Annotated in this window: 124 protein-coding genes, 2 tRNA genes, 2 pseudogenes and 1 CRISPR repeat array; of the genes and pseudogenes, 25 read left to right on the top strand and 103 right to left on the bottom strand. The window is 51.8% G+C overall.

What is annotated here, in order from left to right; genetic code table 11:
- Positions 1–326: 326 nt before the first annotated feature.
- Entirely contained in the window at positions 327–1,061 is a 735-nt protein-coding gene (locus BITS_RS00895) for a GTP pyrophosphokinase (RefSeq protein WP_026641860.1), read from the top strand.
- 151 nt (positions 1,062–1,212) lie between these two features.
- Here the strand turns inward: BITS_RS00895 and BITS_RS00890 are convergent, their stop codons facing one another.
- Positions 1,213–2,049 carry an aldo/keto reductase gene (locus BITS_RS00890; RefSeq protein WP_420795444.1) on the bottom strand — a complete coding sequence of 279 codons (837 nt, stop codon included), beginning with the start codon at positions 2,047–2,049 and terminating at the stop codon, positions 1,213–1,215.
- Positions 2,050–2,325: 276 nt separating this feature from the next.
- Here BITS_RS00890 and BITS_RS00885 point away from each other — a divergent pair, with 276 nt between their 5' ends.
- Entirely contained in the window at positions 2,326–3,225 is a 900-nt protein-coding gene (locus tag BITS_RS00885) for a Bax inhibitor-1/YccA family protein (protein WP_026641858.1), read from the top strand.
- A 204-nt stretch (positions 3,226–3,429) separates the two neighbouring features.
- Here BITS_RS00885 and BITS_RS00880 read toward each other — a convergent pair whose 3' ends face one another.
- On the bottom strand, positions 3,430–4,065 hold the full coding sequence (locus BITS_RS00880) for a sugar O-acetyltransferase (RefSeq protein ID WP_026641857.1): 636 nt from the start codon (positions 4,063–4,065) through the stop codon (positions 3,430–3,432).
- A gap of 160 nt (positions 4,066–4,225) precedes the next feature.
- On the opposite strand from BITS_RS00880, the gene BITS_RS00875 reads away from it, so the two are divergent.
- Positions 4,226–4,299, top strand: a tRNA-Arg gene (locus BITS_RS00875).
- Between the two features lie 130 nt (positions 4,300–4,429).
- Here the strand turns inward: BITS_RS00875 and dnaG are convergent.
- The 3 genes from dnaG to alr all read right to left on the bottom strand — a co-directional run bounded on the left by dnaG (position 4,430) and on the right by alr (position 9,348).
- Positions 4,430–6,517 (bottom strand): DNA primase, encoded by a 2,088-nt coding sequence (gene dnaG / locus BITS_RS00870; RefSeq protein WP_026641856.1) that lies wholly within the window; start codon positions 6,515–6,517, stop codon positions 4,430–4,432.
- Between the two features lie 93 nt (positions 6,518–6,610).
- Positions 6,611–7,894, bottom strand: coding sequence for a deoxyguanosinetriphosphate triphosphohydrolase (locus BITS_RS00865; RefSeq protein WP_044259188.1), 1,284 nt, complete (start codon positions 7,892–7,894; stop codon positions 6,611–6,613).
- 98 nt (positions 7,895–7,992) lie between these two features.
- On the bottom strand, positions 7,993–9,348 hold the full coding sequence (gene alr / locus BITS_RS00860; protein WP_044259187.1) for an alanine racemase: 1,356 nt from the start codon (positions 9,346–9,348) through the stop codon (positions 7,993–7,995).
- A 292-nt stretch (positions 9,349–9,640) separates the two neighbouring features.
- On the opposite strand from alr, the gene BITS_RS00855 reads away from it, so the two are divergent.
- Positions 9,641–11,095, top strand: coding sequence for an amino acid permease (locus BITS_RS00855; protein WP_026641853.1), 1,455 nt, complete (start codon positions 9,641–9,643; stop codon positions 11,093–11,095).
- A 161-nt stretch (positions 11,096–11,256) separates the two neighbouring features.
- Here the strand turns inward: BITS_RS00855 and BITS_RS00850 are convergent, their stop codons facing one another.
- The 12 genes from BITS_RS00850 to BITS_RS00795 form a co-directional block, all read right to left on the bottom strand.
- Positions 11,257–11,742 carry a GNAT family N-acetyltransferase gene (locus tag BITS_RS00850; RefSeq protein WP_044259198.1) on the bottom strand — a complete coding sequence of 162 codons (486 nt, stop codon included), beginning with the start codon at positions 11,740–11,742 and terminating at the stop codon, positions 11,257–11,259.
- A gap of 555 nt (positions 11,743–12,297) precedes the next feature.
- Entirely contained in the window at positions 12,298–12,786 is a 489-nt protein-coding gene (locus tag BITS_RS00845; protein ID WP_034533664.1) for an S-ribosylhomocysteine lyase, read from the bottom strand.
- Between the two features lie 196 nt (positions 12,787–12,982).
- On the bottom strand, positions 12,983–15,019 hold the full coding sequence (locus tag BITS_RS00840; protein ID WP_026641850.1) for a RecQ family ATP-dependent DNA helicase: 2,037 nt from the start codon (positions 15,017–15,019) through the stop codon (positions 12,983–12,985).
- A 233-nt stretch (positions 15,020–15,252) separates the two neighbouring features.
- On the bottom strand, positions 15,253–16,446 hold the full coding sequence (locus tag BITS_RS00835) for a cystathionine gamma-synthase (RefSeq protein WP_026641849.1): 1,194 nt from the start codon (positions 16,444–16,446) through the stop codon (positions 15,253–15,255).
- A 293-nt stretch (positions 16,447–16,739) separates the two neighbouring features.
- A complete protein-coding gene (locus BITS_RS00830) occupies positions 16,740–17,774 on the bottom strand; it encodes a pyridoxal-phosphate dependent enzyme (RefSeq protein ID WP_026641848.1) in 1,035 nt (344 codons plus the stop codon).
- Between the two features lie 282 nt (positions 17,775–18,056).
- Complete coding sequence (locus tag BITS_RS00825) at positions 18,057–18,488, bottom strand: YolD-like family protein (protein ID WP_026641847.1); 432 nt, start codon at positions 18,486–18,488, stop codon at positions 18,057–18,059.
- 271 nt (positions 18,489–18,759) lie between these two features.
- Positions 18,760–20,286, bottom strand: a complete 1,527-nt coding sequence (locus BITS_RS00820) for a Y-family DNA polymerase (protein WP_026641846.1) — start codon at positions 20,284–20,286, stop codon at positions 18,760–18,762.
- 217 nt (positions 20,287–20,503) lie between these two features.
- On the bottom strand, positions 20,504–21,301 hold the full coding sequence (locus BITS_RS00815) for an ABC transporter ATP-binding protein (protein ID WP_026641845.1): 798 nt from the start codon (positions 21,299–21,301) through the stop codon (positions 20,504–20,506).
- 5 nt (positions 21,302–21,306) lie between these two features.
- Positions 21,307–22,119, bottom strand: a complete 813-nt coding sequence (locus BITS_RS00810; protein WP_044259184.1) for an ATP-binding cassette domain-containing protein — start codon at positions 22,117–22,119, stop codon at positions 21,307–21,309.
- The gene (locus tag BITS_RS00805) at positions 22,109–23,014 is read right to left on the bottom strand and encodes an ABC transporter permease (protein WP_044259183.1); all 906 of its coding nucleotides are present in this window, start codon (positions 23,012–23,014) and stop codon (positions 22,109–22,111) included. The genes BITS_RS00810 and BITS_RS00805 overlap by 11 nt, the downstream gene beginning before the upstream one ends.
- A complete protein-coding gene (locus tag BITS_RS00800) occupies positions 23,011–24,036 on the bottom strand; it encodes an ABC transporter permease (RefSeq protein ID WP_044259182.1) in 1,026 nt (341 codons plus the stop codon). The genes BITS_RS00805 and BITS_RS00800 overlap by 4 nt, the downstream gene beginning before the upstream one ends.
- Positions 24,037–24,270: 234 nt before the next feature.
- Positions 24,271–25,986: an ABC transporter substrate-binding protein gene (locus BITS_RS00795; protein ID WP_026641842.1), complete on the bottom strand. Its 1,716-nt coding sequence runs from the start codon at positions 25,984–25,986 to the stop codon at positions 24,271–24,273.
- Positions 25,987–26,202: 216 nt separating this feature from the next.
- Between BITS_RS00795 and BITS_RS00790 the strand changes: the two genes are divergently transcribed.
- Positions 26,203–26,982 (top strand): type III pantothenate kinase, encoded by a 780-nt coding sequence (locus tag BITS_RS00790; protein WP_026641841.1) that lies wholly within the window; start codon positions 26,203–26,205, stop codon positions 26,980–26,982.
- A 189-nt stretch (positions 26,983–27,171) separates the two neighbouring features.
- On the opposite strand, the gene BITS_RS00785 is transcribed toward BITS_RS00790, so the two are convergent.
- Both BITS_RS00785 and BITS_RS00780 read right to left on the bottom strand, forming a co-directional pair.
- Positions 27,172–28,572, bottom strand: coding sequence for an ABC transporter substrate-binding protein (locus tag BITS_RS00785; protein WP_034533661.1), 1,401 nt, complete (start codon positions 28,570–28,572; stop codon positions 27,172–27,174).
- Positions 28,573–28,733: 161 nt separating this feature from the next.
- Positions 28,734–30,833 (bottom strand): beta-galactosidase, encoded by a 2,100-nt coding sequence (locus tag BITS_RS00780; protein WP_026641839.1) that lies wholly within the window; start codon positions 30,831–30,833, stop codon positions 28,734–28,736.
- 286 nt (positions 30,834–31,119) lie between these two features.
- Between BITS_RS00780 and BITS_RS00775 the strand changes: the two genes are divergently transcribed.
- The gene (locus tag BITS_RS00775; protein WP_026641838.1) at positions 31,120–32,103 is read left to right on the top strand and encodes a LacI family DNA-binding transcriptional regulator; all 984 of its coding nucleotides are present in this window, start codon (positions 31,120–31,122) and stop codon (positions 32,101–32,103) included.
- Here the strand turns inward: BITS_RS00775 and BITS_RS00770 are convergent.
- The 11 genes from BITS_RS00770 to BITS_RS09590 all read right to left on the bottom strand — a co-directional run bounded on the left by BITS_RS00770 (position 32,100) and on the right by BITS_RS09590 (position 44,613).
- Positions 32,100–32,906 carry a pseudouridine synthase gene (locus tag BITS_RS00770; RefSeq protein WP_034533699.1) on the bottom strand — a complete coding sequence of 269 codons (807 nt, stop codon included), beginning with the start codon at positions 32,904–32,906 and terminating at the stop codon, positions 32,100–32,102. The two genes, BITS_RS00775 and BITS_RS00770, sit on opposite strands and share 4 nt — an antisense overlap.
- A gap of 154 nt (positions 32,907–33,060) precedes the next feature.
- Complete coding sequence (glmS, locus tag BITS_RS00765; protein WP_026641836.1) at positions 33,061–34,950, bottom strand: glutamine--fructose-6-phosphate transaminase (isomerizing); 1,890 nt, start codon at positions 34,948–34,950, stop codon at positions 33,061–33,063.
- Between the two features lie 464 nt (positions 34,951–35,414).
- Positions 35,415–36,221, bottom strand: coding sequence for an amino acid ABC transporter ATP-binding protein (locus BITS_RS00760; RefSeq protein WP_026641835.1), 807 nt, complete (start codon positions 36,219–36,221; stop codon positions 35,415–35,417).
- Positions 36,222–36,250: 29 nt separating this feature from the next.
- Positions 36,251–37,237 (bottom strand): amino acid ABC transporter permease, encoded by a 987-nt coding sequence (locus BITS_RS00755; RefSeq protein ID WP_026641834.1) that lies wholly within the window; start codon positions 37,235–37,237, stop codon positions 36,251–36,253.
- A gap of 110 nt (positions 37,238–37,347) precedes the next feature.
- The gene (locus tag BITS_RS00750) at positions 37,348–38,262 is read right to left on the bottom strand and encodes an ABC transporter substrate-binding protein (protein WP_160249599.1); all 915 of its coding nucleotides are present in this window, start codon (positions 38,260–38,262) and stop codon (positions 37,348–37,350) included.
- A gap of 123 nt (positions 38,263–38,385) precedes the next feature.
- Positions 38,386–38,865: an SsrA-binding protein SmpB gene (smpB, locus tag BITS_RS00745; RefSeq protein WP_026641832.1), complete on the bottom strand. Its 480-nt coding sequence runs from the start codon at positions 38,863–38,865 to the stop codon at positions 38,386–38,388.
- A 374-nt stretch (positions 38,866–39,239) separates the two neighbouring features.
- Positions 39,240–40,637 carry a CHAP domain-containing protein gene (locus BITS_RS00740; RefSeq protein ID WP_034533658.1) on the bottom strand — a complete coding sequence of 466 codons (1,398 nt, stop codon included), beginning with the start codon at positions 40,635–40,637 and terminating at the stop codon, positions 39,240–39,242.
- A 99-nt stretch (positions 40,638–40,736) separates the two neighbouring features.
- The gene (gene ftsX, locus BITS_RS00735; protein ID WP_026641830.1) at positions 40,737–41,660 is read right to left on the bottom strand and encodes a permease-like cell division protein FtsX; all 924 of its coding nucleotides are present in this window, start codon (positions 41,658–41,660) and stop codon (positions 40,737–40,739) included.
- Positions 41,660–43,162 carry a cell division ATP-binding protein FtsE gene (gene ftsE / locus BITS_RS09400; protein ID WP_081693499.1) on the bottom strand — a complete coding sequence of 501 codons (1,503 nt, stop codon included), beginning with the start codon at positions 43,160–43,162 and terminating at the stop codon, positions 41,660–41,662. The genes ftsX and ftsE overlap by 1 nt, the downstream gene beginning before the upstream one ends.
- 48 nt (positions 43,163–43,210) lie before the next feature.
- Complete coding sequence (prfB, locus tag BITS_RS00725; RefSeq protein WP_026641829.1) at positions 43,211–44,341, bottom strand: peptide chain release factor 2; 1,131 nt, start codon at positions 44,339–44,341, stop codon at positions 43,211–43,213.
- Between the two features lie 140 nt (positions 44,342–44,481).
- A complete protein-coding gene (locus BITS_RS09590; protein WP_274518343.1) occupies positions 44,482–44,613 on the bottom strand; it encodes a hypothetical protein in 132 nt (43 codons plus the stop codon).
- 414 nt (positions 44,614–45,027) lie between these two features.
- Between BITS_RS09590 and dapD the strand changes: the two genes are divergently transcribed.
- Positions 45,028–46,017: a 2,3,4,5-tetrahydropyridine-2,6-dicarboxylate N-succinyltransferase gene (gene dapD, locus BITS_RS00720; RefSeq protein WP_026641828.1), complete on the top strand. Its 990-nt coding sequence runs from the start codon at positions 45,028–45,030 to the stop codon at positions 46,015–46,017.
- A gap of 179 nt (positions 46,018–46,196) precedes the next feature.
- On the opposite strand, the gene BITS_RS00715 is transcribed toward dapD, so the two are convergent.
- From BITS_RS00715 to BITS_RS00705, 3 genes are all read right to left on the bottom strand, one after another.
- Entirely contained in the window at positions 46,197–47,489 is a 1,293-nt protein-coding gene (locus BITS_RS00715) for a citrate synthase (protein WP_081693498.1), read from the bottom strand.
- A gap of 318 nt (positions 47,490–47,807) precedes the next feature.
- Entirely contained in the window at positions 47,808–48,584 is a 777-nt protein-coding gene (gene map / locus BITS_RS00710; protein WP_026641826.1) for a type I methionyl aminopeptidase, read from the bottom strand.
- A gap of 247 nt (positions 48,585–48,831) precedes the next feature.
- The gene (locus tag BITS_RS00705; protein ID WP_229774821.1) at positions 48,832–49,563 is read right to left on the bottom strand and encodes an HdeD family acid-resistance protein; all 732 of its coding nucleotides are present in this window, start codon (positions 49,561–49,563) and stop codon (positions 48,832–48,834) included.
- Between the two features lie 870 nt (positions 49,564–50,433).
- Here BITS_RS00705 and BITS_RS00695 point away from each other — a divergent pair.
- Complete coding sequence (locus BITS_RS00695; RefSeq protein WP_026641824.1) at positions 50,434–52,512, top strand: M13 family metallopeptidase; 2,079 nt, start codon at positions 50,434–50,436, stop codon at positions 52,510–52,512.
- Between the two features lie 627 nt (positions 52,513–53,139).
- Here the strand turns inward: BITS_RS00695 and BITS_RS08630 are convergent.
- From BITS_RS08630 to BITS_RS00665, 6 genes are all read right to left on the bottom strand, one after another.
- Positions 53,140–53,748 (bottom strand): single-stranded DNA-binding protein, encoded by a 609-nt coding sequence (locus BITS_RS08630; protein WP_052366665.1) that lies wholly within the window; start codon positions 53,746–53,748, stop codon positions 53,140–53,142.
- 555 nt (positions 53,749–54,303) lie between these two features.
- A complete protein-coding gene (locus tag BITS_RS00685) occupies positions 54,304–56,115 on the bottom strand; it encodes a proline--tRNA ligase (protein ID WP_026641823.1) in 1,812 nt (603 codons plus the stop codon).
- 171 nt (positions 56,116–56,286) lie between these two features.
- Positions 56,287–57,075 carry a carboxymuconolactone decarboxylase family protein gene (locus BITS_RS00680; RefSeq protein WP_044259180.1) on the bottom strand — a complete coding sequence of 263 codons (789 nt, stop codon included), beginning with the start codon at positions 57,073–57,075 and terminating at the stop codon, positions 56,287–56,289.
- 165 nt (positions 57,076–57,240) lie between these two features.
- Positions 57,241–57,729 carry a flavodoxin gene (locus BITS_RS00675; RefSeq protein WP_051264320.1) on the bottom strand — a complete coding sequence of 163 codons (489 nt, stop codon included), beginning with the start codon at positions 57,727–57,729 and terminating at the stop codon, positions 57,241–57,243.
- 17 nt (positions 57,730–57,746) lie between these two features.
- Positions 57,747–58,160 (bottom strand): (R)-mandelonitrile lyase, encoded by a 414-nt coding sequence (locus BITS_RS00670; RefSeq protein ID WP_034533687.1) that lies wholly within the window; start codon positions 58,158–58,160, stop codon positions 57,747–57,749.
- 12 nt (positions 58,161–58,172) lie between these two features.
- Positions 58,173–58,652 carry a MerR family transcriptional regulator gene (locus BITS_RS00665; RefSeq protein WP_081693496.1) on the bottom strand — a complete coding sequence of 160 codons (480 nt, stop codon included), beginning with the start codon at positions 58,650–58,652 and terminating at the stop codon, positions 58,173–58,175.
- 219 nt (positions 58,653–58,871) lie between these two features.
- Between BITS_RS00665 and BITS_RS00660 the strand changes: the two genes are divergently transcribed.
- Positions 58,872–59,759, top strand: coding sequence for a hypothetical protein (locus BITS_RS00660; RefSeq protein ID WP_026641819.1), 888 nt, complete (start codon positions 58,872–58,874; stop codon positions 59,757–59,759).
- Positions 59,760–59,995: 236 nt separating this feature from the next.
- Here the strand turns inward: BITS_RS00660 and BITS_RS00655 are convergent, their stop codons facing one another.
- The 23 genes and pseudogenes from BITS_RS00655 to BITS_RS00535 all read right to left on the bottom strand — a co-directional run bounded on the left by BITS_RS00655 (position 59,996) and on the right by BITS_RS00535 (position 87,504).
- Entirely contained in the window at positions 59,996–61,399 is a 1,404-nt protein-coding gene (locus BITS_RS00655) for a PIF1 family DEAD/DEAH box helicase (protein WP_026641818.1), read from the bottom strand.
- 457 nt (positions 61,400–61,856) lie between these two features.
- The gene (locus BITS_RS00650) at positions 61,857–62,699 is read right to left on the bottom strand and encodes a Cof-type HAD-IIB family hydrolase (protein WP_026641817.1); all 843 of its coding nucleotides are present in this window, start codon (positions 62,697–62,699) and stop codon (positions 61,857–61,859) included.
- A 299-nt stretch (positions 62,700–62,998) separates the two neighbouring features.
- Positions 62,999–63,682: an oligoribonuclease gene (gene orn, locus BITS_RS00645; RefSeq protein ID WP_026641816.1), complete on the bottom strand. Its 684-nt coding sequence runs from the start codon at positions 63,680–63,682 to the stop codon at positions 62,999–63,001.
- A 500-nt stretch (positions 63,683–64,182) separates the two neighbouring features.
- Positions 64,183–65,727, bottom strand: a complete 1,545-nt coding sequence (gene guaB / locus BITS_RS00640) for an IMP dehydrogenase (protein WP_044259196.1) — start codon at positions 65,725–65,727, stop codon at positions 64,183–64,185.
- Between the two features lie 413 nt (positions 65,728–66,140).
- On the bottom strand, positions 66,141–67,298 hold the full coding sequence (locus BITS_RS00635; protein WP_026641814.1) for an MraY family glycosyltransferase: 1,158 nt from the start codon (positions 67,296–67,298) through the stop codon (positions 66,141–66,143).
- The gene (locus tag BITS_RS00630; RefSeq protein ID WP_026641813.1) at positions 67,295–67,954 is read right to left on the bottom strand and encodes an L-threonylcarbamoyladenylate synthase; all 660 of its coding nucleotides are present in this window, start codon (positions 67,952–67,954) and stop codon (positions 67,295–67,297) included. Before BITS_RS00630 ends, BITS_RS00635 begins: the two co-directional genes overlap by 4 nt.
- A gap of 266 nt (positions 67,955–68,220) precedes the next feature.
- Entirely contained in the window at positions 68,221–68,925 is a 705-nt protein-coding gene (locus BITS_RS00625; protein WP_026641812.1) for an ABC transporter ATP-binding protein, read from the bottom strand.
- Between the two features lie 6 nt (positions 68,926–68,931).
- Positions 68,932–69,747: an ABC transporter ATP-binding protein gene (locus BITS_RS00620; RefSeq protein ID WP_026641811.1), complete on the bottom strand. Its 816-nt coding sequence runs from the start codon at positions 69,745–69,747 to the stop codon at positions 68,932–68,934.
- Positions 69,747–70,927, bottom strand: a pseudogene (locus BITS_RS00615) (branched-chain amino acid ABC transporter permease). The gene BITS_RS00620 and the pseudogene BITS_RS00615 overlap by 1 nt, the downstream one beginning before the upstream one ends.
- A gap of 2 nt (positions 70,928–70,929) precedes the next feature.
- Positions 70,930–71,856, bottom strand: coding sequence for a branched-chain amino acid ABC transporter permease (locus BITS_RS00610; protein ID WP_026641810.1), 927 nt, complete (start codon positions 71,854–71,856; stop codon positions 70,930–70,932).
- A gap of 140 nt (positions 71,857–71,996) precedes the next feature.
- A pseudogene (locus tag BITS_RS00605) lies at positions 71,997–73,096 on the bottom strand (ABC transporter substrate-binding protein).
- A gap of 619 nt (positions 73,097–73,715) precedes the next feature.
- Entirely contained in the window at positions 73,716–75,485 is a 1,770-nt protein-coding gene (locus BITS_RS08625) for a phospholipase D-like domain-containing protein (RefSeq protein ID WP_026641808.1), read from the bottom strand.
- Positions 75,486–75,703: 218 nt separating this feature from the next.
- On the bottom strand, positions 75,704–77,308 hold the full coding sequence (locus BITS_RS00595; RefSeq protein ID WP_051264319.1) for a SpaH/EbpB family LPXTG-anchored major pilin: 1,605 nt from the start codon (positions 77,306–77,308) through the stop codon (positions 75,704–75,706).
- An 81-nt stretch (positions 77,309–77,389) separates the two neighbouring features.
- Complete coding sequence (locus tag BITS_RS00590) at positions 77,390–78,754, bottom strand: SpaA isopeptide-forming pilin-related protein (RefSeq protein ID WP_026641807.1); 1,365 nt, start codon at positions 78,752–78,754, stop codon at positions 77,390–77,392.
- Positions 78,751–79,824, bottom strand: coding sequence for a MucBP domain-containing protein (locus tag BITS_RS00585; protein WP_152571176.1), 1,074 nt, complete (start codon positions 79,822–79,824; stop codon positions 78,751–78,753). Before BITS_RS00585 ends, BITS_RS00590 begins: the two co-directional genes overlap by 4 nt.
- A gap of 1,079 nt (positions 79,825–80,903) precedes the next feature.
- Positions 80,904–81,926 (bottom strand): peptide chain release factor N(5)-glutamine methyltransferase, encoded by a 1,023-nt coding sequence (prmC, locus tag BITS_RS00580; protein ID WP_026641805.1) that lies wholly within the window; start codon positions 81,924–81,926, stop codon positions 80,904–80,906.
- Between the two features lie 33 nt (positions 81,927–81,959).
- Positions 81,960–83,057: a peptide chain release factor 1 gene (gene prfA / locus BITS_RS00575; RefSeq protein WP_026641804.1), complete on the bottom strand. Its 1,098-nt coding sequence runs from the start codon at positions 83,055–83,057 to the stop codon at positions 81,960–81,962.
- A gap of 169 nt (positions 83,058–83,226) precedes the next feature.
- Positions 83,227–83,436: a 50S ribosomal protein L31 gene (rpmE, locus tag BITS_RS00570; RefSeq protein WP_026641803.1), complete on the bottom strand. Its 210-nt coding sequence runs from the start codon at positions 83,434–83,436 to the stop codon at positions 83,227–83,229.
- A 248-nt stretch (positions 83,437–83,684) separates the two neighbouring features.
- Positions 83,685–83,758: transfer RNA gene (locus BITS_RS00560), tRNA-Ile, on the bottom strand.
- A 435-nt stretch (positions 83,759–84,193) separates the two neighbouring features.
- Positions 84,194–84,916 carry an ECF transporter S component gene (locus tag BITS_RS00550; RefSeq protein ID WP_081693494.1) on the bottom strand — a complete coding sequence of 241 codons (723 nt, stop codon included), beginning with the start codon at positions 84,914–84,916 and terminating at the stop codon, positions 84,194–84,196.
- A gap of 300 nt (positions 84,917–85,216) precedes the next feature.
- Complete coding sequence (locus tag BITS_RS00545; protein ID WP_202961115.1) at positions 85,217–85,954, bottom strand: aldo/keto reductase; 738 nt, start codon at positions 85,952–85,954, stop codon at positions 85,217–85,219.
- Between the two features lie 370 nt (positions 85,955–86,324).
- Complete coding sequence (locus BITS_RS00540) at positions 86,325–86,795, bottom strand: MATE family efflux transporter (protein WP_026641800.1); 471 nt, start codon at positions 86,793–86,795, stop codon at positions 86,325–86,327.
- Between the two features lie 4 nt (positions 86,796–86,799).
- Complete coding sequence (locus BITS_RS00535) at positions 86,800–87,504, bottom strand: MATE family efflux transporter (protein ID WP_160249598.1); 705 nt, start codon at positions 87,502–87,504, stop codon at positions 86,800–86,802.
- 554 nt (positions 87,505–88,058) lie between these two features.
- Between BITS_RS00535 and BITS_RS00530 the strand changes: the two genes are divergently transcribed.
- Positions 88,059–88,619 (top strand): TetR/AcrR family transcriptional regulator, encoded by a 561-nt coding sequence (locus tag BITS_RS00530; RefSeq protein ID WP_026641798.1) that lies wholly within the window; start codon positions 88,059–88,061, stop codon positions 88,617–88,619.
- Between the two features lie 69 nt (positions 88,620–88,688).
- Here BITS_RS00530 and BITS_RS00525 read toward each other — a convergent pair whose 3' ends face one another.
- Positions 88,689–89,912, bottom strand: a complete 1,224-nt coding sequence (locus tag BITS_RS00525) for an ROK family protein (RefSeq protein WP_026641797.1) — start codon at positions 89,910–89,912, stop codon at positions 88,689–88,691.
- 336 nt (positions 89,913–90,248) lie between these two features.
- Between BITS_RS00525 and BITS_RS00520 the strand changes: the two genes are divergently transcribed.
- Positions 90,249–91,748, top strand: coding sequence for a xylulokinase (locus BITS_RS00520; RefSeq protein ID WP_026641796.1), 1,500 nt, complete (start codon positions 90,249–90,251; stop codon positions 91,746–91,748).
- A 273-nt stretch (positions 91,749–92,021) separates the two neighbouring features.
- Here the strand turns inward: BITS_RS00520 and BITS_RS00515 are convergent, their stop codons facing one another.
- From BITS_RS00515 to BITS_RS00485, 7 genes are all read right to left on the bottom strand, one after another.
- Entirely contained in the window at positions 92,022–93,161 is a 1,140-nt protein-coding gene (locus BITS_RS00515; protein WP_026641795.1) for a family 8 glycosyl hydrolase, read from the bottom strand.
- Positions 93,161–95,200 (bottom strand): right-handed parallel beta-helix repeat-containing protein, encoded by a 2,040-nt coding sequence (locus BITS_RS00510; protein WP_026641794.1) that lies wholly within the window; start codon positions 95,198–95,200, stop codon positions 93,161–93,163. The genes BITS_RS00515 and BITS_RS00510 overlap by 1 nt, the downstream gene beginning before the upstream one ends.
- 32 nt (positions 95,201–95,232) lie before the next feature.
- Positions 95,233–97,131, bottom strand: a complete 1,899-nt coding sequence (locus BITS_RS00505; protein ID WP_026641793.1) for a sialate O-acetylesterase — start codon at positions 97,129–97,131, stop codon at positions 95,233–95,235.
- Positions 97,132–97,168: 37 nt separating this feature from the next.
- The gene (locus BITS_RS00500) at positions 97,169–98,791 is read right to left on the bottom strand and encodes a glycoside hydrolase family 43 protein (protein WP_026641792.1); all 1,623 of its coding nucleotides are present in this window, start codon (positions 98,789–98,791) and stop codon (positions 97,169–97,171) included.
- Between the two features lie 65 nt (positions 98,792–98,856).
- Complete coding sequence (locus tag BITS_RS00495) at positions 98,857–99,747, bottom strand: carbohydrate ABC transporter permease (RefSeq protein WP_034533679.1); 891 nt, start codon at positions 99,745–99,747, stop codon at positions 98,857–98,859.
- Between the two features lie 17 nt (positions 99,748–99,764).
- Positions 99,765–100,784: a carbohydrate ABC transporter permease gene (locus BITS_RS00490; RefSeq protein WP_026641790.1), complete on the bottom strand. Its 1,020-nt coding sequence runs from the start codon at positions 100,782–100,784 to the stop codon at positions 99,765–99,767.
- Positions 100,785–100,850: 66 nt separating this feature from the next.
- Positions 100,851–102,125, bottom strand: a complete 1,275-nt coding sequence (locus BITS_RS00485; protein WP_026641789.1) for an ABC transporter substrate-binding protein — start codon at positions 102,123–102,125, stop codon at positions 100,851–100,853.
- Positions 102,126–102,397: 272 nt separating this feature from the next.
- On the opposite strand from BITS_RS00485, the gene BITS_RS00480 reads away from it, so the two are divergent.
- On the top strand, positions 102,398–103,453 hold the full coding sequence (locus tag BITS_RS00480) for a LacI family DNA-binding transcriptional regulator (protein ID WP_026641788.1): 1,056 nt from the start codon (positions 102,398–102,400) through the stop codon (positions 103,451–103,453).
- 112 nt (positions 103,454–103,565) lie between these two features.
- Positions 103,566–104,585: a LacI family DNA-binding transcriptional regulator gene (locus tag BITS_RS00475; protein ID WP_026641787.1), complete on the top strand. Its 1,020-nt coding sequence runs from the start codon at positions 103,566–103,568 to the stop codon at positions 104,583–104,585.
- An 8-nt stretch (positions 104,586–104,593) separates the two neighbouring features.
- Here BITS_RS00475 and BITS_RS00470 read toward each other — a convergent pair whose 3' ends face one another.
- Both BITS_RS00470 and xylA read right to left on the bottom strand, forming a co-directional pair.
- A complete protein-coding gene (locus tag BITS_RS00470) occupies positions 104,594–105,646 on the bottom strand; it encodes an LLM class flavin-dependent oxidoreductase (protein ID WP_026641786.1) in 1,053 nt (350 codons plus the stop codon).
- 471 nt (positions 105,647–106,117) lie between these two features.
- Entirely contained in the window at positions 106,118–107,464 is a 1,347-nt protein-coding gene (gene xylA, locus BITS_RS00465) for a xylose isomerase (RefSeq protein WP_026641785.1), read from the bottom strand.
- A gap of 1,210 nt (positions 107,465–108,674) precedes the next feature.
- On the opposite strand from xylA, the gene BITS_RS00455 reads away from it, so the two are divergent.
- Positions 108,675–109,520, top strand: coding sequence for an aldo/keto reductase (locus tag BITS_RS00455; RefSeq protein ID WP_026641783.1), 846 nt, complete (start codon positions 108,675–108,677; stop codon positions 109,518–109,520).
- Positions 109,521–109,645: 125 nt separating this feature from the next.
- Here BITS_RS00455 and BITS_RS00450 read toward each other — a convergent pair whose 3' ends face one another.
- From BITS_RS00450 to cas7g, 18 genes are all read right to left on the bottom strand, one after another.
- Positions 109,646–110,245, bottom strand: a complete 600-nt coding sequence (locus BITS_RS00450) for an NAD(P)H-dependent oxidoreductase (RefSeq protein ID WP_026641782.1) — start codon at positions 110,243–110,245, stop codon at positions 109,646–109,648.
- Between the two features lie 237 nt (positions 110,246–110,482).
- The gene (locus tag BITS_RS00445) at positions 110,483–111,511 is read right to left on the bottom strand and encodes a LacI family DNA-binding transcriptional regulator (protein WP_026641781.1); all 1,029 of its coding nucleotides are present in this window, start codon (positions 111,509–111,511) and stop codon (positions 110,483–110,485) included.
- A 98-nt stretch (positions 111,512–111,609) separates the two neighbouring features.
- Positions 111,610–111,882 (bottom strand): hypothetical protein, encoded by a 273-nt coding sequence (locus BITS_RS00440; protein ID WP_044259176.1) that lies wholly within the window; start codon positions 111,880–111,882, stop codon positions 111,610–111,612.
- On the bottom strand, positions 111,861–112,394 hold the full coding sequence (locus tag BITS_RS00435) for a hypothetical protein (protein ID WP_044259175.1): 534 nt from the start codon (positions 112,392–112,394) through the stop codon (positions 111,861–111,863). The genes BITS_RS00440 and BITS_RS00435 overlap by 22 nt, the downstream gene beginning before the upstream one ends.
- Positions 112,395–112,427: 33 nt before the next feature.
- Positions 112,428–114,533, bottom strand: coding sequence for a beta-galactosidase (locus tag BITS_RS00430; RefSeq protein WP_026641779.1), 2,106 nt, complete (start codon positions 114,531–114,533; stop codon positions 112,428–112,430).
- A gap of 50 nt (positions 114,534–114,583) precedes the next feature.
- A complete protein-coding gene (locus tag BITS_RS00425) occupies positions 114,584–115,528 on the bottom strand; it encodes an ABC transporter permease (protein WP_034533647.1) in 945 nt (314 codons plus the stop codon).
- Between the two features lie 62 nt (positions 115,529–115,590).
- Positions 115,591–117,114, bottom strand: a complete 1,524-nt coding sequence (locus BITS_RS00420) for a sugar ABC transporter ATP-binding protein (RefSeq protein WP_026641777.1) — start codon at positions 117,112–117,114, stop codon at positions 115,591–115,593.
- A 34-nt stretch (positions 117,115–117,148) separates the two neighbouring features.
- A complete protein-coding gene (locus tag BITS_RS00415) occupies positions 117,149–118,324 on the bottom strand; it encodes a substrate-binding domain-containing protein (protein WP_026641776.1) in 1,176 nt (391 codons plus the stop codon).
- A gap of 563 nt (positions 118,325–118,887) precedes the next feature.
- A complete protein-coding gene (locus tag BITS_RS00410) occupies positions 118,888–123,006 on the bottom strand; it encodes a DEAD/DEAH box helicase (RefSeq protein WP_051264317.1) in 4,119 nt (1,372 codons plus the stop codon).
- Between the two features lie 219 nt (positions 123,007–123,225).
- Positions 123,226–125,001 (bottom strand): DEAD/DEAH box helicase, encoded by a 1,776-nt coding sequence (locus BITS_RS00405; RefSeq protein ID WP_034533644.1) that lies wholly within the window; start codon positions 124,999–125,001, stop codon positions 123,226–123,228.
- 262 nt (positions 125,002–125,263) lie between these two features.
- A complete protein-coding gene (locus BITS_RS00400; protein ID WP_026641774.1) occupies positions 125,264–126,175 on the bottom strand; it encodes a sulfite exporter TauE/SafE family protein in 912 nt (303 codons plus the stop codon).
- A gap of 325 nt (positions 126,176–126,500) precedes the next feature.
- A complete protein-coding gene (locus BITS_RS00395) occupies positions 126,501–127,109 on the bottom strand; it encodes a GNAT family N-acetyltransferase (RefSeq protein ID WP_044259170.1) in 609 nt (202 codons plus the stop codon).
- A 182-nt stretch (positions 127,110–127,291) separates the two neighbouring features.
- Positions 127,292–127,757: a CRISPR direct-repeat array (repeat unit 36 nt; unit sequence TCCTCAACGAAGGCCAGAGCTTATAACTCTGGCAAT).
- A gap of 224 nt (positions 127,758–127,981) precedes the next feature.
- Complete coding sequence (gene cas2 / locus BITS_RS00390; protein WP_026641773.1) at positions 127,982–128,278, bottom strand: CRISPR-associated endonuclease Cas2; 297 nt, start codon at positions 128,276–128,278, stop codon at positions 127,982–127,984.
- A gap of 77 nt (positions 128,279–128,355) precedes the next feature.
- Positions 128,356–129,945, bottom strand: a complete 1,590-nt coding sequence (locus BITS_RS00385) for a CRISPR-associated endonuclease Cas4/Cas1 (RefSeq protein ID WP_026641772.1) — start codon at positions 129,943–129,945, stop codon at positions 128,356–128,358.
- A gap of 119 nt (positions 129,946–130,064) precedes the next feature.
- Complete coding sequence (locus tag BITS_RS00380; RefSeq protein WP_034533641.1) at positions 130,065–131,144, bottom strand: hypothetical protein; 1,080 nt, start codon at positions 131,142–131,144, stop codon at positions 130,065–130,067.
- 2 nt (positions 131,145–131,146) lie between these two features.
- Positions 131,147–134,392, bottom strand: a complete 3,246-nt coding sequence (gene cas3g, locus BITS_RS00375; protein ID WP_044259169.1) for a type I-G CRISPR-associated helicase/endonuclease Cas3g — start codon at positions 134,390–134,392, stop codon at positions 131,147–131,149.
- Positions 134,377–136,140 carry a type I-G CRISPR-associated protein Csb2 gene (gene csb2, locus BITS_RS00370; protein WP_026641769.1) on the bottom strand — a complete coding sequence of 588 codons (1,764 nt, stop codon included), beginning with the start codon at positions 136,138–136,140 and terminating at the stop codon, positions 134,377–134,379. The genes cas3g and csb2 overlap by 16 nt, the downstream gene beginning before the upstream one ends.
- Positions 136,140–137,363: a type I-G CRISPR-associated RAMP protein Csb1/Cas7g gene (cas7g, locus tag BITS_RS00365; RefSeq protein WP_026641768.1), complete on the bottom strand. Its 1,224-nt coding sequence runs from the start codon at positions 137,361–137,363 to the stop codon at positions 136,140–136,142. The genes csb2 and cas7g overlap by 1 nt, the downstream gene beginning before the upstream one ends.
- A gap of 869 nt (positions 137,364–138,232) precedes the next feature.
- Here cas7g and ettA point away from each other — a divergent pair.
- The gene (ettA, locus tag BITS_RS00360; RefSeq protein ID WP_026641767.1) at positions 138,233–139,909 is read left to right on the top strand and encodes an energy-dependent translational throttle protein EttA; all 1,677 of its coding nucleotides are present in this window, start codon (positions 138,233–138,235) and stop codon (positions 139,907–139,909) included.
- A gap of 312 nt (positions 139,910–140,221) precedes the next feature.
- Positions 140,222–141,244 carry an acyl-CoA thioesterase gene (locus tag BITS_RS00355; RefSeq protein ID WP_081693492.1) on the top strand — a complete coding sequence of 341 codons (1,023 nt, stop codon included), beginning with the start codon at positions 140,222–140,224 and terminating at the stop codon, positions 141,242–141,244.
- 173 nt (positions 141,245–141,417) lie between these two features.
- Here the strand turns inward: BITS_RS00355 and BITS_RS00350 are convergent, their stop codons facing one another.
- The 10 genes from BITS_RS00350 to BITS_RS00305 form a co-directional block, all read right to left on the bottom strand.
- Positions 141,418–142,011, bottom strand: a complete 594-nt coding sequence (locus BITS_RS00350) for a DUF3180 domain-containing protein (RefSeq protein ID WP_044259168.1) — start codon at positions 142,009–142,011, stop codon at positions 141,418–141,420.
- Positions 142,008–142,985, bottom strand: coding sequence for a dihydroneopterin aldolase (locus BITS_RS08620; protein ID WP_026641765.1), 978 nt, complete (start codon positions 142,983–142,985; stop codon positions 142,008–142,010). Before BITS_RS08620 ends, BITS_RS00350 begins: the two co-directional genes overlap by 4 nt.
- Before the next feature lie 13 nt (positions 142,986–142,998).
- Complete coding sequence (gene ftsH / locus BITS_RS00340; protein WP_026641764.1) at positions 142,999–145,095, bottom strand: ATP-dependent zinc metalloprotease FtsH; 2,097 nt, start codon at positions 145,093–145,095, stop codon at positions 142,999–143,001.
- Positions 145,096–145,099: 4 nt separating this feature from the next.
- The gene (hpt, locus tag BITS_RS00335; RefSeq protein ID WP_026641763.1) at positions 145,100–145,657 is read right to left on the bottom strand and encodes a hypoxanthine phosphoribosyltransferase; all 558 of its coding nucleotides are present in this window, start codon (positions 145,655–145,657) and stop codon (positions 145,100–145,102) included.
- Between the two features lies 1 nt (position 145,658).
- A complete protein-coding gene (gene tilS, locus BITS_RS00330; protein ID WP_026641762.1) occupies positions 145,659–146,780 on the bottom strand; it encodes a tRNA lysidine(34) synthetase TilS in 1,122 nt (373 codons plus the stop codon).
- 11 nt (positions 146,781–146,791) lie between these two features.
- Positions 146,792–148,195, bottom strand: a complete 1,404-nt coding sequence (locus BITS_RS00325) for a D-alanyl-D-alanine carboxypeptidase/D-alanyl-D-alanine-endopeptidase (RefSeq protein WP_229774825.1) — start codon at positions 148,193–148,195, stop codon at positions 146,792–146,794.
- 151 nt (positions 148,196–148,346) lie between these two features.
- Entirely contained in the window at positions 148,347–150,026 is a 1,680-nt protein-coding gene (locus BITS_RS00320; protein ID WP_154568259.1) for an ABC transporter permease, read from the bottom strand.
- Complete coding sequence (locus BITS_RS00315; RefSeq protein ID WP_026641759.1) at positions 150,023–150,874, bottom strand: ABC transporter ATP-binding protein; 852 nt, start codon at positions 150,872–150,874, stop codon at positions 150,023–150,025. Before BITS_RS00315 ends, BITS_RS00320 begins: the two co-directional genes overlap by 4 nt.
- 592 nt (positions 150,875–151,466) lie before the next feature.
- Positions 151,467–152,690 carry a glycosyltransferase family 2 protein gene (locus BITS_RS00310; protein ID WP_026641758.1) on the bottom strand — a complete coding sequence of 408 codons (1,224 nt, stop codon included), beginning with the start codon at positions 152,688–152,690 and terminating at the stop codon, positions 151,467–151,469.
- The gene (locus BITS_RS00305; RefSeq protein ID WP_051264315.1) at positions 152,690–154,369 is read right to left on the bottom strand and encodes an AI-2E family transporter; all 1,680 of its coding nucleotides are present in this window, start codon (positions 154,367–154,369) and stop codon (positions 152,690–152,692) included. The genes BITS_RS00310 and BITS_RS00305 overlap by 1 nt, the downstream gene beginning before the upstream one ends.
- Positions 154,370–154,529: 160 nt before the next feature.
- Here BITS_RS00305 and BITS_RS00300 point away from each other — a divergent pair, with 160 nt between their 5' ends.
- Entirely contained in the window at positions 154,530–155,453 is a 924-nt protein-coding gene (locus BITS_RS00300; RefSeq protein ID WP_026641757.1) for a glycosyltransferase family 2 protein, read from the top strand.
- A 229-nt stretch (positions 155,454–155,682) separates the two neighbouring features.
- Here the strand turns inward: BITS_RS00300 and fucO are convergent, their stop codons facing one another.
- Positions 155,683–156,834 carry a lactaldehyde reductase gene (fucO, locus tag BITS_RS00295; protein ID WP_026641756.1) on the bottom strand — a complete coding sequence of 384 codons (1,152 nt, stop codon included), beginning with the start codon at positions 156,832–156,834 and terminating at the stop codon, positions 155,683–155,685.
- A 501-nt stretch (positions 156,835–157,335) separates the two neighbouring features.
- On the opposite strand from fucO, the gene BITS_RS08615 reads away from it, so the two are divergent.
- From BITS_RS08615 to BITS_RS00260, 7 genes are all read left to right on the top strand, one after another.
- Positions 157,336–157,968, top strand: coding sequence for a GNAT family N-acetyltransferase (locus BITS_RS08615; protein ID WP_026641755.1), 633 nt, complete (start codon positions 157,336–157,338; stop codon positions 157,966–157,968).
- Positions 157,969–158,337: 369 nt separating this feature from the next.
- Positions 158,338–159,543 carry a tyrosine-type recombinase/integrase gene (locus BITS_RS00285; protein WP_026641754.1) on the top strand — a complete coding sequence of 402 codons (1,206 nt, stop codon included), beginning with the start codon at positions 158,338–158,340 and terminating at the stop codon, positions 159,541–159,543.
- The gene (locus tag BITS_RS00280; RefSeq protein WP_026641753.1) at positions 159,540–160,094 is read left to right on the top strand and encodes a hypothetical protein; all 555 of its coding nucleotides are present in this window, start codon (positions 159,540–159,542) and stop codon (positions 160,092–160,094) included. The genes BITS_RS00285 and BITS_RS00280 overlap by 4 nt, the downstream gene beginning before the upstream one ends.
- Before the next feature lie 123 nt (positions 160,095–160,217).
- Positions 160,218–160,787, top strand: a complete 570-nt coding sequence (locus tag BITS_RS00275) for a helix-turn-helix domain-containing protein (RefSeq protein ID WP_044259167.1) — start codon at positions 160,218–160,220, stop codon at positions 160,785–160,787.
- Positions 160,787–162,157 (top strand): hypothetical protein, encoded by a 1,371-nt coding sequence (locus BITS_RS00270; protein WP_026641751.1) that lies wholly within the window; start codon positions 160,787–160,789, stop codon positions 162,155–162,157. The genes BITS_RS00275 and BITS_RS00270 overlap by 1 nt, the downstream gene beginning before the upstream one ends.
- Positions 162,158–162,451: 294 nt before the next feature.
- Complete coding sequence (locus BITS_RS00265) at positions 162,452–162,751, top strand: hypothetical protein (protein WP_026641750.1); 300 nt, start codon at positions 162,452–162,454, stop codon at positions 162,749–162,751.
- Positions 162,732–163,148 carry a hypothetical protein gene (locus BITS_RS00260; RefSeq protein WP_026641749.1) on the top strand — a complete coding sequence of 139 codons (417 nt, stop codon included), beginning with the start codon at positions 162,732–162,734 and terminating at the stop codon, positions 163,146–163,148. The genes BITS_RS00265 and BITS_RS00260 overlap by 20 nt, the downstream gene beginning before the upstream one ends.
- Before the next feature lie 9 nt (positions 163,149–163,157).
- Here the strand turns inward: BITS_RS00260 and BITS_RS00255 are convergent, their stop codons facing one another.
- Positions 163,158–163,436, bottom strand: a complete 279-nt coding sequence (locus tag BITS_RS00255) for a helix-turn-helix transcriptional regulator (protein WP_026641748.1) — start codon at positions 163,434–163,436, stop codon at positions 163,158–163,160.
- Between the two features lie 94 nt (positions 163,437–163,530).
- Between BITS_RS00255 and BITS_RS00250 the strand changes: the two genes are divergently transcribed.
- Positions 163,531–164,052: a hypothetical protein gene (locus BITS_RS00250; protein ID WP_026641747.1), complete on the top strand. Its 522-nt coding sequence runs from the start codon at positions 163,531–163,533 to the stop codon at positions 164,050–164,052.
- 28 nt (positions 164,053–164,080) lie between these two features.
- On the opposite strand, the gene BITS_RS09395 is transcribed toward BITS_RS00250, so the two are convergent.
- A partial coding sequence (locus tag BITS_RS09395; RefSeq protein ID WP_238556506.1) for a hypothetical protein occupies positions 164,081–164,346 on the bottom strand: 266 nt, incomplete at its 5' end.

Genomic DNA, 164,346 nt, shown 5'->3' with positions numbered 1-164,346 from the left:
GAGGTCTTCCCGTTCTTCTTCATCGTTCCGTGGCATTCGGGCAAGTGGGTTCTCATACCATTCACGACAACCACATTCAAACGGCTCCCAGGCCTTGCCCCGCAACGCGCCACGTCCCGTTCCGGACACACATTCTGGCCGACCTCGAAAGTCCCCACCGCCACATTCAAACACCTCTCAGACCTTGCAGCACAAGGCATGAGAGGCGATTTCAGACACACATTCTGGCCAATAACCCACCGGTGGGAGGTTTTTGTTATGCCATCTATCGCATTCTTTGCAGTCGCGCTACGATTCCCAGCTTCTATCAGCCCTTGCGCGTTATGATGGTCTTCGTGATACTTGATCGACATGAGCACATCAATACCAATGAGATGCAGGCAAGGCTGAGAGCCGCTGGTACCCAAGACGGACAATTCGCCCCCGAGCAGATCACCGAATTCGTGGATCTCATGCAGGTGTATGAAGGTGCAATGTATGAGATCAGCACCAAGCTGGAAATTCTCGACAGTGAATTCCAGGTACGTTTCTCTCACGATCCGATCCATCATATGGAACGCCGCCTCAAGTCGGTGAATTCGATTTTGGACAAACTACGGCGCCGCGATTTGCCGATTACCACTCGTGCCATGAAGGACAATCTGTTTGATGTGGCCGGCATACGTGTCATCTGCAATTATCGAGATGACGTGTATTCCGTATCGAATTACCTGTCCGCACAATCAGACATCCAAGTGCTTCGAGTAAAGGATTACATCAAAAATCCGAAGCAGAACGGATACCGCAGCCTTCACGTTATTTATGCTGTGCCCGTGTTCCTTTCGTCCGGAGCTCATTACACCCCTGTGGAAGTGCAATTCCGCACTATCGCCATGGATTACTGGGCGAGCCTGGAACATGCTTTGCGATACAAAACAGACCTGCCCGACGACCGGCTGGTCGAGCATTCCCAGACGCTTTTGGATTGCGCTCGCAGTTTGCAGAATATCGAAGTGCAGATGCAGGGAATTCATCGCGATATCAATGGCGCTCCACAGGTTGAGAACGCGCCTTCTGCTTAATTCAAGCCATATAACGAATACCATGGAACCGCGAATATGATCTCGCAACAGTTGAGATTCTCATATCGACGTCGCGATTTCCCGGGAATATGGCCCAAATATGAATGAGGTTCCGCCTGCAATGACGGAACCTCATTCTCATGGATCTGTATCAGAAGTTGAAGTTATCCGGATCAGCACCGTTGCGCTTGCCGGTATCAATGGCATTGATGGCTGCCATTTCCTGATCATCGAGCGTAAAGTCAGCAACATCAAAATTCTGCCGAATGCGCTCGGCATGCGTGGACTTAGGCAATACGATCACACCGCGCTGCAAATGCCAACGAATCACCACTTGGGCAGCGGACTTGCCATGATGCTCGGCTATCGGCGCAAGTCGAGGATCCGAAAGCAGATTGCCTCCTGTGCCTCCAAGCGGGCTCCATGCTTCAATGGCAATGCCCTTGCTGTGCGCGAAATCAATGAGTTCCTGGTTGGCGAATTGAGGAGAAGACTCAATCTGATCCGCCGCAGGAACCACATCACTCATCGAGAGCAGACGTTCCAGATGGTGCTGCTGGAAATTGCTGACACCTATGGCACGAACGCGCTTCTCTTTGGCCAATTCCTGCAATTGTTCCCAAGCCTTTTCCCATCCATCGGCTGGCCAATGAATGAGGTAGAGATCCACATAGTCCAATCCGAGTCGTTTCAGGCTCTCCTCAAAAGCCTCCTTGGCTCGTCCTGCGCGAACGTCGTCATTCCACAGTTTAGTAGTGACGAAGATCTCTTCGCGAGCAACGCCTGACTGGCGTATGCCCTCACCCACGGATTCCTCATTGTGATAGATCATAGCCGTATCGATATGACGATATCCGGTCTTCAGTGCTTCGCGCACAGCCTCGACTGTCACTTCACCGCTTGGTGTCTGGAACACTCCCAAACCAAGCTGTGGTATCTGCACTCCATTGTTCAGGGTGATATTGTCAATTCCCATATTCATTCCCATCTGCAAAGCGGTGCCGACAACTTCGCCTATTGCTCCACGGCCGCGGATGTGCATACTGCATCATTTTGCAGACAAAGGCACGCTTCGACACCGTATGTATATGTGCGGCCATTCTATCGAGAAACCCGCAAGCTCCAACCGACGAATATGCTTATAGAGCAAAATTCAGCGTTTATTCATGCAACACCGATATAACACCAGTATTCGCATCGCCCCATTGGGTACAGTGGATAGTAGCTCGCACGGCAAGTGCGAAGAATGAATAAGGAGCCAGTCATGACCTACGGCCAACAGCCCCAGAACAACGGGCAGAACGGCAACCAAGCCTATGAGTCTTCTCAGCCGCAGTACGGCCAGACTTATGCGCAGGAACAAAGCGCACAGGCACAGCAGAATGCTCAGTACTATGCGGACCAACAACAGCCAGCATATGCCCAGCAGGCGGCATTCGCACAGCAACCATATGCGAGTGGCAACCCAATCGACACCCAGGCCACATATACATACGAAAGCGCGGTGCATTCTTCCATAACACGCGCTTATGCCGAAATGGCCATCGGCCTGCTGGTCACAATCGTTTCCGCAGTGCTCAGCTACAATTCAGGACTGCTCGTGAGTTTCCTGTCCTCGACAGGAACGATAGGGCTTATCGGCGTGACAATCGCACAGCTGGTTTTGGTATTCGTTATTTCCGCTCGCGTAATGTCAATGAGCCCAGCCATGTCGAGAATACTGTTCTACATCTATGCCGCAACCATGGGGTTCACGCTCAGTTCCATCTTCCTTGTGTACAACCTGGGCTCAATCGGCATGGCTCTTGGTCTGAGCGTAGGCTTCTTCTTCGCCCTCACCATGTTGGCTCTGACCACGAAACGCGACATGCTCAAAGCAGGTCCGATTCTTCTCACTGCTCTGATCGTGTTGGTGATCGGGCAACTCATCATGGCCTTCATACTGCCAACTTCAGGCGCCAATATGCTGATTTCTGCGATCGGATTGCTGATTTTCGCCGGCCTGACAGCATATGATGCACAGAAAACTCGAGCCCTCTTCGCGCAGTACGCGGGTCAGCCGGAAATGATCAAGCGATTCTCCATCGTATGCGCCTTGAACCTCTACCTGGACTTCGTCAACATCTTCCTCTATTTGCTTCGTATCTTCGGTAGTCGCGATTAGTCTTCTCCCGAATTAGCGCAGCCCATTCATTTCCCATCTTGGCGGCTGTGCAATTATGCCGGTGTCATGCGTCTCATTCGCACTGACACCGGCATTCTTATACTGAACACTTCATTTGCACTCAGTAATGCAACAGCCATTGCTTTATATTTCAGAGAATATGCGGAAGTTTTGAGCCGAGCTTACTAAGCCTGCTTCGCTTTTCTATTTGAGCGAATCCTTGGCACGCCGATATTCGTCAGCCTTGGATTGCCAATATTCCCGATCTTCTTGAGTGATCGGTCGCACCACTTTGCACGGATTGCCCACTGCAATACTGTGGTCTGGAATGTCCTTGACCACAACGGAACCCGCGCCAATCACCACATCCGAACCTATGGTGACGCCTGGGCATACCACAACGCTTCCGCCGAACCACACATTAGAACCGATGGTTATGGGCCGCCCGCCTTCGAGTTGCTCATTGCGTACCGGTGCATCAATCGGATGGTATGGCGTATACAAGCTCACTCTTGGACCGAAGAACACATTGTCTCCTATGGTTATGGGAGCGACATCGAGCATTATGCAGTCCACATTGGCATAGAACTGCTTTCCGATAACAATATTGCTGCCGTAATCACAATAGAACGGCGGCTCAATGGAAGCACCCTCACCCAGCTCAGCAAACAACTCATGGAAGAGACGGTCGCGTTCATCAAATGCGTCATATGCACTGTGATTGATCTCATGCAGTATTCTGCGGCGACGCATGGAGTCGTGCTGAAGCTGTTGGTCCTGCGCGATATACAGTTCGCCAGAGAGCATGCGGCTCTTTTCAAAACTTTTTTCTTGCTGCATGCAAAAATAATAGCGAACAGCTACGTACATCACTCACCCGAACTCGAACACGCCCGCTCGCATGCAGCATGAGCTTTTCATTTACGTAAATGCAACGTCTACACTGCATTGTCGACGCGAATTGGTCACGTATTGGTGGTAGGCTGTCGCATTGTTGTTCGGCCCCGTAGCTCAGCTGGATAGAGCAACTGACTTCTAATCTGTAGGTCGCCGGTTCGAACCCGGCCGGGGTCACTTCTTTTTTGTTTTCCTGCGCTGCGTGCATTCCTCATTCAACATGATGCCTCATCACGTGATTCGTTCTGATACATCATGTTGTTCGATGATATGCATACACAGACAATGGCAGAATCGACCCGCCCGCTCAGCCAACCGTATTGCCGTAAACCTGCGCTTGCAGATCCTTGCGAGCAGTTTCCATGGATGCGATCTGACCAAGCAAGGCTATCTTTTCCTCGCCATCTGGAAGTTGCTTCATTTTCTGCATCGCAGAGCCAATCCTGCGCATAAAACCACTATCCAAGAGACGAGCCAGCAGCTCAGCTGCGTATTGGCGTTCTGCAGGACTGGGCTGTCTTAGCTGCACACTGGCTGGCTCGGGACCTGAGGCAGTACCTCCACGAAAACCGTGATTATCCTCGTCTTCTTCAGGTAGAGGCAAAGGCATGACTGCCAATTCATTGATAGCCTGTTGCAACATGGGACCGGCAGCCTTCGTGAGATTATGCATCCACAGGCCTTGAGGAGTATTCGGCTGAGGCAGACCTCCCGCAGCGGCCACTGCCTGGAAGAGTGACCGAAATACCGGCGTCATGAAATTCATCAACGACAGCTGTGCAAACCATTGCGGATCGATCGCCAAAGGAATCTGAATCAGAGTTGCCATGAATTGCTGTTCACAAATGAAAACCGCATCATCGATCCGATAATAGCTTTGCTCAAGCGCACTGCGACGTTCCAAAGCCTTGCGAACCGCAGGATTGGCATATGGTGACCCTCCCCTTCGATCGGAGAAGCCATCATTGCCCTGCCTTTGCCTATCCCGAGGAGCATACGCATCCTCATCGCGCACATGCAGTCGCCTTCGTGCCGACTCAACCTCTCGCCGCATGGCATCAAGCTCAACACCGATACGACGCGCGGTTTTCCTCATATACGCATCCATTTGAGAGCGATCCCTGATTTGAGCAATAAGCTCGCTCACCGCCTTGACAGCACCGACTCGTCCCGTCGTGTACGAGGTATCAAACCGTTTGATCACCGTATTGATAACGAAGTCATACAACGGAATCGAACGCTCAATAAGCGAACGCACCGCCTCATTGCCTTGCTGAATACGCAAGTCACAAGGGTCCAGATTATCGTCAGCCACAGCCACGAAAGTCTGGGACAAGAAGGCCGAATCAAGTCCGAAAGCATGCAAAGCCGCCTTTTGTCCGGCTGCATCGCCATCGAAGGTGAACACCACACGAGAACTCAATTGGCGTCCTTCAACCTTGCGAGGACCGATCAGCTGAATGCCGCCAAGCGAATCATCGGCGATAAGCCGCCGCACGATTTTCGCATGTTCGGCACCGAACGCTGTGCCGCATGTCGCCACTGCAGTATCAATACCCGCCAAATGACACGCCATCACATCGGTGTAACCCTCGACAATGACCACCTGACGTTTCTTGACAATATTGGGTTTGGCCAAGTCAATGCCATACAAGACTTGATTCTTGCGATAGAGCTGAGTATCAGGCGTATTGATGTATTTCGCTGCGATCGCATCATCCTCATATAGCTTGCGAGCGCCAAAACCCAAGGTTCGCCCGGTTGAATCACGAATCGGCCACGTCACCCTGCCTCGGAAATAGTCATATATGCCACGTTGCCCCTGCCTTGCCAAACCGGCATCCAGCATTTCCTGCTGCGTGAATCCCTGCTCGGCCAAGTGACGGACAAGATTATCCCATCCCTGAGGTGCATAACCGCAACCAAAGCGCTCGCAGTCAGCCTGGCCAAAGCTTCTGCCTCCGAGCAGTTTCCGTGCTGCAAGCGCCTCTTTACTGGTGATTTGAGACATGAAAAACCTTTGGGCCGCCTCATTGGCCTCCAGCAATCGCGCACGCTTTGAACCTGCATGTTCAGACCGCTGCGAACCTGCCTCATAATGCAGTTCGATATGGTATTTGTCGGCCAGGAGCTCCACTGCCTCGCGGAAATCTATATTTTCCTGCTGTTCGACATATCCGAAAACGTCGCCACCAAGTCCGCAGCCGAAGCAATGCCACACTCCCAGTGATGGGCGGACGCTGAAACTGGGGGTTTTTTCGTCATGGAAAGGGCATAACCCCACAAAAGTACCGGTTCCAGAAGGTTTCAGAGTAACCGAAGCGGATACGATGTCATAAAGGTCTGCTGTTGCACGAACCTTCTCCACATCCTCTTTCAAAATCATTCCGGCCATAACACTCCACCTTACCCTGACTTGTCGCCGCTAAGCTAAGCTCACCGCATGAAGCCTGAAACCCAAGGCGACTCCGGCATGAACCAGCGCGTCTCAGCACAGAATGGAGTGCATGGCAAGCGCAGAGGCATCCGTCAAGCTCGCCACCTGATCGATGGCCACTCGCAAACGCTCGTCGTCATTGGTCGCCTCAAGCCAATCATCCAAGAATACCGTTTCCAAGGCATCGCTGGGATTGGGAGAATCCGCCAGGAGAACATCCACCAAATCGGTCACGATGGATCGTTCCTCTTTATGGAATGGTTCGCGTTCGCGCGGCTCCATAACAAAATACACCGCCATGCCCTTGAGCGCCACGATTTCATACGAAGTGTCTTCGGGAATAACCAAGGATGCCGCATATCTGGTCAAGGGCCCTTGACCATAACGTTCTCTGGTTGACATTTCCACCGAACCGGCAAAACGTCCGATCAATGCACTGGTCATATTTTTCAGCAACGCCAACGAACGTCGCGAACCGTCAAAATGCTCGGGCAGCATGTGTTCGCGTCGCAACCGACGTATGGCAGCCAAGAGTTGATCAGCATCCCATTGCGACCCATACCATTGCCGGGATGCTTCAACGATGCCATCAACGGTTCGCGTGTCGCGCAGAGCCAGAGGATTGAACGCGCCTGTTGCCATGGCATCCTCAACGTCATGCACGCTGTATGCAATGTCGTCAGAAAGATCCATCACCTGGCATTCCATAGGCTTGGTATTACGAGGAGCCCCTTGTTTGAGCCAATGGAACACATCCATATCATCCGGATACACCCCGAATTTTGCACTGCGCTCTCCCTTGGGATGCTGCGCAGCCTCAGCAAACGGCCAAGGGTATTTCACAGCTGCATCCAGCGATGCACGTGTGAGATTCACTCCAGCGCTACGCCCATCAGCGTGGAACACCTTCGGTTCCAAGCGGGTGAGCAAACGCAGTGTTTGCGCATTGCCTTCAAAGCCGCCGATATTCGAAGCGATATCCGACAGGGCTTTCTCACCGTTGTGTCCGAAAGGCGGATGCCCCAAATCATGGGCAAGGCATGCGCAATCAACGACATCCGGATCGCATCCGAGCACAGCACCCAGCTCTCGACCGATTTGCGCGACTTCCAAGGTATGCGTCAACCGCGTGCGGGCGAAATCATCGGTGCCCGCCAATAACACCTGACTTTTTGTTCCAAGCCTCCTCAATGCAGAGGAATGGATCAGTCGGGCGCGATCACGCTCGAAAGCGGTACGTGAGCGAGATTTAGGAGGCTCCTGCGCCCACCGCTCCTTGTCGAAATCCGTGTATCCATCAATCTGACGAGTAACGGTGGGTTGCAGTTCTTCCATGCTTCCCCTTCCCGACGGAACGTTGCAATGTCACTGGTGACTACATTAGCGCACACAGCATACCGTCAGAAGGGCAATCCGAGTGCATAGCTCAGGGATCACAACAGAGTCGAGGGGTCGAGCATCGCTCTGTCATGCTCGTCAAGAACTTCAAAAGCCCCCAGATACAACCGCGGTATGCGCGTGCGCAGACATGTGAAAATCTCGTAGCTTATGGTTTCGGCTGCACGCGCCCAGTCATCAGCCGTTGGCTCAAGGAACTCCTCGCCCCTGCCAGGACCGAAGAGTTCGACGGTATCGCCTTCTCGGACTCCCATGCTTTCCGCATCGCCCTGCAGATCCAATACGAATTGATCCATGCATACGCGGCCCGAAACATGCATAATCCGCGGACCTTGAGCCGTCATGACGCGCACAGGACCACCGAGTTTGTCGGTATGCCGAGCGCTTGGGGTGTCGAAGCCTGAAGCAGAGCGATGAATGCCATCCGCATATCCGATGGGAACAATCGCCGTGCTTGTCTCATGTGCAGTCACATAGGTTCTGCCGTATGAAATGCCATGACCCGCCTCGACCTTTTTCACAGTTCCCAATTGCGCCTGCAAGGTCATGGCCGGACGGAGATGGTATCGCGAAGGAGTGCCCATCGCAGGATCCGGCTCATAGCCATACAAACCAATACCAGGCCGAGTCAATTCAAAGTGGATCTCAGGCCGTGACAGCGTTGCAGCCGTATTGGCAAGATGGCGAATCTTCGGCGCAATCCCTGCTTCCCGCATCATTGCTGTGAAGGTATTGAATTGAGCGATCTGCCCTTCGGTGACATCCACGAATTGAGGAATATCCGGCGCATCGGCAACAGCCAAATGACTCCACTGGCCGACGATTTCCAGCACGCCTTGGGACGACAGTTCCACAAGACGCTTGAGCGCCGGGCCAAAGCCTTCTGGAGTAAAGCCATTGCGACCGAATCCCGAATCGACTTTCACATGAACTCGCGCAGCCCTTCCCAATCGCCGCGCAGCCTGCGCCAACGCTTCTATGCCATCAATTGAGCCAACGGCAATGTCAATATCATTTTCAATAAGCTCTTCGAATGGTGCTTTCGTGCCGTTGTACATCCACGTGAGCACTCTGCAGCGTTCCGGACCGATACCTGCGCGACGCAACATCAATGCTTCGCGGGATTGTGCGGTTCCCAACCATGTCGCACCACCCGCCAATGCAGCCAATGCTGTCGGAATCAGACCATGACCGTATGCGTCACCTTTCACCACACCCATGACCTCGGCATCTGAAGCCTCGTGAGAGACCTGAACCAGATGGCGCATATTGTCTCGCAAAGCTACGAGGTCAACGATCGCCTGCGCTGGATAATGACGGCAGGCCGCCTCATAATTTGCAAGACCTTGGGGGGATGAAAAATGCCATTGCGGCAATGCACTCATGCTCATGCCATCCATTGTTGCTCTGCGGCTGCGACATTGACACCGCAGAAAGCAACCATCACTTCGTTCCCACATATTCGTCCAACATTTGAAATCACGGATGAAATAATGCCGCACGCACCATATTCCCGACCATTCCGTGGACAGCAATACTGTCGAGTCGTGTCAATGGACTATAACCATTACTTGCGGTTAAGAAGCCTACAAGGCTATCCACTTTCTCCGCACATTCCACAGGCGGGTGCTCCGTACGCGGAACCGTTCGCCTCAACGCTCACGGTAAACGAGAGAAGATCGAATGGACTTACTACGCAAAAAATCGGTGGAACAGCTGGCATCGGAATCGACGCCGCTGAAGCGCACGATGAAAACCTTCGACCTGACCATGTTGGGGATCGGCGCCATAATCGGCACCGGAATATTCGTTCTCACCGGCAAAGGCGCACTCACTGCGGGACCCGCGCTTTCAGTATCATTCCTCTTGGCCGCCATATGCTGTGGTTTTGCAGGTCTGTGCTATGCAGAGTTCGCATCCATGGCTCCGGTTTCGGGATCGGCTTACTCGTACTCATATCTGGCTTTCGGCGAACTGATCGCCTTCGTTATCGGCTGGGATCTTATCTTGGAGTACGCATTGCAGGCGGCAACCGTATCCGCAGGATGGTCAGGCTATTTCAATAAGATGCTCGCCGAATTCGGACTGCATCTTCCAGTGGAACTCACAGCTGCATATGGCACAACGCCCGGGGTCACCACCTATTTCAACCTTCCGGGATTTGTCATCGTTTTGCTGGTCACATGGGTGCTTTCAGTTGGCATCAATCAGACCAAGCGCGTCAACGATGTGATGGTACTGATTAAGCTCGCCATAATCGTCTTGTTCATCGCATGCACTATCTGGTATGTGAATCCGGCCAATTGGAAACCTTTCTCCCCGTATGGCATTTACACATTCCAGCCAGGATCGACCCAGCCCATGGGCATCGTCCCTGCCGCATCGATCGTATTCTTCAGCTTTATCGGATTCGATGCCGTATCATCCTCTGCCGAGGAAACGGTGAATCCAAATAAAACCCTGCCTCGTGGAATCCTGTATTCCCTGGCCGTTTCCACCGTGCTCTATATTGTTATGACTCTGATCATGACAGGTATTGTCAAATACGACCAATTCGCTCAATTCGTCGAGGCGCCGGTCGCCGGCGTCATTCTTGCGACTGGCATGAACTGGCTCGCATTCGTCGTCAATCTGGGTGCGCTCGTCGGCATGACCACGGTTATGCTGGTGCAGCTGTATGGCCAAAGCCGCATTTGCTATGCCATGAGCCGCGACGGCTTATTCCCCAAATTCTTTGGCGAAGTGCACCCCAAGTACCACACCCCTTTCAAGGGCACATGGTTCTTTGGCATTCTCACCGCTCTGGCGGGTGGTTTGATCAATATCAATACTCTGTTCGAGCTTGTGAATATCGGCACGCTTTCCGCATTCATCATCGTGTCCGCAGGAATACTATGGATGCGCAAAACCCAGCCGGACGCCCATCGCGGATTCCGCGCACCTGGCGTTCCTTCCACCCCGATCTGCTCGATTATCTTCTGTCTGATCCTGATCGCCGGATTGAATTGGGAAACCTGGCTGCGCTTTGCCGTTTGGTTCGCCATCGGGCTTGCCGTGTATTTCCTGTACAGCATGAAGCGTTCCAAACTCAATCCAAATAACGCATCTGAGAGTGGAACGCAACAAGTGGAATCCTGATTTCATGCAGTAAGCAGTTGATTCATTCGACAGTTTGGCCCGGCGGTTCGCAATCCGGAACCGCCGGGCCAAACTATGTCTGCCGAAAGCCCTGGGAGCCTCAATCGAAGTGCTCGTTGCTCAGCAAATGAGACGCTTGTGTTTGAGCTCGTTTCAAACGCTCACCACTCATGCCTTTGATACGAGATACGGGTTGTATCCACATCGCGATCGATAAGCTGCACCAGACCGCACCGTGCAAAACCATTGGTTTCAAGAATATGCTGCATGGCCAGATTATTGGGATGCGTATCTATGCGCACATTGCCATAATGGTCCAAAGCCCAACGCAAGCAATCATGGGCTGCACGTTTGGCCAGCCCGGAGGCCGCCAGACGATGGATGGTCACATATTCATCATCATCCAACCATGCCCCGTCAATGCTCACATAGGTGGGATCGATCCCAGTGCATAACGCGAACTGTGCAAGTATGCGCTCTTGGCCTTGCTCCTCATCCACGAGTAAGACCGTGCGCCCTTGTTCGAGATCATCCTTAACCACTTCTTCACGTGGGAATGTGGAGCCCCATTGAGTCGGGTTGCCATTAGCCGCCATTCTGGCACGCGCTTTGGCATAGTTCTCCTGGATATGCTCGAAATCATCCATAGTGGCGCGACGGAAATGGCGCTCGGTCACAGTTTCGTCCAAATATCCACCTCATTCGTTCAATAACAATCGACGCACAAATTACCACGACAGGCTCATTGTTCGCCTCAGGCGTGGCGACCTTCGCATGTCCAAGTTTGGTGCTTTGATGCAGTGCGCAACAAGCTTCGATGGCGCTTCGTTTCCTCACTGCGTCAAACGCGAATTGCATCATACAACGTCCAAACAATTCCACACGCCGAATTTTCGCAGCATGACCTCACCGCCCCAGCACAGTTACCGGGAAGCACTTCACATATGCGCGATTGCAACGGGCAGATTATGGGGAAAGGCAGGCACAAATCGGCTTTTCCATGCCAATCTAGCTTCTGCGCCTCATAGATAGCGTCGATTGCGCTATATGACCATCGCCATGAGTGTTGGCATTATTCGAGCGTATGACCCGCTGAAAGCAACATAAAAAGGTGTGCGATGCAAACAACTGCATCGCACACCCAACTGATATTGGAAGGACGCTCGACAATCAGCTTGTCAAAGGATCAATCCTAAAAAAACTCACACCAGCTTGCGCTCGAACGCATCCGAACTGATTCCTTTTGCAAGAATATCCTTGCACCACTCTTTTGCGCTGAACAAGCTGTGATCGCGGTAATTACCGCAGCTTTCGATAGTGGTCGCCGGCACATCATCCCAGGTCGCCTCATTGGCAATGAACTCCAAGGATTCCTTCAATGCCTTGGCGACATCCTCGGTGCTGTGCTCGCCCCACGTCAGCAGGTGGAAACCGGTGCGGCATCCAAATGGCGAGCAATCGATATAGCCAGGGATGCGCTCACGAAGCAGCACGGCAATGGTGTGCTCAATGGTATGCAATCCGGCGGTAGGAATGGCGTTTTCGTTGGGCTGCACCAAACGTACGTCGTAATTGGAAATCACATCGCCGTTCGGACCGGTTTGCGTATCGATATATCGCACATAAGGAGCCTTGACCTTGGTATGGTCCAACTCAAAACTCTCAGGAACGTTGGTATTCTGCTCGCTCATCTGGTCTCCAATGTTGTGGATGTCTGCTCTGCATGCCGAGGCATGTCGTTTTCAGACTATGCGGCTTCGCGCCAATCGGCAAGCACACAAAGCTTTCAGCTCACAATGCGTACCTTGCATACCAGAACTTGCGTCAACGTGGCAGATACTGAACCGATAGTTGCAACGCTTCGTGACGGGATTCTTCGACCGTTCCCTATCTCGACTGGTCAATAACCTCCATGAACTGTTCGCCATACTGTTCCAGCTTGCGCTGACCCACACCGCTCACTTGCAGGAATTCCTCATCAGTTCGAGGCTTACGAGCGGCCATATCCAATAAGGTCTTATCGGAGAAAACAATGTATGGCGGCATGCCAATCTTCTTGGCGATCTGCAGACGCAGAGCACGCAATCGTTCGAATAGAGCCGTATCCTCAGCATTCGATGCACTGTTACCAACCGAAGACGCTGGCCTCAACTTTGCGGCACCACTCTTCGGCACCTCTCCGGCATTACGATGCTCAATACGTTTGATGTCGTAATGGAAGTGTGCACTCGTGACCTCCTGTGATCTGGTTCCGAATTCCACAACGGGCAGACGTCCTTCAGAAATGTGCAGGAAACCATCAACGCTCAACTGGTTGAGCACATCCCGTATTCTTGCCTCTGGTGTCTCTTTCAATGCGCCATATGAAGGCAGTCGATTCAATCCCCGACTTAATAATTCCTGGGATTGCGAGCCCTTGAGCACGGCCACGATCTTGCCCATGCCATAGGACTGATTCACATCGTGTACGCAGCGGCATATGGCATAGGCTATGGGCGTCACATCCATCACAGACAGGGTGCCGCCGCAATTCGAACACACGCCACAGCGGGCCTGGCCATCCTGCGCCTGAGCGGATGACTGCATATCCAATGTGCCCGAAGGCATATTCACACCACCGGTTCGAGGCTCCTGCTGACCAAAATAGCGGGTCATATATCGATGCAGACATGAGGTGGTGCGGCAATAGCCAATCATGGCGTCCAATAGCCTGCGTCTGCTGGCGCGGACGTTTTGCCGCTCTTCTTCGCTCAACCTGTCGTTTTCGTAATCTGCATCCAATAGACGGCGTCGTGTGACAATATCGCTATCATTCCATAGCAACGTGCACCGGCTCGGCTCCCCGTCTCGTCCTGCACGTCCCGCCTCTTGATAATAGGCTTCAATGCTCTCGGGCATATTGTGATGGATGACATATCGCACATTCGACTTGTCGATTCCCATACCAAACGCATTGGTGGCAACGACTACAGGGATCTCATCGGTTACGAATCCGCGTTGCGCACGGCTGCGAGCATCAGCGGACATGCCGCCATGATATGCCACAGCCAAAGTTTTCCCATCACTGGATTCGGTGGATGCACTGCCGTCTGGCGCAGTTGGAATATTAACCTCTCCACTTTCCCCAAGTGTTGCCGATTGGCGCAATGCGCGCAAAGCGTCATTGAGTTGTGCACTGAGCTCCTCGGTTTCTTTTCGAGTTGCACAGTAGATAATGCCGGATTCACCGATATGCTCGCGCACATACCGCTCGATCCATGCATTCTTGCGCTTATTCTCCATGCGGATGACATCAAAATACAAATTCGGCCTATCGAATCCAGTCACTGTGGTGATCGGCCGGTCCAAGCCCAAAAGTTCGATAATATCCCGACGAACACGCTCCGTTGCCGTTGCGGTAAAGGCTGCGACCCTTGGTCTACGAGGCAATTGTGCGATGAAATCGCCGATACCCAAATATGAAGATCGGAAATCCTGACCCCATTGAGAAACGCAATGAGCTTCGTCAACGGTGAATAAATCGATGGGCACTCTCGCGGCAAAAGCACGGAACCGGCTGGTTTCCAATCGTTCCGGTGCAACATAGAGCATTTTGATGTGTCCCGCAGCGGCGCGTTCCAACACTGCTTCCTGCTCAGTGATGTCCAGTGTGGTATTGACATATGCCGCCGATATGCCTGCATCATTCAAACCATCCACTTGGTCTCTCATCAGTGAAATCAGCGGCGAAATCACTATGGTGAGCCCTGTCAGCAAAGTGGCGGGAATCTGATAACACACCGATTTTCCAGCACCTGTGGGCATGACTCCCAAGACATCGCGTCCCTGCATTATGGCGTTGACCAAAGCCTCTTGTCCGGGACGGAAAGAGTCATAGCCAAAATACTTCTTCAGCGAAGCCAAAGCCCTGTTGCTTGCTATCATGCCTGATTGTTCCAACACAATTTCGAGTGTAGCGAGCACTTACTACAGAACTTCGCCCGGGACGATGTTCATTTTGCTTGGTTGAATGCACCAATTCACGCACTCCCTATCTCGGCACACAAAAACAGGGCGGAAATCCGCCCTGCTCTATCAGCTATGTATGCGAACCGATGGATCAACGATCACGCGCATCTCATTGCATAACCAAGTCAGCGATCGCTGACTATATGTCATCACTGTGCACGAGCGGCGGCAAATGCCTGATCCAAATCGGCGATCAGATCCTCGACATCCTCGATTCCCACGGACAGACGGATGAGATTGTCTGGAACCTCCAAAGTCGTGCCGGATACTGCCGCATGGGTCATGGCTGCCGGATGTTCAATAAGCGATTCCACACCGCCCAAGGATTCTGCAAGAGTGAAGATCTGCGTAGCTCCCACGACGCGCTTGGCCATTTCCATGCCGCCCTTGAGCTGGAGGGAAATCATGCCGCCAAAACCACCGTGCATCTGGCGCGCGGCGATCTCATGGCCCGGATGGGACTGCAAACCCGGATACCACACATGCTCAATCTCGTCATGACCTTCCAACCATTGAGCCAGTCGCAGGGCGTTTTCACTATGCTTCTTTACACGGAGCTCCAATGTTTTCAATCCACGCATATCAAGCCAGGAATCGAACGGGGAAGATACCGCTCCTGCTGAATTCTGCAGGAAGGCGACCTTTTCGGCCACTTCGTCGTCATTGAGCAGAACCGCACCGCCGACGACATCAGAATGGCCGCCAATGTATTTGGTTGTCGAATACACCACTGCATCTGCTCCATCCTCCAAAGGATGCTGCAAAATAGGTGATGCGAAGGTATTGTCAACAACAACCTTTGCACCACGTGCGTGTGCCACTGCTACGGTGGCGGCAATATCGGTTATGTTCAGCAGTGGATTGCTTGGCGTTTCCACCCACACGTAGGAATACTGCTTGGATTCCAGTGCAGCACTAACAGCTGCAGTATCGGTGATATCAACCACATCAAGGCCGACTCCCCATGGCACGAAAACCTTCGACAGCAATCGATACGTTCCGCCATACACATCATTGCCCAGCAGAATATTGTCACCAGGTTTCAATGTGGAACGAAGCAATACGTCGATAGCGGCGAGGCCGGAAGCGAATGCCAATGCATGCTTGGCACCTTCCACAGCGGCAAGTTGGGCGGAATACGCATCGCGCGTTGGATTGGCAGTACGGGTGTACTCATACCCACCACGCAAACCGCCCACACCATCCTGCTTGAAGGTGGAAGTCATGTAAATCGGGGGAACCACTGCACCGGTCATTGGATCGGGTTCCTGGCCTGCGTGGATTGCACGGGTGGCAATCGAAGTCGACGCCAGTTCAATGTGCTTGGTTTGCTTGCTATCCATGGGGGTTTCCTTTCATCGGTTTTCACCGTTGTCCAAGTGTTGTTTTCGACATTTGCCGCCGAGCGTTGTTGAAGTTTTGAAATTGTTGATTCTCATAGCTTCGCGCCACAAGTTCCATGCTGCTGGGAATCGTATCAGTTATGGGGCCACCAGAACGCTTCGTTTTCAGCTTGTAGGTAATTCTCAAAGCGCTGCATTGCATGAGACATGCACATCCTCAAAGGCGTTGCTCATCATCCGAAATCGGAGTCTTTCGGATTGTCTTCCGATGAGCGATTCCGCCCAAGAATGGGCTATTGGCGCGTCTTTTCCATTTCATCCAAATACTTTCCGGCCATCGGCTCAACGCGAGTGGCTTCCACCACATCCGCATATCCGTGTGACATCATCCAATCATCATTGAAGATTTTTTCCAGATACCCACGGCCGGAATCCGGCAAAAGCACCACCATGAGTTGGTCGCTACCCAATGCATGTTCTCGGGCATAGTTCAGCGCTGCAGCAACCGCCATACCGGAGGAACCTCCTACCAGAAGCCCCTCTTGCGAGGCCAGCAACCTGGTCATGGTGAATGCCTGCGCATCATTGACTTGCACGATGTCGTCGGTAATCGAACGATCGAAGGTTTCAGGATAGAAATCCTCGCCCACTCCCTCGATATCGTATTGATGCACATGCGATGGGTCGGAATAAATGGATCCTTCCGGATCGGCACCCACAATCTTTACCTCGCCATGCGAAACCTCGCGCAAATACCGCCCTGTGCCCGTTATGGTACCGCCTGTGCCGATACCCGCCACAAAATGGGTGATCTTTCCATCGGTCGCATCCCACACTTCTGGACCTGTTGTGTGGTAGTGGCTTTCAGGGCCGTTGGGATTGCGATATTGATTTGGCTTGAATGCGCCCGGAATATGTTCTGCCAAGTAGTCGGATACGTTGTAATACGACCGGGGATCCTCAGGGGACACATCCGTTGGAGCAACCACAACCTCGGCGCCATATGCGCGCAATACCGCACGTTTCGACTCAGACACCTTATCCGGCACTACGAAAATGGTCCGATATCCACGCTGCTGGGCGACGAGCGCCAGACCAACGCCGGTATTGCCGCTCGTTGGCTCGACTATCACTCCCCCGGGCTTGAGCTGACCTGACCGTTCAGCGGCATCGATTATTCGTTCCGCTATGCGATCCTTTGACGAACCGCCGGGATTCAAATATTCGACCTTGACTGCAATGGTGGCTTCGATACCTTCTGTGACATGATTCAACCGCACAAGCGGCGTATTGCCTATGAGCTCAGCAAGTGAATTGTGGATGGTCATGCATACTCGTTTCATCTAGATTGCGGACTTCTCAGATATGCGGCAAGCGAGGCCGATACGATGCATGTTGAGGTTTGCAAGCCCTGAGAGCAGAACGTTGCTCGATGATATGTTGCGGACTTTGCTGATACAGATATCTCATTATGCGTCGTCAACCGCTCGCCATTTGGCGTCGGTTAGCGACAACAACATGAGAAAAACGTCATGCCTCACACCATAGCATATGGGCGGACATACCAGTTGACGATATCGAGATATGGACTCAGGTCGAATGCCCAAGGGCTATGAATCTTGCTCGTCCAAAACCGTAACACGAAGAATATCAGCGATGGGAATCCGGTCGCCTTCTTGCAACACGAGTTCACCGCGCTCCGCATCACAATGACGAATAACCCCCGTAGCCTGCTGATAGCTTCCACCGGATTTGCGCTTATCAGGCACAAAATATGTTATGGCAACGCGCTTCGCCCCCGAATCATTTGAGAGCACGGATTGAAGTGCCGCATTCACTTGTTCCTGCTCATCAGGATCCAATTGCACCCGCTCATCAGTGCGACGAGCCGTCTCTTGCAACGCTTCCTCATATCCCGTCAATGCGGCAAAAGGCAGGAATTGCGCGGCTCGGTTGCCTATGGGCATATGAGGATGACTGCGGGACTGATGATGCGGCAGTTCAATGATGTCGTCATATCGATGCGTAACGGTTATTCCCACGACGTTCTGCTCCCATCCTCAGTCACTTGCTCTGTCTCATCAATCAGGCCGGCATACCGCTCCTGTTCGCATAATACATGCTCTTCTTGCACACACTTCGTCCAACACTGCGCTAAGTTCTTTGGTTAAGCAACGATTGCCCGGCGTTCTCAACACCCAATTAATCACTTGTGGAACACCTGTCCTGCCACGCCAACCTATAACCATTCCTGTAGCCATTCGCCACATGACAAACTGCAAAATCCGCGAATTTCAAGCACCACTCATTTGCTCATGCGGCATGCCCTCCTATCTGTGCATTGCGTTGCATGCCGGTGGCCCCTTCTTCCATATTCATTGCCTTAACCACCGCATTCTTGCCGAATTTTCTTTTGACATCCAATAAGGCTTCCTGCACATGTCGCTCTCGAGCGTTGCGGATCTGCGATTGTTGCCGTGCCTCGATGGCCGCGTCATCAACCGAGAAGATATCAGGCTGCTCGTACCGCTCGGTGTCTGTCGAAGAAACTGCCTGTCGAACTCCCAGAGCCGCCATATTAATACGACGAACCGGCAAATCCGCATTGATAATGCGGTCATACAAACGCATCATGGCATCGATGATATGCGTTGTGGATGAGGTGTATTCCTCCAAACCCAGATCTCCGCTGGAAGGCTTGGGCGCCACCCTGCCATACCAATCATTGGTCACTGGCCCTGCATACGATGACCCATCTGCCTTTGTGCTGTTCAACACAGAACGGTCGTATCCGATAAACAAGGAAATCCTGTTCGTTTCAAGGCCTTTGGTCACCAGATCAAGGCTGAGCTGGTCAGCCATTTCTCGAACCACCAGACGAGCACGATCGGCGGCATATGGCGATTGCAACACCTGCCCTGAGCTTATTGAACTCGCAGTCGGATGATACTCCTTGATGTCTTCGATAGTGCATGGTTCCCAACCCCATGCATGATCTATCAAAAGCTCTGCATTGACGCCAAACATGCGGTAGAGCAGGTCCTCATTGTAGAAATCATTCATTCCCCCAAGAGAGCAACGCGCAATATCTCCCATGGTCTCCATGCCATATGAAGACAGCTTTTTTGCCGTGCCTTTGCCTATTCTCCAAAAATCAGTGATTGGAGTATGCCCCCACATGATGCGGCGATAGGATGCCTCATCCAATTGTGCAATGCGAACTCCGTCCTCGTCAGCCGTAACGTGTTTGGCTAGGACGTCCATGGCGACCTTTGCCAAATACATATTGCTGCCGATGCCAGCAGTGGCGGTGATTCCCGTTTCAGCACTGACGTCCTGGATCATGCATTTGGCCAACTCATGTGCTGTCACGCCATGCATCTTGAGATATCCAGTCGCATCGATAAACACTTCATCGATGGAATACACATGGATGTCCTGCGGTGCAATGTAGCGCAGATAGATGTTGTAGATCTTGCTGCTGCAATCCAGATAATGAGACATACGCGGCTTGGCAGCGATATAGGTGGCTTCGAGATTGGGATCATCCATTAGGACAACAGAATCATAGGAACTGCCGCGCAAATAATGACCGGGAGCATCGAGTCGGCGCTGTGCATTCACCTCACGCATGGCTTGCACCACTTCGAATAATCGCGCTCGCCCCGGTAGACCATATGCCTTCAACGATGGTGATACGGCCAAACAAATGGTCTTCTCCGTTCGGCTGACGTCGGCCACAACCAAATGAGTTGTGAGCGGGTCCAAGCCGCGCTCCATGCATTCCACGGAGGCATAAAAGGATTTGAGATCTATGGCGATATATGTTCGCGCACCCATGCTGCACCCCCGTACTTTTATCGATAGCGCCATTCTATTCGAACATATGTACTAATTAAGTCATGGTCGCATCAAGAAGCGACTTCGGCAGTGTGCGACCAAACGAACAAAGCATGCCTTCAGCACCAGCCCATGTGGTCACAAGCAGCGCACCGTCAATCCACATACCAGAGCAATAAGCTTTGCGGCACTATACGAGTCGGATAATCCGCTCGCATTACATGGATGCAGCAGCAATCAGGGTTTTCGTATACTCACATTGCGGACTCATCAACACCTGGTCAGATGCTCCTTCTTCGACCACGCGCCCGTTCTGCATCACCATGATCCGATCAGCAAGATGTTGGACAACACCAAGATCATGCGAAACAACAACCAAAGCGGCATCAGGCTGTGATTGGCGCATTGCCGCGAATGCATCGATGATCTGGATGCGAGCCGCCACATCGATTGCACTCATCGGCTCATCAGCCACGATCAATTGTGGTTCATCTACGATTGCCCGAGCTATCGCCACACGCTGTGCCTGTCCTCCGGAGAGTTGATCCGGATATCGCGTCGCGAATATCCGAGGATCCAATCCGACACTTTGCAATGCCTTGTGCACGGATGCGGTCGCCGTATCCTTGATGCGTTCGACACCTCGAAGACTGCCACCAGCCACGATTTTCCGAATCATCAACGGCTCTGCAACAGATCGTTCAACAGTCCATGTCGGATCCAACGAGGCGAAAGGATGCTGCAATACCAGACCTGAAGACTGACGCAAGGCGCGGTAACCAGCGGATTTCCGACCTTCTACTGGCATTCCCATGAACTGCACCGTTCCGGAATCTGCACGTTCCAGCCCCAATAGTATGCGCGTCAATGTGGATTTTCCTGAACCGGATTCGCCAATAATCGCAAGACATTCCCCAGCACGAATATGGAAATCAACATCATGGAGCACTTGAGTTCTGTTTGCTCCCTTTCCAAACCATTTGGCAATGGCATGACCTTGTGCAACGATTGTCATTCAATTCACCACCCGTTATTCATGCTCTTCATTCGAGGCAGCGTCCACGTCAATATGCAGCTCAAATGCACCGCCGCCTGCACAAGTTCACGCGTGACCGATTCCTGAGGCCGTTCCAGTAATTGCCGTGTCTTTCCTTCTTCGATGACGCGCCCCTCATGCATGACATAGCACCGATTCGCCACACGCGTCAAAACCGCAAAATCATGCGTCACGAACACCATAGAAGCCCCCGCTTCATCAACCAGCTTCGTAAGCACATCCACAACAGCCCGCTGCGTCACCGAATCAAGGGCAGTTGTCGGCTCATCGGCAAGGATCAGCGAAGGAGAGGTGACCAATGCCGTCGCAATTGCTGCGCGCTGCTGTTGACCTCCAGAAAGCCTGTGCGGGAACGAACCGGCCAATTCCTTGCCGAGCCCGACCGAATGCAATGCAGCCAATGCACGATCATGCAGTTCCTTCTTATCCAAGTCATAATGCAGTTTCAAGGGCAGCATCACTTGCTGCACAATGGACGTGACCGGATTCAGTGAGGCCGATGGATCCTGAGCCACCATACTCATCACGCGACCACGCATGTCTGCAAGTCGGTCGTCACTGGCGCCGATAACCTGTTCGCCAGCCACCACAATGGAACCGCTCGCTTCGGCTTGTTGAGGAAGCAAACCCATAATGGCTTTCAAAACCATGGATTTTCCAGAACCCGAAGAACCAATTATGCCGACACGTTCCCCATCCCCCACATGCATATTGACATCATGAACCACTTCATGATCGCCAATACGAATGCTCAGATGTTCGATTTCAACGGTCATTTTCGCCTCCTTCGGATGCCGCTTGGCGAGACGCGACCCCAGCGTGATGCACGCCGCTGCGTTCACGAAGCACATCCCCGCACAGATTCAATGCCAATACCACCAAGGCCACCACAAGTCCGGGCCACAATGCAGTCAAAGGATGCACACTGGCCAAACGCACCGACAATGACAGGGATCGACCCCAACTGGGAATTCCGGAAGGAACGCCTATGCCAAGATAGGTCAGACCTGACTCGGCCAGAATCGCGGTACCCGCAGAAAGCGAAAGCTGCACAGATGCTACGGGCAGAATATTGGGGACGATATGCTGCGCGAACACCCGCCACCGGCTCGCACCATTGGACAGCGCAGACTCAACATATCCCGAATTGGCAACCAGCAATGCCTGTGGGCGGACAACTCTGGCCAAATTCAACCCATACCCTATTCCACAAGCCACCACCACGACGGCAATCGACGCCCCAAAGGGCACAGCCAGAACAAGTGCAAGCAAAACAGTCGGGATCGAGATCAGCGCATCCACGGCGACTACCGTGGCATTTGAGGACCATGTGCTCCCCAATGTCATCAAGGCCACCAAACACATACCGATCACTGCGCTCAACGCAACGGTCAGGAGCACAATGACCAAATCCGTGCGCGATCCTGCCATCAACCAGCTCGCGACATCCGCACCAGTGCCGTCCGTGCCCATCCAATGCGCAGCGCTCGGCATAGCCCACACATTGTATCCATCCATCTGCCACAATGAATACGGCGTCCAGACAAGTGATATCAAGGAAACAACGACCCACACGGCAATGACCGTCACCGCATAACGGCCGGAAACCGTGGACCACAAGGTGCGTACCGTATTGCGCAGAGCTTGCCAGAGACGCGCCACAACACTCATTGCGACACCTCCTGCTCATCGGGATTTGCATGGGCGGAGTTCTCTTCATTGCGCGCAGTACTCATATCATCCGTTCCGTCCAAACGAGGATCCAATACACGATGGGCGATATCCACGGCCATGCCGATTATCAAAAACACCGATGCCAACATAAACAGTTCACTTTGCACTGCTATGAGATCGCGATTCCCCATATCGGTGACCAATCCGGATCCCAATCCCGGCAAGGCAAAGAGATTCTCAATGACCATGACGCCTGTGATCATCTCGACGAAGGTCAGGCCAAGCACAGAAACCAGCTGCGGCACAGCCAACCGGCATCCAACACGCAGCAGGGCTTGTTGTCTGGTCATGCCGCAACCCATTGCCATATCGATGAATCCACTCGAAGCCACCGAACCGACGGCGGCGCCGACATATCGCATAAGGGAAGCCGCAACAATGACGCCAACGCTCACTGCGGGCAGGATCAATGCCATGAACGCTGCGGGAGGACTCCCCCACCCTTGGGTAGGAAACCCTTGTGAAGGCAGGATTCCGATAAGTCCTATTCCGCGAGCAAACAGCAAAATCAAAATCAATCCGCCCCATAATGCAGGGATCGAACCCCCGATGAGTCCCACGAGGCGCAATGCTCCCCGCACTCGCGGGCTCTTCGCCGCAACCGTCATAAATCCCAACGGCAATCCCAAGGCCATTGCCACGCATAGCCCCAAGATAATAAGTGGCATGGTTATGGACGCCCGCGACCCGATCTGGGAACTTATGGATCGTCCTGTGAGCATCGATGTGCCGAAATCGCCACGAATGATGCCACTGAACCAGTCAGTGTACTGCTGGACCAATGATCGGTCCAAACCGAGTTGCTCACGTAACGACTGCACACGTTCAGGCGGTGCATTCATACCTGCCATAACAGAGGCGATATCTCCGGGAAGAATGCGCACGGCAGCAAAAATCAGTATGGAAATTCCCAATAATGCAATGACGAATAGCATGAGTCGACGTACAACAAATCGCATGCCATCTCCTTTGAATTTCGTCGCGCAGACACTTCAAGCCTAACCCAGGCCGCGGTGCATTTCGCTTCGCAACGCCTCTCGGTGTATGCGGCATCTTAGGCGGAGCTCACCTGAAGCTTCTCAGCTAGGGAATCGCAAACCAGCCCCTTGACCCGCACACAGATTCGACGGCAGCGGTGCCATGCAGCACACCTCAACCATGTGCATGCACAGCACCGCTGCCGAAATGTCGCGCTACTGACGCGTATATGTCACGTCATACAACGGCATGAGCGTCTGGTTCAGGTTCACGGGGAATCCTTCAACGCCTGCGGCGGTTGCCGTGGTAATCCGATAATTGAACAACCAATCGGCAGCTGCATCCTCGCTCACAATACGAGCCGCTTGGGCAAGATACGTATTGGTGTCCTTCTCGTTGGTCGCAGCCATTGCCTGCTTGTACAGATCCTGAACTTCCGAGTTGTCATAACCGTAGTAATAGGTGGGATCTGTCCATTGCGAGAAGTCATGGCTTTCGTTGTGATCCACCAAAGACAGGTCATAGTCGTGATTGGTGTAGACGTCCTGCAACCATGTGGAGAATTCCACGATATTCACCTGCAGATCGATGCCGATTTCCTTGAATGCCGACTTGAGCTGATCGCCAAGTTCAGTGGAATAGATATTGGGATATGTCAAGGTGAGCTTCAACGGGTTATCGGTCGTGTATCCGGCTTCCTCCATGAGCTGCTTGGCCTTATCCACATCATACGGATACAGGTCGGTCAGATCCTCATAACCTGGATCAAGCGAAGGAATCGGACCACCGAGCGGCGCATCTGCCCCGCCTCGCGATGCGATCAACTCGTTATGGTCAATGGCATAACGCATGGCTTGACGGATGCGAATATCTGTCGTTGCTCGCCCCTGCGCCTGGTTCATGGCCAGCACAAATTTGTCGGTGTCTTCACCCGTGGTCACCGTGTATTTATCGCTCTGCTTGCGCAAACCATCGGCAAGATTCTCACTAACCGGTGCCAAAACCTGCAAATCTCCGGAAGTCAGGGCGTTCAATCCTGCATTCGCATCAGTGATATAACGGACCACAACCGTCGGGGTCTTTGCCTTATGCTCTCCCCAGTATCGCGAATTCGCCTTCAAGGTGATTGACGTGTTGGCTTCAAAGGAATCCACCACATACGGCCCTGAGCCAATGGCCTGGGTTTTGGCGTCATAGCTTGCGTCGGCGTCAAACACCAGACCAGGACGACCAGCCAAAGCCCACAGCAGATTGGCATATGGTGCATCAAGTGTGATGGTTACCGTCTTGGAATCCGTGGCTTCGACCGAAGACACATTCTGCAACAGATTGTAATCGTGATATTGCTTGTCGATCAGCTCATTAATCGACCATGCCACATCGGTTGCATCGAGTTCATCACCATTCGAGAAGGTCATGCCTGAATTCAGGTGGAACGTATAGGTCAGACCATCACTGCTGATATCCCAGCTGGATGCAATGGATGGCACTACCTTGTTTTCCGAATCTCGGGAGACCAAGCCTTCATAGACATTGCCGATAAGCACTTGGTCCAAAGCCGAGCCGGATTGATTGCGGATATCAAGATTCGTCGGAGCCAATGTCAGGCCGACAGTCACCGTATCCGCTTGTTGTGCATTGGAGCCGCTTGTGCGCTGACGGAACACCACAATCGAAACCACCACGGCTATTACCACGATTGCGGCGATGGCAATCCACAGCCACGGCTTGCGATTCGGCTTATTGTCTTTCCTTCGCGCATTCAATTTGGCATCGGTACTGCCGCTTACCGCCGACTGCGCATTGCTTGCAGCGCCTTCCCCGCTACCGGTTCGGGCTGTTGCACGAGACTGCTCCTGCTTATTGAGCTGTTCCTGCTGATCTCCTTGGGTTGCGTCGGATTGTCCGTACGCACCATGTTCTTGAGACATGTTATTTCCATCTTCCATTTTCGTTCTTAGCGACTTTCTGTGTCGCCGCCGTCTTCTCATACGGCTTGCAGCTGGCCGCCCTCGGGGTCGTCCGCCACATGAGCATTCTACATGCCAACCTGCCAAAGCAATGCTTATGGGGCAATTCCGAGTAGGAACCGACCCATATGCCGCGCTAATATGTCTTACAAATATTGCTAGAGCAAAGGAGCAATCATGCTTGTTGCGGTGGATATCGGCAACACCAATATCGTGCTCGGATTCCTTGAAGACGATTCCATCGTGGGCACATATCGAATCACCACAAAGGCCAACCATACTTCCGATGAATACGGTCTGATGATCACCGAATTCCTCGCCATGAGCGGATTCGAACCATCCGATGTGGATGATGTGATCATTGCATCGGTTGTGCCAAAAGTCATGCATTCCTTCCGCGCCTGCATCATCAAGTTCTTGGATATCGACCCCATGATCGTGGGGCCAGGCATCAAATCCGGAATAGGAGTCCAAATAGACGATCCGAAATCATTGGGCGCCGATTGCCTCGCGGACTGCGCCGGAGCTTGGTATATCTACGGAGGTCCGGTATTGGTGGCTGATTTTGGCACAGCATCGACCTTTAATTACGTCACCGCAAACGGCAATATCGTTTCAGGTCTTGTTGCCCCTGGAATCCGTTCCTCAGCCGCTTCGCTATGGGAAGGCACCGCCCAATTGCCGGAAGTGGAAATCACCCGTCCCCAGTCGATTATGGCGACCGAAACCAGAACCGCCATGCAGGCTGGTTTGTATTACAACGCATTGGGTGGTATCGAGCGCATTATTCGCCAATTCCAAGAAGAAATCGATGAAGACTTCCAAGTAGTAGCCACCGGTGGTCTTGGCCGGATGTTCAGCGGCGCGACCGACCTCATTGATGTCTATGACCCTGATCTGATGTTCAAGGGCATGGCGGCCATTCACGCCAAAAACCGGAAAGCGAATAGGCGGTAACCCAGTCGCGATTGCTCGCAATCGTGTTCAGTACCGCCTTTGGCGGTGACACTTGAGGGCAAAGCGCTCAGCTTGCCGAGGCCTTTCCACATGCCACTGCTGTGGAGATCCGGCCAATACGCTGTGCTGTTATGGCTACGCTCCGGCTATGCATAACGGCGCAGCGCCAACCGACCTGCCAGCTCACGCTTATTGCACAGTGAATCCCTGATTGATCGCATACTCCTTCAAATCCTTTTGCCATAGTTCAAGACCTTGCGACAAGGCGACTTTGACTCCTGGATTCTCCGGCAATTGCACATCCTTGAAACCGGCAGCTTTGCGCTCTTGAGCCTCGTCAAGAGCCTGCCGTTGTCTCGACCATGAGTATGCCTGACCCATAGTGCTACGGAAATCACTGCGTGCATACACTTCAAACGGCAGATATTGGTATCCAACTGAAACCCTCTCAGCTGCAGCTGAGAATACCTCATTGAATTCCTGACCGCCGAAATACGGAATATCAATGCCACGAGCATCACGAATCGTGGTTCTGCTCAAGAAATTATCAGCATTCAAACTCGCCGTATCCGCAGGAAAAGCGCCTCCCGCCACACGAATTCGTATGCCATCGGGATCATGGCAGGCGTATTCCACAAAACGAAATGCGGCATCGGGTTTGCGACTGGATTGCAGAACGCCCAGTGCGGAACCGCCCATTTCAGCGCCTGCCGTGGACCCATTCACCGTCGGCATTTGCGAGACACGCCATAAGCCAGCGGTTCCCGGCACATCTGCCAGCAGCAGGGACGGGAACCAGGCTCCCGAAAACACCGAAGCCACTTTTCCCGCCCCCAATGCCTCCTGCCACTGATCCGACCATGTGGTCAGATGCGTGTCGACAAGACCCTCATCGATCATTTTTTGCCAGAACGAGGTGAATGTGCGTGTGCCCACGTCATTGGTGAAATCCACATTCACCGTTCGTCCATCCTGCGAGGTGGAATATGGCCTTCCTCCTGCAAGCCATATCATGGCGTTGTAAAAACTCGCGTCTCCGGAATCGGCCGCGATATACACGCCGATTTGCTTGAGTTTCTTTGCGGCCATGTAGTAATCGTCCCAAGTGCGAATCTGGGTGGCGTCAATGCCCGCTTCTTCGAAAACGTATTGATTGTAGAAAAAGGCCATTGGCCCTGAATCCATCGGCACACCGTAAACCCGGTTGTTCAACTGCACCGAGGACCATGTGCCGGGCGTGTAATCGCCCTCGTATCCATCCACGCGGTCGGTGAGATCCAATAACTGCTCGCTGACCGCATATTGCGGCAATGCATAATATTCCAGCTGCACCACATCCGGAAGCCCGTAGCCGTCCTGGATTGCAGAGTTCAAATTATCGTAGCCGCTGGTGTCTTTGATATCGATACGCACATCAGGATTGGCAGCCTCAAAACTTCGTGCCACGGCACTCATGCTGGGCTCCCAGGACCACACGGTTACGACCGTGCGCGTATCCTGCTGCGCACAACCTGCTATTGCCGCCACGATGCCCAAGCAGGCGAGCGCACTCAATACACACCGCGTGCAACGCTTCCAGAGCTGAGACATGACGACTTCCTTGAATACGTAAACTATGCCATTTGAGTCTACGTGAGCCCCACAACCGGGTTGTTACGTGAACTCTTGCAATGTATGGGTGCCAAGTCCCCAAGCGTAGAGCCGGCAGGATCATGCATGAACTGCCGGCTCCACAACTTCGCAATGCCGTTTTAGTGTTTCAGCACCACAGCACCATTGACCTGCAAGGTGACCTTGCCATCATCTACCTCGGCTAATGACAAAAGCACTGCCTCTCCCTCAACAGGCATCGATACCACCTCATGCGTTCTATTGAAAAGGAATGTGAAACGCTGGGAGCCGTCATCACTGACCCGTTCCACCTTCAGCACCTTGCCACCTTCCTGCGATATTTGCCAATCAGTGCCCAATGCGTTTGCAATCCGCGGAATGTATGAGGCAATGTCGCCATGGGTCATGCGACAACCCACATATGCGGCCATGCCTTCACCAAAGGGATGCGCGGTAATCGTGGGAACACCATCCATACCAGTCCAAGGATCGTCCTGATACTTCGCCACGATCACGGTATCGTCATCTATTTCGGTTATCCAATCGGCGATATCTTTCGCAGAACCGCCCATATCCAATCGCAATTGGACAGGCGCTCCAGGATGGTCATCGCCAAGTGGAACGAATTCCTCCACTCGAACACCGACCACATCACTTATGGCACCGGGATATCCTCCCAACCAGACGTGATCCTTGTCATCGCTGATCCCTGTGTAACTGGTGGCTATGAGTCGACCGCCATGCCGCACAAATCCTCGGATTCTCTCGGCCTGCGCAGCGCTGAGCAGATATACGCTCGGCAACACCACGGCTTCATACCGTTCCCAATCGGCGTTCAATGGCACCACGTCTGCGGTTATGCCGCAATCCGCCAACGCGCGGAACCATTCAAGCGGCTCGGTCCAGTGCCTCAGCCGTTGGCTGGGGGTTGCCGTGTGCTCGCTGGCCCATTCGCTGTCATAGTCAAAGACGACTGCAACCCGCGATTGAACCACACGCGTATTCAATATGCCCTCTTCGCTCAGGAGTTCCAATCCCGAACCCAAGGAACATATATCACGGAATATTTGGCTTCGTTCCCCGGCATGCGGAAGCATTGCGCTGTGGAATTTCTCAGCGCCCGCCTTCGACTGCCTCCATTGGAAGAAGCAAATGCCGTTCGCACCCATTGCCGTGTGTGCCAGTGAATCGCGAATAAGCTGGCCTGGTTCCTTGCGATAGTTGATTTGCCTCCAATTCACGGCGCTGGTGGATTGTTCCATAAGCATCCAAGGATTTTTGCGTGCGATGCCATCCACAAGGGATGCCGAATACGCCAGCTCATCGACATGGGCGTCACCCGGGGTGAAGTAATGATCATTGGAGACGAAATCGACCTCGCTCCCCCAATCGTCATAATCCAATATGGAGCCCGGTGCGCTCACCATGAAGTTTGTTGTCAGAGGCCTGTCAGGAGTAATGGAAGAGAGCATGTCACGCTCGGCAATGTAGAATCCTTTCAAAGCATCAGAACTGAAACGCTTGAAGTCCAGAAGTTTTCCGGGATTCATGAAATTCCCGTCACCTATGAATCGAGGAGGGATGATCTCACTGAAATCATTCATTCTCTGAGCCCAAAATGCAGTGCCCCAAGCGTCATTGACCGCATCGATATTGCCGTATTTTTGCACACACCATTGTTGGAATGCGCGCATCGCATCATCAGAATAATCAAATCTGTTATGACAACCGTACTCATTGCCCACATGCCATGCCACCACAGCTGGATTGTCCCGATAATGCTCCGCCATGGCACGGCATAGCTTCAAGGCATATTCGCGGAAAACCGGGCTGGTGGCACGCCAATGCTGCCTTGCGCCAGGCCAACACACATTGCCCCGTTCATCCTTCCAGAGCACCTCAGGATGAGCTTGGGTAAGCCACATAGGAGGCGAAGCTGTTGCCGAGGCCAAATCGACGGCAATGCCGGCTTCCCCCAACATCTCAATGATCTCGTCCAGCCAAGAGAAGTCATAGACCCCTTCGCTCACTTCAATATTGGCCCATGAGAAAATTCCCAACGAGACCAGATTCACTTTGGCCTGACGCATCAGCCTGATATCTTCATCCCACACTTCGCGCGGCCATTGGTCCGGATTGTAATCACCTCCGAACCATATGCGTTCCGTTTGCCCTGCCAGAGGCTGAGGCCAGCGATATGCACGTCTTGCGTGTTGATGACCTGTCCGAATCGTATCCATAGATCCCATAATCACATCCTTAAATGTCATCGTTGCCATACTGAACATGCTCTCATCTTCGAGTAATTCAGCCGATTGTTTTCAAAATATCATTCCAAAAACCATCGTAAATGTTTGCGTTATCATTCTATCATTCATTCAAGGTACCGCCATCCGCGTTTCCATTGGATGTCAGGCATATTCAACGCACGCTCGTCCTTTTCGTCCGATGACCACAAGGCGATGCACCACATATGCTGAAAACAGTAATAGAGTGGGCTGTATGGAATATCATCAACCAGCGTCGATGCAGGATGTCGCCAAAGAAGCCGGCGTCTCACCACAAACAGTGTCTCGCGTGGCCAATGGCAGCAATGCAGTCAAGGCAGAGACTCGCCAACGCGTCGAAGCGGCCATGAAAAAACTGGGATATCGTTCAAATTATGCAGCCCGCGCACTGAAACATGGCCGTTTCAACAATATTGGCGTGGTTATGTTCGACACAGCCGCTTTTGGCGACGCGCGCATTCTCAATAGCATCCTGAATGCCGCGGTGAGCGAAGGATACGCCGTAACCGTGAACACCATGGGAACCGGTGCATCCCGAACCATAGAGTGCGCAGTCAGTCTTATGAAACAACTGCCGGTTGATGGAGTCATCGTGGTTATGAAGGAACGAACCGCCGATTTCGATACCTTCACTCCTCCTCCGGATTTGCCAGTGGTATTGGTTCGTGAAGACCCTTTGGAAAGCTGCCCCACGGTTGATGCCGATCAATATGGCTGTTCGCAGGCCGTCGTGGATTATCTCATCGCCAAAGGGCACAAAACCGTGTATCACATCGCAGGTCCTTCGTCTGCACGATCAGCGCAAAGCCGGGCAGACGGGTGGCGAGATGCCTTGGAATCACGCGGCATTCCCATCCCCTCCCTCTATGTCGGAGATTGGGAGGCCGATAGCGGCTATCAGGCAGGGTTGTCGCTTGCTCATGACAGGAACTGCACGGCTATCTACGCCGCAAACGACCAAATGGCATATGGTGCGATCCAAGGGCTGATCGCCGGCGGCAAAAGGGTCCCGGAAGATGTCAGCGTTATCGGAGTCGACGACTCATTGGTCGGCATTGTGCCAAGGCTTTCGCTGACCACGATGCGCATGCGATTTGACCTCATCGGAACCGAGGCTTTCTCCATGGTGCGCAGGTTATGCGAAGGAAAACGTGTGCCTAGCGGAATCAAGACCGTCATCCCCACTGAATTGGTGGAACGTGATTCAGTGCGAGCTGTCTAGACACTCTCTTCCACTCCCCAATCAAGAGAAATACTGGATGTATATGCTCTTGGTGTGCCGTCTATGGGATCGATGAATTGCAAAGTCCGCGCCACCAATTGCAAGGGGCTGCTTATATCTTCCGGTGCATGTTGAAGAATTCCCGGGTACAGGTCATCTCCTGCAATAGGCAAGCCCAGCGCATTCATATGCACACGCAGCTGGTGGGTTTTGCCAGTGATCGGATGCAGAACATAATGCCGCAGCGCAGATTGCGATATGCGTGGACCATGTGCAACAGAACCGCTGGTTGCAGTCTGTGTCCCCAACTCTATGCGTGTGACGGCGTTGGGTACGCCCGGAGTTTCGAATGCCTGCAATACACCGCGCTCTTTCACAATGCATGAGCGTCTGAGCAAAGGGAACAGACGAGGAGGCTCCAAACTGCGGATGGTGCCTGTTTTCGGAATGCGTATCGGGCGGCTCGGCGCCAGACATTCATAAACCTTTGTCGCATGATGATTCTGGAAAAGCGTCTGATAGGCTCCGCGCATGGCAGGATCACGCACGAATACCACCACTCCGGCGGTCATGCGATCCAAGCGGTGCGCCGGCGTAATGGAATCGTCGCGGTAGAGCTCACGAAGCCGTATCAAAGCGGTTTGGCGATACCACATGCCTCGAGGAGTGGTCGCCAAACCATGGGGCTTGTCCACCACGATGATGCGGCTGTCTTCGTAGATCACACGCAATTCGGCATCGACAACCGGCTCGTGCAGCACCCATCGATGGCGCAACGAACGCCCGCGAGCCTGCAACCGCATCACGTCCAGCCCAGCGCCGGACTCAATCGCATTCATCCCAAAGCGGCTACCACTGGCACAAGCCATGCTGGCAGCCGCTTCACCGGAGTTATCAGCATCGAATTCGTTCACATCAACTTCTCGAAGGTCACACAACTACCCGAAAATCACTCAACTACTCGACGGTCACGGATTTCGCAAGATTACGCGGCTTATCCACGTCGTAACCCTTCAACATGGCCATATCCATGGCGAATAGCTGCAGAGGCACCACATCGACCAATGGGCTGAGCAACGTGGGGCATACAGGGCGCCACAGCACCACATCGGCATATCGCTCGGCATCGGGGTCTCCCTCTTCCGCCACCACAATGGTGAACGCGCCACGGGCTTTCACCTCTTCAATGCCGGATATCACCTTGTTATGCAAGGAGTCACGTCCACGGGCTGATGGAACGATAACCACTACGGGTTCGCCCTCATCCACCAATGCGATGGGCCCGTGCTTGAGCTCACCCGCTGCGAACCCTTCGGTGAAGGTGTACGCGATTTCCTTGAGCTTCAGGGCACCTTCCAAGGCCACTGGATACCCCACATGCCGACCGAGGAAGAGGAATGAATGCGCATCAATCATGCGCTTCGCAGCCTCATGAACACTATCCGACTGCGTTTGCAAAACCCATTCGATTTTTTCCGGCATGGCCTTGAGCTGATCGAGAATCTGGTGAATCTCATCGCGATACATCGTGCCCTTGACCTGTGCCAGATACAAGCCAAGCAGATAAGCGGCGGTAATCTGCGCCACAAAGGCCTTGGTGGATGCCACGGCAATCTCAGGTCCTGCGTGGGTGTAGAGCACGGCATCCGATTCGCGAGGGATTGAGGCACCCTGGGTATTGCATATTGCCAGCACGCGAGATCCTTGTTCACGGGCATGCCTGAGCGCCATCAAGGTGTCCATGGTTTCGCCGGATTGCGATATTGCCACCACAAGCGTGCGCGGGGTCAGAATCGGGTCACGATATCGGAATTCATGAGCCAACTCAACCTCTACCGGAATGCGCACCCAGTGTTCGATGGCATACTTGGCCACCAAACCGGCATAGCTTGCAGTACCGCAGGCCACAACGATTATTTTGTCTATGGAGCGGAACACATCCTCGTCAATACGCACTTCATCAAGCACGATATCCCCTGAGGTATTGAAACGGCCCAGCAGGGTATTGCCGACCGCTGCAGGATCCTCATGGATTTCCTTGTTCATGAATGAATCCCAGCCACCTTTTTCTGTGGCCGAAGCATCCCAATCCACAGTGAAACGCTTGGAATCGGTTACGACATTGCCATCGAAATCGGTGACGGTAACCTTGCTGCCTTCAATGCATACAGCACGGTCCTGGCCCACTTCCATCGCTTCTTTGGTGTACGCCACAAAGGCCGCAACATCTGAACCCAGGAAGTTTTCACCATCTCCAAGACCTACGACAAGCGGGGAATCATGTCGTGCGCCAACGACGATATCTGGCTGTCGGCTATCCACAGCGAGGATGGTGAACGCGCCGGTAAGCATACGTGCCATGCGACGAAGTGCTTCAAACAGATCGGGATGGCCGCTCTCTTCGATTATGGTATTGGCGATTTTGCCGAGCAGCTTGGCGGCAACTTCGGTATCGGTTCCCGAAGAGAACACATATCCTTCGGATTGCAGATCCATTTTCAAGGTGCTGGCATTCTCGATAATGCCATTATGGATGATCGCGACATGGCCGTCGGCACTCATATGAGGATGTGCATTGATATCGGTGGGGGCTCCATTGGTGGCCCAACGAGTATGCCCGATGGCAACCGTGGCTTCCGGCATAGGCCTGCGCTTGATTTCATCCTCAAGATTCGAAAGACGGCCGGCCTTTCTGCGCACCGTCACCGTATCCGATTCGGGGGATACCAGCGCTACTCCCGCCGAATCATATCCGCGGTATTCCAGACGCCTCAAACCCTGCAAGCAGACTTCCAGCGGCTTTCCGCACGCACCAGCCGTTCCTACATATCCTACGATTCCACACATGCTTCCCAAGTCTATGAGAGATAGCGACTATCCTCTCATAGCGCAAGGCACACCTTTACATGACCTGCTCGCACAGTGCCCAGGGTCGCCATTGGCGTGTCGCCATACATTCCAATGCCGGTTCACTGCCATGCCACTTTCACCGCTATATTCCCTGATTTAATACACCGCTGACATATCGTGCAGTCACGACTGCAGATGAACAATGAGGATAGCCGCCAAGACCGCAGCATCGTTGATGCATATAACCATGCCGGTCAGGATCAATCGAGTCAAATGCGATTGATTGATTGCGGGCCATTTCGTCGCCTGTGCAACTTCATACAATGCATGCATTCAGGAACATATCATCAGCATTCCTGTCGATGGTTAAGTTCTCACCATCTATGCAGCATCCGGCTCTTGACATGTGCCTAGAGCCGGATGCCAGTACCGAAATTCCACCGATTTGCGGCTGATCCTGTTCAGAGAACGTGATTGAGGAAGTCCTGGAAACGTGGCGAGGATGGATGATCCACTATCTCAGGGCCACCCTGTTCGACGACTACGCCACCATCCATGAATACGATCTGATCGGCGACTTCCTTGGCAAATCCGATTTCATGGGTGACCACGATCATGGTCATGCCTGCATCTGCCAGTGAACGCATGACATTCAAGACCTCGCCGACCAATTCGGGATCCAATGCGGAAGTTGGCTCATCGAATAGCATGATTTCCGGCCGCATGGCAAGGGCACGAGCGATAGCAACGCGCTGTTGCTGACCGCCTGAAAGCTGCATGGGGTAATAATCCAATCGCTCGCCCAATCCGACGCGTTCCAACTCCTGAACGGCCAATTCACGAGCCTGAGAGTGCGACATATGAGCCACATGCACCGGCGCTTCCATAACATTTTCAAGCGCTGTTTTATGCGGAAACAGGTTGAACCGCTGGAACACCATACCGAGCTTCTCGCGCTGCTTGGCGATTTCTCGTTCATTCAAGGTTTGCAGCTTATCTTCGCCCCGCACATTGACGTGTTTGTATCCGATAAGCTCGCCATCAACCTCGATACTGCCACCGGTGAGGGTTTCAAGCTGATTGATCAAGCGGAGGAAAGTGGATTTACCCGAGCCGGAGGGTCCCAGAATAACGGTTACCGTTCCCGGCATAACCGTCAAATCCACACCCTTGAGCACATGCAGACTCCCGAACGCCTTATGCACCTGGGTTGCCTTCACTGCAGGAATATTGGACGACGGTTTTGGATTTGCTGTCACCTGTGTCATTGCTGTTTCACTCATTTCTGCCACACCACTCACGCATTCAAACCCAACAGGGTCGCGTCATTCTTTTTGTTGATCTCTTCCTTGTCCTTGGCACTGACCGACTTGGAGTCGCCTGCGCCCTTCGCCGGACCGGAAGAGAGCGACCTCGCTTCAAAGCCCTTGCCGAAATAGCGTTCTAGATGAGCTTGGATCACCATGAGGATGGAAGTGATCAGCAAGTACCAGAAACTGGCCACAATAAGCAACGGAATCGGTTTGTATATACGATTGGCGATGGCATCAGTGGCGAATTGCAGATCCAAAGTGAAGGGCACTGCCATAACCAATGACGTGGTTTTCAGCATGCTGACGATTTCATTGCCCGTCGGCGGCACAATAATACGCATGGCCTGAGGCAGGATGATGCGTCTCATTATCAGCGTGCGCCTCATGCCAAGCGCCTGTGCCGCCTCTTCCTGGCCGGAGTCCACAGCCTCAAGTCCGGCACGCACGATTTCGGATAGGTATGCCGCTTCGTTCAACGCCAAACCGATCACTGCCGCCCGGAAGGATGTCATCACCACGGAAGAGTCCACCGACCAGAACTCGATACTCGTGAAAGGAATGCCCAATGACATTTTTGGCACCAATACGGAGAACAGGCCCCAGAACACCAATTGGGTGTAGACAGGAGTGCCGCGGAAGAACCAGATGAAGAACCAGCTGACGGCTCTGAGCACGGGGTTGATCGACTTGCGCATAATCGCCAAAACAATAGCGAGCACAATCGCAATGATCATGGAAAGAGCCGTCAGACACAGCGTCCACCAAATTCCGGCCAATACGCGTTCGTTGAAAAGATATTTCCATACCACAGGCCATTCAAAACGGCTATTGGTCACTACACCGTAGCCCAGCATGGCCACGACAAAAGCAACGATTATGCCGGCGACCACAGGACCGGTATGCCGTACCGGCAATGCATCGATCCTATTGGGAATATCCAGCCCGTCTGAATGATTGTTCTTCTCTTGCATTCCTATTCCTTACTCATCCTTGGTTCACATGTGATTCGCAACAATGCTTGCATCGTTTTGGCGGCATGGCGTTGGCATTGCCTTCTGGCATCGGACCGCTCCACACTCACCTACTCATCGGTACGTGGATTGATTTCAGGCTCCTTGATCATGACATTCTGCACTCCCCATGCATCCATGATTTTTGTGTATGTGCCATCAGCAATCAGTTTGTCCAAAGCTGCTTTCATGGCCTGAACTGTCGCCTCGTCGCCTTTTGCAATGGCCATTCCCATTGGGGCAACGCCTTCATCTTCGCCTATGATTTCCAGCTGATCATCCGTTTGAGCCACTGCATATCCGATAACCGGCGTATCGCCGTACATCATATTCACCCGGCCTGATACCAAAGCGGTGGTGACATAGTTTTGTCCTCCATAAGGCAAGAGCTCGATGGCTTTTTTGCCTTCTGCAGAGCATTTGTCCTGCGCTTTGTACATCTCGGTTTCACCGACAGTGCCAACCTGCACCGAAATTCGTTCACCGCACAGATCATTCACTGATGCATGGGCAGGATTGCCTTTACGAACCGCAAAGGTCAGTCCGGCCTTCGCATAAGTGACGAAATCCACGGCTTCGATGCGTTCATTGTTCACGGTGAAACCTGACAAGCCAATGTCATATTTGGTCCCTACCGCAGGAATAATCGATTCGAAGGGAGCGTTCTGCACATCCAATTCCAAGCCGAAAAGATTCGCCAGCGCCTTCGCCAAATCAATTTCGTACCCAACCGGCGTTCGCCCATCCGTCGCCAAGAACTCGGCGGGCGCATAGGTCAGATTCGAGCCAATGGTGAGTTTGCCGTCCTTCGTTATGGATTGTGGCAACATGGCGGCCAAAGCCTCGTCTTTATGAATGGCGCTGACATCATAACTGCGTGCGATATCCGGATCGACATCAGGCTGATCGGACGTACCACAGGCGGTCAAAGCCACCAAAAGTGCGGTTGCACACAGCCCGGCCAGCAAAGTTCTTGTTCTTCCCATAGGTGCTATGGTACGCATCGGGGGCGAATCCATGCGTTGCATACCGTTATGCGAACGCATAAGGCGTCGGCGCAGCATCTGTACAATGCCAATCCGACGCCTTGTTTGAGCGCTATCGAGATATCAGGAATTGCGCATATTGCGATATCGCATCACACGCAGGGCCTCGCGCTTGTCTTGCTCCTCACGCAATGCTTGACGCTTATCGAATTCCTTTTTTCCTCGGGCGAGTGCGATTTGTGCCTTGACTCGGCCGTCCTTGAAATACAGGCTGAGCGGGACGATTGTGTATCCCTTGGCTTCTGTCTGACGGGCAAGCTTGGCGATTTGTTCTGCATGAAGCAGCAGTTTCCGTTTGCGCTTTGGAGCGTGATTATTCCAAGTGCCATTCAGGTATTCAGGAATATTGGCGCTCTCCAACCATATCTCCCCACGTCGGTCGATGCTGATAAACGACTCTGCCAAGGAGGCACGCCCTTCACGCAGTGACTTCACCTCTGTGCCAGTGAGCACCAATCCGGCTTCATACGTATCCTCAATGGCGTAGTCATGTCTTGCCCTACGATTCTGCGCAATCATCGCAGTTCCTTGTTCTTTGGCCATGCGTTCCTCCTTCCATTTCACTGTTGCGGATTGCAACACTATCACATGAGACGAGCACACGATCAAGCCGCGCACGATCCCCTTTGTTTAGCTTCTTCATCTGTGACGCTAACGATCGCGGAGTGTTCGCCGTATTGTCGATACGCTATTGAGATAAAGTCAGCTATGTCTACGGCGGACTATCTTACCGCAAACGAGAGGCAAGCGAATCTTCAGCCTTCCGCCGCAATCGCCTTCCCTCGGAATTTCCGTAAATGCATTGAGGCGTCATCCTCATTGGATGACGCCTCAATATCAGTGCTCATATAAGAACGCGCAGTCTCGAACACCTCTCCCGCTTCGATGGAATCAACTCAACTCGAAGCGGCATCGATTTAGTAGTGCACGTACTGATAGGCACCCGGGTTGCTCAAGGTCTCCCAAGCAGGGAATGTGGAGAAACCGGTGCCACCCTCGGAAATCAGGATGGAACCGTCTGCATTCACACGCTCGACAATGGCGACATGGCCGTACTGCCAGTCAGCGGTCCAGTGGCCACCGACGCTTTGACCACGGGCGAATACCACTGCCGCACCGACATGCGGGGTGTTGTTCACCAAATAACCGAGGCTACGCGCAGTATTAGCCCATTCCGCACCGTTGCCCATATATGATCCGACAGGCAATCCCAGCTGCGAACGACGAATATAGGCCCACAGGGTGCACTGCCGTGCCGGATACGCAGAACCGCCAACGGTATTTCCTGTGCTATGCCCATAGCAGAATCCAGAACCTTCTGGGCAGGAGCCTGGAACGGAATAATTCATTCCCGAAGCGCTTCCTGTGTTGCCACTGCTATTGCTTGGAGTGGATGGGGTGGTAACGGCCGATGACCCGCCGTTGCTCACCTGCTGTTGACCACCAGCACTCGGATCAGCGGTGGCTCCGCCGTAATTCTGGGTATTGTATGAATCGATTTGCGACTTGGCAGCCACGATTTCCGCAGCCTCGCGTGCCTGTTGGGTGGTCAGGCTGCTCTTCTGACTTTCCAGCTGTTCCCTGGCTGCCGAACCCTTGTCGCGCAAAGCTTGCAATGACGCCTGCTTCGCCGCTGCATCCTCAGATGCCTGCTGCGCGGAAGCCGCCTGCTGATCGGCCTCTTCCTTGAGCTTGGTTATGCGGTTTTCGATTGCAGTGAGACGCTCCTTGCGGTTCATCGAAGTGCTCAGCTCATTGGCTGCGTCATCCGCAGCATTGCTTTCGCTTCGAGTCACAGCGGCTTCTGACTGCATTTTATCGACGAATTGTTCTGTGGTGGTCGAATTGGTGACCACATCCATGACATCCGAAGCAGTGGATCCATGCAGACTCTGACGGGCAAGGTTCGCAACCTCTTCCTTGGCATCGTCGTAATCGGCACCGGTCTGCTCGATTTTGGCTTCCAGATCTGCCTTGTCCTGCTTGGCGGATTGCAGACGTTCATTCGTTGCATCAGCAAGCTGCTGTGCTTGCTGAGCATTCTGTTCTGCATCCTCGGCTGCCTGCTGGGCTGCAGGAATCTGGTTTTCTGTCAGATCGCTGAGTTCCAGGATGACATTGGCCAATTGCTCATTGACACCTGCCAGCTGCGCTTTCAACGTCTCGTTGTTTTGAACCTTCTGCTGGTACTCCTGCATGGTTATGGCTTCTGCCTGCGGAGTAGCGACCACCGTCGTAGCCAGGCCGGCCGTCAATATGGTGGCGGCGGAGAGCATCAGTCCAGCTACGGTATTGATGCGTTTCGTGTGTTTCATCACGGTAACCTTTCCGTCGTATACGCTCGTCTGATTGTAGCGTGACTTCCTGAGAGCGTTTTCCTCGGGAAGTCGAACGCCGTATTCACTTGACAACCATCAGGCTTTCAGATAGCGCCGCAAGGATATGGTAGACGCCAATCCAGAAAGCAGCATCGCTCCCACAATGAGCGCCGGAGCCGTAAGCCAAACAGTGGATTGATTGATGAATGGCATCCATTGCACGGTTTGTGCCAACCAGTCGGTTATGAACACCTTCACAAGGGCGCTAAGTGCGCCGGCCGCCAGCAACGAACCAAGGAATGAAGCCGTTACGCCTTCAAGGATGAACGGCAGACGTATGGTCCAATTGGAAGCGCCGACCAAACGCATAATCTCGGTCTCGTTCTTACGCGAGGCTGCACTCATTCGTATGGTCGTGCCGGTGAGCATAATCGCAACGACAACCATAACCGCTGCAAGCACGACAGTAACCACCGTGGCACGGTTCAGAACCGTAAATACCGGGTCGAATATCTGCCGCTGATCGACAACCTCCTCAACACCGGTCCTACCTGTCAGGACTTCGGAAACCACTTGGTATTTTGTCGGATCACTGAGCTTCAAACGCAGCGAGGCTTGCATATCCGCTGCGGTTAATGTGCGGCCCTCATACACGCCACCTGGATACTGCTTGGTGAACGTGTTATTGAAGAAGTCTTCACGGCTGACATAGGTTATTTTGTCCACATCAGAGCCGAGTTCCTGACGGATCACATTCTGCAGATCCACGATCTCCTGGTCAGTCGGAGCTTTGCCGGAAGCGCAGGATGCAGCACGGCTGGTTCCATCCGGGCACAGCCATACCACCACTTCGACCTTGTCGTACCAGTCACCTTTTGCTTTGGTTATCTGGGCCTGCATCAAAACCGAAGCCCCAATGAACAGGAAGGAGATGAAGGTGACCAACATAACCGACACGATCATGGAAACGTTCCGCTTAAGACTAATCCATGTTTCCGAAAGTATGAATCGACCTCGCATCAGTCCTGCTCCCCTTCATTATTCACATTTGCGTTCGTCTGCTGCGCTTCGGCGGTTTTTTCTCCGTGGCGTTCCGCCGCTTTCGCCTCATCTTGCGCTTCCTGAGCGGTCGGTGGCATTGGTGGCATGGGTGGCAGAGGAACGGGAGCTGCATGAACTGCTTGGGATTCACCTGAAGCTTGATATGCAGCGCTCGCGCTTTGAGATACGCCGTTTTCTGAGGATTCACCAGCCGTTTCGAAAATGCTATCGGCACTTGATGGCATGAACTGCGCAGCGTCTGAGTCCTGTTGGGATTGAGCTGTGAAAGTCTGGGCTTCTTCAGCGTATTGAGGTGCTTCTTGTTCGCGATTGCTTTCGTCTATTGCCGCTATATGCGCATCGGCAATGCCTTGGCTTGCATCCGATTGTTCGGATTCTTGGGAATCTGAGGATTCGGTCACCTCTGCGTTCGTCTCAACAACCTCGTGAGCGTCTGCTTCAACGCTATTGCCATGCTCAGATTCCGTATGGCCCTGCGCATGTTCCATTTCGTCCAGGGACAATCCCCTGCCCCAGGTCATCGTGGTTTCCACAGGTTGGAAAGCCTCGCCATACCGGCCTGTGCGCCCGGAATGCACCGATTTCGCCAATCGTGCAATACCGTCATCCTCACCGCTGTCATCACTCACCGTGGTGTCGACGACGGTGGACTCGATAGCGGCAGGTTTGAATTTGCTATCAGGATCATGCGATGCGGATGCTTCGGTTCCGACTACCGTATCGATGACCTGCTTGGCTTTCGACTCGACCTCGGCATCGGGGAAGAACAATGCGGAATCATAGGAGCCATGCTCTTCATCACGCACGATTTTGCCGCTGTGCAATTCCACCACACGTTTGCGCATGGAATTGACGATTTCCTCATTATGCGTGGCCATAACAATGGTGGTGCCGGTGCGGTTGATGGCGTCCAGCACTTCCATAATGCCCAATGAAGTGGTCGGATCAAGATTTCCAGTGGGCTCGTCAGCCAGCAGGATCTGCGGATGATTGACATAGGCTCGTGCAATGGCCACACGCTGGGCCTCGCCACCGGAGAGCTCATGGGGGTAGTTATTCTCTTTACCCGTCAATCCCACGGTTTCCAGGACCTTCGGAACCAGTGACTTGATTGTGGAACGGCTTGTGCCGATAACCTCCAAAGCAAAGGCAACGTTTTGCCACACCGTTTTGTTGTTCAGCAGCTTGTAATCCTGGAAGATGAAGCCGATAGAACGCCTGTACTGCGGCACCTGACGATTGGTCAGACGACGCAGATCATTGCCCGCTACTCGTATTTCCCCCTTGGTGGCTTCCTCTTCCCGCAAAAGCAAGCTCAGCAATGTGGTCTTGCCCGAACCCGAAGCACCAACGAGGAAAACGAAATCCCCACGATCGATATGAACGGTAACATCGTCCAGTGCAGGACGGGTGCCCTTCGGATAGATCTTCGTAACATTATCCAACGAAATTAGTGGCATCTGCGATCCTTACTGTATTCGGAATCACGGCTCAAGGCCTTGTTCCGATTATGCCTCATCCTGCGATTCAGCCTTGCGTCTCTCTTCATGACGCCAACGAATGCCAGCCTCGATGAACGCGTCGATATCGCCATCGAATACCGCCTGGGTTTGCGAAGTCTCGTATCCGGTTCGCAGATCCTTGACCATCTGATATGGATGGAGCACATACGAACGCATCTGATCGCCCCAGCTCGCCTTGATATCACCGGCAAGCTCCTTTTTCTTCTGGGCCTCTTCAGCATGCTTGAGCACCAGCAAACGCGATTGCAAAACGGACATGGCGGCTGCGCGATTCTGGATCTGCGAGCGCTCATCCTGCATGGAAACCACCAAACCGGTGGGCAAGTGGGTTATGCGCACTGCGGAATATGTGGTGTTCACACCCTGTCCGCCAGGACCGGATGCCTGGAACGTATCAACGCGGATATCCGAATCAGGGATATCGATATGATCGGTGTCCTCAACCAGAGGAATGACTTCCACCGCCGCGAAACTGGTCTGACGGCGACCCTGGTTATCGAAGGGGGAAATACGCACCAAGCGATGGGTGCCGCCCTCGACGGAAAGGCGACCATATGCATATTCTGCGTCCACCTGGAATGTCGCCGACTTGATACCCGCCTCTTCGGCATACGAGGTATCCATCATCTTGGTTTTGAATCCGTTGCGCTCAGCCCAGCGCAAATACATGCGCAGCAGCATTTGGGCGAAATCAGCGGCATCGATGCCGCCGGCACCCGAACGGATGGTGACCACTGCCGCTCGCTCATCATATTCGCCATCAAGCAAGGTCTGGATTTCCATATCGTCAAGATCCTGCTGGATGGATACCAGCTCCTGCTCCGCCTCATTGAGGCTATCGGCGTCATTTTCCTCGCGCCCAAGCTCAATCAATGTGTCCACATCTTCGATGCGCTGTTGAGCGGAACGAAGACGGCGCACCTGCGCCTGCACTGCAGAAAGCTTGCTCGTCACCTTCTGCGCATTCTCAGGATCGTCCCACAATCCCGGCGCGGAAGCCTCCTGCTCGAGCTCCTTAATATCATTGAGCATGCGGTCCATATCCAACGCTTTGGAAATGGACTCGTACTTGGCATTCGCATCAGCGAGCGCCTGAGAAAAATCAAATTCAGCCATCATTACCACCATACATATTGCTTCGTCGAATTATCACATCTTGACCGCCTGTTAACAGGGCTTGCACAAGCCCATGGCGGCACACTTCGGCATGATGACCATGTGGTCTGGATCTTGCCGGAGTCGAACCGACGCCTACGTCAAAGACCCGCATAGATTGCGGGAATGACTATGCTGAGCAGCATGGCAGCGGCGATGGCGCCCGCTACGATTCGCATGATATTGCGACGGCGGCGCTCGCGCTGTCTGCGCTTGTCTTGATAGTCACTCACGGCTTGACATTGTACGCAATGCATAGGATTTGGGTTATTCAGGGTTATTGGGCATTATTCCGGAGCGAGTGCAGTTGCCTGTCTTGATGCCTCACAAGATAACTTCTGTCTTGATATCCCACAAGATGTCTTCTGTCTAGATATCCCGCGAGATATCTCCTGCCTTGATATCCCACAAGATATCTTCTGTCTAGATATCCCGCGAGATATCTCCTGCCTTGATATCCCACAAGATATCTAACGATCCGCGGAAGCTGACCCAACGCACATACCTTGCCGCAAGTGTGATCGTGGATTATTCCCTATTCCTTGAGATACCTCGGCTGACGTTATTCGCCGCCGAGTAGAGTTGGTTTCGATACATGCGGCCGTCCCTAACGCCGGTCCATGGCAACGACAGATCAAGGAGCAAAGATGAGCGAACAACGTACTGCGTGGGGCTGGGGCTTGTCCAGTATTGACGAGGCTGGCAAAACCCTGGATGTGTGGTATCCGGAACTGCATGTGGGACAAGCGCCCGCAGAATCGGATCGACCCTCACACGGTTTCGGCGCACTGGCCGATTCACAAGCCGACGCTCGCGGTGTGCGTCGTAAGCCGGTGTTTACCGTGAGCGACTTGGACTCCCCCATAACAGATGCCGCTGATGCCTATCTGCGTCTGCATCTGCTCAGCATGCGATTGGCTGCCCCGAATTCCATGAATCTTGATGGTATCTTCGGCGCATTGAATACCGTCGTATGGACGAATTACGGTCCATTCGCCGTTGAGAATTTCAACCAACGCAAGCTTGATGTCATGAATGCCGCACATTCCGGACCTTCGCTGGCACCCCGTGCAGAAGTGCAGGTGCTGAGCCTTGACAAATTCCCTCGCATGGTGGACTATGTCATTCCTTCCGGTGTGCGCATCGGCGATGCGGATCGTGTTCGTCTCGGCGCCCATCTTGCCGAAGGAACCACGGTTATGCATGCCGGATTCGTGAATTTCAATGCGGGAACGCTGGGCGTATCCATGATTGAAGGACGCGTGTCCCAAGGCGTTGTCGTCGGAAACGGTTCAGATGTCGGCGGAGGCGCTTCGATTATGGGCACTTTGTCAGGCGGTGGAAAGCTGCGAAATTCCATTGGAGAGCATAGCCTGCTGGGTGCCAATGCCGGTATCGGCATCTCTTTGGGAGACAATTGCGTGGTGGAAGCCGGTCTATATATCACCGCCGGCACGAAGATCACGGTTATCGACAAGCAGCGCGCAGCAGCGGGCCAACCATATGAAACCGTCAAAGGTGCCGAGCTCAGCGGCAAGGATAATATCCTTTTCATCCGAAATTCTGTAAGCGGTGCCATTGAAGCGCGATATCGCAAAACCGGCATCGAGCTCAATGAACAATTGCATAAGAACTGATTTCAGAATCGATAATCCAATAGCATATCAGGGGTGTCGCCTCGTGATCTTGGCGGCACCCCTGAAATTTCATCTATGGTGCTGAATTCTTATTGACTCTTTATTTACGTGCTGAATTCCTAATTCCCCTGAATTCTTATAGACTCTCTATCTTGTTAACGGCGAATTCTTATCGACTCTCAGCGCTCATCAAATGGCACATAATCCCTCTTGGGCTCCCCGACATACACCTGCCTTGGACGGCCTATCTTCGTGTTTGGGTCAGCCAATAGCTCGCGATATTGGGCTATCCAACCCGGTATGCGCCCCAATGCAAAAAGCGTGGTGAACATGGCGGGATCGAAGCCAATGGCGCGATAAATAAGCCCTGTATAGAAGTCCACATTCGGATACAAATGGCGAGATACAAAGTATTCATCGCTCAATGCGATCTGCTCCAGCTCAGTGGCGACATCGAATAGCGCACGCTCTTCTGCAGAAAGCTTCAAGGTGTCCGCACGGCTCATAATCTTTTCCAAATACTGGCGGGCAATCGCCGCACGTGGATCATATGACTTATAGAGGCGGTGACCGAGTCCGGAAATTCGCTTTCCATTGTCTTTGGACCATTCAACGAATTCGCGCACGGATTTGCCGGAATCACGAATAGCCTTCAATTGCCTGAGCACAGCCTCATTGGCGCCACCATGCAATGGCCCGGATAGCGCGTTAATGCCTGCAGATATGGCGGAATACAAATTGGCATGGGCGCTGCCTGCAATGCGCACCACCGAAGTCGAACAATTCTGTTCATGATCGGCATGAATAATCAGCAGGCGTCCCAGGGCGTGCACATACAGAGGATCGGTTTCAAAAGGCTCGTATGGCACGGCAAAGCACATCCGCAGGAAATCATCAACGTAGCCGCGCGAATAGTCAGGATACAGCATCGGCTCATCCCTGCGACGGCGGAAAATATAGCTCACGATGGTGCGTGCCTTGGCCATGATAATGGTTGCGGCTTCATCCAATTGATCCGAATCGTTGACATCCGTGGTATCAGGATAAAAAGTCGCAAGGGCGTTGATGGCCGATGCCATCATGCTCATGGGGTGGGCGGTTCTGGGGAACGACCCCATAAACGTCCGGAAATCCTCACCGACCATGGTGCGGTGATTGAGATCCGCACAGAACTTGTCAAATTGTTCCTGTGTCGGCAATTCACCATGACGCAGCAGCCATGCCACCTCGAGGAAATCAGATTGCTCGCACAGCTGTTCTATGGGATAGCCTCGATATCGCAGAATGGATCGCTTGCCGTCAATGTAGGTGATCTTGGATTCGCATTGAGCGGTTGTCAAAAATCCAGGATCCAAGGTGACCCATCCGTCATTGCGCAAAGAAGACACCATAATGCCGTCTGGACCCTCGGTCGCCTCCACAACCGGCAGGCTGTATTCATTCTCGTCAACACTGAGCTGAGCCATCTCCATAGGTCGCATCCCTCCCGTTAGGCATAGACTAGACTCCTGCACAATACGATGTGACAACTCATGGATCGAAGCGAGCGAGTAACCGCTCCCTTTTCACTACGGCAATGAAGGACTGTCAGTAGTTGTTATCAGCACATATGCAAGTGCCGGAGTGCGCTCATCCTAACAGATGAAATCGCACCCCGGCACCAATCGTCTTATGCAGTGACATGCAGGATTGCGTTATTCACGCTGCATAATGTGTTCTCGTATTGCAAATTATTCGACGATTCCATATGCATTGGCCACGTTTGCCTATGTGTATATGGAACTCGGTATTTACTCGCGCACCGTCAAAATCTCAGGGCCGTTTTCGGTAATCGCGATGGTGTGCTCGGTATGAGCGCCACGGGAACCGTCCGAAGAACGCAAGGTCCACCCGTCCTTCTGATCCTGATAGATTTCGTCGGTGGTCTTCAAGAACCAAGGTTCGATGGCAATAACCAGACCTGGACGCAGCCGGTAGCCATGGTTTGCGCGACCATCATTAGGCACATGCGGGTCTCCATGCATAATATGACCGACGCCGTGTCCACCGAATTCCAGATTGATCGGGTAACCATACGAATGAGCCACTTCGCCGATGGCTGCGGAAATATCCCCTAGACGATTGCCTGGCTGAGCCTTGGCAATACCTGCTTCCAGCGCTTCTTCGGTGCACTTGATCAGTCGCAGGTCTTCAGGATCCTGCTGCTTTCCCACCACAAAACTGATAGCGGAATCTCCAACCCAACCGTCAACGCTGATTGCCAAGTCAAGGCTGACCAAGTCTCCGTCCTTGAGTGCATAATCATACGGCACACCGTGCAGCACGGCGTCATTTACCGAAGTGCAGATGTAATGTGCAAAAGGACCGGTTCCGAAATCAGGCGCATAATCCACATAGCAGGATTCCGCCCCTTTTCGGGATTCGATTTGACGTCGCACAAAGTCGTCGATTTCCAGCAGATTTGTGCCAACCTTTGTCATCTCTTTCAGTTCTTTAAGAATGCTACCGACGAAGCGCCCAGCTGGCTTCATCGCCTCGATTTCAGCCTTTGTTTTCAGTTCGATCATGCTCCCACCCTACTTCGAGCGCCTAACATCATGACTCGGCTTCGATGTCTGTGTTATCGGTGCTCGAACTCACGGACGAGTGACTCTGGGAACCCAAATGCGCTTGCGCTCTGTTTCGGGGATATTGGGGTATTGGATTATTAGGGTATTGTCCACCATCGGGCAGGCCGGCACTCGAATATATATCGAATGCCGGCCTGCTTGTTGAATTCTTTATGAAATCTGGAAGCTCTGCCGTTTATGCAGTTCAGCGAACCTTGCCGAAGGTGAATGCACGGATCAACATGGTGATACCGATGACGACCAGTGCTGCACCACCGAAGATAATCATCCAAATAGTGGAGCTCAATGGTGCGATCAGCACGACGACACCGGCGATTATGGAAATAACACCTTGGAATATAGCCCACCCGGATTGCGGCAAACGCCAAGTCTCGACCAAGGCCATAATTCCTTCAGCGATCCATCCGATTCCGATGGTCAAGGCAGCGACAATCGCTAGGGTTTGCCCTGATACTGCGGCATTTTTCAATACCACAATGCCGCCCACAGTAAGCAAAACACCGACCAAGATATCAAGCACTCGCCATCCTGCCGGCAGACCCAGCTCAACGATGGCGCTGACAATACGGATTATGCCGGAAATAACAAAGTAAATGCCGAATGCCGCGGCGATCACGGCTAATGTGGCACCTGGCCAGAACAGCACGATAATGCCAAAAATCAACGCTGCCGCACCAATGACGCCATAAGACATGCGCACTGCATTCTTGGCTCGGTTAGTCAATTGTTCCGCTGCCAGTTTGAATGGGTCGTTCTGCCAAGCATATGGGTTGCCGTTGGGAGCTCCTTGTGGATTGCTGGCAAAAGGTCCATAAGGCGAACCATTGTCGTTGGCCTGCTGTCCTCCTTGATTGGACGGCTGCTCGTTGTCGTTATATGAACGCCCGGTCATATCCGGATTATTTGGATCGGTCATATCACTCCCTCCATTCGTGATCTTGAACCATCTGTGATTATTCGTAACTATTTCATTGTAATTGGCAGCGGTCCACTCGGGACTGAAAACCACTGCGCTTTATGGATTAGGCTCGTTAGGTTGCTCACATCTTCGGTCTCGTTGACTGCTTGCGCTCAACTCAGTTGGCACTTCGTTCTCCGTACTGTGGGCGGCTCGTCCTCCAAACTGCAAGCAGTTTCTCTTTTTCCTCCCCCCACTGTTCACCCATCCCATCTTCCGCATGACCGACAACCACCCTTTCTCTGTGAGGATCTTGCCATCTGCACTTCCGACAACCGCCTTCCGAGCTGTCGAAAACCACTCTCGACTCTGCCACGAATCCACCATCCACTGTGTCAGTAAACCGCCCTCACCATCGTCGGCAACCCTTTCCATCGTCGGGAATTCTCACTATCGTCAGCGACCCTTCCACTTTTCGAAACCCACCTTCCATTATGAAGGGAGATTGCCCCCCCTACTGCGCAGGCGACCCTCACCATCGTCGGCAACCATCTCCACTTTTCGAAACCTACCGTCTATGTGAGGGGAGCTTGCCTCCCCCCCCTTACTGCGCAGGCAACCCACACGCCATATTGTCGACAACTCACGTTCCGCTCCCACCACATCAGACAACCACGCGCTCTGCTACAAGCCATACTGGCGGCAACTTCACCTTCCACTCTGTCTACAACTCGCCATCAGCCCTGTCAGCACATCGCTCTCCATTCTTCACAGCCGAGAACGATTGCGAATCAATGCATTTGATGCGCCTTGCCCAGTTGTCGCCACCAGCCACATACAACGGTGTCCATCACCGGCATTGTCACAGAAGATAGCTAGTGTGGGACCATGAGTACAGCGATGATTTCCGGGATTGACCCGGCCTCTTTCTCTTCTGTCATCAAACCTGGCGATGACCTCTTCCGCTTTGTCAACGGCCCTTGGATTGACACCTATCGCCTGCCTGACGATCGTTCGCGATATGGATCATTCGATAAGCTGGCCGAAGATGCCGAACAACAAGTGCGCGACATTCTCGAGGATGACGACAGCCCAGCCACCAAAGCCCGGGCTTTGTATCGGTCCTTCTGCGACACAGAAGCCGTGCAACAAGCTGGAATCACACCGATTCAAGACGATTTGCACGCCATCGATAAGTCACACGACAAGCATGAGCTGATTTCGGTTTTGGGCTCGCTCAATCCTCTAGGTGGCCCTGATCTATTCGGTATCGGTATCTATGGTGACCCAGGTGATCCCGATACCAATATCGTTCATATTGAGCAAGGTGGTTTGGGCCTGCCAGATGAGGCATATTACCGCGAAGACCATTATGAGCAGATCCGCGAACAATACAAGGTCATGGTGGCGAAGCAGCTTCGCTTGGCTGGCTATGGCGATGAGGCAAACACCGAAGAACAAGCTCAGCGCTTCCTTGACGTCGAAACCGGAATCGCTTCACATCATTGGGATAATGTGGCAACTCGCGACTCGCAGAAGACCTATAATCCCACTGATTTCGCAACACTTTCCTCGACGCTCTCCCATATGGACATCCAGGCTTGGGTGCAGGCATGGCAGAATGCATATGACGCGACGCCTGCCGCGCAGCCTCAGCCTGTCGATTTGTCAGCTGCTCTGCAACGAACGATCGTGCATGAGCCCAGCTTCCTTTCCGGCTTGGATTCGTTCTGGAATGCCACAGATCTGGATGATTTGAAGCTGTGGGCTCGCGTACACACCATCATCGAATACGCTTCGATGCTGAGCCGTGACTTTGATAAGACGAATTTCGACTTCTATGGCAAGGTGCTGTCAGGGACCAAGGAACAGCGAGAGCGTTGGAAGCGCGGCGTTTCACTGGTCAATGGCGTGTGCGGCGAAGATGTCGGACGTGAATATGTGCGTCTGCATTTCCCCGAAACATCCAAGCAGCGCATGGAGGAATTGGTCGCCAATCTTATCGGGGCATATCGCGAATCCATCACCCACAGCGATTGGCTAGGCGAGGACACCAAAGCCAAAGCCTTGGAGAAGCTGTCAAAGTTCACTCCAAAAATCGGCTACACCAACCACTGGCGCAATTATGATGCACTGGATGTGCATGAAAATGCCGGTCTTGTGACCAATATGAAAGCCGCTTCTCTCTATGAATCCGGATATCAGCTCGCCAAGGCTGGCAATCCGGTCGACAAAGACGAATGGCTTATGAATCCGCAAACCGTGAACGCCTACTATGAGCCGACAATGAATGTCATTGTGTTCCCTGCGGCCATTTTGCAGCCTCCATTCTTCGACCCGGAAGCCGAGGATGCTGCAAATTATGGCGGTATTGGCGCCGTTATCGGACATGAAATCGGCCACGGCTTTGACGATCAGGGCAGCCAATACGACGGCGATGGCAAATTGCATGATTGGTGGACCGCCGAGGACAAGCAGCACTTCGAAGAACGCACCAAAGCCCTTATCGAGCAATACAATGCTTTCGTGCCCACGCAACTTGCCGAAAAATACGCAGACGATCTTTCCAAAGCTCCGCATGTGAACGGCGCATTGACCATTGGAGAGAATATCGGCGATCTGGGCGGTGTGAATATCGCGTTGAAAGCCTATGCCTTCTCCATTCAGGATCGGGAGGGTATCGAACGAGACGCATCCGACAAAGCCATTATCGCTGCATTGGATAAGGCTCCTGTGATTGACGGTTTCACCGGCTTGCAACGCTTCTTCTTAAGCTACGCATCAATCTGGCGCTCCAAGAACCGCGACGAACTTGCCGAGCAATATCTGCAGATCGACCCTCACTCCCCCGCAGAATGCCGTACCAATGGCATTGTGCGCAATGTGGACTTGTTCTACCGTGCATTCAAGGTGGAATCGAGCAATGCGCTTTGGCTTGAACCAGCTGATCGAGTCCGCATCTGGTAAGGCTGGCAGCTCATCGGCGTACTTGTAGCCGATGAGCTGCTCCTCAGGCGGTGGCCTGCTGCCGCTCGGGCTATGCATTGTCTCAGGACGTCGCCAGCTCCAAATCAGCTTAGCCTTCTATCCAATGTGGAGTCGCGTACCGATTCACTTCTTTCGGTGCGTGACAATTTCTAACTCGTTTCCTTGTGGCCTCTACATTGTGGTCTTTGCCGCGTTTCCTTACAGCCGGTACGCGGCAAAGGCCGCAACGTTTCAACGAGCCAGATGCGCTGTCTATAAGCGAGTTTCCTTAAGACCCGAGCAACTGGTAAATCGATGAGCGGACGACATGTCACATCTCGCTTATCGATCCACCGGTCACTGTTTCTGCCGGACACCGTATCTGCCGGCAACACGATACGTATCGAGAGAAGACTCGCCTCGATCCTCGACTATGAGCTACCGGTTATCGGCTATCGCCTATGAGCTATCGGTTATCGGCTACCGGCTATCAAACTCCGGCTATCGAATACCGAAAACCGGCTACCGGCTACCGACTATCAACTATCGACAACCAACCTTAGCTACAATATGCCGCCCCGGTTGCCAACCGTCGCATACATCGCCGAATACCCGTAAATCACTTCATCAGAAGTCTGCATTAAAGCCTTCGTCACCGTCTGTGATGTCATCATGCGGCTTTTCCTTCTTCCTTCCAAAGGCAGCGTCATCTTCATGAGATGTCGCAGCTTGCGACCCCTCAGAAGTTACCGCATTCTGTCCGCCAACTCCTTCATCACCATTCCAAGGATCGACGCCCAATGATTCCGCTTGGTTGCCATCACTATTTTCTTGCTGACGAGACTGAGGACCTGCATCTTTCCCACTGGAATCTGCCCCGACGAAGCCGACACTTCGCCGAGCATTTCTCTCGGCCATAACTGGGTCTCCCGATTTGAGCCTTGTGAATTGGCTGTATCCCATACTCAAATCATGACCAATACTGCTGGCTTCAACCACCATTCGACTGCGTTTATTGCCGTCCTGAACCCACTCCTCAGTATTCAGAACCCCTGTTACTATGACCGGATCCCCTTTATGAATGCTCATGCGGGTATTCGTTGCAAGGTTACGGAATGTCTTAACAGTTATCCATGTCGTTGGATGTTCATGCCATTGATTGCTTGAAGCCTGATAATAACTACGCGTACTGCCTATGCGAAATGAACAGGCAACATCATCTCGTCCGAAACTCACTGGCTCATTGCTACATATCCGGTTATCGTCACCGTGCCTTGCTGAGTCATGCTGTGTATCCTTCCTAACGTGTGGTCCGCATCAACCTGAAGACTCGTATCAAGTTCTCAACCTTGAGTTTCCTGGACGAATCCACGAGGACTGCATGCACACTCGCGGGTTGTGCGGTATCACTACTATGCCTGAATCTTCATCTCGATAACCCTTGATTCTGGACATGTGGTCGGAGGCCTCCACTTATCCACATTTCAGCGTGTTCTCCATATTGAGGTGGGCAATATATTCGCAACAAATCACGCTAATCGTTTGATTCTAGGTGCCATCAACATTGTGCAGGCAAAGCTCACAAGATTGCCCAGCTCATATGCAACGGGATTTTCGCAGCTTCCGAATACGTGCATAGCACCAATAACAATCCCCATAAGACGAATTGCACGTAGCACCAAACGAATAGCACCTATAAGCCAAAACCAATAAACGCAAAATAAAAAGGCGGATGACTCTCGTCACCCGCCCATATTCACTACTTCAGCGAATATGCTGATTACCGGCCATTCACGACAAGCGCTTCAACAATTCCTGCGCTGCTTCCTGAGCAGGAACGGCGACCTTGTTTTCACCATTGCGATCACGGATTTCAATGGTTCCGTTATTCACGGTATCGCGTCCGGCAACTGCAATAAACGGCACACCGATAAGCTCGGCATCCTTGAACTTCACACCAGGAGAGACCTTCGGGCGGTCGTCGTAAATAACCTCAATACCACGCTCTTCCAACTCATTGACCAAGCGTTCGGCAGCTTCGAAAGCCACAGCATCCTTACCAGTTGCAACAACATGCACCTGAGCAGGCGCAATGGCCTCCGGCCAAGCCAAACCACTGTCATCATGATGAGTTTCAGCGATGCAGGCAAGCACACGCGAGACGCCGATGCCATAGCAACCCATCCAGACGGGAACGGTCTTTCCATTCTGGTCCAGAACCTTGAGACCCAAGGCTTCGGAATACTTCAAACCAAGTTGGAAGACCTGACCGATCTCCACACCACGCTCGAAACTCAAAGGACCCGAGCCGTCAGGGCTCATATCGCCTGTGCGCACTTCGACGGCTTCAACAGTCCCATCGACCTCGAAATCACGACCATACACCAGATCGTAATAATCGACTTCATGTTCATCTGCACCGGTGAACCAAGCGGAACCACGGGCAATATGAGCATCAAGGAAATAACGTATCGGCTCAGCAATGCCGGAATCCTCGCGACGGGCCTGCGGTCCCAAAGCCATCGGCCCAATATAACCGCGAACCAGTTCAGCATGGCTTTGCAGCTCTTCTGCTGTCGCCTCTTCGATCTCGGAAGGAGCGAACTGAGCTTCCAAACGCTTCATATCGATCTGACGGTCACCGGGCACGCCAATAGCGACCAATTCGCGCCAAGCCTCTTCATGCTCGTCATCCGGAGCGTGCTTGACTGCAATAACGACGTTCTTCAGAATATCGCTGGCCTGCCATTGCCTGCCATCCTCACGCGGATAGAGTTCATTGGCACGTTCCACCATGCCGTCAATGGTTTCTGCATGTGCGGTGGGCTTTTTCTGAGCTGCGGGGATCGACGAATAATCAACCTCGGGCACTTCCGGAGTGGACAAAGCCTCGACGTTCCAGGCCTTGCCAGAGGGAGCCAATGCGAAAGTATCCTCGCCGATAGGCATGGGTGCCAAAAACTCCTCGGATGCGGAGCCGCCCATAGGACCCGACATTGCGAAAACAGGCACATACTTGAGATCAAGACGTTGGAAAATGCGTTCATACGCGCTGCGCTCATCCAGATATGCCTTGCGCATACCCTCTTCATCCACGGTGAAGGAATACGCATCCTTCATAATGAACTCACGTCCACGGATCAATCCAGCACGCGGACGGAATTCATCACGATACTTGGTCTGGATCTGATACAACGTCACCGGCAGATCCTTGTACGAGGAATACATATCCTTGACGAGCAAGGTGAACACTTCCTCATGCGTTGGAGCCAGCAGATAATCCGCATCATGACGGTCCTTCAAGCGGAAGATATTGTCGCCGTATTCTTCCCAACGATGCGTGGCCTCATACGGCTCGCGGGGCAGCAATGCCGGGAAATGCACTTCCTGTGCCCCGATACCATCCATTTCCTCGCGAATAATGTCCTGAATCTTGTTCAGCACCTTCAAACCGAGAGGAAGCCAGGTCCATATTCCCGGTGCGGATTTCCGAATATATCCGGCTCGTTGCAACAGTTTTGCGGAATCGACATCAGCGTCTGCAGGATCTTCGCGCAACGTGCGCAGAAACATCGTGGACATTCGAAGTGCTTTGGAATTCATGTGTCCAAAATATGCGCGGAAGCGGACAAAATCCTTGATGTCAGAGCCATGAGCCCTGGCGTTGCGGATCGTGTATTTCTCTGTTTGCAACGCCGCAACAAGAAGGCGCCCGCTCACCCATACTGCGATTATTACAGCGAGCGAACGGGCGCCTAGAGAATCAGGACCTCATTATTTAGTCTCTAATATTTCTCGCGCGGCATTGAGCGCATTGAAGAAACGCGGGAATCCCATATAAGGCATAGCATGAGCCAAAGCGCACACGATACGCTCAGCATCATTACCGGCTTTTATGGCACCGGAAATATGCGAGCGCACCTGCATTTCCGCTCCACCCAAAGCCGCCAATATAACCACGATAAGTAGTTCCCGCTCACGGGTTTCAAGACCTTTGCGGCTTGCAATATCGCCAAAAGCGTATGAGGTCAGCCACTCCGGTACCGCCGGAGCGAACTCGCCCGGCAACCAGGCATAACGTTCTTTGATCTCATCGCCATAGAACTCGTCCTGAATGGAGGCGCCGACTTCGTGACGATTGCCTTCGTCGACAGTAGCCGTATCTTCCATAGGAAGTGCGATGCCGTGATCATCGAATACCTCATCCATTACAGCGATGGCATTCAAGGTCTTGGGGAAACCGATAAACGGAGCGCATTGATAGATGACTTCGCGGATCTCCTCAGGAGTCGCCTTCACATTCAGGCATGCATTGATATGCGCCTTCAGCTGCGGCAGTGTCTGATTCACTGTGAGCACGGTAATTGTCACCAATTCGCGCGTATGGTTGTCGAGGCTACCGACCTCGCATACCTCGCCGAAGATAAAGCGCTGCAAAATCCGCATGAACTCTGGGTTATTGCCCTGGTCCGTCACTGCTGATTGATGAAACAGCGCCTGCATGTTTCGCTCAGTCGCGTCAATGCGCCCCTTTGCATCCTCATTCATAGTGTTGTGTTCCATAGATATCTCCTTTCATATCAAACGCTTCACGTAGTCCTGGGACTGCTGCCAATGGCGATCTACTCCTTGCAGCAACCCTCGCGTTTACTCAAATACCCACTTCTTCCGTATGCCCATTACTTCCGCCACCAGCGCAAGCTCTATTGCATGTCGCAGCCCGCAGGTTTATTCAATGCCAAGCTGTTGAATCCACCGTCCAAGAGACTGCACGGTATCGCGATATGTGATGCGACGTCCCTCTTTCCAATCAGCATCCGACGCACTGGAATGCAGGTGCTTTCCATCACTTCCGGAAATGCTCGATGAGGAAGTCGCGAAAGGAATAATCGTTTTTCCTTCCCATTGCTGTGATTCCAAGAAGGAACGAATGATGTTTGGCGCTTGTTCCCACCACAACGGGTAACCCAGGAAAATCACATCATATTCGCCGGCATTCGGAGCCGATGCAATTTCCGGACGTAAAGCCGGATCTTCGTGTTCTGCCACGCAACGACTTTGTTTGTTTCGCCAATCCACATCAGCCGAGCTGTACGGTGTCTGAGCTTCGATCGGCACCACATCTGCGCCAGCGGCTTCGACCAGCAAACGCGCTGCGCGCTCGGTGGTTCCCGTTATCGAAAAATACGTGACCACCTTGCGCTTGTTCACTGTCACCACCTCCTATTGAGCAATTACTTGCGATCCCCGCGGTATTCCTCATCGCTCACGTGCTCCAGCCAAGTTGAGCCGTTTCCCTGTTCATCAACTTGCAGCGTAGCCACATGAGCCATGAAATGATCAGGCGCGGCTCCATGCCAGTGATCCTCGCCCGGCTCAATCCACACGCTATCCCCCTGGCGGATTTCCTGCACGCTGCCATCACGACGACCAACATAGCCCACACCATCGGTGACGAACAACAGTTGTCCGTTCGGGTGGTTATGCCAAGCAGTGCGAGCGCCCGGAGTGAAATGCACGTGCGCGGAACTCAGATTGCATCCGGTTTGAGAATCCGGAGAGGAGATCGGGTCGATGTACACATCGCCCGTGAACCAATCAGCAGGACCGTGTGCGGTATTTGCTGCAGTCCGTGGTGTGGTATTCATAATTTCCACCTTCTATTCCTCGTTAGTTTGTTTTACTTCGTCAATGATGGTTCTATTGTCGGCAACAAGCGCTTGGGCCTCTTCTTGTTTGCCTTGTGACACCAGCGACCAATACATCAGTTTGAGATTGACGTACGCCTGTTGGATTTTCAAACGCTCGAGTTTGGACGACAGACGGAGAGCCTGCTCATCAAGCAACTCCATCTGCTGCTGAGCGCCTTGCTGACCTAGTTTCGTATTGCGAAGATACGCTTTCATATCTTCCAGAGGCATTCCTGTCGCAGAGAGACAGGACACAATATCAAGTGTGTTCATATCGGCATCGCTGTACGAACGGTGACCCGAACTCGGGTCACGCGCGATCGGGCCGAGAATCCCTATGGACTCGTAATAGCGCAGAGTGCTCTCCGGCAGACCGCAAAGCAGCGAGGCCTCTCGAATGGTGTGCCAGTGGGGTTCCACGGCGCGGGTTGTAACAGATTCTGTGCTCATACTTCGAAGACTAGGAACTTCAAGTACTTGAAGTACAGTCGGCGTGTCTCGCTCGGTAAAACCGCACAAGATGAAAATCGGAGTGGACCTTGATGTCTGGACTGGCTTCATTCAGCCGTTTTCGTGGTTTGTCCGAACCTCGAAACTCAACTTGTGCGGTTTTATCCACATTGCCCTGTTCTCCCGGGCCGAAAATCCATAAAGATGTAGATTCAAGGCATGAATGCGAACCAACCCATAACACAGGCGGAATTCCAAGCACTAGCGCAACCTGTTGAAGAAGCAAAGCGGGAAATCCAGAAGTGCCTCATGACTCAACAACGGTCTCGAAAGCAGCCCGTCTTCGGACTCATAACCGCACTGAAGCTACTCATGCTACCCGTACCGCGCAATCACAGCCTGAACAACAACGTCCACGTCTGTTCGCCCACCAAAACCAAGCGCTCTTGCGTAAAAGGCACCACCTATCACACCTTCGTTGCCGCTTCGTCGATAAAGGAAATTCGAATAGATGACGAAACCACAGTGCTTATCACCGATGAAATCACCACATGCGTGCAAATGGCCTCATTCTGCAGCAAAGAAGAGCTTGTCGTCATTCTCGACGCAATCAGTCAACGCCACCGCAGCAGAGGAACCGAGTGCATTCAGGAGTTACGACGGCGTGTGTCTGAGTTGAGATCGTCGCGTGGAATCCGCAATCTGCGCTGGGCGCTGCAACATACGGTTCCCAAAACGGATTCCCCCATGGAGACTCGAGTTCGCCTTCTCTTGGAGGGGTCTGGATTCCCAAGACCCGCAGTAAATGAAATATTTGTGGATCCTGTTACAGGTGAGAACTGGCATGTCGACATGTCCTATCCCAAATTGGGCATAGTGATTGAGTATCAAGGCCGGGCTTGGCATACCGGGAAGCGCCACATCCAGCTGGATTCGAACCGGATCCTGAAAATACAGGGTCACGGCTGCGAAGTGCTGACCATCGACAAAGAGCATATGCGCACAGAGCACTCACGTCGTGAGCTTGTTGGCATTATTCGCAGAGTGGTTGAACGAAAACAAAAGCGGAATGCCGACTTCTTATCATTTTTCCCGCAGTACAGATGAGTCCACTCGGCTCAGCAACCGTTTGCTTCGAATATCTGGAAAACACAGCCCACAAACCCTGGGTTCTCATAAGATTTACAGTAAATTTGCCAATTTTGCGAGACTCTTCATCACCTTAACACGGAACCTCGGATCCTGCAGAGCCCACACCCATCTTCGCAATACGGCTCACCACCACCCCGCAGATACCGAAGCTTGGTTAAGCATCGTCCCCGGAAAACCTGGAAATCCCGGAATCAGAACAGCTCCGCCTGGCTGAATTCATCTTCTACTGGCGGCAGCTCCTTGCGAAATGCCTCAATTCCTTCGCGTTCCAAAAGAGCCGAGGCATGAGAAGACCTCGAACGCAACTCGTCATCCAACAACACCGCATCCGAAGACACGAGAAACGCCCTATCATTGATGCCACCCAAGAACAAGCCGTCCAGCCGTTCTACCCTGGACAAGGCGACGTATCCCATGCCCGGCGCAAAAGTGCGTCGCAAATCCATCACGGCCCGGTCCAATGTCATGCCTTGCGACTTATGAATCGTGATCGCCCAAGCGCAACGCAATGGCACCTGATCAACGGAAGCAAGCACCGTTTCACCATCCATCATCTCCCACGATGCCTGTTTCATCGTGACGATATTGCCGTTCTCAAATTCCACGATCGGCCAGCCGCCCTTGCTATCCGAAGCAAACCCGCGCACCGTGCCTATGGAACCGTTGACATACTGCCGATCGGCATCATTGCGCAACGCCATCACCGCAGCGCCTTTCTTAAGCATCAAACGTTCCGGGGCCAACATGTTCTTTTTCAATCGTTGCACCAAATTTGCCGGTCCCGTGGATTTTGCCACAAACACATGCTCGGGCTGTTCAATCTGGGAAAGCCTCAAATCGTTGAGTCCATCTGCCTGGCGGTTCACAGGGAAAAGATGCACCGCCACATCATCGACCTGCGGCAAAATTCCCAAACGTCCAGACAGCACCGCCGTGTCCTGGTCAGACACCCTGCCCTCACGAATATCCGTGAGCACATTGAGCAACCGCCCATCATCCTGACGGTGCTGCTCGGTCAGATAGCATATTGCCGGATTCAGTTCCTCCCATACCAAGGATTCCGTAACGAATCCTTCCGGGTTTTTCCCCGCTTGCGCATACCGCTCATGCATAGCCAAATATTCAGGACTCGGCGCAATCATATCCGAGTTTCGGCTTGAAACACTCACCGGAGGCAACTGGAAGAAATCGCCGGAAAGCACCACTTGCAACCCACCAAACGGCTCCGTCCTGCGCCTCACAGCGCGGCATACCTGATCGACCATATCGAAAAGCCAGGCGTGCATCATAGAAACCTCGTCGATTACGAGGATATCGGCTGCCTGCAGCTTGCGTTTTCTGCGTGATCGTATGGTTTTCAACAGGCTATCAGTAAGTGCAGTAGCAACGCCTATGCCACTCCATGAATGAATGGTTTGGCCATTGATATGAGTGGAAGCTATACCCGTGGAAGCGGTGACCGCAACGCTCAATCCATCACGGCGTGCCTGCTTGATGAACTGATTGAGCACAAAAGTCTTGCCGGCACCCGGGGCGCCGGTGATGAATGTGCTTACGCCTGATTGCAATATCGCCAGCGCGTCATTCTGTTTCATCATCGCTCCCTTTATTCATGGATATGGTTTAGTGCTTCAGTGGTTAGTGTTTCGGACTGAGTGTCTTGGTACTGCGATGGCCTTCGATAGTTCTTGATAGGACAGCATTCGGCAAAACCGCTATTAAAGCCAAGATATTCGCAATGCGGCAAACAATTATTTATGCAAATGCGGCAACCAAATAAACCGACGTCGCCGTCAAGAAACCAGCAATATCGATCCAGCAGCCCTCACAGCAAAACGATTATCACGGTAACTCACATTTCATTCGACACTCCTCTTAACGCTCACCTCATAAGCGCACACCTCATAAGCGCACACCTCTTGAACGCACACCTAGTAACCGATCACCAGACTATGCGAGCTCACCTGAGCCTCGCTGGGGCGCCATTCGGCACATCTCATAATCGCACATCGCTTAACCGCACACCAGATTTTGCGCACCTATTTCCTCAAGCTACACGCCCAGCAAATGATGCAAAACCTGCAGCACGCCATGCTCAGCATTCGAAGGGGCCTCATAATGCGCTGCACGCTTGAGGTCCGGATGGGCATTTGCCATAGCGAATGACCATTCACCGGTATCAAGCATCAACAGGTCATTGAGATAATCGCCGAATACCGCGGTTTGCGCAGGAGTGACCCCCAAAGCGCGCTGTAGAGCAATCACGCCTTGCTTCTTGTCGGCATCGCGATCCATGATGTCAACCCAATGCTTGCCTGAAACCACAACCTGGTGACTTTGTTCAAAACCGCCAAACACGGCGTGAGCCATGGGCTCTGCCTCGTCAAAATCAAAAACTGCAACCTTCAGAACGCGATCCTGCACCGCATACAAATCATCAACGATTTCCAACTCATGGTAATACTTCCTGCATTCCGCAAGGAACGCATCATCGCGACGGTTGACATATGCGCGGTCCAGGCCGCATACCACGACGCCTATATCGTATTTGCCTTGTTGATAAGCGTCCCGGGCAGCATCGAGCATGCAATGCACTTCTTCCATGGGGATATCAATGACGTTCACGACCTGACCGTGGGACACCACCATATTACCGTTTTCGGCAATATATGAGCCATTCTGCGCAATATGACCGAACATCGATTTCAGGGTCGCCAATTGCCTGCCGCTCGCAGGAACAAAAGTCACGCCCTGCTCGTTCATACGGTCCAGCATCGGCCAGAACTCTTCGGGAATCTCGCTATGCTCATCAAGCAAAGTACCATCCATATCCGCAACCACCAACTTGATGTCATGTGGTCCTACAGGTATTTGGGTCCATGGCTGTGCGCTCATAGTATTCCTTTCATGATTCGTCTCAGGGTCGCATACGGGGTATTGAGTCACGAAGATCTGCACGACTTGCCTCGTGCATCACTTCGAATTGTCTTGAGTTTGCAAGTAGGCGTCACACGCATCACTTCGAATTACCTAGAGTTGACAAGCGGGCATCACGCGCTTCGTCGAGATCTGCTCACGCATCACACCAAATTCCTTGGAGTTGACAAGCAGGCATCACACGCGTCGTAGAGATCTGCTCTCACATCACACCAAATTCCCTGGGTTAGCAACATTTATCTAGGGTTGCATGACGCTTAGGCTCGACCCTGCGGATTGCCATTCGCTTCGTATGTGCGCAGCAGGCTTGTGGCTTCGATATGCTCCGCACCTCTTTTGGCTTCCTCCTCATCCGGACCGGGGGCCGGCACGAAAAACATATCGCGGTAGTAGCGCAACTCATCGATGGACTCGATGATATCCGCCAATGCACGGTGGCCGCCATGCTTGGCTGGCTTGTTGAGGTAGACGTTTGGATACCAACGACGGGACAGTTCCTTCAGCGTGCTCACATCGATGACACGGTAATGCAGATTGCTCATGAGCTCAGGCATGAAACGATCCAGGAACTTCTTGTCTGAACCAATGGAATTACCCGCCAACAAGGCCTTTTCGTTCTCTGGAATGAACCGCTTGACATATGCGACGATCTGGCGTTCGGCTTCCTTAAGATCCAAGCCTTCGCGTTCCCATTCATCGACCAATCCCGAAGAAGTATGCATATTCCTGACGAAATCGTTCATATGAGCGACAGCCTGTTCAGACGGTCGAATCACCAGATCGATGCCTTCATCCAGAACATTGAGATCAAAATCCGTCGGCACCACAGAGACCTCGCATAGCTCGTCGTTGAAAATATCCAAGCCTGTCATTTCGCAATCAATCCAAATCAGACGGGATTGCTTCGCATCATAGATCTTGTCATCGTTCTTGTCGACCATTGCATATGCCTTTCCACGCTTTGCCGAACAGACGAGCCTAACCCTCGCCTCGGACGTGTGCTCTGATACGAACGTATCACGATGCAAAGCCACTGAGCCCGCGCGATCAAGCAATAGGGAATACGATTGCGAAGCTCAAACCTATGGTTGTCGAGACACTGAATTCGGTGGCTTTCAAGAAACCCTGATTGCTCCAGTCAGCCTAGTGTGAGGTAAGCAGACGCTGTTCGATACTCCCCCCCATACACCAATCCACGTTATTCCCAAATCGTGGCTGGCAATTTTCGCGAGATGCTCAAAGGCTGTTCCAACATCCTCCGACACCCACGGATCCCTAAACGCGACAAGCTTCGAACAATGGATAGGCAAATGCCGTTGCAGCTAGCAAACACTAGCTGCAACGGCATTATGCTTACGACGCTTCTGACGGGGGTCAGCTTTCAGATCACGGCACCTGCCGTGTTCTGAACATCCGAGTTCGTCAGTTCATCGCGCGAAGTTTAGTTATGGAAACCGGTGTAGTTCGGGGCTTCAGCGGTCATGACGATGTCATGAGGGTGCGATTCACGCAGACCTGCATCGGTGATACGGATGAAACGACCCTTCTCATGCAATTCGCCGATGTTATGAGCACCAACGTAGAACATGGACTGATGCAGACCGCCGATCAGCTGATACAGCACCGCATTCAGTGGTCCGCGGTATGGAACTTCGCCTTCAACGCCTTCCGGACCACCTTTTCGCTTGAGGTGACATCGGCCTGAGTAGCGATCCTTAGAATAGCTCTTCTTGCCGCGAGGCGCCATGGCTCCCAGCGAACCCATGCCGCGATAGAGCTTGTATTGCTTGCCGTGCAGCAACACCTTTTCGCCAGGGGCCTCCTCGGTTCCTGCCAAAGTGCCGCCGAGCATGACAGTGTCAGCGCCAGCAACCAAAGCCTTGGCGATATCGCCGGAATAGTGGATACCTCCGTCAGCGATACAAGGAATTCCAGCAGCCTTGCAAGCCTGAGCAGCGTCATACACCGCGGTCAGCTGAGGAACGCCAACACCGGCAACCACGCGGGTGGTGCAGATTGAGCCTGGACCAACGCCGATCTTGACGGCATCGACACCGGCATCGATCATGGCCTGAGCGCCGGAACGAGTTGCGATATTGCCACCGATGATCTGCACATCCTTGAACGCGGAGTCAGACTTCAAACGACGGATCATATCGAGAGCCAAACGAGCCTCACCGTTGGCGGTATCCACCACGAGCACATCAACGCCGGCTTCCATCAAAGCGGAAGCGCGCTGCCATGCATCACCGAGGAATCCGATACCCGCGGCCACACGGAGACGACCTTGGGCATCCTTGGTGGCATCCGGGTATTGCTCGGTCTTGACGAAGTCCTTCACAGTGATCAGACCGGCCAATTTGCCGCTTTCATCAATCAAGGGCAGCTTCTCGACCTTATGCTGAGCCAGCAGACGATGTGCGTCTTCCTTGGAAATATTGGCAGGACCAGTGATGAGATTGTCCTTGGTCATCACGTCCTTGACCTTCAGGCGATCATAGTCATCCGAAGGAATGAAACGCATATCACGGTTGGTGATGATGCCTACCAAGCGGTTTTCCTTATCAACCACAGGAAGGCCGGAGATATGGAATTTGCCGCACAGCTTGTCGAGATCAGCCAAGCTGACTTCAGGATTGACAGTGAGCGGGTCGGTGATCATACCGGATTCACTACGCTTGACGACATCGACCTGGGCTGCCTGGTCGTCGATGGAAAGATTACGGTGCAGAACACCGATACCGCCGTTGCGAGCCATGGCAATTGCCATATCGGATTCGGTCACGGTATCCATTGCCGCGGAAATCACCGGAACCTTCATGGTGATTTCGCGCGTCAAACGAGTAGTTGTATCTACTTCAGACGGGATAACATCCGTCTCGTTGGGAAGTAACAGAACGTCATCATAGGCAAGGCCCATTTTGGCGAAAATTGGGGGGACGGGAGCATACGCAGATTCTGCATTCACTTCAGGAGTTGTAGCCATAGGTTCACTATATGAGTGCTTGGCGACGTGCGACACTCGCATTGCCATGAGCGCAAGACCTTCGCTTACCGCAGAATATCGCGTATCTCAAGATAAAGCAGTCGGCAAAATACCAAACGAAAACGCACACCTAGCGTTCACATACCATTTTCCATTGCGATATACGGACACGGTTTTGGACGAAATCGCAATCAGTACGATGCTCCTGATGGCAGCATATGCATCCGCGGAATCCTCAGTGTTTACACACTCCTCAGCGTTTATACCCCCCTCATTTTCTCAATCTCATCAGTGGCTACCCTAACCTGAGCGTTCACACTATCCTCAGCACCCGCAGCAATCACACCTTCCCGCTATTGGCGACATCCCCGCCCCGTACTGCCAATAACGCAAAGCCAACTGCGGGAATGCCCTCACTCGTCCTCGTGACGATTGCCGCTTGTGTGCTTTGCCTTGCTCAACACCACGTTCTCTTCACGCAACTCAGGCAGCCTATGCCTCAGATACGGCAGCATGGTGATTACGGCAAGCACAATCGCAGCACACACCATGCCAATGATCACGTGCTGCACCTTGAAGAAGAGTACCATAAGCGATCCAAAAGCGATAAGCGCCGCCCAACCCCACAGAATAAGCACGGCGCCTTGCACCGAATGCCCGATACGCAACATGCGGTGATGCAAATGCATACGATCTGGATGCATAGGCGACTGCCCCTTGCCAACGCGCCGCACGATTGCCAGTACCATATCCAGAACCGGCAGGAAGAGCACCAGGACCGGCAACAGAATAGGCATGAACACCGGCACATACACACTGGTATGAATGGATGCCGGATCCAAATGACCGGTCATGATAATCGACGCACAGGTAATGAGATATCCCAACAGCATCGATCCGGAATCCCCCATGAACAACTTCGCCGGATGCCAATTATGCAATATGAAACCAACGCAAATGCCGACAAGAGCCACGTCGATCAATGTGGCCATCGAGGCATAACTTGGTGAGGATCGAGCCAGAATATATGAGTAGACAGCGAAAGCGATACCTCCGATGGCCACGATTCCCGAAGCAAGTCCGTCCAAACCATCCACGAAGTTCACCGCATTGATCGATGCCACAATCAGGAAGGCGGTAATGGCAATGGACAGGCTGGGAGAAGCAGTCACCAAAGAACCCAAGGGCAGCGAGATGATCTGCAATCCGCCCCAAGCCACGAACACCGAAATCAGCAACTGGCCGGATAGCTTGAGCATCCAGTCCAAATCCCACAGATCATCGGCCATACCCAGCAAGCAAATCATCACGGCTCCGGCCACAACGACCCAAGCCTGCTGACTTTCCATGAACAATCCGCTGATGAAAGGCATTCGACTGGCAAACAGCATGGAGACGACGAAGCCTATCAACATGCCCAGGCCACCCATGCGCGGGGTGGGTATGGTATGCACATCGCGGGCTCGGACCTTGCCCACCGCACCAATCGAAATCGCCAGATGCCGGATCAGCGGGGTGACAAGCCAAGTCGCACCTCCTGCGATTGCGGCTATGAACAGATAAACCCTCATGCGCCCAATCCCCCGCCGTTCATGTGCAATGCACGGCGGATCGTGGCTTGGTCGATAACGCCTTCTCTCAGGATGGCAATGCCGTCGCGACCATGACTATCAGCAGCCACCACAGTACTGGCCACATGACCCTGAGTCGGGCCGCCATCCAAATACAAATCTACGCCCTCTCCGAATGCCTCATACGCTTCTTGAACGGTTTGTGCGCTCTCATTGCCCGAACGGTTTGCACTTGAACACGCCAAAGGCCCTGTCGCACGCAGCACACGCAATGACAGCGCTGAATTCGGCACGCGGATTCCCTGGGTTCGATTGCCCTGGCCGTCATCGTGCAGGGTTTTCAGGTCGCTGCCTTCCTGGGCCAGTGCAATGGGCGAGAAGGCGCCGGGCAAAAATGCCGCAGCCAAACGATTGAGAGGCGCGGGAAGCTCTAACTGCAACGCATCCAACTCGTCGACAGAAGCCATAAGCACTTGCAAAGCCTTGAAGCGTGGCCTGTGTTTCATCTCATATATCCGCTCTATGGCATCGGCATTGAAAGGATCGCAGGCAATTCCGTACACGGTATCGGTGGGGACCACAACAAGCCCTCCATCGCGCACAATCTGAGCTGCTTGGGATAACGATTCGTCATCAATGCTGCGAATCCTGTTCAATGAGACCTCCCTGACCGGATTACTTCACTATCCGACAGCCTACCATTGCACAGTAGCCTTGCATCCCAAAACGGTGCACGCAATGGGCAAGCTATGGGCACGCAATGGGCATGCTATCAAGCGGAACGCGGAACAATGTCTGTTTGGTTTCTTCTGCAACCTGTTAGCACAAAATATCGCCAATCCGCACATTACAATATAAAAGGCGTTCACAAACCGCGAATCCGTGGCTTGTGAACGCCCTAACCCAGAAACATGGATGACGATTACGCGCCCAAATACGCCTTGCGCACCTTTTCGTCATGCAGCAAATCATCGGCATCGCCCTGCATGGTGATGCGACCGGTCTCCAGCACATAGGCACGATCCGCAATAGACAACGCCATCTTTGCATTCTGCTCAACCAGCAGCACAGTTATGCCCTGATCATGCAGACGGGTGATAATCGAGAAAATCTCCTTCACCATCAACGGCGACAGGCCCATAGAAGGCTCGTCCATCAGAATCATCGTGGGATGACTCATCAGAGCGCGTCCCATCGCCAGCATCTGCTGCTCGCCACCGGAAAGCGTTCCAGCCAACTGATGACGACGTTCCTTCAACCGAGGGAACAGACCGAAGACACGATCAAGATCCTTCTGAAGCCCAGACTGATCCTTGAGGCTGTATGCCCCCATCTCCAGATTTTCCTGCACGCTCATGCGCGTAAACACATGACGTCCCTCTGGAATATGCGCCATACCAAGCGTCACGATCTTATTACTCGGCGTATTGAGCAGATCATGGCCGTCAAAGGTAATCGAACCGGATTTCGCCGGCACCAAGCCGGTTATGGTGTGCAGTGTCGTGGTTTTGCCAGCACCATTGGCTCCGATGAGCGATACGATCTCACCGTCGTTGACCGTGAGTGAGATGCCTTTGACAGCATCGATGGCGCCGTAGGAAACATTGAGATTATCGATTTTCAGCATCAGATATCACTCCCTCTCACCATCATTGCCGTCTCCGGCGTCGTCTTCAGCATCATCGTCGCTGCCCAGATATGCCGCAATCACCTGCGGATTATTGGCGATTTCCTCAGGCGTTCCCGAAGCGATGACACGTCCGTAATCCAGCACATTGATGCGCTCGCATACATTCATCACGAGGCTCATATCATGTTCGATCAGCAGGATCGCAATGCCGAATCTCTTGCGGATTATGGTGATGCATTCCAGCAGATCTTCGGTTTCCGTCGGGTTCATACCGGCCGCGGGCTCATCCAACAAGAGCAGTTTCATGCCAGTGGCGAGAGCTCGTGCAATCTCCAATTTGCGCTGCTGTCCATATGGCAGATTTTCCGCCTGCGTTGCAGCCAAACCATCCAATCCGAAAATCTTCAGCAGTTCGATGGCTTTGGCGTGCATCTCATGTTCTTGCCTCCAAAAACGTGGCGTACGGAAAATCGCACCGCCAACACCATAGGAGAAGGACTCATTGAAGGCCACCAAAACGTTTTCTTCCACAGTCATCTGCTTGAAGAGCCTGATGTTCTGGAAAGTACGTGCTATGCCTGCTCGCACAACCTGATGCGTTTTCTTCCCACTCATCGGTTGGCCGTCGAGCCAGAATTCGCCTTCGGTCGGCTTGTATACGCCGGTGAGCAGATTGAAAACCGTGGTTTTTCCAGCACCGTTAGGACCGATCAAACCGACCAATTCACCTTTGCCGATGGTGATATTGAAATCGGATACGGCTTTCAGACCACCAAAGGTGATGCCCAAATGCTCGGCGCGAAGTATGGGTTCACTCATCATTGCACCTCTTCACCTTGAGTTGACGCTTTCAGAACCGGCTTTGCCAAGGATGCATCCGAATGTGCCACACCCACCGCAGCTTCCTTCTGGGCTGTGCGCTGAGCTACGCCAGTGCGCGTTTTCTCTGTCTGCCCTTTCGAGTCCGCATTATCCGGATTGCCATCATTGCTTTGGCGCTTGGGATAGAAAATGCGATTGATCAACTTGGGCAGCGAGAACTCCCAGGATCCGAAGATGCCCTGCGGACGGAAGATCATCACCAAAACCAAAGCCACCGAGTAGACGAGCATGCGGTATTCCGCAAATGCACGCAGCAACTCGGGAAGCACGGTCAAGCCAATTGCAGAGACTATGGAGCCAGTAATCGAACCCATGCCGCCGAAGACCACCATAATCACGTAGTTGATGGAATAGAGCCATCCGGACATCGCAGGGGTCAGCGAACCGATGTATTGTGCGAAAATACCGCCTGCAATACCTGCGAAGAATGCGGAAATGGCGAATACCATAACCTTGAGATAGGTGGTATTGAGTCCCGAAGCACTGGCTGCGATCTCGTCATCACGAATCGCCTTGACTGCACGGCCGTATTTGGAACGTCCGAACATGAAGAGCACAACGACAGTGACTACGGTGATCCAGAACACCACATACAGATTCGCCAATCGGTCGATGCCGATCAATGCCTGACCCGCTTGGCCCTTGTCAAGACCGGCGCCACCAGCGAATTTCAGATTCTGGATGATCACGCGGATGATCTCACCGAAGCCCAATGTGATAATCGCCAGATAATCGCCGCGCAAACGCAGAGCAGGAATACCGACGAGGATGCCGAAAATGCAGGCGACCACGCCGCCAATAATCGTCACCAACAGGAAACGCACGGTATCATCCATAACCACGCCATTGGCCACCAGCAGTTTGCTCAGCAATGCGGCGGTGTATGCACCGATCGCTTGGAAACCGCAGCAGCCCAACGTCAGCTGGCCAAGAACACCGATTGTGAGATTCAACGAAGTCGTCATTATGATGGCGATGCAAGCCGTCATCATAATGCTCTTGATATACAGCGTTGCAGTCCCCGTCTCGCACACCAGCATAAGAATGCCGAAAATCGCAAGGATTCCAAGGCTCCCACGCCATAGGACTGTTTGATGGAAAGCATGCTTTTCTTCATGATCACACCTTCTCCCCGACGTTCTTGCCCATGATGCCAGTCGGCTTGACCAACAGCACGATAATCAAAATTGCAAATACGATGGCATCGGAGAACGCCGAAGTGATGATGCCGCCGGTAAGCGTATCAATATATGCCTTGCTCAGACTTTCGATAATGCCTATGGAAATACCACCGATCATGGCACCTGGAATGGAGCCGATGCCACCGAGAACCGCAGCGACGAAGGCTTTGAGGCCGAGCATGGCACCCATCATCGGTGAAACCTGAGGATATGCAGCGCAATACATTAGTGCGGCCACAGCAGCCAGACCAGCACCGATGGCGAAGGTGAGGGTGATCGTGGAGTTGACATTGATGCCCATAAGCACCGATGCTTCCTTATCCTCCGATACCGCACGCATCGCCTTGCCGTGTTTGGTGTATTTGACGAACAGCTGCAATCCGACCATGATGACAATGCCCAAAACAATGGTGAGCACGGTATCACCGCTGATATTCAATGTTCCCAGACTCAGCGAAGGCAGATGGAAAATAGTGGGAACCGTTTGGTAATCCGCTCCGAACACAGCCTGTGCGCCGTTTTCCAGCAACAGGCTCATGGCGATTGCGGTAATCAGGGCCGTCATGCTATTGCCCTTTTCACGCACCGGCTTGTATGCCGCCTTTTCCACGATGATGCCCACTGCCACGCACAGCAGGATGGCCGGAATAATGGCTGTCCATGCCGGCAGACCCATGGCAATCATCAACGGGATGATGAGCATAAGCGCATATGACCCGACCATGATGAAGTCGCCGTGGGCGAAGTTAATCAATCGGATGATGCCGTACACCATGGTGTATCCCAAGGCCACTAGCGAGTACACGCTTCCGATTTTCAGACCATTGAAGATCTGGCTTATGAATAGGATTATTTGGCTGTCCATCGCTCCCCCTTTCCTCTACACATTGAAATCTCTTCGAAATAGTTAGTATTCATTTGACGTATGCAGCGCGATTGGCACGGCTGAAGTGGTCGAAGCAGCAATCGACTGGTCGACCTAGTTGTGGTTTCTGACATGATGCATCACGACGGATTCACAGTGGTGGAATACGTCGGCTTGCCGTCCTTGATCGTGAGCACAATAACCGACTTCTTAGGAGAACCGGTCTTGTCCAAGGTGAAGGAACCGGTCACGCCATCGAAATGCAATCCCGCCAAGGCATTGCGCACCTCTTCACGGGTTGCCCCGTCACCGGCCTTCTCAATGGCGTCTTTGATCATGTAGATGGTGTCATAACCCAATGCCGAGAAGGTATTCGGATCGGCGCCATTATTCTTCCGATAGGCGTTGATGAACTCCTGCACCTTCTTGTTGGAAGTGTCATCCGGAGAGTAATGCGTGGTGTAATACACATTGTTATATGCAGCAGTGTTATCGGTAAGCTGCAAGCCGTCGTATCCGTCAGGGCCCATGATGATGCCTTGGTATCCAACGGATCGCGCCTGCGGAATGATATATGGTCCTGCGACCGAGTAGTAATACGGTGCATACAGGAATTCAGCACCTGCCGCCTGCACCTTCTGCAGCTGTGAGGAATACTCGGTATCATCGGCGCTCGATGAGCTCACCTGAGCCACGACTTCTAGACCAGCTGCTTGGCCGTATTCACAAAGGCCTCTGCAGTTCCGGATGAATATGCATCACCGGTTCCATAAAGCACGGCTACCTTCTTGACCTTGAGATTCTCCGCTGCGAATTTGGCAGCGACTTCACCCTGATATGAATCCTTGAAGCAGGCGCGGAACATATAATTGCCTGTTTCAATGGAGTCTGCAGTGGCAGCGGGAGCGACCGACAACAGTTTGCTGGCATCTGCCAACGGTGCGACAGCAGCCGTGGTGGCCGAAATGGTCGGACCTGCGACCGCGATAACGGACCTGTTGCCTGAAAGACGATTGAAGGCGTTGGACACCTCGGTCACGTCGCCTTTGTCATCCATGCTTTCCAGCTTGACCTTCTTACCGAAGATCCCTCCTGCTTCGTTGATTTCGGCGATGGCCTGCTCAAAACCTTTGACCTCGGCCTCACCGTATGCTGCGGCGGCACCTGAATTGGTGGTGACCGAGCCGATAACGATAGTGTCGCCTGATATGGAAACACTTGCCCCGTTCTGCTCGACCATATCGCCGCCGGAGCATGCCCCCAGGGATATTGACATGGCAACGGCTGCACCCGCCGCCATCAGCTTCCCGGTGAACTTGGCGTTCATCCTATACTCCTTCTTCCACGGCACCGGTCGTACATACAGCTGGTAGTAAACGACTCGGATACCGAGTGCACGAAAAGCGGCACGAGGTATCGAATAAATGCGACCGACGGGTACTGCGCATTGTGTGCGACTGACTCCGTCCTCTCGTGCCTGTACCGCTCTGTTATAGCGAGTAATAATGTCGAATGGTGATTTTGTCCTCACTGTGAGATGGGCAAATTCCTGTCGATTTGCTGAATTTCTCCGACAACAGGCACAGCGCAAGGGATGCGTGAATCTTGACCGAATTTTTTATGCATCGCATGCAGTGATTTTGGAACAACTTTTAAAGCCGAGTTGTGTCGTGGCACGGCCTGCACGCATCATGCAAAGTGTCCTGCGACACATCTCAGAGCAACCATGCCCTGCTCGCCACCCCACAGACGGCACACGCGCAATGGTTTCGGTCAACTCACACAGCGCATCCCGAATCATGCCGGCCCGATGCAAACCACCTCGATGAGCCTTCAGGCACCGCAAACCAAAGCCCGACTCACATCAATGGTGCAAAGATATTGAGGAATGCGCCGAACATCCTGTGCCACCAAGGCAACGCTTTCATATCCTCGTCCGTCAATAGACGAGACTCCTCCCATATCTCTTCCAGATCCTCTTTGATATCGGCAACGACCAAATCTCCACTGACGAATACGCCGTTTTCGTAATTCAGATAAAAACTACGCAGATCAACATTCACTGTTCCCACTGTGACGCATCTGTCATCCCACAGCATCACCTTGGCATGGATGAATCCTGGAGTATATGCGTATATCTTCACTCCGGCAGCGATAAGAGCCCGGAAATTATGATTATTGACATATCGCACATACCAGTGATCATTCTTTCCTGGCGTGGCGATTCGCACATCCACACCGCCACGGGCCGCCAGGCACAGCTGAGCGATCATCTCATGGTCCAACACAAGATATGGAGTTGTCAACCAAATATAGCCATTCGCACTGCCTATCGCCTGGCTGACAAGATCGAGCGCAGGATTGCTCGACTTATTATGCGGACCATCGGCGTATGGAATGCAATATGCCTCCCCTGGCTCTTGTGGCAATGAATCCGATGCGGCATCGTGGGCATACTCTCGTGCATCCGTTCCGTTATCTGTATCTACACCGCGATTTGCATCCACTCCACCATCCCGAGTACCTGCCTGATCGCTTCCATCCCCTGTTTCGGCGGCAAGGAGTTGTGAATCCACGACTTGCTCCTCAGCGCCCATCTCAACTCCGGCAGTGGCCAGATATCGTTCATAATCCGAATCGCTGCGATCGGCAACATCCCACATTTGCAGGAACTGCACTGTCAAACTGCGTACGGCTTCGCCCTCTAGGCGAATGCCCACATCCTTCCATTTGCCCAGTCGACTCTCGATATTGACATATTCATCAGCCAGATTCACACCGCCGGTATACCCGATAGAACCATCAATGACCACGATTTTCTGATGATTGCGGTAATTGAGATACATTTTCGAAACGAAGCGTTGCGCAGGGCTGAATACCGTTGCTTTGAAACCTTCATTGCGCAATCGTCGCAAGAAATGACCGGATACAGTGAATAGGCTGCCCATATCGTCATACATAATGCGAACTTCAACGCCATGGCTTATTTTTGCGAGCAGCACCTCATGAATACGATTCCAGAGCACTCCCGTGCCGATGATGAAATAGTCGATGAAAATATAACGCTCCGCCTGCTCAACATCCTCGATCAGACTTTCGAAATATTCCTCACCAATGGGGAAATATCTCATCTTGGTATGTTCGAAGGCCGGGAAATGCGCCCTGTTCAACGCAGAGATATATTTCGCATCACCGGGGTGTTTGGCGGCTAATTTGCGTGAATACTCTTCATCAATAGGAATATGCGAGAACCCCTTGTCCATGGACTCTTTGAATTTCCCACGTTCACTGCGATTGAAATCCACCCTGCCCCATGCGTAATAGAGGCACACTCCCAGGAAAGGTGCTATGAGGATGAAAACAATCCAGGCAATGCGCATTGCCGAACTGGTCTGCCGATTCACAAAGTAAATGACCACGATCAGAGCCAAGAGGTCAACAAGCAGATATATAGGCGCTGCGTAGGTGCGCACAAACCGCTCGACCAACAGAGTGAACAGCACTTGTACCACCACTGCAAGACCAATGAAACCTATGCGAATATATGCGACAAGAGCACCTCTTCCGTCGGTCGCATCACCATTGGAAATGCTTTTATTTTGAGGCTTTTCCTCACCACGAGATGACACGTCTCTCTCCTTCTTCACAGTGTGCGTGCGCTCCATACTTGAAGATTGCCCTATCCGTTGCCGCGAAGCCGACATTACGATATTGGCGTTGCTTCTAGTGTATGCCATGACGTATTGCTCAAATTGTCATATCGCCGCTGAGGCATTGTAATAGCTGATGTTTGGTAATGGCAGATTGATTGCGACGGATCGGCAAACACAGACTGACTGCAATGGATTCACGCCTTCTCAGCCGCGGTTACTCCAGAGTCGGATTCATCATCTGCGGTTTCCTCGGTTTTCCCCTTCGCCACAGGCACTGTCTGATACCCGGTTCGCCATACGTACACTCCGGAAATAACAAAGCCTGCCGTAATCCAGACAGCCCACCATGGGAACCGCGGAATCACGGGATCCTGACCAGCATTGATCTTCAGCGCGGTACAAACTGCGTTACCGGCAGGAAGCACGTAGCCGGCTGGCGCCTTGGTTTCCACGAGCACATAGCAGCGAGAAGTGTGATCCGTGGCCACTGCGGTTGCATCGGAGTCAAGCACCTTGGAATCCACGAACAGACCTGCGATGGACACAATGCCGTTGGAATCCGAAGTGAAGGTGTCTGAACCGTTCACCGAAATCGGATCGCCAGTAATGTCAGCGGCATCGCAGCTGTCCTTGAAGTCGCCATCCGAAGTGGTGTTATACACCCGGAATTCAGCGCCAGCCAGTGCATTGTTATTATCTGCATCGACCTTGCTGATTCGGGCATCGCCCCATGCAGACACAACCTTGTTGGTTTCCTCCGGAGGGGTTGGAGGCGTGGTCGGAGGATTGTCGCCAGTGAAGGTGCCAACATAGAAGTAAGCGGTGTTGGGAATATAACCCGTAGAAGACAGGCTCGCCGCAGTTGCCGTGAAGGTAACGGTTACGGTCTGTCCTGCCTTGTCCTTCAAGTAGGTCAAACCAGCGGTGGTGAAGCCAACGCTCACAGTATTGTTATTGCTGCTTGAAGCCTTGGTTACTTCATAATATTCAGCAGGAACGGTCTCATCGCCGGTCTTGACGCTTGCCACCTCACCATCGGTCAGCTGGCTTTCCAGAGGATCGGAAACGATGAAGTAGCTGAACTGGTCGGCGCTCGCAATGCTTGGCACTTCAACGGTGACCGGGAAGTTGATCTGCGATGCAGTGTTCAAGCCGTTCTTGGTAACTTCGATGCCCTTGGTTGGGTATTCGATCACGGTGTTCTTCGGATAGACGTTGACATTGTAGAGCCAGCTGCCATCAGCAGTGCTGCCTGCATTGTCATTGTTATTCGGATATGGAATGGTTACCAGGAACGGCGCTGCCTTCTTCTTCACAGTGCTTGGAGCCTGTGTTTCGCACACCAAATATGCGCCAACGCTCAAATTGGCGATAGTGGATTCACCATTGGCATCGGTGACAGAAGAGGCTGCCACGCCATTTGCAAAGGTGTAGCCGGAGATAGCTGGAGTTGCCCAATCCATGCCGCACGCATCTGCACTGACGGTAATGCTATTTACCGCATCCCAGCCAGCATTAGTGGTCAGGTCAATATCGTTGGACTTGTAAGCAGTGAACAGAACGCCAGCCACGCCGGTGCCGCCTGTCGCGGTCTTGCCGCCTGGCGTGCCGTCGGCAGTCTGAGAGCCTGACTCGTGCTTATGAATGATCATTGATCCAGTCTGACTTCCATCAATATTTCCTACCGCGAGATCTGCTGCCGTTGCGGCTGGAGCCAAGGCAATACAGCTTGCTATTGCTGTCACTGCGACACCGAGTGCAGCGGTAATCCGCACTCCGGTTTGGGTGAATTGTTTCATCGAGGACTTCCCCTTACCTTTACTTGTTTCCTTTTTCTTTTAGTTATTTACTGACCACGCGGCCGCACGATCAGTCGATAGTTACGCTTGTTGTTGAGTTAGCCGTCGCTGTCTCCTCCTCACTATTTCGGTGATGAGCGTAAAGGCAGCAAACGCGCCTCCCGCGATGAAGAAGTAATCTGAACCCATGCCACCAGTGAATGGAATACCTGGTGTTGGTATTTGAATATTGACAATCCTGTTACCTGAGTTGATATAGGTACCTTGAGCGGTAACTTCGAACTCATATGAAGTGTCACCGAGTAGGTATCCATCAGGGGCCTGCGTCTCTTTCAGGGTGTATTTGCCTAGAGGTAGATTCATGGAAATCACACCAGCAGTTTGATCCGTGTCGTAATACAGCGAACCCGCAACGCTATCGGGATCCGCAGCTTGTGCAGCACAATCCGAGGATTGATCTGCAACGCAGTCCACCACATCCAGTGGCCCCGGCAAAATCCCGCCTGTTATCCGCCACTTGGCGCCGCTCAGCAACTGATTCGTCTTATTCACCTTGCGCCAGGAGACATTGCCTGTAATCGGGTAGTTCACAACATTGCCGTTTGTGTCAACCGTGTCACGATCATTTGCTGTAAGTGCCTTCAATCGATAACTCATTGTCGAAGTATCAAAAGTGAAGTACAAACGAGCACTGGTATCTTCATTTTGGTCGTAATTCGTAGGAGCCTTGCGTTCTGTCAGATACAAGACAGGCCCTTCGGTCGCACCATCCTCCCATGCCTTGGTTACCAAAGGCAGACCGACTATATGGAAGTAGCCAGATCGTGGATCTTGATCCTGATATGCAGCAGTGCTGCTAGCCCCTTCAGTCACACAATCCGCAATATCTGCCTTAGAGGAATTGGCGATACCGGAACCAAGATCAACTTGATTTCCACCAATTCGGAAGGTCGCACCGCTCAGGATATTTCCAAATGAATCAACCTTTTCCCAAGAGGCTTCGCCTGTGGCAATGGTGCAGGCATTGTTATTTGCTGAACCATATTCATCGCCATCCATGGAGACGGCATTGTAGAAACCCTTTGTCGAATCAGGATTTTCTCCAGTCTGACAAGACCCAAGATTCTGAATGCCTTCTGCCGTCTCCTGCGTCTTGTCGAAGGTGTACGTGACTACAATTGTGAAGTTCTGAGATTGACCAGCGTCCAAGGTCACGCCAGAACTGACTAGGTATTGGCCGGGACTGTCAGTCATCTGATCTGTTTCCACTCCATCAACTGTGAAGCCGGATATTGCAAAGCCTGTCGGAACATTAGATATGTCATACACAGGTTGAGAAGTTCCTGAGACTTCGCCAACATTGGTGACCTGGATGGTGTATGTGCGCTGCACAGTCGCAGTGTCCGCATTTAGCGACACTGGACCATCCGTGGTGGTCTTATTCACAGCGAACTTTTGTTTTTTCTGTAGTAATAGATCACGCTCGGATCAGTTGGCCTACGCATGGTCAGGGTCTGTGCCAAACCGATTGAAGTCGCCGCTTCTGCTTCATCTTCAGGAACGACCGGAGGGCGGGAGTACAATTTACCGTACGCCCAATTCTTGAACGTCGTCGGCATATTCATAACCGGTTTGTCAATAGGTTCGCCCTTACTATCAAGGTTGGCAAAACGCAATCTGACATAATAGTTCGGCGCATCAGTCTCTGTTACAGGTCCTTCTGAAACAGGAAGCCCATCTGGATTGCTTTCAAAATCATAGCTTGATGATGGATTGTTGTCTGGCAATGACTGTTGTGCCTCCGGTATGTCCGGATTAGTTCCACCTCGACGCATGAGCCAGCCGGAAACATCGACATAGCCTTCACTATTCTTTACGAATTTCAGCCAAAAAATACCCTGATCAACCCTGGTCTTAATGTAGAATATGTTTCCATTGCGCACTGAATTCGTACTGGGAAGTGTACCATTTTGATTCGAAGACATCGCGGACTCTACTAACGTGTATCCGGGAATATCTATCGGAACAGTTGTATATGTGTCATCGGCTATACCATATTGAACATATTCAGGTGCGATTCGTTCGCCCGTATCAATATCGTAGCAATTCGTCGGTTGCGCAATTAGTATCAAGAGCTGATGCCGCACTGAGGTATTCCCGGCGGGATCATCAGAAGTATCAGCCGAGGTCGGATTCGTCCCATCATAGACACTAGCGTAAAGAGCACTGACACCGCTCGGAGCACTGACTATATAACGCGCCCACGCTCCGGATGTTGCGTTAACAACATTTATTGAAACACTCGTGCTAATAGAACGATCGCGACTGAATTGAACAGTTCGAGTGTCTGCGTAATCGGTGCCGTTAAATGTGAGGTTGAACCTGGTTTGTGACCTGGCAGTTCCGTTATCGTCGTAAAAAGCACGAACACGAACCACTGCTGGAGTGACGCCATTCAAGACGTCGCTTCTTAACATCAAGAAGGTAAAGTACCAATTGCTTTTTGCCTGCCGCACTACCTGAATCGTGTAATAACCGTTATCCGGTTCAGCAATCTTGTATCCGCCGTCTGTCCGGTAACTGTGTAACCAGTGTAGTCATATGTGGTGTCTGCGGCTTGAGCTGTGTGAAGACTTACGTTGGAAGATAAGGTCAGAGGGAGAATGAGCGCAAATGCTATGAACAAATGCGACAATACCCGCTCCTCCACCGCTCAATAATCTATTGCTGCTCATCTAGATACTCTTCAAGAATGAACGGTCGGTCGGGCCACTACGCTCAATATCGACGATTGCGTGACGTTCACCGACATGCCCGGTATCTGCCTCTGTATTCGTCGTTTTGCGATGTTTGTTTCGCAATGAACCCACCTCTCACGGCATTAGTTGTAGCAGTATTCGTTTTCTTTTGGCCGGCAGGACATAAACCTCACACGGCACTGATCATGTATCCAAAGATTTCAACTTCAATCTTTTGCCCCATAATCTGTTTTCGTGATCCTCATCAGGCCACATCTCCTTCACAGAAGCACTAGGCACAATCTTATCTGAGTCCGGCGAGGCGTTGAAGTTTCATAAAAGGCTGAATTCTGGGTTTGTCGGAGTATATGTTGTATGGCATATGCGCACACATGAGACAGGTAGAATTTACCGAAATTTCAGCGTTTCTTCATTATCAAATGATGATATGGCACAGCTAATTCGACATTCCAAATGCTTCTGTCCAACAGCCTCTGCCACACGTTTTATAATTTGAGCGATATATTTCACATGGTTTTTGTTCCTGGAAAGAACCTTATAATTGCCTGAAAGCAAGCTCGATTAAAGCCTTGTATTGCATGTGCTATGCAACAAATCGCCCACATCAGTTGCTTCTGTTCATGCACTTGCTATTTCTATGTGTTTCACGTTGTACATTGTGCAGAGACACATTGATTAGACTTTCGAGGTCTGCAATTCAACGCAATTTGTCTTGACATCTACAAGATATTTGTCAAATATTTTAAAACCCAAATATCTCAAAACTGAGTCCGCAATATGGATATTGTCTATGCCTTAGTATATTTATGCGCCCTTATGCAACCCATTGACACATATCAACGTGATCGCTGAGCCACAAGAAATCTCGGGCGGCCCGTCCAATCCAACTCTGTTCGCGCTTCCTCAAATCCATATTCAATCGCATGTGCAACCAGTGCAGAACCTTGGGAAATATCGTGTTCCATTACCAACAAGCCACCATCGCGCAATAATGATGCCGCTCTCACGATAATGCGCTGTGGAATGACCAACCCATCAGCAGATCCGCCATATAGTGCCATATCGGGATCGAAATCCCTTACTTCCAACTGTTCAGGCACTTCGGATTCAGGCACATAAGGTGGGTTGGAAATCACTAGATCCACAGTGCCATCAAGCTCTTGCAGAGTCTCAGGATCCGTTGCATCACCGTATACAAGGTGATACGCACCTATGCACTGCGGATAATCTATTTCCACCTTTTTGTGATTTCGTTCAGTCCATAGCAAGGCTTGTTGAGAATATTCAACAGCCCATACCTCGCTGCCTGGCACTTCGGTCAGCACCGCAAGTCCGATTGCCCCACTCCCCGCACACAGGTCAACCACACGGGGATGCACGATTTGCTGACTTTCCAGCCAATCAAGTCCTGCTTGCACGACTGTTTCGGTCTCTTGGCGTGGAATGAAGACGCCAGGCCCCACTTGCAAATCCAGATAGCGAAAAGGAGCATGACCGACGATGTATTGCAGTGGCTCACGAGTCGCCCGACGAGTAATCATCGACGAAAACTTGTCGAGTGCTTGCACGGACAGGCGTAAGAGCCGTTCTTTTTGTACTGATACGTCTTCTATTTCAGATGCTGCAAGCGCAAGCATACCGCTTGATTGCAAATCCGCTTTCGCGGTATGTGACTCAGCTGTGGACACCACATAGGTGAGACTCTCCCCCAGCAATTCTGCTTTGCGAATATCACCCAAGGTTGCGCCACTTGCTTCTGCAAGCAATAGCGCCACATCATGTTCCGGGGTGGGTACGCCTACCTCTCGCAAAGTCGAAGCCGCTTTGCGCAACACCTCATGGACGGTAACGTCAGTCATACCTCACCCACGGCACATGTGAACTCGAAAAAACTACTGCTCCTGCTGAGCCGATGCCAAACGCGCGGCTTCATCAGCCTGCACATCTGAATCGATAACCGCCTGCAGATCGCCATCCAGCACCTGATCAAGGTTGTATGCCTTGTAATTCGTGCGGTGATCAACGATGCGGTTTTCGGGGAAGTTGTAAGTGCGTATACGTTCGGAACGATCCAAGGAGCGCACCTGCGAATGGCGCATATCGGCGGCTTCGGCGGCTTCCTGCTCATGCTTCATGGCAAGCAATCTGGACTTCAGCACACGCAATGCGGCGGCACGATTTTGAATCTGCGACTTTTCGTCCTGCATGCTCACCACGATGCCGGTCGGGATATGGGTCATACGAACAGCGGAATACGTGGTATTCACGGACTGTCCACCAGGGCCGGAGCTCATGAAGATATCGATTTTCAGATCCTTTGGGTCGATTTCGATTTCGTCGTCATCCTCATCGGCTTCAGGGAATACGATGACACCGGCGGCTGAAGTCTGAATACGCCCTTGCGATTCGGTTACGGGGATGCGCTGCACACGATGCACACCACCCTCATATTTCAGGCTTGCCCACACGCCATCCTCGGGAGAAGGTGTGCCTTTGGCTCGTATCGCCACCTGCACATCCTTGACACCACCCAATTCGGTGCTGTTCTCGCTCTGAATGGTCGTGGTCCATCCGCGCTTTTCCGCATATCGCGTATACATACGCAACAGATCGCCGGCGAACAAAGCAGCCTCTTCGCCACCAGTGCCGGCCTTGATTTCCATAATCGTGTCACGAGCGTCATCAGGATCTCGTGGAATAAGCGCCGTACGCAACTTCTCCTGAACTGCCGGCAACTCAGATTCAAGGCGCTTCGCCTCTTCAGCGAAGTCTTCATCTTCTGCAGCCATCTCCTGAGCCGCTTCCAAGTCTTCGCACACCTGACGATATTTCAAATATGCCGAAACGATAACGCCCAATTCGGCATGACGGCGACCGAGCTTACGGATCTTATCCGGATCCGACGCCACCTCGGGCGAACCCATTTGCTGTTCGATGTCGCGATATTCCTCCAGAGCGGTCTGTGCTGCTGGGAATTGCTCGTCTGCCATCTGCCTACCTTATTCGGTTCGAAATGTTTTCTCTTGTGGATCTGCCACTATTATGAAGCCATCGGTGCCTCAACATTGCCTCTGCTTGTGGGCACTTCTTCAAGCATACAAAAACGCCAGTCCGGCGCATCCGTAAACACGGAAACGCATCGGACTGGCGTCATAAAAGCTAGTTCTTCTTGCCGTAGCGCTTCTCGAAGCGAGCCACGCGGCCGCCGGTATCGAGAATCTTCTGCTTACCGGTGTAGAAGGGGTGGCACTGCGCGCACACATCTGCAGTCATGTGATCGCCTGCAGCGGTGGAACGAGTGATGAAAGTGTTGCCGCACGAGCAAGTGACCTGCACGGCATGATAATCAGGATGGATTCCCTGCTTCATGGTTTGTCTCCTATGGAATTCGGGGGACCCGGGTCGCCACACCCCTGTGGTGGGCGTGAACCGGAACCTGTTGGATTATACGCATGATTATCGACTTTTTCCCGTAGAGAAACACGCCGACTACCGAATGTGCAATCTGTTGACTCTGATTTTCGACGAACTCAAACGATTAGGTAATGCCGAATAGTTCCAAAACCGCGGAATATTGCGGATTTGAGGTGGCTGATAACTTTTGAAAGATCAAAGTGTGGGGCCTCAGGGGCTTGAACCCTGGACCGAACGATTATGAGTCGTTTGCTCTAACCGACTGAGCTAAGGCCCCACGTCGCGCCGAAGACGTGCCTTCGACCAACTTGGCAAGTATAGCAAACCGCTCGACCAGATTGACAATGGTGGTGCCGCGAATCGCAAAATCATGACAGCAAAACCGCACAAGATGAAATCAGAACTAAATTCCGATATCCAGATCATTGAATTACCAAGGTTTTTCAACTACCGAAGATGATGCATTTTCATCTTGTGCGGTTTTGCAAAGCGCAATCACGCAACACTCCTTGGTTCCCATCCGAATAACACCGTTCAAACATAAAGAAGCGGCGCTTCGTCGGAATTCCAAAAACAACGAAGCACCGCCTGACACCAATAGTTGTGCTGTTAACGCAATGCCGTCACCTCACAGCCCGCAATACCACTTGCCTTCATAAGCAAACGTGGTGAACTACTTGCTAACGAGCACCGGCCACAACGAGGATTACGCCTATTCGACGGTTCCGCGAATTGCGCGGCCTGAAGCGAATCGATCCAAAGCACCGGTTTTGGCAATCGCCACATACAAAGCCCAGCTCAGCAATCCAGCGATCAGCACACCGCCGACCACCTCACTGATCATGTGCACAATGCCTCGCGGGCTGAAGAAGGATACCGCCTGATAGCGGAACAGCATGAGGTAAATGCCGTATTCCAAAGCTGTAAGGAGTCCGGCAAGCACCGCAAGAGAATGTGTGAATTTACGATACCTTGCGATGGCAAATGGCAACTCAGAGAACAACCCTTGGAGCATTGCGGATACGATGACGAATCCGAATGAGAAATTATTGCCCAGCAGCATCTCTGCCATGGTTCCCACCAAATTCACGTAGATTGCAGCTCCGGGCTTGCGAATAATGAGCAACGCCAAAGGACCCGAGAAATACCAGACCGCATGGAGGATACTTGCTAGTCCCGGCAGCACTTCACCGAGTATGGGTGAAATGGCGGAATAGGCGAAGTTGAATCCCCAGAATATGACACCGCAAGCAACACCCAAAGCAGCTCCTACCGCAATATCGGCAGTCGTCCAACGTGGCCATGAGGGAATACCGCTCGCAGAAGTGGATGATTCGAATTGATCTGATGAAATTGACACCTTGTCGCCATGAATGGATGCGCTTTTCTCATTGAGTTGCGGCGACTGATTGTGATTTTGGGCATGATTGTCCATTGGGATCTCCTGTCCCTCATGACCGTGCACAGTATTGTCTTGGAATTCAGGCACTCCTTGACCTGCACGATTCGGGCGGGAGCGCCAAGTGACACTGTATCAAACTTACGAGTGGTTCATGGCTCAGCATTCATCGCTCGAAGGCAATTCCGAAACCACATACGATGCCGGTCTCAAATAGCCCGATTGCCAATTACGAGTTATTCAAAAATCACCCCTACCATAACTACCGTCCGTCACCGCAACGCAAAATGGCCACCATGCATGAGCATGATGGCCAAAACAATACGGTTAGCGCGTTTAGTCAGCAGGCTTGAATCCGGACAAGTGCTGTTCCTGCTCAGCCAGGCTCAAGGTGTAGAAGCGGTGACCATTGTCAAGCCCGCGCATAGCTTCCACATCTTCACCGTCAAGTGCAAAATCGAAGATATCGAAGTTCTGCCTCACATGTTCAGCACTCGTGGCGCGAGGAAATACAATGGTGCTCTCTTGGATATGCCAACGCAAAATAATCTGAGCCGGCGCCTTGCCGTACTCTTCAGCCAATCGAGTGACCACGGATTCCGACATCAGCCCCGCATTGCCATGCCCTAGCGGATACCACGCTTCCAACGCAACGCCATAGGAAGCCAGTCTTTTCTTCAATTCACCTTGCTGGAAGTATGGATGACATTCAACCTGAAGTACGCTCGGCTTGATCGTCGAAGCTTCAACAACCTCTTCCAGACGCTCGGATTCAAAATTGGACAGTCCAATAGAACGAACCTTACCTTTGGCAACGGCACGCTCCATATCCTTCCAAGCACCCAGATAGTCACCAAATTGCTGGTGTAGAAGGAGCAGATCAATATAATCCATCCCCAAGCGGCCCAACATGGCATCGATGGCCTTGGCAGTTGTGCCCTCGCCATAGTCCGAAGGCCACAGCTTGCTGGTTACCCACACATCCTTGCGATCGAGACCAGACGCTGCCACTGCGCGACCGACACCGCGCTCATTTTGATAGGCGTGGGCGGTGTCAATATGGCGATATCCCATAGCGAGCGCCTATTCACACACCTGCTGAATAAGTTCGTCACCACGAATCTGATACACGCCTATGCCCATTTGAGGTATGACATTGCCATCGTTGAGGGTGACAGTTGTTTGATGATTCATGGGTTTTCCTTTCGGTTGATTTTGGTTGCGATTCTTTGTTGTGAAGTTTGAATTGCTCATTACGAGCTGCTTCGACAGATTTCCCAACTCATTGACATTGTGCGACCGCTAAACCGCTCGATTCAGGCCTGTTGTCTGATAGCAGAAAGCAAAGCCGCAGCATGTGCTTCCACCTGCAATCTGCTCGACGTCCTGAAAAGAATTATGGCTGTTATCGCACCCACGGTTTCCATGAGGGGCTGTACTAGCATCAAGCCATAAGCGGCCACATGAAATTGGCCAAAGCCATGAGCACTATATCCACAGTGCCCTTGCGCAAGAGAGACAGCACTATGGCTTGTCGAGCGGACCCAGTGGCTTGGAATACCGCTATGAGCATGAATTCCACCACCACCGAAGGCATTGCCAAAGCTCGCAGCCTCAGGAAACTCGCTCCATATTCCACAACACTGGGATCGTTGATGAATAGGCGCACCAAATCGCTGGCGAAAATCTCATACAAGACCAATCCCGCCAAGGATATGGTCAGTCCTATTCCCAGTGTCATACGGATCGCAGCCCGCATGCGTCGGCGATCACCTGAAGCAAATGTGTAGGCAACCAACGGAATGACGCCATCGGATATGCCCATGATGAGCTGGAATGGAATCATTTCCAAGCGCTGCATAACGCCCATGCCGGAAAGTACTTCTGTGGGCTGATCCGATAGGAACCATACCATCGCGCTATTGGATACCGATGCGAGGAATATGACCAAGGATGCCGATAGCGATTATGGAACGCGCGTCACTCCCCGGAATTGCTCGCGGACGCAGACTCAATTTCACCATGCTGTCTTCACGATGACGAATGACATAAACAATGAGAAATGCCAGTCCCGTTGCATTCGAGAGTGCCGTTGCCAAGGCGGCGCCGGCAACCTGCAGATCAGCCACGAAAATCAGCAGTGGGGCAAGAATCACATTGAAGAGCACGCCTAATACCATGCCTATGCTTGCAACTGCGGATTTCCCTTCAGCCCTTACAATTGCGGCAACGACAAGGTTTAAAATGGTGAATGGCGCACCAATCATGCACGCAAAGATCAAATAGTGCCACGCAAATTCGGCAACTCTCCCCTGAACTCCAAGCATGCCCAGCAACGATCGCCCCATCAAAGCCATAACCACACTGAACACAAGTGCGCTTACCGCAGCCATCCACACCGTGGCGGTGGCAGTACGACCTGCTCGTGCATTATTCCCCTCGCCGAGCTGGCGAGATACCAAGCTTCCGCCGCCAACTGCAAAAAGATTCGGAACGGCGTTCAGCAGCATAAACACCGGATAGGTAACCGTCAAGGCTGCGACCTGGTCCGGATTCCCCGTCTGCCCTATAAACCATGTGTCGGCCATATTGTAGGCAAGCACCACCATCTGGCTAACTACCATAGGTGCCGCCAAGGCGGCGATCGCCCGAGGAAGTTGAGCTCGCTCAAACAGCTCCCTTGAGTCAGTTGCATTTCTGCGTTTTATGCGTGATGGCATGTGTATTGTCTCCCATTAAATATCGGTTCGGCCTGTGGGTTGATTCGTGAATCCGCTCGTTACGAATCCCCTTTCCATGGTCTTTATGCGTGTGTCAAGCTTTCTTTTGTGCAGTCGTATCCATTGCTCGTAAGTCGGCAGTTGATATCGATTACGTATGCAGTTGTGTTGCCATACCAGCACAGTGAAGATGACGCCGCAAAGGATGATTTGGCGTTGCGAGAGGTTTATGCCACGGTTTTGATTAGAGTGGGTATACAAGTTGATGTCTGAGCCAAGTTTTTATCGATGGGTTCTTATCTATAGGTCAGTTGTCCACTGTGATCTTCGAAGCGATAGTCGATAAGGGCTTGTTGAGTTTGCAGATTACGGCGAATACAGCCTGAATCGACGACTTGGACAGGCATGACTTCGGCATATGCAATCAATGCAGCGCGCGCGGGAGATATTGACAGAAGATGACCGATCATACTGATTTGCGCGTAATCAAAACGCTCGATGCCATCCACAGCACACTTGAAACGATGATCTGCGAAATGGATTACCAGAGCATCTCAGTCACCGAATTATGCGAACATGCCCGCATCAATAAGAAAACTTTCTATCGCTATTACACTTCTCTCGATGAACTGCAGGCTGAGTTTCGATCCGAAATGGCTTCGGCATATATCGAACTCACCAAGGAATTTCGCTTCCCACGGGATATCCCCAAGGTCTCCAAGGTGTTCTTTGAGTTTTTGGAATCCAAGCCGGTGTACTCGCACATCACCTGCGCACCGTCATATGGTCTCGAACAGAAGCGTTTGGCCGACATTGTTCCCGATGACCATTGGAAGGACTCCCCTGCGCTCGCTAATCTGCCAGCAAGCGAACAATCTTTGGTTATTGCATATGTACGCAGCATGGGCGCCGCAATTTATCGACAGTGGGTTACCGATGGGCGAAAAGTCCCGATTGAAAGGGCCATCGATATAACCGCCATCCTGCAATCTCAGGGCTTATCCGCAATGCTGAGCTAGTCCAGAATATGGCTTTGACATAGCCTCAGGCGAATAACTGTGGCGACATATTGCCACTGCTTTGCCATTCTAGCTATTGATAAACTCCAGGGGATCATCAAGAAAGCAACGAAGACCGACCTGAGCGGCGCCGTTCAAAGCCGCACGGGTTCCGATATTCGACATACGGACGCGCACGGCTATCGCCGAAGAACCCAAAATCTGCGGTTGAAGTCGCTGCTCAATCATGTTGGCGACTCCTGTTCCGAAGCGTTGCCACAGACCGCCCAATATCACGGTATCAACATCCAAAATATTGATTGCTGATGCCATAGCAGACACCATGGAATCGACCGCAATGTCAACCGCTTGCACAGTCCGTTGCTCCCTGGCCTTCCAGCGGCGAATCAATTCATCAACCGCTTCGATGCGCAGAGCCTGATCTCCGGAATCCACGCCAGCGGCTTCTATGAGCGCCTTTCTGCCCGCATACATTTCCAAGCAACCTTTGCGACCACATCTGCATGGTTTCCCATCCAATGCAACGGAAATATGCCCAACCTCGCCGGCGAAACCATGCATTCCACTATCAACTTTGCCATCGCGAACCACAGCACCACCGATGCCGATATCAGTGGATACATAGATAAAGGAATCGACCGGATTCAGGCCTTCATCACTCTTGCGCTGCGTTGCATATCCCGGAACCTGTGCCAGCGCCGCCATATTCGCTTCGTTATCCGCACGAACTTCCAAGCGCGAGACTACAGGGAATTCATCGAGCTCAAGCTGTTCCCAACCAAGATTCCTTGCCGTGAGCAGCCTCTTGTCTGCGGTGACCAGGCCGGGAAGCGCCAAACCGGCGCCCACGATATGATATCCCTGCTCGCTGGCAAAGGCTTCGCATTCACGGGCGAGCACATCGAGCTCAGTAAATATATCTTCAGGATCCGTGTTTCCCATGGGCTGCGCGACCCAGCGCTCAACCACCGTTCGGCCATCGAGGTCCAAAGCCGTTACACCGTATCCATCCGTGTTGATTTGCAATCCCAGACCACAGATTCGCCCTCCCCCGATGACGAGCGGAGTGCTCGGCCTGCCATATGCGGACATGGGCGCAGGTTTCCCCTCGCGAACCACATCACTGGAAACCAACATGGGAACAAGAAGAGACATAGTCGCCTTCGTAAGACCAGTTGCCTTGGCGAGCTCTGCCCGACTCATAGGAGCAGTCGAACGCAACATGGTGTCGAGCACCACCGACAAGTTATGGTTCCGCAAATCATCCTGATTGATACTCCTCAACGCGGCCATATCGCTCCTTCTATCACGGTCTGCACCAGTCCACCATGTGTGATGCTTCTCGATTTGCATACATATGCAACCCTGCACACCCTTTCTGCTGTCGCACGGTCACCATGTGAGGCACATGTGGTACATACTGGATCTCAGCCCAACCGTTCGAGTCAAGAAACATCATATAGTTATCGCTGTAGCGATTCCTATGTGAACACGCTGTCTACAATGGTACACTGATTATAGTTCATTCATCTAACTATACTGGAATGACAGAGAAAATCGCTGTTTTGGCACTGTTTGTTTGGTGCGAAACAGCAACCGTATGCGTTCATCCAAAGCAAGGAGGCAATGATGGGCCGAGTATTGGTTGCGGGCGTTGATACGTCCACACAATCCACCAAGGTGCGCATAACCGATGCACAAACCGGAGAATTGGTGCGATTTGGTCAGGCAAAACACCCGGACGGAACCAGCGTGAATCCAGAGAGCTGGTGGGAGGCATTCCAAGAAGCCGCTCAGCAGGCAGGTGGGCTCGATGACGTCAGCGCTCTGGCCGTTGGCGGGCAGCAACATGGCATGGTCCTGCTTGACAAACAAGGCAATGTTGTCCGCGATGCGCTGCTGTGGAACGATACACGCTCCGCTCCGGATGCCGAACGCCTGATTGCTGAGCTGGGCGAAGATTCATTGATCGATGAAGAAGCCAAGGAAGGGTTGAGTGAAGATCCCGTCCTTCGAGGCCATCAGCGCTGGGTGAAGGCGGTCGGCTCTTCCCTTGTCGCTTCGATTACCATCACCAAAGTCGCTTGGGTAGCGAAACATGAGCCAGAAAATGCATCTCGTATTGCCGCAATATGTCTTCCTCACGATTGGCTGAGCTGGCGCATAGCAGGCCACGGCCCTGTCGAAGATGGTCAAGACGCAGATCTGCAGGCGCTGTTCACCGACCGCTCTGACGCATCGGGCACTGGATACTTTGATTCTGCAAGCAACCAATATCGTTGGGACTTGTTGGAAATGGCACTCGGCCGGCGTGATGTGGTGTTGCCTCAAGTATTGGAACCGACACAGAGCGTGACCGTGGCCGACCCATCCATCGCAGGACGAGATGTGTCCGGCGGATGCATCATTGCCCCCGGTGGAGGCGATAACGCCATGGCTTCGCTCGGATTGAGCATGGAAGTGGGCGATGTCTCGATTTCCCTAGGTACCTCCGGTGTGGCAGCGGCCATCTCCCCTGTGCCGGCATATGATATGACCGCTGCCGTTACGGGATTTGCCGACTGCACCGGACACTGGCTGCCTTTGGCCTGCACGATCAACGGTTCTCGCATCGCCGATGCAGGACGCGCGGCTTTGGGCGTCGATTATGACGAGTTGTCCGATTTGGCCGCTGCTGCCGATCCAGGAGCAGGCGGCATCACCCTTGTTCCGTATTTTGACGGCGAGCGCACCCCCAACCGCCCCGATGCCACGGCAACTCTGAGCGGCATGACACTGCGCAATACCACTAAGGAAAACATCGCCCGAGCCTTTGTGGAGGGTCTGCTGTGCTCCCAGCGCGATTGCCTCGAGCTCGTGAAGTCTCTGGGCGTCAACGTCAAGCGCATTCTGCTTATCGGCGGCGGAGCGAAATCTAAGGCGGTGCAGGCATTGGCGCCATCGGTTTTGGGGATGGACGTCGCCTTGCCTGCCTCGGATGAATATGTAGCCATCGGCGCTGCACGTCAAGCTGCATGGGTCCTGTCTGGCGAGGCGGAGCCACCTGCATGGGAAGTCAAGGTTGACAGCGTGCTTACGGGCGACCCCACCGAGCAGGTGTATGAGCAGTATGTAAAGTATCGCGGCTAAAGCCACCGCCGTTGGTGCCGACTTAGCAAAGCCGACACCAACGGCATCGACATTGCAGACGGGTCCAGTTCGGATAGCAACGAACCGGACCCGTCTGCAATGGTTTCCTTAAGCTCAATGCGCACTAATATTCCCCACAGATCGTGCTTTTCGGAATTCCGCGATCGTGTCTGGGCTCAACTGACGATCCAGATATAAACCGCAGCCAAGCATATCCAAACGATGCCCTCTACGAAAGTGTAATTTCAGGGTAACCGCGCCAGTTATATGCAATCACCAACGTTGCCGGTAATTGCCACTTAAAGCAAGCATCGCAAACGCATAGAGGAAGTTATCGTAGTAGCGTCGAGCACCAATCCTCATAGGCGTGTTCCACAGCAGATCAACCCATTTTCGAGCATTGTCAACAGCATCACCCGCATCAGAATGAATGGCGGCCAATGACCCCTGCGCCGTAGCGGCTATGAATCCCACCGGATGCAATACAGTTTCCTCGACAGGAGTACCGTCAACCTCATACACACTCGTGCGATCATGAGTGAGGAAAAAGCGCTGCAACGCAGAGACCCTATTGCCCAATCCGATGTCCTTCCCAACCCACAGCGAATCCAGACCAATATTCGCAGCGGTTCGGTAAGCATCCGAGAAGAAATACCAATGACCTCGATCACTGATATGCGGAGTGCCATCGTAATTGGCATATTCAGGACTCATTCCTGTGTCAGTATTGCATGCTGCCAGCAAATACTTTCGACTGGCTTCAGCGGCCTCCTTCCAAAATGCTCTATCGGCAGGGTCTGCTTCCTCCGCGAAGAGATCATAGAAGTGCGGCACGTGATACGAAGGATCGCTCCATTCCGTTTCCGGAATGAACTTGATTAGTTTGTTGTCCGGATTCCACATCGGTTCACCAGCGAAATCACTGCCCCGTTCACTTTCACCTTTATGCACGCAATACCGCAGAATTTCGCGGGCCATCGCTGAATATTGGTATATTCCGTCGCCGTCGCCCCACCGCCTGGAAGCCAAGAATAGCGATGTTGCGAAAAACTCTTCGCCATCTGGGGCGGGGCCTTGAGCATTGGGGATACCGTTGGGGGCAACCGACCATGCAAAGTAATGACGGTGATGACCTTCGTTCATATACATGAACCGCATCACCCAGCCCCAAATCTTGTCGAAGATATCCTTTCGGTCATATTGCACCGCAAGCATCATTGCATAGCTCATGCCTTCGGTACGCACATCGTCGTTGCCGGTATCAACAATATAGCCGAGTCCATCCTCGTTTTCGTGATAAACAGCATTTGGTCCTTCGAAAATCTCGTACCAGACCTGCTTCACTCGGCTGTTGATGTCCTCGTCCGAATATCCGCACCACTTCAGCATCGACCAAGCAGCTTCTTGTTTCATCAGTTCCACTCCCATACCTTGATTCGTTGTTCATTTTCTGCAGACAGCTCCAAAGCTCCTGGTGAACGCGGACTCCCTCCCTCTATGGAGTTTCCCAGCAAGTCGACATTCAGCACATAGGGCTTACCGTCATAGGACTCATACCGCTCCTCAACAATGCGCGGCATCCCAAGCATTTCGGAGGTTACGCATGGCACTGTTATCTGTTTCAATGAGTGAGGCACATCAATATCGAGAAATACCCCGTCGTCCGTGTCGACAACAGCAATAGCCATGCTGTCACTTACGACAACATTCTCAACGGTTCCGCCGCCGAAGTACGGCATGTCATGCGATGTCCGACTCTTGTATTCTCCTAATTCGCTTTCGCTCCCTGCTTCGGCTTGTCCCATGAAGACATTGCCACCTGCATATACCGGCTGCAGTGGGTTCCGCTCACCTCCCCCTTGACTAGGGTCAGCCCACATAGCGTGGAGATTGTCCAAGTATTCCTCAAAACGAGTCGGACAATCTGCATACGTCGACAATCCGAACTCGCCGATATAAGGCTTGCTTCTTTGGGGCGCAAACACATTATTTAACCAACGTTCGTCCCCTCCCGATACCACAGCACAACCTGCCACCTCTGTTGAATGGGCAAAATGATATGGGGTGGAACGATCGGGCACAGTATTTACCTCAATGCCGCCACATATTATGTTGTTGACGAAAGCGCCGCCCTGTGACCAGTTCTGGAACATGCAATCGGAGGCAAAGATATTGTTATCTACCAAATACGGTCCATGACTCACTTCTATCATGGCATCGCGCACATTATTACGCATGATATTTCGGGTAATTCGAGTTCCCTGCGTCTGCCAATCCATCCACATGCCCAAAGAGCAATCATGAATGTAGTTGTTTTGGATGACCGTATCGATTGCCGCATGGAATTTTATGCCTGCAACCTCCCAGCCAAAGAACTCTTGCTTGCTAGCGATGTGATGTATGTGATTGTGTTCAATCTTGCTGAACGCGCATCCCATATGTCCGACTATCGCATTCTGACCGCAATGGTAAATGTCGTTGTTCCGAACAATATGAGATCCGACGACATCTTTTTTCCATCCTAAACGGCGTGCTTTGAACACTGCTTCCAGCTGGTACTGATATCCGCTTTTGCGCTCAGTTCTCATCCATTCATTGTTGCCACTAGCTGATTCCTTGCCCAATGAGACCGCTGAGAACTTCACATCATGAAGCACATTATCTTCAATGATCCATCCATAGGCCCAATTGGGTCCCACCATTCCGTATTGCGGAGAAGTCGGAGGCGCCCAGTCTCCCGTGGCTTGCGCCATTTCAAAACCTCGTACGGTTATGAAATCAATATGATTCCTCGATGGAAAAAAACAAGATCTGCGAACACTGATTTCCACAAGCTCTTCGTTGGGATCCGCACCTTGGAAGTTCGCCCAAATCCGTGTGACATTTTCAACATGATCCACTTCGGCATACCACACATACAAAGTCTGAAGCGGATCATCTATGGAATGCTTCAGCTTGATCGCAAAATCCTCAATCTCAAACCGTTCCTGTGGTTCATATGTCTGCTCTAGTGACTCGACTTCATAAAATGAACGCCCATTGAGATATACATCTCCAAGGTGCTTGTCTGGATCGATACCCTTCTTGGGCTTTTCCAACCAATCACCCGCGATGACGCTGTCGAAAGGGTTGAATTCTCCGAAGAAGCTATTATCAAGTGTCACTGACCACACAGAAGGATGACCCTCGACCTGCTTCCATGAACGTATTCTTTCCGACCCCTTGATAATTGGACGGCTCTCTCCAGACGCCCCACAATATGTAATGCGTTCAAACTCGCTGATACCGCCAAATAATGGATCTACTTGTTCCCTATAAACTCCTTCATGAACAATGACAGTGTCACCTGGTCGAGCGACACGTGCGGCCTGTGAAATCGTTCGGAAAGGTTCTTCCGCAGTGCCTATGCAAAAGTCATTGCCGCGAGGGTTCACATGATATTCAAACGTCATCGTTTTACTCCTTGAATCAATTTCAGTGTGGTTTATTCCACGGGATTGGAGCTACTGGATGTAATTTCAATCCGAAATGGCGATACTGGTACGCCGCGGTCATCGCATAACAAGCCTATGGACGGATTATTTGACCACGCATACCTCAACGATGTTGGCGTTCTCTGAGGCAGCTTTGCGTGGATCTCATTATCAATAATCCAAGTTTCGGCTTGTTCTACCGTGCCGCCGTCCCGCCAAAACCATGTGAACTCACCTGGGCAGTCACCATCAAGAGTGGCCAGCGGGCTGAGTTCTGTTGTTTCACAGTGATTCTTGCCATACTCCTCTTGCAGGAACCGCACGCTCAATTCCCCGGTTGTATTGTTGATTTTCCAAGCTCCGAGGACGGGATGCGTCTTGTGTTTGCCAAAGAGTAGCGCCTGCGCCGCATCAAATAATCGATCTGCAATGATTCTCTTGTTTCGCGGATGCAAATCGTTCCATTCTCCTGCATCTAGCGTCACCACCGTGGCAACGTTTTCAAGTTCGGCACTCACCGAATACTGAGCTTCGCGGACAAGAGGCCATCCACCATCCTCAATACAATCAATTCCGAAATTTGGGAGTTGCACAATGAGGAAAGGCAAATCATCGCGTTGCCATTCTTTCCGCCATAACTTGATCATGCTCTCAAGCATTGCCTGATACGATCGAGCATTATTACCCGTATTCGATTCACCTTGATACCACAGCACGGCATGTACCGCATAGGGAATGCAAGGTGCAAGCATTCCGTTGAAAAGCACAGTGGGCTTCCAACGAATGAAATCCTCGACAGGACAACGCCTTTCCGCTCGTGAGAGAATTCGGTATTCCCAGATACCCGAAAGATCTATCTGCTCATCTTCCAGCTTGAGGATCATCGATTTGTTTGGCGTTACCCGCCCGCTACCGTAATCACAGGTGAGTATCACCTTGATTCGGTTCTCACCTTCTTTCAAAATTCCCGGTCCGACAGCATAATCACGGGACTCGTACTGATTGCCTTTTGCTCCGACGAAATGTTCATTGACGTACGTCTCGTCTTCATCAGACCAGGTTCCCAATCTCAATAAGGAATTTTGGCATACCTGACTCGATGTCAGATATATGGTTTTACGCAGTTCCACCTTTCCGACAAAACCTTCGAGACCAGTACCCTTGAACGTATCAGGAAGTTGAATCTCCTCCCAATCGTTTGCAACAGCACCTTGCTTGCCGTCAAGTTCCTTATGCCAGCGTTCTATCTCTTCCAGACTTTGCCGACTAAGCCGATCGGGCGCTCCTTTTTCCAGGTGTGGACGCAGTCTTTCCAACTCCTCGGGAAATCGCTCGAGCGAGGCACTGTCTATCCATGATTCAATGGGGGATCCACCCAAAGAAACATTGATAAGACCTACAGGCGCGCCGCATAGCTTTCGTATGGAACGGCCGAACCAGTATGCAATGGCAGAGAATTCACCTATTGAATCCGCATTACAAGCTTTCCACTCGCCGCTTGCATGATCCCTATGGCGTTCATGAAAGTCGATTTCAGTGTTTACCTTGTATTGACGTAGCAAATGATCATCTGCAGATGCATATGTCTTAGGGTAGTCGAACCGAAGCGCTTCCATAGGCAGTTCCATATTGGACTGACCTGAACACAGAAATACTTCCCCTATATAGCAGTGCTGACGGATGCTGTCACCTGACTCCGCCGAGATAATGCAATCGAAAGGCCCGCCACACTTCGTTGGCGGCAGGGCAACTTGCCAAAACCCCTGTCCATCCGCTTGCGTCTTCACAATGGTCTTGTCGATCTGAACGCAAATATGCTCGCTTGGCTCACTCCAACCCCATATAGGCACTACCGTATTCGCCTGCAACACACAACCGTCACCAAGTATTCTTGGCAAAGTAAGCATCATCGCTCCTCACACAATTATTTGTGACTTAGTAGTCAATTCAGTCCACTTCTGCGTAAGTGAAATGCCGGAATTGCGCCTGGGCATCGTATCCTGACAAATCAACTGCCGCCATTCCCACGAAGGCACCGGTGAAAAATCCGCCATACCTCTGATTTACATAGTCATCAGAGAGTTTTCTTGCATCCAGCTCAACTCCCAAATCATGCCAGTGAACATTATCGAACGAGTATTGATAGCGATATGTTTGCGTGCGAACTTTCGTCCGAAGCCTTACTGCTTCAACCTCTTCTGGTATTTCAACTGATTTTTCCTTAAGAAATGAGGTATACGAATTGAAATCGTTTTGGGCCACTTCAATAACACTGCACTGTTTGGTTTCATCCCAAGTCACAAACACCCAAGACCAGCACAGGTCGTTGTAATAATTCGTCAACCCAGCCATTTGTTGATAGTTGCGAGGTGAAAACTGAACCGTAACTTCCGCATCGAAGGCAAAGGCCTTCCAACGACGAGCAACAAGAGACAGATCAAACAAATTGGAAAGCGATCCCTGTCCACGAAGATTCAGACATCCATTTCCTATTTCACCCATTTCCTCATCGAAAGGCACACGCAAGGTATTCCATTCAGGGTTCAGATGCGCAGTATTGAAGTCATCGATAACCTCCGACTGATCCGAAGTCATAGAGGCTATCGCATCCACAGGCGGCTCGACATAATGTTGCCCTCCATGCCCGCCCACCACATATGGCCAGCCCCGATCATCCCATTCAACTTTTTGAATTGCAGTTTCACGACCAAGAGTGCACCATCCTCGCGGGTCGGTTACTGATTCATTCTTGGCATGCCAAGGCCGTGCACAGAGAGAAGCGTAATACCACTCACCACTTGGCGTATCGACAAGCGAACCATGCCCTTGCTTTTGCAGGAAATTTCGTGGAGTATCAAAATTTGTTAAGAATGGGTTACCTGGCATGCCCTTGAAGGAGAAGGGATCAAGGCTTTCAGAACGTGCAACCACTTCTTGGTGGGTGTATACCGTCCCTCCTTCCGCTGCGAACAGATAATAAAAATCATTGATTCGATAGAGATGAGGCCCTTCAACCAGCTTGACATCCGTACCTTCCCATATGGTCCGTGCGGTTTCCGGCTTCAATCTCATCGTCGAAACATCGAACTCCGTGAGGGTAATGCCGTTAAAAGGATGACGATATTCTCGGAAATCCCATGTTTGTTGAACAAGGTATTTCCGACCGTCTTGATCATGGAAGAGACTCGGGTCAAAGCCCACTCCATTGATGCGTATCGGGTCACTCCAAGGGCCTCGAATATCCTCAGCAGTGATGATGTAATTAGTGCAATCTTTGAACGCACCATTTACCACTTTGACATCTGAATACACAAGCCAAAACTTGCCATCAGCGTAGGAAAGGTCCGGGGCCCATACACCGCCACTTGACGGATTTCCACGCATATTGAGTTGAGACGTTCGGCTGATTGGACTGGGCAATAGATTCCAATTCACCAAGTCTTTTGATTCATGCAGACGAACACCCGGCCACCATTCGAAAGTTGAATTCGCGATGTAATAGGTATCTCCTACCCGAATCATAGACGGATCAGCTTCAAATCCTCGAAGCACCGGATTGGAAATTTTCATGGTAGTCCTCCAATTTATGCTCAAGATCGGATTCATCATTGAAAACCGATCTGAATCGATAGTCTTTAGCCCTTAACCGCACCAGTAAGTCCACCGACAATCTTCTTTTGGAAAATTGTGAAGCATATCAGTGCCGGCAACATTGCCAGGGATGTGAATGCCAAGACCTGTGCAGTATCTACGGAATGTTCTGAACTAAACATTTGCACACCCAAAGGAAGCGTATATTTATCCGAGCTGCTCAGTACGAAAAGTGGAAGCATATAAGAATTCCAGCTGCCGACAAATGTCAGGATTCCAGTAGTAGCTACTCCTGGCATCGAAAGCGGGATGACCATTCTCCAGAAAAATCCCAATCGCGAGCATCCGTCAAGCAAGCATGCTTCTTCCAATTCATCAGGAATTGATTGCAAAAATGGCACCAAAATAATGATCGTTTGAGGCAGGCCAAAAGCAATCTGTGGAACAATAATCCCGGCAAGTGAATTAGACAATCCCAAATTACGAATCAGTAAATACAGCGGAGTAATGCCTACTGTCATGGGGAACATCAAACCAGCCGAGAACAAAGCGTACATCGCTTTTGAGAAACGGAATTTGTATCTCGCGATTACAAAGCTCACCATAATGCCCAAAGCAACCACGCCAATCATCGTGCAAACGCCGACGATAATTGAATTCGCCATCTCTTGCCAGAAAATATCACTGGTTACTACTGTCAAATAATTTTGCAGCACCCAAGGGTTAGGTAATCCTGAAGGGTTATTGGTGATTTGAGAATTCGTTCTGAATCCACCGAGAACAATATAAAGCACCGGCGTCACACATATACCAACCAAGACTAAGGAAAAGAAGTAGACTACAGGATTGCCCCAAGGAGTCTTTTGCGAAACGCGATAGCCGTTTTTTGCGTTGTACACTGTCTGACCAGCGAATGCGCTTGATTTTGTAAACATACCCATGGTTCGTCCCCTCACTGCCCTGATACCAGATCGGTTAAAGATCGATTATTTTTTTTAACCTTTTTTGACTTCTTTTGCTCGGTCAATGCACCGTCCAAATCTCGGTTAAGCACAAATCGCTGGTACAAAAGCGCAACGGTCAATGAGATAACAAAAATAATCAGAGCGACAGCAGAACCATATCCATAATTTCCCGCATCTCGACCCTCACGAACCATATATGTAGCCATGGTTGAGACACCTGCGGTTGCAGATACATACTGTCCCCAAATGATGTACACCAAGTCAAAAAGTTGTAACGAGCCGATAATGGACAGGAATACCCAAATCCTCAATGTCGGAGCCAGCAATGGCAATGTTATGCTCTTTTGCATCTGCCAAAAACCTGCACCATCAACTCGAGCCGCTTCGTACAGCTCCTCTGGGATAGACTGCATACCAGCCAACATGAGAATCACTGCAAAACCAATATATTTCCAACTGATCAACAGCAATAGAGTCCACATGGCGATGTGAGGATCAGCAAGCCAGTCAGGACCATTGATGCCAAGTTGATTAAGGATTTCATTGAACGCCCCTTTCTTTTGGAGCAGCAAACTCCACCCTGTGCCGACTATCACTTCAGATACAACATACGGCACGAAGATCAAGGTGCGGATCAATCCACGCCCTTTGAATTTTTGATTCAACAGCAACGCAAACAGCACAGCCAGTGGCGCCTGGATCAGAAGCGAACCGACAACGATTTCAAATGAATGAAGCATTGCCTGCTGGAAGTTAGCATCCTTCAGCACCGTCAGATAATTTTGCAGACCAACGAACTCGCCTGTTTTATACGGTGTGCCAAAGCCTTTCCATTTATAGAATCCATAGTATGCGCCCAGAACAATAGGGAGTATGACAAAACACACAAATACAGCTATCGCTGGAGCCGAAAGCAGCAAGATCTCTAAATTGCGTCTCGTCTTGCCACCAGTTGATGTTTTACTTTTCTTTGAAACGCCCACTATATCTTGATTTACAGCAGTCATTACTCATCCTCACACAGTCATTCAAATAATGGCTTGGCGAGAACATCTCCCGCCAAGCCCCATAGATCATCCCTTTGCTGCGGCGTCTTCCATAGCCTTGACAATGTCGGCGGGATCACCTTGACCGGACAGCATATTGACCACTCCCGAATTCAAAGCATTGCCGATATTGCCACCGAGCGCTGTGTCCATCCAAAGTTGCATGTCATCAGAGCTTTCTATTGCTTTAATGATGGATTGGAGGTTTTCATCGGTCACGGCATCATATGCCTCTACATTGGCAGGAATTGTTGAAAATGCTGTTGAATAGTCTTCTTGAGCCTTCTTTTCGCCCATGAAATTAACGAAGTCCACGGCGGCTTGAGGCGCATCTGGGTTTACAGAAAATACTGTTACCGCGCCCATGAGCGCATCCTCTTTCCCTTGACCTCCTTCAACAGATGGGAACGCGAAATATCCCAAATCGCTCATTGGTTGCCTATCTGGGGTGAGGTCTTTGATGACTCCCGGCTCCCAGGTACCCATTAATTCCATGGCTGCCTTATGGTTAGCAAGCAGACCTGCAGACGAGCTTGCACCTTGCTGTGCAGTTGTGGTCAAATAACCTTCATTGAAAGCATCCATATCGGCAAGATCCTTCAAATCCTGTCCCGTTTTTGTCCAACAAGAGTCGGAGAAATCCTTGTCATTAACTCCTTTGGAATATGCAGATGGAGAACATTCACGAAGTGAGAGCCAGTAATACCAATGCGCTGCGGGCCATGCGTCCTTACCGCCTAGTGCAATTGGTGCGATACCAGCATTCTTGAGCTTAGTTACCGCGGTTTTAAGTTCATCAAAAGTTGTTGGGACTTCCTCTATGCCCGCCTGTTCAAACAAATCTTTCGAATACCAAATACCGCCAGGCTGTACTGTTACTGGCACTCCGTAGACCTTTCCGTCATATGTAGCTGATGTCAAGGATGCGGTCATGTTTTTCTTGACTGTGTCAGAAAGTTTGTCAGTTAAATCCATGACCTGCCCAGCATCGACCATATCCTTTGTTTTTGCACCGCCAAGCCCCATATACACATCTGGCCCCGATTTGAGATCTTGCATTGCCGTTGCCAGTTTCCCTTCAAAATCTTCATTCTGGATGGCTTGGATTTCAACCTTTACACCGGAATGTTCCTTTTCGAACTCCGCCGCCAGATCCTCCCAATATTGCTTACCCTCACCGCTCGTAGCGTTATGCCAAAAAGTTATGGTGTTATCATCTGCGTTATTTGAGCTACCGCAGGCACTTACACCCATCATCGTGGCCACAGCCAATGCTGCGGCGGCAACTGTTTTGAACCTCATTGCTACTCCTTTTTGTATGATCGGCTGCTCTGCCGGCGAACTCCAGTGTCGCAATCGATTTAAGATTCCACTAAATCATTTTCTCGAAACTTCATTGTTATTTTCGAGATGTGTACATATTATCCTGAATCAAACCCGTGCTCAATTGCGTTAATTTCATCAACTATGTCGATATTTTGGCCTTATATCAAGGAATACAGGCGTTTGTGATATCTAATTGAAATCCGAAACTTTCGAATTATAATGTGTATACATCGTTGTTTGGAGAAGACATGCACAATTCTTATCAACAAATTTCAGAACCGAACAATTCGGTCCGTTTAAGCGATATAGCAGAAGCTACCGGCTTCTCCCTTTCCACAGTCTCTAAAGCCCTCAACGGTAGATCTGATGTAGCCGAGTCCACAAGAAGAATTATTAACGCCGCACTGAACATGAAAGGTTATACGAAGCGTAATACGGCTCGAAAAAAACAACATCTCATTGAAGTTGTCTTTCAGGATTTTGACAACATTTGGGCGTTGGAAGTACTACGAGGTGTAGTTAAAGAAGCGAAAAAACATGATCTCGGCACCATAACCACTATTAGCGGAGATAAAAAACATCCTGATAACACTTGGATTGATGGCGTCATACATCGTCAACCAGTAGGCGTTATCTTGATATTCTCAACTATAACCAATGAAGAACAAGAACGATTAAATTCATGCGGCATTCCATTTGTCATCTTTGACCCATCCGGTAATCCAACTTTGAATAGCATGTCGGTTCAAGCAGACAATTGGACAGGTGGATTAACCGCAACACGGCATCTTCTTTCTTTAGGACATACCCGTATAGGAATCATTACTGGCCCAAGTGACATGATGTGCTCCAGAGCGCGCTTTGATGGATATGCCACAGCGTTGGCAGAGCGTGGTATCGACATAGATCCAGCGCTCGTAACAGAAGGGGAATTTACCACTCCGGGGGGCTATGCCCAAGCAATGGAGCTACTCAATGACCCCCTCACACGACCCACGGCTATTTTTGCAGGTAGCGACTTGCAGGCAATGGGCGTTTACGAGGCTGCGCGCCAATTTGAACTCAGTATTCCAAATCAATTATCCGTTATAGGCTTTGACGATATTCAAACCTCTGAATTCCTAGGACCTGCACTTACCACCATTCGCCAACCACTACAAGATATGGCAAGCGCCGCTACCGAACTAATCGTTAAAACCATAAACAAACTGCCAGCGCAACGTCATATCATTATGCCAACTTCACTGGTACTGAGGCAAAGTACGCAAGCGTTACATCCCAGGGAACGTCGGACTGATCCTTGATAGCAACACATGCCCTACAATCAATCGATAAATGGCTCTTGCATCAAAGACTCGAGAACTATTCATGAAACAGAAATTACAACGGATATCAAAGTCAGATAGGTAGATATTCATGACAGAAAAATCGAACCATTATATGACTCATGCTGAAATCGCAGAATTAACGGGATTGTCGGCAGCCACAATTTCGAAGGTAATAAACGGAAGGCAAGGCGTATCAGATAAAACCAGAATTTTAGTTGAGTCAATAATCGAAAAAAACGGCATGAAAGTACGCCGTTCCGGAACGGTTCCCAGCTCAGGCACGATTGAACTCGTACTCTCCCACGTTAACAGCACATCGACTATTGGACTACTACGGGGAGCAACAATCCATGCTCAAAAACTTGACATTGGCATCAGCGTGACCGAAGTGCCCTTCGGAGTGGACAGAACTGAAAGATTCAGGCGTATTCTCGACCGCAATCCTCTAGGCGTCATCTTGGAGCTTGAAGACATCACAAGTCAAGAAACGTCATTATTCCAATCACGTGACATTCCATTTGTCATCATCAACCTTACTCGAGGCATTAATGATGACCTGCTCTGCATAGGTATCGATAACTGGTCTGGAGGCTTCCTCGCAGGACAACATCTTGCCGAACTCGGTCATACAAATATAGGCGTAATTACGGGACCAAAAAGAGCAATCTCATCAGCCGCTAGGCTATCTGGGTTCCGGGCAGCACTTGATGAACATCGAATCTCACCCTCTTCTACAACAATTCTTGAAGGTGACTATGAGGGCGTTTTAGCTACGAATCACGCAGAAGAGCTATTAAATATGGATAATCCACCGAGTGCCATATTTGCATTTAATGACGTGGCAGCCATTCGCGTTTATAGTGAGGCTGCACGACGAGGCATCCGCATTCCCCAAGATCTCTCGATTATAGGATTTGATGACATCTTCCCGACCAGCATCTTAGGACTCACGACTGTTCATCAGCCCTTTAACCAAGTTGCTCAACAAGCCATGGATATGGTAGTCGATGCACGGAAGGAAAAAGATGCAGGACAGCCAATAAGCGAAAAACGTGTTATCCTGCCCACACATCTGGTTCCTCGATCTAGCACTGCCCCAATAAGATGAAAATCTCACTACCCAGCATCCAGGACAACCCGCCCAAGCAACTCAAACGACCGCTTTTCGGCACGCTCATCGAAGATATAACTCACAGCCATCAACTCGTCGAATTCAACACGTTGTTTCAATTCACGAATTTGCCGTCCGACCGACTGAGAATTGCCCACAAGCGAGACACTGGCCATTTGCTCGACTACCGCGCGCTCGCGACCAATCAACAGCGTCGGATCGAAGGCAACCGGCCCGAAATGCGGTGACGCAGTAGCCCGCTCTTCCGCATGTTGCCGCCATAGTGATTCCATACTGTCTGCCGGGGCTTGCAGCGGCTGTGGTTTGTTGGTCACAATGCCCAGGAACATTCGTATCTGCGAAGTGAACAGCTTCTCAGCTTCCGCATCGCTATCCGCCAAAGATGCGTTCACCCCAATAATCACATATGGTTTTTCGGCATATTTCGACGGCTTGAATTCCCGACGATATATTTCCACTGCTTCCTCCAGCATCGCCGGAGCAAAATGGGACGCAAAAGAATATGGCAGACCAAGATTCGCTGCCAAATGCGCACTATCCGTACTCGAACCAAGCACAATCATCGGCACATTCAATCCCTTGGCAGGGTAAGCCGAGACCGGATTAGTGCCTTCAAAATACCCGCGTAATTCCAACAGTTCTTGCGGAAATTGCGTCTCTCTTCCAATCTGATGGCGTCGCAACGCCATAGCGGTTTGCTGATCGGTGCCCGGGGCACGTCCCAAACCAAGATCCACACGTCCTGGATATAAGGTCTCAAGCGTCCCATATTGTTCAGCGACAATATATGGGCTGTGATTGGGAAGCATGACTCCCCCAGAGCCTACGCGAATTCTTTCGGTGTGCGCCAATGCTTCGGATATCAATAATTGTGTGGCAGAACTGGCAAGTGACGGCGCATTGTGATGCTCTGCAATCCAGAGCCTTTCATATCCCAAACCATCCAGATCCTGTGCCAAACGAATCATGGATCCTATGGCTTCACGATAGGACTGACCTTGTCGAACCGGCACCAGATCCAAAACCGAAACTTTCATACACTGCCTCCAACAACCAATAAGCGTGTATTGATTTTATGCGCTTTGCACATTCCCTGAGTTCGCTCGGAGCTTGAGCACCTGTCTCTGATGGTGTCTTGCCTCTCGAGCGTTCATATATCGATTGATTCTCTGTGTTAGATATTGCCGTCGACCCCGACTCTGCATATAAAAATGCGCAATCCATCCACGAAACCGTGGCGGATTGCGCATTTGGAAGGAAGAAAGAAAGGCGTTCAATGAGTTGCTCAGCACCCCAATCACACACATGACTCAACGCACTCCATGTGCCGACGCCCAGCAAATCCACTGACTGTCACCAGTGAAAGACCCGAATATCGCAGAAAGCCGACACGAAAGCATCCACCCTCTGCCACTGAGATTCATGAGGCCATGTACGGCAATACACGGCCCCACGATTCCGAAGGGGTTCCGCCATTTATGACGCAGCGGCAGAACCCCACAGAGGTATCAGGCCTCGGCCAAGGCATCAACAATGTAGTTGTTGATGGTGGCCTTGACGGACTCCAGATGATCGGACTTGGTGGCCTCGATCAGCTTGGATTGCGGAATATCAAGGCTGTACTCCTCCAAAGAAGCCAGCGTTGCAGTGCCATCTTCAATGGTTGCTCCGATACCGGAGTCATAGGAGCTGTAGCGCTCTGCCTGCAGGTTCTCGATGAACTTGTCCTCGTGCATCTTGGCTGCGACCAGCAGACCGGCGGCAAAGGAATCCATGCCAGCGATATGCGAACGGAACAGATCCTCAGCCAAGAACGAAGTACGACGTGGCTTGGCGTCGAAGTTCAGACCACCGTGAGGTCCGATCTGACCTTCTGCAAGAACCTCCCACATCACGGTTGAGGTCTCATAGAGATCGGTTGGGAACTCATCCATATCCCAGCCGATGAGCTTATCGCCCTGGTTAGCATCCAAAGAGCCAAGCACGCCGGCCTCGCGAGCCACGCGAATCTCATGCTGGTAGGTGTGGCCAGCCAAGTTGGCGTGGTTGCCTTCCAAGTTCAACTTCATGAAGTCAATACCGTAGGTCTTCAGGAACGCAATGGCAGTTGCAGCATCGAAATCATACTGATGCATTGTAGGTTCCTTGGCCTTTGGCTCGATGAGGAACTGGGCATCCAAGCCGATTTCCTTGGCGTACTCATGGCACATATGGAAGAACTTGGCCATATGCTCCTGCTCGCGGCGCATCTGGGTGTTCCACAGGTTCTCATAGCCTTCACGACCGCCCCAGAATACGTAGTTCTCAGCACCCAGACGCTTGGCGATTTCCAGAGAGTGCTTCAGCTGGCCACCCGAATATGCATAGATATCAGCGAATGGAGAGGTGGAAGCGCCGGAGACGAAGCGAGGATTGGTGAACAGCGAAGAGGTGTTCCACAACAGCTTGACGCCAGTGGACTTCATATTCTCTTCGATGCGGTCCACGACCTTATCGAGGTTGGCATTGGTCTCGCGCAGGGTCTCGCCTTCCGGAGCGATATCGCGATCATGGAAGCAGAAGTACTCAGCGCCCAGCTTGGTGAAGAACTCGAAGGCATAATCAACCTTGGCCAGGGATTCGTCCATTGGGTTGGAATACTTGCCCAACCAAGGACGGTGAGCGGTGCCGACACCGAATGGGTCGACCAGTTCCTGATCGAAGGTGTGCCACCAAGCAACGCCGAAGCGCAGCCAATCCTTCATCTTCTTGCCTGCGACAACGCGGTCGGCATCGTAATAATGGAAGCCCAAGCCTTCCTTTGGACCGTTACCGCGGCCCACATACTCAATCTTGTCAATATCCCACAGACCCATGGTTGCTCCTTTGCCGGTCGTGCCGTTGTGGCCGGTATTTCCGACCATCGATGTTTACATAGTAAATTGATTTACCCATATATGTCAAATGGTTTAACTTATTCGGCGTTTCCGTTGGAATACTGCGGTTTTAACAATTGGAAAATGACAAAGCTTACAGGTTCCTAACGCTACAATGATTCCCATTCGCGAGTATCGATATTCGGCGCAGTTCTATGCTTCTCTACTTGCTTCAAAACCGCACAAGATAAAACTCTTGGCATTCGTATTTCCTAATATCGCGCCATTATGCCAATCAGAATTTTCAATGCGATTGCCAATTTCATCTTGTGCGGTTTAATCCCGCGCCATTTATATCTATTCTTTGCTTTACGGCTTGCTTCAAAACCACACAAGCTGATATGCCCCTCACCTCGTTTTCCCGCAATTTGCTGATTACCAAGGTTATGAAATTCCGGGAACACTCACAATTTCATCTTGTGCGGTTTTCTACTACTGAAATCACTCACCGTTTCACAAGGATTCGGTGTTCCTCCACAGTTCTCTCCCCTGCTTACTCCAAAACCGCACAAGTTGAAATCCGGTGTAATTTGCATCCCTCAAAACCGCATAATTTCGCCAATCGATATTTCAGATTCAGCTTCCGAACTCATCTTGTGCGGTTTAGGCGCGGTCATAGCCTCATAAAATCCGGCAATCCCTAGCTGAACTGAACCGATCCGGCGGCCAACACATAACCGCACAAGATGAAGCCTGAAAATGATTCCAATTTGAAGAACGGCAGAAAATCAAGATTATTTAGGCTATCAAATCGAAACACTTTCATCTTGTGCGGTTTTCCACAAATGACATCACCTCTAGATGGCCAATATCCCAGAATCCCCGCGCATACCGACCTCTTAAAAACCGCACAAGATGGAAGTCAACGAAAATAAACGATTCATAACAGGCAAAATTCCAATGTTCTTCAGAACACCATAACAACGCGAATTCATCTTGTGCGGTTTCACTACAGACACGAAAGACACAAAAGCGAATTTCTTATAACTTCAACTCAAAACGCCAAGATCAACCACCGAGCTAACCCGCATACACCACCCAGCTCACTTTGCCGATAAGCGCAATCCTGACCCGGCGCGGGTATCATCAAAATTGAATAGGACAGCACATCAAGCAATCACCTATTAATAAGGAGTCGGCTATGACGCTTATGACACCACCGGATATCCCAACCCGTAAGGCCAATGACGGACTGGAACTGCCCGCAATCGGTTTCGGCACATACAAAGTTAACGGTTTTGCAGGAGTTAACGCCATTGTTTCAGCATTGGAAGTCGGCTATCGCCTTCTTGACAGCGCATTCAACTACGAAAACGAGGGAATCGTAGGCCGTGCCATCAAAGAGTCAGACGTGCCTCGCGAAGACATCATCGTTGCTTCAAAACTTCCAGGTCGTCATCACCAATATGATCAAGCTCGCATTGCCATAGAGGAAAGCGTTGCGCGCATGGGCTTGGATTACATTGATTTGTATCTCATCCACTGGCCGAACCCCTCGCAAGGCAAATTCGTCGAGGCATGGCAGGCTTTGGTAGACGCTCGTGAACAGGGCATCGTCAAGCATATTGGCGTGAGCAACTTCCTGCCCGGCCACATTGATATGCTGACCCGTTCCACAGGAGTCACGCCGGCAGTCAACCAGATCGAGCTACATCCGTATTTCCAGCAAACCGAACAGCGAGCATATGATGACGCTCATGGAATTATCACCGAAGCTTGGAGCCCACTAGGACGCGCCAACCAGATGCTGAAGGATCCGACGATTCTCAAGTTGGCAGAGAAGCACGGTGTCTCCCCTGTTCAGCTCATTCTTCGTTGGCATCTCCAGCTCGGCGATGTGGCTATTCCGAAGTCCACCAACCGCGAGCGCCAGCGTGCAAATATCGATTTGACCGGCTTCTCGCTGGACGAGCAGGATATGCGCGAGATTGCCGCGATGGATAATCCGGAGGGACGCTCCTTCGCTCAGGACCCTCATTGGCACGAAGAAGCCTGAGCAAAGCAGTCACTGCGAATCAGCTCATAATCAGCCGATTCTCGTGACGAGTTTCCGCTGGCGGTCTTGCAGATTTCTAGTTTGCAAGACCGCCAGATTGTTTGTGCACCCCGAAATGAGGCGTATCAAATCAAATCGGCAGACATCTCTCGAACTTGTTCCAGTTGTTTCGCCGCACGAGCTCGGCGCTCTGGATCATCGTTCCCCATTTTCAGATTATCGACATACATGAATTCGACATCTTCTATTCCACAGTACTTGCCCAAGGCTTGGCGGATGATTTGATTGCGCAATGCTTCATCAATACCCGCCTCTTCAGTCCATTCTTGGCTGCTGCCGGCCAACAAGACAATGCGCACCGTCTTGCCGGCAAGTCGGCCTGGCTTGCCTCCCGGATAGTATGCGAAGCCTCGGCAGAACACACGGTCAAGGAATCCCTTCATCATGGCTAGCATTGAATACCAATAAATCGGGAATACCAAGGCGATGACATCCGAATCAGCCAGCTGTTCTTGCAAACCTTTAATATCCTCTGGAACCGGCGCCTTCCCTAGATAATGGTTGCGATCGTCAATGCCGTATACCGGATTGAATCCGATCTTATATAAATCAATTATGTCAGCCCGTGCTCCGGAACTCGTAGCCCCATCCGCGAAAGCCTTCCCCACGGCATTGGTGAGCGAGTTTGATTCAGGATTACTGGTGATTACGGTAACTTTTCGCATGAACCCATTCTTTCATAGATATCCCTGCCGCAGAAGAGCTGATTCCCATTCAGCCTTTTCTCAGCAACATGCCGAGTGGTTATTCAGGCAATCACACGGATGCGCCAAACTTCACTTGGTTATATATAAACATCAGCACAACAGCTGACGAGGACTTCTCAAAGTCCCCATAACTGAACTCCTTCTTCTCTCTTCTCCTTTCAAAGGCCCGGCTGCACACCGGGCCTTTTTCCTTTTCTACCTTGCGATGGCCGATTCTCGGACGATCAGCTTCGGCTCAATCCGAGTCACCATGGGTACCTCCTCACCGTCAATCATGTTTATCAGCAATTCCACCGCTTTCCGCGCCACAAATGGCAAATCCTGCAAAACAGTCGTCAATGGTGATGAAGCATATTCGGCCCCTTCGGTGTCATCGTATCCAACGACAGAAATATCCTTCGGCACGGCAATGCCTCGACTTTTCAACGCCGCAATCGCAGCCATCGCCATGTGATCAGACGCCACAAAAATAGCATCAGGCGCAGTTGACAGATCGGCCTTCTGCATCATCTCGTAAGTTTTTTGCGGATTCCATGAACCAGCTCTCAGATCTTTCCTGTTAGCAGATAATCCATGATCCAGCAACGCATCATTCCAACCTCGTCTTCTTTGCTGCTCATCAAACCAATCCATGCCCCCAGATACATGCCAGATTTGTTTGTGACCAAGGCCAGCAAGGAAATTGACCATTTTGTATGCGCCTTGATATTGATCTTCGCCCACCATCGGGACGCCGATATCTTCCAATTGACTGCTAATCACCACAACGGGAATATTAATATCTGCCTTGGCAACTTGCTCCGGCAAGCCAGTACGAGGTGCAATGACTATCAATCCATCTATCGAGACCGAATTGTATTTCGCCAGCAAAGTTTGAAGATTGTCGTGAAATGGTCGATCAATCGTAAAGACCATACTCATATATCCTCGTGATGCTGCATGCTCCTCCAGCTGAACCAATACATTCGCCGTTGCATACCTAATCGACCTATCGATTATCACACCGATTATTTCACTACGATTGATGATTAAACTTCTGGCAAATCTATTCGGCTCAAAATTCAGGTCCTGTATCGCAGCTTCGACCAACCGTTTTTTATCACTGCTTACTGTGGCAGTGCCGTTTATTACTCGTGAAACCGTTGACGGACTAACTCCTGCACGTTTTGCGACATCAATAATACTGGTACGAATATGCCGATCCGTTTTATGCTCATGTTGCATGATGCCCTCCTCCACACCCGCTTCTTCATAACAATAGTGCGGAAAGAATTAATACTCTTCCCGCACTATATATCATCTTGCCTAGGCTTCAGCGAAAACTACTCTTCAGAGCGCAGCGCGATCGCCGAGCCAGCAGCAACTGCTTTTGCTACCGAAAGTTCTTTGTTATCCGAAGACCTGAACTTTTCAAACGCATCACGCGTCCAGACTAGTGCAGAAGCCTTTTGCTCGTGCGTCTGGCGCATCCAATCGAATGAACGAGCAACGACTTCGGCAAAATCACCGGAAATATCCACCCTTTCGGCATCAACCGTGGTGAGTTCGGTAATCGTGAGTTCGTCGTCAAAGGTCAGTACCAGACTCGTCCACAATCGTCCTCATCGTACACGCCAAGCAGCACAGACGAATTCGGGGAAATCCACTTGTGAGCCAATTCAGATGCTTCGTTGCGACTCATACCAAATTTCCATTGCAAACCAAGATACTTCTTGGCTGGTCCCGGGTATGTCACAATCGTTTCTTGGTAGTCATCCAACAGAGCGTATGTTCGGTGTATATAGGAGTCCAATGGCTCATCCACAACCCAAGAATTCTGGATTGTTGAGAAATAATCGTCAAATGCACTTCGCTCAAAAACCGCAACAAAATCGACTGTATCTTTGTTCTTTTCATAGAGGTCTTTTGCCTGAGCTTGCGCGTCAACAATTGATTCTGGAGCTCCTTCGACTGGGAGAGAATCTGTATGTTCACACTTGCGGATTACGCCATTATCATGCAGCACGATAATACGGCGCTTCTCCTTCGATGATTCAAGAAGCAAGTCTTGTGCATTACGCCATTGATCAATGTCAATGTCCTCCATAAGTACATCTTTACCAAGCATAATTTACCTTTCTTTGTTAATCACGAATGAATGTCACTGCTCAGCTACGGTCGAGTCCGCAATAATGATCGAATACGGAGGTAGATTCAGATCGAAGCACCCATCATCCACAGATATTGATTCTCCGGTCCAGAGATCCGATGCAGTCGCAATATCAAAATCGACCTTGATTTTGGACTGAATTTCAGTATCGGTTGGATTACAAATGAATACAACCTTATGCTGCGGATCCGTCTTGTCGTCATGCACTACCACGTCAAGTCGATCATCATCACCGACGAAACGTGAGACCGTGGCTGCTTGCGTTATGATCTCATCAATTTGAGGAGCTTCACCGATATCTGGCACAACGAATACATGGCCGCTACCTATCGAAGCCTTGACGGTCTTGCCGTTGACACTACCTGGATCGACACCCATCGCATCAGCGAGGACGGCGCAAGGCTCCATATCATGTCCCAATGATGGCACTTTAGGGCCAAGCACAATGGTTCCGCCATTCTTCGCAAACGAGACGAGTGCGCTCTGAGTCGCTTCATCCATCCAGTCTTCGGATACGATGACCACAACAGGGAACTTCGACCAGCGATCCGGATTCAAATCCGTATCAGAAAGAACGTAACCAATGCCGCTGCGACGCAATGCGCCATGGAAAGCATTAAAGTACTCATTCTTTTCCTTGACCACGATCGAATCGAAATCGAACCGTTCATCTGCAACTGTCAGGTGGTTCGGATATTCCGAGAAACCTGACGGCGTCTCGAGGAAGTCACCAGGGAAAGAGACCAGAACACTGGCAGCTTCCAGTCGGTCATATTCTCGATTTGCCAGGAGGAGCACATCTGAGCGCCTTTGCAGCTTGTTAAAATCAACGCCTTTCAGGATTTTGTTCATAGTGCTGTGCATCGAACTCATCGGTCGGACGGTTCCATCTCGTCGTATCGGAGAGAAGAACCATTTATCCCTCTCTACAAGCATGTATCTCGAGAATCCCTTGATACCTTGCATAAGGGCTGCCTTGGTGACGAATTCCTCATCTTTTTCATCACCTGGATGCAGATACCATGCCCACACTCCAGCAATGAATTCTGGAATGTACGGGTATCGGCTCGTTCCCACAACATAGCTGGCAACGGTTTTGATATGGCTATACAAGTGCTTGCGCGAGTAAATATCAAATCCGACGAAGTCAAGCTTTTCCTCCAATTTGGGGAGGTTAAACGGGCATGTGAAACCGGACGCCGCACCGCCAGGCCCCAATGGATGAGGATAATTATGGAACAAGGCAATCTGATCCAGACCTCTTTCCCGAAGCATCCCCGCCAAGCGATCCATGCTATTGATAAGGTAGGTTTCGCGATATTCAGCCCAATCTTCATACCAAGGAATTGACTTACGGTCGTTCTTCTCAAACCTTCGTGGAGGCTGGAACTCATCAAAATCTGCGATACTTTCCAAACCATATGCGGCAGCGACTTTCTCCGAACTGCCATATTTGGCAATAAGGAACTGACGATATTTATGAAGTGAGGCTTCGCAATAATCACCTGAATATGCGTTGATACCGAAGAAGAATGCCATTTCGTTATCAACCTGACATGCAACGATTCCGCCGCCATTATTCACGGAGTGCTTGGCCAAAATCGGACAGATAGCGTCGTACCAGAGTGCCGTCTCATCAAAGAACTCATCCACCGCATAACTTAAAGCCGGAATTGGTTTGGGAACCTGGGTGAGTACAGCGCGCGCACCGCTGCTATTTTTTGCCTGCAAGCGTTCATTGTCCAAAATTCGCTTTGGATAACCGAACCATGTCATTTCACTATTGATCTGAGGGCCGGGACGTACCACAATGCTTAGTCCTTTATCCTCACAAAGCGTCAGAAACGCATCGATATCAGTTCTTGGATCAATTTGACCGAAGTCAAATACACCGCGGCTGACTTCGTGTGCTTCCCATGGGATATAGATTGACACCATCGTAAAACCGAGATTCACGATTTCATTCAAAATCACATCCCACTTGTCACGATCAAGTCTCCAATAATGAACCGCACCTCCGTAGAGCTGCGCACGCTTGCCATTGACAAGCAGCGCTGAATCTTCAATCTTGACTATTTTGTCAACTTGAGTTTCCATTATTTACCTTTCTTTATTTTCTTTTTCATCGTTGAAATGTATGAGCCAAATCATGAGCGATTGTTTCGTTTTGCAAGAGCCACGGCTAGAACGATGATGATTCCCCTGACCACCTGCTGCTGGGCAGATGTGAGACCGGCTAATATCAGGCCGTTGTTTATCATCGCCATGAGTACTGCACCCGCCATTGCGCCGACGGCACTTCCTCGCCCTCCGGATAGAGCGGTTCCTCCCAAAATCACAGCTGCAATGACATTCATTTCATCACCACTGCCCCATTGGTAACGTCCGGACTGCAGTCGTCCCGCATACAGCATCCCTGCCACAGCGGCACACATAGCAGAGCCAAACATGACACCGAATCTGACTCGTTTGACATTGATTCCTGAGTATTTTGCCGCAACAGGATTGGCTCCGACAGCTAGGGTGTACTTACCCAATCGGGTTCGATTGAGCAGGGTCACACCGAATGCGAAGAACACCATCGCCCAGATGATTATGATCGGGAAGACACCGATTTGTCCGCCGCCAAATACGAAGTTGTATCCCTTATCCAAAATGGGCTGTGGACTTGAATCAGTAATCCATTGAGCAACGCCAACAGTGACTCCCATCATCGCCAATGTGACGAGGAAGCTGGGTATTTTTGCAAAAGCAACAAGTGCTCCGTTTACAATTCCGCAGATTGCACCAACCGCCAGGCCAGCTAATATTCCGGGAACGAGCCCGAATCGAGCTATTGCCATTGCCGTGGATACTGAAGCCAGTCCGGCGATAGAACCAACGCTGAGGTCGATCTCCGCTGAACCGATTACAAAGGTCATGGCCATGGCCATGATGACGATGATTGAGGACTGGCGCAGAATGTTGAGTATATTCACCGTGCTCGTGAATCCTTTGCCTCCCAGCATTATTGCGAAGAGTGCAAATATGACCACAACACCGACATAAACTATGTTCTGCCTGAAGTCGATTTTCTTAATGAACTGAAGCATAACAATGCCTTGCTTTCTTGATTGGACCCGTCTGCTTTGACCCATGCAGTCCGATGAATTCGTTATTTATTCAAAGTTCCCGAATGTTGAATAGCCAATTGAAGGTCAGCCTCATTGTTGATTCCTTCTGCCGGCAATTCGCCCACCGTGCGCCCGTGTTTCATAACCACATAGCGATCACAGACGGCAACCATCTCGGAAAGCTCACTGGAAATAAACAAGACGCCTTTACCCTGTTCAGCCAGTTTTGCAACCTGATCAAGCACTTCGCGTTTGGTACCGATGTCAATGCCCGCTGTTGGTTCATCCATGATGAATAGATCAGGGTCTTTTCCCAGCCATTTGGCAATGACTATTTTCTGCTGGTTCCCGCCGGATAACCGATAAGCCTCGGTTTTGGTGTCATCTACTTTTATCGAGAATCCCTTAACCAGGTTATCCACGAGTGTTTCAATTGACTTGTTGGATAACAGTCCAGCCCGTTCACACTCGTCATATCTTGTTATCACCAAGTTATCGCACACGGAATGACCGGTAAACAATCCCTGCTCACGGCGATCTTCTGGTACAAGCGAAATATTGTTGGCTATTGCCTCTTGCGGCCTCTTGGGAGAATATGTTTTCCCTGAAAGGGTCATAGATCCACTGGTGACGCGATCTACTCCAAATATCGCTCGTGTCACTTCTGTACGACCCGACCCCATAAGACCAGCGAGACCGACGACCTCACCTCGATGCACTTCTAAGCTCACATTTTCAACTCCATTCTCGGTGTGAAGATGGTCTAGCTTCAAAAGCACCTCATCATTGAGGCATACACGAGATTCACGTTTGGATAGGTTATCGGTTTGATGCCCGACGATTCCTGCAATTATCTCCTCATCACTTATGCTGTCGAGATCACTGGTAAGGTAATTACGACCATTGCGCAAAATAGTGATTCGGTCTGCGATTTGACGTATCTCATCCATTCGGTGAGAGATGTAAATAATGCCAATACCTTGACTTTTGAGATTACGAATCAAATCAAATAGAGTCTGCGTCTCAGTAGCTGAGAGCGAAGCTGTCGGCTCATCGAGGATTAACACTCGGGCGTTGGCATGTAAGGCCTTGGCTATCTCTGTCAGTTGCCAGTATCCTGTTGACAGTTCTCCCACTTCAGTGTCAGGATGTAAATCCACATCCAGCCTATTCAGGAGCTGAACCGTTGCACGATTCATCGCCTGTTTGTCAAGGAAAACTCCTTGCAACTTTTCAGAACCCATAAATATGTTCTGCGCGATACTCATGGTAGGAACCAAAGAGAATTCCTGGAACACCATGCCGACTCCAGCTTGGCGAGCCTCGGCAATGCTCACGGATCCATTGAATGTTGTCCCGCATATAGTCACTTGGCCTGAATCCAAAGAGTAAACTCCTTGCAGGATTTTCATCAGAGTGGATTTTCCAGCGCCATTGCCTCCAGCCAGAGCATGCACTTCTCCAGACTTCACTTCGAAAGACACGTCATCCAAAACAGTTATCCCCGAAAATGATTTTCGTATATGCGACATGCTTACTAATACTGGTTGAGTACTGTTCACCATGCCCCGCCTTTCCTCGACATCCTGTTCTGACAGATCATTCGTCCAACACTTTCTGGATGCTTGCGGGGATATCAGAGTGATAGACCTCATTCCATCCCTGCTGGAGATTGGTTTTGGTAACAGGAAGAGCAGGTAATGCGACATATGGAGGATATTGCTTTTTGAGCGCGGCAGCTCCTGCCGCTATCTTTGCTTCCGTAACTCCCTGATCGTAGGGTCGCTGAGCCGAAGTCCCTATAATCAGTTGGTTTTGCGCCATGGCAACGCCAACCGACTCACCGAGATCGATAGTCGCCACTTTAAGATCTGACCGACCTGCTGCACGTGCCGCAGCCATCACGCCTTCAGCGGGAACGTCCCAAGGCGCCCACATTCCTTTAAGGTCTGGGTTCTGATTGATGATTGCGTCCGCTTGGGACTGAGATTGCGATACCAGGTCAGAGTCAGACACACCTTTTTCCGCCACAATTTCAATATCGGGATATGACTCTTCAATCGTCTTTTTGAAGCCTTCGAACCTCTGTGCTGTCACGAAGAAATCAGCATCATGGAAGAGTGCTGCGATCTTCCCTTGTTTTCCTATGCTGTTTGCGAGCAAATGCGCAGATGCAACACCATTACCGTAATTATCCGCTGAAACAACACTTACATAATCCTTGCCGGCTTCGAGACCATTGGCCGGCTGATCCATGAACACCAAAGTCACGCCGCTTTCCGCAACTTTCTTGTACGCATTCGATGTTGCTGTAGCATCAGTCGGTATGGAGATGATTATGTCTGGATCCTGCGCAAGCACGGTTTCAATGTCGCTCGTCTGCTTATCCGGACTGAAATCAGCATCAGTTATTGATACGATTTCGACTCCTAGGTCAGCAAAAGTGCTCTTCAATCCAGCCACTTGGGCGTTATACCAGTCATTTCCTGAGTAATGAAAAACCAATGCAGCCTTAAGTTTGGCATCTTTTATCCGCTGGATTTCTTCATCGGTCAGTTCCGCAACATCAGCCGAAGCCGCCTCTTCTCCGTTCGCCCCAGTAGACAACACCTTTCCATCAACCGCTTGTTCCGCTGCTTCTAGAGCTATTTTGGAGGTATTCTCGTCTATCGCACTGGAGCCACTTCCAGCACTGCATGCCGCACATAAGGAAAAGGAAAAAAGGGAAACAATAAGAACAACAAAGAGTTGTCGCAACTCACTAAGCCACTTCATCGGATCCTAACCTTTCTAAGTCGTCATTGACCGTAAAGTTCCCTGGAAATACATCCAGGTATTTCGCCAGCGCCCGATTCTTTTGAGCACGTACACTGGCGTTATGAAAAGGTTTTCAAATTGATATATACAACTCTGAATTCCTTGAAAACCTTTTCAACAAATATATGAAATAGTCAGACTCCTGTCAAATCGAGTTTTATCCGCGAGTCTCCGAAGGGGGCTTCCCATGCACAACGCCCGTTGTTCATCAAGCTTGATTCACGAGGAAGTCTCCCGTATTCCAGCATTCACAGCAAGACTTCGCTATCTTGGGCCGCAAGTTTATTCACTCTTCTATTCATGGATATCTACGCAACCATCAAATCAGCTGGCCCATCTCCCACTCTATGGCAGCTGACACACGCCACCAACTACGTGTATTGAGTTTGTAGACACTATTGAGTCCCGGCTGAACGCAACGCACCTCCTATAACGCTACTTGTGTCACTTCACTGCCAAATCAAATAGCACACAACACCCACCCATTCAATTACTCAAGCTGCCACGAGCCGCGGCATGTATCACGACAAGAGTTCCAAGAGATCTTCGCGAGACAAAGAAGCAATTGACGAACCTGAGGTTGATGCAGCACCGACGAATTTATCCGCCAAATCAGATTTGGCCTGCTGCAAAGCGACAATGCGCTCCTCGATCGTATCCTTGGCCACGATCTGATACACATGGACATCACGCGTTTGCCCAATTCGGTGGGCACGATCACTTGCCTGATGTTGAGCGGCGGCATTCCACCATGGGTCGGCGTGAATCACCACGCTCGCACCTGTCAGATTCAAGCCCGTATTCCCGGCCTTCAACGAAATGAGGAATACCGAAGTGTCATCCTGATTGAACTCTTCCACCAATTCGAATCTCTTGCGCTTAGGAGTGGCTCCCGTTATGAGATCATAGGCAATTCCCATATCCCTCAATCGTTCGCCAATGCAATCCAAATAACTGGTGAACTGCGAGAATATCAACATTTTCTGGCCTGAATCGATGCAGGAGGTCACCAATTCCTCGATGGCATCCAATTTTGCAGAATTGTTTGCTGCCTTCTGGATGTTGTTTTTGGGGACTTTTTCAAGTTCTTTGCCGGTTTGCGATTCCACGTTTGCGCTTTCGTAATACAATCGAGGATCGCAACACACTTGGCGCAAACGTGTGAGTTGAGCCAGTACCTGAATCTTCCCAGTCTCGAATTCGATGTCTTTCTGCTTATTCAACGTTGCTCGCAAGCGCTGCTCCAATGCGGCATACAGACGTCGCTGCGCACCCTCTAGCTGCACTGTGATGACATTCTCGATCTTGTCTGGAAGATCATGAAGCACTTCGGCCTTGGTCCTGCGAAGTATGAATGGTCCTACCAATGCCTGCAACCTTCGTTGGGCGCTTTCGTCACCGCTCAGCACCGGCATTTCAAACACTTCTCGGAAATGTGCATACGAGCCGAGTAACCCAGGCATGAGGAAATCAAATATGCTCCATAACTCTGCCAAACGATTCTCGATGGGCGTTCCCGTCAGTGCAAAACGATGCAACCCTTGCAATGCTCGCACAGCCTTGGCTGATTGAGTGGCGTGATTCTTGACGTACTGTGCCTCGTCCAATACCACGCTGAACCATTCAATTCCTTGATATTCCGCCACATCACGACGAAGCAGGTCATATGAAGTAATGACGATATCGGCTTGCCTGCCGCTTTCTGCGATTTCGGTATCATCAGCTCCCTGCCAGTTGCCAGGGGACGCCTCAGCTTCCGCAGTATCAGGATTCTCGTGTCGTTCTGCAACTCCAAACCGGATTTCCTGCACCAGGTTACGCCGCTGTGCCTTGCTCCCGGCGACCACCACCGCCTTGAGTTCCGGAGCGAATTTATGGCATTCTGCCGCCCAGTTATACACCAGCGAAGTCGGGCATACGATTATCGAAGGACCCACCGAACGCGACTCAGCCTTGCGGAAAAGCAACATGGACAGTAGTTGCACAGTCTTTCCCAAGCCCATCTCATCGGCAAGTATTCCGCCAAACCCACGGTCACAAACCGCATTCAACCAACGGAAGCCCTCCTGTTGGTATGGGCGAAGGACGGACTTGAGACTACTTGGCACTGTGTACGCATTCGTATCAATCATGCCCAAGTCGTTCATCAAAGCTGTGAATCCTCGGCTCTTAGCCTCATCATCCACTTGATTGTCCAAATAATACGCACTGTATTCCGGTACCTGCACAGGACCGGACTCAAGCTGGCGACTGGCAAATCCCATATCGCGCCCGAGATCTTCGAGCTTGCTGACATCCATCGAACCCACATCAACAAAAGCGCCATTACGGAGGCGATGGAATTTGCGGCGTCTGCGATAACTTGCCAACAATGCCGGAACTTCTTCAGGGCTGATCTCGTCAGCGATCGGAGATATTTCCACAAGCCCTGATTTCACCGACAATCCTGGCATAATCGCTGTATGCGTACGAATGCTGAGTCCGTCAAAGGCTTGCGTAGCCATGATCTGACCGACTCCGCGAAACACATTCAGCCCTTCGGTGAGCAACCGATATATTGCCTCTTCGTCGGATTCTTTGATAATGGCCACAGAATCCTGAGGTCGGGGGAAATAATGCAGCACTGCTTCAACCGCAAGGCGTTCGGCATCCCTATCTCGCGCAACATCCTCGTATCCGCTGATGCCATCGAAAACATGGAATTGCTCATCGCCATAATGTGCCTGAACATCGCATATCACTCCGCGCCGATCGCGGTCCATATAAAACAGCAACTCACAGGTCGGCGCATACAGCGCATTAAGAGACCTCGGCACATGAGCAGTTATCCCATGACCTGAGCCATGCCGCACATCTCCACTCCCCTGCTGCCCTGTCGAAATCAAGGCAGGAAGAATCTCTTTGGCGAATGAACGAGCATCCGCCGCAGAGAGCATCAAATCCTGATCATCGTCAGAACACAGCACTTCCAGCAAGGGTTTCTGGTCAAGGAACTGTTTTGAACAACGATGTATAACGGCAACCTGCCCACCCCGAAAACGTCGGGTGGTGCGTGCGACCTCAGATGGAAGTCGTGTTGCGTCGAGCCTGTCTACACCGAGATTGCCATCCGCTCCTGTGCCAGGCATACTGCGAACGATGACAAAAGCATGCCGCCTTCCTTGAATGAACTGTTCCACATACCATTCGTGATGGATACGATATCCCGCGATTTCGGGCGAATGCACGTCCTTGGTTCCATTGGTATTATTGTGGTCGTTTTCCGTCTTTTGAGCATCCGTTTCAGAAGACCGCGGGCTTTGCACTTGAACAGCATCAGATTGTTCATTGCTATCACTTCGCGCGGGTGAAACCAGTTGAGAACGAGAGATTTCACCCTCATCACCATTCGTTGCATGCCCTACTGCCTCATCCACTTCTTTATCCTGCAACGAGACACCGTCTGAGCCTACCGGAATAATCGACAATCCCACATCCGGATCGCCGTCAACTACCGAAACCGGTGCAGGTGGTTCAAAATACCGGGCTGCAGGAGTGTAATCAAGAGTCACATCAGCATCAACGAATGCATCCAGCAACTCAGCCATTTCCGCATCCGAAAGCACCACCTCACTCGCGCCTGATGCTTTTCTGGAATGATACTGGCGCGCCCATGGTGTCACACCATTTTGCCAGAAAGCCGCGCCTTCGAACACATCAAGTATGACTCGTGCTCGTTCATCAAAACTCTCCGCCCGATGAACGAAGGCAAGACGAGTTCCGTACACCACATACTCTTCCCTGTGAATGGCTTCAAACAGATCAAGAAGATTTTTCACCACATATGAAATACCACGCGCAGGAACCACAATCCGCAGGCGCACCAGCCAGCCGTCACCAACTCTTTCGATATGAGGACGGAATGTGACGCTACCTACAGGCATTAATCGTTCAGTAGGCGAAGTTTTCAATGCTCCAGACCCGCGAAGTTCATTCACTTCCTTGAGCAATGCGACCTGTTTTGCTTCGCCATCACGGCGACGTTTATTGCGTCGATCACGAATCAGATTGCGTAACGCCTGGGAAGTATGCACCACCATCGTGCCATCTGGCAGACCGGATCCGGCTGAGCTTTCGGAATGACCCGCATGGTTCATCCACATGCTCGGATCTTCGTTATATCGGATTACCAAAGCGATAATATGCTTGCATATCTTATTGAACCTGCCGTATGCCGGACATATGCAATGCGAAGAGATCAATTCCCCTTGATCGGGATCAATCTCAGCAGCTATCTCATAATCGTCCGTATCGGCAAACATGGCAGAGCATCGGGCATCCAAGAATACGACACCCTTATCGTAGTGCCCTTGCATCTCATACATGCGTCCGCTATCAAGCACTTCTTGAGAACGGAAAAACGATGATCCGCCACGATATTGCAATTCGCTTTCAGGCACCGTTCCCGATCGGCCATAACTGGTCGAATAGTCATCGTCGTCATATTCATAGTCGTCGATTTCATATTCATCGACGTGACCGAACACCCCACGGTTGTGCATATTCCTACGACTTCTGTTCGCGCCATCACCATCATGCACGTTACCGGCCTGACCTCCGGTTCTTGCTCCATACACTTGCTGATGCCAATCCTGTGTCATGCACTAGCCTTCCTCAATGACCCACCTCACACTCTACATTGCTTGTATGCGTAGCGCTGTCGGCGTGATTGTGCCGGATGACGATGAATAGTGACTGATTCGTAGTAACACAAAGCGCCACCCTATGGAAGGATGGCGCCATGTTTACTCAGGTGCTATTGCACTACTGCGAACGGATCCGCTTAGGAGCATGCGAGCAGCATTCTCACATCTTGCCTGTTATGCGGCGCGACGGAAAGGAGCGGACTTCTTCTTGCTCCTCGAATGGCGGAAGCCCGAAGCCTTGCGGGAAGATCCTGCATGGTTCCTACGAGTGCGTGCCTGATCGTCGCGTGTTTTACGCGATTTACCGCGGCCTCCGAAGCCTGATTCGAATTGAGACGTGTCATGATCGCGATGACGATTGCGCGAAGAAGTTGCGCGCTCTTGACGCTGTTCCCTGCCTGAACGCTCATAGCGATCAAAACGCTCTCGAGAGCGCTCAGAACCGCGACTTCTGCGTCCGTTTTCCGTCTCGAATATCTCTTGTCGATTCTCTCGCGCATCCCGCTCACCGCGGCGGCGACCCCTGCCACCAGAACGCTTCATCGACTCAGAATCAGCATTGCCTCGTCGATCAGATCGACGATCACCACGACGACGTCCAGACCGACCTGAACGACCGGAATTCTTGGCAACGGTTGGCACAGTAAGCGTCCAACCTTCAACCAGAGGAGCATGTTCGCCGACCAGCTCTTCGAGAATTTCATCGCCAGGGTTCACTTCCTGAGTTTTGACGCGAATACCTGCACGACGCATCATCGAGCGTGCTTCGCGCTGTTGCTGTGGCAGTACCAGAGTGACCACGTCTCCAGATTCGCCCGCACGTGCCGTGCGCCCCGAACGGTGCAGGAAGGACTTCGGATCCTCTGGCGGTTCGGTCTGCACGACCAAAGTCACATCGCTCACGTCAATGCCACGTGCGGCCACATCAGTTGCTACCATTACGCGCACTTCTCCTGAGGAGAAGGCCGCGAGATTGCGATCACGCTGGTTCTGATTGAGGTTCCCCTGCAAATCAACGGCAGGAATGCCCTGCTGAACCAATTTCTTGGCCATCTTCTTAGCTTGGAATTTGGTGCGCGTAAAGAGAATACGCTTGCCCATTCCCGACGCCAGCTCACGGATGACTTCATGCTTATTGCCTTGCGAGACGGCGAATACATGATGAGTCATGGTATCCACTTGAGCGTCGGCGGAATCAACGGCATGGACCTTGGCATCCTTGAGGAAGCGGGCTACTACCTTATCGACTCCGTGATCGAGCGTAGCCGAGAACAACATGCTCTGACCGTTTGGATCCACTTGTTCCAAAAGTCTGGTCACGGCTGGCAAGAATCCCATATCCGCCATTTCGTCTGCCTCATCCAGCACAGTCACCTGAACTGATTCAAGTGAAAGCAAACGCTGACGCAGCAAATCTTCCAATCGGCCAGGGCAAGCCACCACGATATCTGCACCAGCACGAAGCTCGGCAACCTGGCGATTTTGCTTCACGCCACCGTAAATAGTGGAAGTAGTCATGCCATAGGCTTGCGCCAACGGACGAATGACCTCATCGATCTGATTCACAAGTTCTCGCGTTGGCGCCAGAACAAGGGCGCGAGGATGCGGCATGGCAACCTGTCCACGCACATTCTTATTCCTGCCACGCTTGGCTTTTTCGAAATCACGCATGGCGATTTCAGTGGTGCTTTCCTCACTGAGACGAGCAACCATCGGAATCGAGAACGCCAAGGTTTTGCCGGAACCGGTACGGCCACGGCCGAGAATATCGCGTCCAGCGAGAGAATCTCCCAAAGTATCTGCCTGAATCGGGAAAGCAGTGGTCTTATCATCCGCTGCGAGCACGCGCACAAGCGGTGCAGGTACGCCTAATTCGGCGAAAGTAATGCCTTCTGCATGCTCACTGCGGGCATCGGAGGTCTTATCAACATCAAGATTGGATTTCGGCACAATAGCCTTTCAACAAAAAGAGGTCGACTCTTGACGCGACCTCGGACAAACAATTCATGCTAACACGACCGCGGTATTTTGATCTCTGGTATCATGTCGTGGTCATATTTGAGGCACGTATGCTATGGCACCGCAATCTCCAAGCGCCACAACGTTACAGCCTTGCCACCAATAACTCGATGCGACCTTCACAGCTCGAGCCCGGCAAGCAGTGTAACCATCACATCACATGGCATGAAAAGAAAGAGATATCGGTCGATATCTAGAAATATGTCTTGGATGCGAGATTCAAAGCCAAAGCAATGCCTGCGATAACGGCAGACCAACGCATCAAATGCGCAGGTATGCCTCGTGTGATTGGAGGCGCGATATATCCTCCAATAAAGCAACCAATGCCCATTGCGATAGCCGCAGGCCAGTCAACCACCCCACGGATTACGAAGAATATTGAAGCCGTGATATTGGCACCGAAACCAACGAAGGTTTTCAATGCATTGACACGGTGGAATGAGCCGACTTTGCCTGCATCCAATACTGCAAGGGCAACAGTTCCAGCGCCGGCTCCGAAATATCCGCTGTATACCGCCACAAATGCCGTACCAATCCATACCCACCATGGATCCTTGGACATTGGACGTACTGTTTCTTCCTCATTGGCGAGCCCAGTTTTCGGTTCTTCCTCACTGTTTCTCGCGATCGTTGGCTGGGCCGTGGAATCCGCAGAGTTGGAGTCGCCGTGACGTTCCGGGGATTCGCTTAATTGTTCTTCGACTTCTGCAATCGCTTGTTTTGTTTGCGCCTTCCCTTTTGGATTGAAAGCAATCAAAGCAGTGCTAAACAGGATTAACGGCGGAACGGCAAACTCGAATATCTTGGGATCCAAACTTAACAAAAGATAAGCGCCGATGACGCCGCCAACAGCTCCCATAAGCGTATAGACAATAACGCGGGTGCGCTGCCCCTGCAGCTCCTTGCGCGCACCTAAAACACCACCGAATCCAGTGCCGATAACGCCAACGGTATTGGATGCATTAGCGACAACCGGTGGAATGCCCAACGCCAATAATGCAGGATATGAAACCAAGGAAGTGGCGCCAACCGCATACCCGACAAATCCTGCCGCAATGCCTGCAAGCAACACCAGCAGTAATGTGACCAGCGAAAACCCCGCCATGGCGGCACCACGCCTTTCCAACGCAATCAGCGCTTCGTTTCGGTTGATTCCATTTCCAGATCCTGCTCTCAACGACGCGAGGCGGATTGGACATATTGCCTGCCTTGGATCGCGCTGCTCATAGAATCGCATCTCCGATTTATGAATCGGGAGATATACAAACTCAGCATGCGAAAAGGGAAATATGGCATAGCCTCGCATGGTCGGAATTGATTGGGAACTTATTCATCGTATCGAATGCTCAATATCTGCAACCGAAATGTCCAATAAGCGGGCGCGAATATGAAATAGGCGCAGCAGATTGCGAATGATTACTAATGCAGTATTACGAAATTCGATTGTTTTTCATCCACCGGCTGCGACCGATGAAATGCACATGTTCATCCCAAAATACTTCACCTGGCAACAGGCTCATATGCACATGACTGAGCATGCCGACACCATCCATGCCAAGCTTTTCCATAACACGTTCCGACTTGCGATTGCTAGCCTCATGGAGTGCCCATACGCCCGGCGCGGAGAGGCCCTCGAACGCATAGCGCAGTATCGCTTCGGCAGCCTCTTGCATCAAACCTCGTCCTTGATACGGCACACCGAGCCAGTAGCCGATTTCTCTGGTTTGATCTAAGTTGTCCAACTCATCGGTTTCCAATCCCGCAATCTGACCTTTATGGACGAGAGAGAGCACCGATTCGGCTACTGGTTTCAGCGCAATGCACCCGACAAGTTCATCTGATTCACGAAGGGTCATTGCATATGTGAAGTCATTGCTCAATACCGATTCAATGACATCCCGAGCATTTTCAATATCCCGAATAGGAGACCACCCTGCATTGAGACCAATGCTCGGCTCAGACCCCAAAGCGAACAAGGTCGGCGCATCATCCTCGCGCCACGGCCTGAGCGTCAGTCTTTCGGTGTGCAGGAGCTTCATGGTCTTTGACTATAGCAGTGGCGAGGTGGGAACGACGTGGCCGATTCCGCAAACCAGCGAATGCTAAGCATGGATTATATCCTGCCATGAATGAACGATTTTTGAGTTAAATTGCGTCTCAATCGCTGGTTCACGATGCAGGAGATTTTCCAAATGGGATCAAGACAATTGACGTTCAACGCTCCTCAATGAAGGCCAGAGCACTTAGCTCTGGCAATACTCCGACCGGTCCGTCATCGCGTCCGAATCGGTTTCCTCAATGAAGGCCAGAGCCTATAACTCTGGCAATGGTCATGTCCTTTCGTGTTGCTCCGTATTCGTTGGTCCTCAATGAAGGCCAGAGCTTATAACTCTGGCAATCCCCGCATTCGACCGGTTCACCGGCCAGTGGGCCGTTCCTCAACGAAGGCCAGAGCTTATAACTCTGGCAATCCACGGCATGAACGCGAAGGCAATCCAGTCAGGCAGAGTCCTCAACGAAGGCCAGAGCTTATAACTCTGGCAATGTGACCGGCAGGAACACGCAGGTGACGCGATCACTCCTCAACGAAGGCCAGAGCTTATAACTCTGGCAATCTCGCATTGCTCCTCGTCGAGGGCTTTGAGCGCCCATCCTCAACGAAGGCCAGAGCTTATAACTCTGGCAATAGACCCATAATAAAGGACTCGAGCGACTGCATAAATCACCTATTTCGCGAGCGGCTCTCCGAAAGCGCCATTCACAAAGGCCCACAAACACAAACACGCTCAACAATCCGCAGAATTCCAACCGCGAGTGCTTGAGGCACCATCTCCCACCTGATGAACCTCTCGCAACCACATAACCATGTAAAATCCACTCTTGAATTATCAAACAACCAGCGCATTATGCGCTAAATCACTGTAGGAATAGCCACATCCTCGTAGCTATGTCTTCCTAAAAACTGAATCTCTTGAGCAGCACGAGCGCTGTTTCCGAGCGGACACACAATAATCGAATTATCTTGCGGATCCATTTCAGACTCCAATTGCTGGCGAACTCGAATCATCTGTGCCGGCCTGACTTCAAGCAAAAATACGCTGTATTGCAACCGCTCTCCATATGATTGCAATGCTTTTGCCACATGACTTCGTCTGTTGTCATCGACGATGTCATACGCAATCAAGTAGCTTTTCTTGTAATCAGGCATCCCGCCACTTCCCTAAGCCAACAATCAGCACAAACAAACAACAGAACAGTACGCTCAATCAGAGGTCAACAAAGCATTCATCGCACTCGAATACCCTTGTATTCCGACTGCGTACCGTCCAAATATCCAAGAATCAGACGTGCCTGAATCTCAATGATTCGACGCCAAGTAGCTTTGTAGCCGAAAAGCGGATGAGTTAACTCCGTCTCCATCCTCCTTTCATAAGCCCTGATCAACGTCTTCCTCGTAACATCATCCATACGGACCGATCCAAGCGCATACACGAATCCTGAGGCTCGAACCTCACCGTTGTTGACCACGGTTTGCACCACGGAATCAGCCACGGGAGCCCTGAATTCCTCCATAAGATCCAACGCCAACGCAGGCTTGTTCCTTTTGCTGCTGTGCAAGAATCCAGCATGGGGATCCAATCCGCACGAGAGCACCGCGCGGATACAATCGGAAAGCAAGAGCGTATACGCATAATCGAGCAATGAATTCAAAGCATCCGGAGCCGGACGGCGCATCCTTGCAGTCCACGCCCAATCCTCCCTCTTATCCGCTTTGATCAAATGCCCGAATTGGGAGAAATAGAGTGCCGCGGCTTCGCCTTCAAGGCCTAAAACATCCTGCCATCTGTTTGCATTCGCCAACTGCTTCTCTATCTGTCGCATTTGCGGCAGCACGGGATTTTGTTTATCGGATCGCCTCAGCAACACCCCTTGATTATGAACTTTTGAGATGATGAATTCTCGTGCCAGACCGAGCCTTCCTTCATGCGATGCCACATGCTGGTCAACCCTCTGCTGGCCGTTGGGACCATATGAAGGCATCGACCATCCATATAATCGACCGGTTCCGCTACACCACAGAATCGGAATATTCCGCCACATCAATTCTCTGATCAATCCACTAGATAGATCCGTATTGCCATGGATTTGCAACCCCTGGATGGAATCCAATGGAACCGATGCAATCTCCTCTCCCTCCTTGAACACCACCATTCGCCCTGCTCGACTGAAAGCCTTCGCCCCTGCCGTCGACAAGTGCGTGACCTGATTATCCGGCGCTTCAACCACGATGCGATGACTCACTGCAGTCAGTTTTCTCTCCTCCGGCAAGCAAATACCGACATGCGAGCATCGCATGCAACGCGCGTCATCTTCAAGTGGCTCTGGTGCAGTATCCGAAGTAATCAACGCACGGGTTTGATCAACAGCATCCTTGGCTCGTGCAAAATCGTCTTCATCCAACTCAACCTCTACGCGACGGTGATGAGTCGTAAAGAATATTTCGGTACCAGCGACGCGATATCCCATATCCATCAGGCAGGCAGCCTGTAATGCCAGTTGAATTCGCATGGCTTCTGTCACAGTCATGCTTCGCTTCACAGGCGTCGCTTTATATTCCCTAATGACTACGCCGTCATCGGTCATCTGCGCAGCGTCAAGCTTGCCTGAAACTCCCCATTCTTCATGACGAATATTGATGGCTTGAAATGAATCAGCATCCTTTGCTCCACCAGTCCGATCCACGATTCGGTGGTCGTAATTGCCTCGTTCTATTTGACTTGACTCAACTTTTTCCCCAGTTGCCTCCAGCCAAGCTCGACGCGGGCAAAATATGGTATGCGCAACCAAACTGATTGGAATTGGATCATCGTCCATGATGATTCCTTCCTGCTTTGAATTCTATTAACCCCAAATATGGCGGTGGCCGCAATATATTGTTTTGATTCGCATTCATTGCGATTCAATATCTTCCGGCCACCGCACGGCATCACTTGTTAGACAACTGGGACCAGATGTCCTCGCTCGATCCAGCGCTCGGGAGCACTTGCATTGTCAGATACGAATTGCCTGAACAACGCGCATGCAACAACACCCTTTTCTTTCAGCCAATCGAATCCTGGTACGGTTCCATCTTGAGAGAGCAATGATGGATCCGCAGGGGCATCCCCCAATTCTCCGCGTTGGACAAGCTCGACGCCGCTGGAGAGCAGAGCTGCGCTTCGAGTGATGGAACGATATTTTGCCAAGGTCCAGAACTGATCTGACACAGGCAACACCGAGAAGCGTTTGAGCCCTCGCAATTGCGTGAGTCCAGCAGTCGCGTCTCGGGTAAACCCAGCCGTGGTCACCATATGAGGAAAAGCAGAAACACCCATAAGGGCACACCACACCCGCGCATTATCAGTGACTTGAGGCCTGTGCAAACCAGTGGCAGAGCGACTATCGCTTTGGTTTTTGCCAACCTCATCATCAATCGTTTCACCTAGCAATCCAGTTCTCAGCTTGTCGATATCGCGCTGCGACACAGCTTGAGCCAAAGGCAACAACCTTCCACCGATAAACTCCTGGCCACGGTTGCGAGCAACCATTTCCCAACGCGATGCACCCATATCCGCATCGAGGCTGGAGGCGTTTCGCCGACCCGACCAATAGGAAGGCTCACCTAGCGCACCGATATACCTACGATCTCCGGATGTTTGCAGAGCGTCGATGGCCTTATGTCGATCTGCTTGCAATCGCTGCCAGCCATATGGTTCTGTCAAGCCGCTCAATCGCGGAGACATCGTGGCATGAATCGATGATGACTTGCTGTTTTCTGGATGCGGTGAGGTTATGGTGTAATCCCCTGAGGATTGCAACCACTCAGATTCGGCCCATCGTTGAACGTGCCGGCTGACCGCCTGTGCCGCTCTCATATCATCCAGACCGCTCATGGCGATGGTCACCGTCTGGAAATCGTCCCATTTCCAAGAACAAGGCGTGCTGTATTCGTCTTCGAGGATTGCAGCAAGGCCTGCCACGAAGAAGTGGTCGAAAGCATCCATGACATCAACGGATAACGTCAATTCCTCCATGATCAACGACCCTCCTTCGAAACCGTGATATCGGCGGCTCTCAGCAGCGCTTCCAAGTAGGAAACACCCCAGAAGCCATACTCTTGCGCGGTTTTCGCTATTACCGATTCCCACAAACCGTTGTCAAAGAACTCTTGAGCACTTCGAATAAGTTGTGGATCGTATTCTTCCGATGCCTGCGGCAGCAGCGATGCAGACACCTGATTGAATGTCGACCGGCCGTGACCGTGTGAGGTTCCAATGAGCCTGAACACGAGGTCCATATTGCAATCCGAAAAGACACTGCCTTCAATGGAGCCGGAACGTATTGCAATATCGAATTCCGCTACAGAGCGTTGCTCATGCCTCCAGCCGGTAAGTCGATTCTCGCTACGGAATTGACGTTCACCTTTCCATGATGAGAATCCACTCTTGGCAAGATATTCAGTATTGCCTTGTTTTCTGCCGCGCCTCAGCAGCCTTTGGAAGCGCTCATCCTTTTTACCTTCGTCGTGGTATTGCCCCGCCAATTGCAAAGCCGAAACAAGTTCATCTGACAAATGCAACTGCTTTGCCAACTCAACGGCTCTATCAGCAACATGTTGCTGATGACCATGTTCTCCTTGGAGAAGCACACGATTGGAGGTCGATATCTCCTGACTCGCGGCATCACCTGTGAGTGACGCATTGTTGCGCAACACAATCCACCAGTCGGAATAATCGTGAGATTCGACGAGATCCTCGCCGGTTGCCACGATTTTCTTCGAGGTCTCGAATACACCTTCATCCGCAAACCAGTCAGCGATATCGAGATGAACATCGACTTTCTCAGATTGATGTGACTGAGTTCCACCTGAGACAGCCTGTTCCTGCTCAAGGAATTCCCGAATGAGATCAGGCACCACTTCACGCAATTCATCAACGCTTGACCCGAGTTCTGAGCTTCCTGTTTCCATGTGCTCACGAATGGCTTGTTCTCGTTGAATCAAGGACTCGGCAGCCTTGGCGAGTGACGTTGCCGACAAACGGTCAACGCGGTATACCGCGACATCCGGTTCCTCGTTATCGTTTCGTTTCATAAGAACGCTGCAAGCATTTTCTCCGGATTCAGGTGAAAAACTTGGCAACTCGTCGAATAGCTGCGCATAAGTATCCACAATGAACACATCGCCGGCTGCCACCAATGGCGGAGCGGCTTGAGCAAATGCCTTCTCATCGGTAAACACTTGAATCCGGTGATTTTCCGATTCAGAAGCCCTGTACCTGAATACCCTTGACTTATGTATCACAGATGCTTGAGTCTTAGAATCTTTGACCAATATCTGCGATTGTGCAAGATATGCCTGTAATGAATCCTTTTTGCCAGTGAGCTGCATTCGATTCCGCACCGGCATGATTTCCTGATCAAGAGGAGGAATCATTTCCAGCAATGCGGAAGCCACCGCATCATCCCAAGGCAGGTCTCGGACGATAACACCGACCGAATCCGGGATATTGGCATTATCCAAACTGTCTCGCACCCACAACTCAATATCCGAAGGAGTTTGCTGCAGTTCACGAATCGAACAGTCTGCGAATAGCTGTTCATCGGTATTGGAGAGGTTTTCGACATCCCAATACTCCAATCGTTGATAGAGCAGTCGTTGCGGCTTGCTTGCAGGAACCGGATTGCCTTCTTCTCCAGCGATGCGAATAGCCCAGGCGCAACAATCGATATCTCCTTGATCATCGGATATCGCTCGCAGCCAAGCAGAAGCTTCGCGTAATTCCTCGGCATCATATGGTCTGGCCATCTTCTGCTGTTCATTCTCGGCAAGTTGCTCACTCGCGCCGTAAACGAACAATCGAGCAGAATCACGCTTTCCTTGGCGGTTCACTCTCCCTGCACGCTGCACGATCGCACTGGCGGGGGCAAGTTCAGTGACCATATCCGTGAAATCGACATCGACACCGACTTCCAGGGTCTGTGTGCCAATCACGCAGCATGGATGTGAAGCAATGCTATCGGAATCTGAACTTGCGAGACCTGCATCAGAAATCGTTGACAACTCCTGCGCAACGCCCGTCTTTTCATAAGCACGCATCGGCCCCACATAAGCCTTAACCGGCCTTGTGATACCAGCCTTTTTCAGTCGTTTCTCTAGATTGGACTTGACACGGCGAGCCATATCGACGGTGTTCAGCACACAACCCAGCACCGGCAATGACGCATCGTCATACTGCCGGCTTTCATATTCCAAAATCAACACCTCGCAACGATCAACTATTTGATCGGCAAGCTCGTTGGTTTTTTGCGCAGTCTGCTCCAAAACCAAATGTTTAGGCGTGCACAATCGTTTGGCGAGCGCAGCATCATTGTCAAAGTCACTTGCCTCAACACCAACACTCACCAGTCCGGCATTCGCCTTGTTCCCCTGCTTTTCCTCACTTTGCGGAGTGGCTGTGGTTTCCACCACTTGCAATGTGGGTACACAGGAACGGACAGCATCACCCGCCATGGATTCGATGCGCGGAATCTGCCGCGCAGTCTCCACCAACTGCCTGCTTAAATGCGCCTCATCAGCTATGAGAACCGTGTCATATGCAAGTTCCCCAGCTTCCATTGGGCGCATACTCCTACTGGTACCGTATCCACGGAACAGCAAGCGACTGCCAAACATATCTGGCGTTGCACATATCACCGCGCATGTTTGGGGATGATATCGCCATTCACGCCGATCTGCGCTAGAGCCGCTTCCGCCACGCAACTCCACGGTCATCAGCGTATGCAAACCTTCGCGGTCGTCTTGCACCTGAAGCTGTTCACCCTTGACCAATCCCGAACGGCACTGGAGTCCCAGCCGGAACTCCTGCATGCTGTCGTATCGGGAACTATCATCTTGCGGGTCGTGCATAATTCGGTCGCGCAGGCTAACAGCTTCTTCGTATTGGTCATCCACCAAAGAACGCCGATTCACCGTCAATGCAAGTCTGCGTGGCAAAGACTGCAACGAGTGAGAATTGGACAGTTCAGGCAAGAGGCCCTCTTGTTGCAGACCAGCCATGGCGTTCAGAAAAACATGGATATCGATAACGCATGTTTTGCCCGAAGCCGTCGGCGCCACTATCTGATCTGGCCATCGTCCTTCTTGCACAATATTGTGCAAGAGCCTGATCTGCCATTGATACGGAACCCGCTTGGATTCAGCGTTCCCATTGCTATGTGCGAATGCGATAAAGTCCCGAAAGCGTCGTTCCAGCTCGTTAATAAATGTTACTTCTGCAGCCATACCGGAACCTTTCGTCCCTGTTCGCCGGAACTTTCTACGAGTTCCTGCGGCAAATCCACTGGCAATAGCAATCCGCCACCCAGATGTCGACTCTGACCTATCGATATCGCAGCACACTGCAATGAGCGTTGTTGCCCATCGATCGAAATAAGCCCGCTGGTTCCTCGAAGAACGTTCTGCTTATTGACATGATGTGCAAAATCTTGCATATTCACATCAAATATCGGATGGGCATCATAAATATGCATTGGTGACCGATCTGACGAGACGGTATGAACCATTTGCCAAATCCGTTGTTCATAGGTCGCAGGCTCCTCCTGATCGGATGGGTCGGAAAAGTCATCACGCCAAACGTGTCCAAGCGCCAAATACATGGACTCCGCCGCTTTCCACCTGCGACCAGTTCTCGCATCATCAGGCATCGGACGTATTTCAGAAACCGCCATAGGGAACGGCCTCCAGAAACGAACACGATCCACAGGAGGTTGTTTCCACAATCTTGCCTGAGCAAAATATGCAGCGCTGCCCAAACGGATTCTGCCCACGTTGCGCGAAAAGAACAAATGCTTCCCTTGGCTTTCACGGCACACTCTGAACAATGCCTGCTTATCCGCCTCAGGCATGGTGTCTGGCAGCATCACAATGAATGCCGGGAACCCACAGCCTTTGACTTCATCGCTAATCAGATCCGCCGCAGCGCCAAGGCTTTCACTCAATATCTGGATGGCAACGTTGTTGGCAGGCCTGAGTTCTTCTTCATTGACCACATATTTGCCGAGTAACGATGGTGGAGGATTCAGTCCCCACTGTCGCACGAGGAATCGGTGCAAGGCCACTGACCAACCGACAAACTCATGTCGCTCCGGCACCCATTGTGACTCGGTGTTTTCAGACTGATCCAATTCCACCGGTATCACGATGAGATCAGGCCACGGCACTTTGAGATCCGATGTTTTGGCAGCTGGAATAGAGTAGCTTGCTTGTTGTGCGGTATCCAACATAGGCAATGCGTCAAGCAGGTTCTGTTCGGCTTTTCGACTGTCGACTTTTGACGATGCTTTTGTGGGATTTATTTGCTCATATCCTTGCTTAAGCTCCTCCAAGCGCCCCTTTCCTGGATAAGCGAAAATAATATGGCCCCTTCGCATCAGGCTCTCGAAGCCTACAGCCTTATCTTTGATGACCGATCCGGATATTGGATAGTCCTCACTTTGTATGGACTGAGCACTCAAACGCACTTTCGAACATGCTTCGCCCAGATAAGGTACTTCCCAACATAGCTGCGACAAAGTCGATTCGATGGATGGCGAAGGCCTTTGCTCCCATTGCCATGTCAACAAGTGTTCAGAGGATTTATCGGGATATGTGACCGATGTGGATGCCAAGGCCGCAGCCACTTTGGGCTGTGCCTTTTTACTCAAGGCCTTTTTACTCAAGCCTTCAATATATCCTTTGTCGCGGTATACGACCGAACTCGAAGACCGCCCATATGCACTAAAGTCTGAGTGTGGCAAGTAGATCGAGTCCGGGGGATTGCCTTCAAGCCAATCCAAGGCGGCGCTGATATCCTCATCAGATAAACCGCTCGGATTGTCGGATTGTTGATGTTCATACTGGAAAGTTCTGTATGCAACAGACACTAAGGCTTTATAGAGCCTGTCCGGGGACGGATATCGTTCAGGTTTGCCGCCTGAATCCCTCCCCTGATACGTTCCCAGCAAGAACTCTGCTGAGATGGTAAAGGGCATCAGTTATCCCCCTCATCGGCAGAACTATTCGCAATGACCGCTGGATTGCCGTCAACCTCGAAGGTCTGGCCTTCCCAGATTATTCCCGCCTTGTCATGAGCCTGCTCGTATGCAGCCTGCAACAATGCCTCCGCGGTTTCCGGAGTAAGTGGCTCCAGATCCTTGGATTCACCATTGCGCATATCCAATGTCATTTCAGGCTTGGCAGACTCAACAAGATAGCAATTCGCACGAAGCACTGGATCGGCATTATATCCGGCCATAGCGCGCAAAATCATAGCGGCGATCAACGCGCGAATAGCCTCATCACCCTCGGGACCCTTTCCGAAGCGGAAGGTACGCAGCATGGAAAAGCTCAATACATGTGTGCAAATTGCGTTATTAATAGCAACACCATCCAAGTTATCATCGCTGACACTTGGAGGAATTGCACCAAGACCAATCGTGGAACCTTTGCCTTTACTGCTGAAGGACTTCTGTGCACTTGCGCTCAAGTCGGTTGCATCACGAAGAATTGCCTCACGGGCTTTCTTATCATTGGCGAAAGAAACGCTGGCCTCTACCGGGTCGACTCGAGCACCTGCACGATGGATTGAAGGATCACGATCGCTTTGATCGGCAAGAATACCGATAATCTCACCGTTGAATACCGATGGGATACGCAACTGGTTGCGGCTACGGGTCGAATCCCATCCGCCAAAGGCCACCGTATCAGGCGAAAGCGTGAACAAAGGCAGCAGATCATCTAGGGTTGCATTGCGTGCTTCACGATATTCATCAACAACCGTTGTTGGCTCTCCCTGATGATCGCCCACACGAATATGGCCGTCAAAAGCCCTATGAGGCAGCTGAGTATCAAAATACGACTTGGTTCCGGCATCGCCGACTGAGTATGTGACTCGGATGCGAGGCATTTTGCTGAGCAAACCTTTTCCATCCTTCAGCGCATCCGTGATGATTTGTTCTAAACGGTTCGCATGCGAATTCTTTGAATCAATAAGCACGGCCTTCTTGAGCTCAGGCGTGGGATCACCTTCCACCTCGACAGACACATTGCGATATTCAAAGATATATGCCGGCTTCCCACCAGAAGTCGTGTACTTTGCAGGCGACACGATACTTGAAGCCCCTCCAGCAGGCACGAGGTAGATTCGTTCGCACAGGCTTGCAGGGCCACCAGCTCTGACGGCTTCGTCCAGTAAATTCAGTGTTAGCGTTTCCATAACGCTTTCCTTTCTTCGCGGGCTGCTTTGCCCGCATTGTTTGTTGTATGACTTAGTTCACCACTGTTTTACACCGCTGTCGCCTCGGCAACTCGGTCGAAGCGACAGCGGAGTCTTCAGCGAAGTCCAGACTCCGGGAGTCCGGATTTTGCAATCAATCCTTTGCGACGGGAACTACGTACTCCCTCAATGAAGCCAATCCCACACTTTGTGAGATAGAATTGCATCGAGAGCAGCAATAGGCACGGTCGTTAGGATCAATTGTGAGCGTTGACGGATTAATTATGAGCTCTGGTTGTTTATGGCCTCCCTTCTGCTCTCGGTGTTCCCCTCTTTATTCATCGAGGGGAACATCAAACCCCCGACGATCTTTACAGAAATGACTTATTACAGAATAGCGAAGGCAAACGTTTAGTCGCCGGCAATGCCATCACAGCCATGACATTGATGATCGCTCTGTCTGACCCCAAGGAAAAAGACGTAATGATCGCACTGACTGAACAATTGATCACACAACAGCCGTACTAACGACGCACTTGGATGATTAACTGACTACTCAACTATAGATACACGAATGGGGGATCCTAACTGAGGGACTCAGTACGGGCAGAATATAGAAACTAAACGGGAACTCACGGGGAATCCCAAGCGATTGCCACGTGTAGACCGTATGTGGGATAATCCAGATTGGTGCTTTGTTGGTGAGGACACCGGAATACAACGACTGATTTAGCCTCGTAACGCAAACAGTCAAAAGGCTTGACTGAATCCTAGGAAACGGGATAAGCATTGACGAGGAGCTCCGTATTCCAGACCACAAACCAACAACAAGTTGGAATATCAACGACTAGACAGGATTGACATTCTCCATGGCTGAGTTCATTTATCAGATGATCAAGGCACGCAAGTCGTATGGCGACCGCGCCATCCTCGATGACGTGACCCTGAGCTTCCTTCCCGGAGCAAAAATCGGCGTGGTCGGCCCTAACGGTATGGGTAAGTCCACACTCCTCAAAATCATGGCTGGCATCGAAAACGTCAGCAATGGCGAGGCATACCTCACCCCCGGTTTCACAGTTGGCATCCTTCAACAGGAACCGCCTCTGGATGAGGACAAAACCGTCGGTGAAAACATCAAAATGGCCTTCGGTCCACTCGCCGAAAAGGTTGCCCGATTCAACCAAATCGGCGAAGAGATGGCTAATCCTGATGCTGACTTCGACGCGCTGATGGAAGAAATGGGCAAGCTGCAGACCGAAATCGATGCCGCGAACGGTTGGGATCTCGATTCGCAGCTCGAACAGGCAATGGATGCACTGCAGTGCCCTGATCCTGAAACCCCTGTTTCTGTGTGCTCCGGTGGCGAGCGCCGTCGCGTAGCGCTGTGCAAGCTCCTGCTCGAAGCCCCCGATCTACTGCTGCTCGACGAGCCCACCAACCATTTGGATGCAGAGTCCATCCTGTGGCTTGAGCAATTCCTTCACCAGTACAAGGGCGCCGTCATCGCCGTCACCCACGATCGTTACTTCATGGACAACGTGGCTGAGTGGATCTGCGAGGTCGACCGCGGTCACCTCTATCCATACAAGGGCAACTACACCACTTACTTGGAAACCAAAGCCAAGCGTATGGAAATCCAAGGCGCCAAGGACGCCAAGCTAGCCCGTCGCCTCAAGAATGAGTTGGACTGGGTGCGCAGCTCACCGAAGGCACGTCAGGCCAAGAACAAGGCTCGTCTGGAACGCTATGACCAGATGGAACAAGAGGCACGCAACTCCAAGAAACTCGACTTCTCCGAGATTCAGATCCCACCAGGGCCACGTCTGGGCTCGCAGGTTCTGGAAGCCGAGCATATTCACAAGGCCTTCGGCGATCGCGTGCTCATCGACGATCTCTCCTTCACGCTCCCCCGTAACGGCATTGTGGGTGTTATCGGCCCGAACGGTGTTGGTAAGTCCACATTGTTCAAGACCATCGTTGGTTTGGAACCGCTTTCTGGCGGCAAGTTGACCGTTGGCGATACCGTCAAGATCAGCTATGTCGATCAGAATCGTGCCGGATTGGATCCGAACAAGAACCTGTGGGAAGCGGTTTCTGACGGCCTGGACTTCATTGAAGTCGGCGGCGTCGAAGTGCCTACCCGTGCTTACGTCGCTAGTTTCGGCTTCAAGGGTTCCGACCAGCAAAAGCTGACCGGTGTGCTCTCCGGTGGTGAACGTAACCGCCTGAACCTTGCTCTGACCCTGAAGCAGGGCGGCAACCTGCTGCTGCTCGATGAGCCCACCAACGATCTTGATGTCGAAACATTGGAATCCTTGGAAAACGCGCTTATCGAATTCCCGGGATGCGCCGTGGTCGTCTCCCACGATCGTTGGTTCCTCGACCGCGTCGCCACCCACATCCTCGCGTGGGAAGGCGATGATGACAATCCTGCCAAGTGGTACTGGTTCGAAGGAAACTTCCAGTCCTACCAGGAAAACAAGGTGGAGCGCCTTGGGGAGGATGCGGCCCGCCCGCACCGCTTGCATCGCAAGCTCACCCGCTAATACGCAATAATCGCGCAATACAGCGCCATATGCGAAGCGCAAACCCGTTCTGTTAGAGCAATCTGATGGAGCGGGTTTCGTATATTGCGACAATCAATTATGCATTCTTTGATATCCCCAGTGCAGACAATCCCCAATACCATCGCCATACCGACAGCGCTAAACCACGGCAGAATTCATTGACTGCAATCTTCTATCCACATAGACTGATCTTTATTTTGCTGTCTACGATGTCCGGATAAACTACAACGTAGGGATCAGCTTATTGAACCATGTGGCGCACATTCCTTCGCCGCAGAAATTGAGGATTGTATGAACGAGCAACCAGAAGCCTTACACACAGCAGAAGAATCCAGTAGCTCCGCAACTCCATCTTCAGCCACTGTCAGCGAAGCCCATGCTGCATCCAGCGAAAGTACGACCGTTCACAGCTTGGAGCAGACCCCTTTGCAACATCTCTTGCATGTTTTGCAACTCTCTGATGCTTCCTCTTTCCGTGACCATACCTATATCAACGGAGAAAGCGTGTATTTCCCCACGGGTCGCGTCTACGGCGGACAGGTTATCGCCCAATCGCTTATGGCAGCGGCCGCAACCGTGTCTTCCTCTCGTCTTCCCCATTCAATCCACGGATATTTCATCGCACCGGGCGATATCAATCAAGAACTGCTCTTTGATGTGGAATCCCTTCGCGATGGAAGATCCTTCTCTGCACGACGAGTCAATGTCACGCAATCCGAAGGTTCTATCCTTACCGCAATCGCCAGTTTCCAAGAAAGAGGACAAGAAGGCGTGGAATTCGCAGACCCCATGCCCGAGAATCTTCCTGATCCCGAATCACTGATGAGTGCCCAGCAGCTTATGGCTCCATTCGCGCAGCATTCCGCATTTGCCGACTATTATGCAAGCCGTTCGCCCTTCGATATCCGTCATGTGACGCCAACGATCATGTTGCGTAATGATGCTGCATCCGCCGCCAAGGATTCAGGAAAGCAAATGGTCTGGATGCGCGCAGATGGTCCTGTCGACGCCTCACAAACAACACATCGAGCAATGCTCGCATTGGGTTGTGATCAGATCATGATGGAACCGGTATTGCGACGCTCCGGATTGAGCATTGCCACACCCGGCATCTCCTTCGCTTCCATTGACCACTCAATGTGGTGGTATCGCGACATTGACATTTCACAATGGCATCTTTATGTGCAGGACACCCCAACCGCAGCGCACGGTCGAGGCTTGGCAACCGCAAAGGTGTATTCAAGCGATGGACAACTAGCCGCAGTCATGACGCAGGAAGCCATGATTCGTGTGCCTGAGGCGCCGAAGAAATAACACCTCAACACACATAACAGAAGCGGCTGGATTGGATCGATCGTATCCAAATCCAGCCGCTTCTCTATGTTGAGGTCACCCCGTAAATGCGATAGGCCACCCGCAAGCGAATATCTCAGAGAACACCTAGCGATCAACGCCGATAAACTCTGGTTGACTCAACTGTTTGAGTACTAATGACCTTGTGCTCGTCTGCCTTTGCTTCGCTTATCCACAGCACCGCCAGACTGCAGCCGACCTTCTTTCGCTGCTGCACCCTCTGCATACGACCGCTGTCGCTCCTCCCTACGACGGCAGTCAGGATGTTCCGGTCCTTCATTCGGCGGTAATTGGCACATGCCTTCTGACACAATGCCGATAATCATATCGACAACGCATACGATCACTGCCCATACACATTCACGAATCGTGGTGGCATACAGCGACGCTTCGGCATGCGGCAATGCCATAAGCAACTGACCGCCATACCATCCAGCCAACGCCGCGCTTGCCAAACCAAGCGACTTTGCGAGCAACAGCGTCATCACGGCTTTGCTTGGGGACAGCCGCTTGCGATCCTTGCGATCAGCTTTGATATACGCGCGTACTTGCAAAGCCAAAATCAACACGACTATGCCCACAATAAGCAGCAACAGCGGAATGATCCATGGCACTCCTGAGAGATTCAGAGCAGTTCTCTCCATGATGGACATGAGCCCAATACCAGCAAGCAACCCCAAAATCAGCGCAACAACATATTGCCACCAAGCGGTTCGTCGTGCTCTCACTGTTCACCTCCAAGAATCCAGCCATCAGACAACATGCCAACACGGTCAGCATCAGGAGCCATGGCCAGCAAGAACGACACGGGATCCTTACCCAGCCTTGCCTGCTCATCGATATCCATCCACGGTGCAAGCACTGCCGCCGTTTGAGCAGCCTCAGGATATCGGATCTCCATATTATGTTCGTCTTCTTGCGACTGGATACTGATAACATGCATATGCAAAGCATCCTTCTCGCCGCGCGTTATGGTATTGCACACTTGTTCCAATGCCTGCGCATCCAGTCTCGTTGACAGCATCACCACAGCGCAATCTTCATCAGATCCAGTGATATTGCTGATGTGATATAAGGGCGAAATGCCATTGACCTGATTCCCCGGTACGCCATCCAAACCCACAATGGCGGCACGGAATACCGGCTCACAAGGCTGCTGGTTACTAACCAACCAGATCACGGCATCACTGAAACCAGCCCCCTTGCCAGGCTGCTCACGAGGATCCACTCCCCCGCGAGCAGCCTGCTGATTATCCTCATGATATTTGGCTGCTACCTGAGCCGCCGCACTGATATTCGGAGCATGATTGCTACCGATATCGTCAACAGAGTCGGGAACACCAGCACCGTCAACCTTGCGTTCAATGCTTACTGACACTTCTTCAGCACAAACACCCTGAGGATGCTCAGCATATACCGTTACAGCAGCGGAAACGACCTGATGGGAAAGCAACACCGCATCCACCACTTCGGACGCAAGCGTTTCCAACAAAGTCACTTTCGCCCCACGCTGAGCCAGTACATTCGCCACGCGACTGGCGAGCTGCGCATAATCTACGGTGGCTGTTATGTCGTCATCATGTGCTGCCGCACGCATATCGAAGGCTGCGGTCACATCCGCTCGTAATCCGCCCACATGGGACGGGGACCCGTCCTGGCCTTGAGCCTGTGGACGGATCCCCGTTAATCGCAATGTATCCATTTGACGCTATCCGTCACTCGCCTGGCTTCATGCCGACCGAGCGCTTCAGCGACTCCGGAATCTCCACAGGAGGAAGATCGGAATCCGGGCGCTGCTCGTTGGACAACCACACCTCACGTTCAGGCGCCTTGCGAATCGAAGCGAAGATCTGCGCAAGTTCCTTTTCGTTTAGCGTTTCCTTGACCAGCAACTGACGAACCAATTCATCAAGCACGTCGCGGTTTTCGTTGATGATTTTCCACGCTTCGGTATGCGCATTCTCTACCAAAGCGAGCACTTCATCATCGATGATCTGTGCCGTGGTGTCAGAATATCTGCGAGGCTGCAATCCATCCATAACCGTGGTCTGATCGTCGTCATCAGCCCACTTGATAGCACCCAGCTTCGAAGAGAAACCGAACTCCACCACCATCTTGCGAGCGATGCTGGAAGCCTTCTCGATATCGTTGGACGCACCAGTCGTCGGATCATGGAAAACGATTTCCTCTGCGGCACGACCACCCATGGCATATGCCATCTGGTCGAGCAGCTGGTTACGGGACTGAGAATAGCGATCCTCGGTAGGCATGACAGCCGTGTAGCCCAAAGCACGTCCGCGAGGCAGAATGGTCACCTTGGTCACAGGATCAGTGTGATGCAATGCAGCGGCAACCAAGGCATGTCCGCCCTCATGATATGCGGTGTTACGCAACTCATTGAGTGCCATACCCTTGGACTGGCGCTTCGGACCGGCCTGAACGCGGTCGATAGCCTCATCGATGGCACGGTTGTCAATCAACTGTGCACCTGCACGAGCACAGAGCAAAGCGGCTTCATTCAGCACATTGGCCAGATCGGCACCAGTGAAACCAGGCGTGCGCACTGCAACCATATGCAGATCGACATCCGGCACGAATGGCTTGCCCTTGGCATGCACCTTCAAAATCGCCTCACGACCCTCAAGGTCAGGAGCCTCGACCCCAACCTGGCGATCGAAACGACCAGGACGCAGAAGGGCCGGATCCAGGACGTCCGGACGATTGGTTGCAGCGATGATGATGAGGTTGGTGTCGTTATCGAAACCATCCATCTCCACGAGCAACTGGTTCAATGTCTGCTCACGTTCATCATGGCCGCCGCCCATGCCTGAACCACGCTTACGGCCCACTGCATCGATCTCATCGATGAAGATGATTGCCGGAGCATTCTTCTTGGCCTCATCAAAGAGTTCACGGACACGGGATGCACCCAAGCCGACGAACATCTCAACGAAGTCAGAACCAGCCATCGAATAGAACGGTACTCCGGCTTCACCTGCGATAGCACGAGCCAGCAGTGTCTTACCGGTTCCGGGAGGGCCGTACAGCAACACGCCACGAGGGATCCGGGCGCCGAGCGCCTTGTACTTCGACGGATCCTTGAGGAAGTCCTTGATCTCCTCGACTTCCTGCACAGCAGCATCCTCACCAGCAACATCGGCGAACTTGGTGGTCGGCGTCTGGCCTTCCAACAATTTGCCGCTATTGCGTTTTCCGCCCATGCCAAGCATGCCGCCAGAACCACCCAAGCGGGTCAGCATGAACCACATGAAGCCAAGCAATATCAGTATCGGCAGAATCGACGTGAGCAAAGCCGCCCAAATACTGGTTTCCTGGATATTGGCAGTCCAACCGTCCTTGAAACTACCCTGCTGCACCAGATTCATCAACTGTGTGCCCTGAGCCTCGGTGTAGTAGAACTGCACGGACTTGCCGTAGTTGGTTTCCTTGTTATTGTCGCCAGTCTTCTTGACGTAGTCCTCGCTCAGGGTGAGCTTCACCGACTGTCGATTATCCGTGATTTGCACATATTCGACAGTGGTGCCCTTCAACAGCTCCAATCCGTCCTTGGTATCGATCTGTCGAGTGCCGTTGACCATGCTGAACATCTGGAAAGCGGACAGCGATAGCAGCACCAGAACGACGATCCACAGCCATGGCGATTGCCAGAATGGGCGACGGCCACCATCATTTGAACCCTGCTTATCGTCATCATGATGACCAAATGGGTTGGTAAATGGATTATTACCGTTATCAGGGCGATTGCCATTGCCCATGGGAGGCCGCTGCTGCGGGCCTTGAGGATAGCTCATGCCTTTATTCTCCTTGATATACTTCAGGCTTCAATACGGCGATGGAGTCCAGATTGCGATATCGTTCATCGAAATCCAGACCAAAGCCGACTACAAACTCATCAGGAACTTCATATCCCTTGTATTTCACATCAACCGGGACCTCATGACGGGCCGGTTTCTCGAGTAGCGCAAACACCTCCACAGATGCTGCACCTCTCTTCTTCAACTCATCAATCAGCCAAGCCAAAGTCCTGCCGGAATCCACGATGTCCTCCACAATGAGAACATGTCGGCCCCGCACATCGGTGCTCAAATCCTGACGAATGGTAATGGTTCCGGAACTTTGCGTGCCAGCCCCATAACTGGAAATGCTCATGAAATCCATTTCCGCATGGATATGAAGAGCCTGAGAAAATGCCGCTAGGGTATTCACCGCGCCTTTGAGCACTGCAATAAGCAGGGGCGTCTCACCGCGATAATCCTCGCTTACACGGTCTGCAACCTCCTGAATTTTCTTGTGAATATCAGCGTTGCTTATCAGCTCATGGTCGATTTCATCTTGAACGTCTGCAATTTGCATGTCAACTATCTTGGCACAGGCGAATGACGTGATTCTTGCGAAAAGCTGAGTAACAGCTGGGAAGTGTCACAGGGCCCTGCCCATGCCACTGCATGATCAACTGGTCGATTGCCTGAACATGCCTCGATGAGGCTTCGATATCAAGAATCGACAGGGCTCTGACAATAACACGCCATCTGATGGATTCATGCTCATGCGAAAGTTGCACGGCGTTGATACGAACGGCAAGCACATCATCCGACTGAACAGCGCCATATGAAGCCGCGACGCCTTTCATCGATTCACACGATACGGTTCTCTTTGCCACACCATCGGCCTGGCTGTCCAAATAATCCTTGTCCGCGCGAATCAGAGCAGATGACTGAGCCAAATGAGATTTGAGATTGCCGCCATTGAATTCTTGCATATATGGCAGCAACGAATGCCTGACACGAGAGCGCAATGGGAAATCCCGAGGCAAAACCGTGGCTCGGTCCTCATATTCACCATTTGTCGGATCATCCCACCAATCAATGTCCAGATCCTCGCAAATGCCGGTGGTCTGTGCCCGCGTCAACGCAAGAAAAGGTCTCAGAAACAGCACACCATCACGGTTGAATCGCTCAGGCATCCCGCTCACCGCATCAATGCCACTGGAACGCATCAATCCAATGAGCACCGTCTCCGCCTGGTCATCTTCAGTATGAGCCAGAAGCACTGCTTTCGCATCAAGATTGTGAGCCTTGTCGACAATGGCTTCATAGCGCGCCTGTCGCGCCGCAGCTTCCATGCCTTTGCCGGTTTCCTGAACTCGAATATTACGAACCATTACCGGATTCAAGCCAAGCACTTCACATCGTTGAGCTGCCTCGGCTGCCACATCGCCGGAACCTTTCTGCAAATTATGATCTACGATTATTGCACCGCATCTCAGGCCCATTGAGGAACAGACGATATGCGCCACTGCCGCCAACGCCATCGAATCGCGCCCTCCAGAGCATGCCACCATAACAAGAGGTGCATCTGGGTCGGTATCATGCTTTCCATGCTGGGCAAAGCGAGCATCAGCCATTTCAATACCAGCTCTATCGAATGACTTACGGACTTCGCCCACTGCCTGTCTCAGTCGCGAGGAATATGCCATGCCTACTCCAATTACAATTCGGCCAGCCCGGCCATGAACTCATTGATCGCTGTTTTGGCTGATTCTAGATCCTCCGGATTGTTGACAATCACCGCGAACGCAAGGGTTCCTCCGTTCTTTCTCGATACATTGCCGGCCATCGAGGTCACTTCGTCAAGGCTACCGGTTTTCACGCGTAGCAGCCCTGCGGCATCCTTATCCGCCAGACGATCAGATGCCGTACCCACCAGCCCTGGTATGGAAAGACCTTCAGCAGCCGCTGCAGCTCCTGAAGCTCGCAGATTGTATGCTTGCACTTGAACCAGCGTGTTCACGGTCAACGAAGATCCGGGGGAAAGGCCTGAGCAATCCGCCATCGTGAGACCATTGATATCTATTCCCAGCGCACTGAGTTCGGTGGACACCGCTTGGACCGCACCAGCCGGCGAATTCGCCTCATTGAGCTTCAATGCCGTCAATCTTCCGAACTCTTCAGCCAAAGTATTATCGGAATGCCTCAGCATGAATGCCATGATCTCACTCAGCGTCGCCGAACTCACAGAACTCAGAGGAGACAACCCCTGTGGAACGGTCCCTGCCGAGATGCTCTCAACGGTAATACCATGCTCCTGCAAGCGCGTTGCGAATGTTGCCGCTGCATCCTTCGCGGTGTCCGTAGACAATTCCACGTATGTGTCAAAGGTATCAGGATTCGATGGGGCCACTGTCCATTGTCGCCCGCCATCAACCGCCATGGAAGAGACACCGGTGAAATAGAGGTTGCCGGGATTATTCGTCGCGATATTGGCGGGACTGCGAACATCACCGAAAAGCGAATCATCATAAGACAGCTTGATCGTGGTGATCCCGCGTTGTTTCAAAGCCGCTGCGGTATTCTCAGCCAAGGTCCCCAATCCGGCTCGACCATTGACGTGGTTGATATCACTGGCACCGGAACCGAGCAACATATCTCCGTTGCCCTTCAAAAAGACCGTCGCGCCTTGGCCTTGTTCCTGATTGAGATAACTCTGCGTATCCAGAGTCGATCCCATGTCCAGAACGCTTGCCGCTGCAAGAGATGTCAAGGTCTTCATTGTGGAGGCAGGTTCGCGAGGGGTTCCTGATTCATGGTCTGCAACAACCGAACCGGACGCATCAGATATGGACACCGAAACATCCGAGCCGACACCAGAAGCCTGCAATAGACTTTGTATTGCCGCCTGAGCCGCGGACGCATCGATCGCCTTGTCTTCCACCTGCCCTGCGATGACTGCTGGCTGCAGAGCATCCGAGGGGGCTTCGATATTGAGCTCATCCACGGGCTGCAATGTCAAAACACCAGGTAACACATCAGTGATATCCGCAACCACATACCCGACACATAGCGATAAGGTCACCAAAACGGATACGACAACGGTGATGATGCGACGAGACATGCCCCTCCGCATCGTGTGTTTGGTTGCGGTATCGGTCACGCAGACCACTCCCCTCGCGCTATGCGCTGTCAGTTTTGCGTAAGTAATACTTCCATCACATTACGCGACCCCCGACCCTGGATGGTCTCATATGCACTTGATATACGGCAATTCACTTCTGCAAAGCAGCGAAATTATCCAGCGTTGCGATTATTCGCACAGCCCGCTTATCCAGCACTATACCGCCGATCCAGGTTCCCAAAGCCAACATCCCTGCACCATTGAGCACTCCAACGGGAAGCAGTACCCACATCATGGTTGCCGACTGATCTGTCAATGCAAGGACGAGTGCCACAATTCCCGTCGGCAAAACTGTCAGGCAGCTGCCAAGCATAAACAGCAGGGGGATAAACCCTTGGGCGATTGCGCGACCCTGCGGGGTCGAGAAAGGCTTATCGATAGAGGGGGTGGGATACATCAGCACGCATGAGAAGATCTCCGCCAATCCCAACGCGCCCAGCCCCAAAGCCAGTGCACCGCCGTAGAATGCGGCGGAAATCGACAAATCCCCGGGAGTGTGCCAAGTACCGCTCACCAATATCGCCGCCACCGCCAAAATCGAAATATACACACAAGAAATAGTGCCCAATACCCGCACACGGCCAAGACGATCCGCGCTGCCTGGAGCTCCTGTCAATACTTGCATCGTGAATCCTCTGCCGTCATAGGCAAGCCCATTGGCCTCCGCAGCGGAAAGGAATATTCCTCCAATGATTACGCCCAGCCACGGATAGAATGGCATATCGTCAAAGCTGTTGCCTTGGATAGTGAATATCACGAAGAAGAGCAGCGGCATCAAGAACATGATGCCCTGACGCGGATCGCGCTTGAGATAAGTCAGATATCTGGCGGAAATCGCACCGGACACCGAATCCGGCATCCAAGCGAATGCTCCGACTCCCTTCAATGAGCCGCTCGTCCCGGACTCTCCCATATGCAGACGATCATGACGCAGGCTCCAGGTTCCTGCTGCGAAGCACACGATCCATGTGACTGCCAATATCGCCAATCTTGCGAGAGCGAGCAACCAGTCGCCTTGCGCAGCATCAAATGGCAGTTGGAAAGCAGCTCCCAAAGGAGTCCATGCAGCCAATCTGATCGAAGGCATCATTTGAGACAACGATATATTCACCGTATTGCCTTGGGCATCGACATTCGAATTGACGATGATATTAGGCAGTTGCATCAGAACAATGAACAGCACCATCACCACGAGGTAGAACAGGGTTTTGCCTCGTCTTGAATTCACCAATGTGGTGATCAATGCCATCAATGCCTTGGACATCGAGACCATGGTGATAATCGCCAAAGGAGCCGCAATGATGGCCGTCACGACCATAACAGGACCGACCCAGCGATATGCCATGGATAGCAGCATGAGGGATGCCGTGCCAGCCAGTGCCGGAAGTCCACACAAGGTGGACATGATCAAACCTGCGTGCAGGGTTCTGTCTTTTATGCCATAGAGTGAAAATCTGCGACTTCCCATCGACGTGCCGTCACCGATAATCATCATCTGGACGAATAAGACGATAATCGTGGCGAATGTGCCGCCGATCACCGCGAAGGCTTGCAAGCCCAGGAAGTACTCAATAACCGATCCACCCTCGGCAATGATCAATTCTGCTCCCGCACCCCCTGCAAACCAGGCTCCTGCACCAACAGCCACCACCGTGCCAAGTGCCATGACGAGGCCGATAATGAACCCGACGGTTTGCCACACGGATTTGCGCATGACACCGAAAGTGAGCGACCAGCGCAGACGGATCATTGTGAATACGATATTCATCACGCCCCCTGCATTGAAGGGTTGCCATACACCGTTGGAGGCTGCGGTTGGCCAGCGCCACTCAGCCAATCGATATGGGCCGCATCATGACGCCCGCCAACCAGCTGAAGGAACCGATCTTCCAGATCCTGTCCCGCTGCAACCTGCTCAACCGTTCCGGCGGCAGCGACCTGGCCTTGGTTGATAACGGCCACATGCGTGCACATACGTTCCACAAGAGCCATGACATGCGAGGAAATGATCACAGTGCCGCCAGTATTGGCGTATTCGATCAGAATGTCTCTCAAATTGGCACTTGATACGGGATCCACGGCTTCAAATGGTTCATCCAATACCAGAATGCGTGGCGAATGAATCATGGCAGTAGCCAGGCATACCTTCTTAGTCATGCCGGCTGAATAGTCAGAAACCACGGTGTTCGCCGCATCGGCAAGACCGAAAGCATTGAGCAGGTCATGGGCCCTCTTGGTCACCTCATTGCGAGGCATACCGCGCAACATGCCTGCATACACCAACAATTGCAAACCTGTCAGACGATCGAAAATCTGGTCCGCCTGCGGCATCATGCCAATGGATTTCTTTGCCTGATTAACATCGCTCCACACATCCCGCCCAAGGATCATTGCATTTCCGGCGTCAGGAACCAGCAGACCCGTAAGCATATTCAATGTGGTGGTTTTTCCGGCGCCATTGGGACCCACCAAACCATAGAAAGAACCGATTGGAATGTCGAGAGACAAGCCATTTACCGCGACTTTTCTGTCGAATTGCTTGAACAATCCTCGTATGGATACCGCTGCATTCGGATTAGACGGAATCGCACCGACTTGCGATTGCGCTGTCTGAGGCATACCAGTCTGTGGGATACCCGTCGCAACTGGTGGTGCAACCATTGAAGGCGAGCCAACCGGAGGCTGCGAGCCTATTGGCTGCTGCAGTGTCTGCACCGATTGCCCTTGCGGATTGCCTTGGTAAGCATAAGAGTTAGCGTTGCGTTGCTGCATCTGTGCTGCCGACGATGGCTGAACTTGTGACGGTGATTGAGGATATGCAGGGTTCGGGTTCACATCTTCGGGAAATGCAACCTGCTCAGGTGTTTGGCTCATACAACCCATCCTAGCTGACAACACACCGGCAATGACACCATGTATCTCAGGCGATCAACTTGGTGAGAGCCGTGGCGACCGTGCGACACAATCCAGCGTCACACCCATTGCAGCACCGAGTGCACAAACACTAATGAGGCACGCTCTGATTGGTCGAACAAATAGCGCACGATGATATGTGCGAGCGCGCGAGTCTGCAGCGGATAGGACTTGCATCGATCGAGCACAACCAAGATTCCCATGCCTAAACAGCGTAGACATCCTCCGGAGACCTCAATTACCAAACGCTGCTCAGACCTTGAGCTCTCATCGAGAGAACCTGCACGACTGCGGAAACCTACCCCTTGTGTTCGATTGGCTTCCACTGCGCCTTCGAGAAAATAGCCTGGAAGGAAATCGGCACATAGCTCAGCATATAAATCGGGAAACTCAGCACATATGCGAACAGCTCCTTATTCGTGGCGCCAATCTGGTCTCTCTCAACCACAATTGTCAATGCGGCCAATCCCATCATGCTCAATACGCTGATTACAATGCCATATGCCCAGCCGCCGAAGGAGGCAAGCTGACTCGTCCAGGAAACAAACCCGCATAGTGCGAAGATAAAGCCCAAAAGCAGTCGTGCCACACCCAAAACCGTGAAGGGACACAACAACAAAGTGAAATCGACGGCTGAAAAATCGCGTTCGCGAATGGCATGTCGTATCAAAGCCGGTCCGTAATAGCGGAATACCTGCAAGAAGCCCTTGCTCCAACGAAGTCGCTGGCGCCAACTTTGACTGAAGGTGACCGGCTGCTCGTCATACAGCACAGCGGAACCGCAATATCCCACACGATCGCCATGCAGCACCGAATCCATAGTGAATTCCAAATCCTCGGTGAGCAAATGGAATTTCCAACCCTTATTACGCTTCATAACATCCTTGGAGAACATGAAGCCCGTGCCGCCCACATGGCAGCTCGACCCGAACAGCATTCGCGAATTGTTCAGGAATCGGGATTCGCGAATAAACCACAGCGCGGAGCCAGAAGATACCCAGTTGTCGGAGAGGTTGACGGAGTTTCGATAACTGGTAAGGATGCGGAATCCGGAGTGGAATGCCTTATTCATCTCTTCGACATAATGCTTGTCAAGCTTGTTATCCGCATCGAAGACAAAATATGCGTCATACGTTTCGGTGTATCCGTGCTCATTCAAATAATTGAAGAGATAAGAAAGCGCGTAGCCCTTGCCTATTTCCTCTTTATTGAATCTTTCGACCACATGGCAACCCATGGAACGCACGACTTGAGCGGTATTGTCGGTGCAATTATCCGCAACCAGCCAAATATCTATGAGTTCACTGGGGTATGTTTGCTGACGCAATGAATCGATAAGGTTACCGATGACATTCTCTTCGTTTCGAGCGGAGATTAACACCGCATAGCGATTAGTCATAGGCGCTTCGGGGAATGTCACCTGCCTGGCGAAGAGTGATGCCACAATGCAAACGACTTGGTAGAGCATGCCGACGCCGCCGACCACCAATAGCAGTGTGTCAAGAACCGTAAGCAGTACCATTACCGCCATTCCCTTCTTGGGTTGTCGTTATGCGAGCGTGACTTGTTATCGCCACCATTGCGCTGTTGCGATGAAGAACCGACCTCGGCGTCATCATTGGCATTGTGCTCTTCAGCCTCGACGGGATCGGCCTCTGAAGACTGCATCGCATCGGCTACCTGTGATGCGCTTACGGTAGTGCCATTAACCGTCACCTCACCATCAACGGGTACACTCTTGATAACCACCACGTCATGATCCTGTTCCGCCTCGCTGTCGGCGCTTTTATCAACAGTGTCATGCTTGCCTGAGTTGACTTTCAACCCGCTCTTGGCTTGGTCGTCAAGAATACCCTTAGGAATTGCCACGGTCTGGGAATCATCCAGTTCCTGTGAGGTCAAGCCGTATGCCTGCTCCTGGAGATCTCGCAAATCTTGGAGGTCTTGAAGGTCTTCAACCACGGAAACACGCGCCGTCGTGCCCTTGGCAGCACGTGGCATATGTTCGCTTACAGGCTTGATCACATGTTCGTTGATTGCATCAGCGCTTTTCACCACAACCGACTTCTTGATCGGCTTGGGATCCTCCATCAACGGGTTATCAACCAACTCATAGCTTCGCATATACACCTTCAAAATCACTTGAAGGCTCGCGGTAATCGGCAGCGCCAGAAATGCACCAAGCGCTCCGAATATGGCGCCGAATACCAGAACGGACAGGAAAGCCACGGCAGGGTTCAAATCCATGGTCCTCTCCGAGATCTTCGGAGAAAGAATCAGATTCTCGATCTGTTGGTAGATAATGATGTACACCAGCACAATGCCCGCATAGAGAATTCCCTGAGAACCCCATGCGACCACCACCGGCAACGCACCACCGATGTATGTGCCGACCGTAGGAATGAATTGTGAAACGATACCGCAGAACAAGGCCAAAGGCAGCCAATACGGCACATTGATCACTTCGAGGAATATGGCCATGAACACTGCATTGAGCAAGGCCAGAATGGTCCGCGAGAACAGGAATCCGGAAATCTGGTTCTGCACCACGGTCCATGTGAACAGGAATCGGTTCTGCGTGGCGGGGCTAAGCCACCTACACATGCTACGACGCAGCTTGGGGCCGGCTGCGGAAATATAGAAGGACACCATGACCACAGTGAGCAGATTCAAGAGGAAACTAAATAATCCCATAGTCGTATTCAACGCTTGACCTGCAAAATCGGTAAGCCAGGAAGTTTGAATATTCTTCAGGATCTCATCGCCTAGACTATCGATCTCAGGCAGTCTCACCTTGCTGTGTTGAGCCACGAATGTGGCTATCTGCTGGTAAAGATCCGGCAAACTCTTCAGCATGGAAATCATCTGCTGTACGAACAAGTTGCCAAACATGGAAAGCAGTACCACCACGAGCACCATAAGACCAACGAGGCTCAAGCCTGAAGCGGCGCCGCGTTTCCAACCATGGCGTATCAATCGAATCACAATGGGCTCGACCGCCAAGGCGATGAACACCGCGATCACCACATCAAGCACGATGGACGACACGTCACTCCATGCGCGCCAGGCGAATATGGCAAGAAAGACCGCAATAACCGCATAGAGAAGGCCACGACCCCACCAATCCGGAGGCCTGCGAGAATCGCCTTTGGCCGGAAAGACCAAGGCCAGGTCTATTTTCTTATCGTCCTGTTCGCTCATGGCTCCTCATTCTACATATGAGGTGATAGAAGGATGCCTGACGGCATAACGCCGATCGCCTTGAGCGCCCCTCGATGCACCGGTTTCTATTCCTTATCACCAATACCTCAACATAACCTCAAAGTTACGGCTGTATACGCTGAACCGTATTGTTGATGACATGGTTACTGTCTCGATCATCATCCCCGCATGGAATGAGCAAGAGCGGATTATCGATTGTCTTACGAATGCCACACGCCAAAGCGTTATGCCTCATGAGGTACTCGTGGTTGACAATCGGTCAACGGATGACACTGCGAAGCTTGTTGAAGAATTCATTGCACAGCATCCTGAACTTCCAGTACGTTTGCTTCACCAAAATGACGAGCAAGGTCTGATTCCCACCCGTAATTTCGGATTGGACTCGGCTACCGGCGACGTGCTGGGTCGTGTGGATGCCGACTGCATGCTCAAGCCTGACTGGGTGGAAGTGGTCAGCGACCTCTTTGACGAGAATCCCACTGCCATGGGAGCCACAGGACCTGTGGTCTATTACGATATGCCCGGAAAACGCATAAGCCTACGTGGTGACGACACCATCAGACGCCATCTCTACCGCGCCAATGGCGACCAAGTATTATTATTCGGATCCAATATGGCTCTTCGTGCAACGGCGTGGCAGCAAATCCGCAACGATGTGTGTCGGGATCGAGCAGACATCATGCATGAAGACATAGATGTCTCGTTGCATATGTTCGACCATGGATTGCATACCGCATACTCTCGCAATATGATTGCAGGCATTTCAGCGAGGCGCATGGATACGTCGTTCTCCTCGTTCCGTGCGTATATGCAACGATTCAAAAACACGTTCAAAGCGCATCCCGAACATTGGCGCAAGCATAAGACGGAACACACATTATTCATGCTGTACCCAGCTTTGCGCACACTGTATCCGATGTATCAGATGTATCTGGATTCCATGGATATCAATCCAGCCGAGAGAATCTGGATAAAAGAGCAGTTCGAGTTATTGGATGATGAAGATGTCATCACATCCGAGCATGCCGATGTCTCGCAGTCAGGCTCTGATGACATTGCGTAATAAGGAGCTGTTCATCGGTAGCAGCGAATCGGTTCTCTGTTTCCGATTTGCTATCGAATAGTCATCGACATCGAAGCCCAAAAGCATATGAAAATGGCGTAACCTCTATGGAGTTACGCCATTTTCATAGGGACAGTGCCAATGTACTGCACCAATCGCTTTATGCCTGATCCGTGCGACGCCGTGTGTGACGCCATATGCGCCGTAACGGCACTACCATCATTGGTTTTTACATAAGCGACTTGTAAATGCCCAAGATATCTTCCAAAGTCGCCTTGCGTGGATTACCCGGAGTGCACACATCAGCGAAAGCGTCCGCGGCCAAGGCTTCAAGATCGCCTTCTGTCGCTCCGACCTCGCTTATGGTGGTCGGGTTGCCCAGCTCTGCCGTCAGTTCACGGACAGCGGCAACAGCGCGATCACGCACCGTCTCCAAATCGTCGCTGTATGCACCTTCGACGCCAAAGGCATCAGCGATATCGCGATATTTCTCACCGCTGAAGTCCTTGTTGTATTCCATGACCGGAGCCAGCAGAATACCGTTGGCGACGCCATGAGCCACATTCAAGCGGCCGCCCAATGGGTGAGCCATGCCGTGCACCAGCCCCAGTCCAACATTGGAATATGCCATACCAGTGATGTAGCTCGCATAAGCCATCTGTTCACCAGCCTCAACATCGCCGTTTGCACTCTTTGCAAGATTCTTGGCGATCATGCGGATCGATTGCAGGGACAGGCAGTCGGAAAGCCCCCAGGCTCCTGGCGTAATGAAACCTTCGATTGCATGGGTCAGGGCATCAAGACCGGTTGCCACCTTGAGGCTGCGAGGCATCGAATCTGTGAGATCCGGGTCAACAAAGGCCACAACAGGAATATCGTGAGGATCCACCGCCACGAATTTACGCTTGTTGGCAGTGTCGGTTACCACATAATTGATGGTGGTTTCCGAAGCCGTTCCAGCCGTGGTCGGAACTCCAAAAATCGGGACAGAAGGATTCTTCGTATCGGCGACGCCTTCCAGGGAAAGCACGTCTGAGAATTCAGGATTGGCAACGATAATGCCGATTCCCTTGCAGGTATCCTGAGGGGATCCGCCACCGAGACCAATAAGAAAATCAGCCCCTGATGCCTTGAACTTCTCCACGCCATCCTGAATATTTTCTACAGGCGGGTTCGGCTGAACGTTATCGAAAATCTCGTATGGCAGTTCGGCCTTATCCAAAACGTCGGTAACCTTGGCGACAGTGCCTGTTTCCAAAAGCACCGGATCGGTGACAATAAACGCCTTGGTAAAGCCGTGAGACTTTGCCTGGGCGGGGATTTCCTGGATTGCCCCACGTCCAAAGAATGCCGTCTGATTGAAGATCATGCGATATACCATGCTGAATCATTCTCCTTTGAATTAGCATTCGGGTCTTGAACGGACTGGTAACCCGTTCGACGGTTTTTATCGTACACCGTTGTTAGCGTTCACCCACGAGCTGCGTGTTCTTTTGTTATGAAAACTATCAATATGGCATATGACAACGCAGTACAAAGATCCGCTATTCAGCCGCTTGTTGTACAACTAGCCTATCAGCGATATTCCAGCTGACTCCCATACAAATATGCCATCATCGATACATAACAGCGAGTATCCGGCAAACCGGAGTCGCATGACGCCCGACCAATCTGATTATTGCCAAACTTGTATCAACAATGACAACAACATTTTCATGGAGAGAATACGCCGGATGTGCGAGGCTCCGGCTTTCAGACCTGAAGACTCTTCGAGTCCCAGCAGACCTTCAGAAGATGTACCACCCGACCCAAGGGAAGTCAGACACTGACTGAATACATCGACTTTGCAACACCAGCGCCATCGCAACAGGAGGGATTTCATATGACACGCTTCAGGGAAGCCGCAACCAAGGACGTGCCACGAATAGCGAAGCTGACCACTCGATCATTCGGCAATTATCCGCTTTTCGATTTTGCGTTCCTTAAGGCTTTCCGCAATGACGATGCATATTTCGCATATATAGAAAAACTTCATCGAATCCATACCAAAGCCAATATGCGACATCATAAATGCTTCGTCGGCATGGAAAACAACCATATCGCTTCAGTTGCACTACTCCAGGACCCTGCGCAACCAAGAGCGAGTATTTGGGATTATATTACGGCGGGGGCCGTGTCCCTCGTTTATCCCGTGGGATTTATCCGCATCCTTGACTTCTTTGACATCTCGGAAGAATCCGTAAAAGACTGCGAACAACAATATCCCAATGCATGGCATTTAGAGATTTTGGCCGTCGATGGATCAATGAAGGGCCGCGGTCTTGGCAAATCGATGCTGAATGATTGCGTTATCCCCTTCATCAAGGCACGAGGCGGCACAGAGCTCACACTCACAACCAATACCGAGCAAAATCGCACATTCTATGCCAAACAAGGATTTGAAGAGTTTGCAGAGCGAACCATTCAACGCCATGGGAAGACAATCAATAATTGGAGTTTCCGTTTGGAAGTCTGAGCCGAAAACCCCATGACCCATTTTTGACCACACAATTCAGCATTGCATCGTTGATCTGCCATTCGTTGCGAATGAGGCGCGGCGCAGTCCGCCAGCAATAAAGCAAAAGCCGCTGTTTCCAGCGGCTTTAATTTGTACCCCCTGAGAGAGTCGAACTCTCGTTGTCAGATTGAAAGTCTGACAATAAGCCGTTTTTGTTGATATTCAGCCATTCTTGATTTTAAGCTGTTTTATAACCTCTCAGGCTTACTGTTTATTGGCTTTAGGTCATGTTAGAATAGGTCATAAAAGGTCAGGTAATACCAGCAAGTAGTCACACAGTAGTCACATGTGGGACTAATCGTGGGACTAAGAAGACTGGAGGCATAGATGGCACGGCGTAAAACCCCGACGGTCGAATACACCATCAATGGTGTTACCCGTGAGCGCAAGAAGCGAACAGAGACATTCGGCACACTCGAAATGCTGAAATCCGGCAAATGGCGTGTGAAGTATTATTTGAACGGCCACCGGTATGCCACGCCCGCTTTTGATGACAAGATGGAGGCGGAACGCTGCCGCGCGGCACTCGAAGCGGAGCGTAGGGCCGGTACTTTGAAACCGCCCGCGGCCATCAAGGCCACGAACTTCAAAGAGTACGCCCACACTTGGGTGGAACAGCATAGAACCAGCAAAGGCAAACCTCTGGCACCGCGCACGAAGGCGGAGAACCTGAGGATGCTCAGTAACGGGTTGAGCTTCTTCAACCCGTATTCGCTGACCGATATTGACGCGCCTCTGGTTCGCAAGTGGCACGCTCAGCGCTGCAAGAACGCAGGGGCCACGACGGCGGGCAACGAAGCCCGCGTACTCAAGGCGATACTGCAAACCGCAGTGAACGACGACGTTCTGGAGAAAAACCCCGTGCCGGGGGAACTCACACGCTCCAAAACAGGCAAAGAACACCATGCGCCGACCACTGGCGAGTTGAAGCGTATCCTCGACCATTTGGAGGGACAGTGGCGCGTAGCGGTGCTGATAGCTGCATTCGGGGGCCTTAGGGCCGGTGAATTGTCTGCCTTGGAACGGCGGGACATCGAGGTACGTAACGGACGTGTTGTCATTCGTGTGACGAAACAGGCACAATGGCTTGACGGCGAGTGGATCGTGAAACCCCCGAAGTCCGTAGACGGCGTGCGTTTCGTCACATTGCCGGAATGGATAACTCCCGATGTCGAGACGCATTTACGCAGGAACGTGGGCCAGTTCCCGAACTGTCGCGTGTTTGTCCCTAGGCGTGGTGCCAAATACGTAAGCACGGCAACTTTGGGGCGCGTGCTGCACAAGGCCATGGCCGACGCAGGTATAGACGCGCCGATACATTGGCATGATTTGCGGCACTTCTTCGGTACGAACCTTGCTAAGAGTGGTGTCGGCATCAAAGAGCTTCAGGCCGCGTTGGGACATGGCACGCCTGCTGCCTCACTCTCGTATCTGGAACAAGAGCATGGGCTAACAGCGGAGTTGGCGAACCGGCTGCCCCGGCTTGATGATAGTTCTTCGTTAATCGTATTTCCAAGAAAGGCAACGGCATGATTCGCAAACTAACAGACGAAGAGCAAAAGAGCATCTGCCGCCTAGAGCGCTTGGCCAATTATTTCGAGCAGCTCGGGCGAGAAAAAGATGCAGCGAGCACTCGCCGACAGGCGCAGGATATACGTCATAGACTTGAACGTGACGAAGATGAAACCGTGCTTCACCACCGTGAAAATGAAGCATTCCGATATCTTTTCGATAAAGAAACAATGCAGTGGAGGCAGCCGGCGAAGCCGATTAAATATCGAGGAAAATTACAGAAACAGTGGCGTATAGTCGTCGAGTTGTATCCTTTTGCGGAAGATGAATGGGCGGTTAAGCTACTCGATCAAGTCAATGCAATCTCGCGCGTAAAGCGAGAAGAAATGCTCCATGATGGCATAGGGATTGAACTAGTGGGAAAATCACGCGAAATCATGCCGAATGGTGTTCGGTTTTCGGTGTTTATGCTCGATAGCACCATCGCGGATTCGCAGGAAATTATTCCATACACAGGCAGAGTACGGGTATGCGACCTTTGGGAATTTGTCCATCAGAGTAATCATCGGTGAAACTTGATGACAGTAGATAACCCCTGCTAGACTGTTCACAGCGCGTGGGAGCTCACGTCAACGACGTGAACGTTCGAACCGAATCCTGAAGCAAGTATCGTGCGCTTGCGGGAAGGATTTGGCATGCCTTTTTTACATAAGCACGCAGCTCTTTTAACGCTTCAAGAGGTCGCTTTCGTCGCCAATGTCAGTGAAAGCACTGTTAAACGGTGGATTGCTTCTGGCGAACTCCCCAGAGTCAAATTAGGACGGCGAAAACCCAACCGTGTCAGGGATAACCGGCCAATCAGGTTTCGAATCAAGGACGTGGCGGCGCTCGCAGGCGTCGTTCCCGAAGACATTTACACCGCGCTTGCTACTGCTGAGGTCGGTGATCAAAAAATGAACCGCCAGAACGTTACAAACATTCCAGCGGCTCGAACAACGGTTCCCATTATAGCCGACAGGCCTGATGGTATCCACCCTGATTACATGGTCAACTCCGGGGCAAGCGTTGCCAGAACGATGAACAGCTACCCCGGTTCCCCAGCCGCCAAAGAAGCCGCCAGAGAGGAAATCCAACGGCTGCAAACCCGCGAGAGGTTGGATGACTTCGCCAAGCAGCACGGTTACTCGGGCATGACCCGCGCGTGCCGTAACGACATCATGCGTGCGCTTGCTTTCCTACAAGTAATGCTTGGGGAGGTGGCCTAATGATGGACGAACGTCAATTCTGGGATAGCACCCCGTCATTGCGGTATGTGTTCGATTACGCGAGGGCCAAGCAGGTTGCGCCTTGGGCCACACTGTTCGTAGTGCTGGCGCGCATATCGGTCGCGATGCCGCCACACGTGGTCACACCCTCGCTGGTCAGCAGCGAGTATGGTTCGTTGAACGTATTCGTCGGCATACTGGGCCCCAGCGGCATGGGCAAGGGATTGACCACTGGCGTGGCCCGTAGCTTGGTGCCCGATATCCGCAAGGCCATGACCGCCCAGCCCGCTTCAGGCGAAGGCATACCGGCCATGTTCACGACGCGGAAAAATCAGGACGAAGGCGACAGGCAGGTTCAAGTAGTGGTGTGTGCCAACTGCCGCGCCTTGCTAGACATCCCGGAGATAGCAGTGCTGGGAGGTAACAGCAAGCGTCAAGGTTCCATACTGATACCGATGCTCACTAGCGCGTGGTCAGGCGAAGACTTGGGCTGTTTCACCAAGAACGAGGCCAACCGGTATACCGTGCCCCGGTACGGGTATCGGCTTTCCCTCATCACTGGTGTGCAGCCCTCGAACTTGGGCATGATTCTGGACGAAGCGGGCACAGGCTTGCCCCAACGGTTCCTATTCGCGCCCGTAACCGACTTGGAGGCACCCGAGGAACCTCCGCAAATGCCTCCCGGCAGCATATTCCCGTTCGATGTGTCAGTACTACCGGCGGATATGATGGTGAGCGCCTTGGACACGCTCTATCAAGCCGGCAGCCGGTACGACATGATGGATCACGGCGAAACAAGCTATCCGCTGACGGTAATGGAATATCCCCAAATTACTTACGCGGAAGCAAGGCGTGTTCGGGCGGATACCTTGCACGGCAAGGTGTCTGACCCGCTTGACGCGCACCGGCTTGGCTTGAAAACCAAGGTCGCCGCCTTGCTGGCAATGCTCGATCATCCCAATGACCCGTTGAAGGTAAGGGAGCGGGACTGGACGTTAGCCGATTATGTCTGCGAAAAGTCCGCCCAATTCCGTGCCGAAGCCATCCAACAGGCGGAGGAGATCAAGCGCACACTGAAAGCCGAAGCCATCGCCTTGGATGATGACGCAAGGGCCGAAGCCGACAAACGAAAAGCGGAACGCGTGAAAAACACCGTGCTGAACTATCTAGACAAACATGACCCGGACAGGAAAGGCATAGTCGGTTGGAGAATCAGCAACGCCGCGCGAAGTACTGACCGCAAAGGAGGCTATGTCTATCGCATATTGGAGGAACTACGCGACGAAGGCAAGCTAGACTCTGCGGGCAACAGCGATTCCAGATCAGCTACATGGTCGCGATGCGACCAACCGCCAGTCCTAGTGTCCTAGCGTCCTAATTGGCGTTATTCCGCCATTCACGGCGTCCTAGCCACACGTCCTAGCACGTTCCACTAGGACAACCACCAACAGCTAGGACAAACAGCTAGGACGCCGAGAACACTGGAATATCAACGATTAGGACACTAGGACAACTAGGACAGCACAAAGCAAATAACCACCAACCCAGCGAGCGCCACAACCATGTTCAAGGTGCCGGCGCTCGCAAACCGGGCATGAACAAGCGAAAGGCAGGACATGTGCAATCCACTATCACTGTCACCAGATGAAGGCGTAGACGCACGCATGTATCAAGAGCAATTGCTGATGGCTGATTTGTACATGCTCGAAGCCTATGACGCGCTGAACCACTGCGGTCTGATACAGCCGGAACGGGACGCGCTGGAAGCACAGGCACGCGAATTGGATGCAAGAGGACTACACGGCAATGCGCGAGCCATACGCAGCCTGAAAAATGACTTCTACTATCTAGTGGCCGCAGCGTGCGACAGCATGGCCGAGCAACACAATCTACTGGAGGCTCACATAAACCGCTTGCAGTCAAGCGGAGGAAAGGACATGAATAATGATGAACAGCAACAATGACGGACGTGACGAACTTGGCAGGTTCACCGAAGGCAACCACCCCAAGACGGGCTTTCATACGAATCCCGAGCGAAGGGCGACTTTCCCGGGCAATCGCCATTCGGTGTCGAAAGCCGCGCAGCGTTTTTTGGATATGACCGATGCGGAACTGGATAAAGAATTATCCGATTCAGCTACGCTTACTCAGGCCGAGCAGATAACCCTCCAACTGATCAGACAGGCGAAGGATGCGAATAATCCACGACAGTTGTCTGCGCTCAGGGAATTGCTGGACAGAGCTGAGGGCAAGCCTCGCGTAAGCGCCGACATCAATGAGGCGGGACTGATGCCACCGACGATCATCATTCGACCGTTTGACGATAATCCCAGCAATCATTCCGACACCAGCCGATCGTAGCCGCGAGCGCTACCGCGTATGCAGGTCAGGCCATGGTTCAGGCAGAAGGTCATCCATGGTGATGCCGAGTACCTGAGCCACGGCCATCACGTTCAACAGGCTGGGGTTGGACGGCGTGCCGGGACGCGACTCGCCTCGCTCTAATTGCTGGTAGGCGAACCGTGACAGGTTGGCGTTGTACGCCACACGCTCCTGACTCATGCCCAGTGCCAGCCTGCGGCGTTGGACGTTCAGCCCGAGTTCCTTGGTGTACGACGCCCATCCATCGGGCAGCGGGGTGTGTGGCATGGTTGCCAAGCTAGAACCCCGCTTACTAAACTATGGACTTACCGGTAAGGCATAATGCGTAAAGCCTTACCACGCCTACAGGAAATGAGGAGACATGGCAAAAACAAAACATGCCGAGAAGAACGCAGATACGATCACCGCTAAAGACGGTAAGCGATTCTGGAAACGCTGGTGGTTCTGGGTCATTGTCGTGCTGGTGATTGCCGCCATTGGCGGCGCGACTGGAGCGGGCAACGGTACAGACACCGGAGCCGGCCAAACGCAGAACGCCAACACAGCCACGGACGCACAGCAGCAGCCGGCTGAACCACAACAGGAACCAACAGGCAGCGACGCGGCCCCCGACGACGAGGAAACAACCAGCGGAGGAATCGGATACGGAGACGCCGTGGTCGCATGCGACAATGCGGCCCGCGAACAACTCTTTCCCGGCTCCGCCTATGAAAGCAGTCCGCTCCTTGGCAAGCAGAAGGGACAGGTTGGGATTGACGATGCCCAGTACCTTGCCGCCTACAACGTGACCGTGGATGGTCGCCACACCGCCATCACTTGCCTTGTGGACGGCACCAAGGATAACATCAACGTCATCAGCGTCAACGAAACCGAGGCACGATAAACAAGCGTCACACCTGAGTAAAAACAATTCAAAGTAACTTGCGAGTGCCTGTCATCAGACAAAAAAGACGGGTTAATGGACAAAATGTGTGTCTGATGGTTGGCGTCGGGGTTTGTGCTTGTTGGTGTGTCGGGGTTGTTTTAACGGTTTTGGTGTTAATGTCCGGGTTCGTTTGCTTTTTCGGTGTATGTGTGCTGTTTGATTGCTGTGCATGGTCAAGAGGAAATCGTCCCGTGCCGCGTTGTGTGAATTGTGCGGCGGGTCCATGCGCAAGAACGGGTTCACTTCCGGCGG

Origin of the sequence: Bifidobacterium tsurumiense, from assembly GCF_000741765.1 — a bacterium.
In the GTDB taxonomy this organism is placed as follows: Bacteria; Actinomycetota; Actinomycetes; order Actinomycetales; family Bifidobacteriaceae; genus Bifidobacterium; species Bifidobacterium tsurumiense.
Note: the sequence above shows the minus strand (reverse complement) of the source record. Positions and strands in the feature narration are given on the sequence as shown.

What these genes read in the sequence shown, in the direction of transcription:
- BITS_RS00445 (WP_026641781.1), bottom strand. Translation starts at nt 111,511, where the DNA reads ATGCAACATGAGCATAAAACGGATCGGCATATTCGTACCAGTATTATT.
- BITS_RS00785 (WP_034533661.1), bottom strand. Translation starts at nt 28,572, where the DNA reads ATGTCTCAGCTCTGGAAGCGTTGCACGCGGTGTGTATTGAGTGCGCTC.
- BITS_RS00545 (WP_202961115.1), bottom strand. Translation starts at nt 85,954, where the DNA reads ATGGGATATCGCCATATTGACACCGCCCACGCCTATCAAAATGAGCGC.
- BITS_RS00855 (WP_026641853.1), top strand. Translation starts at nt 9,641, where the DNA reads ATGGACTTACTACGCAAAAAATCGGTGGAACAGCTGGCATCGGAATCG.
- BITS_RS00500 (WP_026641792.1), bottom strand. Translation starts at nt 98,791, where the DNA reads ATGAAAATTTCCAATCCGGTGCTTCGAGGATTTGAAGCTGATCCGTCT.
- fucO (WP_026641756.1), bottom strand. Translation starts at nt 156,834, where the DNA reads ATGGTATATCGCATGATCTTCAATCAGACGGCATTCTTTGGACGTGGG.
- alr (WP_044259187.1), bottom strand. Translation starts at nt 9,348, where the DNA reads ATGAGCATGAGTGCATTGCCGCAATGGCATTTTTCATCCCCCCAAGGT.
- BITS_RS00820 (WP_026641846.1), bottom strand. Translation starts at nt 20,286, where the DNA reads ATGGGTGCGCGAACATATATCGCCATAGATCTCAAATCCTTTTATGCC.
- ftsX (WP_026641830.1), bottom strand. Translation starts at nt 41,660, where the DNA reads ATGCGAGGTCGATTCATACTTTCGGAAACATGGATTAGTCTTAAGCGG.
- prmC (WP_026641805.1), bottom strand. Translation starts at nt 81,926, where the DNA reads ATGACTGACGTTACCGTCCATGAGGTGTTGCGCAAAGCGGCTTCGACT.
- BITS_RS00270 (WP_026641751.1), top strand. Translation starts at nt 160,787, where the DNA reads ATGATGGACGAACGTCAATTCTGGGATAGCACCCCGTCATTGCGGTAT.
- BITS_RS00775 (WP_026641838.1), top strand. Translation starts at nt 31,120, where the DNA reads ATGCAGGATGTCGCCAAAGAAGCCGGCGTCTCACCACAAACAGTGTCT.
- BITS_RS00770 (WP_034533699.1), bottom strand. Translation starts at nt 32,906, where the DNA reads ATGCGGTTGCAGGCTCGCGGGCGTTCGTTGCGCCATCGATGGGTGCTG.
- BITS_RS00470 (WP_026641786.1), bottom strand. Translation starts at nt 105,646, where the DNA reads ATGAAAGTTTCGGTTTTGGATCTGGTGCCGGTTCGACAAGGTCAGTCC.
- BITS_RS00680 (WP_044259180.1), bottom strand. Translation starts at nt 57,075, where the DNA reads ATGGAACACAACACTATGAATGAGGATGCAAAGGGGCGCATTGACGCG.
- BITS_RS00480 (WP_026641788.1), top strand. Translation starts at nt 102,398, where the DNA reads ATGCACAATTCTTATCAACAAATTTCAGAACCGAACAATTCGGTCCGT.
- BITS_RS00805 (WP_044259183.1), bottom strand. Translation starts at nt 23,014, where the DNA reads ATGAGTGTTGTGGCGCGTCTCTGGCAAGCTCTGCGCAATACGGTACGC.
- ettA (WP_026641767.1), top strand. Translation starts at nt 138,233, where the DNA reads ATGGCTGAGTTCATTTATCAGATGATCAAGGCACGCAAGTCGTATGGC.
- csb2 (WP_026641769.1), bottom strand. Translation starts at nt 136,140, where the DNA reads ATGCCCTTTACCATCTCAGCAGAGTTCTTGCTGGGAACGTATCAGGGG.
- BITS_RS00845 (WP_034533664.1), bottom strand. Translation starts at nt 12,786, where the DNA reads ATGAGCGAGCAGAATACCAACGTTCCTGAGAGTTTTGAGTTGGACCAT.
- BITS_RS00255 (WP_026641748.1), bottom strand. Translation starts at nt 163,436, where the DNA reads ATGCCACACACCCCGCTGCCCGATGGATGGGCGTCGTACACCAAGGAA.
- BITS_RS00850 (WP_044259198.1), bottom strand. Translation starts at nt 11,742, where the DNA reads ATGGATGATTTCGAGCATATCCAGGAGAACTATGCCAAAGCGCGTGCC.
- BITS_RS00305 (WP_051264315.1), bottom strand. Translation starts at nt 154,369, where the DNA reads ATGAGCGAACAGGACGATAAGAAAATAGACCTGGCCTTGGTCTTTCCG.
- BITS_RS00740 (WP_034533658.1), bottom strand. Translation starts at nt 40,637, where the DNA reads ATGAAACACACGAAACGCATCAATACCGTAGCTGGACTGATGCTCTCC.
- BITS_RS00635 (WP_026641814.1), bottom strand. Translation starts at nt 67,298, where the DNA reads ATGAGGGTTTATCTGTTCATAGCCGCAATCGCAGGAGGTGCGACTTGG.
- BITS_RS00400 (WP_026641774.1), bottom strand. Translation starts at nt 126,175, where the DNA reads ATGGCGGGGTTTTCGCTGGTCACATTACTGCTGGTGTTGCTTGCAGGC.
- BITS_RS00495 (WP_034533679.1), bottom strand. Translation starts at nt 99,747, where the DNA reads ATGTTTACAAAATCAAGCGCATTCGCTGGTCAGACAGTGTACAACGCA.
- BITS_RS00355 (WP_081693492.1), top strand. Translation starts at nt 140,222, where the DNA reads ATGAACGAGCAACCAGAAGCCTTACACACAGCAGAAGAATCCAGTAGC.
- BITS_RS00520 (WP_026641796.1), top strand. Translation starts at nt 90,249, where the DNA reads ATGGGCCGAGTATTGGTTGCGGGCGTTGATACGTCCACACAATCCACC.
- BITS_RS00385 (WP_026641772.1), bottom strand. Translation starts at nt 129,945, where the DNA reads ATGGACGATGATCCAATTCCAATCAGTTTGGTTGCGCATACCATATTT.
- BITS_RS00610 (WP_026641810.1), bottom strand. Translation starts at nt 71,856, where the DNA reads ATGGACAGCCAAATAATCCTATTCATAAGCCAGATCTTCAATGGTCTG.
- BITS_RS00620 (WP_026641811.1), bottom strand. Translation starts at nt 69,747, where the DNA reads ATGAGTGAACCCATACTTCGCGCCGAGCATTTGGGCATCACCTTTGGT.
- glmS (WP_026641836.1), bottom strand. Translation starts at nt 34,950, where the DNA reads ATGTGTGGAATCGTAGGATATGTAGGAACGGCTGGTGCGTGCGGAAAG.
- BITS_RS00325 (WP_229774825.1), bottom strand. Translation starts at nt 148,195, where the DNA reads ATGTCTCGTCGCATCATCACCGTTGTCGTATCCGTTTTGGTGACCTTA.
- BITS_RS00310 (WP_026641758.1), bottom strand. Translation starts at nt 152,690, where the DNA reads ATGGTACTGCTTACGGTTCTTGACACACTGCTATTGGTGGTCGGCGGC.
- BITS_RS00260 (WP_026641749.1), top strand. Translation starts at nt 162,732, where the DNA reads ATGATGAACAGCAACAATGACGGACGTGACGAACTTGGCAGGTTCACC.
- BITS_RS00450 (WP_026641782.1), bottom strand. Translation starts at nt 110,245, where the DNA reads ATGCGAAAAGTTACCGTAATCACCAGTAATCCTGAATCAAACTCGCTC.
- hpt (WP_026641763.1), bottom strand. Translation starts at nt 145,657, where the DNA reads ATGCAAATTGCAGACGTTCAAGATGAAATCGACCATGAGCTGATAAGC.
- BITS_RS00750 (WP_160249599.1), bottom strand. Translation starts at nt 38,262, where the DNA reads ATGGGAAGAACAAGAACTTTGCTGGCCGGGCTGTGTGCAACCGCACTT.
- map (WP_026641826.1), bottom strand. Translation starts at nt 48,584, where the DNA reads ATGATCGAACTGAAAACAAAGGCTGAAATCGAGGCGATGAAGCCAGCT.
- BITS_RS00380 (WP_034533641.1), bottom strand. Translation starts at nt 131,144, where the DNA reads ATGGAGGAATTGACGTTATCCGTTGATGTCATGGATGCTTTCGACCAC.
- BITS_RS00830 (WP_026641848.1), bottom strand. Translation starts at nt 17,774, where the DNA reads ATGACCATCCACAATTCACTTGCTGAGCTCATAGGCAATACGCCGCTT.
- BITS_RS00780 (WP_026641839.1), bottom strand. Translation starts at nt 30,833, where the DNA reads ATGGATACGATTCGGACAGGTCATCAACACGCAAGACGTGCATATCGC.
- tilS (WP_026641762.1), bottom strand. Translation starts at nt 146,780, where the DNA reads ATGGCATATTCCTCGCGACTGAGACAGGCAGTGGGCGAAGTCCGTAAG.
- BITS_RS00760 (WP_026641835.1), bottom strand. Translation starts at nt 36,221, where the DNA reads ATGACACAGGTGACAGCAAATCCAAAACCGTCGTCCAATATTCCTGCA.
- BITS_RS00800 (WP_044259182.1), bottom strand. Translation starts at nt 24,036, where the DNA reads ATGCGATTTGTTGTACGTCGACTCATGCTATTCGTCATTGCATTATTG.
- BITS_RS00650 (WP_026641817.1), bottom strand. Translation starts at nt 62,699, where the DNA reads ATGAGCGCACAGCCATGGACCCAAATACCTGTAGGACCACATGACATC.
- ftsH (WP_026641764.1), bottom strand. Translation starts at nt 145,095, where the DNA reads ATGAGCTATCCTCAAGGCCCGCAGCAGCGGCCTCCCATGGGCAATGGC.
- BITS_RS00865 (WP_044259188.1), bottom strand. Translation starts at nt 7,894, where the DNA reads ATGGAAGAACTGCAACCCACCGTTACTCGTCAGATTGATGGATACACG.
- dnaG (WP_026641856.1), bottom strand. Translation starts at nt 6,517, where the DNA reads ATGGCCGGAATGATTTTGAAAGAGGATGTGGAGAAGGTTCGTGCAACA.
- BITS_RS00420 (WP_026641777.1), bottom strand. Translation starts at nt 117,114, where the DNA reads ATGGTGAACAGTACTCAACCAGTATTAGTAAGCATGTCGCATATACGA.
- cas3g (WP_044259169.1), bottom strand. Translation starts at nt 134,392, where the DNA reads ATGGCTGCAGAAGTAACATTTATTAACGAGCTGGAACGACGCTTTCGG.
- BITS_RS00705 (WP_229774821.1), bottom strand. Translation starts at nt 49,563, where the DNA reads ATGACCGATCCAAATAATCCGGATATGACCGGGCGTTCATATAACGAC.
- BITS_RS00665 (WP_081693496.1), bottom strand. Translation starts at nt 58,652, where the DNA reads ATGAGCACAGAATCTGTTACAACCCGCGCCGTGGAACCCCACTGGCAC.
- BITS_RS00540 (WP_026641800.1), bottom strand. Translation starts at nt 86,795, where the DNA reads ATGGTATGGTTCCTATCGGATCAGCCCACAGAAGTACTTTCCGGCATG.
- BITS_RS00280 (WP_026641753.1), top strand. Translation starts at nt 159,540, where the DNA reads ATGATTCGCAAACTAACAGACGAAGAGCAAAAGAGCATCTGCCGCCTA.
- cas2 (WP_026641773.1), bottom strand. Translation starts at nt 128,278, where the DNA reads ATGCCTGATTACAAGAAAAGCTACTTGATTGCGTATGACATCGTCGAT.
- BITS_RS00550 (WP_081693494.1), bottom strand. Translation starts at nt 84,916, where the DNA reads ATGGACAATCATGCCCAAAATCACAATCAGTCGCCGCAACTCAATGAG.
- BITS_RS00275 (WP_044259167.1), top strand. Translation starts at nt 160,218, where the DNA reads ATGCCTTTTTTACATAAGCACGCAGCTCTTTTAACGCTTCAAGAGGTC.
- BITS_RS00250 (WP_026641747.1), top strand. Translation starts at nt 163,531, where the DNA reads ATGGCAAAAACAAAACATGCCGAGAAGAACGCAGATACGATCACCGCT.
- BITS_RS00395 (WP_044259170.1), bottom strand. Translation starts at nt 127,109, where the DNA reads ATGAAGCTCCTGCACACCGAAAGACTGACGCTCAGGCCGTGGCGCGAG.
- BITS_RS00285 (WP_026641754.1), top strand. Translation starts at nt 158,338, where the DNA reads ATGGCACGGCGTAAAACCCCGACGGTCGAATACACCATCAATGGTGTT.
- BITS_RS00315 (WP_026641759.1), bottom strand. Translation starts at nt 150,874, where the DNA reads ATGCCTCAGACAGCGCAATCGCAAGTCGGTGCGATTCCGTCTAATCCG.
- BITS_RS00515 (WP_026641795.1), bottom strand. Translation starts at nt 93,161, where the DNA reads ATGAAACAAGAAGCTGCTTGGTCGATGCTGAAGTGGTGCGGATATTCG.
- BITS_RS00695 (WP_026641824.1), top strand. Translation starts at nt 50,434, where the DNA reads ATGAGTACAGCGATGATTTCCGGGATTGACCCGGCCTCTTTCTCTTCT.
- BITS_RS00625 (WP_026641812.1), bottom strand. Translation starts at nt 68,925, where the DNA reads ATGCTGAAAATCGATAATCTCAATGTTTCCTACGGCGCCATCGATGCT.
- BITS_RS00435 (WP_044259175.1), bottom strand. Translation starts at nt 112,394, where the DNA reads ATGCTTGGTAAAGATGTACTTATGGAGGACATTGACATTGATCAATGG.
- BITS_RS00835 (WP_026641849.1), bottom strand. Translation starts at nt 16,446, where the DNA reads ATGGATAGCAAGCAAACCAAGCACATTGAACTGGCGTCGACTTCGATT.
- BITS_RS00475 (WP_026641787.1), top strand. Translation starts at nt 103,566, where the DNA reads ATGACAGAAAAATCGAACCATTATATGACTCATGCTGAAATCGCAGAA.
- BITS_RS00525 (WP_026641797.1), bottom strand. Translation starts at nt 89,912, where the DNA reads ATGGCCGCGTTGAGGAGTATCAATCAGGATGATTTGCGGAACCATAAC.
- dapD (WP_026641828.1), top strand. Translation starts at nt 45,028, where the DNA reads ATGAGCGAACAACGTACTGCGTGGGGCTGGGGCTTGTCCAGTATTGAC.
- smpB (WP_026641832.1), bottom strand. Translation starts at nt 38,865, where the DNA reads ATGGCCAAAGAACAAGGAACTGCGATGATTGCGCAGAATCGTAGGGCA.
- BITS_RS00810 (WP_044259184.1), bottom strand. Translation starts at nt 22,119, where the DNA reads ATGACCGTTGAAATCGAACATCTGAGCATTCGTATTGGCGATCATGAA.
- BITS_RS00410 (WP_051264317.1), bottom strand. Translation starts at nt 123,006, where the DNA reads ATGACACAGGATTGGCATCAGCAAGTGTATGGAGCAAGAACCGGAGGT.
- BITS_RS00890 (WP_420795444.1), bottom strand. Translation starts at nt 2,049, where the DNA reads ATGGGAATGAATATGGGAATTGACAATATCACCCTGAACAATGGAGTG.
- xylA (WP_026641785.1), bottom strand. Translation starts at nt 107,464, where the DNA reads ATGGGTCTGTGGGATATTGACAAGATTGAGTATGTGGGCCGCGGTAAC.
- BITS_RS00265 (WP_026641750.1), top strand. Translation starts at nt 162,452, where the DNA reads ATGTATCAAGAGCAATTGCTGATGGCTGATTTGTACATGCTCGAAGCC.
- BITS_RS00660 (WP_026641819.1), top strand. Translation starts at nt 58,872, where the DNA reads ATGAATGCGAACCAACCCATAACACAGGCGGAATTCCAAGCACTAGCG.
- prfA (WP_026641804.1), bottom strand. Translation starts at nt 83,057, where the DNA reads ATGGCAGACGAGCAATTCCCAGCAGCACAGACCGCTCTGGAGGAATAT.
- BITS_RS00490 (WP_026641790.1), bottom strand. Translation starts at nt 100,784, where the DNA reads ATGACTGCTGTAAATCAAGATATAGTGGGCGTTTCAAAGAAAAGTAAA.
- BITS_RS00510 (WP_026641794.1), bottom strand. Translation starts at nt 95,200, where the DNA reads ATGACGTTTGAATATCATGTGAACCCTCGCGGCAATGACTTTTGCATA.
- BITS_RS00425 (WP_034533647.1), bottom strand. Translation starts at nt 115,528, where the DNA reads ATGCTTCAGTTCATTAAGAAAATCGACTTCAGGCAGAACATAGTTTAT.
- BITS_RS00655 (WP_026641818.1), bottom strand. Translation starts at nt 61,399, where the DNA reads ATGAAACAGAATGACGCGCTGGCGATATTGCAATCAGGCGTAAGCACA.
- BITS_RS00715 (WP_081693498.1), bottom strand. Translation starts at nt 47,489, where the DNA reads ATGGAGATGGCTCAGCTCAGTGTTGACGAGAATGAATACAGCCTGCCG.
- BITS_RS08620 (WP_026641765.1), bottom strand. Translation starts at nt 142,985, where the DNA reads ATGGATACATTGCGATTAACGGGGATCCGTCCACAGGCTCAAGGCCAG.
- BITS_RS00415 (WP_026641776.1), bottom strand. Translation starts at nt 118,324, where the DNA reads ATGAAGTGGCTTAGTGAGTTGCGACAACTCTTTGTTGTTCTTATTGTT.
- BITS_RS00790 (WP_026641841.1), top strand. Translation starts at nt 26,203, where the DNA reads ATGCTTGTTGCGGTGGATATCGGCAACACCAATATCGTGCTCGGATTC.
- BITS_RS00595 (WP_051264319.1), bottom strand. Translation starts at nt 77,308, where the DNA reads ATGAAACAATTCACCCAAACCGGAGTGCGGATTACCGCTGCACTCGGT.
- cas7g (WP_026641768.1), bottom strand. Translation starts at nt 137,363, where the DNA reads ATGGAAACGCTAACACTGAATTTACTGGACGAAGCCGTCAGAGCTGGT.
- BITS_RS00880 (WP_026641857.1), bottom strand. Translation starts at nt 4,065, where the DNA reads ATGCAGCAAGAAAAAAGTTTTGAAAAGAGCCGCATGCTCTCTGGCGAA.
- prfB (WP_026641829.1), bottom strand. Translation starts at nt 44,341, where the DNA reads ATGGCTGAATTTGATTTTTCTCAGGCGCTCGCTGATGCGAATGCCAAG.
- BITS_RS00755 (WP_026641834.1), bottom strand. Translation starts at nt 37,237, where the DNA reads ATGCAAGAGAAGAACAATCATTCAGACGGGCTGGATATTCCCAATAGG.
- orn (WP_026641816.1), bottom strand. Translation starts at nt 63,682, where the DNA reads ATGGTCGACAAGAACGATGACAAGATCTATGATGCGAAGCAATCCCGT.
- BITS_RS00795 (WP_026641842.1), bottom strand. Translation starts at nt 25,986, where the DNA reads ATGTCTCAAGAACATGGTGCGTACGGACAATCCGACGCAACCCAAGGA.
- BITS_RS00885 (WP_026641858.1), top strand. Translation starts at nt 2,326, where the DNA reads ATGACCTACGGCCAACAGCCCCAGAACAACGGGCAGAACGGCAACCAA.
- BITS_RS00840 (WP_026641850.1), bottom strand. Translation starts at nt 15,019, where the DNA reads ATGATAGCAAGCAACAGGGCTTTGGCTTCGCTGAAGAAGTATTTTGGC.
- BITS_RS00485 (WP_026641789.1), bottom strand. Translation starts at nt 102,125, where the DNA reads ATGAGGTTCAAAACAGTTGCCGCCGCAGCATTGGCTGTGGCCACGATG.
- ftsE (WP_081693499.1), bottom strand. Translation starts at nt 43,162, where the DNA reads ATGCCACTAATTTCGTTGGATAATGTTACGAAGATCTATCCGAAGGGC.
- BITS_RS00670 (WP_034533687.1), bottom strand. Translation starts at nt 58,160, where the DNA reads ATGAATACCACACCACGGACTGCAGCAAATACCGCACACGGTCCTGCT.
- rpmE (WP_026641803.1), bottom strand. Translation starts at nt 83,436, where the DNA reads ATGAAGCAGGGAATCCATCCTGATTATCATGCCGTGCAGGTCACTTGC.
- BITS_RS00895 (WP_026641860.1), top strand. Translation starts at nt 327, where the DNA reads ATGGTCTTCGTGATACTTGATCGACATGAGCACATCAATACCAATGAG.
- guaB (WP_044259196.1), bottom strand. Translation starts at nt 65,727, where the DNA reads ATGGCTACAACTCCTGAAGTGAATGCAGAATCTGCGTATGCTCCCGTC.
- BITS_RS08615 (WP_026641755.1), top strand. Translation starts at nt 157,336, where the DNA reads ATGACACGCTTCAGGGAAGCCGCAACCAAGGACGTGCCACGAATAGCG.
- BITS_RS00530 (WP_026641798.1), top strand. Translation starts at nt 88,059, where the DNA reads ATGACCGATCATACTGATTTGCGCGTAATCAAAACGCTCGATGCCATC.
- BITS_RS00300 (WP_026641757.1), top strand. Translation starts at nt 154,530, where the DNA reads ATGGTTACTGTCTCGATCATCATCCCCGCATGGAATGAGCAAGAGCGG.
- BITS_RS00455 (WP_026641783.1), top strand. Translation starts at nt 108,675, where the DNA reads ATGACACCACCGGATATCCCAACCCGTAAGGCCAATGACGGACTGGAA.
- BITS_RS00505 (WP_026641793.1), bottom strand. Translation starts at nt 97,131, where the DNA reads ATGATGCTTACTTTGCCAAGAATACTTGGTGACGGTTGTGTGTTGCAG.
- BITS_RS00535 (WP_160249598.1), bottom strand. Translation starts at nt 87,504, where the DNA reads ATGGTAGTTAGCCAGATGGTGGTGCTTGCCTACAATATGGCCGACACA.
- BITS_RS00685 (WP_026641823.1), bottom strand. Translation starts at nt 56,115, where the DNA reads ATGAATTCCAAAGCACTTCGAATGTCCACGATGTTTCTGCGCACGTTG.
- BITS_RS00430 (WP_026641779.1), bottom strand. Translation starts at nt 114,533, where the DNA reads ATGGAAACTCAAGTTGACAAAATAGTCAAGATTGAAGATTCAGCGCTG.
- BITS_RS00815 (WP_026641845.1), bottom strand. Translation starts at nt 21,301, where the DNA reads ATGACAATCGTTGCACAAGGTCATGCCATTGCCAAATGGTTTGGAAAG.